The organism is Catenovulum adriaticum (assembly GCF_026725475.1).
Classification (GTDB): Bacteria; Pseudomonadota; Gammaproteobacteria; order Enterobacterales; family Alteromonadaceae; genus Catenovulum; species Catenovulum adriaticum.
Genome location: NZ_CP109965.1, coordinates 2,882,748 through 3,113,433, shown reverse-complemented (window position 1 = coordinate 3,113,433; position 230,686 = coordinate 2,882,748). Strand labels below are relative to the sequence as shown.

The window sequence follows — 230,686 nt, the reverse complement described above, 5'->3', positions numbered from 1 at the left end:
TTGCTGTGATTTATACGTGCTGAGCATTTTATCCATGGTTAACGCTTCACTCATGTCATTGGTGGCAATGATAAACAACCCCAATTGTTCCAGTGCCGCTTGGCGTCGAGCCAGCGGGGTAAATAAACGCCCTGTAATTTGGTAATCAATCCGTATCGGGTTTTCATTTTTTTTAGGTCGCCCTTTTCCGGCAAATGCGGGGACTTGCTCAACTTGCCCTTCAACATCACAGAGTATTTGTTTCTTTTTCCATTCCTCCAATGACTTTTGTGCATCACCTTCGCAAGCAAATATTTTTTGACTGAGTTGTTTAAAGCTTTTACGTGCTTGCTCTGCTTGTTTGTGCATGCGCTTACTTAACGTATGTGTTTCGCGTTTAGCAGCTTGCTCACTGCGTACTAGCAACCACTTTTGCTTTACGCCACCATATTCACATTCATGAAACACGCCTTCGTAGCCTGAAGATAAAGGCGTAAAACTTAAAGTCGGAGCTAATTTGATGAGCGTTTTAGCTTCTTTGAGTGTTTGAGGGACACGCGTGATAAATAGTTGATTGATTTGCTGTAAATGAGAAAGGGATTCTTGAACATATAAAGCAGCATCCCCCACCAAGTAGCGACAGCGTTGTGCTGCCTTTAAGCTATTCACATGGGCTTTAACTATCTTTTTAAACCCATCCATATCATTGCAGTTGCCACTGGCGGGTTTCATATAAACCGGAATGCCGGATTGATTTTCACAGATGAGGTTTAAAACCACTTGGTTTAAGTCGGGGCGGTGGTCGCGAGAATACCCTTTGGCAATGTGGATAGTATTAACATCATCATCCACATCGTTTGATTGACCATCATAATGGAAGCTAGTGGAGTCTAAATGTAGTGATTCTCCGCCCAGACCAAGGTGACTAACAACCGTTTCGCCGAGATCTTGGTATAAACTGGATACACCAAATTCATACAGCTTGTCTAAACATCGACCTAACGCATCATCATTGATTTGCTCAGCCTTGACGCCTTCACCAATTAAGCGCTCAAGTGGCTTATCTTTAAAGTACTCACTGTACATGTGTAGCGTTCGGCCAGTAAACCCCAAGCCATTTATCACCATAGCCAAAACCAGTTGGCCAAAGCTTAAAGTACGATCGTTTGATTGACCGAGTTTACGGTCAATTAAGTCGACCAATTGGATTTCATGACAAAAACCAGCCACCAAGCCGTGATGTTCAAGTGTTTTAGTAAAAGGGTTAGGCATTGTGATCACCACTCTCAAAAGAGAGTAATAGATCAAGATCTGGGATCTAGGTCAAGTCTTTTTTTAAATAATACGATCAACTGAATAAAAAAACACCAAGATTAATTAAAAACTAGGTGCGGAATGACGGTTATAACAAATTGGGTAAGTTGGTGCTGGTTTGAAGGTGACTAAATACAAAAAAGCCGGTTAATGCTAACCGGCGAATAAGTAAAATATGAGTTTAAAATTAACTTAAACTTTTGTTTTGTTTGCTTTGCGAGCAAGTGTTAAGCCTGCTATTGCAACTAACAACCACGAAAAGGCACCGCCGCCGCCACTGCTTTCTTTTTCAGCCGCTGCTTCAGCCGATTTTACCGATTGATAGGCTGCATCTAATTCATCATATGCGGTATAATAAGCTTCTGCCGCCATATCACGAATTTCAACAATTTTTAGTACAGATTCATTGTTGGTTTCAGCTGTTTGAACATCTACAACATATTGTTCGGCAAGATCTAATTGATTGTCCAGTTCAAGTAAGTTTTTTTCAATTTTCAATACCGCTGCAGACGCAATATCTGCTTTCTCTTGAGATATTTCAGCTGCTTTTGTATATGCCTCTTCGGCTCGTGTTAAATAGCCTTCAGCTGATTCAACAAGCTCATCTATATTTGTTTTGATTTCACTTACTAAATCAATATTATCTTGATAGATTAGGGTATTAGGCGTTGGGTTTATTTCTTGATCTGAATCAGCTGTTACTGTTACTTGGCTAATATAAACTAAGTTATCTTGGTCAACATCTGTTTCAGTATCATAATCACTCAGCGGTAAATTAGTTAAAGCGCCGCCAAAATTGTAGATACTTAGGTCATTGATATCTTCTACAATGTCTATCCCTTCAATCACTTCACCAAATACAGTAAAACCATTAGATTGCAGGTCGAGATTTTCAGAGTTATCCGCTACATTAATAAACCAGCTCGATGTTGCACTGTGCTCTTGGCTGGTTTTAGCCATTGCAATAGTGCCTTTAACGTTTGACCATAAAGGTTCATTTTCAACAACAAAAATATCGGTTTCATCTTCATCGTTTTCATCAATTTGGCGAGCTTCAATTGAATTGACATATTCTTCTTCTTGTTCACCCTGAATGCTCCAAGTGTAAGAGCCAGCTTGAACAATAAAATCTTCAACTGAACGGTGTACGAAAGAGCTATTGTATTTGCCTTCATTAACATAATGCAAAAAATTTTCGACTGTTTTAGGGGTGGTTTCATCATACAAGTTAATGACAATATCGCCCTTGTTAGTTTCTATTTTTACTGTGGTTGCATAACTAGCGCTGCTGGCTGTTGCGATTAATACAGCCAATGCTGGTAGTGTTTTTTTAATATTTAAAATTTTCAATTTATACCTCAATAAAATAAATTTTAAGAACTTTATAACATATTCGAATAAATTCATATATTAGGGTAACAATTAACAACATTTTAGTCAGCTAATGTAATGGCGTTGTCTATGGCTTCTAATTTATCCCTAACGGGAATGGTTAAGTGTGATCTTGCCATATCAATTATGGGTAATGGTTGGTATTCATCTTGTAAAGCCCACTTTGCGTATCGTGTATTGAGCTTTCGGTACTGGACTTTGGCTGAAACATACAGCGGAGATTTTATCCAATAGGGCAGATTGAACTGATATTCAATTACGTCTGATTGCCCTGCTTTAATAACATTAACGGATGCTTTGCCAACCATATTAAATAGATCATGTTTCCAGACAATATCGCCATTTCTGTCAACCGGTAGCGAGCGGTATTGGTAAGCTTTTTTATCTAGGTAGCCTTCATTGTCTAAATAACCGCTTTGGTAAACTAATTCGCCTTGCGCATCTGTTACTTCAAAATTAACCCAAACTTGATTTATGTCGATAGAACCACCTGGAAAATTATGCCCGACACCTGTATTGGCAACAATTATATTAATTTTGGCTTTTTCGCCTTTATAAAAATAATAAGGTTGAATGGCACTGGCTCTTACTGTTTCGTCTAATGGCATTAAATTGCTGGTGGCTGATTTTCGGTGTGGAGGTTCTATGCTAATACGCACTTTATCTTTGCGTAAAAAGTCGATGGTAGCGTTTAAAAAATCTTCATCTTTTGCGAGGAGAGGTAGCATGGTGTTGGCGGCTAAAAACCGATGATCTCTGACCTGACCATTATGATCAGCAGACGGATCATTGGCTGCAACTAAGGGCATATGACAATCCTGACAGCGTTGTTGTTTTTTATGAGCAAATTGAGAGTCATGATTACCTGAAAAAGGGCTTTCAAGCCAAGCACTGTATTCATCTTGCATTTTAACCCAGCCCCAGTCATTTAAATCTTTGTCTATAAATTGTGCGTGACAGCTTGCGCAATATTCAGCGGTAGCCAAAACTGGAGCTGCCATATCTTGTTTGTGTTGTGTTGGATTTTGTTTAATGAGCAGTTTATTTATATTTTGTAACCAAGGATTTGTAGCTGTTTCAAATAAATAAGCCTGATTAATTTCAAACTGGTAACTGGCAACCCCTTTAGTATGCACTAACTGAGTAATGCCATGACAAGACTGACAATTAACGCCCTCTATATTAGCGGGTGAATCATCAATTCCACCGTGGATACCACCTTGAGTTAATTGCCCAGTTAATAAAGCGACTGGCGCGTGGCAACCTTCGCAATAGCGCGTCGCTTCAATCCCTTTATTGCTAGCCAGCAGTTTTACGTTGGTTTCGTAGGTTTTATCTGAAGCCGCTTGTCGATGTGCAGAGGCATACCATTGTTGAGCAATGTCTGCATGGCAAGTCGCGCATTTATCTGTGGTGAGTAAAGCTTTTTCATCAATGAACATTTGTTGGGGTGTTTCTGTTTGGCTGGGCCTGAAAGGATGATCGCCATAATTATATTGGTAATTATCAACGATAGGTTGAGTGCTATAGGCTTGCTCTGTACTGGTTGCTAATAAACCAATTAACAAACAAAAAATAGCGACCGCACAAGTTTGGTAAAAAAGCTGAACGCGTAAACCTGAAATTGTTTTAAAAACTCCAGCGTGTCTTGAGGCTACAAAGCTAAAATAATGACAAATTAAATGTAATACCAGCAAACTAATTGCGGTTAAGCTTAAAATAATATGCCAGTTTAATACCGTTTGATTTTGCTCTGTTACGCCTTGATAAGCCAAGATCAGTCCGGTATAAATCACCGAAAAAATGAGCAGCAGGCTAACCAGCCCAGAGCTAAATACCGCAAATCGCCTAACCCCAATAATACGTTTAATATGGTAATAGCAATAAGGCAGCATAATGACACTTAATAAAATGCTGCTGGTTAAATGTACTAAATTAGCGATTTGAATAAAGCTAAATGCGTCAAATGAAAGCACTTGTGCCAAATAACTATAAATAGCGGATAAACTACTTATCATTAATAAACCAAAACAAATAGCTAAAAATTTTGACTCTTTGAGCAAGTTGGCGGCTTTCATTGAATCGCCTCCTGGTAAGGATTTAATTTGTAGCCGGCTTGAATATAAAAGCCAGCCAACCTTTGCTGTGTAGGTTTAGACCACTCGCCTATTGTATTTAATTTATTTAACTCTAACGCTTGTTCCAGTTGGGTGAATTGAGCTTGGGTTAGAAGCTGATTTAATAAAGCTTCATCTGTTGTTTTAAGTGCTTGTTTTAGCCAGTTTAAGCTGGCTTTGTCTTGAGTAAAATGGGCACTGGCCCAACGATTTTTAAATTCAGCTGGTAAGCGTGTATGCGTGAAAAACGCTGCAGATAATCTGGCCGTAAATAATTTAGCCGCTGTTGTAGGCAGTTTAGCCATATTTTTATATTTTAATAAATAAGCTAATACATGTTGTTGAGCGACTGAATTGGTTTTAGCTATTTGGGTGACTTGCTGTTTAAGCTGAGCTAAATCGGCTTGCTGGCTTAAAAAAATTAACCGACAACTGCTTACAAACGCATTTAAGCTAGCTTCGGCTGTTAACGTATGTGAAATATCAAACTGTTCGCATAAAGGTAATCCTAAATTCAAGATCGAACTTGGGTAATAGCTTAAAATTTGACTGAGTTGTTTTTGTGCATTTGGGCTGAGTTTGGCAAAAACAGCCAAGCTATTTTGATTTTGAGTTTGAGACAAATTCGTCGGGGTCAGTTGATTTAAATAAGCTTGGCTTATTTGTGTTGATAGTTTAATTAATGTATCCGGATTAAGTGGTAAATTTAAAATTTTATTCCATAGTTGATAGGCGTCTGGTTTGGCATTTATTTGATTATGTTTAATTAACAGACGCGCAGCGCTTAAAGCAACTTCAGTATTTTTATTATCAAGTAATACAGGTAATTTTATAGGGGGCAGATAACCTAAATCAGCAGCAATTAAATAAGCTTGCTTAGCTTGACTGCTTTGCAGCTGGTTAAATTTAATATGTGGACTTAACTGGGCTAACCAAGCCTGAGTAACTTTTGGCATTATTACAATATGATCGCTGGCTTGAGTAAAGTTAATCAAGGCGATAAATAAAGCTTGTTGCTTTGATGGTTCACTGATTTGCGAAATAAATGTCGTTAAATTGGCTTGTTTTAAGCGAGTTAATGCAATTAAAGCTTGTTGTATTACTGCTGGCGATTCTGTTGTTAATAACAGGTCTAAAATAGGTTTATTTGCTTCTGTTTGCCTTGTTTTCCCCAAGGCATTGATAAGCCTAGCTTGAACAGGCGCTGATTTTTTCAGTAAGACAGTTAATATAGCGCTGCTCGCATTTTTATGTTCAGCGTGGCCTAAAGCATCGGCAGCACAAATCACAACTTTGTCTTCTGTCCGGTTTAATGCTTTAAACAAGTAAGGAATCGCTTTGTATTTAAATTGGGTGACAGCTTCTTCTTGTTCAAACCAAGTGGCAAAAACTTCGCTGGCTTTACAAAATTGCACAGGTGTTGCCTTTGCTGAAAGGTAGTTTAATAAAGTTGATACGCTTTGTTCAGGTTCTAATTGCTTAATCGCATTAAAACTGGCTTGGTTTAAAATATCAGATTGCACATTTAACCAATTGTGGTAAAGCGCTAAATGTTTAATTTGAGGTTGAGTTGCTATTAAGTTTGCTACTTCAAAAACTTGTGCTGAACTAGCGGTAGATAACAACTGGTTTAGCGCAATTAATTGATTTTGACTAAGTTGAGTTGACTGCAGTGTTCGAATAGCAGTGGCTAAATCTGGCACGTTAAAGGGCAATTGCTTAGGTGTTGGAGTAAACAATACGGGCTGCCATTGGGTATTTTTCCATTGATAAAATTGGTTGGCGGCTAGTTGTTGAGAAAATGCTAATTGGCCATCCGCAGTGAATAATTTTACCTGTACCTGCTGGTAATCGCCCAGTCCAAAATGTAATCTAGGATCGTGGTTGCCAAATAACGTATCTTGTAAATTTATCCCTGTGTTTATTTGTTTGCCATTAGTTTCTAGCTGTAGTTTTGCGGAGTGCCACTTGGCTAAATCTGGTATTTGCAAATTAATCCAATTTAGTGAGTTTGCAGTCGTATTTTGTAGGAGTTGGACAAAATCATTGTTATTGGCAAACAACAAATCTTGCTGACCATCGTTATTAAAATCCAGCCGAATGGCCGTGCGGCTAGACTGAATTAAGTTATCTGAACAGGCACTTAGTTTAAACTGAGGGTATTTTAACTGAGTTTGAATTTTGCGTGCGCACAAATTGTGACTGGCAAGACTAGACTGAGGACTAAATGGGTTAGGTTGATAACTGCCGGTGGCAATCGCAAAATCTGTTAACCCATTATTGTTAAAATCGGCCAGTGCAATGCCCCAGCGGTTAAGGTGTAAATATGAATTGCTATTTAATCCGAGTTGCCAGCCTATATCCTTTGCCTTTTTTTCATTAATATCGATTGCTAAGCTGGCTAAACCTTGGGCACGGCTCATTAATAGTAAGTTTTTTGAATCGTTAATATTTTGCATCGCACTAGCAAAATGGCTATGACTAATATATAGCGGCCATTGATTTTGTGAGACTTGCTTCAATTGACCTTTAGGTATTTGCAAATAAGTTCGGGTAGGTTGTTTAGCAAGATTAAATTCAATTAAATCTAATAAGCCATCCTGATTTAAGTCTAGCCAATTCGCCGCGAGTGTTCGTTCAGCGTATTGATGATTAAAATACTTTCGGGTTTGGTCACTAAACTGAAAATCGCCTTGGTTAATTAGCAATTGGTTTTGAATACCGTCATAAGCCGAGGGATCAAGCTGCCTTAAATGTTGCTCACTAAATCCGGTGGCGTCCTCTAAATTTTTTTGATTTTTTTGATATCGGATTAAATGTGAAAGGTGCAAATCAAACAGCCCATCGTGGTTAATATCAATAATGCTGATATGACTGGTCCATGCGTTTAGCGCAATTTTGCTAAAAGTTGGAATTTGTTCAAATTTAAAGTCACCTATATTTTTAAAAATATAATCTTGATGGGTGCTGGCAATAACCAGATCGGTCAAACCATCGTTGTTTAAATCAAGTGTGCGGCACGCAGTGGTAGATGCAACTAATTCAATGTTTGAGTGTGGCGTTTTATTGACAAAAAAACCATTTTGATTTTTATAAATTTCGATTGCACTGTGTTTGTCCCACCATGATTGACCGCCGTAAAAGCGAGTTTGCCCCCCACCGGTGGTAAAAATTACGTCCATCCAGCCGTCGTTATCAAAATCGGCGACACACGCACCAGCTGATAAACCATCAATTAAATCAGTAATTTTACCTGTATGTTGTTTATGCTGATGCGTTAAGCCTGAAGCTATTGTGGTATCTACAAATTTAAATTCTGGGCTTGTAACATTAATCGGTTTAAGGTTTTCTGAGGCTTTAATTATTTTTTTGTTTGGTATAAAAATGAGTAAAAACAAAAGCAAAATTGTAAAGACTAACACCCAAGCAAACGTATTAAGCACGCTGCGCCTAGGCTTAAATAAAGCATAAAAATAATTTAATGGGCGTTTTTGTTTACACATCTTGACATTTTCCAAGAATGTTTAATAAAAGTTAATTAAGTTAAATAAAAGTTTAATTGATAATCTGGAAATTGTCGTCTAAACCTTATAAATCTTCACTCGCAAATATTCAATTACGCTAGCTTAAGTTCCCGTAAATGAAGCTTTGCAATTTAGTTTAGTCGTGTGTCAGTTTTGATTGTCTTTATGAGTCAAGCAAAACTCTCCGATATTTACTGGATTGTTTAACCTAGTATAGGTACAGATGTGTCATGTAGTTTGCCGTTTAAACTATATCTCGTTACCCAGCTTAACTGTAATCAAAATATAGCCTTGTAGGCTCATAATTTGATTCAGAGCAGACCATTTTGTTGTTATCGGATCTCTTTCAAATAACTAACCTAAAAGGTTTTTGAAAACGGTTGGGAGAGCAAAATGTGGTGCAAAAAACAAATATCTAAGTGCTTGGTAGCAAGTTCGTTAATATTGCCACTGCTTTTTTTATCTGCGTGTAGCAAAAATGATGATTCAAAACCCAAGCCACCAGACAATCGTCCACCCATAGTTAACATTCAGGGCAATGCCAGTTATTTTGAATTTGAGCAAATTGCTTTAACGGCTGTCGCAACGGATCCTGACGGTGATAGTATTACAAAATATCAGTGGTCAGTGGTAAAAGGCGATGACATTACATTGTCAAACACAACGACCAATGCTGTTTCCTTTACCGCGCCAGATGTAATGGCTGAATTGGATGTGACTATTAAAGTGATGGTTACTGACTTTGCGGGCTTATCTGCGAGCAATCAATTTAACTTTGTGATTAAACCTCAGCCCATTAATTTAACCTTAACTGGCGTGGTGACAGATGAACCCATAGCAAATGCCAGTGTAACGGCAATGATTGGTGAACAAAGCTTTAATGCGACGACAGATAATAATGGGGTTTATTCATTAGCCTTATCTGTGGCTCAGCAATTTACTGATCAGCTTGTTAAGTTAATTGCAACTGGCCACCCTGACACCCATCCTAATGTTAAGTTTGTTTCTCAGCTACCTTCATTTGCCACGTTAAAAGCACAAGCTGGTGACAATGAGATGTTATCTGCCGAAGATAATTTTTCTTTAAATGTAACTAATGTCACTACCGCAGAAGCGGCTTTGCTCGAAATAGTCAAAGCCGGAGAGCCGATTTCTGATGAAGCTGAGCTTAATCAATTATTAACTAATTTAAATGTGCAAACCAAACTCAGATTAGCCACTTTGGTGAAAATAGTGGTGGATAATCAAGATTATAATTTGCCTGATGGGGTGAGCGATACTTTAGCTTTATTAACCGATAGCGCTGCAAGTCAGGCCTTTGACGATTTTATTGTGAGTCAAAATGCGGATTTAATTGAACAAACCTTAAATAGCATTTTAGAGGATGAAAATTTAATAAAAATTGGCGGTGAAAACCAAGATTTTGACAAAGACGGGGTATTAGATACGCTAGATGCATTTCCGTTTGATCCAACAGAAAGTGTTGATACCGACATGGATGGCATTGGTAATAATGCCGATACTGACGATGATGGCGATACTGTAGCCGATGCAGATGATGCATTTCCGTTAGATAAAGATGAATCGCTTGATACAGATATGGACGGTGTGGGTAATAACGCAGATACCGATGATGACGGCGATACTGTAGCCGATGCCGATGATGCATTTCCGTTAGATAAAGATGAATCGCTTGATACAGATATGGACGGCGTGGGTAATAACGCAGATACCGATGATGACGGCGATACTGTAGCCGATGCCGATGATGCATTTCCGTTAGATAAAGATGAATCGCTTGATACTGATATGGATGGCGTTGGCAATAATGCTGATACTGATGATGATGGCGATTCAATTTTAGATGATGAGGATGGTTTTCCACTTATCTCAATTGGCGATTTAATTGATACCGACATGGATGGTATTCCGGACGACTGTAACCAAGCTTGCCTAGATTTAGGGTTGCAGGCTGATGATGATGACAATGGAAATGGTATTCCTGATGATGAAGAGCTTGAAGTTGAGGTCGCGGTTAATATCACTTCGCCCGAGTCATTATTAACTGTCGGTACATCACCCATCACAGTTACCGGTACAGTGGCACCTGCAAACGCTATTATAAAATTAAACGGTGTTGAGGTGAGTAATACCGCTGGCAGTTTTAGTGCTCAAGTAAGTTTAGACGAAGGGCTTAATACCATAGAAGCCAGAGCCAATGTAGGTGACTTTATACAAAGTGATACCATTTCAGTTTCTTTAGATAAAACACCCCCTTATTTAACTATTGATTCTCATAAAGACGGCGCAACCGTTTATACCGATACTATAACGGTGACTGGCTTAGTTAATGATATTGTTCGCGGCACTATTGAACAAAACCAAGCCAATGTGAGTGTTAATGGGAATACTGCCAACATTCAAAATCGAAGTTATGCAGCAACCGAAATTAGCCTTGATGAAGGTGAAAATACCATCACAGTGTCAGGGGCGGATCAGGTGGGCAATACTGCTAACCTGAGCATTAAACTGATATACGAAAAACTACTTGGTAAACGAGTTGAATTAAGTGCAGGCCAAAATCAAAGCGCGATTATTAATGAAGAGCTGGATGCGCCATTACAAGTTGTAGTATTGGATGATAATGATGCTCCGGTTGAAGATGCAACCGTTGTATTTAGGGTAAACCAAGGCTCAGGTGTAGTTGGTTCAGGTACAGATACTCAAGGCCGCGCTGTAGCTATCAACAGTGACGAAAATGGGCTGGCCAGCACTCGTTTTAAACTGGGTGCCAGAACCGGTGTTAATAACCATAAAGTAACGGCTGCCGTTGTTGGGTATGTCAGTCAGGTTCAATTCAGTGCCTCAGCCAATGGTCAAATTGGCAATAAATTAAGTGTTAATTCTGGCAACAATCAAAGAGGTGGGGTAGGTCAAGTTTTGCCTGAAACGTTTGTCGTTGTGGTAACCGATGCTGGCGCAAATGTTGTGCCTAACGCCCGAGTCAAATTTGAAGTTAAAGTTGGTGATGGCAGCTTTAGCAATGATGAAACCATCATTGCTAAAACAACAGACTCAGATGGCAGAGCATCCGCTTCATTTAAATTAGGAAAATTAACAGGCATAGATGCACAGCGTGTATTAGCGACTTTGATTGATGCACCTACCGGCCAAACTATTACCGCGGGTTTTAGTGCCACTGCTTTTGTACCTGCAGATCCTGGGTCGACAACTATTAGTGGTGTGGTGCTGGATAATCAAGAAAAACCGATTCCGGGAGTCACTGTTAGAGTAGAAGGTAGCACTCGGGAAGCCAAAGCCGATGAATCTGGGCAATTTAAAATTACCGAAGCTCCAGTGGGCCCAGTTCATTTAATTGCAGATGGCTCAACCGCTGAGGTTGAAGGCGAGTTTCCTTCGCTGAGCTATAACTTAGTAACAGTATCAGGTGTCGATAACCCGCTATCTGCTCCTATCTACATGGTTAAACTCAATACTGACAATGCAGTATACGCTGGGCCAGAAGATGCAGTGCTTGAGTTAGATGCATATCCGGGCTTTAAATTGGAAATTGCAAAAGATTCAGTCACCTTTCCGGATGGAGCAAGAGAAGGCTTTATTTCAGTCACGCCGGTTAATTCAGGCACTGTGCCTATGGCACCGCCTAATGGTATGCAACCTCAATTTATTGTCACCATTCAACCTACGGGGACTAAATTTGACCCTCCAGCGCGTTTAACCTTGCCTAATGTTGATGCGCATGAACCCGGTGCGCAAGTTGAAATGTATTCATTTGATCATGATTTGGAAGAATTTGTTGCCATAGGGTTAGGCTCGGTTAGCGAAGATGGCACTTTGGTTGTCTCTAATCCGGGGGTTGGGGTAATTAAAGCAGGTTGGCATTGTGGCTCACAACCGGGCGGTCAAAGCTGTGCGCATAATTGCCCTATTTGTCAGGACTGTGATGGAGACTGTAATTGTGTGCCAGCCGGTGGCGATCCCAGATTAGCCAGCATGAATGAAACAGGTGATTGTAAAAAGCCAGAGTGTCAGGATGGCAGCGCTGTACAAGTAAACGATGATTCAGATGCACCAGCAGATGAAGAAAAAGGCGATTGTAAATCAATTCAATGTGTTGATGGTACGCCAACCGAAATGGCAGATGAAGGCGACGAAACTAAATGTACTACCTGTGGCCCAGATGGCCCAGAGCCTAAACCAGATGGTCATGTGCCAGATGATGATAAATGCATTATTTGTAAAGACGGTAAAGAAACTAAAAAACCTGACAATGAATTAGGCGGCACCACAGTTGCTTTTAACGGCGTTAAAAACTTTATCTCAGACGTTAACCTAGTTTTAGATTTCTTAGGTGCAGATAAAAAAATACCTGAAGTATCACTTGAGTTAAGTAACAGCAAAAAAGAAGTTTGCTGCACTCAGAAAAATGGCGCGATGACGCTGGAAGAAAAAGATGCAGGTTCGGTTGTGTTCCCAAGCTGGGATTATGCATGGACGCCTACTATTCCGCCGTGGTCGGGTGATTACACCTTTAAGGTTTTTGGTAAAAAAATAGGAGTGACTTATGGCATTCGATTTACCGTGAGTTTTGGCGGTAAATTTACTATTAGCCGAACAAAACGAGAGTGTCAGGAAGATAATTGTTGGGGTGGTGACGTAACAGGTGAAATGGGCGTTGGTGGTGGTCCGTTTGGTAGTGTGCCAAACCCTGCGTCTTACGGTACTGAGTGTGGCCCAGATAACGACCCCAGACCTTGTGATTTAATTAGAATACAAGGCACTTTAAAAACTGGCATTAATATTCAAGCGGGTGTCGATTGCGAAAAAGTATCCGGCAAAATTGGCCACAATGGGGTCACGCTTAATGCTGAAGTTATTGTTGCAGAAGGCTCTTGGGTTGAAATTGGGGCGTCAGAGTCTTGGGTATTAGTGAATTCGGCTGACATTACGTTAATTAATATTCCGTTGCCAAATTAAGGAGAAAGTTGTGGGTAAAATATTGAGTGTGATTTTAATATGGAGCTTTTTTGTAAACCAAGGGCTTGCTCAGCAAGCTCTGTGGGCAAGCCCGACTTATCCAGCAAGCGAGCCTAAACCGTTTGAAGTCACTATACAAACTCAATACGAGTATCAACTATGGGTGCCTAAAAGAACACCACAAAAACTGCGCTTATTGCAGAAAAAATATGCGTCGTTAACGACACCTGAAGAAGCGCTTGTATCTCGCTTTTCGGCCATTAGTTCGCTTAATTACCCTTGGTGGTTAAGTACCTGGCAAGATAGCTCAAAACAATTGGCTCTGAATTTTTATCAAAAAAAAGGGCTGGATCAAAATTACTGGTTAGACACTTGGAAAAAGCAGTTTGTCGGCAGAAGCATTAAATTGAAATATAAAGTGAAATATCAAAATTACATTATTTTTACTTATAACGTCTCAGCACCCAGTGGTAAAGAGAGCTTTTTAGACGTGCCTATTGTATTTAATCAGCAGCAACAACAATGGTTAGTGAGTTTAGACTTACGCAAAAGCCCGTTATTACGTTTGAGTCCATGGGTGTCGGGTTTAGATACGGAGACAGTGAGATATGAATAGTTTAAGAAAGCAATGGTTAATAGCTATGCTCTTGTTTGCTACTGGCATCTCGTCTTTAGCGGAAGCGAAAACGCATATTGCTTATCAAGACCAAGGTGAACAAGCATTTACTTTGGTACAAAAATATAAATTGCATCAGCAAAAATATCAGGATGTAGTGATTGAAAACTTTGTTCCGGCAGCAAGAGATGTCAATAATGGTGCAGACCAGCAAGTAGTGCGGTTTTTATCGGCCATTGTAAAAGATGACTTTGCTTGGTGGAAGAGCACTTGGACACAAGAGACGCTAAATGACTGGGATCAAAAGCTGGTTTTAAATAAAGATAAACGTTTATTTAATTACTGGAAAGCCAGAGTTAATCACCAAACCAAAGTTCAATTGGTTGATTTTATTGTATTTAAACAAACCGTGTTGGTTGGATTTAATTTGCTTAACCAGCAAAGGGAATATCACTTATTAGCTTTAGTATTAGAAGACAGCCGCTGGCGTTTAGATCAAAATTTTATGCAGTCAGATTTGTATCGTCAGATTAAACAGAGCGTTTATTGATTATGGCAAAGGTAGTTAAAAAAGATGATCAACAGCTTATTTTAACCTCTTATCCCAAGTGTATTGTGGGGGTGGTTTTTATATTTTTAGCCATTTTTTGGGGCGCTGCGTTAACCAGTGAACAAGCCATAGCCATCGATTTTTATTTGATTTTTAATGGGGTTGCTTTGGTGGTTTTAGCTGTGCAAAAACATAAGTTAAGTCGGTTTGATAAAAAAAGCAAAATGGTTTGTTTGATTAGTAAAAGCATACTCGGGAAAAAAGAGCAGTGGTATCCGTTAGTGGATATTGATGCGGTTGATATGAATTATGGCCGAGGGCAATTTGCCAAAGGCGGTAGCGTAAATTTAGTTATCAATAGTAAGTTAATTAACATTATTGATTCAGATATATGTGTAGGAAATCGTGAGCGTAATATCAGATTAAAAGACGAAGTAGCGAATTGGTTGTGAGGTTAGCTGTCTGAAATTTGGCATACGCTTTAATACAGTTAAAACACGGTATAGAGCGATGAAAAATTTTATCAAAGTCAGAATTTATTCATTAGCAATGTATGCTTTTTTTGTTGCTACTTTTAATATTTCAGCGGCTGGGCTGGATGAAAACTGTGTTGTTAATATTTTAAACCGCACGATCCAAGTTGCGCCTAATGGGGGCTGGTCGCTGCCGAATGTGCCATCTAATCAAGGCGCGGTTAGAGCAAGGGCAACCTGTATTGATGAAAACGGTGCAACGGTTTCTGGCCAGTCAGGATATTTTAACTTAATTACCAACGGTATTACGCCGGTGGGCGATATATTTTTCGCAGAGCAAGAGCCTGTTCCGAGTGCTATTCAATTTACCGCAACCAGCCAAATTAGTTTAACAACGCTAAATCAAAATTATCAATTAAATGTTACAGCGGTTTATCCTGATGGCTTAATGGATGATGTTACAACGGCCTTGTCTGGCACCAATTATACCAGTTCAAATCCAGCTAAAGTGAGTGTCAGCGCTAATGGTTTATTAACCGCATTAGGCAGCGGAAACTCATTAATTACCGCTAATAAAGATGGGGTTGTTGCCACCCGGTTGATTAAAGTGAGCTTTACCGGTGATCAAGACGGCGATGGTTTACCAGATGATTATGAAACCGATAATGGACTAGATCCAACTGATCCGGCAGATGCATTTGAAGATAAAGATAATGATGGATTAAGTGCGCTAGATGAATATTTAGCGGGCACAGATTTAAATAACTCAGATACAGATGATGACGGCATTGATGACTTTGAAGAATTAAATGAAGGTGAAGATGGTTTTATTACCAACCCGCTGTTAAGTGATTCTGATGCTGATGGGTTACCTGATTTGTTAGAACTAACCGTAGGTTCATCGCCAATTGATGGGTCGGATGCAAATTATGAAGATGCAATCACTTCGATTACTGTGCAGCCGAGCAATGTATTAATGACATTTAATGGGATTGATAGTGAGGTAAGCACTCAACTCACAGTGACTGCTAATTTACTAGGCGGCGAACAGCTAAACGTAACTGCAAAATCTAACGGCACCAGTTATTCATCAAGTGATTTAACAGTGGTGAGCTTTGGTTTAAACGACGGTGAAATTTTTGGTGGTGAAGAAGGCCAAAGTACAGTAACCGTTTCTTTATTCGATTTATCAGTTGAAGTGCCGGTGGTAGTTGAGAGTTTTCAACCAGAAGGGATATCGTCACTTCAATTTACCGGCATAGGGAAAGATACCGATGTGCAAGGCGATTATGTTTATATTGCCGCGACAACAGGCGGATTGCATATTGTTGATGCGAGCACTAAAGCTTCTCCAGAAATTATTTCAACACTGGCTACCTCTGGTGCTGCAAATGATGTAAAAGTGGTTGGCACAATTGCTTATGTTGCGGTTGGTAATGCTGGGCTGGATATTGTGGATGTGAGTAACCCTGCAGAGCCTCAGTTATTATCTAATATGCAAACATCCGGCACTGCGGTTGATTTAGCTGTACAAAACGACACTGTATTTGTCGCGGCTAGTTCAGGCGGCCTTGATATTATTAGTGTGCAAAATAGTGCCGAGCCAGTTTTGTTATCTAAATTAGACACGCTGGGTACTATTATTGGTGTGGATGTACAAAATGATAAAGCGGTGGTGGCGACCTCTTCATCGGTCATTGTGATTGACACTTCCGATATTTTATCTCCGATGCGCTTAGGCAGTATTAATATTGGGAATATTCGAGCTGTGGTAATGGATGGTGATTATGCTTATGTTGCCTGTTATACCTGCGGTTATAAAATTTTAAATATCTCGAACCCACAACAGCCAATGATTATTGGCGGTGATACTCGCTTTTATCCATCAGATGTTGAGCTGACCAATGGCTTTGCTTTTTTTAGTGACATTTTATTTGTAAATGCCGTACCTTTTGTCAATATAGCTAATCCAGAAGACTCTATTTTTCAAGGTGTTATAGATATTCGCCAGTTTGGTGACAGAGATGCAGTTGGGCTGTCACTAGATGCTGGGTTTGTTTATTCGACAGGCTCAAACCGCTTGTATATTTCTCAGTACCGGATTTTAAACGATACTCAGGGTTTAGCACCAAGCGTAAATATTATTGATCCTTTAGATGGCGATGTTGTGGTTGAATCAAGCCGAGTTATTGTTAGAGCTGAAGCCACAGATGATATAGCCGTTGCCGCGGTTAATTTTTCTGTTAACGGGGAGCTGATTTTTACCGATACAACCCGCCCTTATGAAGTGCCTATTATTGTACCTAATGATAGTGACGAGCTAAATATTTTGGTGACTGCAATCGACTTTGGTAATAACCAAGGCGATAACCTCGCTTTATTAATGATAGAGCCAGACGAAGATAACGATGGTTTAGGCGATAACGAAGAAGTTTTTACTTGGAATACCGACCCAGAAGATGCTGACTCAGACGATGATCAGGTACTAGATGGTGAAGAAATCGAGCTAGGGACTAATCCGCTCGATAACGACTCTGATGACGACGGAATTTCTGACGGAGATGAAATTGCAGCAGGCACAGATCCTTTAAATCCGGATACTACTGCCCCTATGGTGAGTTCAATTGAACCGGCAGCAGATGCAACCGAAGTTTGCGAAAACCAATCTGTTATTGTGACATTTAACGAAGCGTTATTGCGCAGTTCACTTAATTTAGCCGATATCACATTGAGCAGTGATAGTGAAGCTAGTGTTAATGGAGCAGCTAGTTTGGCTGCAGCCAATACTCAGCTTATTTTTAATCCATCTAGCTTATTAAAAGATAACAGCGACTATCAATTTAGTATCGAGAATGTAAGAGATGAAGCCGGAAACTTATTGGCAGAAGCTTTTAATTCGACATTTACTACGGGCAATTGTGTTGATTTAGACCGCCCAACTGTGATTGATATTAGCCCTATCAATGGCGCTGTTAATATTCCGGTTAATGCTCGCATTAGTGTGACTTTGAGTGAGCCTATTGACCCTTTAACCGTGACTGAAGAAAGCTTTTATGTGATAGACCAGTCAAGTAATTTACGGGTAAATGGGGTGATTGAGTTAGTGGATGACAATAGCGCTATTCAATTTACACCTAATGTACCTTTATTAGTGGGTCGTCGTCATTATGTGTATATCACAAGTGCCATTTTAGATTTATTTGAAAACCCATTGGTAGGAACCAATAGACGGTTTGATACAGCCTTTGATTTAGATGGCGATGGACCACAAATTCAATACACAGGTATTCAGGATGGCGATGACATGGTGCCTGTTAATGCCAAAATATCTGTATTATTTAATGAAGCAATAAATGCACTGTTTTTATCTGAAATTAAGATTTTAGATCAGCAAGGTGCGGAAGTTGCTGTAACGCGAGCACAAAGTGCAGACAAAAGACGCATTATTTTATCTCCACTGCAAAATTTAAATCCAGATGCCAGCTATCAGTTTATCATTGATGGGGTACAAGATTTAAGTGCAAACTTATTAGCTAACCCAGTCACCATTAACTTTTCAACTTCTGATGTATCAGATACAGAGGTTGGTAGTGTGGCCGCTTGGAGTATTCCCAGAAATAACACCTTAAATGTGGCGCTAAATCCACAGCTAACGGTCGATTTATCAGAAAAAATTGATCCAACTACAGTCAATTTTAGCAGTTTTTATTTGTACGATACTCAAACTCGATTGCGAGTAGCGGGTCAAATTCAAGTATCTGATGATGCAATGCGTCTTGAATATGTGCCAGATGACCCACTCAAAACGAATCGTCGTTATTATTTATATGTCGGCTACTCACCTTATTTAACAGACTTAGCTGGCAATTTTGTTGCGCAAAATCAATTCAGATATTTTTCAACCGGCATTCAGGCGATGGTTGATGATAGCGCGCAGGCTGTCAGCGCGACTAATATTAATAATGGCAATACCGATGTGCCTATTAACGGCCAAATAGAGCTGGTTTTTGCTCAAGAGTTAGGCGGGCAATGTGATACTGGCTCAGCGGTTAGTTTAACTGCAGGTGAAACTCAAATAGAGCTGACTACAAGTTTAGATAATAGCCGTACTGTTTTAACTATCAATACGGTTGAGAGCCTTGAAGCGGCGACTGAATATCAATTACAAGTGAATGGTTTATGTGATTTTTCGGGAAATGAGTTAACTGATTATTCACTGAGTTTTACCACAACTTCAGATGAAGAAGCGGATACCACAGCACCTACTTTGCAAAGTATTACACCTGAACATACCGCTAATGATATTTCGGTTAGCACTCAAGTTGTAATGACATTTGATGAAGCCATTGATAAACGAGCGAAACCGCTTGTTAAAGGTGGTGGCATAACCGTACCTGGCACTTATGTTGTTGATGGTAGCAGTATTACTTTTACCCCAGATATTGAGCTGCTTGGCAATACCCGATATACAGTTGAGCTACATTATAATGCGGCTGATTTAGCAGGTAATACTCGTTGGTTAAGCACCCGATATTTTGAAACTCAGTCAACCGAAGATACCCAGCAACCGAATATTTTAGCCATTTCGCCAGCGGCTGATTCTACCGATGTGAGTCCGGTGCAAACTATAGTGGTTAGTTTTGATGAACCGATGAATTTAAGTACATTGGTTGCCAGCAATATCGCTTTATACAGCAATGGCAATGTAATTAACCCAACCATTAGCCGCTCTGCTGATGGTCGGGAAATATCTTTATCTACTACTATGCCAAATGCTTCTATTATTAGCTTAGTCATGACAGATGCTGTTACTGACTTATCGGGGAATAGCATGACACCATTTGTAGTTTCGTTTACTACAGGTGTGCTGGATACAGATGACACTCGACCACAAATAGTGGGACAAATTCCTGCTAACGGTTCATCTAATTGGTCAGCATTAAATGAAGTTTATTTTTACACCAATGAAGCGGTAGATGAAGCCAGCTTAGCGCAAGCTTTCCATTTGGCTGAAAATGGTATTTTAGCTGATGTAGAGATTGAAGTTTTAGGCGACGGCAGAATCATTAAAGTTAGTAAAGACGATGATTTTATCGCAGGTGGATTGATTCAGGTTTATTGGGATAATAACGCACTTGATTTAGCCGGTAATCAACTGCATGCTTACAATGGTTACTTTAATATGGCAGATCCTAATGATGGCATAGGCTCTAGAGCCAGAATTAATGCTTATTTCCCTAATTCAGGCACTCAAGGTGTGCCGCTTAATCCGCTATTGATGGCGCAATTTAATGAACCTTTAGATGCTGCATCTCTAACAGATGAAAGAATTACTTTAACTGATACCACCACCAATACTTCTATTGGGGTTAGTTATGAGTTAGATGAATCAGGACAAATTATTTTAGTCACTCCAAATGTGAATTTAGAAGCCGACCATCAATATTACTTATGGTTCTCAGTTAGTATTTTAGATGATGACGGAGATAATTTAGCGGGTAATTATGCAACTTATTTTTATACCAGAGAAGCCTCTGTTGTGGATGATCGCCAGCCTGGCGTGCTTAGCTTTACCCCTCCTCTAGATCAAACCCAAGTAGGCGTTAATACTTTGTTTGCTCTCAGTTTAGATGAGCAAATTAACCCTCTTTCATTTAAACAAGAAGGTGCTATAAATGTTCAATTTGAAACAGGCAATACTCGGGTTAAATATAATAAATTAGCCCCGTTAGCAGCATTGAGTGAAGTAGTTGAAAATGCGCCTGAGATGAAAGATTTAGCAGGCCTGTCAATTGTTGAAACCAGCACCACATTTACTACTGGCGCAGGCCCAGATTTAACTCGACCAACCGTGATTGACACTGCTATTAGTAATAATCAGCAAAATATTGCGTTGAATCCTACCCTTGAATGGATCTTTAGCGAAGCGATTGATCCTGTTAGTTTAAACAGCGCAGGGGTTTACCTGTACGATAACTTTGATCGCAAAACCATTGGCAGTTCATTTGAGTTATCAAGTGATGGTAAAAAACTTACCTTAATGTCCGATCAAGCCTTATTGATTGGTCGTCAATATTACCAGTATGTATATGGGCTTAGAGACTTAAGTGGGAATTTGCTTGGCAATCACTCCCGTTATTTCAGTACAGGTTTTGCTGAAGATTCAACCCCACCACAAGTGACAGATTCAACCGTATATACAGGCTTAACCGGAGTGCCTATTAATCCTAAACTCAATTTACGGTTTGATGAGCAAGTCAATCCGTTTGACCCTGAGAATGTCAGTTTAACGGATGCATCTGGTGATTCAGTTGAAGTGAATATCAGCTTAAGTCGAAACCGCACTTTATTAACCATAGTGCCAAAACAATTATTACTGGCTGAAACTAACTATAGATTAGAAGTGAGCGGTATAACTGATATTAGCGGCAACGAGCAAGCCAGTCAGTTTGTTGCTGAATTTAGCACAGGTTTAACCGCAGATTTAATTAGTACAGGGGTTGATGCTTGGAGCCTTGCTAATAACAATACCAGCAATGTGCCCACTAACGCTTGGCTACAAGTTAATTTTGTAGAGCCGGTAGACCCAAGTACCATTGATAGCAGCACTTTTTATGTGCAAGATAATACAGCAAATGCCAGAGTGGCTGGCAGCTGGATTGTAGCTGACGATCGCATGAGTTTACGTTTTATACCTGACGATAACTTGTTGGAAAACCACGTGCATTATATTTATTTAGGTTATTCACCTTATTTAACCGACTGGGCGGGCAATCGTTTAGCGGCCAATCAATTCCGTTACTTTACAACGGGTAGTGAGCAAGATACTAGTGCACCAACTATCACTCAAACCAGTTTAGCAACAGATGATCAGGACGTGCCTGTGAATCCACAAATTGTGATTATGTTAGACGAACCGATTAACAATACCTGCAACTTAAATGCAGCGGTTAGTTTATCTTCGGCAAGTGCAGAGGTACCTATTTCGGTTAGTTTATCGGATGCAAACAATACCCGCAGAAACTTGGTGGTAACGACGCAACAAAATCTGGCAATAGATACAGAATACACCTTAGCATTTACCGGGCTGTGTGATTATGCAGGTAATATGTTAAGCCAAGATGTGGTGAGTTTTACAACCTCAAGTTCAGATACAGAAGATACTCAAGCGCCAAGCCTAGTTAGTATTTCACCTGCGCATAGGGCAACTGAAGTTGCAGTCGATTTAAATGAAATTATCATTACGTACAGTGAAACAGTTAATGAACTCGCAGCGCCACCTATTGTTGGAGCCGGAATTACCGTACCGGGTGAATATAGTGTAAATGGAAACTTGGTCACTTTTACGCCAAGCATTCAATTGCAAGGAAACACTCGGTATACAGTTCAACTTCATTATAATGCAACTGACTTAGCCGGTAATGTTAATTGGCTGGGTACTCGTTATTTTGATACCCAAGATGCAACGGATATTGATCCACCCAGTGTATTAGCGGTTTCTCCTGCCGCAGACTCAACCGATGTGAGTCCAAACTCAACCATAGTGGTGAGCTTTGATGAAGCAATGAACCCAAGCTCATTAACAAGCAGTAATGTAGCCCTATTTCATAATGGAGCTGTCATTAATCCCAATATTTTCAAATCGGCCGATGGCCAACAAATGACCTTATCCGCTGCTTTACCAGCTAATGCGTTAATTAGTTTAGTATTAACGGATGGCGTAACTGATTTGTCCAGTAACTCAATTACACCGTTTGTGAGTTCATTTACTACAGGTGCAAGCAATAATGATGTTGCCCGCCCTAGGATAAATGCACAAGTGCCAGTTAATGGTTCTCGTGACTGGATAGGCTTAAATGAAATTACTTTTTATGCGTCTGAACCCATTGCCGAATCTAGCTTAGAAAATGGATTAATAGTGGCCGAAAATGGGGTAGCAGTTGAAGTTGATTTAAGCTTAAAAGGCGATGGCCGTACTTTAATAGTCAGCAAAGCGGATGGTTTTGCTGAAGCCGCTCGAGTCGATTTTTATTTTAATAGCTCAGTTACAGATACGGCTGGTAATGCCCTGCATGCGTATAACGGCTACTTGTTAACCGCACAAAGTAGCGATGGCGATGGTGTTCGCCCCCGAATTACCGCTTATTACCCTAACAGCGGTACCAGAGGACTACCTTTAAAACCTATTTTAACAGCATCGGTTAACGAACCTATTGATGAAAGCTCATTAACGTCTGAAACTGTGATTTTATATGACACCACCAATGCTAGTGCGGTATTGGATACCACCATTAGCTTAGATAGCACAGGTACGATTATACAAGTTGTGCCAACTGAAAATTTAGTGACAGATAATCAATACTATTTATGGTTCTCAGCCAGTATTTTAGACACCGATGGTGATCAATTAGCAAGCAATTATGCTACGTATTTTTATACTGATGAAAATTCAGCTGCTGATGACAGATCGCCTGAAATCATCGCCATGAGCCCTCCAAGTGGAGAGGTTGATGTGGGTATAAATGCGCTATTTTCAGCTCGGTTTGATGAAGCAATCAATCCATTATTATTCGACATTGCGACCAATCAAAAAGTGGGAGTGCAATTTAGCGAGAATAACCAAGTGATTAAATATAATCATTTATTAAGCTTGCCGGCTTCAAGCGAAATAACAGAAACTTTGACTGGGCTCACTGATTTAGCGGGTAACCTAGTGGCAGATAGTTCATCCACCTTTACAACTTTGGATGGTCCTGATTTTGTTCGTCCAACGCTAGTTGATGTTGCTTATGCAAATAATCAACAAAATGTGCCACTTTCTCCTGTGATTGAGTGGGTATTTAGTGAACCCATTGATCCAGTTAGTGTGACAGATTCAGGCGTTTATTTTTATAACAGTATCACTGCTGAAACGATAGCCTCAAGCTGGACCTTGTCTGATGATGGAAAACGCTTAACACTGATAGCAGATGAGCTGCTTGAAGAATCAACCCAGTATTATGTTTATGCTTATTATATGCGTGATTTAAGTGGTAATTTATTAGGTAATCACTTCCGCTATTTCACCACGGGTTTTGCAGATGATGAAACTGGCCCAGTGATTGAGCACACCAGTGTATTTGATGGCCAAACAGCGATTCCAACAAATGCTAAGTTAAATGTTAGATTTAATGAAATGCTAAGCCCAACAGCCACCGCAGACATTCGTTTAATGCGGGCAGGGGAAGTTATCAATAGCCATATTTCATTATCGCGAGCACGCACCTTGTTAACTTTAGTGCCTAAATCTTTATTAGTAGCAAATACTGAATACAGCTTAAATGTGAGTGGGGTAAAAGATATGAGTGGTAATAGCCAAGTAAATGACTTGTCTATTAGCTTTACTACAGGTGATATGCCAGATTTAGTTCAAGGTAGTGATGTTAACTGGAGTATTCCAAATGCTGCCCAAAATGTGCCATTAAACCCATTATTGGAAGTGAGTTTGAGTGAGCGGGTAGATAGCGCAACAGTGGATGCTTCCACTTTCTATTTGCAAAATACCACAACCAATACACGAGTGAGCGGTAGTTGGAGCATTTCAGCAGATGGCTTGCGCTTAACCTTTACCCCTGATGAAGCTTTAGCCGCTGAAAACAGACATTATTTATATGTAGGATACTCGCCTTATTTAACTGACTTGGCTGGCAATAGAGTGGCGCAAAACCGATTCCACTATTTTGATACTGGCACAGCGCAAGATGCAGATTCACCAGCAGTCGCAATATCGAGTATTGCCGATAATGAGACGGATATTCCGGTTAATGCGCGTGTTGTGATTAAAATGGATGAACGTTTAAGTGATGCTTGTTTGCCTAGCCAAAACCTAGTGTTATCCAACGGTGGCAACCAAGTGAGTGCAAGCGTTGCATTGGCAAACGACAGACAAACCGTGATTTTAACGCCACAAGCTACTTTAGCGACAGATACAAGTTATGATTTAAGTATTTTAACTTTATGCGATTATGCTGGAAATGAAATCACTGCGGATGTTTTAAGCTTTACTACGTCAGTTTCGGCAGATTCAGACACAATTGCGCCTAGCTTAAGTGCTATTACACCAGAGCATAATGCGACAGATGTTGCGTTAGACTCTAATATTATAATTGAATTGGATGAAGCGATTGATTTACGTAGTATGCCGCCAATTAAAGCCGGTGGTGAGCAAGTAGCCGGCAGTTACACTCAGGCTGGCAATACAATCACTTTCACACCGGATGAAAACCTGAGTGCTGAAACTCAATACTCAATTGAGCTTTACCATAATATTCCTGATTTTGTTGGTAACACCCGTAACTTAAGTATTCGCCGTTTTACGACTGCATCGGAGTAAATGATTATGAGCATGTTAAAAAGAAGCTTATTTGTGCTGTTAACACTCGCTAGTTTTAGTTTGTTGTTTTGGTTGTATTGGCAATATCAAAACCAGCAAGATACCCAAAGGGTTAATCAAAAAATGGATATGTTAGCAGGTAAAGTTGAATTAACGCCCAAAAGCATGCCCAGCCAAGGCTCAGCTAAAAAAATAACGGCTGCACCAGAGCAAAATAATCAAAACGTAACTCAAGTTCCAGTCACTGAAACGGCCATGTTTAAACGCTTAGCACCTAAACAGGCATCCAAAATAGAGTTGACCGAATCAGAGAAAAGCGCACTGGAAGAGCAGGCTAGCGCTAAGCAACAGCAAATAAACCAGCTGATTGTTGAACTGGATAAAAGTTTAAATAATCCGTCTCAAAAGGCTGAAATTCAGCAAAAAATAAATAGCCTATTAAAAGAGTATAACCAGTTGATTTTACCGGTAGCTTTAACCGCAATGGCTGAAAATAATGCACTTAAAACGCCAAAAAGCTAATTGCTTTATTATGGCTGGGCTACTCATATTCGCTCAGTTTTTTTATGTAAGCTATAGCGCTGCCAGTGAAGCCAAACTCATTCCAAATGAAGCCGAATACTCAGCTTTTTTATTAAATGGTTGGCGAGCTGAGCGGCCAAATGTATTGGTTTTTAAAGACCCATTTTGTCCATACTGTATAAAAGCAATTCCTAAACTCAAGCAATTAACCGGTTATAATGTGTACGTTTTTTGGGCGCCTATTTTAGGTAACAGCAGCCAAAATCGAGTGGACGAAATATTTAATTGTGAAAGGTTTGCCAGCCAAATCGTTTTATCGGCAGTGCAGCAACGTCAGTCACCTGAATGCATAAAGCCTCAGCCAGCATTAAAGCAGTTTCAGCGCCAGCTCAATGATAAAATAGTTAGTAACTATAAAATTAATGCTGTACCTGGGTTTTATATCCAAGGGAAAAATGTATCTTTAAATACCTTGCTCAGCATGCAAAATAAACGGCCTATGATTAACGGCGTTAATATTCGCTGGGAAAAATTTAAGTTAATGAAACATGCTAATTTTTACGATGCTAAAAATTTAGTTATGTTTATTCCAAGTGCAAAAGCGCAAGCTATTTCGCAGCTCATAAATCAATACCAACCTGAATATTTATTTTTAGACAATCAACTCATTGAGCAAAATGAAGACTTATTACCTTGCTCAGCTGAAGATGTGGATTGCTTAGCCGTTAAAAAAGCGGAATATAAAAACAAGTCAGCCGAATTTAAATTATTAATGGGCCGTTCTATATTAAGTGATCAAGCTGCCATCTTTAATATGTCAGGCAAGCAAATACAGTGAAAATATTCACTAGCCAACAAAACTAGATTCAAAATTACCTCGTAAATCAGTTACACTAAAGGCAATTTGCAATTAGAGCGAACTGGACATGTCGGATAATTCAGAAAACACAACTCATTTTGGTTACCAAACCGTAGATAAAGCAGAAAAAGTTGGTAAAGTAGCCGAAGTTTTTCATTCTGTCGCAGCTAAATATGATCTCATGAACGACTTAATGTCGATGGGGATTCATCGTGTTTGGAAGCGTCATACAATCGCTTGTGCAGGTGCACGTCCTGGCAATCAAATTTTAGATTTAGCGGGTGGCACAGGGGATTTAACTGCTAAATTTTCACGTATCGTCGGCGAGCAAGGCAAAGTTGTTTTGGCCGATATTAACGATTCAATGCTTAAAGTAGGTCGTGATAAATTGCGCGACTTGGGCATAGTCGGTAATGTTGAATATGTACAGGCCAATGCCGAAGCGCTACCGTTTGCTGACAACAGTTTTGATGTGGTCACCATTGCATTTGGTTTGCGTAATGTCACAGATAAAGACAAGGCATTGGCGTCGATTTATCGAGTGTTAAAGCCGGGTGGGCGCTTATTAGTATTAGAGTTTTCAAAGCCTACGACAGAAGGCTTAAGTAAGTTATACGACTGGTACTCATTTAATTTATTACCCACCATGGGCAAAATTATTACTAATGATGCTGACAGCTACCAATACTTGGCTGAATCTATCCGTATGCATCCAGACCAAGATACCCTGCAAAGCATGATGGAAGGGGTTGGTTTTGAAGAAGTCAGCTATCAAAACTTAACGGGCGGCATTGTCGCGTTGCACAAAGGATATAAGTTTTAATGCCAACAGCCAGTTTAATCAGTGGATTTATTGAGCACAGCGCTAATTATTGGCTTAAAACCAGTGGTCATTATAAAAGCGCACCTAAAAAGTTAATTGGCAAAATAGTGGTTGTTGAGTTAACTGATTTATCGCTTGTATTGGTAATGCAAATTAATCAGCAAGGTTTACTCAATGTGTATTCGCCTCTAGAAGGCAATGCTGATTGTGCGATTAAAACCACGTTAATCGGTTTGCAAAAGTTGCAACAGCCGGCGCAAATTACCGCTCTGATTAAAGCTGGTGAAGTTGATATAGACGGTGATGTGCAGCTCGCTCAGCAATTTTCTGATTGGCTTAAAGCCAGCCTAGTTTACTGGCAAGATATTTTAGCCAGTGTAACTGGTGATATTGGCGCGCATCAAATAACGGATATCGCTCAGCAAGCACAAAGCTTAGCTTTACAAAAAACGGATGATGCTAAAAGAGCATTCAGCCATATTGTTTGGGATGAAAAGCGCCTTGCGCCTCATCCAATAGAGTTTGCGGATTTTTCCAAACAAGTATTAACGGTCAGGCAGCAAACTGATAGGTTAGCCGCTAGAATTCAACAACTTTCCCAACAAATAGAAGCAGAATCGTGAGCATTTGGCGTTTTTATATCATTTTACGAACTTTATTAACTTACGGTTTAGATGAATTAATACCTGAGCGTTTTCAAAAATGGCATTTTAAACTGGCCCGACGTTTAATTTTTTGGTTACGCAATCGTTATCCTAATGATCCGGTTGAAGTGAGACTGCGCTTAGCTTTGCAATCATTAGGTCCGGTTTTTGTTAAATTTGGCCAAATGTTATCGACACGCCGCGATTTATTGCCATTAGAAATATCTCAAGAACTCAGATTATTGCAGGATAAAGTTAATCCTTTTGATGGTGAGCAAGCCAGACAACTGATTGAAAAAGCGTGGAAAGTTGATTCGTTAGATGAATACTTAAGTTATTTTGAAGTTGAACCACTCGCCTCGGCATCTATTGCACAAGTACACGCCGCGCAGCTTAAAGATGATTCAGGCTTTAGCCATAAAGACATTGTTATTAAAGTGATTCGCCCCGGCATTACCGAAACCATGCGCGCCGACGTTGAATTAATGAAAACCATGGCTCGCGTTTTGGCTAAATTATTACCTGACGGCAAACGTTTACGCCCTATTGAAGTGGTAAAAGAGTATCAAAAAACTTTATTTGATGAACTTGATTTGATGCGCGAAGCAGCCAATACCATCCAATTAAAACGCAATTTCTCAGACTCAAAATCTTTATATGTACCCGCCGTTCATTCAGACTTATGCCGCAATAATGTGATGGTGATGGAGCGCATTTATGGTATTCCAGTTGGTGATATTGAAGCTTTAGAAGCTCAAAATACCAATATGAAACTGCTGGCAGAGCGGGGCGTTGAAATATTTTTTACCCAAGTATTTAGAGACAGCTTTTTTCATGCCGACATGCACCCAGGGAACATTTTTGTTTCAACAGAAAACCCAGATGATCCTATGTATATAGGTATAGATTGCGGTATTGTTGGCACGCTCAATAAAAATGATAAACGCTACTTAGCTGATAATTTTATTGCTTTTTTTAATCGTGATTATCGCAAAGTCGCAGAGCTACATGTTGATTCCGGCTGGGTGCCAAGAGACACCAATGTGGAAGATTTTGAATTTGCGATTAGAACCGTTTGCGAGCCTATATTTGAAAAACCATTAGCTGAAATATCATTTGGCCATGTACTGTTAAATTTATTTAATACTGCGCGTCGTTTTCAAATGGAAGTTCAGCCACAGTTGGTACTGCTGCAAAAAACTTTACTTTATATTGAAGGCTTAGGCCGACAATTGTACCCACAATTAGATTTATGGAAAACCGCTAAACCTTTTTTAGAAAACTGGGTAAAACAGCAAGTGGGTTTACCAGCTATTTTTAATGCGGTTAAAGAAAACGCGCCTTTTTGGGGTGAAAAATTACCTGAAATTCCAGATCTAGTTTACGATGCATTAAAAAATCAAAAAGCTCAACAAGCGCAGCAACAAGCGTTACTTAAGCTACTCGAACAAAGACAAAAGCAGCAAAACAAACTATTGCCACAAATCGGCCACATTGCCGCGATTTCAGCCGTGCTTATTTATTGTCTTAAAGATAATTGGCATTTAAGTTTAGCGTTATTAGCAGCCGCAGTTATTTGTTGGGCAATGAGTAAACGAAAATAATGAGCTAGAGTTTGTCACTAAGAAAACCCTAAATGGGCATGACAAATAATCAAATAAATTTTAAGAGACTAACATGACAATTCATAGCATGACGGCATTTGCACGCCGTGAAAAAAAATCAGAATGGGGTACATTCACTTGGGAAATTCGCTCAGTTAATCAAAGATACCTTGAAACTTATTTCCGTTTACCAGAGCAATTTAGAGCACTTGAACCCGTGCTTAGAGAAAAAGCTCGTAAATCAATGCAGCGCGGTAAGTTAGAAATTAATTTGCGGATAACAGATACAGATAAAGCCGTTGGTAGCTTATCATTAAATCAAAATTTGGTTGAGCAGCTATGCCAACATGCGCAGCAAATACAAAAACAATTGCCAGACTCACAAATTAATCCAGTTGATATCATGCGCTGGCCGGGTGTAATGCAGGCTCAAGAGCAAGATATGGATGCCCAACATGCAGAGTTATTAGCTGAGTTTGATCTAACCATTGTCGACTTTTTAGCAGCAAGAGCCAGCGAAGGCGAAAACTTAAAAGCGATGATAGAGCAAAGACTAAGCGCGATTTCAGCACAAGTTGATATAGTACGCAGTGAAATGCCAGAAGTTTTAAAATGGCAGCGCGAGCGCATTGAAACTAAACTAGCAGATTTCAAAGAGCAAGTAGACGAAGCCCGAATTGAGCAAGAGCTTATTATGCTAGCACAACGTGTTGATGTAGCCGAGGAGCTAGACAGGTTAGAGTCGCACATTAAAGAAACCGGCCAAAAAATTCTTAAAAAAGGTGGCGCCTGCGGCCGACGCTTAGATTTTATGATGCAAGAATTCAACCGCGAAGCCAACACTCTAGCCTCTAAATCAATCAATACCACAGTCACCAATGCAGCGGTAGATGTAAAAGTATTAATTGAGCAGATGAGAGAGCAGATCCAGAATATAGAATAGTGTTTCCGGGTAGAAAGTTACCCATCCAAGAATGTCTTAAAAGCTCGGTATTACCTTGTGGAGAGCATTGTAAATACAGGGCTTTTTTATTTTTCCGTCCAAATCGGTTTGCAGGTGTCCGTTACCAACTACCTGTTTAGTGGTGAGTAGAATGGTGGGCAGACTCCTCATTTTGGCTCAATAAGCATTTTGCGTCCGTAAACAGGACTCACCTTATTGGATGATCCGCTACACTACAGCCAAAGGAAGACTGGAAGCAACGTAAGCGTCCGGTGAAACCCATCTAAATGCCGATTAACCAATTGCATGACTCACTTCTTTTCTATAACAGGAGTGAGTCATGCAAGCTAACTGAACACAACAATGGCAAGGATCGTTTCGACCGAGCTTTATTATTAACCCTTATTATTGTTGTAGAAAAAGCGCGGCATTTTCTTTTTTACGCTGATCCAGTGTTTTAGTAATCGCAGCTACTGTTGTTTTACTGATCCCTTGCTGCTGTGCAAAATAAGTAAATTGACAGATTGCTTCTGTCACTTCATCAATGACTAGTCTTGCATCATGCCAACTCCCATAGCCAGCACTTGCTGCCAGCTTTTGCATTACTTTGAGTGGCGGCGCTTTTCCATACCCTGCATATGCTGTTGCATGCTCATTAAAGGGATGGGGGCTAAATGTGACATCGTAAAAGGGCGCGGGCTGCCACTGGCCATCGTCCGCTTGCAAAAACGCCCAGTTTTTACTGTGATCATCTTGGTTAGCTGCAAATAAATTAAAAATAGCACGGCGAAACTGAAGTTGCCCTGCCGCAGGAGACTTACACAACTGACGACTGGCTTTAATAAGGTCACTATAGTCTAAACTAGGAGTACGAAAGTCGGCATCTAATAAGCCACAGGCACTATGCATATGTAAACGCCCTGTATGATGTTCGCTATCGGCTTTATCTGCCCGTAATCCTTGTTCTTTGGGTAAATAATCAAATCGTTTGAGCGCTAACCAGGCAGGCGCACCACTCCTTGGTGGTGCTTCAATGAGCTGCCAAATTGGCGGTTGGCATTTTGCTTGCTCAGCCATTTGTAGATACACGGCTTCACATAAACCTTCTTCATGACCTAGTGCCAAGTTCTTCGACGTAAACTTAACTAACCATGCTTCATCCCCTGGCTGAGCAAAGATTCGACAATGCTGAGTTTCCCCAGCAGGCATATAAATCTGCGCCTTTGGTCTTGCTCCACCCGAACTACCACCGGCGACTAATGCGGCCAACACCTGTTGAGTATGCCCATCTAACTCATCGTGATTATCACCCATATAATCTGACATTGAAGCATCGAACAGCGTTTGCGCTTCTAAGCCTAAAGTTGCTAAATCAATGTCAGCGCTTGTTGTGGCAGAATATTTTCCGTTTAGGACGATAACAATCCCCATGCACAGTAAGTGCACAACCTGTACTCTAGCGGTATTGTCCACTTTAGACTTTGAACCTCGCCAAATACTTATGTTGACTGGCAGTTCACCGCAAAACATCCAGTTGCTAAAAAATAAGTGCGTCACATTCGTATAGCAGTAGGCCATATCAAATTAGCAAAGCGTACCCAACAAACTGGTAGGGCAAAGAAGAAAGAGAGCCATTGAGGGAGCTGCTTTATACTCAATCAGAACTAAGTTTCACTTTTATGCGCGTAAAAATGTAAAATAACACACTTTTATGCGCATAAAAGTGTAGGCTGAGTTATAATATAGGCTGTTAACAATCTAAATGGCGGGAAATAATAATGCAGCGTAACTTACTCAACGCCTTAATAGCATGGAAAAACCATCCTGTGCGAAAGCCATTATTGATTGATGGCGCAAGACAAACAGGTAAAACCTATCTGCTGCAAGAGTTGTTTGGGAGCACCTTTGCCAACATCCTTCGTATCGACTTCCTTGAAAATCCTGCCTACAAAGAGGCGTTCGATGGTTCACTGTCACCTGACGAGCTAATAATGAACATTGAGTTGTTAACCAATCAGGCGTTCAACCCAGAAACCGACCTGCTGATACTAGATGAAATTGGCGAATGTGAACGTGCCGTTACTTCACTTAAGTATTTTTCCGAAAAAGCACCGTCCTATTTTGTCGCTGCTAGCGGCTCGAACATTGGCTTGCTCAACACCTTCCCTGTAGGCAAGGTAGAACAATACAATTTACGACCACTGACCTTCCAAGAATTTATTTACGCATCCAACGAGCAAGCACTGATCAAAGCATTTGATAGTCAAGCAAGCACACTGGCGGTGCACACTAAATTGATGGATAAACTAACAGACTACTTTTTTACCGGTGGTATGCCGGAAGCCGTTTCTGCTTGGTATCAGTTTAAAGATTCAAGCATTTTAGATCGGGTGGAAAAAGTCACAAAAATTCATGCCGATTTAGTTGACGGTTACCGCCGCGATTTTGGCAAGTACGCGGGCAAGGTCGATGCCACACTGATTGAATCGGTATTTAATAGCATTCCAGCGCAGCTATCACTTGTGAGCGATGAGTCCGTTAAACGCTTTAAATTTAAGCACGTGTATGGGCGTAAATCTCGCTATGGCGATTTTGAAACCGCGATCCATTGGCTCAACTGCTGCCGCTTAGCTTTGCCAAACTACCCTGTTGAAGGGTTGCCGAAATCTCCGCTGGCGGCCTATAAAAAAGAAAATATGGTTAAACTGTTTCTGTTTGATGTGGGCCTGCTCAATCATATGCTGGGCAGTAGTTATAAAGAGATTAAGCAACAAAACTATGAGTACAAAGGCTATGTGGCTGAAAACTTTGTACAACAAGAGCTCACTGCTATTGGCGTTGACCCAAGTTATTCATGGAATGACGCCCGCGCCGAAATCGAATTTATTTTGGCAACCGATGAAGGCGATATCGTCCCTGTTGAAGTCAAAAGTGGTAAACGTACAAGAGCTAAATCATTGGCATCCTACGTTGAAAAATGTGCACCCAGTAAAACCTTTAAGCTAACTGGCACACAAGGCTCATCAGCGTTAGAACAAACCAATATCGTGATGCCCTTGTATTTCACCCAGTATTTACCTCAGAGATGGTAAGAACTCGTTGCCTAGAAGCAAGAGATCTACAAAGTTACTTCAAAGGTAACAATCTGAGGCCTTGATACTTGCTATTCGACACTCAGTCTTATCATGCAGTAACCCTCCCATTTTTAATGAAGGCTAGCTGTAGAATTTAGCGCGCGAGCAAGCTTCGCGCCTACACAAAGGTCAATGTAAGCACCAAGCTTGCTTCAATTTGATCATCAAAATCCAATCAAAGGGCTTGAGTTGTGTTTTAACTATTTTGTGCCTGAATAGCGGTTAGGGCGATGGTATATACAATATCTTCTACCAATGCGCCTCGGCTTAAATCATTAACTGGTTTGCGCAAGCCTTGTAGCATAGGGCCTATGCTAACTACATTTGCCGATCTCTGAACGGCTTTATAGGTGGTGTTGCCGGTATTTAAATCTGGAAATACAAATACGGTTGCTTGTCCGGCTACTGGGCTGTCAGGTGCTTTTTTAGCGGCAACGCTGGCAACAGAGGCTGCATCGTATTGCAATGGGCCGTCAATTAATAAATCCGGACGTTTTTGTTGTGCAATTTTGGTGGCTTCTCTCACTTTATCCACATCACTGCCAATACCACTTTCACCCGTGCTATAACTAATCATCGCAATTTTGGGGGTGATCCCAAAAGCTTTAGCTGAATCGCCTGATTGAATCGCTATATCTGCTAACGCCTCGGCACTAGGATCAGGGTTAACGGCACAGTCACCGTATACTAAAACTTGTTCAGGTAAACACATAAAAAACACAGATGAAACCAGTTTGCTTTCGGGTGCTGTTTTTATTAACTGGAGGGCGGGTCTAATCGTATTCGCTGTGGTATTGACCGCGCCAGATACCAAGCCATCTACTTTGTTTAATGCCAGCATCATGGTGCCTAATACCACTGTGTCTTCTAATAATTCACGTGCGGTATCTTCGGTTATGCCTTTATGCTTTCGCATTTCCATTATTGGCTCAACATAGTCATTTAAAATAGATTGGGGTGAAACTATTTTAACCCTATCTGGCAGCTCAATTGATAGGCTTTCAGCGCTGCGTTTAATGACTTCTGGATCGCCTAATAAAATACAGTTGGCAATTTGCTTTTGTGCACAAATTACGGCGGCATGAATCGTTCTGGGTTCTTCACCTTCCGGTAAAACAATGGTTTTAGGTTGTGAGCGAGCAGACTGCACTAAATGATGGCGAAAAGCGGCGGGTGATAGTCTTGGCGTTCGTTTTACTTTAATGTGCTCGGCAAACCAATTAACGTCTAATGATTCTGCGACCGCATTCATCACTTGCTCCATGCGAATATTATCATCGGCAGGTACGTCACTGTTTAGCTCATCTAAATATTGTGCGGTGCGATAAGTATTACTGTTAACCAGCATAATAGCCACGCCGGTATCAAATGCTGCTTGGCATAAATTCATTAACGCTTTGTCTGGCATATAACCGCCGGTTAATAAAATACCTGCTAACGGCACACCATTTAATACGGCCATACAAGCAGTTAATAAAATGTCGTCTCTATCGCCAGGGGTCACAACCAAAGTGCCGGCTTTTAAGGTGTGCAACATATTTGTTAATTTACGTGCGCAAATGCTTACCCCTAACACTCGGCGGTTTAAATCTGCATTTGGGTTTAATATTTGGCAATCTAAATGTTGATGAATATCAATCGTTCTGGGGGCCAGTAACTGAGGATTGTATCTAACTTGGCCCAAACACCTAAATTCTTTAGGTTTAAATACCGCTAATTGTGATAGATCTTTAACGGGCTCAATCGGTGAAACTTCGCCATCGTCTAAGGCCATTAATGCCTGAATTCGTCCTGCTGGCGCGCCGACTTTATTTAAAATACAGCCTAATACTTTTTTGCTGCGAGTACCGCCATAAAAATTAGACGATAAACTAATTTGTTGGTTAAGTTCTAATTCTGAAAGCTCGTTTTTAGCAGCGACTAAAATCACATCACTGTCGAGGGTATTAGCGATTTGGGTATTAATGCGCACAATAAAAGGCAAGTTTTTTTGCGGTACTAAGCCTTCAATAATTAATAAATCAGCATCTTTGGCGCTTTCTTCACAAATAGTGACGACTTCTTCCATTAGCTGTTCTATATCGCCATTCGCTAACATGCGCTGGGCTTTTTCAAGTGGAATCGGGTCGGGTGGTGTTAAGCCTTGCATCGCATTTACAAACAATAACGAAGGGTCAATTTGCTGAGCTAAACCACCATGCTGAGCAATAGGTTTACAAAAAGCAACACGAACCCCTAATTGATCAAGTGAGCGAACTAAACCTAAACAAACCGAGGTTAAACCTGCACCATAGCCAGTTGGGGTTAAAAATAAACTGTGATTCAAAATAGATTCCTCTTAAGCTTCGGTTTGAGTTAAACGAATGGTATCTTGCGCAATGACCCATTCTTCTTGAGTATGGATAATGGTGGCTCGACGAGAATTTGCTTTAGTAATTAAACCAAGGTTGTCGCCTCCTTGGTTGTTTAATTCTGGATCTAATTCAAACCCTAGCACGGTTAAATGAGATAATACTTTAGCGCGTACTAAAAAAGAGTTTTCGCCAATGCCGCCTGTGAAAACTAATGCATCGAGGCGAGACAGCCCGGCAACCATACCAGCAATACTTTTTGCTAAACGATAAGCAAATACCTCAATCGCTAAGGCGGCTTGTTTATCACCTTCATTCGCTTTTGCCGATAAAGTTCGCATATCGTTACTTGAGCCGGATAACCCTAATAAACCACTGCGTTTATTTAGTATGTTTGTTATTTCTGCTAAAGGCAGGTTTAGTTTATTAGCTAAAAATTGATGTATGCTGGGATCAATATCACCACTACGAGTACCCATCATCACACCTTCTAGTGGTGTAAAGCCCATGCTGGTATCAATCGATGCTCCATTTTGAACAGCGCAAATACTACAACCGTTACCTAAATGGGCAGTGATTAAACCACTGTTGTTTTTATCTAAGCCTAATTTAGTGATTGCTTGATTTGCCACGTATTGGTGGCTGGTACCATGAAATCCATATTTTCGAATACCTTGAGATTCATATAATTCATAAGGTAAACCATATAAAAAAGCATGCTCAGGCATGGTTTGATGAAAAGCCGTATCAAAAACGGCGACTTGAGGGATATCGGGTAATTGCTCTAAAACAGCTTGAATACCTGTTACTGCTGCAGGGTTATGCAAAGGCGCTAAAGCGCTGCAAGCTTCAATTTTAGTTAATACATTTGGGGTAATAAGCGCAGAAGATTTAAAGTATTCACCGCCATGAACTATTCTGTGACCGATTGCTGTAAGGGATTTAAACAAATTAAGTTTAGATAAAATGTTGAATAAATTGTGTAGTACTTCGCGATGATCGGCGCCAGCTAATTCGAGTTCACGTTTGTTATTTTCAAACGTCCAACTCATTTTTGTTTGTTCGGTTGATAATCGCTCAGCGATACCTGTTAAGGTTGCTTCAACGTGATCTGCAACATATAAAGAAAATTTAACTGACGAACTACCCGAATTGATGATGAGATAATTGTTATTGTTCAACCTGAACTCCTGAGCCACTAAAATTGATCCTAAAAACAAGGTTAGTATAGGTCAATTTGGCTTGCGAATATTTAATTCACATCAAGAAATAAGTTGAAAGCTTTTATATTAACAATAAAGGTAAATTATATAATTTAAAAACTTTATATTGTACGGTTAATTTGAAGTAATTAACCGTAACAAAATTTAAACATAAAACACAAACGCCATTATTTTTATGCATATGGCGGTAAGTTAATATAATGACGCTAATGGATATGTTCAACCGTTTTTAATTCAGATTCTAAAGCTTGTTGCTCGTGTCCTCTGGGTTTATGGAACTTTGCAGTTGCTAAATAAACTATTGGCGTTAAATATAGCGTAAATAAAGCCGCTAAACCTAAACCACCAAACATAACCCAACCAATAGCACTGCGCGCTTCTGCCCCCGCACCTGAACTTAAAATAAGCGGTAAGCCACCTAAAATAGTTGATACCATGGTAAGCGCGATAGGGCGTAAACGCACGTTCGCAGCTTGCTCAATCGCTTCTCGAATACCGAGTCCTTTGTCACGCAATTGATCGGCAAATTCAACCATTAAAATACCATTTTTAGCCATTAAACCAATTAGCATGACTAAGCCAATTTGAGAATAAATATTAACACTGGTATCGGTTAACCAAAGCGCATACACGGCAGCGGCTAAGCCAAATGGCACCACAGTCATTACATTTATTGCACTGGCAACCCCTTCAAATTGCGCGCATAAAACTAAAAATACGACTAACAATGCAATTGCATAAGTAAAGATTACTTCGTTTGAAGTTTCGTCTAGCGTTTGTGCTTCACCTAAAAAGATCATCTGCACATCGTCAGGCAATACTTGATTCGCCATCGCTTGCATGTCAGCCATTGCATCTGCTAGTGGGTAGCCTTCGGTTATATCTGCACTAATTTCAATTGCGCGTCTTTGTGCATGTCTATCTAGTTCAGCCGCGACACTGTTTTCTTTCATTGTTACTACGCTTGAAAGCGGCAATTGTTGGCCTGAAGCACTTGAAATATATAAATTTGCTAAATCTTGCGGTGATGAAACCCGAGTGGATGATGATTCTAACATGATAGGAATTGACTCATCCGCGATGCTTAAATCTACTAAGTCCCATCCATCAACCACAGCTCTTAAAGTATTAGCAATTTCGTTAAGTGAAATACCTAAATCAGCAGCGCGGCGCCTGTCAATTTCGAGTGATAATTGGGGTTGAGTCGGCCGATATGAAATATCAGGTGCGGTGATATTTGTGCTTTGTTCGTTAATTGCATCCGTCATGGCAAGCGCAGCCGAATAAATATGCTGGTAATCATTACCTAATAAAGCAACTTCAATTCCGCCTACGTTACCACGAATATTTAAACTATTAGGGCTCCCAACTCGGATACGGGCGCCGGGGATTTCTCTTACTTTTTGACTAATTTCAGCCATGACCTCTTGCTGAGTAATACTTCTTTGGTTCCAAGGAACAAAGGGCAACATTATTTGGGCGCGGTTTGGATCATAACGACCAACCGTAGTCATTATATCGGTAATAATGCCTTGCTCTAAATACGGTTCGGCAATTGCCTCTATTTGCTCTGCTTGGCGGCTAATATAGTTTAAGCCTACGCCGTCTGGCCCTGTTGCATCTATATATAAAACCCCTCTATCTTCGCTGGGTAATAGTTCATTAGCTAGTTTAGGGTAAACCCAGCCTGCCGTCAGCGCTAAACCTAAAGCTAATACAAAAAACCATTTTGCTTTATTTAATACAAAGTGAATTGAGTTAGCGTAAACACCGGCTAACTTTAACCCCACTCTGGTTAATAAGCCTGGTTTGGCATTTTTTTGTGGTTTAGCGAGCGGAAAGCGAGCGGCCATTGCGGGGACAATAGATAAAGCTACAAATGAAGAGATAATAACAGCGCACGCTAAAACAAAACCAAATTCGCGAAACATTTGGCCAGCTGAACCCGGAATTAATGCAATAGGAACAAACACACTCACTAGCACAGCTGTAGTTGCGATTACTGCAAATATTACCTGACGAGTCCCTAAAACAGCTGCGGCTCGGGGTTTTAACCCTTTTACACTTAATCGCTGAATATTTTCAAGTACCACTATGGCGTCATCAACCACTAAACCGGTCGCCAATACAATAGCGAGTAATGTGGTTATATTGATTGAAAAGCCCATTAGCCAAATGCCAGCTAATGTGCCAATTAAAGCTAGCGGAATTGCCGCGCTTGGAATTAAGGTAGCGCGTAAACTACCTAAAAATAGCCATAAAGCACCAACCACAATAACAATGGTCATCGCTAAGCTGGATAAAACTTCGGCCACTGAGCTTTCAATAAAAATAGCGCTATCGTCGGTAATCGTAAGCTGAATATTTTTATATTTTTTATTGAGTCGCTCAACAATTTTTTTTACTCGTTGTGATATTTCAATGGTATTTGAATGAGCTTGCCTGATAACCCCTAAACCGATAACTGGATTTTTATTTAAATAGACTAAAGATTCTACATCTTCTGGGCCAAAGTAAACTTGTGCAACATCTCCAATGCGGGTATTGCCTTTAATAATAATATCTTTAACTTGCTCTTCAGTGACTGTAGTGGCATTAGCGCGTACTAAAAGTTCTTGATCTTCAGCTCTAAAGCTTCCGGTAGGGACATCAAGCGGGGCATCATATAAAACATTAGCTAAATCGTTCACGGTTAAACTAAAGCTGGCGAGCCTGAGTGGATCAATCACCACATGCAAAACACGCATTCGGTCACCAAATAAAGGCACATCGGCAACCCCGTTAATACCAATAATTTCTGGCACTATGTCTTTTTCAATAATGCGAGTTAGCTCTTCTTGTTTTAAATTTTGGCTAGTGATGGCAATGTTAATAATGGGCTTTGCATCTTCTTGAGCTTTAACAACACTGATTTGCTCAACATTATCAGGCAAGTCTCGCTGAATTTGATTAATAGCTTCACGAACATCTGATGCGGCTGTCATTAAATCGGTATCAGCGGTAAATTCGGCATGAATTCTAAAATTATTTTCTTCACTGGAAGAGCGAATATTTTTAATACCAGACACTCTAGCCACAGCGCCTTCAACAATGCCTGTTACTTCCGCATCCATGGTTTCTGGGGTGGCACCAGGCAGTACGCCTCGCACAGAAACTATAGGTCGGTCTACATCGGGTAGCTCTCTGATTTCAACGTGATTTAAAGCTGCTATACCAGCTAAAGCAATTAATAAATTAATCACTAAAATTAAAAAAGGACGCCTTACGCTAAGCGATGCTAAATCATCTTTAATATGTTCACTCATGGCCTAGCAACCTTTGTTGAACTTGCGCTGATACGTCTTGTACTTTCATGCCTTCACGCATCCGTTGAATACCTTCTTTAACAACTAAGCTGCCTGGTGGTAAATCAGCTTCTACTAAAATTTCTCCTTTCAAGCGTTGCACTACTACAACCGGAACGCGTTTAGCGTGCTCTTTATCAATTTGCCAGATATAAGCGCCATCGCCTCCCCATTGTAGTGCTGTTTCTGGTACTAAAGGATATTCTCCAGACGATAAATCTAAGATGACTTTAAAGCTCATACCTGGTCTGAATTGATCGTCTTGGTTATCTAATTTTGCTTGCACGGTAAAAGTTCGGCTTTGAGGTGAAACTCGGCTATCAATATCAACTACTTCGGCTTGCTCTATTTTTGCCGCATTTTGCCAAGGCGCAACTTTTATCGATTGTCCCATTTTTAGTTGTCCATAATAAGACTCTGACACCTCAAACATAATCAGTAAGCCACTTCTGTCATCTATACTAACCAGTGGTGTTTGGGTATCAATGTAAGCACCTGGATCAAGTTGAGTTAACCCCAAATGACCGGTAAATGGTGCTTTAATTTGATGGTAATCAAGTAACACTTTTGCTCGATTGTAAGTCACTTGGGCACCAGCTAGTGAGGTATTGGCTTCATCCAACATAGATTGAGTTACCCCGCCGCTGGTTACTGCTGATTGATATCTTTTATAAGTTCGCTGGGCATCGGCAAGGGTGATTTCAGCCTGTTTAACCAGTAGAGCTTGCTCACTCGCATCTAATTGAATTAAGGTTTTTCCGGCGTTTACAAGGTTACCTGATTGAATATTTATAGATTCTATAATGCCGCTGATTCTAGGATATAAAACCACTGATTTTAACGCTCTAGAGGTGCCTACCGCTTCAATTTTATTGGCTTGCTGATGCATTGTTACTTTTTGGGTTAAAACGGGTTCAGCTTTTAATTTATTCGTGGCAGGAGGGGTAGCTTTTTCTGATGAACAGGCACCCAGCAATACAATAATAGTGGAAACCATACAAAGCTTGTTAAATAGGGTTGGCATGACAGGTTCCTAAGCAATTGGATTAAAAATATTTTTAATGTGACTTTATACGCAAACTATAAAATATTTAACACTAAAGTGTAACGGATTAGAGTGTAAAATTACTGTAAATGTACTTGATTATATTTGATTTTTTGGCAAGGCGGTGCTTATGTTTCGTCTCTAAAAAATAATATTTAATTCAGTCTTAAAATATTATTTTCTAATGATGCGCTAAAGTAAACGAGTTAAAATTAAGCAGGCTTTAATAAGGCGGTTGATTATCGCTTTAATTACGCTAGCATAGCCGACTATTTCAAATAACTTCGGTTACCATCGGCTTTAGAGCACATTAAACATGCAACTTAATCAAACCACCTCGTTTGGCGATTCTGTCATTCATTGGTATCACCAACATGGTAGAAAAACCCTACCTTGGCAACAAAACAAAACCTTATACACAACTTGGTTAAGTGAAGTGATGCTCCAGCAAACCCAAGTCACGACAGTGATCCCTTATTTTAACAGGTTTGTTGATAAATTCCCGACGTTGGCTGACTTAGCAAACGCTCAAGAAGATGAAGTTTTGCAATTATGGACAGGGTTAGGTTATTACGCCAGAGCTCGCAATTTATTAAAAGCCGCTAAAATTATGCAGGCTGAATATGGCGAATTTCCGCAAGATTTTGATCAAGTATTAGCACTTCCCGGAATAGGTCGTTCAACGGCTGGCGCTATATTATCGCTCACACTTGCCAAGCCATTTCCAATTTTAGATGGGAATGTAAAACGCGTATTATGTCGATATTTCGAAATTCAAACTTGGTCAGGCGAAAAGAAAACTCAAGATCTATTATGGCAGCATGCTGAGAAAATTAGTCCAGCGCAGGGAATTGAGTATTTTAATCAAGCGATGATGGATATCGGCTCTGCCGTGTGTACACGCGGCAAGCCCAAGTGTGACACTTGCCCACTTGAACAAAATTGTCAGGCAAATTTGAAAGGCTTAACTAGTCAATTGCCCGTTTCTAAACCCAAAAAAGAAAAACCAGTAAAATCAACAATCATGCTGGCATTAAAACACAATAACTCGGTTTTGTTAGCTAAACGCCCCTCTACCGGAATTTGGGGCGGATTATTTACATTGCCAGAATCAGAACGTTTATTAACAGAACCCGAAATTGAACAACTTTTTTCTGTTCAAGTTAAAACACTTAAAAAATTAGCCCCATTCAGGCATACTTTTACGCATTATCATCTAGATATTACGCCTGTGGTTGCTGAGCTTAGCCAGATTCAAAGTTCAATCCGAGATACCTCTGAACGCTGGTTTGAGTTACAATCAGAAGCAGAATTTGGTATGTCTGTACCAACCCAAAAAATATTAACCGAATTAACGAGCTAAATTGCTTAAAAAGAGGTCACTATGTCACGTACAGTTTATTGTCAGCATTTAAAGAAAGAAGCCGACGGCTTAGATTTTCAACTTTATCCGGGTGAAATTGGTAAGCGTATTTTTGATAATATTTCAAAAGAAGCTTTTGGCTTATGGCAAAAAAAACAAACCATGTTAATTAATGAAAAAAAAATGAGCATGATGAACCCTGACGACAGAAAATTTTTAGAACAAGCAATGGTCGATTTTTTGTTTGAAGGTAAAGACGTTGAAATTGAAGGTTATACTCCGCCAGAAAAATAATGAATCATTAGATTAGTTTTATCTACCCATCTTTTATGCAAACTGGAGAAATGAGTTAAAATAAGCTAAATTAACTGTTTATTTATCCAGTTTGTTTTCTATGAAGTTATATATAGCTGAAAAACCCAGCTTAGCTCGCGCAATAGCCGCTGTGTTACCAAAACCCCAACAAAATCAAGATGGCTATATTCAATTAGCTAACGGGGATTGTGTATCTTGGTGTATCGGCCATTTATTAGAAAACGCTGAACCACAAGATTACCAAGCCCAATTTAAGCAATGGCGGGCAAGCGACTTACCTATAGTACCTGAGAGTTGGCAACTTAAAGCGAAGAGTAACACTAAAAAGCAGCTTGGTATTTTGTCTAAACTGATCAAAAAAGCTGACACCTTGGTTCATGCTGGTGATCCTGACCGTGAAGGCCAATTATTAGTTGATGAGGTAATTGCACATTGCAAAACGGCTCAAGCTAAACGTAAAGCAACCCAACGTTTATTGATTAGCGATTTAAACCCAAGTGCAGTTAAAAAAGCCTTGAGTAAATTAGAGTCTAATCAAAATTATGTTGCGTTATCTACCTCCGCTTTGGCGCGTAGCCGAGCTGATTGGTTATACGGACTTAATTTAACCCGAGCCTACACATTGCAAGCTCAGCAAGTAGGCTACCAAGGTGTATTATCGGTTGGACGGGTGCAAACGCCGGTATTAGGTTTAGTGGTTCGCCGAGATAAAGCCATAGATGAATTTGTTAGTAAACCTTATTACCAAGTATTGGCGCATGTTAAAATAGATGAAAATACCGGTTTTACCGCACAATGGCAGCCAAGTGAAGCTTGTGCGCCACATCAAGATGAAGAAGGCAGAATATTAAATAAAGCACTTGCAGAACATGTGGTTAAACAAATACATCAGCAAGATGCGGTGATTGAAAAAGCAGAACAAAAAAACAAACAGCAAGCTGCCCCTTTGCCTTATAATTTGTCCGCTTTGCAAATAGATGCTGCAAAAATATTTGGACTAAGTGCGCAAGATACTTTGTCAGTTTGCCAAGCTTTGTACGAAAAACATAAACTCATTACCTATCCAAGATCTGATTGTCGTTATTTACCAAACGAGCATTTTTCGCAAGCTCAAACTGTTACATCGGCCATTGCCAATAATGTAAGTGAACTCTCACAAGCTTGCCAACAAGCTAATTTACAGCAGCGCAGTAAGGCTTGGAACGATAAAAAAGTAGATGCGCATCATGCAATTATTCCCACCAGCAAAAAAACATCAGCGCAATTATCAGCAAGCGAACTTAAAATTTATCAGCTGATCGCTAAACAGTATTTAATTCAATTTTATCCAGCTTGGCAGTATCAAGACAGCCAAATAGAATGTGTTATTAAAAACGGACATTTTCTTGCCAAACATAGGCAAACACTGGATTTAGGTTGGAAGGCTTTAATTGGCGTTAGTAAAAAATCACCAGAGTTAAATAAACCTGCTCTACCTAAAGTTAAAAAAGGTGATATTTATTTGTGCACGCATGGGGAGTTGCTTGAAAAAATGACTCAGCCACCTGAAGCTTTTACCGATGCAAGTTTACTGGCGGCGATGACAGGTATATCCAGACATGTCAGCGACCCTAACATCCGAAAAATATTAAAAGAGACAGATGGTTTAGGAACAGAAGCCACCCGAGCCAGCATTATTGAGTTGCTATTTAAACGCCAATTTTTACAACGCAATGGTAAAAAAATTAAAGCAACCCAAACAGGCAAAGCGCTTATTGAAACTTTGCCAGAAGCGCTAACCCTACCTGATATGACAGCTCAATGGGAAGTTTCGCTTGAGGCTATTTGCCAAAAACAGTTAAATTATCAAAGGTTTATAACGCCTTTGTTAGATAACTTAAATCAACTTGTCAAACTTTCGCAGCAAGCAGCGCCAGATGCTTTAAAAAAAGCAGCTGAAAATCAGCCTAAAACTAAATCTCGATTTACCAAAAGCCGCTCTCAATACTCGAAAGCAAAAAGCTCGAAAGCAAAAAGCTCGAAAGCAAAAAGCTCGAAAGCAAAAAGCTCGAAAGCCAAAAGTGCTAAAGCCACATCTTCTAAAACCAAAAGTTCAGGCACTAAACGCAGCTTGTACGCAAAAAAAGGGAAATAACTTTAAAAACTTGAACTTGCTCACAGGGTGTAAAGTTAAACTTGTGTTAAATCTACTTGATCGATTAACGTTAGCTTAATCGCAAAGCGCAATGACATAGGTTTAATTGGGTTTAGCTGAATTTTGGAGGCAATATGAAATACCTAAGTACAACTTTTACAACTCTTTCTAGTTTAGCCCTTGCAGCAGGTATAACTGCGTGTGACATCAGCTCAAATGATGACTCAGACTCATCCGATAACAATCAACAAGCTGCAATGTTTTCATTAGGTGTATCTGACGCGGCAGTGGAAGGCGCATCAGAAGTTAATATTTTTATCAGCAAAATCACACTAAGAAATAATAATGGTGAAGATACCGTTATTGAGACGCTAAATGAGAATGATGAAGCCGTCAAAATTAATTTATTAGATTTTCAGGGCAGTGACGCTTACGAATTAATTGATGATTTGGAGCTTAACGCTGGTGATTATGAGTGGATTAGAATGGATTTAGTCAATGGTGTTGACGCTAATTTAACTCAAACCAGCCATGTGGTGTTTGATGATGCAAGCATTCGCCCGCTTGTGGTGAAACGCAAGGGTAATGACGGCGTTGGTGAAATTCAGTTAAATGGTTTTGAATTAAATGAAGGTAATAACGAGTTTATTGTTGAATTTGATTTAAAGCGTTCGTTAGTTGACCCTAAAAACGATGCTGAAATAAAACTTAAGCCAACAGGCGTGCGGCTAGAAAATGAAATTGATTCCGGCCATATTGAAGGGACTGTAAAAGCCGATGTGATTGGTGCCTGCGAAGTAGACAATGCATTAGCTGCAGGTCAAGGCGGTATGTTTGGACATGCGGTTTATTTATATTCAAATGAAGCCAGCGCACAAACGGCGATGGACATTAATGAATCTGAATCGCAAACAATGGTATCGCCTGTCGCGACTGCAACTTTAGTGATGGACGATGATACCGGTGATTATGAATTTGAAATGGGCTTTGTTGGTAAAGGTGAATATCAAATCGGCTACACTTGTTTGTCACATTTGGATGACGCTGAAGCAATAGATGAAAACTTCAGTTTATATGCTTATCAAAATGAGGTAGGGGTACAAGCCGAAATGAGCAGCGAAGTTACGGTTTCTTTAGGCGATATTTTTACCCTAGAGTCTGAGACTGAAACTGAAAGTGAAATTCAATAAATATGTACTTCATGTCGTTAAGGCATTTGATTGAGTTTAAAGGTGGCTTTATAGCCACCTTTTTAGTTTATAAACGTTTAACTAAATGGACTATTTTTTGATCCACTGTGTTTTATAAAGGTCATTTCTTTTATCTAAAAAGTTAGTGACAGCCCCTTCAGCGCGCAGTTTTTTGAGTGCGGCTAAATCGACATCGGCAAACATCAGCATTTCGGTATTCGGGGTGCTTTCTGTTAAAACGGCATCATGTGGAAACGCAAAATCAGAAGGGGTAAAAACAGCTGAGCGCGCATATTGCACATCTAAACTATCGACACTAGGTAAATTGCCCACGCTACCAGCTATAGCAACATAACATTCGTTTTCAATTGCTCTGGCTTGAGCGCAATGGCGAACTCTTAAATAAGCATTTTTGGTATCTACCCAAAATGGCACAAATAAAATTTCTAATCCTTGCTCGCCCATTAAACGGCCTAATTCAGGAAACTCGACATCGTAACAAATTAATATACCAATTTTGCCAGCGTCCGTATCAAATACTTGTAATTTGTCACCGCCTTCAATTACCCAAGCCCATTTTTCGTGAGGGGTAATATGCAGTTTTCGTTGCTCTTCTACTGTGCCATCTCTGCGGCATAGATAACTCACATTATATAAATGTTCGTTTTCAACCAAAGGCATAGAGCCTGTAATAATATTTATATTGTAACTGACCGCCATGCGTGACATTTGTGTGCAAAATTCATTGGTAAACCCAGCTAAAAAGCGAATTGCTTCGGTGCGATTTTTATCTGGTGATAGCCCCATTAGTGGCGCGTTAAAAAACTCTGGAAACAGGGCAAAATCACTTTGATATTCAGATAAAGCATCAACAAAATATTCAACTTGTTGAATGAGATCTTCAAAGCTGCTGACTTCCCGCATTTGCCACTGAACAACACCTAACCTTGCTTGAGTGGCACGCGTATCGACCACCGAAGCTTCTGGTTCGTACATGATGTTATTCCACTCAAGTAAGGTAGCATAGCCTTCTGATTTTTCGTCTTCGGGTAAATATTTGCGCAGTAATCTTTTAACCTGAAAATCATTTGATAATTGAAAGGTTAAAATTGGGTCATACACTTCTTTACGGCTAACTGCATTGATGTATTCAGATGGTTTTAGCTCGTCACTGTATTTGTGGTAAGCCGTTATGCGACCGCCAGCTAATATCGCTTTTAGATTATACTGGCGGCATAACTCTTTGCGTGCATCGTACAGCCGACGGCCTAAACGAAAACCTCGATAATCTGGATGAATCAGCATATCAAGCCCATAAACCGCATCGCCTTTAGCGTTATTTAATATTTCGCTTTGTGGGCCAATTAAATCATCATAAGTATGCGGGTTACTAAATCGGTCGTAGTCAACTAATACAGATAAGGCAATACCAACGAGTTTATCTTCATCCATTAGGCCAAGTTGACCTTCCGGAAAGTCCTCAATTAATTGAGTGATGGTTTTTTCAGGCCAAGCACCACCAATATCGTTATAAACACGATCCATTAAGGTTTTTACTTGCCCATAATGTTGTGGTTCTAAATTGATTAAACTTAAATGGAGATCTTGAAGGCTCATGTCGCATCCTGTTCGTCGAAATAGCGGGAGAAGTAGAGGCTAAGTTAATTCGCTAATATGCTTTAGTCAATTATTGTTTTCGATCTAAATTGGTAAGAAGAGGGCTAAATTTTTTATTATCGTTTTTGATACTCATTGTAGTCGAAAAATTGGTATGTTAGAGGAGGGGCAGGCCATCGAAATCTTTTGATTTGATGGCCATTACTGACCGCTAATATTTAAGTGCTGCGAGTATTTAAAGTGATATGCAAACTAGCAGCGCAAGTTATTTTTAAATAGGAAACCCTGTTGTTGGTGATGTTGGCGACTTTAAAATTTAAGCCCTAAACAAATGCTTTTGTTGCTAGTGTTAAATTTAAACAGGAGCATTTGCTTAAATAGACAAGCTAAAAATAATAATCAACCGATGCATAAAAAGCGGAAAAGTCACCTTCGCCTACGTCACCATTGGCATCTATATAACCGTTTTGGGTTAAATACTCTAAATAAAACCATCCCGGACCATAATTATAACTTACACCAGGGGCAAATGCGGTTACGCTATCTGCGCTATTGCCATTGGTATTTGTTTTTGCCCAGTTAGCATTAATGTAAGCAAACCAATTGTTGTGTTTGTAGCCTATTTCTATTGCGGCGCGATCATTTTCAATGTCAGTTGCTAAATTATTTACTAAACGGTAATTGTCGGGTAGCTCTCGGTTTACTTTTATCCACTGCGTTTTTACATATAGTGGATTAAAGGTAGCAATGTAATAAAGTGCTAGTGCATTGTGTTTGCCATCAACTGGAGCTGGGTTTTGGTCACTGGCTAAATTAGGTTCGCTTAAATCTTGTAACTTACCGGTTTGGAAAGACGCACCTAACTTATGATTTGAATTTAATTGATAACTGGCATCGGCAACCAAAGTTTGGATTTTTCGGTAGCCCGATGCGCTGCCCCAATGCCCATTGTCATCGAGCGAGTCTGTGCTGGATTCGCCCCAATCGTCGGCATGATAATAAGCTAAATTGTAAGTTAGGTTTTGGCGGCTTGCTTTATATTTTATCCCAACATCCATTTGGTCGCCATAGCCACCTTGGAGCATGTCACCTGGCCAGAAATTTACTGTTTTCCAGCCAAATGGTACTTGACTTTTACCTAAATAGAGCTGATTTTGCTCATCAATTTTGTAATTAATCCAAGCCTTGTGTAAGGCCACGTTATCTCCACTTGAGTTACTGCTCGGATCGGTAAATGAGCCAGGGCCTACCCGTAATTCAGCCGACAATGACCAAGGGCGGTTTTCTGCCACATCGTCAACATAAAAAATAAGTGCTTCATCAGCAATATCACCCATAGTGTCTTGGTCGCGTTCAACACTGGCATCGCCACCATCATTTACATATCGGTAATTAAACCAAAGCCCACCTGATAAACTGGGTGAGGCCATTAGTTGGTTTGACGTCATTAATAACAGTGCGCCCGAACATGCAGATAGTTTGAGCAAACGACCACACGAAATGCCTGTGTATCCTTGAGTATTTTTCATTCTATCTCTCACTGGTTAGTTTTCGTTTTGTAAGTATAGACACTTTGGCTATTTTTGTACCTCTGGCATTAATACATTCAGTGAATTAGGATTTATTTTTACACTAAGCGCTTCAGTTTCACGCTCTTCACCATCAATAACATATTTAATATTTTCGTCAGCGGTTAGTTCCACGCTTTTAGCGTGCGCATGCTGAATATTATCGTTAAAGCTGGTATCTGTTAAACCCGAGAGCGCAAGCTCAAACAAATTAAAAATTGGTTCACTTGATGATGCTGTATGCGGTATCCAAGTAATGTCTAATTTACCATCTCGGATATTTGGAATACCTCTGCCTTGCGCTAACACTGTGGTAATAGGTGCTGCGTTGGCAATTGTTATACTATTAATATTAATTTCTTGTGGTTCATTATCATCAAGCTTTAGTTTTAATTTAAAAGCTTGATTTTGCCCAATTGCACGCCATAAGCCTTGTAAATAAGCAAACTGACCGTGCGCATTTTTTTCTTCTCGGCTCGCTTGTTCTACCATTTTTTGTTCAAATCCAACACCGGCAAGCAATAGCATTAATTCGCCATTACATTGAGCGGTATCTATTTTTTCACTAAAACCTTCAATAATGTTTAAACAGGCAGACTCAATTGGAATAATTTTTGAACTTATTCCCCAAAGTACGTGGCTCATCGCATTCGTTGTGCCTAAGGGAATAATGCCTAAAATGGCATCTGTATCAATTAGCGCTGTAGCAACTTGAGTGACAGTGCCATCTCCACCACAGGCGATAATAGTTTGCACGCCCTCGTCAATCGCTTGCTGGGCGAGTTCGGTTCCACTAACCGTTTCTGACGTGGTTTTTATCGTCAATTTAAAATAATGAGATAATTGTTTAATAATATAATCTTCGTTTTTTTCCCACTTTCTGCCACCAGCAACTGGGTTGGCGATGAGCCAAGCTGCGTTTTTAATAATAAGTTGTTTGCTTTTGTGATAGCGAGTTAGGCGCGTAAATTGTCTTTTATTTAGGCGGGCGGTTTGTCTAATCTTTTGTATTTTCTCAAGCGCCTGAGTCACCGTCATTTGAGGGTTCTGGCTTAATATATAAGCAGCCATCATAAATACTGATCGGCCTCTGCCTAAAGCGCAATGAATAACCACTGCGTTGTCAGCTTTTTGGTGCGTCTGCAGCCAATGTAATGCTCGGGTTACTTGCGCTAAACTGGGGGTTGAGTGATCCAATATTGGTAGGTTTAAATAATCGATATTTTCACCTAGCAAGCTAATGTCTAATGCATTAAATTCCGCAGTCACATCTAATACTGCAGTGATTTTATGCTCATTTAAATCTTCGACATCTGAAGGAAATAAACGGCGAGCTAAAAATAAATTGTCATCTATTTTTTGTAGCGCAGGCACAGGATCGTTTTTTCGAGCAAACGCATTATAAAGCTGAGTCGCCAATAAAAACGGTATAAATAGCCAGCGGATATAAAAAGGAATTGAGCCCGATTGACGTTTTCGAAAAATATTAGGGTTATTAAGTAAGTAGGCAATGCTCACGGCTAAAAAAGAAGCTGCGCACCAAATAAAAAATAATTGAAAATAAATATTTTGGCTTAAAATCGTTAAAAATAGAAAAATACCTGTTACAACCAAATAAAACTGAGGATGAAACATAACAATTAACTCCTGTCATTTGTTGTTTTGCGTTTTAATAAGGGTGTTAAATTTATAGGCTGTTGAACTAAAGACGTTAACAGCCCCTAGTAAGCTAAAGGAAAAAGAGAGAATGCGCAAATTAAGCGTTTAATTAGATGAGTTTATGTTTACTGTATCTCAATTTGAAATACAGTAATAAATGGGATATCGCGATAAAAGATAATTGCGCGCTCTAAGCTGATTAGTTCGCTTTGTATGCTTGTGTTTTCCACAATGGCACAGTCGACAAGCTGTGTTTAAAGCTGCCGGATGTTTCTTTAGTTGAATACGACACATACATTAATGTTTGATTTTTTGGGTCAAATATTCTGCGTATTTTCATTGATTTAAAAAAAATACTTTTTGATTTTTTAAATACAATTTCGCCTGATTTTCCTTTATCTATTTGCTCAAGCATAGCTGAGGTAATAGGGCCTGTCTGGCGACACGAAATAGAGCTATCACTAGGATCCGCTAAACTTAAATTAGCTTCAATTGAGGCGATATGACAAGTTACGCCGGTGACAATAGGATCGGTTAAAGTATCAATTTTAATGTCTTTAGTGGTAAATAAACCAAGTGATACATCGCCCACTTCATTGTCACTACAGGCGGTTAACGCGGTGATCAAACAAGCTGAACAAAGTATTTTCCAACGTACTGTCATGTTAATGTCCTTAATTAGAAATTTAATCAATATTATCATGCTATATCAGTTAAAATATCAGAGATTAGACAAAATTGAAGTTGATTTATGTTAGAGCATTTAAATTTACCCGATTCAAATCAGGCTAAGCGATTATTTCATGGCCGAGGTCATGCCTATCCCGGATTTGAACACATATGTATTGATTGGTTTTCGCCAGTTATTTTAATCACTGCTTATAAACCAATAGATGAACAATTACTTGCGCAAGTGGTTAAATATTTTAGTCGCGCTGATAGCTTGGTTAAATCAATACAATTGCAACAAAGGTATTTGCCACAAGCTCCTGTTTCTGTGTTACACGGCGATTTAGTTGAAGATTTAACCCTTGAAGAAAATGGACTGCAATTTAATGCAACGCTTGGGCGCTCACAAAATCATGGCTTATTTTTAGATATGGCGTTGGGCCGAGATTGGGTTCGAGCGCGGAGTCAAAATAAAAGTGTGCTTAATTTATTTGCTTACACTTGTGCTTTTTCGGTAGCGGCTCATGCGGGTGGTGCTCGTAAAATTTTAAACTTGGATATGAGCAAAGCAGCGCTAAGGCGTGGCCGAGAAAATCATTTATTAAATGGTCAAGACCCTAGCATAGTGCAATTTGAGTCAGTCGATTTATTTAAATCATTTGGTCGAGTTAAAAAGCATGGCCCATATGATTTAATTATTTGTGATCCGCCTGCATTCCAAAAAGGGAGTGTTAATATTGAACGTGATTATAAAAAAATTATTCGGCGTTTACCTGAATACGCGGCTGATCAAGCAGAGGTAGTTTTGTGTTTAAATTCACCGGATTTAGACGATAGATTTTTGGCTGAAACAGTTGCAGAGCATTGTCCACAATGTGAATTTATCCAAACAATTAACGCGCCAGAGGTATTTAGAGACGCTATCCCTGGCAAAGGTTTAAAAATACAGGTTTATCGATTTAATGCAAAGCCTTAAAGGTTTTGCATTAAATCTTAAGGTTAGCTTTTTAATCTTAATCTTTAACGTCTGCAACAAATTGCTGAATGCTCATATCGTCTGGTAAATTTTGGTGAAATTCATCTAAAGCGGCTTCAACGTGAGTTAACAGTGCCATTTCTTCATCAGTCGCAACTTGAGTTGCAAGATAAAAATGCTTAATCATTAAATCACTTTGATTTAATTTTTGAAAACAAAAGCCTAAATTGTAATGGGACAAGGCATATTCAGGTTCAATCGTAATTGATTGCTCAAAATACTGTTTCGCTTTTTCATGGTCGCCCATAAAAGCGGCAATGAGTCCTAGTCCGTACAAGCTTAAATAATGCTCAGGGTGAGCTTCTGCTATTTGCTGAATTAGCTTGTCACCTTCAGTTTGATGCCCAGATTCGATTAACTGAAAGGCTTTTTCTAATTCTTCTTCTAATTTGATGTTTATCGATTCAGACATATCTCTACACTTAAATTAATTGGTAAATTGCTATTTTAATCTTTTTTTCAGCCAGAGTCAGTTAAAGCTAAATTTTTAATGTATTTACTTGAATTTGTAAACGCGCTACTCACTCTGATCGGTAATACTAAAATAAATTTGTTTGTTTACTGTGTTGTTTGGCTAATTCAATTGGCCAATCTTGATTACGGTAAGGCGTATAGCCAAGTTGCTCTGTGAGGAGTTTTAACCAAAGTCGACTCAACTCATGAACTTGAGCGTTATCAGCTGTATGTATAAACAAATAAGGCCTTTTTCCTTGGTTTAGCCAGCTTTCAAAATGTTTTAACCAAGGTTGAATAAAAGGCTGATTGGCCATTAAATTAGTTTGCCCAACGTATCTCACTATAGGTTGTTCGCCAGTTGATAATAAATGTACAGGGACTTTAGGTTTTTTGTTTTGTGCATCAATAATGGCTTTGCTGTGCGGTAATTCACTGTGAACGGGTCGAGTATCCATCATTACACGATCGACATTATATTGAATGAGCAATTGGTTGAGTGCTTTTTCTGAATCACCTTTATTAAAAAAGTCAGGGTGTCTCACTTCAACTGCTAGTGGTACTTTATGACTATATTGGCTTAAAAAATCGGCTAGCTCAGCTAATCGGTTAGCAGAAAAATATGGTGGTAGTTGTACTTGAAAAGCCGCTATTTGTTGTTTATCCAGCATGGGAGAAAATAATGCAAAAAAGTCTTCTATTTGCGTTTGGCTGGCTGCTAAACCTTGCTTGTGGGTGATCAGTTGAGGTAATTTAAAACAGAACTTAAAATGTTGATTAACTTGCGCTGACCATTGAGAGACGGTTTGAACCGACGGCAACGCATAAAACGTGGTATTGCCCTCAACGCTGGTATAGTACTGGGCGTATTCAGCTAAATGCTGCTTGGCGGCGCGTTTGTCGCTAAAAAAGTTGTGCTGCCAATCAGGGTGACTCCACTGTGGACACCCTAATTGGATTTGTGCTTTGTGTGCAGACATTTATTGATCTTTATAAACACCCGTGTCAAGTAGCGCTTTTGCTAAATCAATCATTTTGATTTCAGTGTTTTCTTGCTCATCTTGCCAGTTAAGGCCCAATAATACACCTTCAGCTCCAAGTTCTTCTACCCAAAAATCTAGGTATTCTTGTACCGGAATGGCGCTTGGAGTATAAATATCCCATTCATCGGTACAAGCCGCTTGGGCTGCTTCTTGGCTGCTCCAAACTAAAAAAACTTCATCTTCTGGATTAAATTGTGAGTCTACAACAACCCAATCTTCGTCGTTGCCCGCGGTCAGTGCCCACATTTGTTGATTGTCGCGAATCGATTCGGCAAATTCCGTTGATGCTTGCTGGTTATCTTTCATTATAATCCTATTTAATCAAGTAATTTGAACGGTCTCTATTGTAGTCATATTTTGTGCTTATGTGTAGTTTAGTTGGTCTCGATTAAACGACTTATCACGCCATTTATGAATCAACAACAGAGAAACAGGTTTTGCTATTTCGTATTTTGCTCAATTTTAGTTAAAATAGCTTAATTAATTATTTTCTAATTTAAAAATTGCGAGTTTATATGTCAGCCAGCGGTACTTTATATGTGATTTCGGCACCTAGTGGTGCAGGTAAATCCAGTTTAATTAAAGCTTATTTAAAACAAGCGGTGGCTAAAGCTGCAGTTTCAGTTTCGCATACTACACGTTCGCCGCGCCCTGGTGAAATAGACGGTGAGCATTATCATTTTGTCGATCATGCTAAATTTGAAGATATGATTGAGCAAGATGATTTTTTTGAATGGGCAAAAGTATTCGATAATTATTATGGCACTTCAAAAGCTGCAATAGAGCAAACGCTTGAGCAAGGTTATGATGTATTTTTAGATATTGATTGGCAAGGCGCTCGCCAAGTTAAACAATTAAAGCCAGATGCAAAAAGTATTTTTATTGCGCCACCGTCACAAGCGGCATTGTTAACGCGTTTATTAAACCGTCGTCAAGACAGTGAAGAGGTCATTAATAAGCGGATGGCTGAAGCTCACAGTGAAATTTCGCATTACACTGAGTTTGATTATATTATTGTCAATGATGAATTTGAACTGGCATTGAGTGAATTAACCGCTATTTTAATCGCTAATCGGTGTTCTCAAGCTAAACAAGCAAAAAAATATCAAGCATTGTTTGATGATCTCTTGGCGAAAGGCTGATCATAAAGTAAACTGTCAGGCCTAATTTTAAATAACAGAACATTTAGCGGAGTAAATATGGCTCGCGTAACCGTAGAAGATGCAGTAGACAAAGTTGGTAACCGCTTTGATTTAATTTTGGTTGCATCACGTCGTGCTCGTCAAATTGCCTCAGAAGGTAAAGAACCTTTAGTTGAAGTTGATAACGACAAACCAACCGTTATCGCATTACGTGAAATTGAAGCTGATTTAATCAGTGCAGAAATTATGGATGCGCAGGAACGTCGCGAAACTCAAGAGCAAGAAGCCGCTGAAATTGCTGCTGTTGCTGCGTTTTCGCAAAATCACGACGAGTAATCTACAGCTCCTAATTGCTTAATAAAACCGCACTTAAGTTATCTTTTGTGCGGTTTTATTGTTTTTGCAATTCATGCATTTATTCCTAACTTGTTAAAATGCCTTGTTTGCGCTAAGGCTAGAACATGTGGTTTTATCATTTTTTAAAGGATTATTTGTTAATTGATTTGTACTACGCAATTATATTAGGATGATCTTTCTCAAATTATCTGAAAATAGATAACTTTATTGTGTTTTAAATCAAGCGGAATCATGTTTAGTGGAACTTTTTCGAGATCTAGGTGAGTTAGCAAAATCTTATTTATCGCCCGAGCAGTGCGCACAAATTGAGCATGCTTACACAGTCGCGCATGATGCTCATGAAGGCCAATTTAGAAGTAGCGGTGAACCTTACATTACTCATCCGGTTGCTGTTGCTAAAATTTTAGCGCACATGCATTTGGATCATGAAACCTTATGCGCTGCACTGTTGCATGATGTTATAGAAGATACCTCAACTACTAAAGATGATTTAGCCGAAGTATTTGGTTCTGTTATTGCCGATTTAGTCGAAGGCGTGAGCAAGCTAGACAAAATGAATTTTGATAGCAAAAAAGAAGCTCAAGCTGAAAACTTTCGTAAAATGGTTATGGCCATGGTTCAGGATATTCGAGTTATCCTGATAAAGTTAGCCGATCGCACTCATAATATGCGAACACTTGATTCGTTAAGACCAGATAAACGACGCCGCATAGCCACTGAAACCCTTGAAATTTATGCTCCAATTGCACACCGGCTTGGTATTCATGATATTAAAAACGAGCTTGAAAATTTAGGCTTTAAAGCCATGTATCCCATGCGTTATCGTGCGTTGGGCGCGGCGGTTAAACAAGCGCGTGGTCACCGAAAAGACATTATTGAAAAAATTGGTAACGAGATCCGCCAGCGCATTTTAGAAACCAATATTGATTGCATTGTAAAAGGTCGCGAAAAACATTTGTATAGCATCTACAAAAAGATGAAAAACAAAGAGCTAATGTTTAACGATGTAATGGATATTTATGCATTTAGAATTGTGGTTGATAACACAGATACCTGCTACCGAACGCTAGGGGTGATGCATAACTTGTACAAACCAATCGATCACAGGTTTAAAGATTACATTGCTATTCCCAGAATGAACGGCTATCAATCATTGCATTCATCTTTGATTGGCCCGCATGGTATTCCGCTGGAAATTCAAATTAGAACCAATGATATGGAATTAACAGCTGACCGTGGGGTTGCAGCTCATTGGTTATATAAGGGCGGTTCAGATGCAGGCGGCACGACCGCTCAAGTTCGAGCGCAGCGCTGGATGAATAGTTTGCTTGATCTTCAGCAAAGTGCTGGAAACTCGTTTGAATTTATCGAAAATGTTAAGTCAGATTTATTCCCTGACGAAATTTATGTATTTACGCCAAAAGGTAAAATTATAGAGCTACCTAAAGGTGCAACGCCTGTTGATTTTGCATTTGCGCTTCATACAGATGTTGGTTTTAGATGTGTTGGTGCAACAGTGGACAAAAAGCCACTGCCATTAAATCAACCATTAGTGAACGGGCAAACTGTTCATATAGTGACTTCAAAACGAGCACGACCAAATGTCACTTGGCTCAACTTTGTGATTACGCCAAGAGCTCGGCTAAGTATTCGTAATTACCTTAAAAAACTAAAAGGTGAAGAGTCGGTTGATTTAGGTCGTCGGTTATTAAAGGTCGCACTAGGCGGACTTGATATTAATGAAATATCAGACGACAAAATTGCAGAAGTGTTGAGTGAGACTAAGCTTCAAACCGTACACCAGTTGTTAGCTGAAATTGGTTTAGGCAATTTAATGAGCATTGTGATTGCCCGTAAATTGCTACAGCAAGAAAACGAAGACACAGCATTAGATCACTATTCAGAAAAAACAGTCTCAATAAAAGGGGCTGAAGGTATGTTGGTTTCTTTTGGTAAGTGCTGCCGACCTATTCCGGGCGATGACATTATTGCGCATGTGAGCCCGGGTAAAGGCATAGTGGTACATATTGAAAATTGCCACAATGTTAGAGATCACCACGTGGAGCCTTCAAAATATTTTTCTGTCAGTTGGGATAACTCGCCAGAAGAAGAGTTTTCATGTGCGCTTAGAATTGAGCTGCACAACGTCCACGGGGCTCTGGCACGAGTAACCGGCGCTATTTCACAGCTAGGCTCTAATATTCAAAGTTTATACTCAGAAGAAAAAGACAGTTATTTATACACGGTAGATTTAATCTTAACCGTACATGACCGAGTACATTTAGCTCAAATAATGAAGAAAGTTCGCCATATTGACGAAGTTCAGCGAATTATTCGATACAGAAGCTAATCTTAAAAAATTAAGGATTCAAAATGTCTAAACAAGTAATTTCAACTAAAAAAGCACCCGCTGCGATTGGTACATACAGCCAAGCCGTAAAAGTGGGTGGAACCGTTTATTTATCAGGCCAAATTCCGTTAATTCCTGAAAGTATGGAAATGATCACTAGTGGTTTTGTAGATGAAGCTCATCAAGTATTTAAAAACTTACAAGCAGTTTGTGAAGCAGCAGGCGGCACTTTAAATGACTTAGCAAAAGTGAACATTTATTTAACTGATTTAGATAACTTTGCCCAGGTAAATGAAGTGATGGCGCAATACTTTACTCAGCCTTATCCAGCTCGTGCTGCGATTGGGATTAGCCAATTACCCAAAGGCGCACAAATTGAAATTGACGGCATATTAGATATTCCGGGTATTAATTAACCTAAAATCGGTTTAATAGATATGTTTCAAACGGTTTTAAAATATTAACTAAAGAGCAGCTTAGGCTGCTCTTTTTGTGCTAAATAAAAAAATTAACCACAATGACTCCAGATAGATTAAAACGCATTCAGGATATGCTGAAAAACAGACAACCCGATTTAACTGTTTGTTTAGAAGAGGTACATAAAACCCATAATTTATCTGCCATAGTCCGAACTGCAGACTCAATTGGTATTCATGAAGTGCATGCCATTTTAGCTGGAAAAGATTCACGGGTGCGTTCAGGCACAGCCCGAGGTAGTCAAAATTGGGTAAAAATGAATGTTCACGACAATATTGAAACCGCCGTTAGTCAATTTAAGCAACAAGGCATGCAAGTTTTAGCCACTAGTTTATCTGAGCGCTCAGTTGATTATCGAAAAATTGATTATACTCGGCCAACCGCGATCATTTATGGGCAAGAAAAATACGGTATTTCAGATGCGGCACTAGAGCTTGCCGACCAGCATATTATTATTCCTATGCTTGGCATGGCTGAATCGCTTAATGTGTCGGTTGCCAACGGATTAATTCTATACGAAGCCATGCAGCAACGAGAAGCGGCAAATATGTATGGCCAATCGCGCTTGCCTAAATCAGAAGAGCAGCGTATTTTATTTGAGCGAGGGCATCCAGTTTTTGCTGAGATATGTCGTCAAAAACAACTATCTTACCCATTTATAAATGAGCAAGGTGAAATTGAAGCCAGCGATGATTGGTGGCAAAAATTACAAACCCATAAATCAAGTTGGTAGTTTGATTAATGGGTTCTGACTATAGTAAAAGCAGCACTACAGAGGAAAAAATGAAATTAGAATCTTTAGCACTACACCACGGTTATGAATCTGAAGCGACAACCAAAGCAGCAGCTGTTCCGATTTATCAAACCACCTCGTACACTTTTGATAATACTCAGCATGGTGCTGATCTGTTCGATTTAAAAGTACCGGGCAATATTTATACTCGCATTATGAATCCAACTACAGATGTGCTTGAACAAAGAGTTACAGCAATGGAAGGTGGGATTGCAGGTTTGGCGCTGGCATCTGGGATGGCTGCTATTACCTACGCCATTCAATGTATTACTGAAGTGGGCACTAATATTGTTAGTACTTCTCAATTGTATGGCGGCACTTACAATTTATTTGCGCATACTTTACCACGCCAAGGCGTTGATGTTCGTATGGTTTCGGCAGATGATATCGATGCTTTTGATGCCGCAATAGATGAAAATACCAGAGCGGTATTTTGTGAATCTATCGGTAACCCCGCTGGTAATGTGGTTGATATTAAAAAACTGGCTGAAATAGCGCATAAACATGGCGTACCACTGATTGTTGATAATACAGTTGCAACTCCGTTTTTATGTCGACCAATTGAATTAGGTGCAGATATTGTGGTGCATTCTTTGACTAAATATATTGGCGGTCATGGCACTTCTGTCGGCGGTATTATTATAGATTCAGGCAAGTTCGATTGGGTTGCAAATAAAGAAAGGTTTAAAGTATTAAACGAACCTGATCCTTCATATCACGGTGTAGTATATACCGAAGCTTTAGGCGCGGCTGCGTATATCGGCCGGTGTCGGGTTGTACCTCTTAGAAATACAGGTGCTGCAATTTCGCCAATGAATGCTTTTCAAATTTTACAAGGCTTAGAAACACTTGGTTTGCGCATGGAGCGTCACTGTGAAAATGCAGAAAAATTAGCGCAGTATTTATCTAACCACGATAAAGTAAACTGGGTTAATTATGCAGCGCTTGCTGACAGTCCATATCATGCTGCTTGCCAAAAAATATCAGGCGGAAAAGCTTCTGGTATTTTAAGTTTTGGTATTAAAGGCGGCGCTGAAGCGGGCACTCAATTTATTGATGCGTTGCAAATGATTTTACGTTTGGTCAATATTGGTGATGCTAAATCGTTGGCTTGCCATCCAGCATCCACTACCCATAGACAACTTAATGAAGATGAATTAAAAAGTGCTGGCGTTAGCACTGAATTGGTTCGTATTTCAGTCGGTATTGAAAATATCGATGACATTATTGCCGATGTAAGCCAAGCGCTAGATGCTGTGACTGTTAGTTAATAAGAGTAATTAATGAAGTTAGAATCGATCGCTTTGCATCACGGATACGAAGCCGAAGCGACAACTAAGGCTGCTGCTGTGCCTATTTATCAAACCACATCTTACACGTTTGATAATACACAGCACGGAGCCGACTTAAATAACATGAAAGTTAAGGGTAATATTTATACCCGAATTATGAACCCAACCGCTGACGTGCTGGAAAAGCGTGTTGCTGAAATGGAAGGCGGAATCGCCGGCCTGGCTTTGGCATCTGGAATGACAGCCATCACTTATGCTATTCAATCGTTAACTGAATCTGGTGATAACATTGTGAGTACTAGCCAGTTATATGGCGGTAGTTACACTTTATTTTCACACGTATTACCTCGAATGGGGGTTAATGTGAAAATGGTGAGCGCTGACGATTTTGCAGGGTTTGATGCTGCAATTAACGACAGAACGAAAGCGATTTTTTGTGAATCGATAGGAAACCCAGCAGGTAATGTGGTTGATGTTGCTAAATTGGCGGACATTGCGCATCACCATGGCATACCGCTGATTGTTGATAACACGGTGGCAACCCCTTATTTATGTAAACCAATTGAGTTGGGTGCTGATATTGTGGTGCACTCTTTAACTAAATATATTGGCGGGCATGGCACCTCTGTTGGTGGGGTTATTGTCGATTCTGGTAAATTTGATTGGGCGGCAGATAAAAAGCGTTTCAGAGTGCTTAATGAGCCCGAACCTGCGTATCATAATTTAAATTTTGCCCAAGCCTTAGGCGAGCTGGCTTATATTACTCGTTGTCGGGTTGTTTCGCTTAGAATTACTGGCGCTGCAATTGCGCCTATGAATGCGTTTCAAATCTTACAAGGGTTAGAAACTTTAGGGCTTAGAGTTGAGCGCCACTGTCAAAATGCCCAAAAGCTGGCCGCATTTTTATTAAAACATAATAAAGTAAATTGGGTTAATTATGCAGCCTTGCCGGATAGCCCTTATTATCAAAATTGTCAGAAAATATCAGGTGGAAAAGCATCTGGTATTTTAAGTTTTGGTATTAAAGGCGGAGCCCCCGCCGGTGCGCAATTTATTGATGCGCTGCAAATGATATTAAGATTAGTGAACATTGGCGACGCTAAATCGTTAGCTTGCCATCCGGCGTCGACTACGCATCGCCAACTAACACCTGAGCAGTTAAAAAGTGCGGGTGTGAGCCAAGAACTCGTCAGGATTTCTGTTGGTATTGAACATATTGACGATATTATTGCCGATGTAAGCCAAGCATTAGATAGCGTGATTGTATAACCCTTTACCTGATCGTAAAAGAGATGAAGTGAGAGCTGAATTAAAAGCAAAAATCATCCAAGTTTGTGATAAAAAAATAGCAGCAAAAGGAGACTCTGTGGGTGTCTCCTTTTATGCTTTTTTCGCCAATAAAAACGATGATCCAGAATTATTAATGGAAGCTGCCACGTGGTGGATTCAAACACATCAACTCGACCATTTTGAAAAAGCGGCCAAAATTAAAGCTATGGTTATTGAGGGAGAGTGAGTTCTGCTTAAATTATAAAATGTCTTCAAATGGATCTAGCTTGCCTACCTTAACCGCTAATAGTAGAATGAATATTCATTGAACAGGAGAAATGACATGGCTCAACCAATAAAAAGAGTAACTATTACCAAGCGTAAAGAGCCTCTAACTGATTTTGCTACATTAGCTATTGTTGGTCGTCATGCTGCTCGCTCTGCCAGAGCTAAAGCAATTGAAAATGGCGTGGGTTATACATTCGCCAAAGAGGGTCGAATAATGAAAAAAAATGCTGATGGTTCGACCCAAGTTGTTAAAATTATGGACGATTTTGACGATTTTCCCTCTTTAGAAGATGAATTGTGCCAAGGTTAAGGTTAATTGCTGGTCCAAATGGTTCAGGTAAAACGACCTTAACGAATGAACTGAGGAATCGATACGATGTTCCTCTAGGCTATTATGTTAATCCTGACGAAATTGAAATAAACTTGCATGATATTGAGTCCGATCCAATTAAGCGTTCTTTACTTGCCCAAAAATTAGCAACCCGATATCGGCAGTCTTGGTTAGATAAAAAAGAATCTCATAGTTATGAATCTGTTATGAGTCACGTTAGCCATTTAGATTATATTAAACAAGCTAACCTTTTGGGCTTTAAAACGTATCTTTATTATGTATGTATTGCAGATCCAGAAATCAATATTGATCGAGTAGATGAAAGAGTTAAACTAGGCGGCCATCCAGTTCCAATTGACAAAATCAAAAGCCGTTACAAGCGTAGCTTAGCCCAACTCTACGATATGGCAAAGCATTGCCATAGAGCCTATTTTTTTGATAATACAGATTTATTAGTCCCCATAGCAGAAATAACACCTAAAGGCATGCTAGACGTTAAAGAAAAAGAATATAACGAAGTTAAACCTGTTTGGTTTCGTGATAATTTACTCATTAAATGGGATAAAAATAAAAGGCGAATATTACGTTAATCGCTTTATTTTCAACCTAACTTTTCTAAATACTCTTTTAAGACATGAGCGTGCGTATGTTGTTTATCTTTTGCACCGTAAAGCAAAATTAAATTTTTGGTATTAACAGCATCAAGGCATTCTTTGGCTACTGGCTTACATTCACTTAATTCAGATAAGTATTTTTTTCTAAAATCGCTCCATTTATCGGGATCGTGATCAAACCATTTTCTCAGTTCATTACTCGGGGCTAACGCTTTCCAGTGTGCGTTGAGTTGAGCTTCTTCTTTAGATATACCGCGAGGCCATATTCGGTCAATTAAAGCATGATAGCCTTGCGGCATGTTTTCATCATAAATACGGTGAATTTTAATTTGCATTTTTCCTCCTAATTTTATGATATTTAACTAAAACGCTGGGTAAGAAGTTAACATATTGAATTTTTTATCCAGAGTTTAAGTTGTTTAGGGCGACACCTAAAATTATAAAGCTAGTGCAACTGATCGATTATGGAAAGTCGGTTTTCCTTTTTTGTGAGCTAGATCGCGTGTTAGTTAAGTCTTCGACGATTGCTTTGTTTGCACTTGGTACAAGCTAAACCAAAGTAAAAACAGCACCACAGAATTAAATAAATGCCAGCCAAAGTGCGTGCCTAATGGAAATTGCTCGCAAATATTTTGGTCTATGGTGCGCATTGTTAGCGATATGCAAAAACATAAGCTGGCGAGTAATAGTGCCAAGTCTAATTTAGCGTTTCGGACTTTAGCCAAAATACTAAAGACAATTAAAATAATAATGCTGGGCAGATACATTTCAGAGCCGTTTATATCAAATGGGATCACTTTGGTTGCAACTACAGATACAATAAAAATCACAAAGCCAATGACAGTTTGAAGCGGCGTAAATTTAAGCGCATACCTTAGATAAGACCATAAAAAGATAACCTGAAAAATATAAATAGGAATAATATCTGCCATCATCGACCAATAATTAGCCAAGGTGTGAAATAAAAAGCTTCCTACACCAATGATGACCATAAAACTGGCAAGCAATTTTAAATGCACAGGGGCGGGTGTTTTATTTGATGATTGAGACATTAAATAAAATGCCAAAAGGCCAGCTAAAATAAAGCCTAAATTCGTTAAAGCATTAACGGGTTCTGACCAAAAGCTTAAATCAATTCGTTCGCAGTAATAATCCATTTATATCTCGTGTTGTTATAGGCTGATTAGCCCTTCTTTAAAGTAAAAATTAAAATTAAAAGTTAAGAACTAAAAACATATTTTAGTATAATTTTATTTATTATTTTTCATATAACACATGTGTGCATATGCTGGTTTGGGTAAAAACTCATCTAGCAATCATGCTTAAAATTCCAGTCGACTCACGCCTAAACCGTTACCTTTTATGACTTTTATCTGTACAGGAATACGCTCTTTTAATGCGTCTATGTGGCTGATCACCCCAATCATTTTGCCGCTAGCGTTTAACATATCGAGTGCATTTAAAGCTGTGTCTAGGGTATCGGCATCAAGCGTGCCAAAGCCTTCATCTAAAAAGAGTGAGTCTATACTGGTTTTATGGCTGACTAAATCAGATAAACCGAGCGCAAGCGCTAAGCTTACTAAAAAGCTCTCACCACCCGATAAGGTTTTTGTGTCACGAATGGTATCGGCTTGCCAAGTATCTATTACTTCTAGCTCTAAATTTTCATTGGTTTTTCGTTGTAACTGGTAGCGGCTATGCAAGCGGTTAAGTTGATTATTAGCCAAATAAACGAGCTGCTCTAATGTTAAACCTTGAGCGTATTTTCTAAATTTATCGCCCTCCGCAGAACCAATTAAATCATTGAGCTGTGCCCAATCTTGATGCTGTTTTTGGTAGTTTGTCAGCATTTTGATTAAGTCTTGCTGTTTGTTTTGGCGAGCTTGGTCACTGCTTAACTTTTGTTGAATTTCGCCTAAATTTAATTGAGTCTGGTTAAGTTGATCATCTAGCTCTGCCACTTTTTGGGTTAGTTGTTCAACACTTTGTGCTGAAGCCGTATCTAGCTGAGTTAGTTTGCTAGTAAGTTGTTCAAACTGAACTTGATGGTTATTTAGTTGGCTTTTGGCTGCTAGTTGGTTTTGTTTAAGCCGCTCAAATTCAGCCTGTAATTGGCTAATTTCATCGTCGGTTAAACAGGCATTTTGCCACTGCTCAATGCTCGTAAATTGGCTTTGGGCTAATGCATTTTGCCAATCCAATTTTGCTTGAGTTAACTCGCTTTGCAAATGGTGATTTTGCTCGGTTAATAAATTGAGTTGGCTTGAAATGCTTTGTTTGTCAGATTCTGTTTGTTGTGTATTTTTTTCAGCCTGACGATAGCTTTGCTCTAACTGCTCAACTTGCTGCTGCATTTGTGCTTTAGCTGACTTAATGGATTGCTCCCCAAATAACTCAACTCTCTGTTTTGATAGGTTTTTTAGTTGTTGCTTTAATTCATCGATTTGCTGTTTTATTTGCTCAATTTGTTGAGTTAGCTTAGTTTGTGTTTGTTGTAGGTAAGTTAGCGCTTGGGTTTGTTTTTCTTGTTGGTGATTAATGTCTGATAGCTTCGTTTGGTTTTGTTCGAAGCGAGTCATAATTTGATTTAGCTCGGTTAAATAATCCGATAAATTGTGCTCATGAGCAGATGAGTTTAATTGTGTGCTATCTAATTGATATTGTGAAAATTCATCGGTAAGTGAAAGCTTTATTTGTTGCTTTTGCTCTGCTAACTCTAACGTTTGATGATTTAACTCAGTTTGTTGTTGCGTTTGAGACTGTTTATTCTCTTGATGATGTTGCTCATTAAGTTGGCACTGAGCTAATTTATTTTGTAAATCCGTGAGTTGGTTTTGCTGCTGAGTTAAATTTTGTTCATCTAATTCTGCTTGTTTTAGTATTTTTGCAAGCTCGGCTTGCTGTTGGTCGTCGTCGCTGAGTTGAGTCATTAACGGTTGGATATTGTCTGTATTAAAGCCATTGGTGAAATGATCCAGTTTTAAGCAAGTAGATAATTCCATGCAAAGCAGCTCAATTTGTTTAAGCTGCTGATTAAGCTCTGCTTGCTGCTCTTGATTAAATTTTAGTTGTTGTTCAAAGGTTGTGAGTTGTTGTGAACCACTTTGGCCTTGTTGTTCAACTCGCTCAAGGTCTTGTTTTAATTGGTCTAACCTGTGTTGTGTCTCGTTTTCATTAATTGACTGATATTCCTCAACGAAGGGATGCTCAGTTGAACCACACAAAGGGCAGGCTTGTTTTGCTTGTAATGCGTTTCTGTGCTCAGCTAAAGAAGCAATAACTGCTTGCTGTTTAAGGAGTTGGGTCAAATCACTAACTTGCTGTTTAATTGATTTATATTGCGATCTCAGTGATTTAACGATTGGAGTTTGCTGATCAACTTGTTGCTGCCAATGTGTAATGCTTTGTTTAGTTTTAAGCTGTTTATCCGTTAAGATTTGCCATTGATTAAGTTGATATAACAGGGTTTGCCTGCTGGTTTGTGTTTGACTTAACGCGTCTAATTTTTGTTTAAATTCGTTCAGGGTTTGACCTGACAAGGTTTCGGAAAGCTGTTGCTGTACATTGGCGATTTGTCTGTTTTTATCGTCTATTTGCTGATTAATTTGACGAATTTGGTTTTCAAGCTGAATTAAAGTTTTATCTGTATCTGTTTTATGGTGGTGAAGCTGGTTTAGCTTTTCAGCTAGCACTTGTTCATTGTCAGTTAACTGCTTGATTTGCGTATTTTGCGTTTGCCAATATTCTAGCTTATCTAGGCTTAACCCCGCTAAATTCGAATGTTTATTAAGCCAAACCTGCAATTCTTTTTGCTGTTGTTGATTATGATTTAATGCGTTTTGTAATTGCGTTTTTTCGGTTTGATGACGAGCTAACTCTGGTGAAAGTTGAATTAACTGCTGATTAAGCGGCTCAAGTTGAGTATTGATACGGTTAATTTGATTATCCAGCGGTTCTATTTTTTCGTCAATTAATTGATTTTGCTCAGCTTGTTGTGTTTTTCGTGTGGTTAACTCTGTTTGTTTAGTGGTTAGCTGAGCGATTTGGCTTTGTTGTCGCGTCTCAAGCTGGGATAACTGCTTGTTCAGTTCGGTTTGCTGATTTTTATTTTGCTGGGCTTGCTGCTCTAACTTTTGTTGAGCCTGATAAATTGGCTTAAGCTTGTTGGCGGGCATCGCCTGTTCTAATGTTGTTTGCTTAGGCTTAAAGTTTTGCAAGCTTTGTTGTGTGTGGGCAAGCTCAGTATTTGCTAAGTTAAGGTTTTTTTCAGCGGTTTCAAGCTGTTCAATGAGCTGCTTTAATTGAATGTGCTTATCTAAATTTTGTTTTAGGCTAAGCTTGCTTTGTGCCAGTTCAGTTTGTTCACTTTGCAGTTGAGCTTTTTCGGTTTCGCTAAGTAGCTCGACACTTTGAGCTTGTAGCTCTAATTTTTCTAGATGCGTTTTACTGTCTTTGTAATTGAGATAAACTTGGCGGGATATTTGGCTGTAAATTTCTGTGCCCGTTAGCTCTTCTAGCAATTCAGCCCTGTCTTTACCACTGGCATTTAAAAATTCAGCAAATTTACCCTGAGATAGCAACATAGATTTTGTAAATCGAGCAAAATCTAAACCTGAAATTTGCTCAATTTTTTGTCTGACCTCACTGAGTTTATCGGCAATAATTTTACCATCGCTGATTAATGCTAAAGTTGCTTTGGCAGGTTGTAAATTTCCCTCGGCTGAATTTCTGGCCCGTCTTTGCTGCCAAGTCGCGCGATAGCCGACACCTTTAACTGAAAACTCAACCTCGGCCATACACTCGGGCGTATGGCGGGTCATAATTTCGTTATTGCTGGCCGATACTTGAAGCCGCGGTGTTTGATGATACAAAGCTAAACAAATGGCATCTAACAATGTGCTTTTACCTGCACCTGTCGCCCCGGTAATAACAAATAAGCCATTGCTGGCAAAAGGCTCTTGTTGAAAATCCACATGCCAATGGCCTTTAAGTGAATTGAGGTTTTTAAGGGTTAAACTGAGGATTTTCATAAAGCCTTGATTCGTAATTAGTATGGTGGGCCAATAACTTTATATCATACTAAAATCATTCAAGGATGCGAACCGACAACCGGTTTTATTAATTGGGTTTATTAATTGAGCTTATTGGTGCAAACTTATTGCTCACATTGATTAAGCTCATTGACCCAAATGACTTTGTTGGTATTAAAATCAGCTTGCTTAGCTTTTTTTATAAACGCCTGTTTGGTTTGAGCTGAAACATCTTTGGTTCGAGACAGTAACCATAAATAGTCTGTATTAGGGCCAGAGACAAAAGAATATTGGTATTGACCATTAAGTTTAGGGCCTAACTCAAATACCACGTAAGAGCCATAAAATGGTCCAAAAAAAGAAACTTTAAGATAACCTTTAGATTTTTCATCCACAAAATTTGCGTTGCCTTCTGCTTTGTCCCATTTTTGTTCGCATAAGTTAAAGCCGCGGTTTATTACTTTTACACTGCCATCCTGATTTAGTTGATACTCTGCGGTGACTTGATTCATATCTTCCTCAAAACTGTGAGGCAGTCTGGCAACTTCATGCCATTTACCCAGATACGCATCAAGTTCAAAAGAATCAACGGGTTTAATTTTATCCGGCAGACCTGTGCAGCTAAGTAACCCTAAACTTAAAATTAGCAATATAAAGGGACGAAACAATTTAATGAGCATATTTAGTTTCCTTTTATTAAATAGTTAAAGTGTATACCCAAATCGCACCAGAATGGATTAATGCTAACTGAATTTGTATGTTAATTAAGGTGATGTTTAAGATTATTCTTTTGCCACTTTAACGGGGGTTGTCCAAATTGTTTTTTAAAGCAACGGGTAAAATATTGGCTGTTGGTAAAGCCTAGATCAAAAGCTAAATCAGTTATAGATAATTTAGGTCTTTTTAAAAGTAAATCACAAGCGTGCTGCAACCGACATCTATTTAGGTAATTTAGGGGGCTTGTATTGGTTAATTGCTGGCAATAGTTACTAAAAGCTGAGCGTTTCATATCGCAATGTTTTGCCATGCGCTCTAATGTCCAATCAAATGCTGCAAGCTCTGTATTTTGTTGTAGTTCATTTAGGAATATTTCAACGGTTCTGGCGCGTGTAGTTAAGCGTGATTCAGTGACTATGTTTTGAGTGCGTAGGAGTTCTAGTAAGGTCAGTAATAGCTGGTTTAAATTGATTTGTATATGCGATAAATAATGCTCAATTGGCTCAGCTACAACATAGGTTTGCAGTCGTTTAAAAATGTGTAATATTTCGTTATTAGCTTGCCATGCTGGGTGTTCATTGCCACGTAATAGGCGCTCTAATTCTTGTTTATCAGAATTGGTTAAAATGCACCACTCTGGCCATCGCCAGCTTTGGTTTGGTTGTCTAACGCCTACGTCTAAAATAATCCAATGCAGGCGTCCGGGGTGTAAATTAGGAGAGCCGACCTGGTGTAACTGCCAAGGCCGAGTAATGGTTAGTGTTTTTGATGGGGTTAAGTAATTATTACCATCTACGATAAGTGTATTTGTGCCGTTTTCTTGAAAACATATTTCGATGCCTTCATTTCTATGAGGCTCAATTCCCCAATCTTGCTCCTCTACAACATGCATAAAACCCATGCTGCCTATACCCAATAACTCTCCTTTTGGAATTACTTTTCCCGGATAATTGCCATTTGTTAGTGCATTTAGCGTTATTTTTTGATCTTTTACTGCAGACAATTGTGGTAAACAATTATCTATTTCAAAGCGTAATTTATCCAATGTGTAAGTGGGTTTAGACATAGTTGGCTCAGTAAATTCGAATCTGGAAATTTTATAATATTTACCATTTAGGTAATTGTGCAAGTTTTTTCTATCTTTATTGCTAGTATAGGTTGTTAATGGCTTTGTTCAATCTTAAGAAGAATGTAAATAATGAAAAGTTTAAGCTTAATTAAACCAGGTAAGTTTGGCTTTATAGAAACGCCAACACCCCAGCTGCAGCAAGGTCAAACTTTAGTCAAAGTTTTATCTTGTGGGGTTTGTGGTTCTGATATTCATGCGATGAGCGGCAAGCAACCTTTTTTTAATTATCCACGCATACTTGGTCACGAGTTATGTGTTGAGGTTATTGAAGCCCATGCACAAGATCATATAAAAGTGGGTGACCGTTGTGTTATCGAGCCATATTACTTTTGTGGTGAATGTGTTGCCTGTCGCAAGGGCAAAACCAATTGCTGTAATAAGCTTAGTGTACTGGGGGTTCATTTTGATGGTGGTCACACGTCAGTTATTTCTGTACCAACAGAGTATTTGCATAAAGCCAATGCACTCACTATAGAACAAGCTGCTTTAGTTGAGCCATTAGCGATTGGTTGCCATGCAGTTAATCGAGCCAATGTGCAACCGGGTGAACCAGTCGTTATTTTGGGCATGGGCACAATTGGCCTGGCGGCAGCGTTTTTTGTAAAAGCGCAAGGCGCGACGCCTGTTATTGTTGATATTGACGAAGGCCGTTTAAATTTTGCTGAAAAAACACTTAACTTAGGTACGGCGCTTAAAGCGCAAGACAATATAGAAAAAGCGTTAATTGAACATTTTGGTGAATTACCTGCATGTGTGATTGATGCAACAGGCAATCAATTTTCAATGAACAACTGCTTCAACATAGTCGAATATGGTGGACGCATTGTTTATATTGGTTTGTTCCCCGGAGATACTACTTTTGATGCGGAGCGCTTTCATCAACGTGAAATCACTTTGCTGGCCAGTCGAGCAGCTCTCTCTTGCGATTTTAAAACAGTCATAGACGCTATAGCCAACAAAGTGTTTGACCCAACCCCCATGATCAGTGAGCGATTAAGTTTTGCAGAGTTAGACCAACAATTACCTAAGTTAGTTGGTAAAGCAGGCTTGATAAAAGCCATTATTGATTATTAAACCAGATTGCGAATTTAAACATATGAAAATTACTAAATTAGAACCCATTATTTTACATGCACCTGTTACAAAAGGTGGTATTAAAGACAGCACGCACTCGATTACTCATTGGGGCGCACCTGGTGTCGCTATTCATACCGACACGGGCCATGTCGGTTATGGTTTTTCGGGTACTCATGCACATTTACCGACTGATAAATTAATCGTTGATTGTATTGTTAATAGTTTTGGCCCGTTATTAATTGGCGAAGATATCATGGCTACCCGTGCGCTTTGGCAAAAATTATATAAATCTAGCGAAATATACTGGGTTGGCCGTTCGGGTATTACTCATTTAGCTTTAGGTGCCATTGATATCGCTTTGTGGGATTTAAAATGTAAGGCGTTCGATGTGCCATTATGGAGCTTAAAGGGGGCGTCAGGCAATGAGAAGTTAGAAGCTTACAACACAGATGGCGGCTGGCTAAATTGGAGTAAAGAGCAGCTGGTATCTGATTGTAAACGTATGGTTGAAGAGCAAGGCTATCGTGCAGTTAAAATTAAAGTAGGTGGAGATTCTGGCACTGAAGATTTGCGCCGAATAGAAGCTGTGCGCAAGGCTCTTGGTGATGATATTCGTATTATGACTGATGCTAATGGTCGCTGGTCATTACCAGAAGCTATTCGCTTGGGGCAGCGCTTAGCTGACTTTGATATTACTTGGATTGAAGAGCCAATGGGGTTTGATGATGTAAAAGGGCATCAACGTCTTGCCAATACGATTACAACGCCAATTGCTTTAGGTGAGCAGTTATATTTAACTCAACAGTTTAGAGATTTTATTCAAGCTGGAGCGGTCGACTTTGTTCAGCCTGACATAGTACGTTTAGCGGGTATTACTGAGTGGTGGACAGTTGCTGAACTTGCCCATGCAAATAATTTACCTGTGGTGCCGCATGTTGGTGATATGGGGCAAGTTCATCAGCATTTGTGTTTGGCTCATCCTGCTTGTCATTTGTTGGAATACATACCATGGCTGAAAGATTGGATGAAGCATCCAGCGCAAGTGAAAGATGGTTATTACCTTGCCCCTCAAGCTGCGGGAGCAGGCATGGAGCCAACTGAGCATGCGTTAGCTACCATAAATAAAATTTAGTGGGAGCTTGCTATGAAAAAATTTAAATTGTTTTTGGTGTTGCTGAGTTTGTTCTGCGTGCAAGCATCGGCGCTGTCGCCTTACGAAAATAAACTGCAATCGGATGATAAGCAACGCCTTGGGTTAATTGCGTTTGCCAAGCTTGAGCAATTAACTGAATTAAAAAATTTAGCTAAGTCTATCGAGCAACAAACAATGGATAATACGCATAAGGACATAGACAAACTAAGTATTTATTTTAAACCTTTAAAGCAAAAGGTCATGGTATTTGCCTATTTTGAAAGTGACGATAAAAGCATTCTGGGTTGGGAGCATCGTTTAACTAATAGCTCACCACAACTAAAGCAATTTTCCGAGCGGTTAACCCCGCATTCACGGGCTAATAAACACAATGTGTGGTTGCGTATGGAATGGATGAATTTAGTGGCCAGCGATAAAACTTTTCCGCACAACAAAGTTGCGCAACGTATGGGGTTTATGAGTCGTTTAAAGCCCGAGTTTGAATTGCAGTATCGGCAGTTGCATCAGCTCAACTGGCCAGGGGTAGTTGATGGCATGGTGAAGTCGAATTATCGCAATTGGACCAGCTTTTTAATTGAAGACGGTGACGCATTGCTGCTGTTCACTTTTGCTGAATACATAGGATCAGATATTAAAGCTGATAACCAAAAAATGGCGGCAGATCCCACGACTCAAAGATGGTGGACGCATACTGAAGAATGTTTAATTAATTTGCACGGCGAAGGCAACTGGTCGTCGATGACACCATTATTAGAGGTTTCAAAATGAGGTTAAAAAACAAAGTCGTATTTTTAACAGGCGGCTCTGACGGTATTGGTTGGGCGTGTGCTAAAGCATATGCAAGTGAGGGAGCGACTGTCATTCTGTGCGGGATAGAGGATGATATGGCCAAAGAACGGGCCAATAAATTGCCGGGCAAACATTTAGGTATAAAATGCGATGTTTCTAATGAAAATGATGTGGCTAACACCATTGCGATGATCATTGAAAAATATGGTCGCTTAGATGTTATACACAATAATGCTGGGGTTGGAGCGCCCACAAAACCAATTCACACAACTACAATGGATGAATGGAATTGCGTATTTAACGTGAATATAAAAAGCGTTTATTTAACGACTAAATATGGTTTTGACGCTTTAAAGGCCTCTAAAGGCTGCATTTTAAATACCTCAAGTATGGCAGGCATTTTGGGTCAAGAAAACCACGCAGCTTATACCGCGACTAAAGGCGCTATGAATTCTTTAACTAAATCTATGGCGCTTGATTATGCAACGTATGGCATTCGAGTTAATGCGGTTTGTCCTGCGGGAACTTGGACGCCCATGTTACGCGAATGGGTAAGTGAACAAGCAGATCCAAACCAAATGGAAGCCTATTTAGATGGCATTCATGCATTGGGTTATTGCCCAGAAGGGGATGTTATTGCCTCTGCTTCGGTCTATTTAATTTCAGATGATGCGCGCTTTGTGACTGGCACCATTCACCATGTATCAGGTGGCGCTGAATTAGGCTATCGCCGCATTTAACTATTAAGAAGTAAAAATATGAATTATCAAGTTGAACAAAATAGTTTGCATCAGCAAGTTGCGCTGGTAACAGGTGGCGGCACAGGCATTGGTTTTGCCATTGCTCAAGCTTTGGTTAAAGCTGGCGCTCAAGTGTGCATTACTGGACGCCGACAAAATATGTTGGAAGAGGCAGTTGCTAAGCTGGGTAATACTGCCACTTTTTACGCTGGTGACATTACTAACGCAACTGACAGAAATAAAATGGTAGCGCATACCCGCACAACGTTTGATGCAGATATTACCCTATTAGTGAATAACGCAGGACAAAATATTAAAGCCCCTGCGTTAGATGTCACTCAAGACTCATTTGACGATGTACTCAATACTCACGTTAAAGCAGGGTTTGCTTTGTCGCAATTGGTTGCCCCAAACATGATAGCGAATGGACAAGGCTGTATTTTATTTATGGCTTCTATGGCTTCTTTTATGGGAGTGCCCAATATCATCGCTTACACCACAGCCAAAACCGCAGTGTTAGGATTAACCCGTGGTTTGGCTGCTGAATGGTCGTCACTTGGAATTAGGGTAAACGCAATTGCTCCCGGTTGGATTCACACCCCAATGACAGATCAAGCATTTGCCAATGATACTCAACGCAAAGACAAAGTGTTGTCGCGTACCCCAATGAACAAAATGGGCGAACCAACAGATATCGCTAATATGGCCGTGTTTTTAGCATCAAGTAACGCAAAATTTATCACTGGCCAATGTTTTACCGTAGATGGCGGTGCGGCCATCGGTTTTTAATTGGGGAAGTACATCAATGCATATTCATTGGATAGATCTAACGATAATAATATCTTATTTATTAGGTATTACTGCGTTTGGTGTCTATGTTGGTCGTAACTCGGCTAGCTCATCGTCAAACTACTTTTTGGCAAGTCGCTCATTACGCTGGCCAACTATTGGTTTAGCCTTATTCGCAACCAACATTTCAACCGTACATTTAATTGGTTTAGCCGCATCTGGTTATGACCAAGGTATGGTTGTTGGTAACTTTGAATGGTTAGCGCCGTTTTTACTTATACTGTTGGGTTTAGTATTTGCACCGTTTTATTTCCGTTCAAAAATTTCAACTTTACCTGAATATATCGAAGGTCGGTACGGCCCAACATCACGTACAGTGCTAGCCGTCATGGCGGTTATCGGCGCACTATTTATTCATATCGGTGTAACGCTTTATGCCGGTGCGGTTGTTTTTCAAAGTTTTGTTGATTTAGATATTATTTATTCAATTCTGGTCATCTCAGCATTAACATTAATTTATACCGCCCTAGGTGGCTTACGAGCGGTTGTTGTAACAGAAGCTATTCAAACCGTTATCTTATTAATAGGCGCAATTGCTGTTACTTACTTTGCATTGGTTGCGCTAAGCGATATGGGAATCACTTCATTAGACCAATTAAAAGCATCAGCAAAACCAGATCAACTAAGTATGATCAGGACTGAGGGTGATTACAGCTGGTACGCAATGTTATTAGGTTACCCAATTTTAGGTATTTGGTACTGGTGTAGTGATCAAACTATTGTACAACGTGTATTAGGTGCTAAAACTGAGCGTGATGCACAATTAGGTCCTATCTTTGCAGGTTTCTTAAAAATTATGCCAGTGCTATTTATGGTATTACCTGGCGTTATTGCTTACGTTTTATTCCAAGAGCAAATTGCAGATAACAAAGACGCTACGTTAATCGTAATGATCAAAGAATTATTGCCTGTTGGTTTACAAGGTGTTGTGATCGCGGGCCTATTAGCAGCATTGATGAGTACAGTTGCTGGGGCTTTAAACTCAACGGCGACATTAGTAAGTATTGATATTGTTAAACGTGTTAAACCAGATGTTGAAGATCACAAGCTTGTTTACTACGGCCGCGTAACAGTTGCTGTTGTACTTTTATTAGCAATTGCTTGGTCTACTCAAGGTGAAAAGTTTGGTGGTATTTTTGAGGGTATTAACCAAATGATCGCTGTGCTTGCACCACCTATTAGTGCGGTATTTATTTGGGGTATCTTCTGGCCTCGAGGTACAGAAAAGGCCGCCCTTTATACCCTAATCGGTGGCTTTTTATGTGGCGCAATTGTTTTCTGCTTAGACTTTCCGGCCGTATCTGGCTTGTTTTTAGGTAACGATGAGGCTGGCAATCCAGTTCGTTTCTTTACTGATCAACTCGGCATTCCATTTATGTTGCAGGCTTGGTGGTTGTTTGTCATTAGTAGCATTATTTTGATTGTTGTTAGTTATTTGACACCTAAACCAGAGCAAGCGGTTGTTGAAAAATTTTGCTGGAAGAGCCCGCTGTTGGTATTAACTGAAAAACCAATTTCAGGTATTACAGATGCGCGTATTATGAGTTTGTTACTTATCGCGGTTATGGCATTGTGCTACGCATTGTTTATCTAATAAGGTATAAAAATATGAATAACAAAATTTTTAAACATAAAGTTAAATATTTAGCTGCTGTTATATTTGCAGCGAGCGCTATGGGGTGTAATGCGACAGAAACACCGCAAAGCACTAGCAAAAGTAGTAAAAAAACCACAGAGCTTTATGATGAAAGCTGGGAATCTTTATCCAAAGTAAACCATAAACCGGATTGGTTTCAAGATGCTAAACTTGGTATTTATACACACTGGGGACCAACTTCTACTGCTAATATCGGCATGAAACAAGCTGCGGGCTGGTATGGTTTAGATATGTATATGGACAAAGTATACGATTGGAAAACGGGTGAGGTTAGGTTATTTGGTGAAAGCAAAGAATCGCGCCCATCATACGCCTACCAACACCATGTGAAAACGCACGGTCATCCATCAGAGTTCGGTTTTAAAGATATTATTAAAAGCTTCAATCCTGATAAGTTTGATGCAAAGGAATGGGCAGATTTATTCAAGAAATCGGGTGCTAAATTTGCTGGTCCAGTCGCCATTCATCACGATAACTACGCAATGTGGGATAGTGAAGTAACGCGTTGGAACTCAAAAGCGACAACAGGTAAAGATATTGTGGGCGAGCTAAGCAAAGCGCTTAGAGAGCGTGATTTAAAAGTGATCACCTCATTTCATCATGCCTTTACTTGGGTTTATTTCGCTAACGCATACAACTTTGACGCAACTGCAGAAACGGCTGATTTATATACTGACCAGCACGATTTAACAGATTTTAAACCTAATAAAAAATTCCATGACCGTTGGTTTGCTAAGTTAAAAGAAGTGATAGACAACTATCAGCCAGATGTTATCTGGTTTGATTGGTGGGTTGAATTTTTGGATGAAGAGTACCGCAAAAAATTTGTAGCTTATTACTACAACAAAGCTAAAGAGTGGGATAAAGAAGTCGTCATTAACTACAAAAATACTTCATTCCCCAGTTCTACTGGTATTTTAGATTACGAGCGTGGTCGTCCTAATAAGCAAAAAGATGAATTTTGGATGACAGATACGTCACCCGGCGCATGGTTTTATTATGAAAACGCCAAATTTGTCGAGCCAAACGAAATTGTCGATATCTTAATTGATATTGTCTCAAAAAACGGTTTGATGTTGTTAAACGTGCCGCCTAATCCTGATGGGTCTATTCCACAAGAAATGCACGACATGTTAGGCAAGCTAGGTGATTGGTTAAACATTAATGGTGAAGGCATTTATGGTACACGCCCATGGACAACATTTGGTGAAGGTCCAACGCGTATTCGCCATGGGGGACATAAAATAGAAAAACAAAAAATTGAATACAATGACAAAGATATTCGATTTACTAAAAAAGGGGACGATACAGTTTATGCATTTGTGATGGATAAACCACAAGGCGATATTGTGATTCAGTCGCTGAGTAGTAATTTGACAGTATTACCTGGCAAAATTAAAAAAATTGAAATGCTTGGTAGCAATCAAACAGTAAAGTGGCAGCGTAATGAACAAGGCCTAGTTATTGACCAGCCAAGCTCAATACCAAGCGACTTTGCGGTTGGCTATAAAATTACGCTACTTCATGAAGAGGAAGTTGGCATCGGCGGCGAAGACCCTGGCACTAATGGTAATGGTGATTAATTTAACCATTGTTTAAAACACGGTATGCGGCTTAAAACATTTGTTTGGCGCATATCGTACTTCTTTATCGCTAAGCCATTTGGAATATAATTTTTAACAGATGAGTTTGTCTGTCGGGTGATAATTTGCTACTTTGCATCACTGTTTTTTTCCAGCCAATGTAAAGCCTTTATGCAAATTTCACCTCAAACCCCTGCACAATCAAAGCGCTTGTATCAGGTTTATTTACAGTGTGAGCCGGCTAAAAAAAATTTACTTAAGGTTTTGGCTTTAGTATATAACCCGATCAGCCAGCCTAAACTGGTTTATTTACTTGGATTAATTGACGCTAATGGCCTAGCTGACTTTGCTGATGTAGAAAACTTTTTATCTGCGGCGACTATTAAACAACTTACTCAAGCAGACTTAATCAGCCAAAATACGGATGGCATTAAAATTAACCGGCTAGTCGCTAACCAAATCAGTCAAGACTGTGCTGATAACGGTGAGTTTGATAAATTGATTCGGTTAGCTGAGCAGGTGATGCCCGTTACCTCTTCATATCATTGGCAAGGCAACTCTAAAAATGAGCAAAGGTTATTAAGAGATTTTTATTTCTTAAAAAAATGGGATCAATTTGAACACTTACTCGCCTTTAATAAAAATCCACAAATTATTGATATTCATAAAAATCAGATTTTAATTGAGCTGTTTTTTTCGCCATTTAAACTTGAAACATTTTTAGCTTTGCCAAACAGTATTCAATATCAAAGTTTTGCCACTTGGTTTAGAGTACGGCAAATGAAAGGCGGCAATATCCAGTATCCACTTGAATTGCTAGCGCAAGTTTATCAAGTTAACTCATCCAACGTATTATTAAAATATTTATTGGCCGAACAGTATTTATTGAGCGCTCGTTTTGCTGATTTTCAAGCTTTGATCCCGCATCAAGATACCAGCTGTTATGGTTTACAGCTAATTGCCAGCTTTTTGTTTTTAACCGGACATTTTGAGCAAGCAACCGGCTACTTTAATGATGCAATTAAAGCCAAAAACAAATTTGTTCGCCGAAAAAAGCAATATTTAAATGGTGTAAACGGTATTTTTTATAAACTCTGTTTATTAATGCAAGCCAATCAAACAGACAATGCTTATTATGAGGTTGCGCTCGAACAAATTAATTTTGAGCGTACCGATAAAAATTCAGATCCAGAATATTTAAGTATCAGCGAAGCTTTAACCTGGACCATAAAATGTTTAGCATCAGGCACAGAATATTTATTTTCGCCCGACCGGTTTTCGCATTTAAATCACTATGATTTATTCTCGTATCATTTAATTCAATTAAACTTTGGTTTAAGTAAAATTTGGTGCCAAGGCCGATTAGATGCTGAAGACACGGCAAAATTAGAGCAGAGCAAAACGGGCTTTAATTTAATGGGCTTGACGTTATTTGTGACGCTAAGCGAGCAGGTATTAAATTGGCCTCAAATAAAAAAATTAGACAGATTAAGCAAGCTAATCAACTTTCCTGAGCAGATTAATCAAAAAGCAGATTGGGAACTGGCGCTAGATAAGCTGATCGCATTAAAACAGCCAACAGAAGCCGAGTCTGAACAGACACCCAGCTCAGAATCCAGATTAGTTTGGGAGTTAGAGTTTGACCGTTATCACGCCAAACTAAGCGCAAAAGAGCAAAAAAAATCGGCCACTGGCTGGACAAAAGGCCGCGTTATTTCCCTTAAACGTTTGTACCATGAAGTCAGTACTTTTCATTTTTTAACCGAGCAAGATCTGCAAATTTGTCAGGCGATTAGCTTGCAGCAGAGCTGGGGATACCAAAATACGGCTCATTATGTGTTGGAAGGCGCCAGTGCTTTGCTGGCGGCAGCGAATGCGGCTAATTTATTTGTGGGTGACGATCCAGACAATCCAATTGAACTGACCCAAAAAGAGCCTGAATTATTAATTAATCAGCAAGGTGAGCAGCTTTGTTTAAGCATTGCAGATTTACCTGAACGCACGCACGGGCAAGAAAGCCCTTATTCAATTTTTGAGCTGAGTCCAGGTCATTATGCATTTACTTTGTTTAACCCATCACACTTAAAAGTAGTGGATATTATTGGCGAAACAGGTTTGTTAATTCCAATTCATGCCAAAGAGAAAGCACTTAAAAGTATTTCTGCCATTGCGCCTTTATTAAATATCCAGTCTGATTTAAACGAACTTGATACTGGGCTGGCAAAAGTGGCCTGCGATCCTCATTTGGTGATCGACATTCAACCTTTTATGGATGGGTTAACTTTTACTTGTGTGGTGATGCCATTTGGTGAAAAAGGGCCGGTTTTTAAACCCGCCATAGGCAATGTTAATTTAACCACTGAAATTGATGGCAAACGCATTGCGACTCAAAGAGATTTAATTAAAGAGCAAAAATTATTAGATCAACTGGATCAAGTTTGCCCTGAGTTTTTAGCGATGCCGGGCAATATCTTAAACGTGGAAGATAGCTTAACGGCGTTAGATACACTACAACAGCTCGAGCAAGTCGTTAAACAAAATGCAGCGTCACAGGATAATGAAAATGCTACCCGCTTACTGCCGTTAACATTACGCTGGCCTAAAGGTAAAAAATTAAAGCTCTCTAATACACTGACCAGTGAACAATTACAGTTAGCGGTGAATAAAAAAAATGAATGGTTTGATATTTCAGGTGAATTAAAAGTAGATGAGCAACAAGTAATTGATTTAAAAAAGCTGCTTGAATTAATTGGCCAAAGCAATGGTAAATATATTCGTTTAGATAGTGAACAAATTTTAACCTTATCGCAAGAGCTACAAGCCAAACTGACTTACTTTAATCAAATCACAGACGAAGGAAAATTTCATCCGCTGGCCAGCTTTCAAATAGCAGACGCAACCCAAGGCATGCGTTTAAAAACCATTCATGCCTGGGATGAACAAACTAAAAAAATGCATGAATCTAACCAGATCATGCCTTTAGTACCCGCTACATTAAAAGCCGAATTAAGAGCATATCAACGTGAAGGTTTTGAATGGATGTCAAGGCTGGCACATTGGGGCGCGGGTGCCTGTTTGGCCGATGACATGGGGTTAGGCAAAACATTGCAGGCCTTAGCTATGTTATTAAGGCGTGCTAACAACGGACCCAGTTTAGTGATTGCACCTACCTCGGTTTGTTTTAACTGGCAACAGGAAGCCGCCAAATTTGCCCCTAGCCTGAAGATTAAATTGTTTGCTGATGCCAGTAATACAAAGCAAAGACAAGCACTGCTTAGCGATTTAAAGCCATTAGATTGTGTGATTATGAGTTATGGGTTGTTACAACGAGAAATTGACTTATTAAAACATGTTCGCTGGCATACCATTGTGGCCGATGAGGCGCAGGCGCTTAAAAACCCACTGAGTAAAAGAACCAAAGCGGCTTACAATTTAAAAGCTGATTTTAAGCTGATTACCACAGGTACGCCGATTGAAAATGATTTAACTGAATTATGGAGTTTGTTCCGGTTTGTTAATCCGGGTTTATTGGGCAATTTAAAAACCTTTGGTCGTCGTTTTGCACTGCCCATCGCCAATGTTAAAGAAGATAAATTAGCGGCACATAAAGCCAGTAAAGCGCTTAAACATTTGATCCAACCTTTTATTTTAAGACGGATGAAAAACCAAGTGTTGACCGAATTGCCTCCACGGACTGAAATTAATATTCAAGTAGAGCTGAGCGATAAAGAACAAGCTTTTTACGAGGCGCTTAGACAAACGGCGATAGATAATATTAGCAATGATAACAATGCCAGCAATACAGGTGAGCAAAGAATTAAAATGCTGGCAGAGCTGGTTAAATTGCGTCAGGCCTGTTGCCATCCTGCGCTCATTTTTGCAGAGACAGATTTACCCAGTGCCAAATTAAACGCCTTGGATGAATTATTAACCGAGCTTCAAAAAAATAAGCATAAAGCACTTATTTTTAGCCAGTTTGTGGGGCACTTAAAGCTGATTCAAAAACACTTAGAATATAAGGGTATTCAATATCAATATTTAGACGGAAGCACCCCTCAAAAAGAGCGCCAAAAGCGAGTCAATGCCTTTCAGTTAGGAGAAGGTGAGGTATTTTTAATTAGCTTAAAAGCAGGTGGATTTGGCTTAAATTTAACGGCCGCTGATTATGTGATTCATATGGATCCTTGGTGGAACCCAGCAGTGGAAGAGCAAGCGTCAGACAGAGCACATCGTATGGGGCAAGATAAACCCGTGACTATTTATCGACTGATTGCCAAAAATACGATTGAAGAAAAAATAGTCGATCTGCATAAACATAAAAGAGATTTAGCTGAAAAGCTGTTATCTGGTAATGAACAAGCCAGCAAATTATCAGTTGATGAAATGCTAAGCCTATTAAAAGATACGTTTTAAGTGCAGCAAGACACCAGAGAAGCTAAGCGGTTAACTGAGCGACCTTGGTTTTAACTTGCGCATAGCTAAGTTTCTCACATATACCAAAGCCATCTACATTCGCTTTGACTCTATTTTTAGCAAATAAAGGCGTGCTAATACCGGTTAAAAATCGGCACTGGCTTTCTGGCGAGAGCGGCACATTTTTATTGGTTAAATAGGCTGACAGCTCAGTTAATATTTGTTGTAAAACTTGATCGCTTGGCCAGTTTGGCGTTGCTGAATAATCTAATTTGGCTACCTGGCCTTGGCAGACAGAGCAGTGCCCGCAATTTTCTGGCGCGCTGCGATCTCCAAAATAAGCCGCTAAGTTATAGCTTAAGCATTTATCTAATTCAAAAAAGCGAATTAGAGTGGCGATACGGGCTATTTCTTTATCTTGCTTTTCGGTGAAATATAAATGTAACTGCTCAGCTAAATTGGCTTGTTTAATCGCATCTAAATTAACTTGATAAACTTCGGTCATTAAGCGGCTTTGCAATTCAATTAAACCTTGCTGCATTAAATACTCCAGTGCGGCAATGGCTCTGGCTCTTTGATTAGGCAGGGCATTTTGCAAAGACTCAAAATTGACTACGCCCCATACTTTTTTAAACTCAGTATGGTCAAATACCTGTTGCAAAAAAGCTTGGCGCTGCGGGTTAAATTGTGCCAATAACTCTGCTTTATCGACTAAAAATTTAAGTTTAAATTCAGCAAAGTAACTATATAAAGGTTTGATTAAACCTTGAATTTCAAGCTGTACTAATATAGTTTTTAATGGCAATTGACGAATATTGGTTTGATTGGATAAATCGAGCAGTTGCATTTCCCAGCGGTAATCACCTGAATAAGATGGCTCACTTTGTTCACTTATTTGCTTAAGCAAGATTTCAAGCCCAGCTAGCTCAGGCGTATCACCATACACAAAGTTTTCAAGCGTGGTTAAACTATCTAAATTAGCTAGGGTGATACAATCAGCACTTTGTCCATCACGTCCGGCGCGGCCAATTTCTTGACTGTAGTTTTCAATAGATTTAGGTAAATCGTAATGAATAACAAAACGAATATCTGATTTATCGACCCCCATGCCAAATGCAATAGTGGCGACAATCACATCAACTTTATTAGCCATAAAATCAAGCTGAATTTGCTGGCGCTTGTCGTTTTCCATGCCAGCATGATAAGCCTGAGCGTTTATTTGTTGGCTTTGTAAAAATGCAGCTACTTGCTCAGCACTGTGCTGCAAGGTGACATAAACAATACCGGTTTGGTTTTGACTGACTTTAGATTTGATGTGATTTAGCAGCGCTTGGTTTTTATTATCTTGGCTGACAGATTCAATTTGTAGGTTTAAATTTTGACGATAAAAACCCGTTTGCACAATATGTGTTGGATCTATCTCAAATTTATTAGCCATATCCAGTTTTACTTTGTTGGTAGCGGTAGCCGTTAATAAAAGCACTAACGGAATATTTAAATCTTGTCGATAACGGGGCAGTTTTAAATAATCGGGTCTAAAATTATGACCCCACTCTGAAATACAATGAGCTTCATCAACCACCAACATTGAAATATCAACTGATTCAATAAATTGTCGAAAACGTTCATTTTTAAATCGCTCAACAGAAACCATTAATATTTTGGTTTTTTGCAATTTTACATCAGCTATAACTTGCTGGTATTCATCCGGTTTTAAGCTTGAATCCAAACTGGCGGCATTAATACCTTTTGCATTTAAAAAATCGAGTTGATCTTTCATTAAGGCTAATAATGGTGAAACCACTAAAGTTAAATTAGGTAAATGTAATGCGGTAAGCTGATAACACAAAGATTTACCTGAACCGGTTGGAAAAATAGCGAGAGAAGAAAAGCCAGATAAGAGCTGTGAGATGGTTTGATTTTGCCCAGGACGCAGCTCTGAAAAACCAAATACTTGTTGTAAGCTATTTTGAACGTCCGTAGAGATAGACATATATTTCCTTAAATTTCGATTTTAATTTGTATCTGCATGCATTGGTAAGTTAGGGCGAGGCTCTAATGCTTGATATTGGTTGTTAGACACTTTTGCAATAGTTGTTTGATTACGGCCTGACGCTTTGCTTTGGTAAAGTGCATTATCTGCTAATTTGAGTGTGCTTTCTAAACCTAATTCACAATCATATTCAACCAAGCCAAAGCTCATTGAAACAGACGCTTTGTTTGTTGTTTGATTTACCAAAATCGTTTGATTAATTTGCTTTCTAACTTTTTCAATTTTCTCGAAGGCAGAGTCTATTTGAGTTGATGGCATGACAATTAAAAACTCTTCGCCTCCCCATCGGCATACAATATCAGAGCTGCGCATACTTCCTTTCAGTAATTTAGCTACCCCAATTAATACCAAATCACCTTGATCGTGTCCTAATTGATCATTCACTTTTTTAAAAAAGTCTATATCACCTAGCGCTATGGATAAAGGAGAATGTTCGCGGTTAGCTAATGCGGTTTGTTGTTTCAACGCATTTTGCGTATACCTACGGTTGTATAGGTTAGTTAGGCTGTCGTTATTAGCGAGTTTACGTAACTTCAGCTCCTGTTTAACGGTAAGTTGCAAGGTCATGCTTAAACCTGCTGCGAGTGGGAGGTTAGCAATGGTTATATTTAAAAAATGAATCAAAGGTAACAAATTAGGGTAAGCGTAAGTGTATTCAATCTGCCCAAACCAGACATATAAACTGGCAAATAAAAACGTAATAATGCAGCTGTAAATAAAAGATGAGAAGGGCTTTAGTTTTGTATGAAGAATTATTAACGCGGAAATTGACCAAAGATAAAACTGAAAGCCTGAGTCTAAGCCTAAAGTTGCGGCCGAAAACACTGAATGACAAATAACTTCAAAAGTAAATAAATATACCGCTAAGGTGTGTTTACCCCTGCGGTTAAGCAATAAACCAATAAGCCAAATAGGCACACTAATTAGGTTTATTATCGCCATGTGTGTTGCACCAATGACAAGGAATCCTGGTATCAGCAATATATGGACTATTAACCCAAACACCCCAACCAGCGAGAGAACATAAAAACGTTTAAAATTGCTTTCATCCACGCAATCTGGGCGAGTATGAAATTTAAGTTGTTGTAAAAAACCTGCAGGCATATTGTTTGGCATCCTAAAGCCGTGTGAGCCGCTGAAAACTACAGCTATGGTGTTAGATAAAATTATAGTTACACTTTAGGCCTTTAGCAGATTATTTTTGGTGAGTTGATTTTATTAATATATCTCTACATACCGCCTTAATTTATTCAGGCTCATCTAGTGGGATATGTTTGTTGTTGTACCTGTGGGTGCCATCTTTTTTCCAAAAATTAACAGCGGGTACTTGAACTTCCCATAGTTCACTGGCATTCCATACAAAGCCATTTTTATAACGATTTAAATAGTACTCTTCATCGTAATGTGAATTTGCTCGGCTGGTTTTAAAAAATAAATTACTACTTCTGCTAACCGTCACTTCCATTTGACTTAAAAATTGTAATTGTCGTCTGGTAATTTGTTTGCATACAGGTTCATCTGGATTGTCAGGGTATAACGAGGATACGATGGCCCTTTCTATTTCGCCGCTGTCTTGCTGAATAAAGTAAACTCCAGAGCCAACTGGAAATCGGCCAACCATTTTATTAAATAAGTAGGTATATTCAGGATGATACTGTTGGTCTTGGGCACCTTGCGTGAGTGTATCGAACGCATTATAAATTTGCTGGTAATCAAATTCTGGTTTAGTCGATAAAATCATCGAAGTATAAACCATAGGAATTCGCAACAAATCACCCAATGAATCTTGTGTTTGGTTGAGCCTTTTTTGCACATCTAAAATAAACTGAATTTGTTCTGCTTCAGCATGAATAAATTCAGTTCTTTCTTGCTTGGTATCAAACCGAGTTGCAGGAATGCCTATGCCTAACTTGATATAATCTATGGTTTTTTCTAGGGTGATCTTTAATAATTGCGCTCTGTCATCTGGCGATAGCATTCTATATTTATCTTCGCCTAATAGCTCATCAACTTCAGGGCAATGGTTACCAATTGATTGTAGTAACGTTGCTTTAGCTAATGGCTTTAAAACATATTCACGATAGGCAATTTTAATTTCAGTGGGCATGAGTTGTTTGCTATCGGCCTCATCGGACTTATCTATCATTAAATTATAAGCCGATTTTTCAGGAAAAATTTCAGCTAACTTTTTGGCTAAATAAGGATGAATTTGGGTAGCGTCAAGCCGAGTTCTAACTTCTTCAAATAAGGCAATGCTAAGCGCGGTAATATAAATTGGTTTATTTTTTTGGTTACGTACATGGCGCACTTTTTCATCTGGGGAGGGAACCGACAAGGCAATCGTACCTAAAAATTGGCTAAAAATGCGTTTGCCATCCAATAAATCTAACATTTGGTCAACCAAGTGATCTAAATTTTGATAGCGCTCAGCCTGTTGTGACGAAATGGTTTTCTCAAGTGCTTTTTTATCATTGATGGCTTTATCTTGCAGTCGATATAAACGATTTAAGTATTTAGCTGTTGATGGCTGATCTTTTATTTTGGGCAGTTTGCCTTTTTCTTTTTGGTAGTTTTCAATTACGTCAATTTGAGCTTGATAAGCATCAATGGCTTTTTTAAATTTAGCTTTGTTTTCAAGTTGTGTTTGGTAGTAGGTAAAAAAGCTTTTTGCGTCTTCAACTTGTTTTACATAATCTTGACGAAATTTAGAGATTCGCTTTGAAATAGCACTCGCCATTGGAGGAATTGTCGATAAACTTTTACCGGCTAATAATTGTGGTTTTTTATAGTGCGTTGAATTGCTTTTAAGCAACATTAATCATATCTCATGCTTAGTTAATTATTATTATTGAGTATTGTCATTCAGCCAGAACCGCTAATGAACATGCTTGAATGATAGTCAGTCTGTGTCTGAAACTCAAATAATACTGCAATTGGCAAAAATAAAAATTACCAAATTAGCGTGGTTTTAAGTGATATTTGATTAATATTACCGTCAAATTGATAAAAAGATGAGCTGCTTGATGTTGCTTTGGTGGTTTTTAAGTTTTGATTTTGATATTCGGCTAACAAGGTGAAATTTCGGCTAAACCTATAATTTAGCGCTATTGTTGCTCTGGTCGATTTTTGCTCGCCCGTTAATTTAGTATCACCTTTTATGTGGGCTACCCAATCTCGACTTAGCGGGATATCGAGTCTAAGGCCAACCAATGTGTTAGTCGTCGAATCTGAATGTTTATTTTGACCTGTATTATTGGGGTAAGAAAACTTTTGCTTGTGATAATTAAGGCCAGCCATTGCATAAACTCGAGTATTGGCGTGTAATTCAAGCACCTTGTAGCCAGCAAGCCACTGCGCATTTATGCCTTTTAAGGTGTAACGTTCGTCTTGAGCTAGCTTATCTTCAAGTGAATACTGATTAATTTTATAATCGATGAGCCAAGTATGATTGGTTGAGTAACCACTTAAATTAAGTTGATTGTCGAGAATTTGGCTGGTGGAGTCTGCTTTAAAGTTAGCCGAAATCGATTCAACTTGTTGGGTTTGTTTGTTGTAAAACGCTATCTGGGCATCGCTGTTATAATGATTGATGCCCAAGCTGATCCCATGATGCCACCCCAGTGCATGCGAGCTTGCAATGAAGGTAAAGTTTAATCCAACTAACAAGCTTGTGAAAAGTATTGGGTTTGAACGCATTATGATTGGATTTCCTGCTTATTTTTAAGTTTTTACAACAATGTATCGGTCAATAAAATTATACAGGTTTTTATTGCATTCTGAATTAAACAATTTATTAAATTTTTAAATTTTGTTTGAATTTAAGCTTAAATCAATATAGTTTTATTGCTAATAATTTATCTTAAGGTTCTGTTTTATGGCGAAATTTCAGCGAGGCGTGATAGCCGAGGATAATCTGCATAGCTTATATCTTATATTTAAGATTCATGCAGGATATGAACCTCGTATTCGCCAGTTGTTAGCTGAATTTAATGACTTAATTGACGCATTTTCAGATTCGTATTCAGAGGCTGAATTAACAGGTTTTGCTGCAATAGGGACAAAGCGTTGGTCGTCTGTATATCCCAATGATAAACCAAAGCATTTAACTGATTTTCCAAATTTAAGTACCGAATATCATAATGCGCCAGCAACACCTTATGATCTGTTTATTCAAATTCGGTCTGACAGAGCCGATGTTAATCATTTAACTGGGATTCGCATCTGCCAACACTTCAGTGATGCTGTTTTTTTATTGGCTCAAGTGAAAGGGTTTAGGTACTTAGATGGCCGAGATTTAACGGGTTTTATTGTGGCAAGCGATAACCCGCATGGCGTAAAACGCAAAAAAGTTGCGCTAGTTGATGAGTTACAAGACCCTGTTTTTTCAGGCGGAAGCTATATTCATATTCAAAGATATCGGCATTTAATGGTGAGTTGGAATGAGTTGAGTGAGGCAGAACAAGAAACCATTATTGGCAGAGAGAAAAGCGCTAATCATAGGTTGGCTCAACCCAAAATAAACTCTCATCTAAATAAAACCCAGTTAATTGGAGAAGGCGCACAACCTATTGAGTTATTAAATCAAAGCATGCCTTATGGAACTATGTTAATGCAGGGGCTGTTTTATATTGCGTGTTGTCGTTCGCCTGAACCTTTTACTCAAATTTTAGCGAGTCGCATGGGATTAAATGATAATAGCTACGATCGTTTACTGGATTATTCACGAGCAGAAACAGGCGCTGCCTTTTTTGCGCCGTCGGTCGATTTTTTAAAGCAAAATGGTTAATTATAAAACTTATTTTATTAACTGAATATCCCAGGTTTGCATAACCCCGTAGCTGGTTTCAGCGGTTAAGTAAGAATCATCTTCACTAAAGGCAAAGTCGAGCACTGTCGCAGCAAAGTTGTCAGAGACAAAAGGCCAGCTGGCAATTAACTCACCACTATTTACTGTCCATAATTTTACTTTATGGTTCGGCGCACCAGTCGCCAAAAGATGACCATTATGTGAAAATTTAACTGCCGTAAAAATTTGCTGTCTAGCTGTATATTGCAGCTTGCTTATTTTGGTTCCAGTCGATAAATCCCAAATCCAAGATTGATTAGTACTGTTGGCGGTGAATGCAAAACGAGCTTTTTGATCTAACCCTAATTGGCTTACACGGCCTTGATGATTAATTTGGCTAACGACTTGAGCGGTTCGACTATCCCAAAATAAGGCTTTTCCGGCGTAATCGCCGCTCAATACATATTGACCATTAGCCGACATAGCAAGCGCGCTAATACGCTCTTTATGTGCTAAAAATTCGATACGCCGTCCGGTTAATAAATTAATATGGATAATTTTACCGTTGAGTAGCCCTAACACCACGTATTCGCCTTTATTGCTGATTTGAGCTGCGGCGATATTAGCATCATCAATTTTGTAATACCCTTTATTGGCGCCGGTTTGCATATTCCAAACAGCAAAGCTTTGTTTATCTGCGGTGAGGGCAACTTGATTATCTTGGCTTATTTTAACAATATGAACTTGGTTTGTTTGGCTGGGCCGTTGTTGCCATAAATATTTAGGTAAGCGCGCTTGGGTATCCCACAACCTTATACCTTGCGGGGTGCTAACGGCAGCCCATAAGCCATTTTGAGATAAATCCGCGGCGTAAGCCCCTTTGTCGGTATGAATTTGGCGATTGACTTCTTTTGGTGGCTCACTTGTGCAAGCCCCCAAAAGCAAAGATAAACCAATTACATAAATGAGTTTATCGATTATTGAAATATTGCAAGTTGAAATATTTGCCATTGTTTTGCCAAATGGGTTGAGGGTAAATGCTTAAAGTCAGAGCGGACAAATTGTCTGATCTGGCCTTCAAGCCAACTAGTTATCTGGTTTGCGATAATTATTTCAGCAAAAGGTAAATCTTTACCTTCTCGCATCGGCCGTTCTCGCAGTACCTGTTTTAATTGAGTTTCAATACGCTCAAATAAAGTATTAACTCGAGTTCTTAATCTAAGTTGTTCGCCCATTAAAGCATCGCCACTTAAAATACGCGAAATTCCCGGGTTTTTTTCAGCAAACAATAACACCAACTGTGAAATTTTTAGGCAACGACTGGCTGATTGTTTGTCATCTTCCAAAATTTTATTAATACGTGTAAATAAAGTATCTTCAACAAAATCCAACAAGCCTTCAAACATTCTCGCTTTGCTTGGAAAGTGACGATACAAAGCGGCTTCTGTTACGCCTACTGCTTTTGCTAGTCGGGCTGTCGTGATGCGCTCACCCGGATTTGTCTCTAACATATTAGCTAGTGCTTGAAGGATCTCTTGTTTACGATTACTGCTTTTTGTTTTATTCATACTTGTCTACTTAATTATAGTTATTTTTTAGGATTAATTTGTTTGCGCATGCCGCTTAGCAATAAGTTGAAGCAATTCAATGGCTAAACTTTGTTTATCTGTTATTGGGAAATTTTGTTGACCGTTTTGCCAGTAAACCGCAACCGCATTTTGATCGCTATTAAACCCAATTGCTTGATTAGACACATCGTTAGCCACAATCATATCTAAATTTTTGCGTTGCATTTTGTCTTTGGCATAATGTTCAACGTCTTGCGTTTCTGCGGCAAAACCAACGCAAAAGGGTTTGTTAATTTGCTGGGCAATGGTTGCCAATATATCTGGATTTTTAGTGAGCTGTAAACTGAGCTGATGCTGTGTTTTTTTGATTTTTTGTTCAGCCACCTCGGTTAATTTATAGTCGGCAACAGCAGCACAAGCAATAAATATATCAATCTGCTGAGCATGTTGCTGACAAGCATCTAGCATTTGCTCTGCACTTTTAACCGCAATGTGTTCACAATTTATCGGTTTTTCGAGCTGTGTAGGGCCGCTCACTAAAGTTACCTTCGCACCTAACTGCTGAGCTGCGCTGGCAAGAGCGTACCCCATTTTTCCTGAACTATGGTTTGAGATATATCTAACCGGATCTATAGGTTCTTGAGTTGGGCCTGCGGTAATTAGTAATTTTTTACCTTGCAAAACTTGCGGTAAAAAAAAGGCGGGAAGTGACTCTATGATTTGTGCAGGCTCTAACATTCTCCCTGCTCCTACATCCCCACAAGCTTGCTGACCAACTCCCGGCCCTACAATAAAACGACCATCTTTTTTGAGCTGGGTGATATTTCGTTGAGTGGCTGGCGCAGCCCACATTTGCTGATTCATTGCCGGCACTACGACAGTAGGTGCATTGCTGGCTAAACATAAAGTACTTAATAAATCATTTGCCATGCCTTGACTTAGTCTTGCAATTATATCGGCAGTGGCGGGGGCGATTAAAATTAAGTCTGCCCATTTAGCCAATTCAATGTGTCCCATGGCGGCTTCCGCCGCTGGGTCAAGTAAATCATCTGCTACAGGGTTGCCTGACACTGCTTGCATTGTGAGTGGTGTGATAAAGGATTGAGCTGCTTTGGTCATGACAACTCTTACTTGAGCTCCTTGCTCAGTTAATCTGCGCGTTAGTTCGGCGCATTTGTAAGCCGCTATACCACCCGATAGGCCTAATAATATTTTTTTATTTTTCAGTAAGCTCATTATGTTAGGTTTATTAAAGTTGGTTGCGATTAACTCACAGTTTACTATACTTTTTTTCAAACTGCAGATTCTATCTGGATTAAATTTCTTTAACCAAAAGAGATACATAGAAAGTAAGTGCAAACTTCAAGGATGAAATATGAGTATTAAAGACTGGCCAGCGTCGGATCGCCCACGCGAAAAGTTACTACAAAAAGGCGCAACCGCTTTAACCGACGCTGAATTATTAGCTATATTTTTGCGCACAGGTGTAACAGGCTGTAGTGCAGTTGAGTTAGCACGACAATTATTAGCTGAATTTGGTAGCTTACGTGCATTGTTTGGTGCTGATATTCAGCGATTTTGTTTAGCGAAAGGGTTAGGAGAGGCTAAATATACCCAGCTACAAGCTTGTCTTGAAATGAGTAAACGTTATTTAGCCGAAGTATTATTGAAAGGCGATGCGTTAACATCAGTTGATGCTTGCCGACAGTTTTTAACAGCTCAATTACGAGATGAACCCCATGAAGTATTTGCGTGTTTATTTTTAGATAATCAGCACAGGGTTATCGAGTTTGCACCGCTGTTTTATGGCACTATTGATGGCGCCTCTGTTTACCCTAGAGTTGTTGTTGAAAAATCGCTCGCCAAACAAGCCGCAGCGGTGATTTTTGCGCACAATCATCCCTCAGGAATAGCAGAACCCAGCCAAGCTGATAAAATGATTACAGAGCGCTTAAAGCAGGCGCTCGCTTTAGTTGATATTCGGGTTTTAGATCATTTTATTGTCGGTGATGGCGAAGTGCTTTCGTTTGCGGAACATGGATTGTTGTAAAAAACACCGTTTTATTGGCTCTGGTGAATAAAAAGATTGACTAATTTTTCACTCTACTGTATAAATTGCGCCCTCTTGAATCAGGGTACGCAAACAATTTTTTCTTGAGTCAGCAAGCTCGAGATTAAGTATTTGGAGACACAGCAATGTCTAAAGTATGCCAAGTAACTGGTAAAAAGCCTGTAGTGGGTAACAACCGCTCACACGCTAAAAATGCGACTAAGCGTCGTTTTTTACCAAACTTACAATCGCACCGTTTTTGGGTAGCGAGTGAGAACCGTTTTGTTAAACTGCGTGTATCCACTAAAGGTATGCGTATCGTTGACAAAAATGGTATTGATGCAGTATTAGCAGATATCCGTGCAAACGGTATTAAAATATAAGGAAGCCTGAATATGCGCGATAAAATCCGATTGGTTTCTAGTGCCGGTACTGGTTTTTTCTACACTACCGACAAAAACAAAAAGAACATGCCTGGCAAGTTTGAAATTAAAAAATTTGATCCAGTTGTTCGTAAACACGTGATGTTCAAAGAAGCTAAAATTAAGTAAGCTTTTTTAAATTATGTGTATTAAAAAACCCAGCAATGCTGGGTTTTTTTATGTCTGAAATTTGGTACATTAACCAATTATTACTTAATTAAGAGCTAAAGGGATGCTTCGTTTAAGCCGCAAGGGTTGGAATAATGTACTGATTTTTTCAACACTCTTCATGATATTTTTATTTAATGGCATGCATCATAAATTGTTTACCTCTTCCGAGAGTCAATCGTCGCATCAAGCCATTATTCCACAAACTGAGCTTATTTTAACATTAGATATGCCTAACCTTTCGATTGAACGTATTGGTCGAGGCTGGCGAATTGTACCCGAGCCTAAAACAAACATTAGTGAACAAAGGTTACACAGCTTATTACAAAATTGGAAAAACTTAACAGGCGAGCGACTAGCCAGTGACGACATTGCCAAATGGCAAAGTGAAACGCCAAATAAAGTGGCTGTATTTTGGTTTGCAGGGGCAACCCAGGGTTATGTCATTAAATGGTTTAATAATGGCTCTGAGGCTGTTTTAAATAGCCCGGCAGGCTGGTTTTCAGTTAGCCAAAACCAGCCGCTAAATGAACTGTGGCTCACCCAGTAAATTAAAGCTTAAACCGTGCGGGTTATTTTTTGTAAGCCGGGCGGATTATTTATATCAATGCCTCTTGCTAAAGCGATTGGCGCTAAATCTAAATAAAATCGTTGTAAAAAAGTTAAAGGCTGTAACCTTGGCGGAATGTTTTTGAGCGATTGCTGAACATGAGAGATAGGGATGTGATTTTGTTCAAATTGCTTAATTTGTGCCATGTGCGACTGATAAGACTCGTCTTTAATTAAGGTATTAAAAATTTTTAACTTATGTTCAGCTAAACCCACCCCCCCATGTAAAAATTCAGCCGTACTAAATGATTCTGCATGAATACCACATAAGCCGGTTAGTTTCATTGCCGTTTCTCGGGCAACTGAATAACCAAAGCCTCTACCAAGAATGGCGCAATTTTTAGTATTGGCAAAATCTTCAGGGGTTAACAATGCGGGGCTATTAATGGCTTGAGTAAGAAACTCTGGTAACTGATGAATGGATTTTTTGAGCGCTTTATTTTGTGACCAAGTTGCAGCCAGTTGCAATAAGGCTGACAGGGTTGTTAAAAAAGTTTTGGTTGCGCCAATTGCTTTTTGCTCTCCCGCTTTTAGCGGTAAAATAACATCAATGATATCGGCCAGTGGAGAATTTTCGTCATTCACAATCGCTACTACAAAAGCGCCAGCTTCGCGAGCCATTTTGGCTTGCTGAATAATGTCAGGGCTTCGGCCTGATTGCGAAACGACTAATACAAGAGATTTTTCAAGCCGCATGTTTTTTTGGTAAATACTCGTTACCGAAGGTGCTGCCCCAACAACAGGTACGCCTGTTTCGGTTTCAAATAAATACTTGGCAAATCCACTGGCATGGTCAGATGAACCTCTACCAACCATATAAATAAATCTGGGCTGCATTATTTTTAAATGAGAGCCTAATTTTGCAATTGTATGTTCGTTTTCTTCAATTTGCTCGGCAACTCGGGCAGGTGTTTCTTTAGCTTCTAGCGATAATAAAGATTCAGTCATGTTTATCTGATGATATATTTGGCTTGCGGTCAGTTTAAATTTACTCTAACAGGTTATCACAATCATAAAACTGATTTTATAGAACGATTCGGTTCAACCTTATAAGCGAAAAGTATTTAAATTTAATTTAAGCACAAAGCTGGGTTTTGGTATAGCGTTAGCGCGCCATATACAGGCTCTGTTTGTGCTTCGCTAAGTTGCGTTTTTACACTTTGGCTTAACCAAGGCGTTATTCGTTTACTGATACCACCTACAATGCAAGTTGGACCCGCTTGTGTTTTTAATAGTTGATTAAATAACTGTTCAATATAGCGCGCAGCTTGATTAATAATTAAAATGGCTTGTTCGTCTTGCTGTTGAGCACACGAAAAAACAATATCAGCAAGTTCAGAAAATTGAGCTGGGTTAGCCGTATGCCAATACTGGCTTAATTCAGCAGGACTATTTATTTGACTAACGTTGCAAATAGCTTGGGTTAGCACATTGGGTTTTAGTAAACCATCTAACGTTAATAGACTAACCTGAACAGCTTGTTGACCTATCCAGGCGCCAGATGCCTGATCGCCTAATTTATGGCCATAACCCCCCAGCACAACCGATTTTGTTTTGCTTATCGCAATGCCGCAACTGCCGGTGCCAACAATAATCACATTGCCTTGGCTATTTTGATGTGCGCCATAGCAAGCTAAATGTAGGTCTGTGGTGAAACCAAATGATTTAAAAGGATGTTGCCATTGCGAGAGCTTTTTGGCAATTTGTGGAAAATTGACACCTGCTAAGCCTGCATAAACAGCTAGCTTAGCCAAGTTTGAATCTGTTAAACCAACTTGTTTTAATACATCCGTGCAAGCTTGCTGAATATTGCTTAACGCTGATGAATAATTTGATGCTAAATTAGCTGAGCCGGTTTTTACTTGCGCTAGTGTTTTTTGTTGCGCTGTATCATACAAAATAGCATGGCATTTAGTACCGCCTGCATCTATTGCAATTAATAAATTACTGAGCGTCATTATTTGTTTTCGTGTAGGGTTCAAAAATCTCAATCACTCTATTTACGCCATCCATATTGCGGGCGATGGTAATCGCGATTTTTTTCTCATACGCTGTGAGCATGCCCATTAAAAACACTTCACCATTTTCGGTCATAATTTTAACTTGTTGGCCATCTAATTCTTTATCTGCCAACATTCTGGTTTTGATTTTTGTGGTGAGCCAAGAGTCTTTGGTGCGTTGCGCAGGTGTGGTTGTTTTGCTAATCCTGATTTCATTATATAAATCATGGAGATCGCCATGTGTACTGGCTAAATTTGCAACTTTGTCTCTGAGCATACCAGAAGGGGCTTGCCCAATTAATAATACGTTTTTATTATGACTGACCACTTTAATATTAGTTTGTTTAGCAAGGCTAGGTGACTCTTCAATCCATTTATTGATCTCACGCTCAATGGATAAATCAGTCAGCTGCGTATCAACATCGCGTCTATCACTGGCGACAACTGCGGTCGTGCTAGCTGCACCAGCAAATAGTGCGACTGCACAGCCTGATAATTGCTGAATGATAATGCAGGCAAAAATTAACTTTAAGTATTTCATTTTACATTCCAGGAAAGAGAGTTTGCTCAATTGCATCACAAATACTATGAGCGACTAATTGGTGCACTTCGTTAATGCGGATCGCTTTATCGGAAGGTATTCTTATCTCCACGTCGTTAGGGCCTAGCAAACCAGAAATTTCGCCACCATCACTGCCCGTTAAGGCAACTACTAACATATCTTTTGATAACGCAGCTTCTATTGTTCTGAGTGAAGTTGGTGAGTTTGGATAAGCACTGGCAATCACTAATACATCGCCGGCTTGTGCGATAGCTCTAAGCTGAGTTGAAAATTGCTGAGTGGCTTTGTCTTCATCGCTCAACATTGACATTAATACAGGATCTGCTGACAGCGCCATCGCCGGTAAGCTTGGGCGTTCATGCTCTAATCTGTAATTTAAGGCATTAGCGAGCGTGCTAGCCACTGAATGGGAAAATCTATCACCACAGCAGAGTATCTTTTTTTCAGCCAATAACGCGTTAAGCATTATTTGCGCTGCGTTTTCAATAATGGGCGCTAGTACATCAAGCGCGGCTATTTTGGTATGAATACTTTCAGTAAAGCTTTGTTTAATTAATTCTTGCATGTTTGGCTAATACTTAATTGAAATGAAGTGGTTACGAACGCATTGCTGCATCATTTTTATTCTAAAACGCGTTTTTTATCCAGTTTAAGTTGGTAATTTCACCGTCTATTGTAACGACATCAAAGCGAATGGCACAATGGTTTACGTTAATATTCTGCTGTTGCAGGTAAAATAATGCCGCTTTTTTTACTTTACGCTGTTTAGCTGGACTGATACTGCTCGCTGCACCACCATGGCTTTTGTTGTTTCGGTAGCGCACCTCTACAAATACCAATGTTTCACCAGCCTGACAAATTAAGTCGATTTCGCCCAATTTACAGTTAAAATTTCGCTCAATAGTGGTTACCCCTTTTTTAGCTAAAAAGGTTTCGGCGGCTTTTTCGTAGCCTTGGCCAATAATGCGTTTATTGAGCAGGTTTTTTAAGTGCAAGGTTGATAACTCGGCCGTGATCAAATTTTGCCCATTTCAGGGTCCGCTCAATTTGTTGACTTGAACTAAGGCTTAATTCACCACTCATCCCCGCTAAATGATAATTTGGAAAAACCGTCATTTGCGCTAAATGAGGAATAAGCTGATAGGCATCAAAGCCAAATGCAAATAATCTGGATAGTTGATCATTGGTATTACGCCAAGCCAACTGCATTTGGTGGGCCAGCTTATTTCGGTTAGCACGGCCCGGTAAAATCCATGGCATATCGCTGAAAATAATTTGGTTTAAGTCGCGTAAATCAGCATTGTTGAGTTTACTGCTATAACTAAGCGAGCTGGCATAAATAGGTATAATAGGCGCAAAAGGTGAGGTATTTACATCGATATAAGGCTTTAGAATTCGAGTTTGAGTTGGATCGCCAATAATATAAATTGCATCAATATCACGTCGGTTTCTGGCATCAGACTCAAATTTTACCCCGCGGCCCAATAAAGTGCGCATCGTTTTTATGCGATCTTTGCTCTGTTGGGTTTCCATTAACTGGGTAACACTTGATTCCATTTCTTGGGTATTACTAAAAAACGATAACTCAATGTCGCTATCGTTTAATTCGCGATAAGTTTGGATAAAAGCGTCGCTCATGCGTTTTCCGTAACTATTGTTTGCAGCAAAAACAATCGGTTTTTGATAACCAAGCTCAAACATTTTATGCGCGGCTTGTTTAGCTTCCATTTCAGGGCTGAGCGTAAAACTAAAACTTTTAACCTGAGCGCTAGCCGTATTTTCGTCAGTGATTTGTTTCACTAAACTGTTATCTATATCAGGCTTAGCTTTGCTATTTAATGAATTTTCACTTGAATTTTGGCTTGAATCCGTTGTTGAATTAGCACTTGAATTTGATGCCAACGCTTGCTTTGTTGATAATGGCTGGTTGACGTCAATTTTATTTACGGTTGGCTGGGCAATTTCAATCTCGGTTAGCTCATTTAAATATAAAACGGGTGTTGTTAATTTAGCCTGCTGGAATTTTTTTATATTGTCTTTTAATAATGGGCCAATAATAAAATCAGTTTCTAAGGTTGTTAAACTGCTCCAGTCGAGCTTGTGGCTGTCTAAATAAGTAATGGTTGGTGAACGAGAAAGCTTTTGCTCAAAATAAGATGCACTAATGCCTTGCTGAATGGCTTGCCCTTGTTTTAAAAAAGGACCGCTGAGTGGCAAAATAACCGTAATGTGCTCTGGGGCGTAGGGTTTTTGCAATAAAGCTAATTGTAAACCTTTAGGTAGCTGCTGTGCAGCTGGATGCGATGGATATTGCGATTGCCACTGTTTAACTTTTAGCAACATATTGGCTGGCGAATCGGCATTTTGTTCGGTGATTTTCAGCAATTCAAGCCAGCCTGAAAACTCAGCTTGGTCTGGCTCTTGAAAAAAGTTAAAGGCTGCGGTTTCTAGATGAACTAAATCTTGCCAAATAAGATCGTTTTGCTGTTGAACTTGTTCGTCATCCGTTAACCATTTTTTTAATTCAATACGGCTTTTTGCACCCGCTAAATAATGCTGAGTGTTTGTTGCTGCACTGGCTTTGGCTTTTAATAGCCTTGCTTCAAATCCTTGAAATGTATTTAATGATTTTATTAAAGGATAAGCTTGGGTGTATTGCTCAAATTCAATATAAGCTTCGGCTTTAAATAGCAAATATTGCTGCTGAATAAACTCACTCATTAAGTTGGTATTTAATTCAGATAAAATACCTAGTGCTTTTGTTGGTGCTTGTTCATATAGATAAGCATCTGCGGCTCGTACATACCAAACAACGGTTTGTTCAATTGACTCAGCATTATTCGCCCGTTTGATATATTCATTGGCCGAGATTGTTTTAACCTGCTCAGCCGAAGGTTTAGTAATAGGCGTTTGCTTGCTGATTTTAGTTGGCGCAGTACCGCAACTTGCAAGTAATGCAAAGCAGCTTATTAAAACGCTTACGTGGTAAAATTTTGTATGTTTAATCATTCTTTCCCGAATAATAGTATTATCTGTATGCTAAGCCTAAGTTTTATTTAGCTTTGATCATACTTCTTGTTGAAAGATAACCAGACCCTAGTATATTACGCCCTGAAATCAAAATCAGTGAAATTATTATTTAAGCTGATCTCTTGAAAGCAATATTATTCTCCCGAGCTCAGATTATTTATCAAACTTAAGGGTATCTGTTATGACACCACCAGGCAAACTCTATGTGGTCGCCACGCCTATTGGTAATTTAGAAGACATTACGCAACGTGCTTTATCTACTTTACAACAAGTAGACTTTATTGCAGCAGAGGATACCCGAAATGCTTCACGATTATTGAACCACTTCTCAATAAAAAAGAAGTGCATTGCTTATCACGATCATAATGAAAACAGTCAAAGCGGCAAATTAATAGAGCAGCTGATAGCGGGGCAAAATATTGCACTGATTTCAGATGCGGGCACGCCCTTAATTAACGATCCCGGTTACCATTTGGTTAAACAATGCCGCGAACAAGGCATTAATGTTGTACCTATTCCTGGCGCTTGTGCCATTATAGCGGCATTATCAGCCGCGGGCGTGGCAACGGATCAGTTTTATTTTGGCGGCTTTGTACCAGCAAAGCAACAAGCTAGGTTAGCGGTTTTTAAAAAATTGACTGAGCAAACTTTTACCTCTGTTTATTATGAATCCACCCACCGAATTATCGCCAGTTTAACCGACTTGCAAACCAGCATGGGCGAACAACAGCAAATTGTTATTGGCCGAGAGCTCACCAAAACCTTTGAAACCTTTTTTGCTGGCACGGTTGCAAAAACGCTTGATTGGATTCAAGCGGACCGTAATCAGCAAAAAGGCGAATTTGTATTGATTATTGCAGGCGTTGAACAAAACAGCGAGATAGACCAAAAAAGCATGGCGTTATTAGCCAAACTAAAAGCTTACATGCCATTAAAAGCAGCGGCAGGTATTGTGTCAGAAACTTACGGCGTTAATAAAAAAGCACTATATCAGGCAGGAATTGAGCTGGATTAAATTAAATTGTTATTAAGTTAGTTCGATGGGCTTTACTTAGGCCAATTAAACATGCTTATAATTGTCTCGAGTTCGAACTCAAATTTTAAATAAGGAATAAAAATATGAAAAAATTAGTATTATCAGCTGTTTTAGCAACTGCTTCGTTTTCAGCTTTGGCGAATGGACCAGCAGGTTGTGGTTTAGGTACTCACGTAATTTTTAAAGATGCGAATGAATTTCATGAGCATGTTTTAGCAGCAACAACGAATGGTACTTCAGGTAACCAAACTTTTGGTATGACATCTGGTACTTTGGGTTGTGAAGCTGCAGATGGACCTTTGACTGAAGGTTTAGCTATGTTTTTAAATCAAAACCTTGAAACTTTAGCAGTAGACGTTGCTAAAGGTGAAGGCGAAACACTTGCTGCTTTATCTGACTTAATGGGTATTCAAGCTCAAGACAAAGCGACTTTCAACACAGCACTTAAAGCAAACTTCGATTCAGTATTTGCGAGTGAAGAAGTTACATCAACAACTGCTTATAACGGTATTGTTGGCGTAATGAGCAAACAAGCTAACTTAGTAAAATATTTAGGCTAATAAAAATTTAATGCGTTAGCGCTAAATTTAAAGCGAATACAAGGCGGATATTTCATCCGCCTTTTTTGTGTGGATGGATTTCTATTTATATGTTTAAGCTGTTTGTTTTTATTCTTCTTATTCAACCTTGTCTCTTAGTTGCAGCAGCCCAGCCTTTTGAACAATCAGCTGAAAAACTGACACAACTTTCAAAAACACTTTACTGGCGCCATTTACTGCATTATCACAAAGCCGGTTTAATTGCCGATTCAGGGAGTCAAATTGACGATAAACACTTTTTTATTGCAAAAAACGGTCAGCAAAATGCGCATGCTGAATTAGTGGCAACACTTAGTTTATTTTTATCTGACTCTCCCCAAGATCTTGAAAAGCAATGCCAATATCCAGCTCGTTTACATTGGCTTAAGCAGCAATTACCTGAATTAAATTTTAACACACCCAGCTGTCCAGAATACGAAAAATGGGTTTCAACATTAAACGCTGAGCAAGTTGTATTAGTATTTCCTGCCGCCTATTTAAATAGCCCATCATCCATGTATGGCCATACTTTATTTCGACTAAAAAAGAAAAATAACAATAATGCATTATTAGATTTTGCCGTAAATTATGCCGCAAATGCTGATCCGGATGATGATCAACTCACTTTTAGTTATAAAGGATTAACTGGCGGTTATCCGGGTGTGGTTTCTGTAATGCCGTATTATCAAAAAGTACAGGAATACAACTTTTTAGAAAGCAGAGATATATGGGAATACGAGCTAAATCTTAAGCAAGACGAAGTAAATCAATTTGTGCGCCATGTATGGGAAATGAAATCAACCTATATGGATTATTATTTTTTTACAGAAAATTGCTCTTATCAATTATTGAGTTTATTAGATGCGAGCTCTGAAGCATTAAATTTAACCAAAGATTTTAGATTTAGAGCGATTCCATCGGATACGGTTCGGGCTTTAGCTGAAGAAGGCTTAATTGAGCACGCTAAATTTAGAGAAAGCACATTAACGCAACTAGACAATATGCTAAAACAAATGGGTGATTCAGAAATTAATTTTGCTAAAAGTTTAGTTGACGAAGTAACCCCTAATTTTGAAAAGCTCAAAAACTATAATGAAACAGAGCAAGCTAAAATTTTAGACATCGCTTACCAATATAGTCGCTATTTATCGGCCAGAAAAAAATCAACACTCGCGCATTTAGGGGCAAGGTCAATTAAGTTATTGTCTTTGCGAAGTAAAAATAGTAATGCCTCGGTATTTAAGCCCGTTGAGCAACCAAAAGTACGAGATGATCAGGGCCATGCAACCCAAAGAGCCATGTTTGGCGTTGGAGTTGAAGAGCACAACCATTACTTAACATTAGGGTATCGAGCGGCCTATCATGAATTTTTAGATAAACCCCAAGGCTACCTGGCGGGCGCTCAACTTGAAATGTTTGATGCTGAACTAAGATGGTATCAATCACAGTCATTGCGGTTACAAAAAATTGATTTGTTGAACATTCGGTCATGGTCAGCGAGAAATGCGTTATTTACTCCCAAGTCATGGCAAATAAAGTTAGGTGTAGAGCGTATAGCTGGCTTTAATGATGAATTACTAGCTAAACTTCAAGGCGGAGCTGGCATTACTCAAGCAGTGGGCAATCACCGCTTCTCACTCTTTGCCAATGGTGAATTTTATTTAGGTTTAAATTCAGATCAGAAACTGGAAAATAGCCATTATTTAGCGGGTGGTCCACAGCTAAATTGGTTATGGCAAACTCAACGATTTACCTTGCTAACCAGCTATGAATATTTAATTGATGTGAGTGGTGAATCGTTACAACAGCAGCGCGCAGATGTCAGTTTGGCTTACCATTTATCTGAAAACTGGCAGGCGAGGTTTGCTACTAACTATTATTCGAGTAAACAACACTCGCAATTATCAGCATCGTTGAGTTTAATTCACTATTTTTAAATTAAGTTAAATTGACTAATTTTTGAATCCGTTTACAATCACTGCCGAAAAGATGGCTGGGCAATCGCTGCTTCATTTATGAAGGGGAGGAAAGTCCGGGCTCCATAGGGCAGAGTGCCAGATAACGTCTGGGCGGCGAAAGCCGACGACCAGTGCAGCAGAGAGTATACCGCCGATGGCTTTTAGCACAGGTAAGGGTGAAAGGGTGCGGTAAGAGCGCACCGCGCAGCTGGCAACAGTTTGTGGCATGGTAAACTCCACTCGGAGCAAGATCAAATAGGGTTCCTTTGGCGCGGCCCGCGTTGGAACCGGGTAGATTGCTTGAGCCTTGGTGCGAACCAAGGCCTAGACGAATGATTGCCGCTTAGTATTTAGCAATAAATGCCAAGTAACAGAACCCGGCTTACCGGCCGTCTTTTCACCTTTCCCAGCTCCAAATATATAAACGGCAAATTTAGCTTTATTGGAAAATATTAATTATTAATAAATGATAACGGACTAACAAGTATGAATTTTAAGCTACTGCCTTTGATTGGATTTATAGGTGGGTTTATTCAACCAGCTTTCGCAGCTGAAAATACAACCGACACACTTCATACAACCACACAAACAACCCCCATTTTATTTGCTGGCCTGACATATGGCGGCGACGATTTATATCAAGTGGAATATGTTGATGGCTCTGATACCGAGCTAAAAGCTGGTGGCATGCTTTCCCTTGGTGGCGGTATGTCATTTAATTTAAACAGCTACACTTTGCAAACCACTGCTGCTTATCATTTTGATAGTGCAACCGCTAAAAATGGTGATGTTAGTTTTTCACGTTGGGTATTTGAAGTATTGCCTTTTTACAACATTGATGAACACCATAGAGTGGGCTTAGGCTTAGGGTATCATACAGGCATTGAATTAGAATCAGATTTTGACATAGACAAAACACAAGTTGAATTTGATGCTACCACTGGAATCATTGCTGAATATGGTTATAGCTGGGCACGCAATACGTTAGCATTAAGGTATGTGTCGGTTAAGTATGATATTTCTGAATTAGATGGTATGAATGTGAGCTCTGCTAACGAGTCTGTATCAGGAAGTCATTTAGGCGCTTATTATTACTTTCATTTTTAAGCTTCCATACTTACGATTAAAAGCTATATAAAGATAAAAATCAGGCCAGCTTTAAAACAGGCCTGATAAAACTCGGGTTAGCTTTTTCGCAATTTCTGTTTCAGCATTAACGACATCCATATTGGCTTGGTTAGCTGTGATTAATACTTTGGTTTGATATTTTTGTCTATCTGATGTGGTTTGGCTGCTTTGAATAGCTTGTCCGCTTTCACCTTGATTTAATCTATGTTCTTCATCGGTAATGACCTGACCTGCATCTACTTTTTTGGCAATTTGTACATCGGTAATCGCGGTATAATAATCATCACTAATAGCTGCATCTGCTATGTATCCAACTAAAGCACCAATTGCTGCCGCTTTTACGTTGTCTCGCCCAGAGCCGCCACTGATATCCGAAATGGCAATGGCCGCACCAGCCGTTTCAATTGCACCTTTGTAATTACCTATGGCATCTTCAAATTCGTTTCCTTCTGGGCGGCCTACATACCTAACATTGGCTTGCAGCCAATAAGTTGCTTTGGTTGGGTCGTTTATAATTTGATAGCCGTTGTTGATGAGTCTATCTTTGATACCTTGCGTTAGATAAAAATTTTCGCTGTCTGAATTATTACGAACTTGCAGATAAATGGTCATTAAATCGGGTGCAACTGGGTCTAAAAAAATGGTTTGAGTCAGTCGGCTATTAATATCTAAATCTTGTTTTTTTGCAGCTGTAGTTAATGAGGTGCAGCCAGATGCTAAACTTAGGCAAATGGTGATGGTGAATAATTGCAAAATTCGAGCTGTCATTTTTTATTCCGTTTTAAATTGAAACCAGATTAAGCTTAGTATAACCAGATTTTCTGAATAGAAAATGAATGAAAAAGCGAATATTAACTTAATATTCGCTTTTGTACTTTCTGGTTGCTTAAGTAAGTGGCAGCTTAAGTAAATTGTTGCTTAGTTAAACCAATGTCGTGTTTTATTAGCAAAATAAACTAAAGATAACATCACGGGCACTTCAACGAGTACACCTACCACTGTGGCGAGCGCTGCGCCAGAGTGTAAACCAAATAATGAAATGGCTACCGCAACGGCTAATTCAAAAAAGTTAGATGTACCTATCATACAGGCTGGCGCTGCTATGTTATGCGGTAGCTTTAATTTTTTAGCGATTAAATAAGCAATTGCAAAAATGCCATAGGTTTGAATTAACAGTGGGATAGCAATTAATACAATCGCTTGAGGTTTAGCTAAAATAGTTTCTGCCTGAAAGCCAAACAACAAGGTAACGGTTGCGAGTAAACCTACAATAGACCAAGGTTTTAATCGGTTTATAAACTGATTTAATTGGGTGTGATCGTTCTTTTTGTCGAGCGTTTTACGAGTGATTGCACCGGCTATTAGCGGTAATAACACATATAAAACAACCGATAATAACAAGGTTTCCCAAGGCACTTGAATATCGCTTACCCCTAATAAGAAAGCGGTGATAGGCGCAAATGCAAAAATCATAATGACATCGTTAACCGATACTTGAACTAAGGTATAGTTAGCATCGCCTTTGGTTAGCTGGCTCCAAATAAACACCATCGCAGTACAAGGAGCAACCCCGAGTAAAATCATGCCTGCGATATATTCATTGGCGGTTTGCGGATCGACAAAATCGGCAAATACAAACTTAAAAAATAACCAGCCTAAAATAGCCATCGAGAAAGGTTTAATTAACCAGTTAATAATCAACGTTAAAAATAAACCTTTGGGCTTTTTGCCAACATCTTTTATTGCACCAAAATCGACTTGAATCATCATAGGGTAAATCATCAGCCAGATTAAAACAGCGATAATTAAATTAACGTGTGCGTATTCGTAACTGGCAATAACGGCAAAAAATTGCGGCACGGCAATGCCTAAGGCCACACCGGCAGCAATACATAAGCCAACCCAAACCGATAAATAACGTTCAAAAAATCCCATTGTATTATCCTTTAACCTTTAAATTGATCTTTGATTAACACGTTGACTGACTTGTTCAGCGGTTTCTACTCGTTCTGAGTAGCGATCCACTAAATAGTCCGCATTGTCACGGGTTAATAACGTAAAACGCATTAGTTCTTCCATTACATCTACAATGCGGTTGTAATAAGGCGAAGGCTTCATACGATCGTTATCGTCAAATTCAGCAAATGCTTTGGCGACAGATGATTGGTTTGGAATGGTGATCATACGCATCCAACGGCCTAACACGCGCATTTGATTAACCGCATTAAATGATTGAGAACCACCACACACTTGCATTACAGCAAGGGTTTTACCTTGGGTTGGGCGTACGCCACCTAAGTTTAACGGTACCCAATCTAACTGGCTTTTAAAAATACCAGTCATAGCGCCATGACGCTCAGGCGAACACCAAACCTGGCCTTCAGACCACATCATTAATTCACGTAGCTCTGCTACTTTTGGATGTGTAGGGTCAGTGGCATCCGGTAAAGGTAAATCTTGAGGATTAAATATTTTTGTTTCAGCGCCCATTCTTGTAAGTATTCGGGCTGCTTCTTCAACCGCTAAGCGTGAAAATGAACGTGGTCTGAGTGAGCCATATAACAATAAAATGCGAGGTTTATGGGTGCAAACTGACGGTTTAAATTGATCCGCTGTTGGAACTTTAAATTCTTGTTCTTGAATATTCGGTAAACTTAAATCATCTAAGGACATAATGTTTGCTCCTATTTACTACCTGTATGAATCGCACCCAGTTCAGTTAATTCAGCAATTAATGCTGGCTTATCATTTATATCAGCTTTAATGGCTGCCAGTTGTTCTACTCTTTGAGTGATTTGTTTAATCGTTTGTCGGAATGCATCTGCGATCTCTTCATCTGAACCCTCTAATTTAGAGGGATCAGCTAATCCCCAATGAATTTTTACGCTGTTACCAAACCATACGGGACAAGATTCACCGGCGGCTGAATCACACACTGTAACAACTATATCAGCATTAAAATCTTCAAATTCATCCCACGATTGGCTGGTTAAGCCAGCCGTGCTCATGCCTGCTTCTTGCAAATATTTAATTGAAAGCGGGTGAACTTCGCCAACGGGCTGGCTACCTGCGCTTTTTGCGGTTATTTTATCGCCGGCAACGTGATTGGTGATGGCCTCAGATAAAATACTGCGACAACGATTATGGGTGCATATATATAAAATTTTCATCATAGCTCACTTTTTATTAAGGTTGGCAGCTGTCTTGGCTGCGATTTAACGGTTGAATATGTGGATTGATATAGTCAGTACATTGCTCTGCAGTTTGTTTGATGATTTGCTTAGCCCAACTGGGTAGGGCTGGATTTATCTGGTAATAAACCCATTTGCCTCGGCGTTCATCAATTAAGATCTCGCATTTTCTTAGCTCTGCTAAATGGCGAGATATTTTAGGTTGGCTTAAATCTAATGCGGTTATTAAATCGCATACGCACAGTTCGTGGTTTAGCGATATTAATAGCAAAGATTTTAGCCGCGTATCTTCAGCTAAGCATTTATAAAAAGAAACAGGGTTTAATTGCATATTCATATATGTTTTTCCGTATGTGTTGGTTATTATATATATGAAATTCCATATGTAAAGTGTCGTGAGCGAGAAAGTACCGTTTTTTGAATTGGTCAGGGTAAAATTATACCTGCATCATTTTTGTTCAAAGCTTAAACGTAGCGCTTTAATTTTCGCAAAACGCTGCAAGCCCCCTTGTGAGCTTGGATTTTTCCTCCTGAAAAAACATTTAGCGCTTAATTACGGCGCTATTGACTTAGATGGCTGCTAATTGTTGAACTTTAAAAAGAATGATTTTGTTCTGCGAATAGGTACGGGAAGACATTTATGCTGGATAGCAGATACAAAAAAGCCTTCAAAATGAAGGCTTTTAAATATTTTAAACTTAGCCGTGTGGCTTAGTTAAATGGACGACGCTCGCGACGTGCATTTGAACCACGATCACCTCTTGGGGTTCTGCGGTCTGAACTAGCTGCCAATGATACTTCTTTTGAAGACGCAATTGATGGTGATGTTTTACGACCACGGATTGCAACTTGTTGAAGTTTTTGGAACAACGGCTTTGGCATACCTTTAGGTAAATCAACGTAAGCGTGTTGGTCAAATAATTTAATATGGCCAATATTGCTGCTGTCGATGTTAATTTCGTTTGCAACTGCGCCAACGATATCACCTGGGCCTACACCATGCTCACGTCCAACTTCAAAACGGAAAGTATCAAAATCACCTTCGTTTCTGCGTGGGGCTCGATCACCTCGAGCGCCTCGTTCTGCACGCTCACCACCACGACGACCGCCTCTGTCGTTTACTCTGTCATCACGACGACCACGGGTATTTTGACGGTCTCGGCCATTATTTCGGTCGCGACCATTATCTACAGGGTCATTTTTAGGGAATAATGGTTGTTTTAATTGTTGTTGGAACAATAAAGCAACTGCTAAATCTTCAGCAGACCATTCGTTACCTTGCATAAACTGAGCAACAACTTCACGGTAGTTGTCGAGTTCTTGGCTATCTAATGTTGCTTTCAATTGAGCTTGCATACGTTCCATGCGAACTTGGCCCAATTGTTTTGCATCTGGCATGTTGAACGTTTCAATTTTGCCATCTGTTGCACGTTCTAAACGGAACAAACTGCGCATTTCACGGCCATTAGCAAAAAGAATCGCTTCACCACTACGACCGGCACGGCCTGTACGACCAATTCTATGCACATAAGATTCAGCATCAGTTGGTAAATCGTAGTTTATAACATGGCTGATTCTTGGAACATCAAGACCACGTGCTACAACGTCTGTTGCAATTAAAATAGACACTTTACCATTTTTAAGTTGGTCAACAATACGCTCACGATCGCCTTGGTTCATATCACCATTTAGCGCAGCTGCGGGATGGCCTTTACTTAATAAATGTTCAGCTAAAATTAGGGTATCGTTACGAGTACGCACAAAAACAATCATTGCATCGTAATCTAAGGTTTCAGCTAAACGCTCTAAACCTGTGGTTTTACCAATACGGTTTACACGCCAAGCTCTTTGGCTAATGTTAGCGTTATTGGCTTTAACCGATGCAATTTTTACATGCACTGGCGATTTTAAAAATTGTTGGGTTACTTTGCGAATTGCCGGTGGCATAGTCGCAGAGAAAAACGCCATTTGGGTTTCGCTAGGTACGTGTTTTAGAATCCACTCAATGTCTTCTAAAAAGCCCATGTTTAACATTTCATCGGCTTCATCTAGTACACAAGCTTTTAAGTTAGAAAGCTTTAAACGACCTTTATCAATATGATCCATTAAACGACCCGGCGTACCAACAACAACTTGTGGACCAGCGCGTAAATCGCGGATTTGAGGTGTATAAGATTGGCCACCATAAACAGTCGCTACTTTCATACCTTTAATTTGTTTTGCAAAGTCAGCTAAAGCATCTGCAACCTGAATGGCTAATTCACGAGTAGGACAAACTACTAACATTTGTGTTTCGCGCACGTTAGCGTCTAGCTTGGCTAATAAAGGTAAACCAAAAGCCGCAGTTTTACCTGTACCTGTTTGAGCTTCACCTAAAATATCATTACCTTCCAATAATGCAGGAATAGATTGGGCTTGAATTGGAGTAGGTTGAGTGAAGCCCATATTTTCGATGGCTTGTAAAATTGGTGCAGGTAAACCCAGTTCATTAAAAAGAACTGTAGACTCATTATTTTGCATATATATTCTCTATCAGTAGGTGCTTATAACACCAAATTATGATTGAGGTAAACGCGTAAGAAGACATCCCTTGAAAGATCTCAATATAGAGAATCGACTCTTAGTCTTCACATGTGGTTGTATGTTTGAGTTCGCACTGCGAACATTTTTAATAATCAAACTACTGTGGAAATTCAGGTTTTGTTTAGACGCAGAATAACCAGTTACACGGGCAGCGTTACTACCTCGACGAACCAGCGCGACTTTTACTTTGCTCATGTGCAGGCAGCTACTTGCTGTGCTTCATGGATGGGCAGGTATATCTGCCGTATGGAAAAGCCATTGGCTGGGAGTGCGCACTATACAGAATTAATATTGCTTTGCAAGTTTAGTTGGTGAAAAAGTGAACTAATCAGTATTTTAAATAAAAGCGGGTAAAATTGCTTCAAGTTAAATTTAATTTTTGTTGATATGTAATCTAAAACGTTAAAACGATGTTGAAATTTTTAGCTAGGGCATTATCACAGCAATACTATCTCCTTCTAACGACATCCTTAATGAAAGTGAGACTCGTAAGGAGGCTTATGTTTACGGCGTTATTCATGATTTGAGTATCCTGAATTGATTAATGTCTGCTTGGTAGTAAAACCCAGCAGATTCGAGTTTATTTAACAATAACTGTTGATTAATTTCATAATGGTTGCAAAGACTAGCTAAGCCGATATTTTCATTTCTGAGCTTCATATTGACGATTGACAACAATAAATGCGGATCCATTTTTGCGAAATTTGTTAAATACATGCACTGATCTCCTGTGATTTATGAGTTGACTTTCCCGACTTTATTTTTGACCAAATTTTCTCATGAAAATAAAAAGCGACTGTATTTATTGCTGGTTCAACCATAGCGACAGCGCCACCAACAATAATATCGCCAGTTAAAAACCAAGCGACAGCAAAAGCAACGGTAAAATGCATAATGGCAAAAGTAATTGTTTTAATCATAACAACCTCCGAATAGACAATATGGTAATGATAGTCATTATCATTAAAATTGAAAGCCATTGTTTTCGATAGAGGTTATCGGCAAAGTCGTTTAATAGATGGCGGGCTTGATATGTTTAACTTGTCTCTAGGGGTAAAGGATGGCTTACGTTGACAAATTGAGCCATTGTTTCTGCTAGCGCTTTGAACTCAATAGGTTTGGTTAAAAACGCATTCATGCCCGCATCAAAGCAAGCTTTTTTATCGTTTTCCATTACATTGGCAGTTAACGCAATAATTGGCGTATTGGTATAATTGTCTAAACGCTTAATTTGTGTTGTTGCTTCTATTCCCCCCATCACAGGCATTTGCATATCCATAAATATAAGGTCATATTGATTTTCCCGACATTTCTCGACTCCCACTTTCCCGTTGAGGGCCAAATCAATATCAACAATATTCATCTCATTTAACAAGGCTGCTAAAATGGTCTGGTTTATCTCGTTATCTTCAATAATGATGACTTTTAGAGTTGGATTGAAACTAAGTTTTGTTGGCTTATTTAAGTTGGTAGCAACTTTAGTTGGGGTATTTGAGGTAGGCAGCACTAGACTAAAATAAAAGCAAGTGCCTTTGTTTACTTCACTTTTTACTTTTAGCGAGGAGCCCATCGCATCAAGTAACCTCGAAGAAATGGTTAAACCTAATCCGGTTCCGCCAAAACGCCTAGTAATAGATGAATCAGCTTGAGAAAAGGCTTCAAACAGGCTTGTTATATTTTCCGGTGCTATACCCATACCTGTGTCTATAACCGAAAATTCGATTTTTACTGCGTTATCATAATTTTCTACTATCTTGATATTTAGCTCAACATAGCCTTCGATAGTGAATTTAACCGCATTGCTTAGCAAGTTTAATAATACTTGTTTTAAACGGGTTTCATCACCCTCTATTTGAGTTAAAGGTGAGGGCAGTTTATCGGGTATGATGAGCTGAATGTTTGCACTGTGAGCTTGGGTGATAAACATTTGTTCAAGTTCAAAACAAAGTTGTTCTAAATTAAATTCGATAGATTCTAATTCAATTTTGCCTGATTCAATTTTACTTAAATCTAAGATATCGTTAAGGATAACCAGCAAGCTTTTTCCTGATGAATTCACGACTTCCAGCATTTTCTTTTGTTTTGTATTTAGCTCTGTTGCACTGAGCAAACGTACCATTCCTAGTATGCCGTTCATGGGCGTTCTGATCTCATGACTCATATTGGCTAAAAAATCAGATTTTATTTTAGTGGTTTGTTCGGCTTCTTTTTTGGCTTCTAACAGGTTTTCACTAAGGGTTCTAAATTGGTTGGCTGCGCCAGCTAAAATGCCAATTTCATCGCTGCGGTGAATGTCTGATATTTTTGCCGATAAATCGCCGCGTAAGAATGCTTCAAAAGAATTTGTTAAGCGCTTGATAGCTTGAATAATATGCATATGGAAAAACATCGCAAAAATAATGAAGAGCACCAACGCGATCACGATCGATATTTTAATAATTTGCTTGGCTGATTCAACATTGCTACTACCTTGAACTTTGATCTGTTGCAATAGATCAAGTGAGGCTTGTCTTAGTTGGTTTGCTAATGTCGTAAACTCTACCGCATCCCCTGCCATTACAACATTAACTAATGTTAAGTAGTTTCGATTAGCTTGAACACTTTTTGAAAATGTTGAATTATGCTCAGATGTTAAATTTACCAATTGCTCTAACGATATTTGGTGTTTTTGTGTAAATGATAATGGAATGGTGTTTATTTGAGCTTTTATTTTTGCGTGAGTTTCCGCTACTTTTCGCCGCTGTGCATATTCTTTTTTAGTTAGAAAAAGTCTAGCACTGCGATTCATCTGGTACCAATTGGTCATTAAATTAGACAAAACCAGTTTGGTATCGTTTGAATCAGTTTGCGTATATAAGGTTTGTATCAGCGCTTCAGCACTCTCAAACAACTTAGGCAAATCAATATCTATTAATGTCGTTTTAATTTCATAACGCTGCGTCAGCACTTGCAAATTTTCACCATATCGAGCGACTAAAATTTGCATCGAGTTAATTAAACGCAGTAACTCACTATGTTTTGTTTGCTGTTTAACTTGAACCAGACGTTGTTTAATGCTTTGGTAATTGTTTTCTATTTTACTGAATATATTTGAGTTGCCGGACTGGCCATAAACAGAAATGTCTCGTTGTAACTCGACAATATCTTTGTTTATTTCTAGGATAGAGACAGAGCTGCTGGATATGTTTAAGATATTATGGACTGAATTATCGATTTCATTAATTCGATAATTTAAAATTGAATACACAACCAGAAGCGCAACAATAAAAAGCGATAAAACAGAAAGTACCTTTAGCGCAATTGAGTGGGCCATCTAAGCAAGTATCCTCTACTTGGTGGTTAAGATATTTATGCGTTTAGCAGTTCAAACCAGCGATCTAAGCTGTAGTCGTAGTTGTCCATCACTGTGTTCCATACTGCAATATTTGAGAAGCGTTTTGTATAACTGCCACCATCTCTGATTTGTCCGGGGATAACCGAAATTTTTCCGTCTGTGCCTTTTAATTCAGATGATGCGGCTTTGCCTTCATACCAATAATCCCATTCAGCCTTACTCATTAAAGGTCTGCTTCGCTGTGGATTGGAAATATAATAACCTTGGCGAGCTATAAATGCGCCTGGATATCCTGAAAGCCACCAGTTCATATATTCATAGGCAGCGTCTTTGGCCAGACCTTGTGCTTTTGAAGACAAGCACATGACGCCATGCCATGCGCGGTAACCTTCTTTGGGCGCTGCGTAAACGATAGGTAAACCTTTGCCTCGACACGCACTCACCCCAGGCGAAAACATACTTTGAATATGCACCCGGTTGCTCGTCATAAAGTCAACAGATTGAGGTACTGATGTCCAAAAGCCAGCAAAATGACCAGCTTGTTTTTTCTGCAGTAAGATGTCAAATAACTGGTCAATCTCAGCAATTGACATATTGCCAATATCTTTGAATTTCATCAAGCCTTGAGCTTGCGCAGCTAAAGCTGCATCAAATATCCCAATAGTTGGTGCATTAATTAACGCAACACGGCCTTTGTTTGCATCATCTAATAACCAACCCCAAGATTCAGTTTTGTAGGCTTCGCCTTGAGCTATATAGTTGGTATTGTAGCCAAATGAATCGACATTATGTACATAGGGCATGAAACTGATTTTGTTAGTAGGTTTGGAGCCTAGTGAACCATCACTCTGAGCGTACAAAATCTTGTTTGGTGAATCACCAGCTCCAATTTTAGCTTCGGGTGTTAGTTTGCCTGTTTTAGTCAGCGAGTTAATTTCATCCCAGTATGTTAATCGTTCAATTTCAATTGGCTGAATTGCGCCCGCTTGCCATAAAACATTGATTGAATCAGACCACTGCTCGTACAAATCAAAAGATTCAGGATCGGAAGCGGCTTTTTGCAAAACAGCTGCACTGCCCATTGGTCTAAAAACCAAATTAATGCCTAGTTCCTGCATTGCTTTTTGTTTGAGCTCCTCTTGCAAGGTGACATGAGTGCCTAGTACTCTGAGCGTGATGCGTTTTTTTGCAAATACATAAGGCGCTTTCACGGCAAGAGCTGTTGTGGCAGCGCCGACCGTTAGGGAATTTAGAAACTGGCGTCTGTTTTGTTTAAAAGTCATATAGGGTATCGATGATTTAGCGCTATTATTTGTTAAAAGTATAGTTAAGCTCAAAGTATAGGCAATTTATATATCAATTATTTTCACTCACCAAAACTTAAATAATGATTATTTTAAAGCTGTTAGCAAAGTGCGATACTTTATACAGTAAGCTGATTACAACAATTTAATATTTTATTTGAAAGGGATAATATGAATTCAGACGCCTTAATTTCTGAGTGGACACTTTTACAAAACCAATTCGATAGTTACGAAAAATACTCATTGGTTATAAAATTAACCAGCCTGATTATTTTTAGTGGTGCCTATATGGTGAATCAAATAGGCTGGGTATTATTGGTTTTGTTGGCGGCTATTTGGTTGCAAGATGCGATTTGGAAAACTTTTCAGTCTCGCATAGACATTAGATTGTTATTGGTTGAAACGTGGATAACGGAAAACGATTATAGCCAAGCTTGCCAATTTAATCGTCAATTTGCACAAGCTAGGCTATCGGGTTTTGCATTAATAAAAGAATATATAAAACAGGCGATTCGACCAACTACCGCATTTTTGCATGCGATATTGTGTAGTTTAACGCTCGTTTTAAGTTTGTTTTAATAAGCCAATTTTCTTTTTAAGTGGCACGGGTACAGTTATTTACTGGCTGGGTGAACTGATCATAACCGATTTAATATTAACAAACTCGGTAATACCAAACCCACCATGTTCTCGACCGTAGCCACTTGATTTTACCCCGCCAAATGGCAAGCTAGGTTGTGCTAGGCCATATCCATTAATATTGACCATACCCGTATCAAATTCTTCGATTGCCATTTGCACTGCTTTGTCTTCGTCTTTTGAAAATATGCCTCCGCCTAGGCCGTATCTTGAATCATTGGCAACTTTTATCGCTTCTTCGTTATCTTTAACTTTAATAAAGGCTGCGACAGGTCCAAACAATTCATCATCGTATGCGGGCATCCCAGGTTTTACATTTTCAAGTATTGATGGGGTATAATAAAATCCTTTCATATCAGGTACTTCACAACCTAGCAGCGCGGTGGCACCTTTATCAATTGATTCTTTAACTTGTTCGTGCAATTTATCACGTAAGTCTTCTCTGGCCATTGGCCCTAAGTCTGTTTCATCTTCATTAGGGTTGCCCATTTTGGTTTCTTTAAGCTGTTTTACAAACGCTTCTTTAAACTCATCGTATTTTGCTTCAGTTATGACAAATCTTTTTGCTGATACACAAGTTTCGCCATTGTTGATCATTCTGGCTGTTACACAGGCTTTTACCGTGGTTTCAATATCTGCATCATCCAGCACAATAAATGCATCGTTACTGCCTAGCTCTAATACCGTTTTCTTTGCGTAACTGCCTGCTATCTCGGCAATTTTTTTACCAACGCTCTCACTGCCAGTGAAAGTAACGCCTCTAATTTTTTCATGAGCGATTAGTTTGCTGGCGATAGTGGCCTCGGTTAATAATGATTGATACACATATTTTGGAAACCCTGCTTCTTCATACATATTTTGTATTTTAACAGCCATCCCAAATACGTTAGGAGCATGTTTAAGAACGGTTGTATTACCAGCCATAATATTGCTAATACTGTATCTAATAACCTGATATAACGGAAAATTCCAAGGTTGAATACCTAAAATAACCCCAATAGGTTGATAAGAAATAATGGCTTTTCCACCGTCTACTTCTCTTACTTCGCTTTCGAGTGCTTTAATGGCTTCGGTGGCCGTGTATTCACAAATTGCAGCACACATTTCAACTTCTTGCTCACCCTGATTTTTTGGTTTACCCATTTCTTTGGTCATTAGCGCGGCAAGTTCTTGCTTATTTTCACGTATTAATTTAGCTAAATTTAATACAAGCTCAGCGCGTTTTTCTGTCGAAGCTTTTTTCCACGATAAAAACGCTTCGTGTGCTTTATCGACCGCTTGATTAGCCTCATCAAGGCTTAATAATTGAAATTCTTCGAGTACTTGCTCAGTACTTGGATTGATTGTTTTGGTTGTCTTAGTCATTGTTTTTCCTTCCTTATTAGCATTGGGACAATGTTATTTGTATAAGGTGCAAAAGTCTTACCAATGTGTAAGAAAGTTCAATAATTGAAATTTTTATAGAAATAAACTACAGAAGCCATTTTTTATGCGGTTTCAGTAGGGGTTTTAGTGGGCAAGATACTGATTTTAAAGTGCATAACATAAACAAGCGTTACTATTGTTGATGTTAATGTTTTTGAGAGAAAATAATGAGTGATAAAAGTATGGCCGTAAGTAAGGAATATTTTCATTCGGCTTTGCATATTTTTCACTCACTTTTAATTTTTAAATTAAATTTAAGGTTAAACAATCTTATTCATTTTGATTAGAATAAGTAATACGGTTTATATACCAGCATTTTTTACCTTCAGGTGTGTGGACTATGGCTTCATCATCAACCTGTTTTCCAAGTAACGCGCGTGACATTGGAGAATCAATAGAGCTATAGTCTTTACGGCCATATATTTCATCCGGGCCAACTATTCTAAATTTGAGAATCTCTCCCGTTTCATTTTCTAGTTCGACCCAAGCACCAAAATACACTTTGCCAGATTGTTGGGGGTTAAAATCTACAATTTTTAACACTTCCAGTCGCTTTCTTAGGTATCTGACTCGCCTGTCTATTTCTCTTAATTTAGCCTTATTATATTTATAGTCAGCATTTTCTGAGCGGTCTCCTAAACTGGCAGCCCAAGCTACTTTTTGAGTGATTTCTGGGCGTTCTTTACGCCATAAATGATCTAGCTCTTGCTGTAGTTGTTCAAAGCCCTCACGGGTAATTAAATTGGTTTTCATTTCATCTCTAATTGTTGTTAATCGAAAGCCAAGACAATGGTTTTAGTTAGTAGCTTTGATAATCTTCCATTGCTAAAAACTGATTAATACCTTGTATTTTATCTTGTGCATGATGATTTACATAAATCACAGTGGTGGTGCCACTGGTACAAATTTTTTCAATCAGCGCCAAAACCCGTTGGCGGTTAATTTCGTCTAAACCAATACAAGGCTCATCTAAAATAAGCAGTGGAGGGTGCTTTACCATAGAGCGAGCAATTAATAAAAGTCGCTGATCGCCAAAAGATAACTGATTAAATGGCGTATCTTGCTTGTCGGATAAAGCTAACAATTCAAGCCAGAGTTTAGCAATTTTTTGTTGGTTGCGGGTTGGTTGATTATATAAGCCGATGCTGTCATAAAAACCAGATATAATGGTATTTAACGCACTAATACTCACTCGATAATTTAAATGAAATTGATTAGATATAAAGCCAATATGCTGTTTAATTTGCCAAATACTTTCACCGCTACCTCGCTGAAAACCAAATAGCCAAATATCGTTTTGATAACATTGTGGGTTATCTCCGGTGATTAAATTAAGCAAGCAGGTTTTACCTGAGCCATTTTTACCCGTGAGTTGCCAATGTTGATTAGGCATAATTTGCCAGTTTAGCTTATCAAAAATAACTTTTTCGTCGTAAACCACTTTTGCTTGGGTTAATTTAACTAACGCTTGTTTGGGGTTAATACTGTATGAAACAGGCGCATCAGCCGGTGGAATGGTTAATGTTGCAGTTTGTAAATGCAATAATTGCATCAATTGCTCGTAAGCTGCTTGGTTTGATTTGGCAAAGCTAAACTCTATTTGCCCTGCTTTTAAATAAGCATAATGAGTTATAAAGTCGGGTATTTCATCCACTCGGTTTAAAATAAAAACCATGCTTATTTTGCCGCTCAACTCTGTTAACGTTTGTTGTAATTGCTGAGCTGATTTGGCGTCTAGGCCGTCAAAAGGTTCATCTAATACCATTAAATCTGGACAATTAATAAAAGCTTTAATTAATAGAAGTTTGCGAGTTTCACCTGTTGAGAGATCTCTAAATTTGCGTTTTAGCAGAGGCGAAAACTCAAAATCTTGAGTCAGTTTATCGGCTAAGTCCAAATCTAACGGCTGATTTGCATTTGGCTCAAATAAGATTGTTTCAACTTGGGTGCCCTCTGCAATGACATCTAAAATATCAGCATCGTCTTTTTTAAGCTCCGCTTCAATTAAAGCCTGTTGCTGCTCAAAAGAAATACAAGCTAATTGTTTAGTATGCCTGGTTAGCTCCCCAGAAATAATCTCAGCTTGACCTAAAATAATCTGGCTGAGGGCTGATTTGCCAGAGCTATTGCCGCCTAACAAAACCCAGTGTTGATTTTGCTCAATTTGCCAATTTAGATCAGACATCAAATAATCTTGATAAACTTGCGCACAAACTTGGTTTAGTGAAATCAAATGGTTAGACATAAATACAGATAGCTTAAAAATAAATAAAGTTTACCTGATGCAAGTTGTAAGCGCTATAATTGTTATAAAGCAAAGCCATTTGAACGTGTATCATAAAAACAAAATCCGCTCCCTGTTTAAAATCAATAGAACAATATTCTTCTGCCTGAACGTGACTTATATAAAAGAACACCTATCTTAAAAAATATTTTGGTTGTGAAAGGTATTGTAGTGGCTAAGTTATTCTGCGACTACAGCTGTTATGTTGTTCAACAATGGCGTGTTCAGCAGCTTGAGTATTGTTATCTGGTTGGGGTTTGATAAACTTGTGGTTCGCGCTATTTAGGACTCATTTTTTTGAACGCAATAATAATAAAAATATTACTCACAACTAGTCGATACTTGAATTATTTTTGTTCAGGTGTAAACCGTAAAATTGTCATTTTGCTTAGCTTAATGTTGAGCTTTGCAAGTTATGCGAATATTGCGATTATTATTGATGACGTAGGTTATAGAGCTAGCGATGCGAAGTTATTAAATTTACCTGCCGAAATCACGCTTTCTGTATTGCCGCATACGCCACATGGCAAAAAAATAGCTGAACGCGCTTTTGCGCGAGGTCAGGAGGTTATGCTGCACTTGCCAATGGAGTCTATTGCTGGGCAAGTGCTTGAGCCTGGAACTATCAACGCTACAATGAACAAATCTCAAATTTTACAAGCGCTTGATTTGGCATTAAGTGAGTTGCCTCAGGCTACCGGCGTAAACAACCATATGGGCAGTAAGCTCACACAAATGCAAAAGCCAATGCAAGTTATAATGCAAGCCTTAAAGCAGCGTAAACTTTTTTTTGTTGATAGCCGAACGAGCGGGCAGTCAGTAGCCTTTTCGGTGGCTAAAGAGTATGGTGTAACTGCGTATCGGCGACATGTTTTTTTGGATAACCAAGCAAATAAAGGCGATATTTTGAAGCAGTTAAATAAAATGCTTAAATTGGCTGAAAAAAAGCAGACCGTTATCGCGATTGGTCATCCGCACCCTGAAACCATTGCGGCACTGGATGAATTTTTTAAGCAACATTCTGCGCAATCAATCACATTAACTAAAGTTTCATCACTGATGGCGATTGATAACCGACTTGCCGCATTGAACTCTAACGTGCATCGGGCAGACTAAAATGAACGATTTAAACTATCCCCTGCTAAATTTGGCGCAAGCCTTCAATCCGTTTTATAGGAGTAAACTGTGTTGTTTAAGACCTTTCGTTTATTTATTACAATTAGTGCGGTATTAATGATGGGCAGCTGCGCAACTAATTCCTCGCCAAAAAGCCAAATGGCGACGACAGATGAGCAAGATGTTGAGATTAGAAGTAATGAAATCGATAACCGTGCATATCAATACTTAACGTTAGGTAATGGTATGAAAGTGGTGCTGATCTCCGATCCAGACAGTGAACAAACCGTTGCCTCATTGGCGGTAGGTGTCGGTAGTAATCAAAATCCTGAATCTTTGCCCGGCTTGGCTCATTTTTTAGAGCATATGTTATTTTTAGGCACCGAAAAATACCCAGAACCTTCAGGCTTTTTTAAGTTTGTAGAGTCTCGCGGCGGTTTTACGAATGCTTATACCAGTGGCGATCATACTAATTATTATTTTAGCGTAAATCAGGAATATTTTGATTCAGCGTTGGATAGATTCAGCGATTATTTTAAAAACCCAACTTTTGATCCTAATTATGTCGATAAAGAAAGAACCGCGGTTGATAATGAGTGGACAAAAGGACGTGGTGAAGATGGTTGGATTTTACGACGAGTAAGAGGTGAAACAGGCAACCCGCAACACCCTTTAAGTCAAATGAGTGTCGGTAATTTAGAGACGTTAACCGATACGCCTAAAGCCACTTTATTAGATGAAATGAAAGCTTTTTATCAGCGCTATTATTCAGCTAATATTATGAATTTAGTTATTGCAGGTAAGCCAAGCTTAGCAGAACTAGAAGCCTTAGCTAAAAAGCACTTCAGTTCAATTGAGAATAAAAAAATTAAACGCCCGCAAGTTGAAGTATCAGGGTTGTTAAGCAAACAAATTAATCAGCATATTTATTATCAACCACAAAAAGAACAAAAGCTGTTATTAATTGAGTTTCCAGTCACAGATAATAGCCAGCAATGGCGTAAAAAAGCGAATGAATACTTAAGTTACTTATTGAGCTCGGAAGAACCCAATACCTTAGGTGAGTATTTACGCAAGCAAGGTTTGGCAGTGTCTAGTTCAGTTAATTTAGATGAAGACTTTTATGGCTCAGATGGTTTTGTTCAATTTAGAGTGCAATTAACAGATAAAGGTATTGAGCAGCAAAATCACATTATCGCGGCTACTATTTCATACCTTAAATTATTGCGTGAGCAAGGCGTACAAGCAAAATATTACGAAGAGTTAAAAGCGTTATCCGTGGATGCTTTTAATACTCGTAGTAAAAGTCAGTTAGTGCATACCGCAAGCTACTTTACCCGAATGCTATTTGACATTCCGCCCGCTCATTTATTAGATGCCAGTGCCACTTTTGCCGATTTTGATGCACAAGCCATTGGTGAATTAATGGATCAACTAACGGTTGAAAATATGCGTTTGTGGCATATTTATCCATCAGTTAAAGTTGATACCGATATTCCTTATTATTTAGGACAATATGCGCAAAAACCAATTGCTGAATCTGAGCAACAATTGTGGAAAAAGCTAGCGGCTGATATTCCACTAAATTTGCCCGAGATTAACGACTTATTTAATCCCGAATTAGATGTCAATGTGCCTGTTGTCTTAACTGAGCCGACAGCTATCGTAAAAGAAAATGGCATAGAGGCTTATTTAACTCACAGCCCAGATTACCAAACTAACAAAGGCTGGTTAGAGCTGATTATTAATACCGATATTGGTGATAGAGATGGTCAATACAAAGTTGCCGCCAGCGTGTTTAAAAACATGTTTGAACAGCATGTTATCGCGTTAATTGATAAAGCAGGACGAGCAGGTACTTATGTTGACGTGTTACCATATTCAGGCGGGAGTTTACGGATACGGATGCGAGGTAAAAGCGGTAACCAAAGCCTATTAGCCCAGCGCATGATGCAGCAATTAGCTGAGTTTGAGCCAAGCCAAGCTTTATTTAAGCAAACACTTTTACAATATCAAGAAAGCTTACGTAATAAGGCTAAGCAAACACCAGCTCAGCAAGCGAATCGTTTATTAATTCAGCTTATGTATCAAACCTTGACAGACGAACAATTATTACAAGCCAGTCGTTACGTTTCGCTTGATATGATTAAGCAGTATCAACAAGATTTATTAAAACGAAATCATATTTTGGTTTTTGCTTATGGTGCTTATACTCAGCAAACAGTTAAGCAGGTGGTCACCAATATTCAAACTCATTTAGCGGCTGAGCGGCAAGTAATACCGCGGTATCGTCGAGCCCTGATTGATGTAGTAGCAGGTGAAAAATTAGCGTATCAGCAAAAAGTGGAACATAGCGATCAAGCGGTGATGAATGCGTACATTTATCCTGAAAAATCAGTTAAAGTGAATCAAATTTTAAAATTGATTAACGCACAATTTCGCAGTGAATTTTTTAGGCAGTTACGCACTGAAGAGCAACTAGGCTACCAAGTTTCTAGTATGAGTTTTTCGCTTACGGATCAGCCCACCTTTTTAATGTTAGTGCAAAGCAACAATGCGAGTGCGGATGAACTTAAAATACGCTTTGATCAATTTAGAGAAGATTACAAAGCGATTTTAGCTAAATTAAGCGTTGAAGAATTTGAACAAATAAAACAAAGTTTATTGGCCGAATACAAACAAAAACCGAATAATTTAGTGGAAGAGGCAACGCCATATTTTAATGATTTTGTAGATGACAAAATGGACTTTAACAGCAAACAAAAAGCCATAGCTGCACTTGAATCAGTTCAACTTGAAGACTTAATGCCTGTTTATAACAAAATGTTATTGGGTCAACAACAAATGGAATTATTGATTCAACTAAGAGGAAAAGGGTTAAAATAAATATAATTGGGTCTAAGTTAAATCCAGCTTAGGCCCAATAAATAGATCGATTGAGATCATTCTTTACCGCTTTAATCTCGTTTAAAATCCAAATATAAATTATCATTTTTCTGCAAAGCCTTCATTATAAACTATGGTTTGAAGCCATTTTTTAATCTGCCATTTATATTAAGCTAACTTTAATTCTGAATAACAAGTTAGCGATTTTTTGCATTTACACTCTTATTTGGTTCAGACACGCTATCTAGTCTTGTATGGTAAACTGGCATTAAGCTTTAAAAGGAGTATCCTCGTTTTGCGTTGCTTCATATTCGAACCCGAAAAAATATGATTTTAATTTAATCTCAACTCGGTTTAATGAATATGTTTCAAACTATCATCACCGGTGTAAAAATGACCCACTAACCGTCGCTTTAAAATTATCCTCCCTGAAGCACAATTACCGCTAACTAAATTAGAAAGTGGCGGTGAAAATGCAAGGTTAAACCATTCAATTAGTGAGAGTACACCTTAACCCGAGATGGGGTTAATTTAGGCATCCGGTTATGATTATTGCTACTATTAATTGTTATTGAGAATTCTTATCATTTGTATTGCGTTTGTGGTTATCATGACTGTATAATGTTGGCATTAAATAGATACCTATTAGGGTCTGTTGGCGTTTGGAGCACAAATTTTGTTCTAACTAGACGTTTTTTGATCGCGACGCGAGATTGATAGCATAGTTGTTCTCGGCAATATCAAGCACAGCTACTGCATTCGACTCACGCTAAGTACCAGCACCCAAAAGATCAACAAACCCTAATATCTAATAAAAATTATTGTTATAACTTTTTGAGGGCGAGATGAACGCTACACTTAAACTTTCTGCACTTGTTGTTGCTATGCAAGGTGTTATGTTAAATGCGGCTTATGCTGCAGATGAAGCTAAAACTGATGATAAAAAAATGGAAACCATTGTAGTTACAGCTACAGGGTTCGAACAAAAATTAACTCAGGCACCTGCGAGTATCTCTATTATTACAAGCGAAGATATTAAACTAGGCTCTTTTACTAATTTATTAGATGCGGTTAAACATCAAGAAGGTATCGATATTGGTTCTACACGCGATAAAACCGGACAAGGTAGTGTTAGCATGCGTGGTTTGACCGGCGAGTACACTTTATTATTGATTGATGGCAAACGACAAAATAACCATGGTGATATTTACCCAAATAACTTTGGTGGCAACACATTTAATCATCTACCGCCAGTTGATACTATTGAGCGTGTTGAAGTGATTCGTGGCCCTGCTTCTACTTTATATGGTGCCGATGCTTTAGGTGGTGTTATTAATGTTATTACTAAAAAGCACACTGATGATTGGAGTGGCTCTATGACTTTTGGTCGTAGTTTTCAGCAAAATGATGATTTTGGTGACGATGTAACGACTGATTTTTCGGTACAAGGGCCACTTATAAAAAACGTTTTAAGTTTAGGCGTACGCGGCAGTATTTATGAGCAACAAGCTTCTTCTCCTCAATTTTCACCAGCGGTTGATCCAAATGGTGAAGTGCATGTTCGTTCGCTTGGTTTTGGTAGCGGTGGCCGTACAGTCGACAGTACCAGTGAGCATTACGGTTTTAGTTTAAATTATACTTTAGCGAAAGGTCAGGAGTTGATGTTCGACTACGACAATTCGCATCAAGAGTATGATAATACGCCGCAATTTAACGTAGACACAGGCGAAATTATTTATCCGTTAGGCACAAAAGATAGTATTGAAAGCTTATGGCAAGAGAGCAAAGGTCAAGTAAATCCTCGTGCGGGTTATGCTGCAGATCAGGAATTTGACCGTGAATGGTGGTCATTAGCGTACGACGGCGAATTTGATTTTGGCGCAATATCAGCATCTGTTGCGTATGTAGACACGCAGAATAATGGGCGTACCTTACCATTAAGTGTGGCTGAACGTTTACAACTGCAAGCAATGTATGACGGGACTGGCGAATATGTAGATATGGATGAACAAACGCGTAAAGATTTAGCTGAAGCGACATTTTTACCTCGTCCGGCTCGTCCGCTGGATAGCAGTCAATACACTTATGACCTTAGATTTGATATTCCAGTTAATAACTTTGCTGGCGATCACGCTTTTGTGTTGGGTGGTCAGTTAATTGATGGTGAATTGCAAGATGGCGTATTTGGTTTAGAAAGCGGCAAACCAGGCGCAGTTCAAGAGCAAAAAATGTATTCAGTTTTTGCTGAAGATAACTGGATGATGACCAATAAATTCACTTTAACAGCCGGTATTCGTTACGATAACCACGATGTATTTGGTAGCCAAACTTCACCTCGCCTTTATGGTGTTTATGAGCTAGCCAATGAATGGACATTAAAAGGTGGGGTAAGTACAGGTTATAAAACGCCTAAAACCACAGATTTATATGATGGTGTGACCGGGTTTCGTGGTCAAGGTACTAGCCCATTTGCCGGTAACCCTGAGTTACAGCCTGAAACCAGTGTTAATTCAGAAATCGCACTTTATTGGAACCGTAACGATAACAACTTCAATATCACTTACTTTAATACCAAGTTTGAAGATAAAATTGCCAGCGGCGATACCATTAAAAGTTGTGAACAAACTAATGGTGAACGACCTTGTGTTAATTTAGGTGAGTATGATCAGCTTGGTTACGAAAGCTATAGCCAAAAAATTAATATTGATGAAGTCGCACTACAAGGGGTTGAGTTAGCAGGTCGTTATCAATTTTTACCAGGTTGGTCTGTTTATGCCAATTATACTTGGACCGATAGTGAGCAAAAAAGCGGCAGTGAAGAAGGTTTACCTTTAACGAATACCGCAGAGCATATGTCTAACGTGAACTTAAATTGGTCTGCCACTGATAACTTGTATATTTATTTGCAAGGTGAGTTTAGATCGGATCGATATCGTAGTTATGATACCCATAGTAAGCGAGAGCTCTTCTACAAAAGTTACTCTTTATTTAATTTAGGTGCACGTTGGACATTAAATGACAATGTGATGGTAAGCTTACGTGTTAACAACTTGTTGGATAGAGACTTCACCTCTTACACAACCACTTATGATGATTCAAATAATGACGGTACCTATGAGTACCTGACAGGACGAGGCGTTGTAAGTGAAGTTACCTTTTATGATGATTATAATGTAAAAGATAAATCACGTAACTTTTGGGCTAGTGTATCAGTTAGTTTCTAAGTTAAGCTACCGCTTATAAATATAGGTGAAAAAATGCAGTTTAGTTTAGGTTCGGTTAGACAATGGCATTGGGTTAGTGCAGCTTTTGCGTTGGTTGGCATGTTGTTGTTTTCGGTTACAGGGATCACGCTTAATCACGCTGCAGATATTAAAATTACACCGGATGTAAAAGTAATAGAAGTTGAGTTACCTTCAACTTTGGTTACGTCTTTAAAAAAGCGTGCAGAAAAAGCAATTGATGAAGAAGATAGCTCAGTACCCAAAGCTTTAACATTATGGTTAGCCCAAGTACATAGTGTGCAATTATCGGCTCATGCACAGGCGCAATGGAGCCAAGATGAATTATATATTGTGCATGCAGGGCCAGGCTCCGACACTTGGCTGGCTGTAGACTTTTATTCTAGTTTACTAACCTATGAAAGCACTGATCGTGGCTGGATTGCTTATTTTAATGATTTACACAAAGGCCGAGACACAGGCATAGCTTGGGGCTGGTTTATTGACTTTTTTGCCATTGTTTGTGTGATCTTTTGTGTCACTGGACTGCTGTTGTTATGTCGCCAAGCAGGACAAAGATGGATGACTTGGCCGATTACTTTATTAGGCGTAATCGCTCCGGCCATACTTTTATTGTTGTTTGTACACTGATATTGGAGTTTTAAATCTGAATGAATAAATTAATAAAATTTTTAAGTGCGGTGTTGTGTGTTATCGCGACAAGCACGGCTAATGCACAACCTAACCTTAAATTAGAAGTCGCTCTTCCGAGTTTGCAGGTTGCAGAATACCACAAACCTTATGTTGCGATATGGCTGGAAGATAGCAAACGGCAAGTGACACAAATCGCAGTTTGGTATGACGTTGAAATGAAAAATGCCAAAGGTGAAGAATGGCTAGCCGATTTACGCCAGTGGTGGCGTCGTGCTGGTCGTAATTTATCGTTACCCATTGATGGTGTTACGGGTGCAAGCAAAGGCCCTGGCATGCATACAGTGTCGACTGATTTAACGGATCTTTTAGCTAAAATGCCGGCTGGTAAATACAAAATTCGGATTGAAGCTGTACGTGAAGTTGGCGGAAGAGAATTGGTGAATATTCCGCTTACTTTGCCTTTGGATACAACAAAATTACCTTTGTCTGTGGAAGGTCGCTCTGAGTTAGGTTTGATTCGTTTAAGTGCAAAGCAATAAACGCAGCTTCTTTATAGGCTGAGCAGATTAAAAAGCATTATTCAATCACATTAAGGAATTAATATTATATGTTACCGATTAAATTGATAAAAACGGCAGTATTGCCTTTAGCATTAATACTCGTTACTTCGCAAGCAAACGCGCACAGAGCTTGGATTAAACCAAGTGAAAGCGTGTTATCAGGTGAAGAGAATTACGTCACCTTTGATGCGGCAGTTTCAAATACGTTATTTTTACCTGAGCATGTTGCTTATCCTACTAAGAGCATTGAAGCGACAGGGCCAGATGGCAAAAAACTAGAGCTGGAAAACGCCGCGACAGGTAAATACCGTTCAACTTTTGACCTTAAATTAACCCAAAGTGGTACTTATCGTATTTCGTCGGCGTCAGCTGGTATTCGAGCAATGTGGCGCGACGATGAGGGTAATCGTAAAATGTGGCCACCAAGAAGGGGCGGAACTAAAGGTGAAACTTTTGAAACTGCGGTACCTAAAAATGCAAAAGATCTTAATGTCTCTTTTAGCTCTCGTCGGGTTGAAACTTTTGTTACTTTAGGTGAGCTAAGCAAAGAAACATTAAAGCCAACTAATCAAGGTTTAGAACTAGTACCTGTAACTCATCCTAACGATTTATATGCAACCGAAACTGCGGAATTTATTATGTTAATTGATGGCAGCCCGGCAGTAGATGCTGAAGTTGAGGTGAATCGCGGCGCTATGCGTTACAGAAATGATCCCGAAACCATTAACGTGAAAACGGATGAAAAAGGTAAATTTACTGTCACTTGGCCAAAAGCAGGTATGTACTTTATTGAAGTATCTTATCAAGATGACAAAGCCAAAGCGCCAGCGACAAGTCGTCGTGGTGGTTACTCAGGCGTATTTGAAGTTTTACCGTTGTAAATATGTCTGAAAATATGCGCTTGGTTTTAGCTATATTGTTAGGGGTTGGCTGGTGCACTTGGGTTGCCATTATTTGGTGGCTTAAACGACTTAAGCAAAGTAAGCAAGATGCTAATGCAACCCATATAGTGGCTTATGCTAGTCAAACTGGCCAAGCGCGCTTAAAAGCGCAAGCTTTTTTTGAATCTTTAACTGATGCAGCTTTAGTTCCGCTGAATCATTTAACGCTAGATAAGCTGCAAAGCGCTTCTCAGGTTGATTTCTTTGTTAGCACGTACGGTGATGGTGAGCCACCTGATAATGGTCGCTCTTTTTTACGTTTATTTTCTAAGATATCAGGCAATTCCTTACAGTCTTTAAAATATAGCGTAACGGCATTTGGCGACAGTCATTATCCTGAGTTTTGTGCTTTTGGAAAACAAGTTTTTACCGAGCTCAATAAATGTGGAGCAAATGCGCTGCAGCCATTAATTTGCATTGATGCCAGCCAAGTGCAAACCCAAGATAAAAACTTTATTGCTGATTTTATTGATGTTGAGTTGCTGGAATCAACACAACTTAACCCGGGCAGCCCATTTTCAGGTTTATATTTGTTGCGTTTATCAGCAGCAAATTTAGTTTGGCAAGCCGGTGATATATTAGAAGTTATTCCCTCACACCCTGTAGCAGATAATGAGCTGCCTTCACCTCGCAGCTATTCAATTGCCAGCGCGGATAGTCGCTTTGTTGAAAATAATGAAATTAAGCTCATTGTTCGTTTGTTAACTAAAGACGACGGCCAGTTTGGTTTGGCTTCAGGATTTTTAACGCAAAGCTGCCAAATAGGCGATCAAATAAAAGTTAAAGTGCGGGCAAATCCTGCTTGTCAGTTAAAGTCTGAACAGGCACCTTTGTTATTAATTGGTGCTGGCAGTGGTTTAGCTGGGTTAATTGGGCATATTGAACAGCGTTATTATTTTGATGACGCAGGACCCGTATGGTTAATTTATGGCGACCGTGATCCAGAATTTGATTGCACTATGCAAGCTGAATTAGAGTGGTGGCAGCAACAAGGTGTATTAACTCGGGTTGATCGTGTGTTTTCTCGCGCTAAATTACCTTGTTCGAAAGCAACGCCAATTTATGTGCATGATGTGCTGATTAAGCATGCTGACGAGGTTTGCCAATTTATTGATAAAGGTGCCGATGTTTATGTGTGCGGTAGTCTTGAAGGTATGGGCAAATCTGTTGATCAGGCCCTAGCTAAAATTTTAGGTGAAGATGGCAAGAACGACTTGCTCGTTTCTGAGCGTTACCATAGAGATTTATATTAAACTGGGTTGAAGTTGTTTAATTTTAGGAGCTGTTTGATTATAGTTATCTAACTGAATCCTAAGGGAACACATTTTAAGAGAGCACGTTTTGCAAAAATTAATTTTGATTCGTGGTTTACCCGGTTCCGGAAAATCGACCTTAGCTCAAACATTGGATGCAATTCACCTTGAAGCTGACCAGTATTTTATTAATAGGCAAGGCGAATATCATTATGATCCCCAGCTATTAAAGAAAGCTCACCTTTGGTGCCGGCAACAAACTGAGTTTTATTTATCACAAGGTGAAGATGTCGTGGTCGCTAATACATTTGTACGCCATTGGGAAATGGCTGATTATAAAAAATTAGCCCAAAAATATCAGGCTGAATTACAAATTTTAGTATGTGAAGGTCAGTGGCCTAATATTCATGGTGTGTCAGCTGAAACGATTAAAACAATGAAGAAACGCTGGCAAGATTAGCCGCTCAAAGCGGATTAATTAAAGTTTTCCCGCCAAAATATCACCTTGTCGCTGCCACGGTACAATCCCCAAATTAACTCTGAACTAATTTGAGTATCTAAATTGTTATCGCCATTCCAATCGTATTGTAGATAGGGTAATGAGGTTAAATCAATTTGGCTTGATAGGCTCCCTGAATTATTAGCGCCGGGTGCAGCAAAATTAAAATAAAACTGACCGCTTGTGCTGGATACCTGATTTGAGGATGTATCCGGTGATAATAAGTTAACGGTTTTATTTGTATTTAAGCTGTAACTGTTTTGCCAGTTATCACCCAGATTATGGCCGCTGCCACCAAAGGTAAAAACACTGGAATCCATTTGTGTTTGGTTGTCATTATTTGCAACCATCCAGCCAGCAGCAGTGTAATACTCAATATAAACAGGCAAGTTAAGTGTATCTGTTTCCGGGCCAAAATTATTGCTTGTAGTTAAACGGCCCGCATAAATTGTTGCAGCCACGGGCTGTATGTCTTTGGCTTGTGAGTTGCTTATTTGGTTATAGTCCTGATCAACAAAAAAGTCACTGTTAAATCTTAAGCTAATATCACTTTCAAACGGGACTTGCTCGGCATTAGCAGCAGTTTTGGTGTAACTAAAACTGTCATCGGATGAAAATTGATAGCTGTAACTACCATCGTTATTATCGCTTAGCAAACCATTGTTAAAGCTTGCTGTTAAGAGTTTGCCACTGGCGCTGGTTGCTGACATATTTGCAGGGGCAAAGGCCAGGTTAGCGCTATTAAGGGCAGGCGAATAATTATATAAAGTTTCACCTTTAGCGTTTTCTGCCAGCACCATTACAGTGGGCGTCTGGTTTAAAGCGTAACCAAAGTTTTGTCCTAAATAACTAAATGTGCCTATGGTTTCGTTAAATGCCCCCTGAACTCGGGTATCGGTAAATCCGTTTGGCAGAACATCTGAGGCTTGATAAATGCTTAATTTGGCTGGGATAAATAACCCTAATTCAATAGGGTTAGATGAAATTGTGATCCCTGAGTTAAGGTAATTTGTATCCTGAAATGCCAGTTGATATTGTCCGGCTTCATTGATTTGAGCCTGATTAAAGACAAACTCGCCATTATTAAAGATAAGATTATTGGCTGTAGAAAATACCGCAGCAGATGTTTGCGCCGACGAGGTTTGAGCATTATTTGCGTAGTTTAAATTGGCTTCAACGCCTTGGTAAGTCGCGCCATTTGGTACATTTCTGCTAAATTTTAGCTGTAAGTTATCAGGCTGATAATTAGGTGTAATTTGACCATCGCTACATTGAGCAGACAATTTATAGCTAAAGTCAGTTGCAGCTTGTTGTGCATTGGTATTACTGCCGGATAATACCAATTTCGTGGGCACTAAGGTTAATTGGCCACTGCTAGTTTGTAATATGTTATCTGGATCCGATGCGGTTATGCTGATTTGTCCGGCATCTGCATAATCAATACTCAATTTGGCGGTGGATGTACTATCAAAGGTCAGAATTTTAGTTTTTTCAATACCCGCACTTAATACTAAATTATTAATGCTGACTTGCGTATTATGAGGGTTTGAAGCTGGGTTAGCATAGTTAAAGCTCAGGTTGACGTTTTTTCTACCTCGCCATGCGGGAGCGCAGTTTAAACTTTGATCTGATTTTAGTGCCTGCACAGTTAACCTGGCTGAGCTGCAGCTGGTGGCACTAGCACTGCTTACAAATAAAGCGGAATCACTAAAATTAATTTGGCAATTGCTTAAACTTCCGGATGCTAGTTTGCATTGAACTGGTGCGCTGGGAGATAACGCCGATAAACTTAAACTGGCGGTTAACTCGCCTGCTTGGGTAAAGTTAATGGCTTTACTGCCCGTAAACGCATTGGCATCAATTGCAGTTAAATTATTAGAGATAGACTTATTTAAAGTGGCACTGCTCGGCTCTGTTGCGAGCTGACTGCAGGCCGAATCAAGGCAGGCTTTTACCGTTACATCAGCCCCTTTACAAGACAGCGCTGTAGCTGGGTGAATAATTTCATAATGGTCGATTGTTTCGCCAGAGTTACTTTGACCCGGTGTGCTTTCACAGTCTGAATTCCATTCACTGGCATCTGCTGAACCATCTTCAATAGCGCAGGCCGTGGCTTTATTGCCGGGGGGCTCTATTTGGGTGGAGGCGTTGGGCGCATCTGTTAAGCAATCTTCCCATTCGTTTTCATTGCCGTTGCCTTGTTGATATTTTAAATAATGAACCAGTTGACCTTGAGCATCTAGCAGCAATATTTCTTGAAAGTTGTTGTGCCAATCAATTTCGTTTTTATCAAATAAAAAAGTGGATGCCACTTCGTCAAAATCAGAATTATTAGTATTTTCAGCAAAAATTAAAAAGTCACCCTGATTGAAATATTTATTGCTGGTAAATAATGTAAACTCAAATTGGCTACCTTTTTTTGCGCCATGGGCTTTTATTTTCCAGTTTTTTAAGTTGATACTGGTAGGCGTATCTTTAATATAAAGCTCAATCCAGCTGTTTTTATTTTCAATGTGAAACTCATTTATACTTGCTTTCATTGTATTTGAACCTATAGCCGGACAAGTGGAAACTGGAGGAGGACTACTTTCACAGGCATCACCAAAATCAACTTGGTTAGGGTTACCTGCATATTCGACAGTGGCATCTATTATTTCCAAGTTACGAACAGCCATTCTACCTGTAAATTTTGAAATACTATTTTCTATTTTTACATTTCCATTAGAGTTATTTCCAACATAAAGAAAAGCGGATACTTGAGCGCCAGCGAGAAGTTTAACCCCATAACTTTCACTGTTTTTTTTGGCATGAACATAGATAACAACATTGTTCGGTGAGCCGTTTATGTTTATACCTGAGTTGGAGTTTCGGACAAGGATATAGTTTTTCACGTGCAATCGTACGTTCCCTTCTCCTCTACTGCTGTCAAATTCAATAGCCCCTCCATCTAAAGTAAGGGTTTCAATATAGTAATCTCCCGCTGGCAGTTTCAATTTACTATTACTGTTTCTTACCACAAGAGATTTCATTTTATATATACTATTAGCTGATTGAACGGTGGCAGCAGTTCCATCTATGGTAACTTCTTTATAATTTTGATTTGAAAGGATTTTAGAACTGCTATTGTTGTTTATGGTTACATTGCCTCCGCGAGATTGAGATTGAAAAGTTGGCAGCTCGATTGTAGGGTTTGAATTGCCACTAATTCCACATACTTGATTTGCACCGCACGTATTTTTATATTCGCTTTCGTTATTGGGTAACGTAATTGAATTAAAAGGGAGTTGGTCATAATTCGGGTCGTTAAGAATGCGTGATATTGAATTAGTCATAGTTAAATGACCAGTTTCATCATGACTGGCTACAGCTCCACTAAACACTTGGCTGCAAAAAGGGGCTGCAACAGATATAAATGAAACTAAACCAAGCGATATAATGCCAGTTAAAAACGAGAGTAATTTAAGGAGGTTCATAGCTCAATGGCCTCAATTTCGAGTTTTCGGGATGTGCTTAACTCTGAATGATTGCATTTGCTTTTTGCAGTAATGACAAATAAATCTTTATTATTGTTTACGTCAACCCTGGTTTCACAATTTAACGTAACTGAACAGCTTTTAAATGCATTTATATTAGGTAAAGATATTGGGTTTGGGCTGGCTTTAACAGCGGTACAAGTCGCTGAATTTTGTGAATTGAGTGGGTATAGGCGGCTTAGTCCAACTTCTAATCCAGTTTGCGCTGCTAATAATGCACGTGTACCTACCACTTCGTAGGCTGTATTTATACCGCCTACATTAATAGTCCGTAAAATCCCAGCCAGTAGCACCGCCATAAATACAATAATAAATAGCCCGGTGACCAGCATGCTACCGGATTGCTTTGATTTAAATGATAAAATAGCGGGTTTATGGCGCATTGGGCACCTGCACGAGATGATAAAAAAACATATCTTCAGTATTGTCTGTAAAGCGCGAAAATTTCAAATAAAGTGCAACTTGGGCGTGTCGAATTAAACCGCTAGAATCCAGCCTGAACGGTGGCTCTGTAGTTAATTGATTACTGACGTCTTGAGCCATTAAATGATAACTCACTCCAGATAAGGCTTTTAATTGTGTAGGATTGTACTGATTAACCCCTGCTGAATAACCTTGATAGCGATATATTTTATTATTTTCTAAGCAATAGCTAACTGGAGTTTGCCAAATATAATAGCGCTTAGCTGGCGAACCCGAAGCAAAATTAATATTGTTAGCAAAATTAATTTGCTGACTATCATCATCGGTTTCAACGGCTTCCACTGAATTGATACGATAAGTTTGCTGATTTAAAACGTTATAAACCTTATCTGGGTTGGTAGGGTAAATACTAATATTTTGGCCACTGGCTAAGGTATTACCCGTTGAAGGGCTGATGAGGCTGAGTTTATTATCACTGCTGTTAACCGGAATGGTTAAATAATGACCACTGGTAATAATAGGGACATATTCAAGGCAAGCGTAATTCGCAGACGCATCGGTTTTAACTCTTAAACTGTAAGGCAAGGCGTTTCTTAATTCACGGGTTAAACGCTCTACAATAAACCGGCTATCATCCAGCACGCGCTGGCGCTCGGTAACGTCAACATAATACTGAGCGCCCCAACCTAAAAAACGGGCGCTAAATGTACCCACAATAGCCAAAATTACAATCACTAAGATGAGTTCTATCAAGGTAAAACCGCTGGATTTTGGTCGGGTGGGTAAATACATTAATAGTTACCCTTATAACTGGCGAACTGAGTTTGATTACCAAGCGGATCCGTTATGTTGATTTGAATGAGCTTGAATTGACTTATGTTTGAATCGGCAATGCCATCAAAATTAGCATCGTAAAATACCACTACCTTAACTCTAAATTTTTGATAGGCTTGGCTTAACTCAGCATTCTTGGCAATATTCAAATTAACGATATTATCGCCACTTGCATCTAAGCCGTTGTAATCATCTATATCATCAAATTCACTGCGGTTATTTTCAGCAGCATCTGCTTTTAGTGTATTTGGCAATGAGCAATCAGGGGCCGCAGTATCATTGCTGCTACAGCGAATATAACCGCCAGAACGGTTTGAATTCTCATCAAAAGATTTTGCTAAAATTTCATTCATTAAAGCAGATCCTAACTCACTAGCTCTAACTTGATGCCAAGGGTCGGCCGCAAAGCGGCTGCTATTTTGTAAAACACCGGTGAAAAGTAACATCGCAGTCGCTATCAGCATAATGCCAATAATTAATTCAATTAATGTAAAGCCAGTTGGTTGCTTAGCTGTGTTTAACTTCATAGGTGGATATAACCCTGAGGCTCTATATAAATTGTTTGGGATTGACTGTTGAGCGTCAGCGTAATTGAGCAACCTGATAGGCAGTTGCTTTCAGGCACACCTAATGAATTAAACGTAATTTGAAAATACTGGTTGATTGGCGCGCCGTTGGCTTTAAATTTCAGTTTAGCTTGTGTGGCTTCAGCCTGGCTTAGGCCTAAATAATCCGGTGTAAAAGTGTTTGGTAAAATTTGTGAGTCACAATTTTGAGTTTGCTGACCAAAGCGGGTGGCGTTTATCAGAATTTTATAACAGCCATCGGTCTGGGAATTTTGCATTGATTGCAATTGATTATGACGCAATACCGATAATAACCTGTCTCTGGCTTCGGTTAAATTTGAGCTGCGATCAATCAAAGAGAGTTTAGGTAAGGCAATGGCAGATAATATGCCAATTAAAACAATGACAACAACAAGTTCTATTAAGGTGAAGCCGCAGCGATCTAGTCTCATATTTTCGCTTATATAGTGGCTAAGCTTTGTTGGATATCTAAAATGGTATATTAAGTTAAAGAGGGAAATATCCCTCTTTAACTATTGGTTTTATTTATGAGCAAACTTTTGCAACAGTTGCAGTGCTGCTTGCATCAGCTGCTTCAGTGTAGGTGATAGTGCAATCATCTTTTTTTAGCGTATATGTGCTTGTAGCTGCGCTAGCATTGCCAGGTGTCCATCCTTGAGGAAGGTCTATTATTTTGCCTATGCCCAAGCTGCTTGCTTCAGGATAGCCAAACACCATTTCAATAGTGCCTAAATTTGAATCACTCACATCATCGTCTGCTGCAGTGCTGCTTGAAACAAGCGCTTTACCATGGGTCATTGACATTGCACTCGTAATTGAGCCAACAATCCCATCAGCAACTGCTCCATTTGCTTCATCCTGAACCCCTATAAATTTAGGTGCAGCAGTCACTGCTAAGATGCCTAAAACGACAATAACGACAATTAGTTCGATTAAGGTAAAACCTTTATTACTTCTCATATAACACCTCATGTAATTTGTTAAGTTGAATTTAGTTTATTTGGTATTTAATTGCTATCAAAGTTTTTCTTTAATTTTGCTAGCAATCGCAAATTATTTTGTTTAATGTTACAAATTAAGTTAATTATTACTAAATACGCTGACTTGTCCGGTTTGTGGTAAATATTCAAAGCCATTGCCAATATTTGTACCGCTAGGTGCCGCGCTATTACTTTTTACGGTTTGCACTAAATAATACAGGCAAGTGCTTTGTCCGCCGCTGGTACCCGTTGTTGTGTAATAGTCGTTTTCAGCAAAACTGGCTGAATTGTTGCCACTAAAGCCGGTGGTTATTTTAGGCGAGCTTTGCAAAATACTGATAAAAATCGCTTGGCAATCAGTGGCGGTTAACGCATTGGCGCTTGAATTTGAATCATTTTCACCACCTGTTGGGTAACCTCTGCTTGGATCTACTGCAACCACTACACCATCTAAATTAACGGTCGCAGCGCTGTCGCCACCAGATGAACCCGGTCTGCCTTCTAATTCCCATTGTGAACGCACTAAACCTACCGCAGTGGCAAAACCACCTGCTACGCCTTCAACGGTGGCATCTTCAGCGTCATCTGTCACACTTAATAATCTAGGCAAAGCGGTCGCAGCCAATAAACCTAATATAATGATCACTATGACTAATTCAACCAGTGAAAAACCCGTTTGTTTAGTGTTTATTGCTTTCATATGTCACTCCTTGGTTGTGGTAGGTTACCTGACCCTGTTTCATTTGGTAGGTTAATACCTGTGACTGATTCAATTGATAAATGCAGGTATGGTTATTGTACCGGACCGTAATGTTTTGATGAATAATTTCTAATGGTTGTTTTAGTAAGTTTTGCCATAGTTTGGCGCAGCCTGCGCTATTATTTGGTGATATATCAGGCCAGCCCCGATTGTTCATTTTTATTTTAGTAAAATCGGCTAAATTTTCTAAATCGGCATATATTTTTATACTGGTTGGCCGAGCCATTCTTAACCATTCTACGTGTGCTAAGTTGACGGCGTTATTAAAATCTTTGCTGATTAATTTAAAGCTAGCATAGGTCACATTATTTTCTGTTTCGTTAAACTCAATTAGCCATACCATTGATAAACCTAAGCTAATACTAATAGCGAGTATCAATTTAAATACAAAATAGCTATTTTGTTTAACGGGCGGTACGCGCGGCCTTAGTTTCATTAGCGACCCTTAATTGCGCCCATCATATTCCACATTGGCATAAATATGCCAAGCGCTAAAATTAAAACCATGCCCGCTACAATAGTAATGAGTATAGGTTCAATTTTTGCGGTTAGGCTTTTTAAATCAAAATCGACCTCTCTGTCATAAAAATCAGCTACTTCAGTTAACATAGTATCAACTTGTCCGGTTTCTTCACCTACTGCGATCATTTGCATTACTAGCGGGGTAAATAGGTTGCTAGCATTAGCGGTTCGTAGCAGGCTTTCACCGCGCTCAATGCCTTTTCTCATACTGAGTATTTTGTCGGCCATATAAGCATTGTCGACAGATTCGGCCACTAAATTCAGCGCTTGGGTTAGCGGCACGCCAGATTGCAGCATCATCGCGAAAGAGCGAGCAAAACGAGATAAGGTTGAGCGTTCAATAATGGAACCTACAATTGGGATTTTAAGCTTTATTTTATCCCATTTGTAACGCCCGCTGCGGCTATTTACGTATCGTTTTATGGTAAAGATGCAGGCAGAGATCGCTACAATTAATAAAGGCCAGTGATGTACAAAAAAATTAGAGCTGCCTACCAAAAATTGAGTTGTCCATGGCAGTTCAGAATTAAATTTTGCAAACATAGCTGCAAATGTGGGGATGACAAATAAATTCATTAAAAAGATGGCGATCACAATCGCCAATAGTACAAACATTGGGTAGCGCATTGCCGATTTGATTTGTTTGCGGGTTGACTGCTCTTTTTCAAAGTACTCGGACAACAGCAAAAATGCTTCGTCTAATTTACCGGTATTTTCCCCGACATTGATCATACTGATAAATAAGCGAGAGAATATTTTTGGATGGGCGGCGAGCGCAGCTGAAAGCGCACGGCCTTTTTCAAGCTCTGTATTTACTTTTTGCAAAGCTTGTTTGAGCCTGACTGAATTGGTGGTATCCGCTAATCCATTCATGGCTCTTACAATCGGAATGCCTGCTTTAACCAACGAATACATTTGGCGCGAAAACATGCCTAGATCTTCCAAGCTGACATTTGGAATAAACCACTGTGAAACATCAAAGTTTTGATTTGTCTTTGCTTTGTTTGTTTTGCTGAGCTCAATATGAAGCGGGGTAATATTACGCTTTATTAAATTGTCAGCTGCTGCCGCTTCATTAATGGCGTCAACCGTGCCACTGACTTCTCTGCCTGCTAATTTGCCTGTATACGAAAAATTAGCCATTATTTAATCCGCTTGAATTTGAGGTTCGGCTGATTGCTGAGCGTATTTATCCAGCTCGGCAATGTTTTCAACTAGCTTTAACACCTCAGCGACAGAGGTAACCCCAGTTGTGGCATAATCTAATGCTGCGGCAGCTAAGCTTTTATAGTGAGGGCTGAGTTTAGCAAAATGAGAAAATGCTTCAGTATCGTCTCGTTTTAGTGCATTCATCATGTCTTCATCAAGCTCTAACAATTCAAACACCCCAATTCGTCCGCGGTAACCAACATAGTTACAGGCTTGGCAGCCTGTTCCTTCGACAAAGGTTTGCTGGCTGATGTCGTTACGAGCAATCCCGGTTAACCATACTTTTTCATGAGGTTCTGGCTGATATTCAGTTTTACAGTCTTCGCATACTTTTCTAATTAATCGCTGGGCGACTATGGCTCTGAGCGAGCTGGCGACTAAATAGCCGGGTGCGCCCATATCAATTAATCTAATTGCGCTGCTGACAGCATCATTAGTATGTAGCGTTGATAAAACTAAATGGCCGGTCAGTGCACCACGTAAACCAATTTCAACTGTTTCGGTATCCCGCATTTCGCCAACCATAATAATATCAGGATCCTGACGCAATGCGGTTCTTAATACGCTCGCAAAAGAAAGGTTAATTTTGCTGTTAACTTGTACTTGATTGATTCTGGGCAGGCGGTACTCAACCGGATCTTCAACCGTAATTATTTTATGGCTGGATTGATTCAGTTCGCTTAAAGCGCCATAAAGCGAGGTAGTTTTACCTGAACCGGTTGGGCCTGTGACTAAAATCATACCGTGTGGACGTTGTAGTACATTTCTAATTCGCAGTAAAATGTCATCAGGCATACCGGTTTGTTCAAGTGATAATATGCCGCCAGATTGGTCAAGCAAACGCATTACAACAGATTCACCATGCTGAATTGGCATGGTCGACATCCTAATATCTATGCTTTTTCCACGAATCCGAATATTAAAGCGACCATCTTGAGGCAATCGTTTTTCTGAAATATCTAAACCCGCCATAAGCTTTAATCGCAACACTAATGCTTGAGCGATGCTGGCTTCATTTAAAATCGATTCTTGTAAAACCCCATCAACACGTTGCCGAATTCTTACGGCTCGTTCGTCTGGCTCAATGTGAATATCTGAGGCCTTTACCTGAACGGCATCTTCAAATATGGTGTTAAGAAGCTTAGCAACAGTAGCTTCTTCTTCATCACCTGCCTGAGCAAAGCCGCCTAAATCAAAATCTTCAGTTTCGCTATATTCGTTTTCAAGTTGAGATGCGAACGATTGAATATCGGCCGTTCGTCGATATAGACTATCAAAAGCTTCTAAAATTTGGCTTTCACGCACAGCTACAATTTGAATATCTTTATCCACTAAAATGCCAGAGATAGCATCAATTGCATTAATGTCTGCCGGGTCGCTCATGCCAATGGTGTAGTGTTTATCGTCTTCTTCTATTAATAAAGTACGATTGCGTCTGGCTTGTACCTCTGGGACTTTTCGCACCAGTTCAGGCTTAATTCGCTTTTGTGAAATATCCCAATAAGGCACATTAAGCTGCTGCGCTAAAAAAGTTAATAATTGACGCTCAGATATTGCGCCTGATTCAGTTAATGTAGACCCCAGCTTTCGGCCTGATGTTTTTTGTTGCTCCAATGCTGTCGTTAATTGGCCTTCGGTAATAATACCTTCATCAACTAATAAATCACCGAGCCGCTTTTTGAGTTTAGGTTTCATCATGGCTGTAAACTCGCTAATTTTTGCTGAATAAACTGACGAGAGGCTTTGCTCAAACCTCCTAAATTAAAGGCTTTTTGGTAATGGATAATGGCTTGCGCGGGCAGTTCTGCTTGTTCTGCCGCAATAGCTGCGCCTAATTGCCAGTTGGCTTGCATAGAGTTAATACTTAGTAATGCTTGCCAGTTTTTTAAGGCTTGTTTAGCTAAGTTAAGCTGCTGCGCTAATGACGCTTTTAATTGGTAAAAACCTGTGTTGCTGCTAATGGGTGGATGTTGGTTTTCAATGAGTGTCCATGCTAGATCGGGTTTGTCCATTTCTAATAAAATGCGAGCAGCTAATAAATGATAAGCCAAATGGTCAGGGTAACTTTTTATGCCTTGCTGAAGTACTGCAAGAGCTGCTGGTAAATTTTGCTCTCCGTAACGAATGCTCATCCATGTGATTCTGGCTTTGTGTAAGTCTGGCTGCAAAGTTAAAGCGGATTGTAATAATTGTTCGGCTTTTACAAATTGTCCTTTGTCTAATAAGGCTTTTGCTTGTTCTAATTTATTGTGGGCAATTTTAGTATTAGATTGTTGAGTTGGATTTATGCTCATAAAACGATCGTCTTGCTGGTTTGACGCTTTATTTATATTGTCAGTCGCAGCCTGGGTTGAAGTTTTTAGCTGATTATTTATGTTAACGAAGGCGTCGTCAGTTGCTGGTGGTGTGGTATTTTTAGCTGTGTTTTTAACCGTCTCAGTATTATTAGCTGAGATATCATTTTGCTGAACTGGGTTATTTTCAGAAGCGTTTGAACTTGTATTTACAATCGGATCTGTTTTCAAACTGGCCTGCGAGTTTGAATTTTGGTCAGGGTTTTGAATAGAGCTTGGGGGCTCTTGTTTGCTTGTCTGGGCTGCTTGATACATAACAGCAGGCACCAAGGCTTTTTTTGCCGCCTTCGCTAAATTTTGTTGGGTGTTTTCATCTTTAATGGTCAGCGGTTTAAGCGAGGTTTTTTCGGGTGCCTGTGAGGTTATATCCCGATTATTCATTTCAGCAAGTGGGTGGCTTGGTTGCGTCGACTCAGGCTGTTTTAGCCAGTTGGCAATACCTAGTCCGGTTATAACTATAACCAAAGATATAATGGCAAATAGCCAATAGCGATTTTTAGAAGCGGCGGTTTGCTCTGGCTGCACCGGAATTTTTGGATAATCTACGCCCGGATCAGCTTGGTTCGATTGACGTTTGTCCAAATCTTTCAGCATTTGGTTGATTACACTCATCAAAATGCTCCAGCTGATAATTTAAGACTTAGTAATACAAGCACAATAACAGCAAGGCTAGCAGCTGTTAATAAGCCCATTTTTTTTAAAGCTAAGGTGTTTATATGAGTTTTGTTGGTGCTGATGCCTGTGTCTGAACTGGCCGCTTTAACATGTTTAAGTTCTACATTTTGCTTGCCTTCACCATAAGCTAACATTAAGCATTTATGTGCAATAATATTAACAATTCTAGGGGTGCCTTGAGTGAGCTGATAAATACTTTTGCATACAGGCTCTGAAAAAACAGGTAAGCCTTTAAAGCCTGCCACAGTCATCCTGTGATGTAAGTAAGGCTGAATTTGAGTTTCTGACAACGCACTTAATTTAAATGAAAAAGTAATACGTTGTTTTACTTGCCGCAAGCTATGTTTGTTGAGCTTTTCGTCAAGCTCAGGTTGGGCAAATAAAACCAGCTGAATTAATTTTCGGCTTTCGGTTTCTAAATTGGTAAATAAACGTAAAACTTCAAGGCTCTCTTCTGGCAGTACTTGGGCTTCATCTAATATTAAAACTAGAGTTTTGTTTTGTTTTGATATATCTAATAGTGCTTGCTGAATTAATTGAGTTAATTGTGCAGAGTTTATTTGATCGCAATGAATTCCAAGCTCTTGTGCTAACGCCAATCTAAGTTCATCAGGTTGCAAATAAGGGTTGGGAATATAAGCGGTCACAAACTCAGCCGGAATATCATTCATTAACTTGCGGCATAACAAAGTTTTACCCGTACCAACTTCACCTGTCACTTTAATAAAACCTTCACCCATTTTTAGGGCGGTTAATAAAGTTTGTAGTGCTTCATGGTGGCTGGGTAGGCCCAAAAAAAACTGAGTATTTGGCGTTAAGGTAAACGGCAGCTCTCGCAAACCAAAATGGTATAAGTACATTAATATTCCTCTATTGATACCATTTATCTAATAATTCAGATGAACGCTGTAATTGTTCTTGCCAGCTACCTTGTCCCACGACCGTAGGTTTGATCATAATGATCAATTCTTTCTTTTGGGTTTCTTGAGAAATAGAACTAAATAAGTTACCTAATCCCGGAATATCACCTAATAAAGGCACACTCGAGCTTTTATCTGAGGTTATCGTTTGCATTAAGCCCCCAATAATGACAATTTCACCAGACTTAGCTTTAATTATGGTGTCCGATTCTCTGACATTACTTTGCGCGAGTGGTAGGGTGAAATTTTGCTCATTTAACGTCACCACTTTTACTTGCTCACTGGTATCAATCACAGATGGGTGAACATGTAAAATGACGCTGCCGGCGCTATCAATTTGCGGCGTGACATCTAAGGCGATACCACTAAAAAAAGGTTCTAGTTCAATATTGGGTGAGGAGGTTGTCGCTGTGCCAGTTACTGTGGTTGTTGATACATTGGTAACAAAATATTCATCTGTGCCAACTTTTATCACTGCTTTTTGGTTGTTGGCGGCTGTGAGTCTTGGGCTAGATAATACCTGAACATTACCTTGAGTTTTTAATAGTTTTAATAAGCCGGAAAAATCACCATTATTAAATGAGATACTCGTTACGCCAGCTAGCGCATTGCTAATGTTATTGCCTAACGCTGTACCGGTCCGGGTAGACCCAACCTCGGTTGAATCAACTGAGCCTAAAATGGTTTCCCATTGAATACCTTGTTGGTAAGCATCGCTTAAGCTGACTTCAATTACTTTTGCCTCTAAAATAACTTGCCGCTGCATTTGCTCTTCAGTGGCTTGTAAAAATGAGCGAATACTTCGTAATGCTTCTGGCTGTGCACGAACTGTAATCAAACCTGCTTGCGGATTAACAATAATATTCGCTTTTTCATCTTCGCCGACTAAGCCTTTTAAAGCATTGGTTAAATCTTTCCAAAAATGATTTTGGTTAGACGAAACAATTCGAGTGCCATTATTTAATAAACTACTGGACTCGACGCTATTGTTGTTTTCAAATTGTTGGCCAGCTAAACCTAAGCCTGAATTTGAGTTGGCATATGAATTAGAGCTTAAATTGTTTCCACTCTGGTTATTGGTTGGGTTGCTAACACCACCAGATTGAATGGATGTATAAGACACACCATTGCGTTGCATGGCTAAGTAATTAACAGAGAAAGTTTCTGTGCGAACGCCAGCTGGATAAACTTTTAATAACCGGCCTTTTAATTGGATGTCGTAACCATAAATATCTCCAATGACTTCAATAACTTCAGGTAAGCTAACGCCTTTTAATGTCAGGCTAATGTCGCCGGTTACTTTTGGGTGAACCACAATATTAAGCGGGGTGTCTGAAACTAAACTTTGAAAAAAAGCACCAACTGGTACTTGGCTCGCATCAATATCATAGCGTTTTTCTTGTAACTGGGGTTGATTAGACAAGTTATTAATTTGTGGAATAAGGTCGGCTAATACTTCTTTTGGGATTTCAGTTTTGGCTTGAGACTGAGTTGGTTCATTTAAACTTTTTTCAATTTCAGGGTCGAGTTTTGTAGATGAGCAAGCGAGTAAGCTACTTATTAGTGAAAATACCAGCAAGCTGTTTAATAATGTTTTTTTATTATATTGAACGGAATTTTGACTCTGCATTTAGTTAAATGCTCCATTAACTTCAGTTTTAATTTTGTTGGCTCTTAAGGTCAAAGTTTGTGCTTTATTATTAACTAGAATAACAACAGCGTCTGGCAAAATTTGCCTTAATTTAACTTGTTTCGTTAGCCACTGGCCTGCTAGATAGCTTTTACCATTAATAATAGCGGTTTGTTTATTACTGCTATATGTTACGGCTTGTAGCTGCCAGTTTTGTTTTTTTTGAACACTTTGACTAGCGGGTGAGGTTGCTGCACTGAATGCAGGCTGAGTCGGATCTTTACCGAGCTTTTGCTCCGCATGAACCAAATTAAAGGTTGAGCAAAGTAAATAACAGCCCATTAGTGCGAGTGAAAAGCGGGTGCTGATGTTCATAAGCTTACAAAACCCTCAGATAAACTTAAGGTAATCAATTTTAACTCAAGTTGAGCGGTTGGATATTGGCCAACTTGGTAATTAAATTGTTGCCAATAAAAGCGCCAAGGTAGCTGTTCGGCTTGTTGTAAAAATTGATGGATATCATGATAATTTCCTTCAATAGTGAGCAAAATACCTTGTTGGTATAAACCAATTGAGCTTTTACTTACGGCTAATTCAGTTTTTGGTAATTGATTATTAGGCTCTATAAAGTCATTTTTATTTGGTTTTGCTAGCAAATTAACGGCAGGCAAAGATTGTAATTTAAGGAGCTTTAGTGAGTGAGTTTGGCTAAGCATAGCCTCTAACATTTGACTCATTTGTTGCGCTTGAACTAACTGGTCGCTAATTTGGTTGATTTCTTGCTCGGCGAAACTTAGTTTTTTTTCTAATCCTGAAATTTGTTGTTTTAGTGGTAGGTTGATATCCACTTGCAGTGCCTTTTTATATTCACGGGCGCTGCTTTCTAGTTGGCTTAGCTCTGTATTTAGTTGTGTTAATTCAAGCTTACTTTGCGATAAATCAGTTAAATGCGGTTCAATAAAAAAAGTAAAGCCAATATAACCTATCCCAACAATGGTAGATAATAAAATTAAAACTTTTTCTCGAGTACTGAGTTCTGAAAATTGTTTTTCGTATGCGCTAAATTGAGTTTTCCATGCAGTAAAGCTCATTTAGTTTACCTCTGGCTCAATTAAGCTAATCACATTAAAGGTGGTTAGGTTTTTGTTTTCTATATTACTTAATTGCAAATTATTAAACGCTCGGTCATTAAAATAGGTTGATTGCTCGAGTTTTTGCAACCACTTGGGTAGTAACTGAGCCTGTTGGGTTGCGCCTGCTAGTTCGATTTGATCATCGCTAAAGCTGATTTTGTTAAGCCAGATTCCCGTGGGCATGGTTTGTGATAAATCGGCCATGAGTTGTGAGTATCCGTTTATTTGGTTTTGACTTCTGTCTTGAATTTGCTGAGTTATTTGTTGTTTAATTTCAATTTTCTTTTGTAGCTGGACAATAAGTTCAGTTAATTTCGGATCCAATTTTCGGCTTTTTAGCGCGTTCTCAAATTCACTAACCAGCGCTCGTTTCTCAGCTACCAATATGCGCATTTTCGTAAGTGACTGTTGTTTTTGTTGAGCTTTTTGCGCACTGGTAAAAGCAAAAAATATAACTAATAACGTGATGATGACAGTAAGCATTAACGCTTTTTTTAGCGATATAATTTGTTTTTTTTGTTTGAATTCATCAAAATAAAAATTCACGTTATGTTTCATTAATACGTTCCCCGTATTAATTCTTGGGCTGCGCCCACCGCAGGATAAAAGCCATGTTGGTTTTCAGTTGTTTCAGGTAGTTCATCGACAACTCTGTTTTTGAGTGGGAGCACTGGCATGGTAAAATTTTCGCCAATTTTATCAATTAATAGTGGTTCAAACATAGAGCTGACTGAAATATAAATTCGTTTTACGGGGGCTTGTCTTAATTGGCTCTCAAAATAATCAAGTGAACGTTGAATTTCAATACTCAGGCTATCAATTGCGCCTTGGTTTATTTCAAACTCTGTATATTGATTGAGTTTGCTAAAGCCTCTAATTCGTCTAAAAAAGTAAAGCTGTCCATCTTTTACGATTTGCATCAGCAGCTCTTCGTTAGGCTGATGAATCACTAGCATGGATGCTTCTTGCACATCGATAAATAAGTCTTGATAAGCAAGTTCGTCAATAGTTATTCGCTGGATTTGATGGCAATAGCGTAAACAAATATCGATAACCGGTTTTATAAAACTGAGCTTAGCGGCCACTAAATTCACTTTGTTTTGGCCAAACATTTGAATTGGCATATCAAAATAATCTATCGCTACATCTTCTAAATTAGTTGATAAATAATCTTTTGCTGAATATCGTATCGCGTTGGGTAGCTCGCTTTCATTTACATCTGGTTTATCAACAATCAGCATTTGATATTGATCGCTTGGCAACACAATACTTACCACTGACTGTTTTAATAATGGGTGTTGTAAAAAATGGCTTAATGTATCTTGCCATGACTCACCTTCGACATGGTGTTGCTGCTGAGAATGAATAGGTTGCTTGCTGCCTTTTGCATAAATTAATAAATAAAATCCAATGCCGTTCATCATAATCACGCCAGCATATTTACTCGTGGATTTTGAACTGAATTTGGCGGTTAGTTTTTTTATAATAGCAGCCATAGTGTCTAATTTATTATTGTTTGAAAGTGGTAATACTTATCTTAAAGAAGCGTATAAGTTGTTACTTTTTTGCCTTTGGCTAACATTCTATTGGCTTTTACTCATTATAGCTATATTGATTAACAACTTACCTTTAATATAGTGGATATTTTCGATTTTTTATTAAACGGGAGTTTTACTTTTCGTGTTTATTTTGCCTAGCCCCTTACAGCCACTATCAATAAAACACCTGACAGACCAAAATATTCAACTATCTATTAAAAGAGATGATTTAATTCATCCTAATTTATCAGGCAATAAATGGCGTAAACTAAAAGATTACTTTAAATCAGATTCAGATCAACCTATTGTTTCTTTTGGGGGGGCTTATAGTAACCATTTGCATGCGCTGGCTTACGCCTGTCATTACTTTAAACGACCCGCCCATGCGATAGTGAGAGCTGATGGGATAGATCCTAACAATGAAACGCTTAAAGATTGCCAAGCGCTAGGGATGACAATTGAATGCGTAGATAGACAAACTTACCGGCAAAAAAACAATCCTACGTACTTAAATGAGCTACAAGCAAAACACCCCAATGCTTGCATAATTGCTGAAGGGGGTTTTGGCGCGAGTGGGATGAAAGGGGTTGCAGAGTTGATTGGTGAATTAAATTGTGACTTTTCCCATATTATTTGTCCTGTTGGTAGTGCGACGAGTTTTACTGGAATTATTAGTCAACTTAAGTCTAGGCAACAAGCAATTGGGGTTGCAGCATTGGCTAACGCTGAATATTTAGCCGCAGATATCCAGTTAGGATTAGCACAATTAAACAGCTCGCATGATAATTGGAGGTTATGCTGTGACCAGCACTTAGGTGGTTTTGGCAAAATAACACAAAGCTTACTCGATTTTATTGAAGATTTTTACCAAGGTTATCAAATTTTATTAGACCCTATTTACACTGGTAAAATGATGCTAGCACTCTTTAATGCAATTCGAGCTGGGCAATTTAAAGACGGCGATCATATCATAGCGGTGCATACCGGTGGGTTACAAGGTTGGCGAGGTTTTGCTCAGCGAGGTTTGGTTAGGCAAGATTATTTAGCAAAGCTTGGCGTAAATTAATTAAATCAAGGATTGGTTTTTAGGGTGGTATAACTGCCTTGGGCACCGGCTAATCCTAGGTTTTTAATTTCTTGCCAATCTTCTAGATTTTCTATGCCATAAGCGAATATTTTTATTTTTGTCCCCGCACAAGTGCCCTGTAGGCTACGAATAAATAGTTGATTTTCGCTGCGCTGATGAATATTGCGAACAATACTTGGATGAAGCTTTAAATACCGAATCGGAAGTTGTTTTATGTAATTAGAGCTGGTGACGTACTGGCCTACCTGATCGATTAAAATTTGTACCGATAAATTGTCTAGCTGCTGCACAAAGTAGCTTAGCTCTTCAATATAATTAACAATGGCATGTTCGCTGATTTCAATAATGACTTGTTCTGCAAATTGAGTATTTTCAGCTAACAAATTCGTTAACCAGTTTCTAAACGATTTATCTAGTAGCGAGTCTGGGCTTAGATGAATGCTAGTTAAAACCGAGTTTTGACTGGCCGTTAATTGCTGCGCCAATAACCCCATTATTTGTTTATCTATTTGTGTCGCTAACCCACATTTATGTGCCATAGGCATAAATAAATTACTGGGTAGCATTTGGCCTTGGCGGTCTTGTACTTGAACTATGACTTCTTGGTGGTGTACTTGGTAAGGCTGTGTTTTCATTACAGCCTGAAAACAAATTAAAAAACCATTGTTTGCAAGTTTGTTTTCTAATAGCGTTCGCCATTGCAGAGAACCCATTGTCATGGTTTTAACGCTGTCTTCTTCTTCAAACATAAACCAGCTAGACGGACCTTGCAATTCAGCTGAGCGAATTGCCATATCTGCTTCGCGCAACACCTGTGGTAACAAATCACCTGATTTAAAAGTGGCAACGCCAATATGAAAAAGGTTATCAATGTCGGTTTTTTTGGGCACTCGAACATGAGCAAGTGAACGCATTAAATGATTACACAGTAGCTCGATTTCTTTGACAGATATATTGGCAATGATAATGCCCAGATCGTATTGAGAATGACGGGCAAAAATAGCCTGCTTATACCTTTGCAAGGCTTGCTCAATAATATTGGTAAATTGCACCAGCACTTCAAGTGCGGTGTCATCTCCATGTCGTTCTTCTATTTCTGCTAGTCCATTTAATCTAAGTCCGATTACTGCACCCTGGGCTATTTTTTCTTCAATATTTAATAATGCTTCTAATCGGTTATTAAAATAAACTTGGTTACCAATACCAGTTTGAGGATCTAAAAAGGTTTGAATTCGAATAAATTTATCAACGCGACTTTGCTCTTGGCGAGCAAAGTTGAGCTCATCGAGCAAACTATCTAATAAATTAAAGAGGTTTGGACGTTTGCCCATTTCATGACGGCTGGCAATTTGCATTCGGCGTGCTTTGCGTTCAATCATAAAAACTTTACGTTCGCTGATCCTGCTGATTGACCATAAAACAAATAAAGCAATTAGCCAAAAAAAGCCAGTTACAGTGGCAATAAATAACACGTAATGATCAGCTAGTACTATGTATTCTATTTGAATATTTTGTTTGCTATTCACACCTTCAGTTGTAATTGCAATAGGTGAACTTTTGGTTGTCCAATCAAAAAAAGAGGTCGGGTTAAGCTTTTCTAGGCGCTGGCTAGCTGGATAGTAAATGGCGCTTACATCAAACTGTTTGGCCAACAACGGACTCAGTTGGTTTAGTTTAATATCGGGTTGCATGGTTAAGATGAGTTGAAGCTTTTGTTTAAAGTGGTGCTTTGCATTATCGGCTACTGAAAAGCACCAAATACTAATACAACATAGCGTGAAAAGGCTAATTAATAAGGCAAACCTTTGTTGCCAAGCAAATAAGCTTCTTGCTGTTGTTTTGAGTGGGAGAGTGGTCATCCATAAACCTGTTTTTATAATTAAGCGTTTAATGTTTAATTTATAACAAAGATAGAAATAATGATAGAAAATATCAATGTTAGGCGTCTTTTATCTTAAAAATCATGAAGTAGTATTTTTGTTTCTACAAGTTATTTTTATGTATCTTTTTTATTTTTTTTATGATTAAATTTGCGGTTTTGTATATACACTCTATTTGATTGGTTAGGATTTTCTATGCTTTTATGTAAAAGGATATTGCTTTTATTGGTTTGCCTTACATCTATTTTGCCGCTGCACGCCAAAAAAATAGCTTTGGAAGTTTATGCAGCGTTACCCTCGGCTAGTATGGTCAGAGTCTCGCCGGATGGAACTCATTTTGCTTATCGTCATCATGACGGAAAACAAGATTTATTACTGGTAAGAGAAGTTGCGAGTAATAAAGTTTTAGGTGCAATAGATGTCTCTGAAATTGATCCTAAGAATATTTATTTTTTAGATAATAATCGATTGATTCTAAAAACATCAAAATATATGGGGCTCTATGGGTATTCGGGCCGCCATAATGTTAAAGCTGCTTATGTATACAATGTAAATGATAAAAGTATACGCCAATTACTCATACCTGGCTACGGCATTTACCGAGGTCAAACTCAAGTGAGCGATGTAGTGGGGGTTAAGTTAGGCGAAGATAAAGTGATGATGCCAGCTTATTATGGGCAAGATGGTACCCGCTTTGAATCTCCTGTTTATACTTTAATGTCCGTCAGGTTAGATAAAAAACGTGAGCCAAGGCGCTTAACTAACGGCACGCATGATGCTATTGATTTTTTTGTGGATGGCGACGGCGAGTTACTTGTTCAAGAGAGATACAATAACGAAAAAAACTTACATAGAGTGCAAGTGAGAGATGGACGTTCATGGCGTGATATTTATACAGAAACGACGCCAATCAGAACAAAAAGCTTTGTGGGCTTAACACCGCAAAGAGACAAACTCGTTATGCTAATGTATGACAACTCTGGGCGTAATAATTACTACACTATGGCGTTGGCGGATGGCAAAATTGAAGGCCCTATCTTTGTTAATCCGGATGCTGATATTGAGTTTGTTTTAACTGACATCCATAGAGTCGTTTATGGTGTTAAATACGCAGGCTTTTACCCGGACTATAAGTTTTTTGATGCTAATTTAGATAAAACTTATCAGGGAATTAAAAGTGAAATAGCGGATCATAGTATTCAAATCGCTGATTACTCCCCAGACTGGAAAAATATTGTATTTCATATTCAAGGCCCAGAGATTTTAGGTGGTTATTTTTTATATAATAAAGACGGGTTTACCAATCTGGCAAATCAAAGAGAGAATATAGACGTATCCGATTTTAACCCAGTGGCTATTCGCGAGTTTAAAGCTAACGACGGTTTAACTATCCCCACCTTATTAACCTACCCAGCAGCGAGTGGCAGACCTGCAAAAAAATTACCCGCTATTCTGCTTCCGCATGGTGGGCCTGAAGCTTATGATCATTATAGTTTTGACTGGTTAGCTCAATTTTTTGCAAATCGAGGCTATTTAGTGATTCAACCACAATTTAGGGGCTCTAAAGGCTTTGGTGCTGATCACATCTTGGCGGGTCGTGGTGAATGGGGCGCAAAAATGCAAAGTGATTTAAATGATACGCTAGATAGTTTAGTGGTATCTGGGGAGGTTGATCCTGAACGAGTTTGTATTTTTGGTATTAGTTATGGCGGTTACGCAGCCTTGGCGGGCGCTACTTTTACACCCGATAAATATCGCTGCGCAGTATCTGTAAATGGTGTTAGTGATTTAACAGAAATGTTAGATAAAGAAAAATACGATCATGGCAGTGATCACTGGGTGGTTTCGTATTGGGAAGACTCAATGGCTAATAAAAAAGTAACGGATGATTTTTTAGAATCTATTTCACCGATTAACTTTGCAAAGCAGGTGAAAACGCCTGTTTTATTAATTCATGGTGAGATTGATAAAGTTGTGGATATTGAACAGTCAGAAGATATGTTTGATGAGTTAGAAGATGAAGATAAGCTCGTTAAATTTGTTGAGCTAGAAGACGAAGGGCATCATTTAATTTACCCTCAATCTCGACTTAAATTATTGCAAGAAGTTGAAGCATTTTTAAATAAATACAATAGCGTGTCTACCGTTAATTAATTTTCGTTTGGAGTCAAATCAGTTAGAGTATTTACTGATAGCGCGCATTGAAAAAATTAAAGCGAGTTAGCCCGGCTAACTCGCTTTTCTTTCTTGAATTTAAGTAATAATTGGCAATAGTCTAGCTTTTTAAAAAGAAGTGATAAGCCGGATTAGCGGTTTCTTCTTTGTATTGGTAGCCGATTTCATCTAAATGCTGATGTAATTCATCCAGCTCGTTTTCAGGTACATCAAAACCAGCCAATACCATGCCACTTGCCGCACTGTGATTGCGGTAATGGAAAAGGGTTATATTCCATTGAGTGCCCAAGGTATTTAAAAAGCTCATTAATGCACCCGGATACTCAGGGAACACAAAACTAAATAAACGCTCGTTTGTTAGGTTTTGTACGCGGCCACCTACCATATGACGAACATGCATTTTAGCGGCTTCGTTATCTGATAAATCAAAGCCTTCAATGTTGCGTTTTTTCAGTTCAGCAAGTACGGCTGGTAATTCGGTATCACTTTGACGTAATTTCAAACCCACATACACATGTGCATTTTCAGTTGGCGCATAACGATAGTTAAACTCTGAGATGGTTCGGCCTGCTAACGTTTCGCAAAAGTGACGAAATGCGCCTTTTTGCTCCGGAATGGTGGCTGCGATAATCGCTTCTTTTTTCTCTCCCAGCTCGGCTCGCTCAGACACATATCTAAGGGTATGAAAATTAATATTGGCACCACATAAAATCCCGCCAATTTGCAGTTTTTTATCTGGTTTATTTTGGCTTAACCATTTTTTTATTCCGGCTACAGACAAAGCGCCAGCCGGCTCAGCAATGGCTCTGGTATCATCAAAGGTATCTTTGATTGCAGCACAGATTTCATCACTGTTAACGGTTATAACTTCGTCAACGTATTGTTGGCATAATCTGAAGGTTTCTTCACCTATAATTTTTACCGCAACACCGTCAGCAAATATACCCACTTGATCCAAGGTTTCTCTTTGCCCGCTTTCCAATGCTTTTTTAAGACAAGCAGATTCGTCTGATTCAACTGCAATAATTTTAATGTTGGGTTTTAGCTGCTTTAAATAAACGGCTATGCCAGCAGCTAAACCACCACCGCCCACGGCCACAAACACCATGTCTAAGTCACGCTTACTGTCAAAAAGCTCTTTAGCGATAGTACCTTGCCCTGCAATGACATCTTCGTCATCAAATGGCGGCACATAAGTGTAACCATGCTCTTTTGCCAAAGCTTGAGCATGTTTGCTGGCCACATCAAAACTGCGACCAATTAAAATAATATCAACCCAGTCACCACCAAAACTTCGTACTGCATCTACTTTGATATCAGGTGTGGTTTCTGGCATGACTATTGTGGCTTTTACTCGCATTTTATTGGCCGATAATGCAACGCCTTGAGCGTGATTTCCGGCAGACGCCGTGATAACCCCTCTGTCTTTAGCATCGTCTGACAAATTAGCTATTTTGTTATAAGCGCCACGCAATTTAAATGATTTAACTGGTTGTTGGTCTTCACGTTTTAACCAAATATCGTGCTGTAAACGTTGTGATAATGAGCTCAAATGGTTGAGATCAGTATTTTTGGCGACATCGTAAACAGGGGCGACTAAAATTTTACGTAAATAATCTTGTGCGCTTAAATGCTGCTGTGTCTCTGTCATTGTTTTAACCTAGCGGGTTGATAGATATGAGCTGGTGGATAAAGCGAATATTTTGTTAAAAATATTCGCTTTATTAGTGAACTGAAGTGGTCAGCGACTCAATTATTTAGTCTTCTAATTTGCTGCGATCACGAACGGCACCTTTATCGGCACTGGTTGCGAACATCGCAAATGTTTTTAAAGCAAAGGACACTTCACGCTCACGGCTTTCAGGTTTCCAGCCTTTTGAATCGCGAACTAAACGGCGTTCAGCTAGGACATCTTCCGCAACTTCTAATTCAATGGTACGGTTTGGAATATCAATCGCAATCATGTCGCCACTTTCAACTAAACCAATCGTACCGCCACTGGCAGCTTCTGGCGAAACGTGGCCAATAGATAAACCTGAAGTACCACCAGAGAAGCGACCATCAGTGATCAGCGCACAATCTTTACCTAAGCCTTTTGATTTTAAGAAGGTAGTTGGGTAAAGCATTTCTTGCATGCCTGGTCCACCTTTAGGGCCTTCGTAGCGAATAACAACAACATCTCCAGCTTTTACTTTATCACCTAAAATGCCTTCGACCGCATCTTCTTGGCTTTCAAATACGACAGCTGGACCAGTAAATTTTAAGATGCTTTCGTCTACACCTGCGGTTTTAACAATACAGCCATCAACGGCAATATTACCGCTAAGCACTGCTAAACCACCATCTTGGCTGTACGCGTTTTCGATACGGCGAATACAGCCGTTTTCACGATCGTCATCTAAGGTTGGCCAGCGGCAATCTTGAGAGAATGCTTTGGTTGTACGAATCCCAGCCGGACCAGCACTGTAAAATGTTTTTACGGCTTCGTCTTGAGTGACCATAATGTCCCATTTGTCGAGCACATCAGTCATTTTGCCGCCCAAAATATGATTTACATTTTGGTTTAATAAACCTGCTCGATTTAATTCGCCTAATAAACCAACAACCCCACCAGCGCGGTGAACATCTTCCATATGATATTTTTGAGTGGCTGGAGCGACCTTACTTAAATTAGGAATTCGACGTGACATTTGATCAATAGCTTCCATGTCAAATTCAACGCCACCTTCTTGCGCAGCAGCTAATAAATGTAAAACCGTATTGGTTGAACCACCCATTGCAATATCTAACGCCATTGCGTTTTCAAACGCTTCGCGGGTAGCAATATTGCGGGGCAATACTGAGTCGTCGTCATTGGTATAATATTGAGTGCATAACTCAACAATTTGACTGCCCGCTTTTTTAAATAAGTTTTCTCGGTCAGCATGAGTTGCTAATAGAGAGCCGTTACCCGGCAGTGATAAACCTAAAGCTTCGGTTAAGCAGTTCATTGAGTTAGCAGTAAACATACCAGAACATGAACCACAAGTAGGACAAGCTGAACGCTCAACCGCTTCACTTTGTTCATCTGATACTTTGGGATCTGCGCCTTGGATCATGGCATCAACTAAGTCAAGTTTAATGATTTGATCTGACAGTTTAGTTTTACCTGCTTCCATCGGGCCGCCCGATACAAATACTACAGGTACATTCAAACGCATTGCCGCCATTAACATCCCAGGTGTGATTTTGTCGCAGTTTGAAATACAAACGAGTGCGTCGGCACAATGAGCGTTGACCATGTATTCAACTGAATCGGCAATTAGGTCACGAGATGGCAAGCTGTAAAGCATACCACCATGACCCATAGCAATCCCGTCATCTACGGCGATAGTATTAAATTCTTTTGCTACGCCACCCGCTTCTTCAATTGAACGAGCAACGAGTTGACCCATGTCTTTTAAATGAACATGGCCAGGAACAAACTGGGTAAATGAATTGGCGACGGCAATAATTGGTTTACTGAAATCTTCATCTTTCATACCGGTTGCACGCCATAATGCACGAGCACCTGCCATGTTGCGGCCTTGAGTCGTGGTTGCGGATCTAAGTTTTGGCATAATATTCTCCAATTCAATGTTTGCATTTATAGTTAAATGCAAAAGCAGGCGATTGCCTGCTTTAATTAATTTTTTAAAATGCTAAGTTCAACATTTGCTGTTTTAAATTGTACTCGGTTATTTTAACCGAGTTTTGCTGTCGCTTTTAAAGTCGCTGCATTTAGCGTTGCAGCTTTATTTTTATTAAAACTAAATGTGATTCCGAGCAAATAGTCAGTATAAGTTAATCGTTAATATAACTTAACCAGCCCCATTTATCTTCGGTTGTGCCGTTAAAGATACCAAAATAATCTTTTTGAAGCATCTCTGTAATTGGACCTCGTTTACCATTACCCACTTGTATTTGGTCAACGCTTCGAACCGGTACAACTTCGGCAGCGGTACCGCACATAAATACTTCGTCGGCTAAATATAAAGCTTCGCGCGGAATGGCTTGTTCACGCACAGTGTAGCCACGTTCTTGCGCTAATGTCATTAATGTATTACGGGTGATGCCTGGTAAGATACCACTTGTTGCCGGTGGTGTGCTAATAACGCCATCACGGACAATAAAAATATTTTCGCCAGCGCCTTCTGAAATACAGCCATTTTGGTCAAGTCCTATGCCTTCAACATAACCATGACGTTTTGCTTCTGTGGTAATTAAAATAGATGATAAATAGTTACCACCTGCTTTTGCGCCCGTTGGCATAGTATTAGGTGCTAAACGATTCCAAGATGTAATAGCAGCATCTACGCCTTGTTCTAAGCTTTCTTCACCTAAATACGAACCCCAATCTAATGCGATGATTGATGTTTCTAATGGTACTTTGGGTGGATTTAAACCTAAGTTGTGAGCCCCCATGAACGCAAATGGTCTTAAATACGCGCTTTTTAAACCATTTTGTTTGATGATGTCTTTACAACCTTGGTTGATTTCATCCGCCGTAAAAGGTATTTCAAAGCGATAAATTTTAGCTGAATCAAATAAACGACGTGTGTGTTCGTTTAACCGAAAAATGGCTGGCCCTTTAGGGGTATCGTAACAGCGAACCCCTTCAAACACAGATGAACCATAATGGATTGCATGACAAACAATGTGCACAGTCGCTTCTTGCCAAGGAATGACTTTGCCGTTGTGCCAAATGAGTTCTGGGTAATTGTTATTGCTCATGATTTTTTATCCTGAATTATGCGTTCATTGCAACTGCTGATGCGCCGGTTTGCGCTCGTTCAAGTTGGGCAACGTCGTATAGTTTATTTAACTGGTTTTCTAAATTGCTAATTGGGCGCTCGCCTGACACTGTTAGTGTAATTTGGGTGCTGTTAGTGGTATGGCACTGCTTCATTAGCACTTCTTCCAAGCTAAAACCGCGATGACGAACGACTCTTAAAATTCGTTCCATTACTTCTGGTCTGTTGCTTGCCTCAAGTTTAATGGTATGTGTCATAGTTCACCCTCCAACATGTCATTGTTTGCTTTACCCGGTGGCACAAGTGGCCAAACATTTTCTTTTTCGTCAATTTGAACGTGTAATAAAAATGGTCCTTTGCTATTAATTAGCTGGTCGATACCATCTTCAATTTGATCTGCCTGATTAATGCTTAACGCTGGAATATCAAATGCTTTAGCCAGTGTAACAAAATCTGGGTTATCACTTAAGTTTGTTTCTGAATATCGCTCTTCAAAAAATAGCTCTTGCCATTGTTTAACCATACCTAAACGTTGGTTATCTAACAAAACAATTTTAACTGGTAATTTAAAGCGCTTAATTGTCCCTAACTCTTGAACATTCATCATAAATGAACCATCGCCAGATACAACCACTGAAGTGCAATCTGGGCGAGCAACCTGAACGCCAATAGCTGCTGGTAAACCAAACCCCATAGTGCCAGCACCGCCGCTGGATAAGTGATTTCGAGGCGAACTAAATAGCATATGCTGAGCAACCCACATTTGGTGTTGGCCTACATCGCAACTCACAGCATGGTCAAAAGGTAACCTTTGGCTTAATAAATTTAATAATTTAGGCGCGTATATGGTTTCGCCCGGAAAATCATAGCGCCACGCATATTGTGTTTTTAAATCGGCTGCGTGTTGTTGCCACGTACTTATGCTCGGGGTTACTGCAAGCTCAGGCAGTAGTTGCTTAAAATCGGCTAAAATAGAAACATCAGCTTGGCGGAGTTTATGAATTTCAGCCGGATCTATATCTAAATGAATAATTTTGGCATTAGGCGCAAAACTATCTAACTTGCCCGTTACCCTGTCATCAAAACGAGCGCCAGTGCAAATTAATAAGTCACATTCTTGAACCGCATGATTAGCCGCTTGATTACCATGCATGCCAACTAAACCTAAGTTATAAGGGTAATCAGCAGGCACTGTACCCAAAGCTTTTAAGGTTGAAATAGCCGGAATTTGGGTCGCATTAAGTAAATCTTGCATCTCTTCGATAGCGTCAGCCATGCCTACGCCACCGCCAATATAAAACAGAGGTTTTTGTGCCGAGCCGATTAAATCTCGGGCTTTGGCTATCGCATTTGTTTCTAGTAAAGGATACTGTTTTTGTGCAATAGGGTAAGGTTCAAAATCAACCGCACCAATTTGAATATCTTTAGGGATATCAACCAATACCGGACCTGGCCGGCCAGATTGAGCTACTTCAAAGGCTTGGTGTAAAATATCGGCCAATTCATCTAAGCTTTGAACCAAAAAGCTTTGTTTGGTAATGGATAGCGACATGCCTAACACGTCCATTTCTTGAAATGCATCAGTGCCGATCAATCCGCTGAATACTTGGCCTGTAATAGCAACAACCGGAATTGAATCCATCATGGCATCTGCCAAACCTGTTACTAAGTTAGTTGCACCCGGACCAGAAGTGGCCATACAAACGCCCACTTTTCCGGTTGAACGTGCGTAACCAATTGCCGAAAATGCCGCACCTTGCTCATGACGACATAAAAAATGTTCAACGTCAGAATCATAAAGTGCATCGTAAATTGGCATAATGGCTCCGCCCGGGTAACCAAAAATGTGTTGTATGCCGTGTTGTTGTAATACTTTTAAAACCAGTTCAGCGCCGGTCATAATCTACCCTTTATCTATCGTTTGTGACTTACTATACCCGTGCTACTTCAAGATGCATGTTTCAGAGCTATCACAGCGCTTTCAATACAAGGCATATTGGTAAAGGAATGTAGGCACCTTTCAAACCAATATAACGCAGTAGTGTAAGCGCTGTGAAGCTCCCAAAGGGCCGGGCTAAAAATGCCTGATACGGCGTTAAATTGCTTTGATGTAGAATGACTATACCTTCAGCAATTTGCCTTGTCTCATGCATTTTTTTCTCCGGCTGAAATCAAGCATGTTGAGGTAGCACGGGTATATACTCGTTTGCTTAGCTATAAAACAAAAAACCCCCGAATCTTGCGATGCGGGGGCTTGTTAAGTCAGTTTGATTATGATTAAACCAAATTATCCCCCCGCAGTGAAGTGAGTAGCACCACCACGCTGACGACAATTAAATTAATCATAATACGGAAAATCATCTTAAATTAGAGCCTTGCAAAAATGAAAGTTTGCTTTAGAGGGCGTATAAATAGCATACAAATGAGTTTTTAACAAGAATTAGTTGATTTTTGCTTTGCGATGCACGGCAAGATCATTATAAATTGAACTTATTGAACAAGTAGCGATCAGATCAAGGCATAATAACAACCTTGGATCCAAAAATGAGCGCAACTTTTCTGACACACTTTGATTCAATCACAGCTCCACGCATCGACCGCTGTAAAAACATAACCTACTCGATATTCTTTTAGTATCAATTAGCGCAGTCCTTTCAGGCGCTGAGGGTTGGGAAGATATTGAAGACTTTGGTCACTTAAAACTTGAATGGCTTAAAAAGTATGGCTCCTTCAAAGCAGGTATACCCAAACATGACACTATTGCACGTGTCATTTGCCGATTAAAAGCCAGTGAAATAGAAAACGCATTCCAATCGTGGATATCATCCCTCATTAAAGTGACAGGTGCCGATATCATTGCAGTTGATGGAAAAACGGCACGACGCTCATTTACCACAAATGACCGAAAAACCGCACTCCATACGGTTAGCGCTTGGAGTTGCCAACATCAGTTAGTATTAGGTCAAACAGCAGTTGATACAAAAACGAATGAAATCACCGCCATTCCAGATTTATTAACGATGTTAGATATTGAAAATAGTATTGTCACGCTTGATGCAATGGGATGCCAACCAGAGATAGCCCAGCAAATTATCTATCAAAAAGCGGACTATATTTTAGCTTTAAAGGGGAACCATTCGGGTATGCAGCGCGAGCTAGAGGCCTGGTGGCATAAAAGCGTTCGTGAAGGGTGAGTGAAGAAAAATATAGTATATACACAGAAGTTGACACTGGACATGGACGCATTGAAACCAGAGTATGCCAACAGCTACTCCTCAATGCCGTTCGAAGTCACTGGCAAGTTGAAAGTATGCACTGGATGTTGGATATGACGTTTAGGGAAGATGAATCAAGAATACGAAAAAAGCGAGGCCCACTGGTAATCAATGTAATCCGAAAAATAGCGATGGCTTTATTCAAGCAAGACACAACGAAGTCAGCGAGTATGGCGAGAAAAAAGAAAATGGCTGGGCTAGACGATAATTATCGCTCAACCCTGTTAGAGTCTGGGATTAAAATGCGCTAGCCGTGGGCTTTATGCTCTAAAGATGGATAAATCTATAAAGTTATGTCTAAGCCTTGCTTCTGGGGAGGATTCTTGACTACATCATCGATAAAACTTCTATATGTATCTTCTTGTTTATATAGCATTTCGAAAGGTTGTGTATATCTACACTCAATGGTAATCGAGTTGGTGGTATTTTGCTCGCTGAATCCAAACTTTTTAGGTGGTGTTTTATACAATCTACATAAAAGAGCGTCAGAGATGTAATAATTGTATTTGTCGAATTCAAAAAAGTACTTTGTTTGCCATTTTTGAGCTAGCATCTCAGCAACTTTTGGCAGATCCCGTTCAATAATATTCACATTTTGCTCAGATCTCAGGTACAAAATGCGTCCTGTCAAGGCGTCATATCGAATACTGGAGCGCTCTAAATCTTTACTGAACCGTTGGAATAATGCTTCGCTTACAGATGAAGTAAAACGATGATTTTTCCTTTTACGCTCGGCATAGATGTTTACATCTTCGAAAATTGTCTGTCCGATTGGCGCTGCCAATTTTACTTTATCTTTATAATATTTGATCAGATTTTTACGGAGGGTACCATCTGAATAGGCTTCAGGATGATGTTCTTTCACAATACGCTCAGCGAGAAAAGTTCTAAATAGCGAGGTATCAGACAAATTTCCATCTGTGGAGGCGTTGAGCTCCGATTTGACAGTCCCTGATAATGACATGTCCATGAACTTTATTTGTTTATGCTCTTCTGGCTCAGAATCATTAAAAGCTTGCTTTCTTTGAGAAGAACTAATTTTCGCAGCTCCTTTGCAGATAGCATAATATGGTGCAGCATTCGTTGCATATGTAAAATCCTTAACAATTCTCATCCTTCCATTAGAAAACGAGTGGATTTTTCCATCTGCTATATTGATGAGATTTCTTAGTTTTCTCAAATGTGGGTTTTTACGAACGGCTATAAACTCTTTGGCGCTAAGGTTTTCTAGACCCAGAGAACTGCACTGGTTAAGAAGTTGACCACGAGTAGTGATTTGTTCATCAGTAATTAAAAAGTTGCCTTCGATCTGAACGTCAGATAATACCAGAAAGGGGTAAAAAAGAATTGTTGCAGCAAATAAATGGCAAATTTTCAAACGTATAACCCCTTTAATAACGTAGCGTAAGTAAATATGATAATATCAGTCAAGTGAGCCACATTTGTTCCAATTAAAAAAATTTTTAATAAGATGTGACGAGCCCTCCTATTTTACACATTTTGAATCTGCCGTAAATAACCACTTTTCGGAAAAAGGGCATAAAAGCAGTTAGTTAGTGACTTTTTGTCTTTGGGTTCGTTGGTTTTTATTGATGAAATTTTGTAACTTGGCAGTCATTTAGCTGATGCATCTAGTATCTTGTATCAGGTAGTTGCTTACCGGTGACATTCTGCAGCATTTGTACAGATTTTAATATTTTTTGTAAATTTCAGAGACAAGCATGTCGGCAATTAAATTGCGCGTTAAAATAAAGGCTTTGGGTTTTATTTGAATTTAGGTTTGCAGCCGCTGCTTTGTTTTAGGAATGCCTTTGACGCGTTTGAGTTGATGGGCTTTAGCATAGTGCTGTAATTGAACCGCCTTGAGTCGTATATGACAGGCGTTGTTAAAAAATATAAATTACAATCGCTTAGCAACCTTTTTTGGTGTCTGTCTTATTTTCTCCCAATATATTCCTGAAACAACGTATGGGTTTTTAGATGTCTGTCTTATGGGGGATTCAGAAAACAAGCAGGCATCTTAACAGCATAAAAAATACAAATATGCCGTTATGATAAAACGTTAACCGTTGAATAAACAGGGCTTATTTACGGCGGTTTGTTAGTTTGAGCCAGGATTAAAACAAGCGCAGTTGACGACTGTTAATATGCTCAAAATTGAGTCCAACAAAAGGTAAAATGCCTTCTGCAATGGGTTTGATTTGTTTATCAATATAGTGCTGGTAATCTATTTGACTGGTTTGGTATTCAACAGGCTCTGGGCCATTTAAGGTGATTAAATATTGGATCCAGCCTTTATTTTGGTATTTTAGCGGCTTGCCGAGCTGTTTATTTTTTTCATCTGCTAATCTAGCGGCGCGAACTTGCGGTGGAATGTTTTTAACATAAGCATCTAATTTACGGCGCAGTCGTTTTTTATAAATAAGTTGTTTATCCCGTTTACCGGCTTGAACTTCTGCGATAATTTTTTGAATATAAATGCAAGGGTCTTGCTCGGCAAAAACCTGTCGATAAACTTCAGTTTGAAATTCACGAGCCAATTCAGTCCAATCGCTCCTAACCGTTTCTAGCCCTTTAAAAATGAGCTTTTCTTCGCCTGAAGCTGGTTTGATTAAACCAGCATAACGTTTTTTACTACCAGCTTCAGAGCCTCTAATAGTAGGCATTAAAAATGTGGAGTAGAGGGTTTCAAACTCTATTTCTAGGTCGCATTCTAGTTGGAAATCTTGTTGTAATTTATTTTGCCAATATAGATTTATACCTGTGGCTAATTCAGCCCCTATTTGTCTAGCTTGGTTTCCATCTTCGATATGTTCAAGCCAGACGAAAGTGGAGTCGGTATCACCATAAATAACTGAGTAGCCTTGTGCTTCAATCCATTTGGCGGTTTGTTGCATGATTTGGTGTCCACGCATGGTAATTGAGCTGGCTAAGCGGGTATCGTAAAACCGGCAACCTCCAGAGCCTAAAACACCATAAAATGAATTCATGATAATTTTAATTGCCTGTGAACGGGCGGCATCTTTTTCTTTTTTAGCTTGATCTCTTTGTTGCCATAAATTGGTGATTATGTCAGGTAGAAAGTGTTTTTTGCGAGAAAATAGCGCGCCTTTAAAACCCTCAATTGCGTTTTCAGGGTTGGCTAATCCTTCAATTAACCCCATTGGATCAATTTTAAAGGTGCGGATAATGGACGGGTACAGGCTTTTAAAATCGAGCACGAGCACGTTTTTGTATAGCCCAGGTTTGGAGTCCATTACATAACCGCCGGGGCTGGCAAGTCCGCCATCTTGCGGTAAATTAGGTGCTACATAACCAGCGCGGTGTAATTTGGGTAAATATAAGTTAGTAAAAGCGGCTACTGAACCACCTACTCTGTCTAGCTCTAATCCGGTTAGTTGAGTGCGCAGCCGTAAAAAATCAATGAGTCTCGTTTTATCAAATATTTGCGAGACTAAACGGCAATCTTCTAAATTGTATTTAGCGAGCTTGATTTTGTTATGCTTAAAATCTTCGGTGATTTGCTGGCCGCGGTTGTCAACATCTTCGATTAGTTTGGTTTTGCCTAATAAAACCTGTGAGACATTTTGTAAACTGAAGCTACTAAATTGATAAGTTGCCATTTTTAGTGCGTCTATGCCGTCAATTACAACACGGCCTGCCATGCTGACATAACCTATATTGTTATCGGTTTTATTATCGCGCCAACTAATCGGATAATTATCGCGACCAAGTGTGAGCGCAAGCTGATATTTTTCTGCCCGTTTTATGAGTAATTTGAAATCAAAGTTAATGACATTCCAGCCTATGATTAAATCAGGGTCGAGCTGTTTAATTTGTTTTATTAACTCAACAAGTAGCGCTTTTTCGTTATCAACCCAAACAATATCTAAATTTGATGGTTCAAAAGAGCCAATCATAATTACTCGTTCGAGCTGATTGTTTTGTAAGCCAATCGAGTAAAGCTGTCCTTGCATTGAGCATTCAATATCTAATGAAATAAAGCTTAAGCTGGGCTGATAATCACAAGGTTTAATTTTTGGATTAAGAACCGTAGGGTGATTATTTTTTGTGGTTTGACTAGAGTCGAACGCGATTGAGCCATAAATAAAGCGCTCAGTTAAAATTCGGTCAGCTAATCTCAAATCGTACTCAAAGCATTCAATGGCGTGTCTTTTTAGTTTATTAACCGCTAAGTTTTGAGCTTTTAGATTATTAAAATAAAGTGCCGCCACTGATTTATGCTGGAATGTTTGATGGGAGAGGGAGCGCCATTCAAATTGAATATTTAACGGATTCAGTCGCGCAGAAATGGCATCCTTATCTTCAGATTTTACAACAAATATAGGCTTTTGTTGGGGTAGTATAAGCTGGTATGGCCCTGAATCTGTGGTAATCCAGTAGCAAATTTCGCATCCTTTGGCTGTATCTCGGGCATGACGAGTTAAGATAAAACCTTGCGATTGCATTGAGATAGATTAGTCGTCGTTGTCTAAAATATCGTCTTCGCTAAACTCAATCCCCATATCATGCATTATTTGGCGTGCTTCAGCAGGTATCCGATGCTGGCTGTCTTTCGCTAAATCTTGATCAGTTGGCAAAGGTTGACCCGTAAAAGCATGCAAAAAGGCTTCGCATAGCAATTCGCTATTGGTGGCGTGTTTAAGGTTATTTACCTGACGGCGAGTGCGCTCATCGGTTAATACTTGTAATACATTTGTCGGAATTGAAACCGTTATTTTTTTCACCATTTCACTTTTTTTGCCGTGCTCAGCGTAAGGGTGAATATACTGGCCATTCCATTTAGTGCTATTTGTCGTTTTCATTTTATTAGGGTTAATGCCTGAATTTGTCGCTGATTGTATAGGTTGGGCGCTTATATTTATAGCTTTAATATAAATTATGCCATTAAACTGCTTGACCCAAGAGTCGCTAGTCGATACATTTTAGACGTATAGACGTCTATTCTCAAGTGGCAAGCAAAAACCTAAGCTACTTGAGCGTAACTTACATCCAGTTAGGGATCATTAATGAGTAAAAAGAATTTAGCAACTATCGCGGTGCGCGGTGGCATTGAAAATGATGGGCAATATAACGCTGTTGTTCCGCCTATTTATTTATCTAGCACGTATGCATTTGATGGATTTGATCAAAAGGGGCCTTACGACTATAGCCGTTGCGGTAATCCGTCTCGTGATATTTTAGCAAATACTTTAGCTGAATTAGAGCAAGGTCAGCACGGCATAGTAACTGCAACCGGTACAGCTGCCATTAACTTAATTTGCCAATTGTTAAAACCTGAAGACTTATTAGTGGTGCCGCACGACTGTTATGGCGGTAGCTATCGTTTATTTGTTAACTTAGCTGCACGTGGCGCTTTTAAATTAAAAGTAATAGACCAAACTAACCAAGCAGAGCTAGATGCAGCTTTTGCAGCACAGCCAAAAATTATTTGGGTTGAATCACCCAGCAATCCATTGTTACGCATTACCGATATTGGCGATATTTGTGCACGTGCAAAACAATGCGATGCTTTAGTGGCAGTAGATAACACCTTTTTATCGCCAGTTTTACAGCAGCCACTTACCTTGGGTGCAGATATTGTTGTGCATTCTACTACTAAATATATTAACGGCCACAGCGATGTGGTTGGTGGTGTAGTGGTTACCAAAACTAAAGAATTAGGCGAAGAGCTTGCTTGGTGGGCAAATTGCATTGGTATTACCGGATCAGCATTTGATAGCTATTTAACTTTGCGTGGCGTTCGAACTTTAGTGCCAAGAATGAAGCAGCACCAAAAAAATTCACTCGCTTTAGTTAAAGTGCTAGACGCTCACCCTGCGGTAAAACAAGTTAATCACCCCAGTTTAGCCTCTCACCCAGGTCATGAATTAGCTAAAAAGCAGCAACTTGGATTCGGCGCTATGTTGAGTTTTGAGTTAAAAGGCGGAGTTGAGCAAGTGACTCAATTTATTAAAGCACTTGAGCATTTTTCATTGGCAGAATCTTTAGGTGGCGTTGAAAGTTTAGTTTGCCATCCAGCAACTATGACGCATGCTGCAATGGATGAAGCAGCACAATTAAAAGCGGGCATTACTCAAACTTTAATTCGTTTTTCAGTTGGGATTGAAGATGCAGAAGAATTAGCTGAAGATGTTAAACAAGCTTTAGATAGTATTTAGGTTTACTTATTGTAAGCCATGCGTCTCATTTTTTATTTCAACTTGCCTCAAATTAAAAAAGCCTCAAATTAACTTGAGGCTTTTTTAATAACAACTGCTAGCAGAGTTGCTCAAAATTTAATTTTTTTGTTGGTTTGATATGCTGTATCAATTTATCGACTCTAATATGTATAGATGTAAGGAAATTTCAATACTTATCCATTTAAAGTGAATATATATTCACTTTAAACTTGAGAGTCGTTTTTATATTGTTTAATATATACACATATTTTGGGGCGATAAACCCAAAGGTTACGGTTTTTTAGTGAATAAATCGAGATTTGCGCATAGCTTAGGCAGGTTTTTTAACTTTGTCTGTGCTGTGCGCTTTATTTTTTGGTGTCGAGGTTGCTACAATACACGTTTGGTTTTGCGCATAATACTGGGGATTAATTATGGTTAGAGTATCAATTGTTGGTGCAAGTGGTTATACAGGGGCTGAGTTAGCAGGTTTAATACATAAACACCCTGAATTTGAAATTGCAGGTTTGTATGTTTCAGAAAATAGTAATGATGCTTATAAAGCGTTTTCTGCCATTCATGGACAATTTGCTTATCAAATCGATCGGACCTTAATTCCTATTAGTGAAAAGCAAATCACTAAATTAGTTGCAGAATGTGATGCGATATTTTTATGTACACCGCATGAAGCCAGTGTTGAAATGGTACGTCGCATTATCGAAGCTGGCGGTGTGGTATTTGATTTGTCTGGTGCTTATCGTCTATCTGATCTATCTGTTATTAACGAATATTATGGTTTCTCACATAAATACCCTGATTTATTAAACCAAGCGGTTTATGGGTTGGCTGAGTGGAATCATGCAGATATCCGCAAATCTAATTTAATTTCAGTGCCGGGTTGTTATCCAACTGCTTGTTTATCTGCGCTAAAACCATTACAAGAAGCTAAGTTAATAGATAGCAATGTGTTGCCCATTATAAATGCAACCAGTGGGGTAACAGGTGCAGGCCGAAAAGCGGCTATTAGCAACAGTTTTTGTGAAGTGAGTTTACATCCTTACGGTGTCTTGTCTCATAGACATCAGCCAGAGATTAATGAACATTTAGGTACGCCTGTTATTTTTACCCCGCATTTAGGTAATTTTAAGCGTGGTATTTTAGCGACAACAACATTAAAACTAGCTGATGGCGCGAATGCCAAGCAAGTGAATCAGGTTTATAAAGAAGCCTACGAAGGCCACCCATTAGTGCGTTTACGTCAAGCATGGCCATCAATCCAAGCGGTTGAACGTACTCCTTTTGTTGACATTCACTGGCAGTTTGATGAAAAAACGGGTTATTTAATTGTAATTAGTGCAATAGATAATTTATTAAAAGGGGCTGCAGGCCAAGCAATGCAGTGTGCTAATTTGAGATTTGGTTTTGCCGCTGACCGAGGTTTAGTGAATTAATGGCAAACTCAAATAAAACGTTAGTCATTAAAGTGGGCGGCGCTTTGTTAGAAAGCGCTGACAGTTTAATTGCATTTTTTAGCGAATTAAAAAAAATCCGTGAGCATCAAAAAGTGGTCGTTGTTCACGGTGGTGGTGCCTTAGTCCAAAAGCTGTTGACTGATTTAGGCTTAACCAGCGAAAAGAAAGACGGTTTGCGTATCACCCCAACAGAACATATGCCTTATGTGGTAGGTGGTTTGGCTGGAACGGCCAATAAACAAATGTTATCCAGTGTATTAGCTGTGGGTGATAAAGCCGTTGGTATTAGTTTAGCCGATGGTGCTGATTTGCAGTGTGGTGTAAGTGATCCCGATTTAGGCCGCGTTGGGCAAGTTGAATCAGGTAGTGCAGGGCTAATTAAAACTTTGCTCGACTCGGGCTACTTGCCTTTAGTGAGTTCAATTGGTGCAGATTCACAAGGCAATTTATTGAATGTAAATGCCGATCAGGCAGCTGAAGCCATTGCTAAAATTTTACAAGGTCAGTTAATTTTATTATCAGATGTTGATGGTATTTTGGATGGGGACAAAAAAGTTATTCCAAGCATGACCAAAAACCTTGCTGAAAAATTAATAGCTGACAAAATTATAACCGACGGGATGATTGTTAAAGTTTATACTGCTTTAGATACGGCAACAGCATTAAATGCCCCAATTGGCATTTTAAACTGGCGAAATCCAAATTTAATTTCTCAATGGTTAGATAGCCAGTCGTGTGGCACGACGGTTCAACCAAGTGAATAAACGGAGTTGAAGTTTTGCAAAACTTTTTAAGTGTAAAAGACTGCTCGAAAGAAGAATTGATGGACATCATCAAGCTAGCCGTCGATTTTAAAGCTAATCCTAAAAAATATAGCCAGGCTTTAGCGGGCAAGAGCGTAGCGACAATTTATGAAAAACCATCTTTAAGAACGCGTGTTAGCTTTGACGTTGGTATCGCTAAATTGGGCGGCCATGCGGTTTATTTAGATCAGCAAAATGGTGCTTTAGGTAAACGTGAATCGGTTAAAGATTTTGCCTTAAACTTATCTTGCTGGGTTGATGCCATTGTTGCACGTGTATTTGATCACCAAACACTTGAAGAGTTAGTTGAGTTTGGCTCTGTACCTGTGGTTAATTCATTGTGTGATTTATATCACCCTTGCCAGGCAATGGCAGATTACCAAACATTGTATGAAGTAAGAGGCAACTCTTTAGAAGGGGCTTCTATCGCTTACATTGGTGACGGTAACAATGTAACCCATTCACTTATGTTAGCCGGCGCCATTCTGGGGATTGATGTTAGAGTGATAACACCCGTTGGTTATTCGCCTGACGCGCAAATTTATGAGCAAGCTAAAAAATTAGCAGCAGACAATGGTGGTTCAATTACATTAAGTAATGATGTAAAAGACGCAAAAGGAGTCGACGCCATTTATAATGATACTTGGGTGTCAATGGGCGATACTAAGTCACTTGAAGATATTCAAAAAATATTTAACCCATACCAGACTAATGCAGCTTTAATGGCCAGCACAGGCGCTAAATATTTTATGCATTGTCAGCCAGTTTACCGTGGTATTGAAGCGACGGATGATGTAGTTGATGGTGAATGTTCAGTATTAATGCAGCAAGCAGAAAACCGTATGCACGCTCAAAATGCGGTTTTGATGACTTTGCTTGGCAAATAAATAATATAGAGAGTAGATAAAATGTCAGATATTAAAAAAGTAGTTTTAGCATATAGCGGTGGTTTAGATACGTCAGCGATTATTCCATGGTTAAAAGAAACCTATAATAATTGTGAAGTTGTTGCATTTTGTGCCGATGTTGGGCAAGGCGATGAAGAACTTGAAGGTATAAAAGAAAAAGCCGTTGCCTCTGGTGCATCTGAATGTCATGTTGTTGACTTAAAAGAAGAATTTGTTAAAAACTATATTTATCCAATTGTTAAAACTGGCTCTGTTTACGAAGGCGAATACTTGTTAGGTACTTCAATGGCACGCCCAGTAATTGCTAAAGCGCATGTTGAAGTGGCATTAAAAGTAGGTGCAGACGCCGTTTGTCATGGTTGTACTGGTAAAGGTAATGACCAAATTCGTTTTGAATCTTGTTTTGCTGCATTAGCACCACAATTGAAAGTGATTGCACCTTGGCGCGAATGGGAAATGCGCTCACGTGAAGATTTATTAGATTATTTAGCAGAGCGTAATATCCCTTGTTCTGCGTCATTAACTAAAATTTATAGCCGTGATGCAAACGCTTGGCATATTTCACACGAAGGTGGTGAAATTGAAGATCCTTGGTGTGAGCCATCAAAAGGTATTTGGACGATGACGGTTGATCCTATGGATGCACCAGATGAGTCTGAAACACTTGAACTAAGCTTTGAAAAAGGCGAGTTAGTCTCTGTTGACGGCAAAGCATTGTCTCCATACGAATCTATTGTTTATTTAAACGAGAAAGCTGCAGCTCATGGTGTAGGCCGAATTGATATCGTTGAAAACCGTTTAGTTGGTATGAAATCTCGTGGTTGTTATGAAACGCCGGGCGGTACTGTATTGATGAAAGCTTATAAAGCGCTAGAAACTATGATCTTAGATAAAAGCGCACTTAAATTCCGTGAGCAAGTGGGCTTAGAATTTTCTCATGTAATTTATGATGGCCGTTGGTTTACTCAATTGTCTAAATCATTGCTAGCCGCCGCCGCGGCTTTCGCTGAAGAAATTACAGGTGACATTGTGGTACGTTTATACAAAGGTAACTGTACTGTAACTCAGCGTCGTTCACCAAACAGCTTATACAATGAAGAGTTTTCAACTTTTGGTGAAGACGAAGTTTATAACCAAAAAGATGCTGAAGGTTTTATTCGCTTATTTAGTTTATCAAGCCGAATTTCTGCAATGAACAAAGCGGAACAAGCTGCAACGGAGAAAAAATAATGGCACTTTGGGGCGGTCGTTTTACTGGCCAAACAAGTGATTTATTTAAACAGTTTAATGATTCTCTGCCTGTGGATTACCGCATGGCAGAGCAAGACATTGTTGGTTCTATCTCTTGGTCACGTGCGTTATTAAGCGTTAATGTATTAAGTAAGCAAGAACAGCAAGATCTTGAAAAAGCATTAACTGATTTATTAGCGCAAGTGCAGGCCGAGCCTGCTATGGTGTTGTTGGATGACGCTGAAGATATTCACAGTTGGGTTGAGATTAAACTGATTGAAGCTGTGGGTGATTTAGGCAAAAAATTACACACAGGCCGAAGCCGAAACGACCAAGTAGCAACTGATTTAAAACTATGGTGTCGTCAACAAGGTGAAGACCTTAAATCGTTGTTAGCTAATTTAATTGAAGAATTAGTGAAACTCGCTGAGCGCGAACAAGATACAGTTCTACCGGGTTATACTCACTTGCAGCGGGCTCAGCCAGTCACTTTTGCACATTGGTGTTTAGCTTATGTGGAAATGTTTGAACGGGATGTTCAGCGTTTAAATAATGCTTTAGCGCTAATGAATACATCACCTTTAGGATGCGGTGCATTAGCTGGTACGGCCTATGCAATTGATCGTGAAGCCTTGGCTCAAGATTTAGGTTTTGATCGTGCAACACGTAACAGTTTAGATTCGGTTTCTGACCGAGATCACGTGTTAGAGTTATTATCAGTTGCTTCAATTTCATCTGTGCATTTATCACGTATGGCTGAAGATATCATTTTTTATAATTCTGGCGAAGCTGGGTTTTTAGAAATGAGTGACGATGTAACCTCTGGTTCATCGTTAATGCCTCAAAAGAAAAACCCTGATGCGATGGAGTTAATCCGTGGTAAATGTGGCCGTGTTGTTGGCTCATTAACCGGTATGATGGTTACTATGAAAGCTTTACCGCTTGCCTATAACAAAGATATGCAAGAAGACAAAGAAGGCTTATTTGATACCGTTGATACTTGGACTATTTGTTTGCAAATGGCAGTGTTATGTATTCAGGGCATTAAAGTAAACAAAGAGCGTACTTATCAAGCCGCTCAACAAGGTTACTCAAATGCAACTGAATTAGCTGACTACTTAGTTGCGAAAGGCATCCCTTTCCGTGAAGCGCATCATATTGTTGGTGTGGCTGTAGTAGCTGCAATTGCTGAAGGCAAGCCATTAGAAGATTTACCTATTGCTAAACTAAAAGAATTTAGCGAGCAAATTGATGACGATGTATATCAACACCTAACTATTGAAGCTTGCTTAGAAAAACGAGTTGCTTTAGGTGGTACTTCAAAAGACAGAGTTAAAGAAGCAATCGCATCTAAACAAAAATAATGCTTAATTGCGTCACTTGTCTCTTTGCAAAAGCTAGTCAATCGACTAGCTTTTTTGTATATTTTATAAGTAACTGATTTTAATAGCTGAGAAAACGATGGAAAGAAATGTGCGCACCACCGAACTAGTAGATGGCTTTCGCCAATCTGCTCCTTATGTTAACGCCCACCGAGGGAAAACTTTTGTGGTGATGTTAGGCGGTGAAGCAATTTCTCAACCTGGTTTTCACGATATTATTAATGATATTGCCTTGCTTAATAGTTTGGGCATTAAAATTGTTTTGGTTTATGGCGCTCGCCCACAAATTAACAGCTCAATCGACAATGCGGGTTTGAGTAGTGAATATCACAAACGAATTCGAGTAACTGACGATTCTTTGCTGTCATTAATTAAGCAAGTCGCCGGCGGCTTGATGTTAGACATTACCGCCCGTTTATCAATGAGTTTAAGCAATACCCCAATGCAAGGCGCACAAATTAATGTCATTAGCGGTAATTTTGTTATCGCTCAACCTTTAGGGATTGATGAAGGTGTTGATTACCATCATACAGGTAAAGTGAGACGAATTGATGTATCAGGCATTAGCCGTCAACTCGATTCTCACGGTATTGTCTTGTTAGGCCCTATTGCAGCATCGATTACAGGGGAGAGCTTTAATTTAACCGCGGAAGAAATTGCGACTCAAGTTGCGATAAAACTTAAAGCCGACAAAATGATAGGCTTTAGCGACAGTAATGGTATTGCGGATGAAGCTGGCAATATTATTGCTGAGTTAATGCCTAACGATGCGCAAGCAATTTATGAGCAAATGGATCAAGATGATGACGCTTGCTCTGCTACATTAGCATTTTTAAATGCTGCTATCACTGCCGCACGAGCCGGAGTGCCTCGTTCTCACTTAGTGAGTTATCAAATTAACGGCTCATTGCTACAAGAACTATTTTCACGAGACGGCATAGGGACTCAAATTGTAACAGAGCCCGCTGAAAAACTGCGTAGCGCAACTATAGGTGATATTGGCGGGATTTTAGATACTATTCGCCCTCTAGAAGAGCAAGGGCTCTTAGTTCGTCGCTCACGAGAGCAATTAGAAATGGAAATTGATCATTTCATTATTATTGAACGTGATGGGTTGGTTATAGGCTGCGCTGCCTTATATCCGTTTACCGAAGATCAAGTTGGTGAGTTTGCGTGTTTAGCTGTCCACCCTCAATATAGAGATGCGGATCGCGGCGCTATGCTGCTTAAACACATATTATTAAAAGCACGCAAACAAAATTATAAGCGCGTGTTTGCGTTAACGACACGTAGCATTCATTGGTTTATGGAGCAGGGCTTTCAATTAGGGACGGTAGAAGATTTACCTAGCCAAAAACAAGCTTTATATAATTATCAGCGAAAATCTAAAATTTTAGTTTTCAGTTTATAAATAAACAGCGGATCAAAAATAAAACGCTAGTTAAGCTGGTAATTGGCCAAGGTTCATTTAAAATTAGATTGAATTATGAATTTAGTTTAAAAAAGTAGACTTGATTCACGTTTTTATACTTACATAACGCTCAAAAGTAATGTTAATATGTAAAAATTAATTAACATATTAATGTTAATACTGATGTTTTTAGATAAAAAGTCAGATTAAATTGACCGGTCACTGAATCTTTAAATGAAAAGCGATTTTCATTTAGCAGTTCAGTTTATACACGTTCAGTATGGAAACTAGCAGTTATTGTTATAAAGGAGTCGACTCAGAAGATTAATTTTGTTTGTAGTATTAATTTTTAATAAATGAGCCAATTTAATTTTAGGTTGATTGCTTCATCTAATCATCAGGTCTAATTCAAATAGAATAGTTAACGAAGAGGACTTGCTTGATGCTACACGCACAGCGCATCCCAAACCAAAATTTTACTGATTCACCTAGTGACATATTTTTTAATCTTTTTGATATTAAAATTCCAAGCCCGATAGAGTTAAAGCAGGCTTTTAAATTAAGGCATAAAGTTTTTTGTCAGCAGTTAGGCTATTTTTCAAAACGATCAACTCAACTCGATAGTGGACTTGAAAGCGATGAGTTTGATCACGATGCGATTCATTGCATTGTAACTTATAAAGCCACAGGTGAAGTGGTCGGTTGTGTTCGTTTAGTTTCTCCTAACTTGCAGCATAAATTGCCTTTTTCAAGTTATATACCAGATTATCCTGTTCAAGCTAAAAGCCACGAAATATCTCGCTTAGTCGTTTGCCCTGATTTTAGGCATCGCTTGCAAGGACTAAACATTAATGCACTCATTTTTAGAGCTTTATTTTTGTCAATCAATGTTATTTGTGAGCATATAGGGGTAAATTCAGCTTATATTTTTATTGAACGGAAAATGGCAAGAGCATTAAAATTATTTGGTTTTCAAATGGTTGAAACAACAGAAAAAGTGACTATTGAGCTGGATAATCAAACAGTTTCACAGCGATGTTTGTACCGCGCAGGGTTATTTAGCGCAGAACAAAGTACCAAGTTGTCGACTAAAATATTTATGGAAAAGGTGCAAAGTGCGATTTATCCTGCTTTTCATAACTTTTTTCATCCACATCTTATGCAAACGCAATCAGCACCTAAGTTCGCGCTAGCCTAATTTTTAGATTAAATATATGCCCTTATTAACTGAATTTAATTTTAAGGGCTTGTTCAATTTTTGGTGCCACAAAATCAGCAACTTTGCCCCCATGTTTAGCGACTTCTTTCACTATAGTGGAGGAGATATAAGAATTTTTCTCAAGCGGAGTTAAAAAAATAGTTTCTAACGCAGGGTGTAAATTACGGTTGACATTAGTTAGCTGAAACTCATACTCAAAGTCGGCCACGGCTCTAACACCACGTACCAAAACATCAGCTTTATGTTCTTTTGCTAAATCAACCAATAAACCACTAAAACCAATTACTTTGACATTATGAAGTGGTTTGATGACTTGTTCCACCAATTCGACTCTTTCAGTTAAGTCGAATAATGGCTGTTTACTAGAATTATTGGCAACTGCAACTATCACTTGGTTAAATAACTTGCTGGTGCGCTCTATTAAATCTAAATGTCCATTGGTGATAGGATCAAAGGTGCCCGGGTAAATTGCGATATGTGCCATAAAATATCTGATTTGAGAGAAACAAATGGCAATAATGAAAGATAGCTTACAAAAAGTCCAGTTGTGTTACTGTTTTTCAAAGAAAATCGTCAATTGAGCGACTTCTACACCCAGCTTAGAAAGTGTCGACTTATTAAATACCCGCTTATCGTCAATTTGGTACATCCAATCATCAATGGTAAATATATAGCTGTCTCCGTCAACAGGAACGCTTAATTGATACTGCAAATTAACCGCCATACCGACTTGTTTAATTTGCGCGGTGCCAATTACATCATTTGCCTGCCCTTCGTATACGCCATTTGCAATTTTTGTGAGTGTCCAAATTCTGGTTTGTTTTTCACCATCATCAAATTCGAAATACTCTTTTAATTCACCTTGATTACCGTCCCATTTCGCTTTGATATCAACGGTAAATCGTCGGCTAACTTTACCACTATAATTTTGCAATATGCCCCAAGCTTTTATATTGCCGTTAAAGTAGTGTTCTAATTTAAAATCTGGCGAACTGTTTGTGTAATCACTTACGTGAGTCGAGCAGGCGTTCAGCCAAAAGCAATTTAAGCATAAAATGAAAATTTTAAAGTAATGCATATTAGAAGTTCCTTAGTTACAAGCGGTGGTTGATGGTTGGTGTTTTAACCACAGCGATAACCCCAACATGATAACGCCCCAAATCGACGCTAAAATCAAACTGATAACCCAATTAGGCAAGCCAAACTCGATTGCCCCAAGGGCTTTACCACCGTTGTAAGCAACAGGCCCAAAAATAGCGCCAGCCACAAAGGCGAGTTTTGTATTGCCGATAATATAGCTTAATGAATGCCTGAGTGTTAAAGCAAACGCGAGCCAAATAAGCCACAACCATAATGGCAGCCAAGAAGATGTTGAAGGTAAAATAAATAAGCCAGATTGGATTAAGCTACCGTCGATAATAAGACCTAAAACTGCACAAATTGATAAAAGCTTAAGATCTGTCACGCCGATTTTAATATTTAAACATAGTGCTATCAGACAGGGCAGTGTTATCCAAAGTGAGCTATTGGCCCAAAGTGCACCAGCAAACCAAATAGTTTGAAATAAAGCAAAGTTGATGATGTACTGATACGGAATTCTGGCTAGCATACTTTAGGTTATATCGGATGTTTGATATAACCTATACGAATGACACAGGCTAAATGATCACTCTTGTTTAAATTTTTCGAGTTCTGTTCTTAGCTGCTTTAGCTCTGCTTGCATTTCGTGTTTGAGCTGGCGGTTTTCTATTAATAATTGTTTTAAAATAGCGCGATCTGTTTCTTCTTCTTGCTCTTCTGCTGCTGATGGTCGCGAAAAGCTAGAAGCGATATAACCAGAGATAACACCAAATAAACTCACTCCGCTAATAATTAAAATGCTGCTGATTAACCTGCCTGCTGAGGTTACGGGATAATAATCGCCATAACCCACAGTCGAGATGGTAACTAACCCCCACCATAGCGCATCTTCAGCCGTTTTTATATTACTGTCAGGGTTATCACTTTCGATGATAAAAATGGCGACTGCGCTGCTTGCCACAATAGTGATCATAAATACCAATAAGCCAGCCATTGTAGTTTGAATGCGTTTAGCTAGCATTGGAATAAATACATCTTTGGCTAAGGTTAGCATTTTTATTACACGAAAAATTTGCAGTAATCTTAATAACCTAAGTTGTTCAATTAAAGGAACACTCGCCAATAGCTCTAGCCAGTGACGTTTAAAATAAGTCACTTTGCTGTCAGCTTTAATTGTGCTGATAATAAAATGGATAATAAATACAAAACAAATGAAAGTATCAATTGAAAGCAGTAACCGCCGTGTTTCAGCATCAATTGGTGCAACAAATATGCAAATAACAATAATCATCGCAAATGCGGATAACAGCATCATTGCAATATCAAAAGGGCCGGGCACGTGTTGGTGATTAAGCTGATGTTTATCTTGTTTTTGCATTGTATTTAATTGATCCAATTAAATTTGTTGACTACTGAAATTGCTCAAAAGCGGCTGAAATTTTATCAAGGTAAGGCGTTATTTTTTCGCGATCATTTTGGTTTTTAGGCGAACCTTGCATTTTCATTACTTGCCCCATCATTTGAGTCATTTGTTTTTTCATTTGAGCTTTTTGCTCAGCCGTTAATCCTTCCGCTTTTTCAAGATCAGCTAAAGCATTTAAGAGCTCTTGGTTCATTGATGACGGAATATTAGCTTGTTCAACTGATACTGCCATATAAGCTTGAACAATTTGTGTTTGCACTTCAAAAAAACGATCTAAGTTACTAAAACCATATTGGTTTAAATTAGCTTTTAAAGGTGCATATAAATCATGTTTTTTTAAAACTCTATTCGCGTAATCAGAAACTTGCTTTGGACTAGACTCTAAAAAATTTATTTTCTCTTCGCTATTTAAAATAGCTTTGTGTTTATTTAGCCAAGTTGAAATTTCAGGGCTGGCACTTAACCAATTTTCAATTTCTTGATTTGTTAAATCTTTGGCTTGTAAAACAAAGCTAAACGTTAAACTGATAATAATTGTGCTCAAAAAATGTTTTAACATGGCAGTCTTCCTTATCGAGATTTTGTAGATAAATCATAAGTTATTTTGAGTTTGTTTACGACATATGAAATGATTTACTTTAAATGTCTGTCTATTAAAAATGTGTGTATTAATAAAGGTTAGCGTATGAAATCTATTTTGAGTATTTTTGTTCTTTTAGTTGGGTTGATAACTCCAGCGGTGGCAGAGCCTGCACCGGATTTTAAAATAAATGATAAAACGAGTTTAAGTGATTTAAAGGGAAAAGTGGTCTATGTCGACTTTTGGGCGTCTTGGTGCGCACCTTGTCGTAAATCTTTCCCTTGGTTAAATGAACTACAAACGCAATATAAAGAAAAAGGCTTTACGGTAATTGCGGTTAATGTTGACGTTGAGAAATCAATGGCAGATGAGTTTCTTGAACAAGTACCCGCAAATTTTCCAATTGTGTACGACCCTAATAGTAAAATTGCAAAAGCTTATCAGCTAGTGGGCATGCCAAGCAGTTATATTATTGGTCGAGATGGCGAAGTTAAGCATATGCATGCTGGCTTTAGCAGCAAAAAAACAGCTCAGTATCAGCAAGAAATTATTGAGCTCATAAAACAGTAAAAGATCGCCAAAATTAAATATTGATGATAGCAAAAACAGGGGTGAGCTGAATTGAACCGCAGCGCAACCTCTGATGACAAATTCAGATTAAAATTGAATAGGGCGGCGCTTAGCCTTTTTAATTGTACTTGAGGCGCTTGGTTTAGATTCAACTTTTCGAAGTTGTTTTATGCGCTCAGCTTCAATTTTATCTAGCTGGGTAAGCTCAATACCTGGTGCAAGTTCTATTAAAAAAGATTCACCATCAAATTCAATTACATCGTTAGCCAAAATCTTTTTACGCTTTTGGGTTTCAGTTTTTCCGTTGAGCTTAACCAGACCATCTGCAATCACCATTTTTGCTTCTCCTCCTCCGTAAACTAAAGCTTCAAGTTTTAATAGCTTATACAATTCGATCGGTTGTTGGTTAATTAAAATAGTTTTCATATTGTGCTCAATAAAAATAATTAAAAATATTTTAAATTGCTTTGAACTAAATGCAATGGGCTGAGTCTATTTAATTGTAAGTGTGTTAAATGTTATTCCTTGTTGTATCTCCCTTGTGTGCCGCTGTTTGAATTATTCATTCAGCGGTTTTTTTTTGTATTTTTTATATTTAATTAGACTTATCTGCCCCCTTGCTAAAAACTTCTGGTCAAACCTCAAAAATTATCGTTAAAATACAGCTCAAGCAAAACAATAAACAAGGACTCTTTTATGGCTTACGATTTTGGTGCTAATACGCTCGGTATTAAAAATCCTTTTAAAACCGAAGGTTTGGTTAAATCGATAGCAGGTGTCGCAATCTGTTTAATGGGGATTTTTCCGCTGCTAGATGTAGCAGAATCTCTTCAAACTGACATGGTTTTGGCATGGACAAATGCCGCGTTAGGGTTAATTTTATTAACCTGGGGTTTTAAACATTTAGGTACAGGGCTATTTCAACTGTTTAAATATTTTGTTGGTCGTTCAGTACCGACTTCTTTAGCCTTTAATTTTAATCCTAGTGAGCAAGAAAATGCTCAGGCCGAAAAGCGAACAACGGCATACAACAATCAAGAATTAGAGTCGATGTTAATGGGTCGAAAAAACACGACCTTTGTTGAACCTATTGGCTGGGTCTCGAGATTCATTCACTCGGTGTTACCCAAGCTCGTATTTTTACCTTACCCGATCCGTAACTTTGTTCAGGAGTTAGGCGGTTTAGTTTTATCATCATTTACTGCGTTGTTGGCGTTTGCGATCGCTTATTTTATTTCGCAATCCGGATTGGCTGGTGAAAGTGGTCGTTATATTGTGCCTATTTTGTCTTTATTGTTACTGATTTATTTAACGTTTTTATGGCGCAGTACCGCAAACTCTCTCAATAATGTTAAAAATAGAGCTCTACATAAAAAAGGAGCTGCAAGCTTAGCTAAGTTGGTAACTATTGCTATTATTGTGCCTATTGCAATTGGTTATATATTTACTCAACTAGATTCAGGTACGTTAAAAGATCTTGAAGCTTTATTTGATAGCACTGCAGCGTTCAGCGCTTGGTTTAATTTAATTTTATTTTTATTACTTAGCCTAGCGGTAATTATTGTTTCAGTTATTTTATTAAAAGAAAGGTTTAAACTTGCAACACCTATTACGGAAGTCTCTGAATATCGGGATAATTTACAAGAATCTGTCCACCCAAACGAAATTTTCATTAATATAGAAAATATTGTTTTAGCTAATCGTCGTTATAAAGAAGTTCCTAATCGGGTATATCAAGATTTTGACCCTCAACTAGTTGAGCAAAGCCAAGGTAAAGGTAGCTTTAAAGGGAAGTTATTAATAGAAACGCAGCCCGAATTGGCTGATATTAAGTATTCTGCTAGCTTTAAAACCACACGTTTAATTGCCACTATTGCAGCTCAGGTTTTGGCTGTTATCTCAGCGTTTTTAGTGATGCAGCTATTTTCAACGGGCTATGAACTATATGCATCCGGTAAAGCTTTATTGCCTGAGTTGGAATATGCTAATGCGGAAACCGCTAGCAGCTTGCTTTATCAATTAAGCGACTTATTCGCCGCCTTTTTAATTATTTTCTTTAGTTGGCAAGCAGTGGCTTCTGGTAGCAAAATTTTAGCCAGTGGTAGTCGATTATTTTGGGCTGAAATGCATTTTAGTAGTTTGTTGATGTGGATGAAAACCGAAGGCACTTACACCGAAAGCAAAGTTTCAACCGGGATGTCGATTCATGATTCAACTCGCTCTGAAAACGTGGTGGTACGAAGTTCTATCACTCCTTGGGTATTGAGTAGCCGAATTAAAACCAGCACTTTTGCGACTACGGGTTCGCAAAACCTTGAAATGCCCCGTTATATTTTAGAGTTAAATAAAAATGGTGGAGAGTTAAATACCATCATCGATGAGATTAAAGGGTTTTTGAAAAATAGAGAAGCCATCGCTTCAATTAAAAATGAGGGAGATTTGAAAAATGCTGAAACTATTTATCAAGTTAACCAACAATCACGAGTGCAATTTAATGACTCTGACCCGGCTCAAAAAGAAAAATTAACTGAAGAAGCGGCTGGTTATATTCGCCACGAGGAAAGCCGTGAAGATGAAAATCAAAGTCATACTGATTCTTTTGAAAATAAATAAAATTATTTTTGAACTAACCTCAAATAGCTGAGTCTATTTAAAGGTGTGTTAAGTATGACCTTTGTTGTATCTCCCTTGTAGCCGCTCTTTTGAGCGGCTTTTTTTTGCTTGTCATATTTATTTTAACCAATGTGCCGCGAATACTAAGATAGAAATCGTTGTGCATTGGTTGAGACTATCCGAATTCGTAAAATTAACTTATAGCTTTTTAAACTGGGCTGATAGCGCCTGTCTTCTTGCTATAATTGAACGGATGTCTTGGCTAAAATCTTCTTTTTTAGTTGGATCAAACGGCGGAAACACACCATAGCCTGCCAGTAAAGCAAGCCACGAGGCCGACGGGTAATATTGGTCGATTTGTTGGGCTTTAAGTTCGTCACTTAAGCTGCCCCCACTGAACCAAACACCTAATAATTTGTGCAATGATGGCGAGATAGGGATTTGCTTACAATCCTGCCAATATTGAGAGTCATTACGAGAATTACTCCAGTAATGCAAAACAATATAATCTCGGATCCGCTCAAACGCATAATTCATTTTATCGTTAAAAGCTTGTTTATTTTTTTCACCTTCTTCATAAGCTTGGATAAAACTATTAATGGTATCCTGAACAAAGTTAAGCGCAGTTGCTTCTAGCGGTTCAATAAAACCTTGAGATAAGCCTACCGCGAGACAATTTTTATTCCAGTGCTTTTCGACTCTTCCTACACGCATTTTTATATGTTTTGCTGGCTGCTCTTGTTCAGTTACACCAATTAATTTACGCAACTCAGCTTCAGCACTCTCTGCTGTTTGATATTTTGAACTATACACATAACCATTTCCAACTCGGTTTGTTAAAGGGATTTGCCAAGCCCATCCACAGCTCAGTGCAGTTGATTTTGTTTCAGGTTTGTAGTTTTCGACTTTTGCTGAAGGTATCGCAATCGCAGAGTCATTAAATAAATTTTCATCAAATTTAACAAAAGGCGTCTTTAAGGTTTTATCAATCAACAAAGCATTAAAGCCAGAGCAGTCGACAAATAAATCGCCTGTCAATATTTCACCACTGTTTGTTGTTAACTGGGCAATATCACCATTATTTTTTTGCTGAATGGATTTTATGGTGCCGTAGCTATGTTTAACCCCTAATTCAATCGATTTATTTTTTAAAAACATGCCCAATTTAGCAGCATCAAAATGATATGCATATAAAGTAACAACTGAGTTATTGCCATCAATTGGTAATGCTTTTTTAAACTCATCAGTTAGTTGTTTAGTTAAAAAGTAATGATCGGGATGAGCTTGCACAGGGTACCCATGGCACCTAAGTCGGGCATGGTGTTCAAATACAGGTATAATATCGGCATCATATTGACTTAAAAAAGGGTGAAAATAGCTTTCACATCCAGGTTGAGTCGACCAATTTTTAAAGGTTATACCATTTTTGTAGGTGGCATTACATTGTGGCATCCATTCATCTTCTGAAATGTTTAACTGATCAAACAAATTTTTTAGGTAGGGGGTCGAACCTTCACCTACACCAACAGTGGGTATATCAGACGATTCGATTAAATGTATATCGGCAGATGGCCAACGGTGCGCAAATAAAATAGCTGTCATCCAGCCCGCTGTGCCGCCGCCCAAAATCACAATAGATTGATTCAAATTTATCGCTCCCATAATGATTGCTTGGCCTGAACTTAATTAAAGCATCAAACACAAATAAAAACAGCCGGCAAGCCGGCTGTTTTTTGTTTTAAATAGCACCCAAGTTTTAATATCCTTTTGGTACTGGATACATTTTTATATCGTCGACCCAATAAACTGCATTGGCAGGGATATTGAAGTTTAGACTGTAATTTGCATTACCCCAGTCAAAATCAACATCTGAGGTGACAGACTTAACAACGGTGTTATCTGAAAATACACTATCAGACGTGGTATCTAAGTGCACTTTATAGGTTTCGTAAGCAGTGTCAGATCCTTTGCTGAATTTACGATTTCTCACAAAGTTGGTACCACCATCTTCCAGAACGCTCCAATCAAGTGGTTCAGCCGTCGTCGTTTCTGGCGATTTGAATTTAAACTCAACAATGTATCGCATACCTTGTTTAACGCCTTGTTTAAGCACACTTGAATCAAATACTAAGTTGCCGCCACTCGCTCCGCCTTCAACAAGTAACCCATAAGTATCGTCTACGCCAGGTTGAGAGGTTGCATCTTCTGACAATGAAACCGTTGCGCTACCTGTTGTTGTCCATCCTGCGACACCTAATGAATCCTCGTTAAAGTTACCATTTGGCACAAGGTTTCGCTGTCCTGTTAATTTGTACTTTACAATTGCAAAGTCATCAAAACGGTCATCTTTATTGGCTAAGATAGTAACGCTGATATCGTTTGTACCTTTGAAATAGGCTTCCGTATCTTCGGTTTCAGCGGCATCAAAGTCTATATAACGATCTACCCAAGTATTAGCGACGCCTAATGAACTTGTATCATCAGAGTTAAATACCGGATCATTAATATCATAGGTATCACCTTTGTTGACGACAATTCTTGGTCTACCCCAAGGAGCGGCAGTTTTACCAGAAAAGCTAATATAAAAATTATCATCTTCTCGTATCGTATTTTGAATGATCCCAGTGTTTCTTAAGCGAATAAACATGCTAGATTCAAGCACACTTAAACCATAAGTGCCAGAGTGAGCTGCATCTTGATTAACAACTAAATTATCACTACCACCTGGGCTCCATTGCCATACCCAGCCGTTATCTAAAACACCATTTTCAAAATCACCTTTTTTCACTAAATTGTTAGTTCCACCGGTAATTTCAATATTGAGTGTTCTTTCTTCCGACTCGTACTGACCATCAGTTACCTTATAGGTAAAAACTAAAGTTTCAGTTTCGCCTGGTTCAAGGTATAGGTATTGGTAGGTATCTAACCGTAACTTGCTGTCAGTTCGATTAATACCGACCCCTTCCGGTCCTGAAAATTCAATAACCGTCAGTGCATCACCATCAGAATCTTTGATTTTTTCGAGCAAATCAATTTCCTGAATTTCACTTTCGTTAGATGCTAAAGTTTTAGTGATAACCTCTTCACTTAGTTCAGGAGGGTTTGTTAAGTTAGCCCCTTCTATAGGCACAACAATGGTCCGAGTTGTTAAATTATCATCACTATCTTTAATGACTATTTCATAGGTCAAATTTGCAAACTCACCCTTCTCTAAAAGGTCTGCTAACAGCCGTGGATCAATCGTAATATTGGCTTCTTCAAGTTGACCCGTAAATGGGTTTCTAACTTGATTGATTTGACCAAACAGACCTGTATTTTTAATTTGGTCTGGTAGGTCAGCCATTGTGATTGAGCTACCTGCACCCATCGTTAGTTCATAACTATCAATGCTCAATACTTCTTCTGCATAAGCATTTCTAACCTGATAGAAATCTGACAGGTCTCCTACTTCTTGGCTGAACTGATAGTTGTCCATGATATCCTTGTCATAGATACCTTCAATCAGATTAATGGTAACAGGTAAGTCTTTTTCTGATGGTTCTGGTATATCTAACTGTTTATCTTCAGTGTTACCAGTCTCATCTACGACAGGGGTGCCGTCTTCGTTCAATTCAAGAAACTGAGGTGCATTGTTTAAGCCCATTACAGTGGCTTTTACGTAACGAGTCACTGCATGTTCTCCGTCACTGACTTTAAATCTCAGATCCAATTCAGCTCTTTCGTCTTGCCCTAATATAGGTGCAAAGTTTCTTGGCGTAACGCGCAAAACATTATCTCTGAATTCAAAGCCATTATATAAAGGCTCCCATACAGTCGCTAAATTTTGAATGGCCTGGACTTCTTGTTTTTCTGTCCACTCTAGGTTGTCTCCAACACTAAAACCAGCTTCTTCCAAGAAAGGTGTACAATAATCTTCATAGTTGACCGCGGTAACCAAAGCGTCACTACAGTCTGGGCCGCGCCACAAAATTTCCATCTCAGTGACATCTAAATATTGAATTGCATCTGCATCAGTCACCCCAGCCAATAAGTCGATATCATAATAGTCAACTTTTTCAAAGTCGCCATCAGGGTCATCAAACATATCATCTTCGTTAAATGTAAAATGCCACTGAAGTCTAGGGTCAGCTACAGCGCCCGCTAAATAAGTATCAGGCGTTTCCACTTGAAATGTACTGTATTCGTTTGCAATATCAGCTGTTTCTAACAGTTGTGGTGCGTTTTCATTTGTTAAATCTGCAGAATTATCGCTACTGCACCCAGATAAAGCTGCCGCAACTAATACGGCAGTAACTTTTCTATTATATAATTTCATAATTTTGACTCCTGCCATTAAAATTTCACATTAAGTGTCAAACGGTAAGTTCTGCCAGTTTTTTGAAGTGACTGCGTTCTTGACGTGGGAGCATTACTATTTTCAAGCGCATTTCCTTCATTAAAGAACACTTGTTCAACTTCACCATTCTCACCAATTTGAGTATCACCAAAGTCATGGAGGAAACTTGTATAGTATCGTCTAACCGGTTCATCAGTAACATTGAGTGCATTAAAGCCAATGGTGAACATTTCATTAACTTTGTAGTTTGCAGAAAAATCAACTGTCCCCCGACCTTCTTGCCATAAGTTACCGTTGTTCCAATTTCGATTCACCAATTCGTCTGATTTACCACGATAGGCTAAGCGAATTTGATGACCAAATTTTTCCCAGAATACGGTTGCGTTATAACTGTGCTTTGGTGTCCAAGCAAATGGCATGGTCGGCAATTTCAACCCTTCTAATAAACTTGAATCTTCAACATCAGTTTCAGACTCTTGATAAGTGTAGTTAACTTGAGAACCTAACCCTGACCAAATACCCGGTAAAAAGTCATAGGTTTGGCTGTAATTAAATTCAACACCTTTGATATTACCGCCTTTACCATTTCGTTTTGCTGTGGCATTAAATAATGCGCAGTAGTTTAACCAGTCTTCTGCTTGAGCTGTTAGCGGATCATTTACTGAATACCACCAGTCTTTACCAAAATCATTAATATTGCCACGAGATGGCATACAGGCTTGAGAACCAACACCATCACGTAAGTCAGGGTCTTCTAAATCAGCCAAAATTGCAGCTTCAGATTTAATTAAGTTTTGGGCATCATATCCACCTTCAAGGTCAACATGGCGTAAATCATCTAAATATACAACGGCATTTTCTTCTTCCACAAAGTTAGTCATATCCTTATGGAATAAACCAACAGATAATAAGCCAGTATCACTAAAATACCATTCAAATGATAAATCTAAATTTATAGATTCAAGTGGACTTAACTCTGGGTTAGATAACCTTAACCAGTTGCCTTTGGTTGTGCCTGGGTTACCCCAATAACCTTCGTTACCGATAAACCCAGGTTTCAAATCATCTATTGTTGGATAAGAAATGGTTTTCGAAGTTGCAAAACGAGTGATGAAATTATCAGTTACCGCCCAGTTTAAATTTAAGCTAGGCAAATACATATCGTATTCATTTTTACCTGTTGTTGGGAATTCTCTGCTGCTTCTATCTTCAGTCGCTTCAGGATCATCACCCCAGCGATAAAACTGAGCTGTTGAGGAATCAACATGGCGCCACATGCGCCAGTGTTCAGCTTCGCTTTTAAGAGTCCAGCTGTCAAAACATGGGTATACAGCGTTGCTTTGGTCTGGTGCATTTGGATCTACACCGTTGACTGGAATCCTTACATCATCAGTATAATCATCTGGTGTACCATTTCGATCCCAACCAAGACCATCTAAACGACTATCTAAAGCCGCCTGACCTAGGCCATTTGGCGTGTTAAAGTCATAAGCACAAGTTGGTAGAGTTGCGTCTCTCAAATGTGCAAATAAAAATGGGTCATAAACACGATCAAGTCCGTCGTTGGTAAAGTTCATTCCCGAATAGCCAGAAGTGTCTACTTTTGCTTTAATATACCGAACACCTATGTCACCCGTAAGCCCTTCTACTGGTTCAAAGTTAAGTTTTAAATAGGCCGCCGAGTTTTCTAATTCGGCTGAACGAGTATTAAGGTTTCGGATATCTTGTTGGACATTTTCATCGCCAATAGATGAGGCCAATAATTTAGCTTCATCAACCAAAGGCCACCCATCCGTTGCTGCGCTCATCGGCACACCCAAATCTTCCATAAAGTTGTCGTACGGGAATGATTCGTCTGAAGCAAAATTGGTTGCTGGTACATCCCCAATCGAACTACCTTCCCTAAGGGTTCTTTCGCCTGTTACGTTGCCAAATGAATCATATAACTGAACAACAACAGGAAGTGATGTTTGTTCAAATGTGGTTCTTTGATCGTCAACAAATTTGCTTCTTTCAGTTCTTTTAATACCAGCTTCAATTTTAGTGATAACGCCTAAAAGATCAACATCCCAATCTAAGTCTATATAGGCTGATTTGATTTCATCTTTAACGGTGCGATCGGTAATTGCAAATGCAGGACCATTGACAGATTGAGCGTTAATATCATCAGGGTTGAACGCTGTGTACGCTAAGGAATCAAATTTGTTGATTGGATCTTGATGCGAAACAATACCGTCGCCAAATACCATTTCACAGGTGCCGGTTGTACAATCTATCCCCGCAGGCTGGATGCCATTCACCGGGTCGCCATAAGGGCCAGCCTGTCCTAAATTGGCTAAACTGACAAAACCATTTAGCATACCCATATTTTTTTGGTGTAAAACTAACTCTGTACTTGAATAGTTGGCACCAAAATCAAGCATGATATTGTCAGTTAAGTAATGCTTTATTTCTAGGTTGGCTACTTTATTTTCAGATTCATCACCACCGTTTCTACGGCCATAACCACCATCTGCAAAACGTTTAACCGTTTTCACTAGGGTTCTTGTATCTCGGTCAACAACCATCCACTCAGCTGGATCTGAAAACTCAGGGACAAGGTTATCGCTTGTTCCGGTCACTTTTAATTGATCATATTCAACACCTGCCACAAAGTTAGCATAGTCAGGGCGAGTGCGAACCGTCATATTATGGAAAGTCTCTACCTTATCTGCTTTACCATAGGTCAAATCAAGTGCAATGGTTGTATCGTCTGTTGGTGCCAGCTCAAATGTAACTGTGCCACCATGTCTGTTTCTTTCGTTTTGGAATAACGAGTATTGTAATTGTTCAGGCATAAAGGCTTTAAAGTCAGTTACTAGTTGACCGTCTGTATCTACACCTCTAGCCACATTAACGACTTCCCAATCGCTAATGGTCATTTGATCACGGCGAATAGAATTCGTCTCTTTATAAGCGGTAACTAATACCCCAAATCTGTCATCAAAGAATTTGTCTGAAAAACTACCAGAAATTTTGTAATCGTTATTTTCAGAAAAGTCATTATAGCGACCTTGAATTTGCATTCGACGTGCTTTGTAATTCATTGATAGAGGTCGTGCGGTATGTAAATTAACAGTAGCACCTAATGAACCTTCATCATGATCTGCACTGGGAGTTTTAACAACATCAATATGAGATAATATATCGGATGAGAAAGCACTTAAATCGACTGACTGATTTTCACCCGGGCTAGTTAATTGAACACCATTTAAAGAAATGACGTTCATATTTGGATTTGCACCCCTAACGGAAATAAGCGTGCCCTCACCATCCTGAGATTGAACAGAAACACCCGTTACACGAGATAATGCATCTGCGATATTTTGGTCTGTAGATTTACCAATATCTTCAGCAAAAATTGAGTCGGTTACATTTCCTGAATTGCGCTTTTGCAGCATAGATTTTAAAACACTGCCTCGGAAGCCTGTTACTTCTATGATCTCGGTTGCATCTTTATCAGCTTCTTTCTTGCTATCATCTTCTTCTTCAGCAGCATACGCTAAACTGCTGGCAAGTAGCACAGATGACATCGCAAATGCGAGTGGTTTCAATTTAAATTGATTAACCATTGTTACTATCTCCAATTGTTAAAATTAACTTAGAAATTTTGGCAATCAAAATACGGCTTATAATTTTTGAATACCTTGTATTTCTTTTATTTAAACCTGCAATTAAAGTACATTTGTTTCACAAGTTTTAAACACAAGTTAAATATACACCACTTTACATGTAAAGTTAATATTTTATTGTATTTTGTAGACAATTTAATTCAATTTAATTTTTACTTAATATTCATCCCACACATGCAAAATAGTAACCAATTGTTTTTTAAATGGTTATTTTTAATTTTTTCTATTTTTATATAAGATTTATATTTTTATCGTATTTTTTAATGATATTTATTTTTTGTTTTATAGCTTTTTATTATGTGTTTTTTATTATGTGTTTTTTAAAATTTGAATTGGGTAATTCATATAGTGGGCTGTTTTTGTTGTGAAAAGAAAGTTGATTAACAAAAAATGAGGATGAAATGTTAACATTTAAGACGAGAGTATAAATGATAAGTATTTAACGTTAGGAGCTCATATCGATGACACAAAAAGCTTATGGTTAATGGTTTTTTATCGCTCAACACGCCCTAAGTTTATCATGTGGGCAAAATTGAGCGATAAAACGATTGAGTATACTTTACCGAGCTTTAAAATGGAGCTGGAAAGTCTTTAAGTACATCTGCTACTTGTTTGAGTGCATCAGCATATAATTGAATATCAAAGGCGGCAATATCTTCTTTTAACTGCGCCATAGACGTTGCGCCAATAATAGTTGAGGTAACCCCATCAACTTGTTTACACCAAGCTAAAGCAAGTTGAGCTGGCGTTATATTATGCTGTTCAGCAATCTGCATATAGCGGCTAACGGCTTGATGTGTGTTTTGTGTATCTCTAAATAATCCATTGCGCTGGGCATGGCACCAACGACTGCCTTCAGGTCGGGCACCATTTAAATATTTGCCTGATAAAACGCCACCTGCTAATGGAGACCAAGGTAAATAAGCGACTTCCTGATGGACGCAGTTTTCAATTAAATAAGGCCAATCTTTAGTGTGGAGCAGGCTAAATTCATTTTGAATAGCGGTGACTCGGGTTAAATTGTGCGCTTCACTCAACTTGATATATTGATTAATGCCCCATGGAGTATCATCAGATAACCCAAAATGCCGGATTTTACCTTGTTTCACCGCTTTATCTAACGCTTGTAAAATATCAAGCATACCTTGGGTTTCTTGCTCTGCATTAACGTTGGTAAAAGAGATATGATTTGGGTGGTGTTTGCCAAAATGAGGTGAGGTTCGGTTAGGCCAATGTAGTTGGTATAAGTCGATATAATCAGTTTGTAATCGCTTAAGTGAGTTATCAATCGCTTGAGTGACCGTTTCGCCACTAATATCACTGCCGCCTCTAATGTAAGCCAAGCCATTACCCGCGATTTTACTGGCGAGAATAAAATTTTCACGTTGATTTTGGTTAGTAGCTATCCAGTTACCAATAATAGTTTCAGTGGTGCCATAAGTTTTTTCTGTCGGCGGTACCGCATACATTTCGGCGGTATCGATAAAATTAATACCTTGTGCTAACGCATAATCAATTTGTTGGTTGGCATCGTGTTGAGTGTTTTGGTTGCCCCAAGTCATAGAGCCTAAACAAACCTCGGATACAGATAACTGACTGCTTCCTAATTTATTGTATTTCATTGCTTTTCCTTTTAAATATTAACAAAAAAGTGCTATGTGAGCTTACATAATTTGCTTTTTAATAACGATACCTAAACGCTTGGCTAACCTTACTAGGTTTGCTCTGTCGGTTGATAATTGTTTTGCGGTAGCGCTCCAGTTCATGTCGTTTTGGGCTAGGGTTTTGGTTATTAAATCCAGTTGAAATTGCTCGGTTGCCTGGCGTAAATTTATCAGGTTTTGATTAGCTGAACTTGGTAATGGCTCACGTGTTTCATCTATCTGTGTCTTGGAATTTGAAGTCGTATCAATTGTATTAACGGTTTCGTCGCTTTCAGGTTTTACTGAAGACTGAGTTAATAAATGAATATCGCTTATTTCAATGGTGACCACACCTTGTCGGCTGTTACTGCGTGCATTTAACGCAGAGCGACTAATAGTATGCTCTAATTCACGTACATTACCTGGCCATGAGTAAGCTTTAAATACAGGCATTATATTAGCCGACAGGACTAATTGAGCAATCCCTAATTTTCGCCTGACTTGTTCAATAAAATAACCTGTTAACAATGGAATATCACTAATGCGGTTGCGCAGGGCAGGTACTGTAATTGGAAAAACTGAAAGCCGGTGGTATAAATCAGCTCTGAATCTGCCTGCTTCAACCTCTTGCTTAAGTTGTCGGTTGGTGGCGGCGATCACTCTTACATTTAACTGCTCGGTTTTGTCTAAACCGACAGGCTGAATTTCTTGATTTTGCAGGGCTCTTAATAGCTTGCTTTGCAAGCCTAGCGGTAATTCGCCTATTTCATCTAAAAATATGGTTCCGTGATTAGCTAAACTAAATTTGCCGGTTCGGTTTTTGTCGGCACCAGTAAATGCGCCTTTTACATGGCCAAATAATTCACTTTCGATTAAATTTTCAGGTAAAGCTGCACAGTTAACATACACTAAAGGGCCGTTTTTTCGAGTGGAGTGCATGTGCAGCGTACGGGCTACCAGCTCTTTACCTGTGCCGGTTTCTCCTTCAATTAAAATAGTAAAATCAGAGGGGGCAGATAAGCTAATTTCATGTTTAAGTTTGTCCATTGCTGGGCTATCGCCAATCAGCTCGCCGCCATCTTTGGTTAAAGCATCTCGGGTTAATTCGGCAACTACTTGCTGATTATGGTTAGATAAGTGCTCTAATTGCTGAATTCGCATTGCGGTTTTTAATGTTGCAGCCGACATAGCACTGATTAAATATAAAGTATGTTGGGCGATTTCATCAAACGCATGGGGCGTCATACTGTCGAGCGTTAAAACCCCAAGTAATTGATCATCCGCTTTTAATGGTAATCCCATGCAGGCATGAACCGGTAAATTTCCGCCTTGAGCGAGTAACATGCCATCGTAAGGATCGGGTAAGTCACACTGACTAGTGAAGCGTACAGGTTCATCAGATTGGCAAATTTGAGCAAGTCTTGGATGCTCGCTGATTAAAAAGCGGCGGCCCAACACTTCACGGGTTAGCCCTTGCTGTGCTAAAGGAACAAGCTGATCTCCTTGGTATTTTAATAACACCACTGCTTCATTATTAATTGTTTGACAGATAATGCTGAGCAATCGCTGATACCTATCGGCACTGGTTAGGCTATTGCTTAAATCGAGTGCCAGTTTGATTAAATTGGCAGCGGGGATATCCGGCATAACTGATTCAACATTTTAAAATTAAAAATTGAGACTATCAAAAAATAACAATTGAGTCTATATGACACATGCTGAGCTAGGTCAATTTGACTTTTTGTATGCTTTCTTTCGCTCATTTTTTTATTTTTATTTATATATCAGACGTTTATGAAGTTGGTCTTGTTTTTGCTCTATTCAAGTTAATTCAAACCATCTAATAGAAAAATAGCCGAGCAAAAAACGAATATGCCACCAACTAAAATACGGTTTTTATTGGTAACTGCATTTTTGGGCATGAAACTTAAGCGCTGGTTTGTGGGTGATTAGTTTTAGTTTTTTTGTGGTGATTTATTGGCCGGTGTTAAGCCGCGCTTGAATTTTATCTTAATTTTATATTTTTTTATTCTTTTCTTTACTGTAGGAGTTGTTATGTTAACCCAGTCAGAAATTGATTTAGTAAAAGGGACCATTCCGGTGTTAGAGTCTGCTAATACGGCGATTACTGAACATTTTTATCAACGTATGTTTGAGCATAATCCCGAGCTTAAACATATTTTTAATTTGCAAAATCAAACCTCGGGCGCACAGCAGTCAGCTTTATTTAATGCGGTGCTTGCTTATGCAAAAAATATAGATAATTTAGAAGTTTTACAGCAAGCCGTGGGGAGAATAGCGAACAAACATACCAGTTTGAATATTCAGCCAGAACATTATCCTATTGTTGGTCATCATTTAATTGAAACTTTTAGAGAGTTAACGGGTGACTTATTTACGCCTGAGTTAGAAGCCGCGTGGGGTAAAGCCTACCAGCAATTGGCTGATGTTTTTATTGGCGTAGAGGGTGACTTGTATCAACAATCAGCAACCAAACAAGGTGGTTGGAAAGGGGCACGAAAATTCATTTTAGTTGAAAAACGGATTGAATCAGAGTTGGTTAAAAGTTTGGTTTTTGAACCCGCCGATGCTGGTTTAGTGGCTGAATTTCAGCCGGGTCAATATATTGGAATTCAGCTTAGCATTGGTAATCAAACTTATCGTCAAATCAGGCAATATTCATTGTCAGGTGTTGCAAATACCCATAGTTATCAAATCTCAGTTAAGCGTGAAATTATTGAGCAACCCGGTATTGTTTCGAACTTTTTGCATGATGGCTTGCGCTTAGGCGATCAAGTTGAGTTATTTGCGCCGGCGGGTGATTTTTATTTTGAAGACAAACAAGCACCTGTGGTATTAGTGTCTGCGGGCGTTGGTTTAACCCCAATGCAAGCTATGCTAGAAACCTTTGCCGGTAAAGGGTATTCGCAACCTATATTTAACTTACATGCTTGTCAAAATCGCTATCAGCATAGTTTTATCAGGCGAAACCAAGTGTTAACTCAGCAGCTTAACTTAAGTAATCATGTTTGGTATCAAGATATTCAAAATTCTAGTGGTACTGCGCCTTTAACTAACTTTGAACAGCACCATGGTTATATGGAGATTGCCGCTATTGCTGATACTTTACCTATGCAAAGTGCGGATTTTTATATTTGTGGGCCAGTTGGATTTATGCGTTTTGCTAAACAGCAATTAGAGACTTTAGGTGTAGATGGATCGCGTATTCATTACGAAGTATTTGGACCTCATGCCGAATTGTAAAAATGCAAAATAACCTGAATTCAGGTCAATAAAATATTAAAAAAAAAGCAATCACATAACGTGATTGCTTTTACTGTAAGTTTGCTTGATTTTGTAATTATTTATTAAAACTTAAACTCAAAACCTATGTTAATACCTTTATCTAATGTGAAGTTAGGGCCATTTTCAGTATTTGCTTTTAAATGTCGGTAACCGACATAAACGCTACCATTTGGTAATAATTGATAATTAGCACGCAGCGATAAGTCTGTTTGATAATCAAAATCATCACTCATTAATATATCAGGGGTATAAAAGAATTGGCCTTGAAATGAAACGGCTGGGTTTTGTGGTAAACGATAAATTGCTTGTCCACCTAGTGCAAAACCTTGCACATTTTCATCATAAATATCAGATAGATATAAGCGGCCACCTAATCCGGCTGTTAAATTTGGTTGACCTTGAATAGGGCCCGCCATCATGCCTGTAAATGAAAATACACTCACATCATCATCGGTTCCGGTGGCGGCTGCTGAAAGCTGAACATCTTGCACTAATCTATCTGAGCCAATTTCAATTTTAAAGGCATCATTGCTTAAGTCCGCAGTTAAAAAGTTAGCTGACGCCGGTAAAGCTAATGCAGTTAAGGCTGCGGTTAATGATTTTTTTAAGTGTTTCATAAAATATTCCTTAGCAGGCAAAATGAAAAAATGCGTATTTGAGAAAACGTGAAAAAATAAAATTTAATACGCTAAAATTAGCTGGCATGTTAACGCCTTATAAATGTAAGTAAAGTGGTTAATACTGAAAAGACCTAAGGATGTGAACATTTTTGCACTTTATTTACTTCAACAAGCTAAATACCCGTTTTTAGACGACTTTGCGATACGGATAGCAGATCGAGCTTATCGTCACTTTAAGTTATTAAATGTCCCGTTTTAACCCAAATGATTGTATCTTGCTCAACGAATGGGCGATGGCTTGATAAATGAGGGCTTCGAATCCAACTACCGGCAGGGTAGTGGGCATATTCATCACAAAACGTACCGCTTAGTACTAAAATTTCTTCACCACCAAAATGTGTGTGTGGTTTAAATTTTTCACCCGCTGGCCATTTAACCAAAGCCGTGTGTTCGGTTGCATAGCTGTGTAAAGGCATAACTTGTAGCTGACCTTGGCCTGGCTGCCAGTTTTGCAAGCTGGTATTAATGACTACCTGCTGTTTATCTTCTGGATGAAACTGGCATAATTTAACAAAAATGATGCAGCCTTCTTTACTAAATGGCGCATGGCTGGAACCTTGAGGGTTGCGTAAATAAGTGCCAGCAGGGTAATTGCCATTTTCATCACTAAAAACGCCTTCAAGTACAAAAATTTCTTCGCCTTTAGGGTGCTTATGTGGTTTAAAGCTGGTGCCTGCTTCATATTTTACTATGCTGGTGGCATGACCTTGCTCTGCTTGTTCACGAGCGAGTGGTTTACGCCAAACCCCGTTGGCAGGGCTAGGTTGCCAGTGCTGCTCGGCCGTATTTATGACACAGCGTTTACTGAAATTCATATTAAACATATTTCTACCTATTTATTAAACCGAGTTGAGGTTAACTTATCGCTTTGCAGTATACTTAGATATTAAGACCCATAACACAATGAATAGATTTCAATTATCATGATTAAAGTTCAAACCCAAGATTTTAATATTGCCGAAGAATATGCTTTGCTGAGCGATAATAATCAAACAGACGGTGCCGTGGTGTTTTTTGTTGGTTTGGTGAGAGATTTTAACCAAAACAGTCAAATAAAAAGCTTAACTCTTGAACACTACCCGGCAATGACAGACAAAGTGCTAACGCGCTTAGAGCAACAAGCTAAAACTCGATGGCCAGTTAACCGAGTTGCTATTGTGCACCGAGTTGGCGAACTTAACCTATCAGAGCAAATTGTTTTTGTTGGGGTGACGAGCCCCCATAGAGATGCTGCGTTTGAAGCCGCTCAATTTATTATGGATCAACTTAAAACACGCGCGCCTTTTTGGAAAAAAGAGCAAACAATGCAGGGAGAACATTGGGTCGATGCAAAAGATTCAGACGAACAGGCAGCTAAAGCCTGGAACAATTCATAACTTGGATTTAAATACACCGCAAGACTTTTGATTCTGGCAAGAGATATAGCTTGTAGCTCGCATATTAAAGCGACTTGGGTATAATACCCAGATAAAATGCTAACAGGAGAATTTCATGCGTCCAAGTGGTCGAACAGCTAGTCAAATCCGTCCTATTTCAATTACTCGTAACTTTACAGCTCATGCAGAAGGTTCAGTATTAGTTGAATTTGGTGAAACCAAAGTAATTTGTACCGCTAGCGCCAGCGATGGTGTGCCTCGTTTTATGAAAGGCAAAGGAGAGGGGTGGATCACGGCTGAATATGGTATGTTACCTCGTTCAACTCACACGCGTTGTGATCGTGAAGCCGCACGTGGCAAACAAGGTGGCAGAACATTAGAAATTCAGCGCTTAATTGGCCGAGCACTTAGAGCCGCGGTTGACTTAAAAGCGCTAGGTGAACATACCATTACAATTGACTGTGATGTTATTCAAGCTGATGGGGGTACTCGTACAGCTTCTATTACAGGTGCTTGTGTGGCATTAGTTGATGCATTAACCTTTTTACGTAAAAAAGGCTCATTAAAAACAAATCCACTTAAACATATGATTGCCGCTATCTCTGTGGGCGTTTATAAAGGTGAAGTGATTGCTGACTTAGAGTATTTAGAAGACTCAGACGCAGAAACCGATATGAACGTAGTGATGACAGAAACCGGCAAATTAATCGAAGTTCAAGGTACAGCTGAAGGTGAACCTTTTAGCTTTGAAGAAATGAACGAAATGCTTGAGTATGCTCGTCATGCGGTGCGTGAGATTACTGATATTCAAAAAGCAGCTTTAGCTTAAGTTGGTAAGGATAATTTAATGCAAAAATATCAACGAGAATTTATTGAATTTGCGTTATCTCGCGGTGTATTAAAGTTTGGCGAATTCACACTAAAATCGGGCCGAATCAGCCCTTATTTTTTTAATGCCGGTTTATTTAAAACCGGTGGTGATTTAGCCAAATTAGGCCAATTTTACGCTGCTGCACTGCAAGATGCTGCGGTTAAATATGATTTGCTATTTGGCCCTGCCTATAAAGGGATTCCAATTGCGACCGCTACAGCTGTTGCTTTAGCCGATAAATATGATCAAGATGTACCTTACTGCTTTAATCGTAAGGAGAAAAAAGATCATGGTGAAGGCGGTCAATTGGTTGGCTCGGAATTAACCGGTGACGTAATGTTGGTTGACGATGTGATTACCGCTGGTACAGCAATTCGCGAATCGATGGAAATTATTCAAGCTCAAGGTGCTAACTTATCAGGTGTTTTAATTGCGCTTGATCGACAAGAAAAAGGCAAAGCTGAGCTATCTGCCATTCAAGAAGTTGAACGTGATTTTCAAACCCAAGTTATTTCAATTATTAGTTTAACTGACTTAATTGAATATTTACAACAAGCTGGTGATAAAACACAAGAGCTCGAAAAAGTAGAAGCTTACCGCCAAGCTTATGGCATAGCTTAACGCTGATGGTTTATTTCGCCTAAGCAAATTAAATGAGTGGTTTAGTTTGTTTAGGTAGTAAACGCTGTATTTAAAAAAGTGCGGTTCCGCACTTTTTTTCCAACCTGTCAATAAACTCCTAAGCGGGCTCAATAAAGCAAAGGCACAAGTTTATTACCACATAAACCTTGTATTAAATTATAGCTCCGGGTACCAGCAATATTTATAATGATATAATGGGTAGTATCTCGCCTTTATTTTAAGCGTATCGGGTAAAACTAAGCTCACTTGGGGCACTGCTTTGTTGATAAAAACGCTCAATTTTTAAGGCTCTGGCATTTATATTTTGATCTCTTTGTTCAATGTTAAGCGAAGCTTGATCTGAGTTTTGGGCTAAGGTTTGTTTAGGTTCGAACTTGGGGATGGACGCTTGCTCGGTTTGAGTATTTTGAAATACATCAGCAACCGACGGGGTTGTTTGAGTTTGAATATCAGGCTCAGCAAAAGGAACTGTGTTTACAGTGCTTGGCGCAGCATTTATATTTTGTTCAGGGTCAACAGTTTCATTATTGGATTGAGCCTGAATGAGTTCAGCTCTAGCTTCTTGCGCGGTTTGAGCGGCTTCGTTTGCTACTTTTCGATCTGCGCTAGAAGGTTCAGCAGGCGCTAATGCTGCCCGTTTAACCTGATCCATTTTTTCAATTGTTGCTTGTGGATCACCACTAACGGGTGATACATCAATCTTTACTTCGCCTTCTACTGCATAATTTTTCCCATCCGGGCCACGCTCAAATTCATATTGTGGGCTACCGGCATACTGTCCGCCAGTATTGGCATGTGCTTGTTCATGAATTCTAACTTCTTGATCTCTTTGCTTAAGATCGTCAAGTTCTTGATCTTCTTGTTGCTGTTCAGGCGTGATTTTATCGCTCGGTTCAGCATTTTGTTGGGTAAAAGATTGACCTCTGTTTTCCTGATCTTGAGTGGCATCTTGCTGCGCTGAAGCATCGTTTAACTCAGAATTTGGATTGGTGACATCATAATTAGCTGCAGCTTGTTTATTTAACTCCTGACGGGAAAAATCATACGTTAAACTTTGTTGTAAACCACGTTTTAGGTTTTTTTCTTGGTCAGCTCCAGTACCCGACTGGGACGGAGATTGCTCATTTTCAGCCGCTTCGCTAATAGCTTGGCGTGACAAAGCCTCTTTGCGTGCCTCTTCAGTGTGAGGGTTTGCTAAGTTCAGATTCAAATTAACAGGAAACTGAGTGACTATGTTCATTACCGTAAATAAGCCTTAATTTGCTATTGTAGTGTTGGGTTAAACTTTAATATCAATGATGCTGCCAATCACTTCGTTGGCTGTTTGCAAGGTTTTTATATTCGCATCTGCCTGTAATTGGTTTACGTTTAAATCAACCAAATTGTCAGTTAACTCGGTTTGGCTTTGCTGTGACTGATGATTCAATTCTGTTTGTGCTTGCTCTGCATTGGCTGCATTTTGTTCTGCATTATTAGCTTGGGCATTCAATTCTTCATTGTTGGATTGGCGCAAAGAATTATTGGCAATATCTTGGGCATTTTTATTTATGCCTTGTTCAGCTTGTGCTAAGCCGTACAAACCGGAATTGTATGCAGACTGAATATCCAAAATAAATCTCCTGTTAACCTCTTTACCGCTGAATCTTTTCTGGATTCTAAGCGAATATAACAAGGCTAATTATTAACCAAAAAAGCGAAAAATGAAAGTCTCTGTGTTTGTTGCTGGTTTTTTTACTTCGCTTTTAATTTAAATTTTGTGCAATAGTGACAAGATAACTTGACTAAACTCATCAGGATGCGAAATAAAAGGAGCATGAGACGCTTTTTCGAATACGTAATATTGGCTTTGTGGATGTAGCTGTTGAATAGGCGCTATCGCTTTGGCTGGTACTAAGCTGTCTAATTTTCCGTATAGTCTGGTACAGGGTGTTTTTATGTCAGCTATATTTAAACGTAAATCAGCTTGTTCTAAAATACTTAACCCGGCTGTCAACACATTTTTACAGGGGCTGGTATGCTGCATTAATAGCTGCTTTATTAATTTTATATCTTGTTTAGCTGTGGTGCTGCCCATGGCTTGAATAGCCAAAAATCGTTCTATTGTTTTTTGATAATCATTGGCTAATTGTTGCTGAAAGGTTTGTAGTATCTCAGGTCGAATACCTGGCCACTTAGTGTGAGCTTGAAAACAAGGGGTTGAAGCTAGACTGATTAAGTAGGTGAGTTTTTCAGGATTGCTGATGGCAATTTGCTGAGCGACTAAGCCACCCAATGACCAGCCTAAGATGAGGCCGGGCACCTCAATTTGTTCCGCAAGCTGTTGGCTAATGTTGGTTAAACTATAATTTGCTGGGTAGCTTGCATGGGCATCGCCATAGCCGGGTAAATCTAATAAATGAATTTCAAAATATTCAGTAAGCGAATAAGTAATAGGTTGCCAGATCGCTTTATTCATGCCCCAACCATGAATTAGATATAAGTGTGGTTTTGTCATATTTTGGTAGTCTATATAAATTCAAGGATGAAAAATGAAGATATTATCACATAAGCCTTCACTTGCGTTTATCCGCTGTTATTTATGCGATAGCTTAATTGATAGAGCAGATACAATTTGTGAACATTGTTTAAGCCAAGTATTAAGCTCGCCTACCCATTTAGCTTGGGAGGATATATTATTTAGGCCGGATGCTCAGCGTATGTTAAAACTCTCTAATATAAATCAATTGTATTGTTTTGATGAATACCAAGCACCATTTGATTTTTTAATCCCGCAAGTTAAATATCAAGCAAACCCGGTGGCTAAAGCGTGTTTGAAAAAGCTTATTTTAAGCCAAAATGTTGATTTTTCTGCTTATGATTATTTAGCACCAGTGCCTTTGCATTGGTGGCGGTATTATATGCGAGGCTTTAATCAGGCTCATTGGCTGGCTAATCTATTGCAGCGATTAACTCAGTTGCCTGTCTTAAATTCAACCAAGCGAGTTCGCTATACACGTCAACAAGCTAAATTAAATGCCAAACAAAGAGCTTATAATTTAAGTCAGGCCTTTGTCGTAAAAAATGTTTCAACTATAACAGGACGACGTATTTTGATTGTCGATGATGTAGTTACAACGGGGGCCACGCTGCAAGCTTTTTCGCAAATTTTATTAAATGCAGGGGCTGCACAAGTGTCAGCAGCCTGTGTTTGCTGGGCTCGCTTAGATTAGTGGGTGAAATTAATTAAATGCGAAAAATAAATGCTGTTGTTAAATAAAGGGGCGCTAGCGAACCAATAACCTCGGTAAAGTGGATCATCGGCAAATGCAATGATCTGGCCTTTACCTAACTTATAAGCAGTTAATGCGACAGTATTAGCCAATGATTTTTGATTAGCTTTACTGGCATAACCAGCAACGAGCGGATCATTGACATAGCGAGCAACATCATGAAAAGGCGAGCCAGATTGCAAGAGCATAACTCTATCATTTTTAAAAATAGATAAGTCTTTTTGCTCATAGCCCAAAGCTAATGGGTGGCTGGTATCTAGGTTTAATTTAAATACACTACCGGTTAGCATGCGTTCTGCTAAATAAGCTTCTTGATCTTGGTAATCATAATGAGATTCTTTGAAGGCTAATTCTAGATCTCGCTGTGTTAAAAACTCATTGCTAATGAACCCTTTTTGGCTTGCCCATAAACTGGCTCGTTTTAACGTGATTAAGGTTCCGCCCTGTTTTATCCAATTGGTGAGCTTATTCACCCAACTCTTGGGCAAAGTTTGATAATCACCGCTAGGCATTATTAAGTGGCTATATTTTTCTAAATTGATTTGCTTTAAACGAGCGATGCTCAATTGGTTAAGTGGTAAATTTAACTGTGTATCAAAATGATGCCAAATTTGCCCCACTTCAAAAGCCGACACTTGGTCACCAATTAAAATGGCGGCATTGGGCAAACTTAATTTTACTTGAAACGCACTCCCTAAATCGGGGCCGTTAGGGGTATGAGTGGTTAATAAATTATCGTAACTGACTAAATATTGGTTGGCTAGTTGTGCCAGCTGTTCTAAATCGGTTTGCTTATTTTCACTACGGATGACTAATAAACTACCAGCCGAAAAAGTTTTATTACCCGTTTGGGTTACTGCTGTTATTGGTTTTTCTGCTACTCTAACAATCACTTTTTTTGCTAACAAGGCTGTTAATAAAGCCGGTGCATTTGGTGCTTGCCAATTAAATATCCAAGCAGTTGCAGCTGGATTTAATGCATTTTTTTCAGCGATGGTGTGCGTATTTTTTTGCCAAGGCTTTGAATCTGCTTTAATTCCAAATAAACGCTTTTCTATTGGTTGATATTGAATGCCTTGAGCCAAAGCCAAGTTCCAATTAGTGACATCATAAAATACATGGTCTTCAAATTGTGTTTGTTCACTAAATAAACTTTTTATTAATCGGTATTGCGCTTGTGCCAGTGGAATCCAATAACTGGTTTCTTTACTGTAAGTAACTTTGTTTAGGCTTAAATCATCTGTGAGTTTAAATGCGTTTATTTTGTGTTGTTGCAACAAATTTAAAAAGCGATACAGTTTTTGTTGTTCATCGCCAGCGGGCGCTGTCACTATAAAACCAGATAAATCATCTTGTTTTGCTAGTTCAATGGATTGTTTAAAAAAGTTTTGTTGATAGTTTAATAGCTCAACCCGTTTAGCGTTAGCCGCTCTGAGCATTGAAATGGCGCCAGTAAACTGATTGTCTATTGTTTTGGCAAAGGTAAGTTGGCCAAATTGGGTTTCTATTACTTGGCCTAAACTCCCTGCTTGTTCTAATAAAATGCCTAGCCCACCTTGAATGTCCGGGTAGGTAGAGCCTTTTCCAATATAAAAATCATCAAATCTTTCTTCGCTAAAATAGAGTTTACCCTGCTTATCAAAACTGCTCGCCGTGTAGTCGGTTAATGCTTTAGTTAGCTGAATGTTTTCTTTAGGCGTTAGCGGGTTAACTCGGCTGGGCACACCGGGCTGAAAAAAATAACTGTGATCAGATTGCATTTCATGAAAATCAGCCAGTAAATTAGGTTTCCATTTATGATACTGCTCAATTCTGGCTTGTGACTCTATTTGGGTTAATGGTAGCCAATCACGGTTTAGGTCAAAATGATAATGATTGCCTCGGGCGCTTGGCCAAGGCTCTAAATTGGCCTGATTTTGCCGATCATCACTTGGGTATTGACTGTAGTTTTTGTTGGCCCAATGTGCAAAGTTGTCAAATCCATCCGGATTGGCAATGGTATCTAATAAAATGATACTGTGTTTTAGCCACTGTTGTACTTGCGGGCTTTGGTCAGTTAATAATTTATGAATGAGTTTTATTGCAGCGTGACTGCCACTGGGTTCATTACCATGTGACGAAAAGCTTAGCCAAATAAATACGGGCATGTTTTCAGTATCTAACTTGCTCGCGTAGGGATTATTTAGCTGTTCATGGCGGATTCTTAACTTATCTAAATTAGCTAAGTTTTCTGCAGACGAAATAATACTAAGCTTTAGGGCTCTACCTTGATGAGACTGGCCATATTTCGCTCGAGTAAGGTTATTACTTTGTTGAGCTAGGTAGGTTAAATAATTTTCAATTTGTCCGTAGCGCAAATGCTTTTCGCCCAAAGCTGTCCCAAAATATGATTCAGGTGAGATTATAGGCTCTGCCGATGCGGCAGAATTAAAGCTTGAAATAAACAGAATAAAAAATAAAACAAAGCAGCGCATTAAACAGACAACTCCACAAGTACAAGCGACTATCAGATTATATCATAGGCTTGATCTTCTAGAAGTGCTTTATCTATTATTAAAATTAAGCAGATTTTAAATGTTTAAGACAACAACCGGATGGCAGTTTAAATAAGTGATTACAGCAACACATTGAGCAATATGAGCGAGTAAATTTTTAATACCACCTTTTTTGTTGAGTCAGATCGGAGTATCATATCGTAATTCCGAGTAATTTAGTCAGGTACTTTATATGAGCGAAACTCAAAACCTAGTTGCGATTTCTGAAACAGCACAATTGCACTTTGCCAACTTGTTAGAAAAACAAGATGATGGCACTCAAATTCGTATCTTTGTGGTTAATCCAGGTACGCCCAACGCTGAATGTGGCGTGTCATATTGTCCTGCTGATGCGATTGAAGAAAGTGACATTGTGATGAAATTTGAAGATTTTAATGCCGTTGTCGATCGTGATAGCGAGCCTTATTTAGAAGATGCTTCAATTGATTTTGTCACAGATCAAATGGGATCGCAGTTAACGTTAAAAGCGCCTAATGCAAAAATGCGTAAGGTGTCTGAAGATGCCTCGTTACGCGAGCGTATTGAATATGTATTAGTGAGCACAATTAACCCGCAGCTTGCCAACCACGGCGGTAAAGTAAGCTTAATTGAATTAACTGATGACGGTGTTGCTATATTAGAATTTGGTGGCGGCTGTAATGGTTGTTCAATGGTTGATGTCACATTAAAAGAAGGCATTGAAAAACAGCTTATTGAGCAATTTGAAGGTGAGCTAACCGGCGTTAAAGATGTAACAGAACATCAGGCTGGCTCTCACTCTTATTACTAATGATAAGCGACTAATAATAAATTATTAATGATGAGTGAACCCATTTCGTTATTAGAACGATTAGGCAATGCGCCAGCTAAAAGCTGGCGCATTTTTACTATTGGGGTACTGGCTTTTTGGATTAGTTCGGGCGGTGTTTGGCTAAGCTTGTACTTTGCACCTTTTTGGTTTTATCTTGCGTTAGTGTTTGTTTTACTGAGTTTTTCCTACGCTGTATTTGGTTATATTGGCATTTTTGCTAATCGCTGGTTACGTTTGAGGATTCAGCGCGAGCAATATAAGCAGGTATTTTCCGATAAAGAGTGATGCCTCGTGCGATCATCATCGTGTTTAATGCAATCCATAATGCATGATTCGCCCACTGAGCTTGTATGCCACTTAAAACCATATCGCAAATAAACCAAACTGGAAAAAACACCGCACAAACAGACACCAGCATGCTGTTTCGCATCGTCTTACTGGCCGCCAAACCAATAAACACTCCGTCGAGTAAAAAACATGCAGCTGCAGTAACCGGCAGCACCATTATATATATTAAATAGTCGCTTGCGATTTCTCGAATTGGCGTTATGTCTGTCATTAAGTTTATTATTTTTTGACCAAAAATAATAAATAATAAACTGTAAAAAATAGCAAAAACAGCTGTAAAAAAAGCACAGGCGTTTAGTGTTTGTTTTAATAATTTGGCTTTTTTTGCACCATAATGTTTACCAACTAAAACTTCGGCTGCATAAGCAATACCATCTAACCCCAATGAAATCAGCATCATAAAATTCATTAAAACTGCGTTGCTGGCAACAATATTCACGCCCAATCTAGCACCTTGAAAAGTGATAAACAGCAGTGCAGATTGCAATATCAGCGTGCGTAATAAAATATCTCGATTAACCAGCATAAAAGGTTTTAATTGCTGCCAGCTAAAACTCTGTTGCCACTGGATTAAGCGATTAGGCAAGATGAGTGGGCGCGCAATTAATAACAAACAAATAAAGCCTAGATACTCTGCAATAAAACTTGCCCAAGCGACACCTTTTACCCCCAAGTTAAACTGGTAAACTAAAATTAAATCTAATACCAAATTGGTGAGATTAATTAAAATTTGCACCCACATAATTTGCTTAGCTTTATGCTGAGCAAGTAACCAGCCAATCAGCACTAAGTTGGCTAAACTGGCTGGAATAGCCCAAATTCGAATCTCAAAATAATCGCGGGCACTCAGTTGAGTAAGTGATTCAGTGTTGGCGTACCACAACCCCAATTGTAAATACGGGCTTTGCAGTAGTAAGATTAAAATGGCGGCTAAGCCAGCAATAGTTAATGTTTGTTTTAGAATGATATTGGTTTGTATGCCACCATCTGATTTAACACTTGCCTGAGCGGTTAAGCCAGTCACTGACATTCGTAAAAAGCCAAAAATCCATACGGCGGCAGTAATCAACATGCTTGAAATTGTGACGCCTGCCAATAAATGGGGCTGAGGCAAGTGCCCAAGTACTGCAGTATCCACCAGTCCTAATAAAGGTGTGGTAACATTCGATACTATCATTGGAATGGCAATCGCCAAAATGGCACGGAGTTGAATAGATGAAAAATTTAAAACGTTTAAAAACATTAATCAGTTACAGCGCATTGGCATTATTTGGATTGGTTAATTTTAACAGAATAGCGCTCGCAGAGGAAAAAACCGAGCTAAATTCTAATTTGGTGGTATTACAGTATCATCATGTGGCAGATGATACCCCAGCAGTAACAAGCATAAAACCTGACGAATTTATTGAGCACTTAAATTATTTAGCGGATAACCAATTTAACATAGTAGATTTACCTAGTGCGTTGCAAAAAATAAAAGCAGGCGAAACGTTAGCCGATAAATCTGTGGCTATTACATTTGATGATGGTTATTTAAACTTATTGGATGTTGCCCTGCCAGAACTTGAAAAAAGAGGTTGGCCAGCCACTATTTTTGTTAATCCTGGGCTCTTAAAAAAACATAGGTCGCATTATTTATCATGGCAGCAGCTAAAAACCTGGCAGAATAAAAAAATGACTATAGCAAACCATGGTTGGCAGCACGATTATTGGGTCAGACAGCCTGATGATATGACGGCGAATCAATGGCAAGAGCAAATTAAATCATCCATTTTGTCGACTGAAAAAGCGATCACTAAACAGCTTGGTAGCTCACCTAAATTGGTCGCCTTTCCGTATGGTGAGTATGATACTTGGCTAACAGATTGGTTAAGTGATAATAATTTAATTGGTTTTGGACAGCAAAGCGGGGTGATCGCGTCTTATTCAGATTTTACCGCACTGCCTCGTTTTCCGGCATCAGGCAATTATACCAATTTAAAAACGCTGGCCGTTAAACTTAACAGTAAAGCTTTGCCTATTGATTATAAAAAATTACCAAGTCCGTTGTTGGCTAGCCAGTCTAATCCGCCAAGTGTTGATTTACATTGGCTGACAAAAATTAATAACCGTAATCAATTAGCTTGTTATGTTAGCTCTCAGCCAAACGCTGATATATTGCATAAAGATCAAGTCAGTAAAATAACGGCGCAGCAAAGTTTAAATAAAGGCCGAACGAGATATAATTGCACCTTGCCAATTGCAGATGGCAGTGGCCGTTTTTATTGGTTTTCGCAACCTTGGCTGGTTAAATAACCGGACTTGAGCTTTAAAATAAATGCATGTTAGTTAATCGGCATCGTTTCTACAGTAAACCTATTTGCTTGAATATGTCGCTTTGAACTATCTGAAATTTGGCCTAATTTCATTAAAGCCGGGCCGGTCGGTTCGGCTAATACATAATTAATCCCATCAATATTAATAAACTCATCTTTTGCTTGATAAGGCATTTTTAGGCCTACTAATGCATGGTTAGGTAAATAAACCATAACCATTTCGAGCCGGGCAAAAAAATTGCGCATCAAACTAATAAATAACGTTGATTTACTATCGCAATCGCCTTGATTTTCAAGCAATAAACGATTGGGGGGATTGAATCCGGCCCCTTGCGATGTGACTCTGTCTTCTAACGTGGAATACGGAATGCTTTGCAACCAACCTAAATAAAAATTAATGAACTGTTTTATATTCATTTTTTTTAGCTGAACTTCGGCTTTCTTGTTTAATTCAGTAAATAAAGGCTGAGCGGTTTGGGCAATGCGAATGTGATCCGGTTTTATCATAGTGGTCGCAGAGCTGTTAGTGAACTCCATGTAATAATGTTTTTGTAAATACGCCTTTAACAAGCTCGCCTTTAATTGATTGAGGTTTTCCATTATTTGAGCTTGGTGAGCGGGGCTTGTACTTTTTATTTTTATCGCGACATCTTTGCCCTGACGATATAAACGCAACTGAGCATGGCGTGAGTTTAAATCCGGCAGCTGTCGTTGTAGTTGAATGAATAAATACTGCTGAGCTAATGCGGGACGATATGCTTTAAAGTTGCCTAATAAATTAAATAATGCTGGCTTTTTAACGCTAAAGCTGAGCGATTGTTGCGTTTTATTATGATCCAGCCATTGGTAGTTAAATTGGTTTTGCTGTCTAGAAAATTGAATTTGTTTAGCGCTAACTAATTGGCTGGTGATGCTTATTAAAATAGCGAAAATGATTAATTTTATTTTATTCACTGCTTTCCTGTTAGGCTGACCAGACTGATTTATAGAGTATGGAATATATTCATTAAAATGTCTGTTTTATCGGTCAGATTGCCGATAAAATAGCAGCCATAATGTCCAAATGATTTGGATATGTAACCTTATATTGAGTGAGTCACTCAGTTTATCAGGACAGTTTATGATTGGATTTCTTAAGCCCCGGCTGATTTCAGCCTCTTTTTTATGTGTGGGGATAGCAGCTGTACCAGTTTCATCGTATGCACAGGACGACCGTCAGCGTTTAATTGAACTGGTTGACCAACAAAATTATCAAGCTGCGTATCGTTTGGCGGATAGCTTATTCGACTTGTTGGCAGGTGAACCTGACTTTGACTATTTGTATGGTTTATCGGCTTATCATGCAGGTTTTTATCAAGAAGCGATTTTCGCATTTGAACGAACGTTATTGGTTCGTCCACAAGATGCGCCTGCTCGTTATGCGCTTGCATTAGTTTATTACAAAGTGAATAACTTAGTTGCAGCTGAACAAGAATTTACGATACTTAAAAAGCAATCGGATAATGCGCTAATTAAACAAAACAGTCAGAATTATTTAGCCCAAATTAAACACAGCCAATCAAAAAATAAATCGAGCACTCTTGCGAAAGTGAGTGTGGGCGTGGGTTATGACTCCAATGTTGGTGCAGGGTTAAGTGAAATTATTTTTCCATTACCGCTTCAAAAATTAGGTCTAGTGGATTTTACGTTACCTAAACAATCAGCTTACCAACAATTATTAGCAGCTAAAATTTTATATCGTAAACCCGTTATTAAGTCAGGTGCTGTATTGGCTAGCGGGTCTGTGAATAAGACTTTGTATTCAGGCTTAGACCATTTAGAAACGACACAATTAGATTTATCGGTGGGCTATGCTCATTCTTGGCAAACTTTAAGCGCTCGGGCTAATTTATTTTATCAGAAATTTTGGTTAGGCGGCTCAGGTTATCAAGACTTAACAGCATTACTTGCTAAGTTAAGTTGGCAACTTGATAGTAAGCAAAAGTTAGCATTGTCGACTAATTTTTCAGCAACGAGTAACGACGATAATTCTGATTTAAATTTAAACACTCGTAGCTTAAAACTGAGTTATAGTTATCGTTTTGACGAACATAATTTGACCGCTTATGCCGCACATGCTATTGAAGAGGTGGATAATTTTAATTCAGCATCTAAGCAATTTGAGCGAGACTTAAATACCTTTGGATTAACATTAACCAGTATGATTGAAAATTGGGGTCAATTACGAGTGCAGGTTCAACATCAAGCTGCCGATCACCCTTATTTAAATGAGACACTATTAGGACAAATTCCTGTATTGTCGCGTTACCCAAATAAACGAAGCGATCATCTTAATTCAATTAAATTTGAATTGGATTATCCGCTTGCTGATAAATGGCTATGGCAAAATAGTATTAAAATAATGAATAGAAGCAGTAATCATGCAATTTATGATTTTGACCGAAATTTGATCACTAGTTTAATCAGCTATCAATTTTAATGAGCAGGTATATGAAAAAAATTAATTATAGTAACTTAAACCCGTATTTAAAATGCTGTTTGCTCACATTAAGTTTGGTTGTTTCAAGTCACAGTGTTGCTGAAGTTTTAGCGGGCAAAACGATTATTGCAAGTGGTGAAGTCAAAGCGAGCGACCAAAAAAATGTTCGTCAATTGTCTCGTCGTTCACCGGTTTATAAAGTGGATAGAGTCACGACAGCACCCAACAGCCAAGCGCAATTTAAAATGATTGATGGCGGGATTTTAGCACTTCAAGAGAACACACAACTAGAAATTTCTAGTTACCAATATGATGAAAAAAGCAAGACAGGTTCAGCGGTAATGAACTTGTTATCAGGTGGTTTGAGAACCATTAGCGGTAAAATCAAAAGTTATAATGGAAATTATCAACTCAACACTCCCGTAGGCAGTATTGGGGTAAGAGGCACACACTACGAAGTGGAAATGGTCGGCAGCGAGTTATTTTTAGCAGTGTGGGACGGCGCTATTGATTTCACCTCTAGTAAAACGCAGCAAGTTTCCTCATTTGGTGAAGGTGAGCATTTTAATTTTGCAAAAATTGAACAGAGCAGCGGTAAAGTAACAGGTTTGTTAGAAGCTCCGGCTGTTTTTAAAAATGGTCATTCTATTGCAAATAACCAAACACCAGCCGTTAAACTGGACACGGTAACGCGCTCTAAAAACCTAGTCAGCATCAAAACTATCGATCCAGCTAAACCCAAATTAATGACTAACCAAAATGAGCTTGGCGCAGACCAAAACTCGCAACCAGCTAACCAAGATAAGCTTACAATTAATCTTGACCAATATGTTGTGGATGGTTTTTTATCGTTTAAAGACGAAGCTGGCCAGTGGCATAACAAATTCGGGCAAGCTATTAATCGTGCCGAATTAGATTTAGCGGCGAATTTAAATCAAAAAAATCATCAAAATGATGACTATCAACACCAATTTGATTTGTATGGCCGAGCGTTTCCTAGTGTTGCGGCAGGTGGCGCATTTGAATTTACACCTTAATAGTTTGTCGCTGTGCTTTTAAAGTGTGAACGAATTTTAGTGGCTCATATTCATTTATCAAACAAAACAGTCTTTTGTGAAAATGTTGGCAACTATAAGGGGCTAAACTGAATTTTTATCAATCTCTGGTTAAAATAATAATAACGATAACAAGTTACGTAGGTTAAACAATGCAGATTACATTTTATGGGGTTAGAGGTTCTTTACCCGCTGTTGGCGCAGAGTTTATTAAATATGGGGGAAATACGGCTTGTGTTCATGTCGCGTTATCTGATGGAACCGACTTAATTTTAGATGCGGGCACTGGTATTGTTAAATTGGGTGAGCAATTACTCCACAAAGATACGCCAATTCATTTGTTATTAACACATAACCACTGGGATCATATTCAAGGCTTTCCATTTTTCCCGCCAGCTTACCAAGCTCAGAGAACGCTTTATATTACCGCAGGGTTAACAGAACCGCAGCAAGACATAGCGATTCTTGAACAAATGTCTGAAACTTGGTTTCCGATTGGTTACCAGCAACTCAAAGCAGATATCCAATTTACCCAATTAAATAAAAAGCGACAGTGGCAAATCGGCAGTGCCCTGATAAAGCGAATTCAAATTAATCACCCTGGCGGGGGCAGTGCTTACTTAATTGAAGACAATGGTAAAAGACTTGCTTATATTACAGATAACGAACTTGAGCCGCCTTATCCGGCAGCAACTAGCTATCAGCAATGGTTTGAGTTTTTAGATTCAGTTGATTTATTAATTCATGACGCTCAATACCAAACGAGTGATATGCCACATAAGCATGGTTGGGGACATAGCGTTATTGAACAAACGGTTCGGCTAGCCTGTCAGGCTAGCGTGAAAAAATGCGCTTTGTTTAGCCATGATTTTAGCCGTACTGATCAACAAATAGATCGCCAAATCATTGAAATTGAGCAATACTTGTCAGCCAATGATTTAGATATTGATATTTTTGCTGCAGCCGAAGGGATGAGTATAGAGTTATAAAATGAGGTTTACACGTCTAACTGTTTTTTTTGGATTAATAATCACTTTTCTGACAGTGGCGTGGCAGTTATCTCCTAATCATTCAACATCTCGGGTGGCTCTGAATAAAGTTGAGGGCATTTTATACGATGTGCGCTTTAATTTAGTGCAAAAAATTGTTAAACCTCAATTAAATCAAACCTCAAACAGTTCAGAATTACCATCTCAAAATACCTCCTCATCCGAATTATCACAAGATAAAATTATTATTATTGATATTGATGAAAAATCGATTGCGGAGCAGGGAAGGTTTCCTTGGAGCCGCAATAAAATGGCGACTTTATTAGAAAACTTATTTGAATCTCAGGTCGCGGTGGTAGCTTTTGATATTATGTTTAGCGAGCCAGAAAATAACCCAGTTCAGCAAATTTTATCCCAATACCCAAGTGATGCTGAGTTACAAAAGCAGCTTAAACCACTGATTAACCCTTTTGACGCAGATGCTAATTTTGCCAAGGCGTTAACTAAAGGTGATACGGTTTTAGCTATGTTGCTAGACGATTCCACAGGCTCTAAATCTGAAACTGTGGTGAGTGCGGTCACGTTAACAAGCGACATGAACGCAAATCAAACCACTGTCATGAATAAAGCTTATATACGCTCCACTTTTAGTTCGTTAACTCAACATTCAAAAAACACACCGTTTTATCAAGGGTTTATTAACTCAACTCCTGACGATGATGGTTCGATCCGTCGTGCCGCTTTATTACTAAGACACCAACAAACGCTTTATCCCTCGCTTGCCTTGGAGGCGGTGCGCGCATATTCTTTTGAACCTGAAATTAAAGTACGCACTGAATTTTCTGAAAAGCGTTCTCATATTACAGGGATTGAGCTTAACCAGCAGTCTATAGCTACTGATTTATATGGGCGAATTTGGGTGCCTTATCAAGCAGGACAAGGCTATTTTAAGTATATATCGGCAACGGATATTATTGAAAAAAGAGTCATGAAAAGTGAGCTGGCAGGCGCAATTGCATTTGTTGGTACCTCAGCAGTTGGGTTAGCTGATTTAAAAGAAACCCCTGTTGGTATGAATTATCCAGGCGTTGAAATTCATGCAAGTGTTGCTTATGGATTACTTAATCCTGAAATTTTACTAACTGAGCTTGATACCAGTGATGCCATTATGGCGTTGTTTTTACTGTTTTTAGGGCTGATGTTGAGCTTTTTGTTGCATAAATTAGGGCCAGTAATGATGTCCTTGGTTGGTGTATTTTGCTTACTGGGTTGTGTCATTATCAATTTGTATTTTTGGATCATTTGGCAATTGGTATTTCCGCTAACTTCGAGCTTATTAATTGTTTTATCTATTACTATTTTAAATGTTATTGCAGGTTATATTGCTGAAAGCCGACAAAAAAATAGAATTAAAAATTATTTTCAGCAGTATGTTCCGGCCGCTCATATAAATAAAATATTGGAAAACCCAAATGCAGTAAATTTTGATGGCGAGCGAAAAAATATGACAGTCTTATTTGCAGACATTAGAGGTTTTACCCAAATTTCAGAGCAACTCACTGCGAATCAAGTTAAACAGTTACTAAATGATTATTTATCACCCATTACTAAAATCATTCTCGACAATCAAGGCACCATTGATAAATATGTAGGCGATATGGTGATGGCATTTTGGGGCGCACCGGTTGACGATGAAAAACATGCAGAGCACGCTGTAGCCGCAGCCTTACAAATGCTGGAAAAGTGTCAGCAGCTAAATAAAAATTTCGCTAAAAAAGGCTGGCCACAAATAGAAATTGGTATTGGGATTAATTCTGGCGAAATGAATGTGGGTGATATGGGATCAGAATTCAGGCGTGCCTATACCGTCATTGGGGATGCTGTTAATTTAGCCAGCCGCTTAGAAAGCATTACTAAATTTTATGGTGTTAATATGCTTGTGAGTGAAAATACCTACCGATTAAATAAAGGTTATTTATTTCAATTGGTTGATAAGGTAAAAGTTAAAGGCAAACAGCAAGCGATTAATATATATCAACCTCAGCCTAATCAAATTGATGTTCAATTGCACGAGCAAGCGTTTAGTGCATATTTTTTGCAAGATTGGCCAAAAGCTAAAATGCTGTTTAGTAAACTGGCGAAATTACACCCAGATAAAAAATTATACCCACTTTATGTTGAACGTATTCAAGCGCTTACTGGTAATACGCAAGCCGATTGGGATGGGTGTTTTACTCATCAACAAAAATAACGAAGCGTTTTATGTTTAGTTATTTTTTATTTCATGCATAAGTTATCTGGTAAATTATTCGGTAGAATAGGGCAACTAGATAACTGGGATGCAAACAATGATTGAAAGAGTTGAAACGGGGGCTCGCATGAGCCGAATTGTAAAACATCAAGGTACAATTTATTTATGTGGGCAAGTTTGCAATGATGCAACAGCCGGAATTAAAGAGCAAACTCAAACGATGTTAGATAAGGTTGAAGCTCTACTTGAGCGGGCAGGCAGTGATAAATCGCACATTTTATCAGCCACTATTTATTTAAAAGATATGAATGATTTTGCACAAATGAATCAAGTTTGGGATGCTTGGGTTCCACAAGGCGACGCACCAGCCAGAGCCTGTGTTCAGGCCGCTATGGCACGTGACGCTTTGCTGGTTGAAATTTCTGTTATTGCGGCAGAAAAAGCATAGCAACCAGTGTGATTTTTAATTTAAGATAGTTTGTTTTATCAATACGACTTCAAATAATCGTAAGCGTTTTGTATAGAGCAATAAGTTGCCAATAAAATAATAAAGTGGCTAATTTTTCTATGCCGATATTTTTACTTTAGCCACATTTTATTTTAGCCACAATTATAGGGCTTGTTGTTCAAAACCGCGGTTAGATTTTATTTAGTCGCGAATCATAAAACATTGTTTTTGTATGCTTGACGCCTGCGATTTTAATTTTAGGTCGGTGTGAGCGTCAGCTTCTGTCTCTGATAACACCTTCTTGCGTACAAGATGCTACTAAGTGGCCCTGCTGATTAAAAAATTGTCCTCTAACAAAGCCACGTGCCCCCGATGCAGATGGACTATCTATTACAAATAACAACCAGTCATTTAAGTTAAACTCTCGGTGAAACCACATAGAGTGATCGAGCGTTGCAACTTGCATATTAGGGTCGATAAATGAGCGTCCATGAGGCTGAAGAGAGGTAACTAAAAAATTAAAATCGGATGCGTAAGCTAATAGGTACTGATGTGCTTTTGAATGCAAAGGAATTTGACCATTGGCTTTAAGCCAAATATGACGATGAGCTTCACCTTTTTCAGGTTTAAGTGGGTTTATCAGTTCAACTGGTCTAAATTCGAGTGGTTTGTCACTAATAAATTTATCGCGGATAGGCGCGGGAATGTTTTCCTGATATTGACGTGCTAATTCAAGCTCTGATATTAACCCATCAGGACCTTTCACATTAGGCATACTTGCTTGGTGTTCAAAGCCTTGCTCTGCTTTTTGAAACGAAGCCGTTAAATAAAAAATGGTTTGACCATGCTGAATAGCTTCTACTCGACGTGTACAAAAACTTTTGCCATCACGAATAACATCTACTTTATAAACGATAGGATGCTTAACATCACCTGAGCGTAAAAAATAGGAATGAAATGAATGCAACCCTCTTTCTGGAGGGGCACTTTGTTGCGCGGCTGATAATGCTTGCCCCAATACTTGACCACCAAAAACAGCACCAAAACCTAAATCTTGAGATTGACCTCGATAAATACCTTGTTCAATTTTTTCAAGCGTTAATAAATCTATTAATTCAGCTAATACTTTGCTCATTGGTTGTTCCACGCATTTCAATTTATAAGTTAATACTATGAAGTTTGGCACAATACAATTCAAGTATTTATGATAGTCTGGTTTTAATTTTACATATCATACTTTGAAGGTGCACAATTGAGAGCGGATGAAAGTCGCACTTTTAAACCGCTCAAATATAATAATCATTAGCTTGATGGAGGCAATATGCAAGATAAAGGTAACCCATGGCAAGTTAAACACAGTGAACAAGTTTACCAAAGTCCCTGGATTAAAGTTCGTGAAGATAAAGTGATAACCCCTGCTGGCACAGATGGAATTTATAGTGTGGTAGAGTTTCAAAACTCAGCGGTTGGTATTGTACCTATTGATGAAGATGGCAACACTTGGTTAGTGGGGCAGTGGCGTTATCCGTTAAATGCTTATAGCTGGGAAATTATTGAAGGTGGCTGTCCTATTGGCGAAAAAGCCGAAGATTGTGCCCTACGAGAGCTTAAAGAAGAATCCGGCTTAACTGCAAAAACTTTGATCCCCTTTTTAGAAATGTCACTTTCTAATTCGTCAACCGATGATCAAGCGATCGTATATGTCGCAAAAGATTTGCAAATGGGTGAAGCGCAGCCCGAAGAAACGGAAGATTTACAATTGGTAAAAATACCGCTTTCACAAGCGTATGAATACGTAATGCAAGGTCGTATTCATGATGCTATTAGTGTCGCGGCATTATTAAAATTAAAGCAATTAGCTTACTTTTAAGTTTAATGGCGGTTTATTTTATCTAGGTAACCCATAATAAAAGCTGAAACAACGAAGGTTAGGTGAGTAATGACATACCACATCATTTTTTCACCATCGAGTTGCTCGGAATTCATAAAAACTTTTAATAAGTGAATGGATGAAATAGCAACGATAGAGGCCGCCACTTTTGTTTTAAGTGTGCCCGAGTCTACCTTACCTAACCAACCCAGCTTTTCTTTACCTGCTTCTAGGTTTATTTGGCTGACAAAGTTTTCATAGCCAGATAGCATGACCATGATCAACAAGCCCCCCACTAGAGATAAATCAATCAAGGACAAAATAGTTAAGACTAAGTCTGTTTCTTTGGTTGAAAATATGACAGGGAAAATATGAATAATTTCTTGAAAAAATTTAAGCGTTAGTGCAATCAAAGCCAAGCTTAAACCTAAATAGAGCGGCGCTAATAACCAACGGGCAGAATAGAGTATATTTTCAAAAATTTTTTCCAACGGAAACTCCTAAGAGACAATATTAAGTGCAACTTGTAAACGAGTTTAAATGAAAAATGACGACTTGTATGCTGTTGAGAATAGATTAAAGAGAAAAATTAGATAAGAGATAAAAGTCGGCATTCGTTTAAGCTAATAATGAATCTGTTAGAACATTATTATAAACCTAACCGACTGTATTTTATTTCTGGATTAATTAACCAGGGGTGACACTGTCTGCTTGCGGGCCTTTTTGGCCTTGTGAAACAGTCATAGTAACTTGTTGACCGTCTTGCAAGGTTTTACGTCCGTTTGCTTGTATTGCACTAAAATGTACAAATACATCTTTACCGCCTTCTTGTTCAATAAATCCAAAACCTTTTTCATCATTGAACCACTTCACTGTTCCTGTAACTTGATTTGACATTGTTTTCTCTTTCTTTATTTAAAAACTAAACCACCAAATGAGCTGGTGATTTTTCTCTTGCAAATTTATTCTAGCAGTAAAATTAACCAGTTGCTGCGCAAAAATTGCTTAATTTTATAAAAAGTTAACTGAATTTTGGCCAGTTATTTTGCATTTGAGTTTAAGTGTCATTTTATAGTTACAATGATTAGTGTTTTATTACCACGGTTAATTCTATGGTAACCGCCTGATTTAACTTTTGTTCAAGCTGCTGTTTGATGAGCGCAATTTTTGTTTCATCAGGATATTGTGAAACAATTAAGTCAAACCGAATTAACAGCGGGGTTTGATGAATAATTTCAATATTACCCAATTTTGCGTCATCAAACTGAATAGATTGAAGCTGACTGTTCCAGCTATTGCTATTTACCATATTCGCAAAGCTAAACGCGAGTGGAATAGAAATTAAAGTGGTAATAATGACGGAAATTAATAACCCTTTTTGCGCTCGCCTAAAGGGTGAAAACCCAAGCCAAGAAAACGTAATGGCAGCGGCTAATACAATGCCAGACAGGTTAGTTAAAAATAGTAAAAACGACCCCCAGATCATGTTTAAATCCATCCACGCCACTGCGATCCCTGTAGTGGCCAATGGTGGAACTAGTGCAACCGCAATAGCAACACCAGCTAGACTTTTAGCAACCTCAGAGCGGCTATTGGCGTAAGCCGCTGCAACGCCTGAAATAATCGCCACGCCTAAATCTAATAAATTAGGCGAAATACGAGCAGACATTTCAGCTGTCGGGGTATCGAGTGGAATCATTAACGAAAGCAATGAACCACAGCCTAATGAAAGCAATAAGCCATTTATTAAGGTTTTGCCGGATTGAGTCATTAAACTTTGATCTTGGCGTACAGTACTCATCGCTAACGAAACAATAGGGGCCATTAATGGGGCTAAGATCATAGCGCCAATAATCACAGGTGCCGAATTGGCAAATAACCCAAGGGTTGCCAGCATAGTCGAGAGTGCCATTAAGGTTAAAAATGCGCTTGAGGTAATCGCATTTTCACGTAGAGATTGATATAGCTCTTTAAACTCTTCTGTGCCAGCATGAATATTCCAAGGCAATGTTTTGCTAATTAACTCAGGGACCGCATCGGCCGTTGGTAAATGTTGTGTTCTGAAGACTTCTTTACCATGAGCGGCAGCTCTGTCGATAGTTAAGTAGCGTCCTGGCACCAGTTGTAATGATTTTTCTTGTGTTTCAAAGTGCAGTTTATCACCCGTTAATTCTCGACCATCAATACTATAAACGATGGCTTTATGGGTTGTTAAATCCATGCCGCCAGTTCTGACATGGCCAATAAAGTCAGGTAAACGCGTGGGCGTTGTGATGGTATTTTTTATTAAACCTAAAAAAAGCTGACGTATGCTTCTGGGGGCTAAAAAAACAGCATGAAACATACCGTCATTGATATTTGATTCACCTATTAAATGTTGGACAAATCGAGTATTGCTTGAATGTGCAACGACCGAAACCGCAGTGGCTGCGGTGGTGATGGTTTTGCCTTTTTGGGTAGTTAGAGTGAGCTTAAAAGGAATTTGGTGACGAACTTCACGCCAGCGGCGACCAAAACTTTTTATACTTGCAAGCAAGCTTGGCGTTTTTATTCTAACTGGTTTTAAACCAACAAAATCACCTAACTCAACTGAGTTTAATACCAATTCGTTATTGCATCGGAGCATATCAACTGTGTATTGTTCTTGATTAAAGCAATCTTCAATTGCGTCAGCCATGTCAGATGCAATCCCAAAACCAATTGCACTTTGTGGCGCATTTGGGTGAGGTAATAAAGCAATAATACAGCCGGCTTTTGCTAATTGAGGAATGACCTGAAAGTTGAAAGAATCAGGCAGGTATAAGATGCAATAATCTTGAGTTGAGAGCTGAATGCTGCCAGACAAAATATCTTGTACTGATATATCAAATAAGCTGCAGTTAGCCGTTGCTTGAGTGACTTGCTCAAGTATTTCGGCCGGCGCGGATTGCTCAGATACAAAAAATACCTTTTCTACATCCATTAATATTGAGCTATTTGGCATGCGGACCTGTTATTTATTTTTGGTTATATGAAACTAAACTGAGTTTATGCTTTGTATAAGATAAGCTATCTTGGATAAAACAATAAATTATTTTTGATATTGAAAAAGCCGATAACATACCTGACCTGCAGTTTTTTCTTTTAACAACTGCCAGTTATCTGGGTAACCGCTTGTTTTTAATTCGCTTTCAGTTTCAACATAAATGTAAGCATCATCGGTTAATAAATCTGATTGAGCTAATAAATTGCAGGCTTGTTCGGCTAACCCTAAACGAAATGGCGGATCGACAAACACTAAATCAAATTCGCTTTGGGTTTGCGTTAAATAGTGTAGACAGTCTTGCTCGATAACTTGAGCATTAAGATGTACATCATTTTTACTCAGCAGGTTTAAATTTTGTTTTAATTGTTGGGCAACTGTTGGATCTTTTTCAATCATAACTAAGTATTCGGCCTCTCGTGATAAGGCTTCAAAACCAAGAGAACCTGAGCCTGAAAAACAATCTAACACTCGGCTACCATGCACTTTAAACATTAACCAATTAAATAGAGTTTCTTTTACTCGGTCAGTTGTGGGGCGTAACCCTTGGCTGTCTCTTACAGGCAGTTTTTTACCTTTAAACTTACCACTAATAATTCTGACAAAGCCATTAGATTTTTTTGTCTTTGTTTGATTGGCTTTATTTTGTCTAACGGGTCTGCGTGATACCATAAATGTAAATGCTGTTAGCTACTTTTGAGTTATTGTAAGCTAATTATACTCAATCCATTAATTAACAGCCATCACAGATTGAAGGTTGAAGCAAGACAGCACTTGGGTGAAAGTCGGTTTAGGGGTAAAATACGCTTAAATATAGGCCGAGCCTAGTTAAGCTGATATCAATACAGCCTGATAAGCATAATTAATAGAGATATAAAATCGAATGAACAAAAAGAAAGGTTTATTTGGCTGGTTTGGTCAAAAGAACAAAACTAAAGATGAACAAAAAACAGTAGAAGAGGCTCAACAGGTTAATAAGCAGACAGAGCAAGCTGAAGCCGTTGAAGCACCTCAGAAAAAAGAAGAGGCGAAGTCATCTACACCCGTTAATTCACCTGAAATTGAGCAAATTCAGCCAGCAGATTCTTCGCCGCAAGCAGCTCTATCTGAAAGTGAAGAAAATAATGATATACCTACGCAAGTTGAAGAGCCAGCTCAGCGCCCTCAAAAAATAGGATTTTTTAGCCGTCTTAAGCAAAGTTTAACTCGTACTAAAGCTTCAATTGGCAGCGGTTTATTTGGCTTATTTAAAGGTAAAAAAATTGATGATGATTTACTCGAAGAGCTAGAAACTCAGCTTTTAATGGCTGACTTAGGTATAGAAACCACTACCCGAGTAATTGATTCCGTTACGCAGACAGCGAAAAAGCAAGGTTTAACCGATGCAGAAGCTTTATATTCGTTGCTAAAAGAAAAAATGCGCGAAATATTGGGCGAAGTAAATCAGCCACTTGAATTAAGTGTGCCTAATTCAGATGGCCCATTTGTAATGTTAATGGTCGGGGTTAATGGGGTCGGTAAAACGACAACCATAGGTAAATTAGCCAAACAGTATCAACAGCAAGGTAAATCAGTGATGTTGGCTGCGGGCGATACTTTCCGTGCAGCAGCTGTTGAGCAATTACAAGTTTGGGGGCAACGCAATAATATTAATGTGGTTGCTCAGCATACAGGTGCAGATAGTGCTTCTGTTGTTTATGATGCTTTTGCTTCTGCTAAAGCAAAAAACATAGATGTGCTCATTGCAGATACGGCAGGGCGTTTACAAAACAAAGCGCATTTAATGGAAGAACTTAAAAAAATTGTTCGAGTAATGAAAAAAATTGATCCTAAGGCACCGCACGAAGTGATGTTAGTGATTGACTCTACCACAGGACAAAATGCGATTAGCCAAACTAAATTATTTGATGAAGCGGTTGGCTTAACGGGTATTTCATTAACTAAACTAGATGGTACTGCTAAAGGCGGTGTTATATTTTCAGTTGCGGATCAATTCAAAGTACCCATTCGTTATATTGGGGTGGGGGAAGGAATTGACGATTTACGCCCATTCGATGCCGACGAATTTATTGAAGCTTTATTTAGCACTGAAGATAAAAATGAGCAAGATACAAGCCAGCACGAAAAAGCAGATTCGGCAAGTTAACGAGCACAACTATATAAGCCATACCAAAGCAAGGTTTACGGATGATTCAGTTTGAGCAAGTGTCAAAAACATACCGCGGAGGCCACCAAGCATTACAAAAGGTGAGCTTTGAACTTAAAGCTGGCGAACTGGCTTTTTTAACCGGCCATTCAGGTGCAGGGAAAAGCACTTTGCTTAAACTGATTTCTATTATGGAGCGTCCGTCTGCGGGCAAAGTATTAATTAACGGTCACGACTTAAGTAAAGTATCTAAAAAGCAAGTGCCATATGTTCGCCGTGATATTGGCATGATATTTCAAAACCATCATTTGTTAAAAGAGCAAACTGTATTTGATAATGTCGCACTACCGTTAATTATTGAAGGTTATAGTTTAAAAGAAACCCGTAAGCGTGTGCATGCAGCGCTTGATAAAGTTAGTTTATTAGAAAAACAGCGATATTACCCAGTTATGTTATCGGGTGGTGAGCAGCAAAGAGTTGGTATTGCGCGCGCTGTGGTCAACACCCCACCTTTATTATTAGCTGACGAACCAACAGGTAACTTAGATCCTAAATTATCGTTAGATATTATGCGTATTTTTGAAGAGTTTAACCAAGTTGGCACCAGTGTTTTAATTGCAACACATGATTTGGGCTTAATTGCCAGAATGAAATATCGAACTTTTACGTTAAAGCAAGGCAGAATGTTAAATACCAATTTAACTGATTCACAAGATACACCAGAAGGGGACCTTGAGTGAGTTTATTATTTGGTCATCGCACTCGCTCTGGCGGCGCTCATCAGCGAAAATTAGGCTTTATACAAAAGATAATCAGTTTTTTTGTAAGCCATGTCCGCCAATGGTTAATGGCGTTAGGGAGTATATGGCGCGATACCTTACCTTCTATATTAACTATCGCTGTTTTAGGTTTAAGTTTAACTTTACCTGCCACTTTGTTTGTTGTGGTAAAAAATGCCGAGCTGGTTGAACAAAATTGGCAAAACGCCGCCGAAATATCTGTTTTTTTGCAAGATGATTTAACCGACCAACAATTAAATACCTTTGTTACCCAAATTGAATTAAATCATAAAGTTGAAAAAGTACAGTTGGTTAGCAAACAACAAGCACTTGATGAATTTGAGCAATTATCTGGTTTTGGAAGCGCACTTGATTTGCTTGAAACTAACCCTTTGCCTAATGTTTTGGTGGTAACGCCACTTAGTGATTTTTCATCTGCCAATGCTGCAGCAGATTTATTGATTGAATTAGAACAAATGCGCGAAGTTGATTTTGGTAAGCTAGATATTGAGTGGCTGAAGCGGCTTAATGCGCTGTTAAGCATGGTTAAAGATGCGATGAGCAGTTTAATTGTGATTTTGTGTTTATCGGTTATTTTAATTGTCGGTAATACTATTCGATTATCCATTGTGAATCGTAGAGATGAAATAGAAGTACTCAAACTAGTAGGGGCAACCGATAGGTTTATTCAGAGGCCATTTTTATATACAGGGTTATGGTACGGCTTTTTTGCCGGTATGATAGCTTGGTTTAGTATTGAAATTTTAATTTGGTATTTATCGGCGTCAATTCAGCAAATTACCGAGTTATATCAATCAGAGTTTAGTTTAATTGGACTCAGTGGGAGCGAAATGTTTGGTCTGCTGGGGTTGAGTATGCTGCTGGGCTGGTTTGGCTCTTATATTGTGGTTCGCCAACAAATTAAACAAATAGAACCTGATCTCGGTTAAGATTAATCATTTATTATCGGGCGATAGCTTATTGCTTTCTTGCTTTGTTTAACGACAAGCGTTTAGGGGGGCGGTTTAGCTTTTGATATTGTGCCAGCAGGTCTTGGCGTTGTAATTCAAAAGCTTCATTATCTAGCCCATTAAAACGTTTCGGCAAAGGCACAACATTAGCAGGCATGGCCTCTTTTGAGTCGGGTTTAACTGGTTTAATGTATTGACGGTATTGATAGCGAGATAACTTTTGCTGAGTTTGATTAAGCACAATACCTAGGACATTTGCCTGAACTTGATTTAATAAACCAAGGCCATGACTAATAAATCCTCTGGGCGTTTTTTCAGCCTTGGCAACAAATAAAATCCCATCTGCAGCTTTACTAATAGCTTGAGCATCGGCAACCAGATTTACTGGCGCGGTTTCTATAATTACTTTGTCATAATATTTGGCTAACCCTTTTAGCAAACGAGGAAAATCTTTTGATAATAAAAGCTTGCTAGGGTTATCACAATTGGCACCCGAAGTTAATACATCAAAACCAAGCGAATCTTGTCGGTATAAACAACTTGATACTTTATATTGGCCTGACATTAATTCAACTAGGCCTTGTCTGTTGGCAGGTAATCCTAATTTTTGAGCCATTGAAGGTTTGCGTAAGTCTGCATCTATTACTAATACTTTTTCTACCTCTGAAAAAGCTTTAGCTAAATTTAATGCTAAGGTGGATTTACCCTCATTAGGCATAGCTGAAGTGATGGCAATAATATTAACTTGCTCATAATTCATTTTTAATCTTGTACGCAGAGTTCGAATACTTTCAAGGTAGTACTCGTTTGCAAACAACTCGGTTGGTAGCATGGGGTTACCATTTTGGTTGCGCCGTTTAATTTTTGGTATTTCAGATAAAACAGGTAGCGCACTAATTTGTGATACTTCATCTTTATCTCGAACGCCTGTTCTTGAAAACTCAATAACAAAAACAAGCAAAGTGCCTAGCATGCCACCTAATAGCAAAGCCAATACTAAAATCAGTGGCTTTTTGGGGCTGATAGGAACTGGGTTTATTTGTGCATAGTCAACGATATTAGCGAAAGCTTTTTCCATACTTTTGGTCGCTTTGGTTTCTTGCAACCGTTTTAAAAAGGTATCGTATAGTTCTTGGTTGGCCGTGACTTCCCTTTGTAATTGGCGAAATTTATTCTGCTGTTTAGTTAACTGTTGGTATTCCTGTTTAGCTTGCTTGAAGCTTTTTTCAACTTGTTCATGCTGTTTTATCGCCGTTTTATAATTATATTCGACACCTTGAATTAGCGTTGCAATCTGTTGATTTAAAGTCGCCTGAGTGGCTTTTATTTCTTCAGATAATGCGATATGTTTTGGGTGCTTGGGGCCAAATACTAAAGCTAATTCAGCGAGTTTAAGTTTTAGCTGCGATAAGGTACTGTGAGTTGATTCGACCAATGCATTGGTGGGAATGGCATTTGATAGTAAAAGTAAAATGGGATCTTGCGTTTGCTGAATGATTTTATATTTGACTTTTAGTGCTTTAACTTCTCTTTCTGCAATCAGTAGCTGTTTGGCTAGTGTTTCTATGTCTTTGCTTTTTAAGCTTAATATACCCGCTAAATCAACTAAATCTTCTTGTTTTATATATGCTTGAAGGTTTTCTTCAGCGGCATCAAGTTTAGATTTTAGTTGCTCAAGTTCAGTGATAAGCCACTTTGTTGCATTATCATTAAGTTTATTTCTAGAATCTTGATGGTACTGCATGTAAACATCCGCAAGGGTATTAGCAATACTTTGTGCTAGTTTAGGATTGGGCGCGGTTACGGTTATATTGATGAGTTGACTGCCCGTTATTTGGCTGATTTTTACCATTTTTTGTAGTTTTTTTGCTAAATCTGTATTGCTAGGCGTGGCCTGCGGCTTTGTTTTTTTTGGTTTAAGAGAGGGCAAGTACTGATAAATAGGCCGCTCCATAATAGGAGACAGGTCGTTTTGTGTTAAACCCAGTTGAGTGACGACTCGACTTAACATACTGCGTGATTTTAGCAGCTCAATTTGAGTGCTGTAATACTCTTTGCTTCTTGCTTCTAAAACATAAAGATCATCAATAGAAACCACATTACCTTGATCAATACCAATTTGAATCGTGGTAGTAGCGGCATATTTTTTATCTATGTTTTGTACATAAACCCATGCTATCAATACAAAGCAAATGCAGAAAAAAATGGGTAACCATTTTTGTCGCCATAAAAGCGAAAATAGCTGGCCTAAATCAATTTCATCTTGTGGAATATGTTCAGCCATTAAAAAAAGCTCTTTTCTATCGTTAACATATCACCAGGGTAAATTAAATCTTCATCATTAGCCGCAATTTGCGTTGATTGCTGGCTCCGTTTAATAAACCAGTTACTTGAAGCTCGTTCAGTTAAGCCACCTGCTAATGCAATTGCCATTACCACGGTTAAACCAGGTTGATAGGCAAAACTGCCGGGTTTATTGACTTGACCATAAATATAAAAAGGACGGTATTGCGAAACCGAAACATGCACTTGCGGCGCAACTAAATAGCCTTGTTTGAGCTTTTCTGTAATTTCTTGTCTGATTTGGCGAGTGGTTTTATTTTTGATGATGATATCACCAATAAAAGGGTAACTAATTTTCCCACTGTCATCTAATTTGGCCGTTAAAGTTAAATCATTGTGACCGTAAACATAAATCGAAATAGTATCACCTGAGCCTAATTTATATTCACTTAGCTCGTTTGCCGATACAGTCACCCAGCAGGAAAAAAACAGACAAATTAGGCTAATAAATCTCGTGTTGATTAATTGCATTTTATGTCTGCCAAGCTAAATTAAACGTTAAAAAAATTTGTTGCTGGCGGAAACTATATTGCCTCAAGTTGTCTTGATTATTTTGTAGTTGCCAACTTAACTTAGTTTTTATCCGGTTATTCAAAGTGTAAGCAACCGACATATTAAACGACTTTAATTTTTCTATGCGATTATCTTGTGAATCCTGATCGTACTTTTGATAGCTCATTCCAACTTGGCTATCTAACCTATTGTTCCAACTGTGCCGCCAATCTAAACTGAGTGTTTGGTTTTGCTGTGTATTTGAGTCTGTTAATACACTGCTTTGGTAATAACTACGACTATTTAACGTGAATACTGAATAGGTTTTAGGGGCCCAGGTTGCACTGATTGACCAATACTCACTCTTATTCGAGGCATTCTTATTTAAGTGGTCATCATTTACTTTATTTTGCTGACCTAGCTCCGCCTTAAATCCGGTAATGGCTGTGGCTTGCCAGGCTAACCCTAACGCTAATGTATTTACATTATTGTTGCGATGCTCGGCTTCGTTAAAACGGCTATTTGAAATGCCATAGTGAGTAAACCAATAGGTATTTTTACGTGATTGGTAACCGACTATTAAATCTAGTTTATTTTGCTGACGGTTGTTTTGTAAAGCTAGGCTTCGGGCGGATTGGTAGTTTTTATCTGTTAATTTTATGCTGCTAGAAAATCGAAAGCCCTGCAGTGGGCTGGTTTGATACAGGTAAGTTAGGTTTAAGTTTTGATTGGTATATTGATCTGGTTGATCAATATTATTAGGGGCATTTTTGCTAATTCCTGAACCTCGGGTTTCATCTGCATTATTATACCCTGCGTTTAGGCTCATGGTATGTTGGCTGCTTGGTTGGTAACTTAAAACACAATGAAAGTGATTATTGGCAATATTATCATTTTGAGATGCTTGATAACGTGTCCCCGAAACGGATAAGCCGCAATTAGAATTAAGTTGCCTCCACTGATGAACCATATTCAATTGAGCCTGTAAGCTTTGTTGCATTGTTGAAATTTTGTCTGATGTTTTTAATAAATTATCGGTATAGCCTAGTTGGCTAGCGAAAGATGCACTTACCTTCGCATGAGCGTGAGTCATACTGAATAGATAAACTAATAGTATTAGGAAGCGTAACTTAGCGACAGATTGCATTTTTTAATTATTATATTTAATCTTTTGTATTTAATAACGCATTAATGAGCACATGTCTGGTTATTAAACAGCTTTATTATGGAGCTGAGTATAAAATGAACACTGCTCACAATGCAAAGATTTTTTTACATTTTTGTTAAAATTTAAAGGTAAGGTTAGGGGAGGAAGTTCAAAGAGGAAGGAAAAACCAAGCTTGTTTAGCTTGGTTTTTAGGTTTAGATATTATTTAGAATAAATAAACTAACGTGATACTCGTAGTTGTATCTGTGTTTTCATTATCAGCAGGAACTTCACTATTATGGACAATCGTATAAGCGGCTTTCATGCTTAAGTTGCCCATTAAGTTTGCTGAAACCGCCGATTCAGAGCGAGTTCGTGTATTATTATCACTGTCGAACGCTGCTTCTGTACTTAATAATTGTGTGAATTTAGCATTTTCACTAAGTTCATATTGGTACTCTGCCGCTAAACGTACCACAGCAGCTTCATTTTTTTCACCATCATCCGTTTCGTTAAAAGTATAACCAGGACCAATGTTGTAATTTAAAAACGAATTGTCGGTACTAAATAATTGATCAGAATAACCAACAGCCACGGTGCTTTGATATTCAAAACCACTAAATCTATCGTCTGTATATGAACCATAAACAAATAGCGCTGAATGCTCTTGGTTTAATTTATAGTCACCTTGGGCTGAAACAAAAAGCTTTTGTGCTGTCGTTTGCTCTTCGTCTACACCATCAACTTCTACTTCGTCTTTTTTGTACAAGGCATCTAACTGGTAATTATTTTTCCAGTTTTCTAGCTCCTGATTAATAGTAACTTTACCTTTTAGTGAAGTACTATCGGTATTACCTGACGTTGCAATAACACCTAACTCAACTTCTGCCGTTGATGGCTCTGCTGCTTGTGCGCTAAATGCAGCACAAACCATGCAACTTAAGCTGGCCAATTTAAATAATTTCATGCGCTAATTTTCCTTCTACTACTTAACTATTCAGATTCGGTTTTTTCTTCTTTATGTACATGAATATCCATTTGTGGAAATGGAATGCCGATATTTGCTTTATCTAATTCTTGTTTAATGGTTTTGGTTAGCTCGAATTTAGTTGGCCAATAGTTAGCCGTGTTAACCCAAGGACGAACTACGAAGTTAACTGACGAGTCGGCAAGTTCAGAAACGGCTACAGTAGGCTCTGGCGTTTCTAGTACATTTGGATGCGATTTTACTATGCGATTAAGTAAATCTTCAGTTTGTTGTAAATCAGCAGAGTAAGATACACCAATAACCATATCTAAACGGCGAGTATCATGGCGAGAGTAGTTAGTGATTGGACTACCCGTTACCTGAGCATTTGGTACTACTACAAATTTATTATCTGGCGTTGTCATTATAGTTGAGAAAATTTGGATTTCTTTTACGACACCTGCAACACCGCCAGCTTCGATAAAATCGCCTGCTTTAAATGGTCTAAATACGGTAATTAAAATACCTGATGCAAAATTGGCGAGTGACCCTTGTAAAGATAAACCAATCGCTAAACCGGCCGCACCTAAAATAGCGACAAAAGTGGCCGTTTGTACGCCGACATGGCCTAATGCAACAATAATAATCGCTGCCGCAATGATGGCATGAGATAAGCTTGCAACGAAAGAGGCAACCGCAGGGTCGATTGATTTTTTGACCATGGCATTGTTGATCATAGTGGAGATTTTTCGTGCTATTTTAAAGCCAATCCACAAAATTAAAATTGCCGTGATTAAGCTAACTGCATAGCTAATTAATAAGCCTTGGTTGTTTTCAAACCATTCAGTTACTGTTTCCATAAGAACTCCTAAGTGTTATATCGCTCTATATTTTTAATTGGCTTAAATACACAATAAAAATTTAACTACCATGAGCTGATTTGAATGTTTTTTGATTAGATATTGCTAGCCGGGGTTGTTGATGCCGACAAAATAATTATACCGACTTAACTCAATTATTCCCTAGAAAAACTTTAATATAAATTTAATTTAGCGTCAGTAAAATAACATATTACCACCCCCAAGTTGCAAATTTATGATGTCTTTAGCTTGATTTTGTGATTTAAACTCTCAATATACGATAAAGTTCTGGCTTTTATTATTTTTGATCGGGTACATTGTTCACCAAGCGCAACTTGTATCCATGTTTGCAATAATTGTTAATTCGAAGATAGGCTGATCTTAAATTAATTTAGTCGTTAAATAACTCTAACAAAAGAGAAATTATTATGAGTATACCTTTTCACGTCGCCAATGATGACGAGCTTCAAGCATTTATTAAACAGTGTAATCGACAACGTTATCCCGCCAAAAGTACCATTATTAATGCCGGAGATGAGCCTAAATCACTTTATTTATTATTAGAAGGTTCGGTTTCCGTCACAATGGAAGGTGAAGAAGGGCGCGAACTTGTTTTGGCGTATTTGAATCCTGGTGAATTTTACGGTGAGATGGGCTTATTTGATAACGAAGCACGAAGTGCTTCAGTTAAAGCGCGTACAGAATGCGAAGTAGCAGAAATTAGCTACGATAAATTTAAGCGCTTATACAAAGATAACCCAGAAATTTTGTTCAGAGTATCTAGCCAATTAGCATTGCGTTTAAGAGATACCTCGCAAAAAGTTGTTGATTTAGCCTTTTTAGATGTAACTGGTCGAGTAGCCGCTACTTTATTAGACTTATGCAAACAACCAGATGCGATGACTCATCCTGATGGTATGCAAATTAAAATTACTCGTCAGGAATTAGGCCGTATTGTTGGATGTTCTCGTGAAATGGTGGGTCGAGTATTAAAAAATCTTGAAGAGCAAGGCCTGATTGAAGCGCACGGTAAAACTATGGTTATTTACGGCACGCGTTAAGTGCTTACCGAAAGCCAATTTGGTTGAATGATTAAAAAACAAGCCAGTTTAATTTTTTGGTGAGCTGGCTGGTTTTTATTTT

General features: G+C 39.0%; 184 protein-coding genes, 1 other RNA gene and 2 pseudogenes (1 of these 187 running past the window's edge). 85 read left to right on the top strand and 102 right to left on the bottom strand.

The features are described 5' to 3' along the window. From OLW01_RS13630 to OLW01_RS13615, 4 genes are all read right to left on the bottom strand, one after another. Positions 1-1,257 carry the 5' portion of an IS1634 family transposase gene (locus OLW01_RS13630; protein WP_428980190.1) on the bottom strand. 354 nt of this gene lie to the left of the window's left edge, so 1,257 of the gene's 1,611 nt are visible here — the first part of the coding sequence; it begins with the start codon at positions 1,255-1,257; the stop codon falls past the left edge of the window. Positions 1,258-1,485: 228 nt separating this feature from the next. Next, positions 1,486-2,643 carry a peptidylprolyl isomerase gene (locus OLW01_RS13625; protein WP_268074467.1) on the bottom strand — a complete coding sequence of 386 codons (1,158 nt, stop codon included), beginning with the start codon at positions 2,641-2,643 and terminating at the stop codon, positions 1,486-1,488. An 83-nt stretch (positions 2,644-2,726) separates the two neighbouring features. Next, complete coding sequence (locus OLW01_RS13620) at positions 2,727-4,763, bottom strand: multiheme c-type cytochrome (RefSeq protein ID WP_268074466.1); 2,037 nt, start codon at positions 4,761-4,763, stop codon at positions 2,727-2,729. Then, on the bottom strand, positions 4,760-8,305 hold the full coding sequence (locus OLW01_RS13615) for an FG-GAP-like repeat-containing protein (RefSeq protein ID WP_268074465.1): 3,546 nt from the start codon (positions 8,303-8,305) through the stop codon (positions 4,760-4,762). The genes OLW01_RS13620 and OLW01_RS13615 overlap by 4 nt, the downstream gene beginning before the upstream one ends. A gap of 414 nt (positions 8,306-8,719) precedes the next feature. Between OLW01_RS13615 and OLW01_RS13610 the strand changes: the two genes are divergently transcribed. The 11 genes from OLW01_RS13610 (at position 8,720) to OLW01_RS13560 (ending at position 30,730) form a co-directional block, all read left to right on the top strand. Further along, complete coding sequence (locus tag OLW01_RS13610; protein WP_268074464.1) at positions 8,720-13,324, top strand: carboxypeptidase-like regulatory domain-containing protein; 4,605 nt, start codon at positions 8,720-8,722, stop codon at positions 13,322-13,324. 10 nt (positions 13,325-13,334) lie between these two features. Further along, positions 13,335-13,940 carry a hypothetical protein gene (locus tag OLW01_RS13605; RefSeq protein WP_268074463.1) on the top strand — a complete coding sequence of 202 codons (606 nt, stop codon included), beginning with the start codon at positions 13,335-13,337 and terminating at the stop codon, positions 13,938-13,940. Then, positions 13,933-14,490, top strand: coding sequence for a hypothetical protein (locus OLW01_RS13600; RefSeq protein ID WP_268074462.1), 558 nt, complete (start codon positions 13,933-13,935; stop codon positions 14,488-14,490). Before OLW01_RS13605 ends, OLW01_RS13600 begins: the two co-directional genes overlap by 8 nt. A gap of 2 nt (positions 14,491-14,492) precedes the next feature. Next, on the top strand, positions 14,493-14,942 hold the full coding sequence (locus OLW01_RS13595) for a hypothetical protein (RefSeq protein ID WP_268074461.1): 450 nt from the start codon (positions 14,493-14,495) through the stop codon (positions 14,940-14,942). Positions 14,943-15,000: 58 nt separating this feature from the next. Next, positions 15,001-25,335: an Ig-like domain-containing protein gene (locus OLW01_RS13590; protein ID WP_268074460.1), complete on the top strand. Its 10,335-nt coding sequence runs from the start codon at positions 15,001-15,003 to the stop codon at positions 25,333-25,335. Between the two features lie 6 nt (positions 25,336-25,341). After that, positions 25,342-25,857, top strand: coding sequence for a hypothetical protein (locus OLW01_RS13585; protein WP_268074459.1), 516 nt, complete (start codon positions 25,342-25,344; stop codon positions 25,855-25,857). After that, the gene (locus OLW01_RS13580) at positions 25,832-26,695 is read left to right on the top strand and encodes a thioredoxin fold domain-containing protein (RefSeq protein ID WP_268074458.1); all 864 of its coding nucleotides are present in this window, start codon (positions 25,832-25,834) and stop codon (positions 26,693-26,695) included. The genes OLW01_RS13585 and OLW01_RS13580 overlap by 26 nt, the downstream gene beginning before the upstream one ends. A gap of 88 nt (positions 26,696-26,783) precedes the next feature. After that, complete coding sequence (gene ubiE, locus OLW01_RS13575; protein ID WP_268074457.1) at positions 26,784-27,539, top strand: bifunctional demethylmenaquinone methyltransferase/2-methoxy-6-polyprenyl-1,4-benzoquinol methylase UbiE; 756 nt, start codon at positions 26,784-26,786, stop codon at positions 27,537-27,539. Further along, positions 27,539-28,162, top strand: coding sequence for a ubiquinone biosynthesis accessory factor UbiJ (locus tag OLW01_RS13570; protein ID WP_268074456.1), 624 nt, complete (start codon positions 27,539-27,541; stop codon positions 28,160-28,162). The genes ubiE and OLW01_RS13570 overlap by 1 nt, the downstream gene beginning before the upstream one ends. After that, a complete protein-coding gene (gene ubiB / locus OLW01_RS13565; RefSeq protein WP_268074455.1) occupies positions 28,159-29,787 on the top strand; it encodes a ubiquinone biosynthesis regulatory protein kinase UbiB in 1,629 nt (542 codons plus the stop codon). Before OLW01_RS13570 ends, ubiB begins: the two co-directional genes overlap by 4 nt. Positions 29,788-29,860: 73 nt before the next feature. Continuing rightward, positions 29,861-30,730, top strand: a complete 870-nt coding sequence (locus OLW01_RS13560; protein WP_268074454.1) for a YicC/YloC family endoribonuclease — start codon at positions 29,861-29,863, stop codon at positions 30,728-30,730. A 405-nt stretch (positions 30,731-31,135) separates the two neighbouring features. On the opposite strand, the pseudogene OLW01_RS13555 reads toward OLW01_RS13560, so the two are convergent. Further along, a pseudogene (locus OLW01_RS13555) lies at positions 31,136-32,134 on the bottom strand (type II toxin-antitoxin system HipA family toxin); the annotation flags it as partial. Between the two features lie 374 nt (positions 32,135-32,508). Between OLW01_RS13555 and OLW01_RS13550 the strand changes: the two are divergent. Then, positions 32,509-33,822, top strand: coding sequence for an ATP-binding protein (locus OLW01_RS13550; protein ID WP_268074452.1), 1,314 nt, complete (start codon positions 32,509-32,511; stop codon positions 33,820-33,822). A 238-nt stretch (positions 33,823-34,060) separates the two neighbouring features. Here the strand turns inward: OLW01_RS13550 and pta are convergent, their stop codons facing one another. The 4 genes from pta to OLW01_RS13530 form a co-directional block, all read right to left on the bottom strand. After that, on the bottom strand, positions 34,061-36,190 hold the full coding sequence (gene pta / locus OLW01_RS13545) for a phosphate acetyltransferase (protein ID WP_268074451.1): 2,130 nt from the start codon (positions 36,188-36,190) through the stop codon (positions 34,061-34,063). 12 nt (positions 36,191-36,202) lie between these two features. Beyond that, complete coding sequence (locus OLW01_RS13540; RefSeq protein ID WP_268074450.1) at positions 36,203-37,396, bottom strand: acetate kinase; 1,194 nt, start codon at positions 37,394-37,396, stop codon at positions 36,203-36,205. A 248-nt stretch (positions 37,397-37,644) separates the two neighbouring features. Beyond that, positions 37,645-40,743 carry an efflux RND transporter permease subunit gene (locus tag OLW01_RS13535; RefSeq protein ID WP_268074449.1) on the bottom strand — a complete coding sequence of 1,033 codons (3,099 nt, stop codon included), beginning with the start codon at positions 40,741-40,743 and terminating at the stop codon, positions 37,645-37,647. After that, on the bottom strand, positions 40,736-41,806 hold the full coding sequence (locus OLW01_RS13530) for an efflux RND transporter periplasmic adaptor subunit (protein WP_268074448.1): 1,071 nt from the start codon (positions 41,804-41,806) through the stop codon (positions 40,736-40,738). Before OLW01_RS13530 ends, OLW01_RS13535 begins: the two co-directional genes overlap by 8 nt. A gap of 337 nt (positions 41,807-42,143) precedes the next feature. On the opposite strand from OLW01_RS13530, the gene mutY reads away from it, so the two are divergent. The 4 genes from mutY (at position 42,144) to OLW01_RS13510 (ending at position 46,829) form a co-directional block, all read left to right on the top strand. Continuing rightward, positions 42,144-43,190: an A/G-specific adenine glycosylase gene (gene mutY / locus OLW01_RS13525; RefSeq protein ID WP_268074447.1), complete on the top strand. Its 1,047-nt coding sequence runs from the start codon at positions 42,144-42,146 to the stop codon at positions 43,188-43,190. Between the two features lie 21 nt (positions 43,191-43,211). Next, positions 43,212-43,484 (top strand): oxidative damage protection protein, encoded by a 273-nt coding sequence (locus tag OLW01_RS13520; protein ID WP_268074446.1) that lies wholly within the window; start codon positions 43,212-43,214, stop codon positions 43,482-43,484. A gap of 100 nt (positions 43,485-43,584) precedes the next feature. Beyond that, positions 43,585-45,639, top strand: coding sequence for a DNA topoisomerase III (locus OLW01_RS13515; RefSeq protein ID WP_268074445.1), 2,055 nt, complete (start codon positions 43,585-43,587; stop codon positions 45,637-45,639). A 134-nt stretch (positions 45,640-45,773) separates the two neighbouring features. Next, complete coding sequence (locus tag OLW01_RS13510) at positions 45,774-46,829, top strand: DUF4382 domain-containing protein (protein ID WP_268074444.1); 1,056 nt, start codon at positions 45,774-45,776, stop codon at positions 46,827-46,829. 90 nt (positions 46,830-46,919) lie between these two features. On the opposite strand, the gene OLW01_RS13505 is transcribed toward OLW01_RS13510, so the two are convergent. From OLW01_RS13505 to OLW01_RS13490, 4 genes are all read right to left on the bottom strand, one after another. Beyond that, positions 46,920-48,446 carry a carbon-nitrogen hydrolase family protein gene (locus tag OLW01_RS13505; RefSeq protein WP_268074443.1) on the bottom strand — a complete coding sequence of 509 codons (1,527 nt, stop codon included), beginning with the start codon at positions 48,444-48,446 and terminating at the stop codon, positions 46,920-46,922. Between the two features lie 386 nt (positions 48,447-48,832). After that, on the bottom strand, positions 48,833-49,975 hold the full coding sequence (locus OLW01_RS13500) for a porin (protein ID WP_268074442.1): 1,143 nt from the start codon (positions 49,973-49,975) through the stop codon (positions 48,833-48,835). Positions 49,976-50,023: 48 nt separating this feature from the next. After that, positions 50,024-51,649: a YegS/Rv2252/BmrU family lipid kinase gene (locus OLW01_RS13495; RefSeq protein WP_268074441.1), complete on the bottom strand. Its 1,626-nt coding sequence runs from the start codon at positions 51,647-51,649 to the stop codon at positions 50,024-50,026. A 223-nt stretch (positions 51,650-51,872) separates the two neighbouring features. Then, complete coding sequence (locus tag OLW01_RS13490) at positions 51,873-52,337, bottom strand: CreA family protein (protein ID WP_268074440.1); 465 nt, start codon at positions 52,335-52,337, stop codon at positions 51,873-51,875. A gap of 87 nt (positions 52,338-52,424) precedes the next feature. On the opposite strand from OLW01_RS13490, the gene OLW01_RS13485 reads away from it, so the two are divergent. Then, a complete protein-coding gene (locus tag OLW01_RS13485) occupies positions 52,425-53,318 on the top strand; it encodes a class I SAM-dependent methyltransferase (protein WP_268074439.1) in 894 nt (297 codons plus the stop codon). Between the two features lie 37 nt (positions 53,319-53,355). On the opposite strand, the gene OLW01_RS13480 is transcribed toward OLW01_RS13485, so the two are convergent. The 3 genes from OLW01_RS13480 to OLW01_RS13470 form a co-directional block, all read right to left on the bottom strand. Then, on the bottom strand, positions 53,356-53,790 hold the full coding sequence (locus OLW01_RS13480) for a tetratricopeptide repeat protein (protein ID WP_268074438.1): 435 nt from the start codon (positions 53,788-53,790) through the stop codon (positions 53,356-53,358). Positions 53,791-53,917: 127 nt separating this feature from the next. Next, positions 53,918-54,811, bottom strand: a complete 894-nt coding sequence (locus OLW01_RS13475) for a DUF72 domain-containing protein (RefSeq protein ID WP_268074437.1) — start codon at positions 54,809-54,811, stop codon at positions 53,918-53,920. After that, positions 54,812-55,180: a DUF2750 domain-containing protein gene (locus OLW01_RS13470; RefSeq protein WP_268074436.1), complete on the bottom strand. Its 369-nt coding sequence runs from the start codon at positions 55,178-55,180 to the stop codon at positions 54,812-54,814. It lies immediately after the preceding gene. Positions 55,181-55,389: 209 nt separating this feature from the next. Between OLW01_RS13470 and gmk the strand changes: the two genes are divergently transcribed. The 10 genes from gmk (at position 55,390) to OLW01_RS13420 (ending at position 63,763) form a co-directional block, all read left to right on the top strand. Next, positions 55,390-56,016 (top strand): guanylate kinase, encoded by a 627-nt coding sequence (gmk, locus tag OLW01_RS13465; RefSeq protein WP_268074435.1) that lies wholly within the window; start codon positions 55,390-55,392, stop codon positions 56,014-56,016. 57 nt (positions 56,017-56,073) lie between these two features. Next, entirely contained in the window at positions 56,074-56,352 is a 279-nt protein-coding gene (gene rpoZ, locus OLW01_RS13460; protein WP_268074434.1) for a DNA-directed RNA polymerase subunit omega, read from the top strand. 259 nt (positions 56,353-56,611) lie between these two features. Continuing rightward, positions 56,612-58,723 carry a bifunctional GTP diphosphokinase/guanosine-3',5'-bis pyrophosphate 3'-pyrophosphohydrolase gene (spoT, locus tag OLW01_RS13455; protein WP_268074433.1) on the top strand — a complete coding sequence of 704 codons (2,112 nt, stop codon included), beginning with the start codon at positions 56,612-56,614 and terminating at the stop codon, positions 58,721-58,723. Between the two features lie 23 nt (positions 58,724-58,746). After that, on the top strand, positions 58,747-59,139 hold the full coding sequence (locus tag OLW01_RS13450; protein WP_268074432.1) for a RidA family protein: 393 nt from the start codon (positions 58,747-58,749) through the stop codon (positions 59,137-59,139). Positions 59,140-59,240: 101 nt separating this feature from the next. Beyond that, positions 59,241-59,933: a tRNA (guanosine(18)-2'-O)-methyltransferase TrmH gene (trmH, locus tag OLW01_RS13445; RefSeq protein WP_268074431.1), complete on the top strand. Its 693-nt coding sequence runs from the start codon at positions 59,241-59,243 to the stop codon at positions 59,931-59,933. 50 nt (positions 59,934-59,983) lie between these two features. Further along, the gene (locus tag OLW01_RS13440; RefSeq protein WP_268074430.1) at positions 59,984-61,264 is read left to right on the top strand and encodes an O-acetylhomoserine aminocarboxypropyltransferase/cysteine synthase family protein; all 1,281 of its coding nucleotides are present in this window, start codon (positions 59,984-59,986) and stop codon (positions 61,262-61,264) included. Between the two features lie 12 nt (positions 61,265-61,276). Further along, entirely contained in the window at positions 61,277-62,554 is a 1,278-nt protein-coding gene (locus OLW01_RS13435) for an O-acetylhomoserine aminocarboxypropyltransferase/cysteine synthase family protein (protein ID WP_268074429.1), read from the top strand. Positions 62,555-62,582: 28 nt separating this feature from the next. Next, on the top strand, positions 62,583-62,801 hold the full coding sequence (locus OLW01_RS13430) for a DUF6500 family protein (protein ID WP_268074428.1): 219 nt from the start codon (positions 62,583-62,585) through the stop codon (positions 62,799-62,801). A gap of 96 nt (positions 62,802-62,897) precedes the next feature. Beyond that, positions 62,898-63,152 (top strand): hypothetical protein, encoded by a 255-nt coding sequence (locus tag OLW01_RS13425; RefSeq protein WP_268074427.1) that lies wholly within the window; start codon positions 62,898-62,900, stop codon positions 63,150-63,152. Beyond that, positions 63,140-63,763, top strand: coding sequence for an ATPase (locus OLW01_RS13420; protein ID WP_268074425.1), 624 nt, complete (start codon positions 63,140-63,142; stop codon positions 63,761-63,763). Before OLW01_RS13425 ends, OLW01_RS13420 begins: the two co-directional genes overlap by 13 nt. Before the next feature lie 11 nt (positions 63,764-63,774). Here the strand turns inward: OLW01_RS13420 and OLW01_RS13415 are convergent, their stop codons facing one another. From OLW01_RS13415 to OLW01_RS13395, 5 genes are all read right to left on the bottom strand, one after another. After that, on the bottom strand, positions 63,775-64,122 hold the full coding sequence (locus OLW01_RS13415) for a DUF488 domain-containing protein (RefSeq protein ID WP_268074424.1): 348 nt from the start codon (positions 64,120-64,122) through the stop codon (positions 63,775-63,777). A gap of 174 nt (positions 64,123-64,296) precedes the next feature. Then, on the bottom strand, positions 64,297-64,944 hold the full coding sequence (locus OLW01_RS13410) for a ceramidase domain-containing protein (protein ID WP_268074423.1): 648 nt from the start codon (positions 64,942-64,944) through the stop codon (positions 64,297-64,299). A gap of 165 nt (positions 64,945-65,109) precedes the next feature. Then, positions 65,110-68,817, bottom strand: a complete 3,708-nt coding sequence (locus OLW01_RS13405; RefSeq protein ID WP_268074422.1) for an SbcC/MukB-like Walker B domain-containing protein — start codon at positions 68,815-68,817, stop codon at positions 65,110-65,112. Between the two features lie 125 nt (positions 68,818-68,942). Continuing rightward, positions 68,943-69,497, bottom strand: a complete 555-nt coding sequence (locus tag OLW01_RS13400; protein ID WP_268074420.1) for a lipocalin family protein — start codon at positions 69,495-69,497, stop codon at positions 68,943-68,945. An 80-nt stretch (positions 69,498-69,577) separates the two neighbouring features. Next, positions 69,578-70,600 (bottom strand): helix-turn-helix domain-containing protein, encoded by a 1,023-nt coding sequence (locus OLW01_RS13395; protein ID WP_268074419.1) that lies wholly within the window; start codon positions 70,598-70,600, stop codon positions 69,578-69,580. A 132-nt stretch (positions 70,601-70,732) separates the two neighbouring features. Between OLW01_RS13395 and OLW01_RS13390 the strand changes: the two genes are divergently transcribed. The 8 genes from OLW01_RS13390 (at position 70,733) to OLW01_RS13355 (ending at position 82,924) form a co-directional block, all read left to right on the top strand. Continuing rightward, entirely contained in the window at positions 70,733-71,737 is a 1,005-nt protein-coding gene (locus tag OLW01_RS13390; RefSeq protein WP_268074417.1) for a zinc-binding alcohol dehydrogenase family protein, read from the top strand. 22 nt (positions 71,738-71,759) lie between these two features. Beyond that, positions 71,760-72,872: a mandelate racemase/muconate lactonizing enzyme family protein gene (locus OLW01_RS13385; RefSeq protein WP_268074416.1), complete on the top strand. Its 1,113-nt coding sequence runs from the start codon at positions 71,760-71,762 to the stop codon at positions 72,870-72,872. 12 nt (positions 72,873-72,884) lie between these two features. Next, on the top strand, positions 72,885-73,661 hold the full coding sequence (locus OLW01_RS13380; protein WP_268074415.1) for an L-rhamnose mutarotase: 777 nt from the start codon (positions 72,885-72,887) through the stop codon (positions 73,659-73,661). Beyond that, the gene (locus tag OLW01_RS13375) at positions 73,658-74,422 is read left to right on the top strand and encodes an SDR family NAD(P)-dependent oxidoreductase (protein ID WP_268074414.1); all 765 of its coding nucleotides are present in this window, start codon (positions 73,658-73,660) and stop codon (positions 74,420-74,422) included. The genes OLW01_RS13380 and OLW01_RS13375 overlap by 4 nt, the downstream gene beginning before the upstream one ends. A gap of 18 nt (positions 74,423-74,440) precedes the next feature. Beyond that, positions 74,441-75,211: an SDR family NAD(P)-dependent oxidoreductase gene (locus OLW01_RS13370; protein WP_268074413.1), complete on the top strand. Its 771-nt coding sequence runs from the start codon at positions 74,441-74,443 to the stop codon at positions 75,209-75,211. Positions 75,212-75,227: 16 nt separating this feature from the next. Beyond that, positions 75,228-76,865, top strand: coding sequence for a sodium:solute symporter (locus OLW01_RS13365; protein WP_268074412.1), 1,638 nt, complete (start codon positions 75,228-75,230; stop codon positions 76,863-76,865). A gap of 14 nt (positions 76,866-76,879) precedes the next feature. Further along, a complete protein-coding gene (locus OLW01_RS13360; protein WP_268074411.1) occupies positions 76,880-78,511 on the top strand; it encodes an alpha-L-fucosidase in 1,632 nt (543 codons plus the stop codon). A 171-nt stretch (positions 78,512-78,682) separates the two neighbouring features. Continuing rightward, complete coding sequence (locus OLW01_RS13355) at positions 78,683-82,924, top strand: DEAD/DEAH box helicase (RefSeq protein WP_268074410.1); 4,242 nt, start codon at positions 78,683-78,685, stop codon at positions 82,922-82,924. A 22-nt stretch (positions 82,925-82,946) separates the two neighbouring features. On the opposite strand, the gene OLW01_RS13350 is transcribed toward OLW01_RS13355, so the two are convergent. The 4 genes from OLW01_RS13350 to OLW01_RS13335 all read right to left on the bottom strand — a co-directional run bounded on the left by OLW01_RS13350 (position 82,947) and on the right by OLW01_RS13335 (position 88,673). Continuing rightward, entirely contained in the window at positions 82,947-84,911 is a 1,965-nt protein-coding gene (locus tag OLW01_RS13350; RefSeq protein ID WP_268076239.1) for a RecQ family ATP-dependent DNA helicase, read from the bottom strand. A 27-nt stretch (positions 84,912-84,938) separates the two neighbouring features. After that, a complete protein-coding gene (locus tag OLW01_RS13345) occupies positions 84,939-86,081 on the bottom strand; it encodes a GGDEF domain-containing protein (RefSeq protein ID WP_268074409.1) in 1,143 nt (380 codons plus the stop codon). Positions 86,082-86,223: 142 nt separating this feature from the next. Beyond that, the gene (locus OLW01_RS13340) at positions 86,224-87,792 is read right to left on the bottom strand and encodes a hypothetical protein (protein WP_268074408.1); all 1,569 of its coding nucleotides are present in this window, start codon (positions 87,790-87,792) and stop codon (positions 86,224-86,226) included. A gap of 134 nt (positions 87,793-87,926) precedes the next feature. Next, positions 87,927-88,673 (bottom strand): hypothetical protein, encoded by a 747-nt coding sequence (locus tag OLW01_RS13335; protein ID WP_268074407.1) that lies wholly within the window; start codon positions 88,671-88,673, stop codon positions 87,927-87,929. 178 nt (positions 88,674-88,851) lie between these two features. On the opposite strand from OLW01_RS13335, the gene OLW01_RS13330 reads away from it, so the two are divergent. Beyond that, the gene (locus tag OLW01_RS13330) at positions 88,852-89,763 is read left to right on the top strand and encodes a Dyp-type peroxidase (protein ID WP_268074406.1); all 912 of its coding nucleotides are present in this window, start codon (positions 88,852-88,854) and stop codon (positions 89,761-89,763) included. 9 nt (positions 89,764-89,772) lie between these two features. Here the strand turns inward: OLW01_RS13330 and OLW01_RS13325 are convergent, their stop codons facing one another. From OLW01_RS13325 to coaBC, 3 genes are read right to left on the bottom strand one after another with little or no spacing between them, the layout of a single operon-like run. Continuing rightward, positions 89,773-90,774 (bottom strand): WD40 repeat domain-containing protein, encoded by a 1,002-nt coding sequence (locus OLW01_RS13325; RefSeq protein WP_268074405.1) that lies wholly within the window; start codon positions 90,772-90,774, stop codon positions 89,773-89,775. Beyond that, entirely contained in the window at positions 90,741-91,331 is a 591-nt protein-coding gene (gene slmA, locus OLW01_RS13320; RefSeq protein ID WP_268074404.1) for a nucleoid occlusion factor SlmA, read from the bottom strand. Before slmA ends, OLW01_RS13325 begins: the two co-directional genes overlap by 34 nt. A 33-nt stretch (positions 91,332-91,364) precedes the next feature. After that, entirely contained in the window at positions 91,365-92,567 is a 1,203-nt protein-coding gene (coaBC, locus tag OLW01_RS13315; protein WP_268076238.1) for a bifunctional phosphopantothenoylcysteine decarboxylase/phosphopantothenate--cysteine ligase CoaBC, read from the bottom strand. A gap of 139 nt (positions 92,568-92,706) precedes the next feature. Here coaBC and radC point away from each other — a divergent pair, with 139 nt between their 5' ends. The 4 genes from radC (at position 92,707) to OLW01_RS13295 (ending at position 94,521) form a co-directional block, all read left to right on the top strand. Further along, positions 92,707-93,381 (top strand): RadC family protein, encoded by a 675-nt coding sequence (radC, locus tag OLW01_RS13310; protein ID WP_268074403.1) that lies wholly within the window; start codon positions 92,707-92,709, stop codon positions 93,379-93,381. 146 nt (positions 93,382-93,527) lie between these two features. Next, positions 93,528-93,764: a 50S ribosomal protein L28 gene (rpmB, locus tag OLW01_RS13305; RefSeq protein ID WP_268074402.1), complete on the top strand. Its 237-nt coding sequence runs from the start codon at positions 93,528-93,530 to the stop codon at positions 93,762-93,764. A gap of 12 nt (positions 93,765-93,776) precedes the next feature. Continuing rightward, positions 93,777-93,932, top strand: coding sequence for a 50S ribosomal protein L33 (gene rpmG, locus OLW01_RS13300; protein WP_268074401.1), 156 nt, complete (start codon positions 93,777-93,779; stop codon positions 93,930-93,932). Between the two features lie 103 nt (positions 93,933-94,035). Then, complete coding sequence (locus tag OLW01_RS13295) at positions 94,036-94,521, top strand: hypothetical protein (protein WP_268074400.1); 486 nt, start codon at positions 94,036-94,038, stop codon at positions 94,519-94,521. 8 nt (positions 94,522-94,529) lie between these two features. Here the strand turns inward: OLW01_RS13295 and nagB-II are convergent, their stop codons facing one another. The 6 genes from nagB-II to OLW01_RS13265 all read right to left on the bottom strand — a co-directional run bounded on the left by nagB-II (position 94,530) and on the right by OLW01_RS13265 (position 100,151). After that, a complete protein-coding gene (nagB-II, locus tag OLW01_RS13290) occupies positions 94,530-95,528 on the bottom strand; it encodes a glucosamine-6-phosphate deaminase NagB-II (protein ID WP_268074399.1) in 999 nt (332 codons plus the stop codon). A gap of 122 nt (positions 95,529-95,650) precedes the next feature. Next, on the bottom strand, positions 95,651-96,538 hold the full coding sequence (locus OLW01_RS13285) for a glucosamine kinase nucleotide-binding domain-containing protein (RefSeq protein WP_268074398.1): 888 nt from the start codon (positions 96,536-96,538) through the stop codon (positions 95,651-95,653). After that, positions 96,525-97,121 carry a BON domain-containing protein gene (locus OLW01_RS13280; protein ID WP_268074397.1) on the bottom strand — a complete coding sequence of 199 codons (597 nt, stop codon included), beginning with the start codon at positions 97,119-97,121 and terminating at the stop codon, positions 96,525-96,527. Before OLW01_RS13280 ends, OLW01_RS13285 begins: the two co-directional genes overlap by 14 nt. Position 97,122: 1 nt before the next feature. After that, positions 97,123-97,707: a D-sedoheptulose-7-phosphate isomerase gene (locus OLW01_RS13275; RefSeq protein WP_268074396.1), complete on the bottom strand. Its 585-nt coding sequence runs from the start codon at positions 97,705-97,707 to the stop codon at positions 97,123-97,125. 61 nt (positions 97,708-97,768) lie between these two features. Beyond that, positions 97,769-98,137 carry a YraN family protein gene (locus OLW01_RS13270; protein ID WP_268074395.1) on the bottom strand — a complete coding sequence of 123 codons (369 nt, stop codon included), beginning with the start codon at positions 98,135-98,137 and terminating at the stop codon, positions 97,769-97,771. Further along, complete coding sequence (locus OLW01_RS13265) at positions 98,112-100,151, bottom strand: penicillin-binding protein activator (protein ID WP_268074394.1); 2,040 nt, start codon at positions 100,149-100,151, stop codon at positions 98,112-98,114. The genes OLW01_RS13270 and OLW01_RS13265 overlap by 26 nt, the downstream gene beginning before the upstream one ends. Positions 100,152-100,353: 202 nt before the next feature. Between OLW01_RS13265 and rsmI the strand changes: the two genes are divergently transcribed. From rsmI to OLW01_RS13240, 5 genes are all read left to right on the top strand, one after another. Beyond that, entirely contained in the window at positions 100,354-101,187 is an 834-nt protein-coding gene (gene rsmI / locus OLW01_RS13260; protein ID WP_268074393.1) for a 16S rRNA (cytidine(1402)-2'-O)-methyltransferase, read from the top strand. A 104-nt stretch (positions 101,188-101,291) separates the two neighbouring features. Then, positions 101,292-101,768, top strand: coding sequence for a DUF3015 family protein (locus OLW01_RS13255; RefSeq protein WP_268074392.1), 477 nt, complete (start codon positions 101,292-101,294; stop codon positions 101,766-101,768). Positions 101,769-101,857: 89 nt separating this feature from the next. Then, on the top strand, positions 101,858-103,723 hold the full coding sequence (locus OLW01_RS13250) for an Lnb N-terminal periplasmic domain-containing protein (RefSeq protein WP_268074391.1): 1,866 nt from the start codon (positions 101,858-101,860) through the stop codon (positions 103,721-103,723). Positions 103,724-103,771: 48 nt separating this feature from the next. Next, an RNA gene (gene rnpB / locus OLW01_RS13245) (RNase P RNA component class A) lies at positions 103,772-104,145 on the top strand. Between the two features lie 85 nt (positions 104,146-104,230). Then, entirely contained in the window at positions 104,231-104,851 is a 621-nt protein-coding gene (locus tag OLW01_RS13240; RefSeq protein ID WP_268074390.1) for a hypothetical protein, read from the top strand. 51 nt (positions 104,852-104,902) lie between these two features. Here the strand turns inward: OLW01_RS13240 and OLW01_RS13235 are convergent, their stop codons facing one another. The 10 genes from OLW01_RS13235 to OLW01_RS13190 all read right to left on the bottom strand — a co-directional run bounded on the left by OLW01_RS13235 (position 104,903) and on the right by OLW01_RS13190 (position 115,263). Continuing rightward, complete coding sequence (locus OLW01_RS13235; protein WP_268074389.1) at positions 104,903-105,640, bottom strand: complement resistance protein TraT; 738 nt, start codon at positions 105,638-105,640, stop codon at positions 104,903-104,905. 150 nt (positions 105,641-105,790) lie between these two features. Further along, on the bottom strand, positions 105,791-106,807 hold the full coding sequence (gene arsB, locus OLW01_RS13230) for an ACR3 family arsenite efflux transporter (protein ID WP_268074388.1): 1,017 nt from the start codon (positions 106,805-106,807) through the stop codon (positions 105,791-105,793). 18 nt (positions 106,808-106,825) lie between these two features. Next, positions 106,826-107,545 carry an arsenical resistance protein ArsH gene (gene arsH, locus OLW01_RS13225; RefSeq protein ID WP_268074387.1) on the bottom strand — a complete coding sequence of 240 codons (720 nt, stop codon included), beginning with the start codon at positions 107,543-107,545 and terminating at the stop codon, positions 106,826-106,828. An 11-nt stretch (positions 107,546-107,556) separates the two neighbouring features. Beyond that, positions 107,557-108,042: an arsenate reductase ArsC gene (locus OLW01_RS13220; RefSeq protein ID WP_268076237.1), complete on the bottom strand. Its 486-nt coding sequence runs from the start codon at positions 108,040-108,042 to the stop codon at positions 107,557-107,559. Between the two features lie 16 nt (positions 108,043-108,058). After that, positions 108,059-108,400, bottom strand: coding sequence for a metalloregulator ArsR/SmtB family transcription factor (locus OLW01_RS13215; protein ID WP_268074386.1), 342 nt, complete (start codon positions 108,398-108,400; stop codon positions 108,059-108,061). Between the two features lie 374 nt (positions 108,401-108,774). Next, a complete protein-coding gene (locus OLW01_RS13210) occupies positions 108,775-110,583 on the bottom strand; it encodes a DEAD/DEAH box helicase (RefSeq protein WP_268074385.1) in 1,809 nt (602 codons plus the stop codon). Positions 110,584-111,162: 579 nt separating this feature from the next. Further along, positions 111,163-111,363, bottom strand: coding sequence for a DUF4250 domain-containing protein (locus OLW01_RS13205; protein ID WP_268074384.1), 201 nt, complete (start codon positions 111,361-111,363; stop codon positions 111,163-111,165). Next, a complete protein-coding gene (locus OLW01_RS13200; protein ID WP_268074383.1) occupies positions 111,354-111,566 on the bottom strand; it encodes a DUF2061 domain-containing protein in 213 nt (70 codons plus the stop codon). Before OLW01_RS13200 ends, OLW01_RS13205 begins: the two co-directional genes overlap by 10 nt. A gap of 116 nt (positions 111,567-111,682) precedes the next feature. Further along, positions 111,683-113,959 (bottom strand): response regulator, encoded by a 2,277-nt coding sequence (locus tag OLW01_RS13195; protein ID WP_268074382.1) that lies wholly within the window; start codon positions 113,957-113,959, stop codon positions 111,683-111,685. Positions 113,960-113,994: 35 nt separating this feature from the next. Continuing rightward, a complete protein-coding gene (locus OLW01_RS13190; RefSeq protein ID WP_268074381.1) occupies positions 113,995-115,263 on the bottom strand; it encodes an ABC transporter substrate-binding protein in 1,269 nt (422 codons plus the stop codon). A 192-nt stretch (positions 115,264-115,455) separates the two neighbouring features. Between OLW01_RS13190 and OLW01_RS13185 the strand changes: the two genes are divergently transcribed. Next, positions 115,456-115,863 carry a hypothetical protein gene (locus OLW01_RS13185; RefSeq protein ID WP_268074380.1) on the top strand — a complete coding sequence of 136 codons (408 nt, stop codon included), beginning with the start codon at positions 115,456-115,458 and terminating at the stop codon, positions 115,861-115,863. 39 nt (positions 115,864-115,902) lie between these two features. Here OLW01_RS13185 and OLW01_RS13180 read toward each other — a convergent pair whose 3' ends face one another. From OLW01_RS13180 to modF, 3 genes are all read right to left on the bottom strand, one after another. Next, positions 115,903-117,288, bottom strand: a complete 1,386-nt coding sequence (locus tag OLW01_RS13180; protein WP_268074379.1) for an NAD-dependent succinate-semialdehyde dehydrogenase — start codon at positions 117,286-117,288, stop codon at positions 115,903-115,905. Positions 117,289-117,618: 330 nt separating this feature from the next. Beyond that, entirely contained in the window at positions 117,619-118,101 is a 483-nt protein-coding gene (greB, locus tag OLW01_RS13175) for a transcription elongation factor GreB (RefSeq protein WP_268074378.1), read from the bottom strand. 46 nt (positions 118,102-118,147) lie between these two features. Then, positions 118,148-119,593, bottom strand: a complete 1,446-nt coding sequence (gene modF, locus OLW01_RS13170; RefSeq protein WP_268074377.1) for a molybdate ABC transporter ATP-binding protein ModF — start codon at positions 119,591-119,593, stop codon at positions 118,148-118,150. 336 nt (positions 119,594-119,929) lie between these two features. Between modF and OLW01_RS13165 the strand changes: the two genes are divergently transcribed. The 8 genes from OLW01_RS13165 (at position 119,930) to OLW01_RS13130 (ending at position 130,723) form a co-directional block, all read left to right on the top strand. Further along, on the top strand, positions 119,930-120,748 hold the full coding sequence (locus OLW01_RS13165) for a divergent polysaccharide deacetylase family protein (RefSeq protein WP_268074376.1): 819 nt from the start codon (positions 119,930-119,932) through the stop codon (positions 120,746-120,748). A gap of 69 nt (positions 120,749-120,817) precedes the next feature. Beyond that, a complete protein-coding gene (locus OLW01_RS13160) occupies positions 120,818-123,634 on the top strand; it encodes an insulinase family protein (RefSeq protein ID WP_268074375.1) in 2,817 nt (938 codons plus the stop codon). Positions 123,635-124,479: 845 nt separating this feature from the next. Next, the gene (locus OLW01_RS13155) at positions 124,480-126,858 is read left to right on the top strand and encodes a TonB-dependent receptor domain-containing protein (protein ID WP_268074374.1); all 2,379 of its coding nucleotides are present in this window, start codon (positions 124,480-124,482) and stop codon (positions 126,856-126,858) included. A 33-nt stretch (positions 126,859-126,891) separates the two neighbouring features. Then, entirely contained in the window at positions 126,892-127,506 is a 615-nt protein-coding gene (locus tag OLW01_RS13150; protein ID WP_268074373.1) for a PepSY-associated TM helix domain-containing protein, read from the top strand. 20 nt (positions 127,507-127,526) lie between these two features. After that, positions 127,527-128,048, top strand: coding sequence for a DUF2271 domain-containing protein (locus tag OLW01_RS13145; RefSeq protein WP_268074372.1), 522 nt, complete (start codon positions 127,527-127,529; stop codon positions 128,046-128,048). Between the two features lie 68 nt (positions 128,049-128,116). Continuing rightward, complete coding sequence (locus tag OLW01_RS13140; RefSeq protein ID WP_268074371.1) at positions 128,117-128,950, top strand: DUF4198 domain-containing protein; 834 nt, start codon at positions 128,117-128,119, stop codon at positions 128,948-128,950. 2 nt (positions 128,951-128,952) lie between these two features. Further along, a complete protein-coding gene (locus tag OLW01_RS13135) occupies positions 128,953-130,263 on the top strand; it encodes an NADPH cytochrome P450 oxidoreductase family protein (protein ID WP_268074370.1) in 1,311 nt (436 codons plus the stop codon). An 88-nt stretch (positions 130,264-130,351) separates the two neighbouring features. Further along, the gene (locus OLW01_RS13130) at positions 130,352-130,723 is read left to right on the top strand and encodes an ATP-binding protein (protein ID WP_268074369.1); all 372 of its coding nucleotides are present in this window, start codon (positions 130,352-130,354) and stop codon (positions 130,721-130,723) included. 14 nt (positions 130,724-130,737) lie between these two features. On the opposite strand, the gene OLW01_RS13125 is transcribed toward OLW01_RS13130, so the two are convergent. The 17 genes from OLW01_RS13125 to OLW01_RS13045 all read right to left on the bottom strand — a co-directional run bounded on the left by OLW01_RS13125 (position 130,738) and on the right by OLW01_RS13045 (position 147,746). Beyond that, the gene (locus tag OLW01_RS13125) at positions 130,738-134,235 is read right to left on the bottom strand and encodes a DUF6701 domain-containing protein (RefSeq protein ID WP_268074367.1); all 3,498 of its coding nucleotides are present in this window, start codon (positions 134,233-134,235) and stop codon (positions 130,738-130,740) included. After that, positions 134,232-134,678 carry a hypothetical protein gene (locus OLW01_RS13120; protein WP_268074366.1) on the bottom strand — a complete coding sequence of 149 codons (447 nt, stop codon included), beginning with the start codon at positions 134,676-134,678 and terminating at the stop codon, positions 134,232-134,234. The genes OLW01_RS13125 and OLW01_RS13120 overlap by 4 nt, the downstream gene beginning before the upstream one ends. Further along, complete coding sequence (locus tag OLW01_RS13115; protein ID WP_268074365.1) at positions 134,668-135,510, bottom strand: PulJ/GspJ family protein; 843 nt, start codon at positions 135,508-135,510, stop codon at positions 134,668-134,670. The genes OLW01_RS13120 and OLW01_RS13115 overlap by 11 nt, the downstream gene beginning before the upstream one ends. Next, on the bottom strand, positions 135,510-136,079 hold the full coding sequence (locus OLW01_RS13110; RefSeq protein ID WP_268074364.1) for a type IV pilus modification PilV family protein: 570 nt from the start codon (positions 136,077-136,079) through the stop codon (positions 135,510-135,512). Before OLW01_RS13110 ends, OLW01_RS13115 begins: the two co-directional genes overlap by 1 nt. Continuing rightward, positions 136,076-136,570, bottom strand: a complete 495-nt coding sequence (locus tag OLW01_RS13105) for a pilus assembly FimT family protein (RefSeq protein ID WP_268074363.1) — start codon at positions 136,568-136,570, stop codon at positions 136,076-136,078. The genes OLW01_RS13110 and OLW01_RS13105 overlap by 4 nt, the downstream gene beginning before the upstream one ends. A 94-nt stretch (positions 136,571-136,664) precedes the next feature. Further along, on the bottom strand, positions 136,665-137,099 hold the full coding sequence (locus OLW01_RS13100) for a type II secretion system protein (protein WP_268074362.1): 435 nt from the start codon (positions 137,097-137,099) through the stop codon (positions 136,665-136,667). Between the two features lie 120 nt (positions 137,100-137,219). Further along, positions 137,220-137,819, bottom strand: coding sequence for a pilus assembly FimT family protein (locus OLW01_RS13095; protein ID WP_268074361.1), 600 nt, complete (start codon positions 137,817-137,819; stop codon positions 137,220-137,222). Beyond that, a complete protein-coding gene (locus OLW01_RS13090; protein WP_268074360.1) occupies positions 137,800-138,315 on the bottom strand; it encodes a hypothetical protein in 516 nt (171 codons plus the stop codon). Before OLW01_RS13090 ends, OLW01_RS13095 begins: the two co-directional genes overlap by 20 nt. Continuing rightward, on the bottom strand, positions 138,315-139,544 hold the full coding sequence (locus OLW01_RS13085) for a type II secretion system F family protein (RefSeq protein WP_268074359.1): 1,230 nt from the start codon (positions 139,542-139,544) through the stop codon (positions 138,315-138,317). The genes OLW01_RS13090 and OLW01_RS13085 overlap by 1 nt, the downstream gene beginning before the upstream one ends. A gap of 3 nt (positions 139,545-139,547) precedes the next feature. Next, complete coding sequence (locus tag OLW01_RS13080; RefSeq protein WP_268074358.1) at positions 139,548-141,308, bottom strand: GspE/PulE family protein; 1,761 nt, start codon at positions 141,306-141,308, stop codon at positions 139,548-139,550. Then, the gene (locus tag OLW01_RS13075; protein WP_268074357.1) at positions 141,305-142,576 is read right to left on the bottom strand and encodes a tetratricopeptide repeat protein; all 1,272 of its coding nucleotides are present in this window, start codon (positions 142,574-142,576) and stop codon (positions 141,305-141,307) included. The genes OLW01_RS13080 and OLW01_RS13075 overlap by 4 nt, the downstream gene beginning before the upstream one ends. Next, positions 142,576-143,499: an ExeA family protein gene (locus OLW01_RS13070; protein ID WP_268074356.1), complete on the bottom strand. Its 924-nt coding sequence runs from the start codon at positions 143,497-143,499 to the stop codon at positions 142,576-142,578. Before OLW01_RS13070 ends, OLW01_RS13075 begins: the two co-directional genes overlap by 1 nt. Before the next feature lie 10 nt (positions 143,500-143,509). Then, positions 143,510-145,189, bottom strand: coding sequence for a pilus (MSHA type) biogenesis protein MshL (gene mshL / locus OLW01_RS13065; RefSeq protein ID WP_268074355.1), 1,680 nt, complete (start codon positions 145,187-145,189; stop codon positions 143,510-143,512). Continuing rightward, complete coding sequence (locus OLW01_RS13060; protein ID WP_268074354.1) at positions 145,190-145,564, bottom strand: general secretion pathway protein GspB; 375 nt, start codon at positions 145,562-145,564, stop codon at positions 145,190-145,192. Beyond that, complete coding sequence (locus OLW01_RS13055; protein ID WP_268074353.1) at positions 145,561-146,280, bottom strand: hypothetical protein; 720 nt, start codon at positions 146,278-146,280, stop codon at positions 145,561-145,563. Before OLW01_RS13055 ends, OLW01_RS13060 begins: the two co-directional genes overlap by 4 nt. Beyond that, positions 146,281-146,880 carry a PilN domain-containing protein gene (locus tag OLW01_RS13050; RefSeq protein ID WP_268074352.1) on the bottom strand — a complete coding sequence of 200 codons (600 nt, stop codon included), beginning with the start codon at positions 146,878-146,880 and terminating at the stop codon, positions 146,281-146,283. Beyond that, positions 146,880-147,746 (bottom strand): hypothetical protein, encoded by an 867-nt coding sequence (locus OLW01_RS13045; RefSeq protein WP_268074351.1) that lies wholly within the window; start codon positions 147,744-147,746, stop codon positions 146,880-146,882. Before OLW01_RS13045 ends, OLW01_RS13050 begins: the two co-directional genes overlap by 1 nt. Before the next feature lie 265 nt (positions 147,747-148,011). Here OLW01_RS13045 and OLW01_RS13040 point away from each other — a divergent pair, with 265 nt between their 5' ends. After that, positions 148,012-148,926, top strand: coding sequence for a 1-aminocyclopropane-1-carboxylate deaminase/D-cysteine desulfhydrase (locus OLW01_RS13040; protein ID WP_268074350.1), 915 nt, complete (start codon positions 148,012-148,014; stop codon positions 148,924-148,926). Positions 148,927-148,931: 5 nt separating this feature from the next. Here OLW01_RS13040 and OLW01_RS13035 read toward each other — a convergent pair whose 3' ends face one another. Then, positions 148,932-150,806 (bottom strand): EAL domain-containing protein, encoded by a 1,875-nt coding sequence (locus OLW01_RS13035; protein WP_268074349.1) that lies wholly within the window; start codon positions 150,804-150,806, stop codon positions 148,932-148,934. A 216-nt stretch (positions 150,807-151,022) separates the two neighbouring features. Here OLW01_RS13035 and OLW01_RS13030 point away from each other — a divergent pair, with 216 nt between their 5' ends. After that, entirely contained in the window at positions 151,023-152,981 is a 1,959-nt protein-coding gene (locus OLW01_RS13030) for an alpha/beta hydrolase family protein (protein WP_268074348.1), read from the top strand. A 121-nt stretch (positions 152,982-153,102) separates the two neighbouring features. On the opposite strand, the gene ilvA is transcribed toward OLW01_RS13030, so the two are convergent. From ilvA to ilvG, 5 genes are all read right to left on the bottom strand, one after another. Beyond that, positions 153,103-154,653: a threonine ammonia-lyase, biosynthetic gene (ilvA, locus tag OLW01_RS13025; RefSeq protein ID WP_268074347.1), complete on the bottom strand. Its 1,551-nt coding sequence runs from the start codon at positions 154,651-154,653 to the stop codon at positions 153,103-153,105. A 106-nt stretch (positions 154,654-154,759) separates the two neighbouring features. Continuing rightward, a complete protein-coding gene (ilvD, locus tag OLW01_RS13020) occupies positions 154,760-156,601 on the bottom strand; it encodes a dihydroxy-acid dehydratase (RefSeq protein WP_268074346.1) in 1,842 nt (613 codons plus the stop codon). Positions 156,602-156,824: 223 nt separating this feature from the next. Continuing rightward, positions 156,825-157,754, bottom strand: a complete 930-nt coding sequence (locus OLW01_RS13015; RefSeq protein ID WP_268074345.1) for a branched-chain amino acid transaminase — start codon at positions 157,752-157,754, stop codon at positions 156,825-156,827. A gap of 16 nt (positions 157,755-157,770) precedes the next feature. Further along, positions 157,771-158,031, bottom strand: a complete 261-nt coding sequence (ilvM, locus tag OLW01_RS13010; protein ID WP_268074344.1) for an acetolactate synthase 2 small subunit — start codon at positions 158,029-158,031, stop codon at positions 157,771-157,773. Next, entirely contained in the window at positions 158,028-159,674 is a 1,647-nt protein-coding gene (gene ilvG / locus OLW01_RS13005) for an acetolactate synthase 2 catalytic subunit (RefSeq protein ID WP_268074343.1), read from the bottom strand. The genes ilvM and ilvG overlap by 4 nt, the downstream gene beginning before the upstream one ends. 644 nt (positions 159,675-160,318) lie before the next feature. On the opposite strand from ilvG, the pseudogene OLW01_RS13000 reads away from it, so the two are divergent. Then, positions 160,319-161,300: pseudogene (locus OLW01_RS13000) on the top strand (ISAs1 family transposase). A gap of 32 nt (positions 161,301-161,332) precedes the next feature. Here the strand turns inward: OLW01_RS13000 and OLW01_RS12995 are convergent. The 3 genes from OLW01_RS12995 to metJ form a co-directional block, all read right to left on the bottom strand. Next, positions 161,333-162,427 (bottom strand): hypothetical protein, encoded by a 1,095-nt coding sequence (locus OLW01_RS12995; RefSeq protein WP_268074342.1) that lies wholly within the window; start codon positions 162,425-162,427, stop codon positions 161,333-161,335. A gap of 739 nt (positions 162,428-163,166) precedes the next feature. Continuing rightward, a complete protein-coding gene (locus OLW01_RS12990) occupies positions 163,167-165,518 on the bottom strand; it encodes a DNA polymerase II (protein WP_268074341.1) in 2,352 nt (783 codons plus the stop codon). 9 nt (positions 165,519-165,527) lie between these two features. Beyond that, positions 165,528-165,875, bottom strand: a complete 348-nt coding sequence (gene metJ, locus OLW01_RS12985; protein ID WP_268074340.1) for a met regulon transcriptional regulator MetJ — start codon at positions 165,873-165,875, stop codon at positions 165,528-165,530. A gap of 204 nt (positions 165,876-166,079) precedes the next feature. On the opposite strand from metJ, the gene metB reads away from it, so the two are divergent. From metB to OLW01_RS12945, 8 genes are all read left to right on the top strand, one after another. Continuing rightward, the gene (gene metB / locus OLW01_RS12980) at positions 166,080-167,231 is read left to right on the top strand and encodes a cystathionine gamma-synthase (RefSeq protein WP_268074339.1); all 1,152 of its coding nucleotides are present in this window, start codon (positions 166,080-166,082) and stop codon (positions 167,229-167,231) included. Positions 167,232-167,665: 434 nt separating this feature from the next. Further along, positions 167,666-168,682, top strand: a complete 1,017-nt coding sequence (gene argC, locus OLW01_RS12975) for an N-acetyl-gamma-glutamyl-phosphate reductase (protein ID WP_268074338.1) — start codon at positions 167,666-167,668, stop codon at positions 168,680-168,682. After that, the gene (argB, locus tag OLW01_RS12970) at positions 168,682-169,467 is read left to right on the top strand and encodes an acetylglutamate kinase (protein WP_268074337.1); all 786 of its coding nucleotides are present in this window, start codon (positions 168,682-168,684) and stop codon (positions 169,465-169,467) included. The genes argC and argB overlap by 1 nt, the downstream gene beginning before the upstream one ends. A gap of 14 nt (positions 169,468-169,481) precedes the next feature. Further along, complete coding sequence (locus OLW01_RS12965) at positions 169,482-170,393, top strand: ornithine carbamoyltransferase (RefSeq protein WP_268074336.1); 912 nt, start codon at positions 169,482-169,484, stop codon at positions 170,391-170,393. Between the two features lie 21 nt (positions 170,394-170,414). Further along, positions 170,415-171,644 (top strand): argininosuccinate synthase, encoded by a 1,230-nt coding sequence (locus tag OLW01_RS12960; protein WP_268074335.1) that lies wholly within the window; start codon positions 170,415-170,417, stop codon positions 171,642-171,644. Further along, on the top strand, positions 171,644-173,008 hold the full coding sequence (gene argH, locus OLW01_RS12955; protein WP_268074334.1) for an argininosuccinate lyase: 1,365 nt from the start codon (positions 171,644-171,646) through the stop codon (positions 173,006-173,008). Before OLW01_RS12960 ends, argH begins: the two co-directional genes overlap by 1 nt. A gap of 109 nt (positions 173,009-173,117) precedes the next feature. Continuing rightward, entirely contained in the window at positions 173,118-174,437 is a 1,320-nt protein-coding gene (gene argA, locus OLW01_RS12950) for an amino-acid N-acetyltransferase (RefSeq protein WP_268076236.1), read from the top strand. 442 nt (positions 174,438-174,879) lie between these two features. Further along, positions 174,880-175,635: an acyl-homoserine-lactone synthase gene (locus OLW01_RS12945; protein ID WP_268076235.1), complete on the top strand. Its 756-nt coding sequence runs from the start codon at positions 174,880-174,882 to the stop codon at positions 175,633-175,635. 25 nt (positions 175,636-175,660) lie between these two features. On the opposite strand, the gene coaD is transcribed toward OLW01_RS12945, so the two are convergent. The 5 genes from coaD to OLW01_RS12920 all read right to left on the bottom strand — a co-directional run bounded on the left by coaD (position 175,661) and on the right by OLW01_RS12920 (position 178,718). Continuing rightward, positions 175,661-176,140 carry a pantetheine-phosphate adenylyltransferase gene (coaD, locus tag OLW01_RS12940; protein WP_268074333.1) on the bottom strand — a complete coding sequence of 160 codons (480 nt, stop codon included), beginning with the start codon at positions 176,138-176,140 and terminating at the stop codon, positions 175,661-175,663. A 66-nt stretch (positions 176,141-176,206) separates the two neighbouring features. Continuing rightward, positions 176,207-176,734, bottom strand: coding sequence for a DUF3833 domain-containing protein (locus tag OLW01_RS12935; RefSeq protein WP_268074332.1), 528 nt, complete (start codon positions 176,732-176,734; stop codon positions 176,207-176,209). A gap of 12 nt (positions 176,735-176,746) precedes the next feature. Further along, entirely contained in the window at positions 176,747-177,265 is a 519-nt protein-coding gene (locus OLW01_RS12930; protein WP_268074331.1) for a DUF2878 domain-containing protein, read from the bottom strand. A gap of 57 nt (positions 177,266-177,322) precedes the next feature. Next, complete coding sequence (locus OLW01_RS12925) at positions 177,323-178,114, bottom strand: potassium channel family protein (RefSeq protein WP_326498586.1); 792 nt, start codon at positions 178,112-178,114, stop codon at positions 177,323-177,325. 31 nt (positions 178,115-178,145) lie between these two features. Beyond that, positions 178,146-178,718, bottom strand: a complete 573-nt coding sequence (locus OLW01_RS12920; protein WP_268074330.1) for a hypothetical protein — start codon at positions 178,716-178,718, stop codon at positions 178,146-178,148. A 126-nt stretch (positions 178,719-178,844) separates the two neighbouring features. Between OLW01_RS12920 and OLW01_RS12915 the strand changes: the two genes are divergently transcribed. Further along, on the top strand, positions 178,845-179,309 hold the full coding sequence (locus tag OLW01_RS12915) for a TlpA disulfide reductase family protein (protein ID WP_268074329.1): 465 nt from the start codon (positions 178,845-178,847) through the stop codon (positions 179,307-179,309). An 87-nt stretch (positions 179,310-179,396) separates the two neighbouring features. On the opposite strand, the gene OLW01_RS12910 is transcribed toward OLW01_RS12915, so the two are convergent. Next, entirely contained in the window at positions 179,397-179,735 is a 339-nt protein-coding gene (locus OLW01_RS12910; protein ID WP_268074328.1) for an RNA-binding S4 domain-containing protein, read from the bottom strand. A gap of 270 nt (positions 179,736-180,005) precedes the next feature. Here OLW01_RS12910 and OLW01_RS12905 point away from each other — a divergent pair, with 270 nt between their 5' ends. After that, on the top strand, positions 180,006-181,922 hold the full coding sequence (locus OLW01_RS12905) for a hypothetical protein (protein WP_268074327.1): 1,917 nt from the start codon (positions 180,006-180,008) through the stop codon (positions 181,920-181,922). Positions 181,923-182,120: 198 nt separating this feature from the next. Here the strand turns inward: OLW01_RS12905 and OLW01_RS12900 are convergent, their stop codons facing one another. The 5 genes from OLW01_RS12900 to norR form a co-directional block, all read right to left on the bottom strand. Then, positions 182,121-183,569: a tryptophan halogenase family protein gene (locus OLW01_RS12900; RefSeq protein WP_268074326.1), complete on the bottom strand. Its 1,449-nt coding sequence runs from the start codon at positions 183,567-183,569 to the stop codon at positions 182,121-182,123. Positions 183,570-183,678: 109 nt separating this feature from the next. Then, positions 183,679-186,237, bottom strand: a complete 2,559-nt coding sequence (locus OLW01_RS12895) for a carbohydrate binding domain-containing protein (RefSeq protein WP_268074325.1) — start codon at positions 186,235-186,237, stop codon at positions 183,679-183,681. A gap of 17 nt (positions 186,238-186,254) precedes the next feature. Beyond that, entirely contained in the window at positions 186,255-189,869 is a 3,615-nt protein-coding gene (locus tag OLW01_RS12890; RefSeq protein WP_268074324.1) for a TonB-dependent receptor, read from the bottom strand. A 629-nt stretch (positions 189,870-190,498) separates the two neighbouring features. Further along, positions 190,499-191,551: an aldo/keto reductase gene (locus OLW01_RS12885; protein WP_268074323.1), complete on the bottom strand. Its 1,053-nt coding sequence runs from the start codon at positions 191,549-191,551 to the stop codon at positions 190,499-190,501. A gap of 42 nt (positions 191,552-191,593) precedes the next feature. Beyond that, entirely contained in the window at positions 191,594-193,219 is a 1,626-nt protein-coding gene (gene norR, locus OLW01_RS12880; protein WP_268074322.1) for a nitric oxide reductase transcriptional regulator NorR, read from the bottom strand. A 408-nt stretch (positions 193,220-193,627) separates the two neighbouring features. Between norR and hmpA the strand changes: the two genes are divergently transcribed. After that, the gene (gene hmpA / locus OLW01_RS12875) at positions 193,628-194,836 is read left to right on the top strand and encodes an NO-inducible flavohemoprotein (RefSeq protein ID WP_268074321.1); all 1,209 of its coding nucleotides are present in this window, start codon (positions 193,628-193,630) and stop codon (positions 194,834-194,836) included. A gap of 104 nt (positions 194,837-194,940) precedes the next feature. Here hmpA and OLW01_RS12870 read toward each other — a convergent pair whose 3' ends face one another. Together OLW01_RS12870 and OLW01_RS12865 are read right to left on the bottom strand one after the other, a co-directional pair. Next, a complete protein-coding gene (locus OLW01_RS12870; RefSeq protein WP_268074320.1) occupies positions 194,941-195,495 on the bottom strand; it encodes a YfaZ family outer membrane protein in 555 nt (184 codons plus the stop codon). 236 nt (positions 195,496-195,731) lie between these two features. Further along, a complete protein-coding gene (locus tag OLW01_RS12865) occupies positions 195,732-196,382 on the bottom strand; it encodes a cupin domain-containing protein (RefSeq protein ID WP_268074319.1) in 651 nt (216 codons plus the stop codon). Between the two features lie 99 nt (positions 196,383-196,481). On the opposite strand from OLW01_RS12865, the gene moaE reads away from it, so the two are divergent. From moaE to pyrE, 3 genes are all read left to right on the top strand, one after another. Then, positions 196,482-196,934, top strand: coding sequence for a molybdopterin synthase catalytic subunit MoaE (moaE, locus tag OLW01_RS12860; RefSeq protein WP_268074318.1), 453 nt, complete (start codon positions 196,482-196,484; stop codon positions 196,932-196,934). 115 nt (positions 196,935-197,049) lie between these two features. Beyond that, positions 197,050-197,763, top strand: coding sequence for a ribonuclease PH (gene rph / locus OLW01_RS12855; protein ID WP_268074317.1), 714 nt, complete (start codon positions 197,050-197,052; stop codon positions 197,761-197,763). An 18-nt stretch (positions 197,764-197,781) separates the two neighbouring features. After that, positions 197,782-198,426, top strand: a complete 645-nt coding sequence (pyrE, locus tag OLW01_RS12850) for an orotate phosphoribosyltransferase (protein WP_268074316.1) — start codon at positions 197,782-197,784, stop codon at positions 198,424-198,426. Between the two features lie 238 nt (positions 198,427-198,664). On the opposite strand, the gene OLW01_RS12845 is transcribed toward pyrE, so the two are convergent. The 3 genes from OLW01_RS12845 to bioH all read right to left on the bottom strand — a co-directional run bounded on the left by OLW01_RS12845 (position 198,665) and on the right by bioH (position 200,941). Continuing rightward, positions 198,665-199,687 carry a putative metalloprotease CJM1_0395 family protein gene (locus OLW01_RS12845; protein WP_268074315.1) on the bottom strand — a complete coding sequence of 341 codons (1,023 nt, stop codon included), beginning with the start codon at positions 199,685-199,687 and terminating at the stop codon, positions 198,665-198,667. Between the two features lie 39 nt (positions 199,688-199,726). Further along, a complete protein-coding gene (locus OLW01_RS12840) occupies positions 199,727-200,056 on the bottom strand; it encodes a hypothetical protein (protein WP_268074314.1) in 330 nt (109 codons plus the stop codon). A gap of 138 nt (positions 200,057-200,194) precedes the next feature. Next, positions 200,195-200,941: a pimeloyl-ACP methyl ester esterase BioH gene (bioH, locus tag OLW01_RS12835; protein ID WP_268074313.1), complete on the bottom strand. Its 747-nt coding sequence runs from the start codon at positions 200,939-200,941 to the stop codon at positions 200,195-200,197. Positions 200,942-200,975: 34 nt separating this feature from the next. Between bioH and OLW01_RS12830 the strand changes: the two genes are divergently transcribed. Next, positions 200,976-201,656, top strand: coding sequence for a ComF family protein (locus OLW01_RS12830; protein WP_268074312.1), 681 nt, complete (start codon positions 200,976-200,978; stop codon positions 201,654-201,656). On the opposite strand, the gene OLW01_RS12825 is transcribed toward OLW01_RS12830, so the two are convergent. Beyond that, positions 201,653-204,190, bottom strand: a complete 2,538-nt coding sequence (locus OLW01_RS12825) for a M14 family zinc carboxypeptidase (RefSeq protein WP_268074311.1) — start codon at positions 204,188-204,190, stop codon at positions 201,653-201,655. The two genes, OLW01_RS12830 and OLW01_RS12825, sit on opposite strands and share 4 nt — an antisense overlap. 253 nt (positions 204,191-204,443) lie before the next feature. Here OLW01_RS12825 and nfuA point away from each other — a divergent pair, with 253 nt between their 5' ends. Next, positions 204,444-205,040, top strand: a complete 597-nt coding sequence (gene nfuA / locus OLW01_RS12820) for a Fe-S biogenesis protein NfuA (protein WP_268074310.1) — start codon at positions 204,444-204,446, stop codon at positions 205,038-205,040. A 27-nt stretch (positions 205,041-205,067) separates the two neighbouring features. After that, entirely contained in the window at positions 205,068-205,346 is a 279-nt protein-coding gene (locus OLW01_RS12815; protein ID WP_268074309.1) for a hypothetical protein, read from the top strand. On the opposite strand, the gene OLW01_RS12810 is transcribed toward OLW01_RS12815, so the two are convergent. Further along, on the bottom strand, positions 205,279-206,652 hold the full coding sequence (locus OLW01_RS12810) for an MATE family efflux transporter (protein ID WP_268074308.1): 1,374 nt from the start codon (positions 206,650-206,652) through the stop codon (positions 205,279-205,281). The genes OLW01_RS12815 and OLW01_RS12810 overlap by 68 nt on opposite strands. Here OLW01_RS12810 and OLW01_RS12805 point away from each other — a divergent pair. Then, a complete protein-coding gene (locus OLW01_RS12805) occupies positions 206,625-207,704 on the top strand; it encodes a polysaccharide deacetylase family protein (RefSeq protein ID WP_268074307.1) in 1,080 nt (359 codons plus the stop codon). The genes OLW01_RS12810 and OLW01_RS12805 overlap by 28 nt on opposite strands. Positions 207,705-207,733: 29 nt before the next feature. On the opposite strand, the gene OLW01_RS12800 is transcribed toward OLW01_RS12805, so the two are convergent. After that, positions 207,734-208,678: a hypothetical protein gene (locus OLW01_RS12800; protein ID WP_268074306.1), complete on the bottom strand. Its 945-nt coding sequence runs from the start codon at positions 208,676-208,678 to the stop codon at positions 207,734-207,736. Between the two features lie 166 nt (positions 208,679-208,844). On the opposite strand from OLW01_RS12800, the gene OLW01_RS12795 reads away from it, so the two are divergent. The 5 genes from OLW01_RS12795 (at position 208,845) to OLW01_RS12775 (ending at position 214,946) form a co-directional block, all read left to right on the top strand. After that, the gene (locus tag OLW01_RS12795; protein WP_268074305.1) at positions 208,845-210,203 is read left to right on the top strand and encodes a hypothetical protein; all 1,359 of its coding nucleotides are present in this window, start codon (positions 208,845-208,847) and stop codon (positions 210,201-210,203) included. 11 nt (positions 210,204-210,214) lie between these two features. Then, positions 210,215-211,240: a FecR family protein gene (locus OLW01_RS12790; protein ID WP_268074304.1), complete on the top strand. Its 1,026-nt coding sequence runs from the start codon at positions 210,215-210,217 to the stop codon at positions 211,238-211,240. A 170-nt stretch (positions 211,241-211,410) separates the two neighbouring features. Beyond that, positions 211,411-212,247 carry an MBL fold metallo-hydrolase gene (locus OLW01_RS12785; protein ID WP_268074303.1) on the top strand — a complete coding sequence of 279 codons (837 nt, stop codon included), beginning with the start codon at positions 211,411-211,413 and terminating at the stop codon, positions 212,245-212,247. 1 nt (position 212,248) lies between these two features. Beyond that, positions 212,249-214,498: an adenylate/guanylate cyclase domain-containing protein gene (locus tag OLW01_RS12780; RefSeq protein ID WP_268074302.1), complete on the top strand. Its 2,250-nt coding sequence runs from the start codon at positions 212,249-212,251 to the stop codon at positions 214,496-214,498. Between the two features lie 97 nt (positions 214,499-214,595). Next, positions 214,596-214,946, top strand: a complete 351-nt coding sequence (locus OLW01_RS12775) for a RidA family protein (RefSeq protein ID WP_268076233.1) — start codon at positions 214,596-214,598, stop codon at positions 214,944-214,946. Between the two features lie 274 nt (positions 214,947-215,220). On the opposite strand, the gene tesB is transcribed toward OLW01_RS12775, so the two are convergent. Next, positions 215,221-216,081 (bottom strand): acyl-CoA thioesterase II, encoded by an 861-nt coding sequence (tesB, locus tag OLW01_RS12770; protein ID WP_268074301.1) that lies wholly within the window; start codon positions 216,079-216,081, stop codon positions 215,221-215,223. A gap of 186 nt (positions 216,082-216,267) precedes the next feature. Between tesB and OLW01_RS12765 the strand changes: the two genes are divergently transcribed. After that, a complete protein-coding gene (locus OLW01_RS12765; RefSeq protein ID WP_268074300.1) occupies positions 216,268-216,816 on the top strand; it encodes an NUDIX domain-containing protein in 549 nt (182 codons plus the stop codon). A gap of 2 nt (positions 216,817-216,818) precedes the next feature. Here OLW01_RS12765 and OLW01_RS12760 read toward each other — a convergent pair whose 3' ends face one another. The 4 genes from OLW01_RS12760 to rsmD form a co-directional block, all read right to left on the bottom strand. Next, positions 216,819-217,307, bottom strand: a complete 489-nt coding sequence (locus OLW01_RS12760) for a TIGR00645 family protein (protein ID WP_268074299.1) — start codon at positions 217,305-217,307, stop codon at positions 216,819-216,821. 196 nt (positions 217,308-217,503) lie between these two features. Then, complete coding sequence (locus OLW01_RS12755) at positions 217,504-217,713, bottom strand: cold-shock protein (protein WP_268074298.1); 210 nt, start codon at positions 217,711-217,713, stop codon at positions 217,504-217,506. A 187-nt stretch (positions 217,714-217,900) separates the two neighbouring features. Next, positions 217,901-219,799 carry a TIGR00341 family protein gene (locus tag OLW01_RS12750; RefSeq protein WP_268074297.1) on the bottom strand — a complete coding sequence of 633 codons (1,899 nt, stop codon included), beginning with the start codon at positions 219,797-219,799 and terminating at the stop codon, positions 217,901-217,903. Positions 219,800-219,886: 87 nt separating this feature from the next. Beyond that, the gene (gene rsmD / locus OLW01_RS12745; protein ID WP_268074296.1) at positions 219,887-220,510 is read right to left on the bottom strand and encodes a 16S rRNA (guanine(966)-N(2))-methyltransferase RsmD; all 624 of its coding nucleotides are present in this window, start codon (positions 220,508-220,510) and stop codon (positions 219,887-219,889) included. Between the two features lie 211 nt (positions 220,511-220,721). Here rsmD and ftsY point away from each other — a divergent pair, with 211 nt between their 5' ends. From ftsY to ftsX, 3 genes are read left to right on the top strand one after another with little or no spacing between them, the layout of a single operon-like run. Continuing rightward, positions 220,722-221,984, top strand: coding sequence for a signal recognition particle-docking protein FtsY (ftsY, locus tag OLW01_RS12740; RefSeq protein ID WP_268074295.1), 1,263 nt, complete (start codon positions 220,722-220,724; stop codon positions 221,982-221,984). Between the two features lie 41 nt (positions 221,985-222,025). Beyond that, entirely contained in the window at positions 222,026-222,724 is a 699-nt protein-coding gene (ftsE, locus tag OLW01_RS12735; protein WP_268074294.1) for a cell division ATP-binding protein FtsE, read from the top strand. Further along, on the top strand, positions 222,721-223,713 hold the full coding sequence (gene ftsX, locus OLW01_RS12730; protein WP_268074293.1) for a permease-like cell division protein FtsX: 993 nt from the start codon (positions 222,721-222,723) through the stop codon (positions 223,711-223,713). Before ftsE ends, ftsX begins: the two co-directional genes overlap by 4 nt. Before the next feature lie 28 nt (positions 223,714-223,741). On the opposite strand, the gene OLW01_RS12725 is transcribed toward ftsX, so the two are convergent. From OLW01_RS12725 to OLW01_RS12705, 5 genes are all read right to left on the bottom strand, one after another. Then, on the bottom strand, positions 223,742-226,018 hold the full coding sequence (locus OLW01_RS12725; RefSeq protein ID WP_268074292.1) for a GumC family protein: 2,277 nt from the start codon (positions 226,016-226,018) through the stop codon (positions 223,742-223,744). Continuing rightward, positions 226,018-226,548, bottom strand: a complete 531-nt coding sequence (locus OLW01_RS12720) for a polysaccharide biosynthesis/export family protein (protein ID WP_268074291.1) — start codon at positions 226,546-226,548, stop codon at positions 226,018-226,020. Before OLW01_RS12720 ends, OLW01_RS12725 begins: the two co-directional genes overlap by 1 nt. Position 226,549: 1 nt before the next feature. Continuing rightward, positions 226,550-227,662: an outer membrane beta-barrel protein gene (locus tag OLW01_RS12715; protein ID WP_268074290.1), complete on the bottom strand. Its 1,113-nt coding sequence runs from the start codon at positions 227,660-227,662 to the stop codon at positions 226,550-226,552. Positions 227,663-227,942: 280 nt separating this feature from the next. Further along, on the bottom strand, positions 227,943-228,683 hold the full coding sequence (locus tag OLW01_RS12710) for a DUF481 domain-containing protein (protein WP_268074289.1): 741 nt from the start codon (positions 228,681-228,683) through the stop codon (positions 227,943-227,945). Between the two features lie 26 nt (positions 228,684-228,709). Continuing rightward, complete coding sequence (locus tag OLW01_RS12705; RefSeq protein WP_268074288.1) at positions 228,710-229,543, bottom strand: mechanosensitive ion channel domain-containing protein; 834 nt, start codon at positions 229,541-229,543, stop codon at positions 228,710-228,712. A 428-nt stretch (positions 229,544-229,971) separates the two neighbouring features. Between OLW01_RS12705 and crp the strand changes: the two genes are divergently transcribed. Continuing rightward, entirely contained in the window at positions 229,972-230,604 is a 633-nt protein-coding gene (gene crp, locus OLW01_RS12700) for a cAMP-activated global transcriptional regulator CRP (RefSeq protein ID WP_268074287.1), read from the top strand. Positions 230,605-230,686: the final 82 nt, after the last annotated feature.

Excerpts from the sequence above, each read along its gene's own strand:
- OLW01_RS13620 (WP_268074466.1), bottom strand. The coding sequence starts at position 4,763 with ATGAAAGCCGCCAACTTGCTCAAAGAGTCAAAATTTTTAGCTATTTGT.
- OLW01_RS13615 (WP_268074465.1), bottom strand. The coding sequence starts at position 8,305 with ATGTGTAAACAAAAACGCCCATTAAATTATTTTTATGCTTTATTTAAG.
- OLW01_RS13610 (WP_268074464.1), top strand. The coding sequence starts at position 8,720 with ATGTGGTGCAAAAAACAAATATCTAAGTGCTTGGTAGCAAGTTCGTTA.
- OLW01_RS13600 (WP_268074462.1), top strand. The coding sequence starts at position 13,933 with ATGAATAGTTTAAGAAAGCAATGGTTAATAGCTATGCTCTTGTTTGCT.
- OLW01_RS13595 (WP_268074461.1), top strand. The coding sequence starts at position 14,493 with ATGGCAAAGGTAGTTAAAAAAGATGATCAACAGCTTATTTTAACCTCT.
- OLW01_RS13590 (WP_268074460.1), top strand. The coding sequence starts at position 15,001 with ATGAAAAATTTTATCAAAGTCAGAATTTATTCATTAGCAATGTATGCT.
- OLW01_RS13585 (WP_268074459.1), top strand. The coding sequence starts at position 25,342 with ATGAGCATGTTAAAAAGAAGCTTATTTGTGCTGTTAACACTCGCTAGT.
- OLW01_RS13580 (WP_268074458.1), top strand. The coding sequence starts at position 25,832 with ATGCACTTAAAACGCCAAAAAGCTAATTGCTTTATTATGGCTGGGCTA.
- ubiE (WP_268074457.1), top strand. The coding sequence starts at position 26,784 with ATGTCGGATAATTCAGAAAACACAACTCATTTTGGTTACCAAACCGTA.
- OLW01_RS13570 (WP_268074456.1), top strand. The coding sequence starts at position 27,539 with ATGCCAACAGCCAGTTTAATCAGTGGATTTATTGAGCACAGCGCTAAT.
- OLW01_RS13560 (WP_268074454.1), top strand. The coding sequence starts at position 29,861 with ATGACAATTCATAGCATGACGGCATTTGCACGCCGTGAAAAAAAATCA.
- OLW01_RS13550 (WP_268074452.1), top strand. The coding sequence starts at position 32,509 with ATGCAGCGTAACTTACTCAACGCCTTAATAGCATGGAAAAACCATCCT.
- OLW01_RS13535 (WP_268074449.1), bottom strand. The coding sequence starts at position 40,743 with ATGAGTGAACATATTAAAGATGATTTAGCATCGCTTAGCGTAAGGCGT.
- OLW01_RS13530 (WP_268074448.1), bottom strand. The coding sequence starts at position 41,806 with ATGCCAACCCTATTTAACAAGCTTTGTATGGTTTCCACTATTATTGTA.
- mutY (WP_268074447.1), top strand. The coding sequence starts at position 42,144 with ATGCAACTTAATCAAACCACCTCGTTTGGCGATTCTGTCATTCATTGG.
- OLW01_RS13520 (WP_268074446.1), top strand. The coding sequence starts at position 43,212 with ATGTCACGTACAGTTTATTGTCAGCATTTAAAGAAAGAAGCCGACGGC.
- OLW01_RS13515 (WP_268074445.1), top strand. The coding sequence starts at position 43,585 with ATGAAGTTATATATAGCTGAAAAACCCAGCTTAGCTCGCGCAATAGCC.
- OLW01_RS13510 (WP_268074444.1), top strand. The coding sequence starts at position 45,774 with ATGAAATACCTAAGTACAACTTTTACAACTCTTTCTAGTTTAGCCCTT.
- OLW01_RS13505 (WP_268074443.1), bottom strand. The coding sequence starts at position 48,446 with ATGAGCCTTCAAGATCTCCATTTAAGTTTAATCAATTTAGAACCACAA.
- OLW01_RS13500 (WP_268074442.1), bottom strand. The coding sequence starts at position 49,975 with ATGAAAAATACTCAAGGATACACAGGCATTTCGTGTGGTCGTTTGCTC.
- OLW01_RS13495 (WP_268074441.1), bottom strand. The coding sequence starts at position 51,649 with ATGTTTCATCCTCAGTTTTATTTGGTTGTAACAGGTATTTTTCTATTT.
- OLW01_RS13490 (WP_268074440.1), bottom strand. The coding sequence starts at position 52,337 with ATGACAGTACGTTGGAAAATACTTTGTTCAGCTTGTTTGATCACCGCG.
- OLW01_RS13485 (WP_268074439.1), top strand. The coding sequence starts at position 52,425 with ATGTTAGAGCATTTAAATTTACCCGATTCAAATCAGGCTAAGCGATTA.
- OLW01_RS13480 (WP_268074438.1), bottom strand. The coding sequence starts at position 53,790 with ATGTCTGAATCGATAAACATCAAATTAGAAGAAGAATTAGAAAAAGCC.
- OLW01_RS13475 (WP_268074437.1), bottom strand. The coding sequence starts at position 54,811 with ATGTCTGCACACAAAGCACAAATCCAATTAGGGTGTCCACAGTGGAGT.
- OLW01_RS13470 (WP_268074436.1), bottom strand. The coding sequence starts at position 55,180 with ATGAAAGATAACCAGCAAGCATCAACGGAATTTGCCGAATCGATTCGC.
- gmk (WP_268074435.1), top strand. The coding sequence starts at position 55,390 with ATGTCAGCCAGCGGTACTTTATATGTGATTTCGGCACCTAGTGGTGCA.
- rpoZ (WP_268074434.1), top strand. The coding sequence starts at position 56,074 with ATGGCTCGCGTAACCGTAGAAGATGCAGTAGACAAAGTTGGTAACCGC.
- OLW01_RS13450 (WP_268074432.1), top strand. The coding sequence starts at position 58,747 with ATGTCTAAACAAGTAATTTCAACTAAAAAAGCACCCGCTGCGATTGGT.
- trmH (WP_268074431.1), top strand. The coding sequence starts at position 59,241 with ATGACTCCAGATAGATTAAAACGCATTCAGGATATGCTGAAAAACAGA.
- OLW01_RS13440 (WP_268074430.1), top strand. The coding sequence starts at position 59,984 with ATGAAATTAGAATCTTTAGCACTACACCACGGTTATGAATCTGAAGCG.
- OLW01_RS13435 (WP_268074429.1), top strand. The coding sequence starts at position 61,277 with ATGAAGTTAGAATCGATCGCTTTGCATCACGGATACGAAGCCGAAGCG.
- OLW01_RS13425 (WP_268074427.1), top strand. The coding sequence starts at position 62,898 with ATGGCTCAACCAATAAAAAGAGTAACTATTACCAAGCGTAAAGAGCCT.
- OLW01_RS13415 (WP_268074424.1), bottom strand. The coding sequence starts at position 64,122 with ATGCAAATTAAAATTCACCGTATTTATGATGAAAACATGCCGCAAGGC.
- OLW01_RS13410 (WP_268074423.1), bottom strand. The coding sequence starts at position 64,944 with ATGGATTATTACTGCGAACGAATTGATTTAAGCTTTTGGTCAGAACCC.
- OLW01_RS13405 (WP_268074422.1), bottom strand. The coding sequence starts at position 68,817 with ATGAAAATCCTCAGTTTAACCCTTAAAAACCTCAATTCACTTAAAGGC.
- OLW01_RS13400 (WP_268074420.1), bottom strand. The coding sequence starts at position 69,497 with ATGCTCATTAAATTGTTTCGTCCCTTTATATTGCTAATTTTAAGTTTA.
- OLW01_RS13395 (WP_268074419.1), bottom strand. The coding sequence starts at position 70,600 with ATGTCTAAACCCACTTACACATTGGATAAATTACGCTTTGAAATAGAT.
- OLW01_RS13390 (WP_268074417.1), top strand. The coding sequence starts at position 70,733 with ATGAAAAGTTTAAGCTTAATTAAACCAGGTAAGTTTGGCTTTATAGAA.
- OLW01_RS13385 (WP_268074416.1), top strand. The coding sequence starts at position 71,760 with ATGAAAATTACTAAATTAGAACCCATTATTTTACATGCACCTGTTACA.
- OLW01_RS13380 (WP_268074415.1), top strand. The coding sequence starts at position 72,885 with ATGAAAAAATTTAAATTGTTTTTGGTGTTGCTGAGTTTGTTCTGCGTG.
- OLW01_RS13375 (WP_268074414.1), top strand. The coding sequence starts at position 73,658 with ATGAGGTTAAAAAACAAAGTCGTATTTTTAACAGGCGGCTCTGACGGT.
- OLW01_RS13370 (WP_268074413.1), top strand. The coding sequence starts at position 74,441 with ATGAATTATCAAGTTGAACAAAATAGTTTGCATCAGCAAGTTGCGCTG.
- OLW01_RS13365 (WP_268074412.1), top strand. The coding sequence starts at position 75,228 with ATGCATATTCATTGGATAGATCTAACGATAATAATATCTTATTTATTA.
- OLW01_RS13360 (WP_268074411.1), top strand. The coding sequence starts at position 76,880 with ATGAATAACAAAATTTTTAAACATAAAGTTAAATATTTAGCTGCTGTT.
- OLW01_RS13355 (WP_268074410.1), top strand. The coding sequence starts at position 78,683 with ATGCAAATTTCACCTCAAACCCCTGCACAATCAAAGCGCTTGTATCAG.
- OLW01_RS13345 (WP_268074409.1), bottom strand. The coding sequence starts at position 86,081 with ATGCCTGCAGGTTTTTTACAACAACTTAAATTTCATACTCGCCCAGAT.
- OLW01_RS13340 (WP_268074408.1), bottom strand. The coding sequence starts at position 87,792 with ATGTTGCTTAAAAGCAATTCAACGCACTATAAAAAACCACAATTATTA.
- OLW01_RS13335 (WP_268074407.1), bottom strand. The coding sequence starts at position 88,673 with ATGCGTTCAAACCCAATACTTTTCACAAGCTTGTTAGTTGGATTAAAC.
- OLW01_RS13330 (WP_268074406.1), top strand. The coding sequence starts at position 88,852 with ATGGCGAAATTTCAGCGAGGCGTGATAGCCGAGGATAATCTGCATAGC.
- OLW01_RS13325 (WP_268074405.1), bottom strand. The coding sequence starts at position 90,774 with ATGGCAAATATTTCAACTTGCAATATTTCAATAATCGATAAACTCATT.
- slmA (WP_268074404.1), bottom strand. The coding sequence starts at position 91,331 with ATGAATAAAACAAAAAGCAGTAATCGTAAACAAGAGATCCTTCAAGCA.
- coaBC (WP_268076238.1), bottom strand. The coding sequence starts at position 92,567 with ATGAGCTTACTGAAAAATAAAAAAATATTATTAGGCCTATCGGGTGGT.
- radC (WP_268074403.1), top strand. The coding sequence starts at position 92,707 with ATGAGTATTAAAGACTGGCCAGCGTCGGATCGCCCACGCGAAAAGTTA.
- rpmB (WP_268074402.1), top strand. The coding sequence starts at position 93,528 with ATGTCTAAAGTATGCCAAGTAACTGGTAAAAAGCCTGTAGTGGGTAAC.
- rpmG (WP_268074401.1), top strand. The coding sequence starts at position 93,777 with ATGCGCGATAAAATCCGATTGGTTTCTAGTGCCGGTACTGGTTTTTTC.
- OLW01_RS13295 (WP_268074400.1), top strand. The coding sequence starts at position 94,036 with ATGCTTCGTTTAAGCCGCAAGGGTTGGAATAATGTACTGATTTTTTCA.
- nagB-II (WP_268074399.1), bottom strand. The coding sequence starts at position 95,528 with ATGACTGAATCTTTATTATCGCTAGAAGCTAAAGAAACACCTGCCCGA.
- OLW01_RS13285 (WP_268074398.1), bottom strand. The coding sequence starts at position 96,538 with ATGACGCTCAGTAATTTATTAATTGCAATAGATGCAGGCGGTACTAAA.
- OLW01_RS13280 (WP_268074397.1), bottom strand. The coding sequence starts at position 97,121 with ATGAAATACTTAAAGTTAATTTTTGCCTGCATTATCATTCAGCAATTA.
- OLW01_RS13275 (WP_268074396.1), bottom strand. The coding sequence starts at position 97,707 with ATGCAAGAATTAATTAAACAAAGCTTTACTGAAAGTATTCATACCAAA.
- OLW01_RS13265 (WP_268074394.1), bottom strand. The coding sequence starts at position 100,151 with ATGATTAAACATACAAAATTTTACCACGTAAGCGTTTTAATAAGCTGC.
- rsmI (WP_268074393.1), top strand. The coding sequence starts at position 100,354 with ATGACACCACCAGGCAAACTCTATGTGGTCGCCACGCCTATTGGTAAT.
- OLW01_RS13255 (WP_268074392.1), top strand. The coding sequence starts at position 101,292 with ATGAAAAAATTAGTATTATCAGCTGTTTTAGCAACTGCTTCGTTTTCA.
- OLW01_RS13250 (WP_268074391.1), top strand. The coding sequence starts at position 101,858 with ATGTTTAAGCTGTTTGTTTTTATTCTTCTTATTCAACCTTGTCTCTTA.
- OLW01_RS13240 (WP_268074390.1), top strand. The coding sequence starts at position 104,231 with ATGAATTTTAAGCTACTGCCTTTGATTGGATTTATAGGTGGGTTTATT.
- OLW01_RS13235 (WP_268074389.1), bottom strand. The coding sequence starts at position 105,640 with ATGACAGCTCGAATTTTGCAATTATTCACCATCACCATTTGCCTAAGT.
- arsB (WP_268074388.1), bottom strand. The coding sequence starts at position 106,807 with ATGGGATTTTTTGAACGTTATTTATCGGTTTGGGTTGGCTTATGTATT.
- arsH (WP_268074387.1), bottom strand. The coding sequence starts at position 107,545 with ATGTCCTTAGATGATTTAAGTTTACCGAATATTCAAGAACAAGAATTT.
- OLW01_RS13220 (WP_268076237.1), bottom strand. The coding sequence starts at position 108,042 with ATGAAAATTTTATATATATGCACCCATAATCGTTGTCGCAGTATTTTA.
- OLW01_RS13215 (WP_268074386.1), bottom strand. The coding sequence starts at position 108,400 with ATGAATATGCAATTAAACCCTGTTTCTTTTTATAAATGCTTAGCTGAA.
- OLW01_RS13210 (WP_268074385.1), bottom strand. The coding sequence starts at position 110,583 with ATGCAAAATAATGAGTCTACAGTTCTTTTTAATGAACTGGGTTTACCT.
- OLW01_RS13205 (WP_268074384.1), bottom strand. The coding sequence starts at position 111,363 with ATGTATTTAACAAATTTCGCAAAAATGGATCCGCATTTATTGTTGTCA.
- OLW01_RS13200 (WP_268074383.1), bottom strand. The coding sequence starts at position 111,566 with ATGATTAAAACAATTACTTTTGCCATTATGCATTTTACCGTTGCTTTT.
- OLW01_RS13195 (WP_268074382.1), bottom strand. The coding sequence starts at position 113,959 with ATGGCCCACTCAATTGCGCTAAAGGTACTTTCTGTTTTATCGCTTTTT.
- OLW01_RS13190 (WP_268074381.1), bottom strand. The coding sequence starts at position 115,263 with ATGACTTTTAAACAAAACAGACGCCAGTTTCTAAATTCCCTAACGGTC.
- OLW01_RS13185 (WP_268074380.1), top strand. The coding sequence starts at position 115,456 with ATGAATTCAGACGCCTTAATTTCTGAGTGGACACTTTTACAAAACCAA.
- OLW01_RS13180 (WP_268074379.1), bottom strand. The coding sequence starts at position 117,288 with ATGACTAAGACAACCAAAACAATCAATCCAAGTACTGAGCAAGTACTC.
- greB (WP_268074378.1), bottom strand. The coding sequence starts at position 118,101 with ATGAAAACCAATTTAATTACCCGTGAGGGCTTTGAACAACTACAGCAA.
- modF (WP_268074377.1), bottom strand. The coding sequence starts at position 119,593 with ATGTCTAACCATTTGATTTCACTAAACCAAGTTTGTGCGCAAGTTTAT.
- OLW01_RS13155 (WP_268074374.1), top strand. The coding sequence starts at position 124,480 with ATGAACGCTACACTTAAACTTTCTGCACTTGTTGTTGCTATGCAAGGT.
- OLW01_RS13150 (WP_268074373.1), top strand. The coding sequence starts at position 126,892 with ATGCAGTTTAGTTTAGGTTCGGTTAGACAATGGCATTGGGTTAGTGCA.
- OLW01_RS13145 (WP_268074372.1), top strand. The coding sequence starts at position 127,527 with ATGAATAAATTAATAAAATTTTTAAGTGCGGTGTTGTGTGTTATCGCG.
- OLW01_RS13140 (WP_268074371.1), top strand. The coding sequence starts at position 128,117 with ATGTTACCGATTAAATTGATAAAAACGGCAGTATTGCCTTTAGCATTA.
- OLW01_RS13135 (WP_268074370.1), top strand. The coding sequence starts at position 128,953 with ATGTCTGAAAATATGCGCTTGGTTTTAGCTATATTGTTAGGGGTTGGC.
- OLW01_RS13125 (WP_268074367.1), bottom strand. The coding sequence starts at position 134,235 with ATGAACCTCCTTAAATTACTCTCGTTTTTAACTGGCATTATATCGCTT.
- OLW01_RS13120 (WP_268074366.1), bottom strand. The coding sequence starts at position 134,678 with ATGCGCCATAAACCCGCTATTTTATCATTTAAATCAAAGCAATCCGGT.
- OLW01_RS13115 (WP_268074365.1), bottom strand. The coding sequence starts at position 135,510 with ATGTATTTACCCACCCGACCAAAATCCAGCGGTTTTACCTTGATAGAA.
- OLW01_RS13110 (WP_268074364.1), bottom strand. The coding sequence starts at position 136,079 with ATGAAGTTAAACACAGCTAAGCAACCAACTGGCTTTACATTAATTGAA.
- OLW01_RS13105 (WP_268074363.1), bottom strand. The coding sequence starts at position 136,570 with ATGAGACTAGATCGCTGCGGCTTCACCTTAATAGAACTTGTTGTTGTC.
- OLW01_RS13100 (WP_268074362.1), bottom strand. The coding sequence starts at position 137,099 with ATGAGAAGTAATAAAGGTTTTACCTTAATCGAACTAATTGTCGTTATT.
- OLW01_RS13095 (WP_268074361.1), bottom strand. The coding sequence starts at position 137,819 with ATGAAAGCAATAAACACTAAACAAACGGGTTTTTCACTGGTTGAATTA.
- OLW01_RS13090 (WP_268074360.1), bottom strand. The coding sequence starts at position 138,315 with ATGAAACTAAGGCCGCGCGTACCGCCCGTTAAACAAAATAGCTATTTT.
- OLW01_RS13085 (WP_268074359.1), bottom strand. The coding sequence starts at position 139,544 with ATGGCTAATTTTTCGTATACAGGCAAATTAGCAGGCAGAGAAGTCAGT.
- OLW01_RS13080 (WP_268074358.1), bottom strand. The coding sequence starts at position 141,308 with ATGATGAAACCTAAACTCAAAAAGCGGCTCGGTGATTTATTAGTTGAT.
- OLW01_RS13075 (WP_268074357.1), bottom strand. The coding sequence starts at position 142,576 with ATGAGTGTAATCAACCAAATGCTGAAAGATTTGGACAAACGTCAATCG.
- OLW01_RS13070 (WP_268074356.1), bottom strand. The coding sequence starts at position 143,499 with ATGTACTTATACCATTTTGGTTTGCGAGAGCTGCCGTTTACCTTAACG.
- mshL (WP_268074355.1), bottom strand. The coding sequence starts at position 145,189 with ATGCAGAGTCAAAATTCCGTTCAATATAATAAAAAAACATTATTAAAC.
- OLW01_RS13060 (WP_268074354.1), bottom strand. The coding sequence starts at position 145,564 with ATGAACATCAGCACCCGCTTTTCACTCGCACTAATGGGCTGTTATTTA.
- OLW01_RS13055 (WP_268074353.1), bottom strand. The coding sequence starts at position 146,280 with ATGAGCTTTACTGCATGGAAAACTCAATTTAGCGCATACGAAAAACAA.
- OLW01_RS13050 (WP_268074352.1), bottom strand. The coding sequence starts at position 146,880 with ATGAAACATAACGTGAATTTTTATTTTGATGAATTCAAACAAAAAAAA.
- OLW01_RS13045 (WP_268074351.1), bottom strand. The coding sequence starts at position 147,746 with ATGATGAACGGCATTGGATTTTATTTATTAATTTATGCAAAAGGCAGC.
- OLW01_RS13035 (WP_268074349.1), bottom strand. The coding sequence starts at position 150,806 with ATGACCACTCTCCCACTCAAAACAACAGCAAGAAGCTTATTTGCTTGG.
- OLW01_RS13030 (WP_268074348.1), top strand. The coding sequence starts at position 151,023 with ATGCTTTTATGTAAAAGGATATTGCTTTTATTGGTTTGCCTTACATCT.
- ilvA (WP_268074347.1), bottom strand. The coding sequence starts at position 154,653 with ATGACAGAGACACAGCAGCATTTAAGCGCACAAGATTATTTACGTAAA.
- ilvD (WP_268074346.1), bottom strand. The coding sequence starts at position 156,601 with ATGCCAAAACTTAGATCCGCAACCACGACTCAAGGCCGCAACATGGCA.
- OLW01_RS13015 (WP_268074345.1), bottom strand. The coding sequence starts at position 157,754 with ATGAGCAATAACAATTACCCAGAACTCATTTGGCACAACGGCAAAGTC.
- ilvM (WP_268074344.1), bottom strand. The coding sequence starts at position 158,031 with ATGACACATACCATTAAACTTGAGGCAAGCAACAGACCAGAAGTAATG.
- ilvG (WP_268074343.1), bottom strand. The coding sequence starts at position 159,674 with ATGACCGGCGCTGAACTGGTTTTAAAAGTATTACAACAACACGGCATA.
- OLW01_RS12990 (WP_268074341.1), bottom strand. The coding sequence starts at position 165,518 with ATGCAATCGCAAGGTTTTATCTTAACTCGTCATGCCCGAGATACAGCC.
- metJ (WP_268074340.1), bottom strand. The coding sequence starts at position 165,875 with ATGAAAACGACAAATAGCACTAAATGGAATGGCCAGTATATTCACCCT.
- metB (WP_268074339.1), top strand. The coding sequence starts at position 166,080 with ATGAGTAAAAAGAATTTAGCAACTATCGCGGTGCGCGGTGGCATTGAA.
- argC (WP_268074338.1), top strand. The coding sequence starts at position 167,666 with ATGGTTAGAGTATCAATTGTTGGTGCAAGTGGTTATACAGGGGCTGAG.
- argB (WP_268074337.1), top strand. The coding sequence starts at position 168,682 with ATGGCAAACTCAAATAAAACGTTAGTCATTAAAGTGGGCGGCGCTTTG.
- OLW01_RS12960 (WP_268074335.1), top strand. The coding sequence starts at position 170,415 with ATGTCAGATATTAAAAAAGTAGTTTTAGCATATAGCGGTGGTTTAGAT.
- argH (WP_268074334.1), top strand. The coding sequence starts at position 171,644 with ATGGCACTTTGGGGCGGTCGTTTTACTGGCCAAACAAGTGATTTATTT.
- OLW01_RS12945 (WP_268076235.1), top strand. The coding sequence starts at position 174,880 with ATGCTACACGCACAGCGCATCCCAAACCAAAATTTTACTGATTCACCT.
- coaD (WP_268074333.1), bottom strand. The coding sequence starts at position 176,140 with ATGGCACATATCGCAATTTACCCGGGCACCTTTGATCCTATCACCAAT.
- OLW01_RS12935 (WP_268074332.1), bottom strand. The coding sequence starts at position 176,734 with ATGCATTACTTTAAAATTTTCATTTTATGCTTAAATTGCTTTTGGCTG.
- OLW01_RS12930 (WP_268074331.1), bottom strand. The coding sequence starts at position 177,265 with ATGCTAGCCAGAATTCCGTATCAGTACATCATCAACTTTGCTTTATTT.
- OLW01_RS12925 (WP_326498586.1), bottom strand. The coding sequence starts at position 178,114 with ATGCAAAAACAAGATAAACATCAGCTTAATCACCAACACGTGCCCGGC.
- OLW01_RS12920 (WP_268074330.1), bottom strand. The coding sequence starts at position 178,718 with ATGTTAAAACATTTTTTGAGCACAATTATTATCAGTTTAACGTTTAGC.
- OLW01_RS12915 (WP_268074329.1), top strand. The coding sequence starts at position 178,845 with ATGAAATCTATTTTGAGTATTTTTGTTCTTTTAGTTGGGTTGATAACT.
- OLW01_RS12910 (WP_268074328.1), bottom strand. The coding sequence starts at position 179,735 with ATGAAAACTATTTTAATTAACCAACAACCGATCGAATTGTATAAGCTA.
- OLW01_RS12905 (WP_268074327.1), top strand. The coding sequence starts at position 180,006 with ATGGCTTACGATTTTGGTGCTAATACGCTCGGTATTAAAAATCCTTTT.
- OLW01_RS12895 (WP_268074325.1), bottom strand. The coding sequence starts at position 186,237 with ATGAAATTATATAATAGAAAAGTTACTGCCGTATTAGTTGCGGCAGCT.
- OLW01_RS12890 (WP_268074324.1), bottom strand. The coding sequence starts at position 189,869 with ATGGTTAATCAATTTAAATTGAAACCACTCGCATTTGCGATGTCATCT.
- OLW01_RS12885 (WP_268074323.1), bottom strand. The coding sequence starts at position 191,551 with ATGAAATACAATAAATTAGGAAGCAGTCAGTTATCTGTATCCGAGGTT.
- norR (WP_268074322.1), bottom strand. The coding sequence starts at position 193,219 with ATGCCGGATATCCCCGCTGCCAATTTAATCAAACTGGCACTCGATTTA.
- hmpA (WP_268074321.1), top strand. The coding sequence starts at position 193,628 with ATGTTAACCCAGTCAGAAATTGATTTAGTAAAAGGGACCATTCCGGTG.
- OLW01_RS12870 (WP_268074320.1), bottom strand. The coding sequence starts at position 195,495 with ATGAAACACTTAAAAAAATCATTAACCGCAGCCTTAACTGCATTAGCT.
- OLW01_RS12865 (WP_268074319.1), bottom strand. The coding sequence starts at position 196,382 with ATGTTTAATATGAATTTCAGTAAACGCTGTGTCATAAATACGGCCGAG.
- moaE (WP_268074318.1), top strand. The coding sequence starts at position 196,482 with ATGATTAAAGTTCAAACCCAAGATTTTAATATTGCCGAAGAATATGCT.
- rph (WP_268074317.1), top strand. The coding sequence starts at position 197,050 with ATGCGTCCAAGTGGTCGAACAGCTAGTCAAATCCGTCCTATTTCAATT.
- pyrE (WP_268074316.1), top strand. The coding sequence starts at position 197,782 with ATGCAAAAATATCAACGAGAATTTATTGAATTTGCGTTATCTCGCGGT.
- OLW01_RS12845 (WP_268074315.1), bottom strand. The coding sequence starts at position 199,687 with ATGAACATAGTCACTCAGTTTCCTGTTAATTTGAATCTGAACTTAGCA.
- bioH (WP_268074313.1), bottom strand. The coding sequence starts at position 200,941 with ATGACAAAACCACACTTATATCTAATTCATGGTTGGGGCATGAATAAA.
- OLW01_RS12830 (WP_268074312.1), top strand. The coding sequence starts at position 200,976 with ATGAAGATATTATCACATAAGCCTTCACTTGCGTTTATCCGCTGTTAT.
- OLW01_RS12825 (WP_268074311.1), bottom strand. The coding sequence starts at position 204,190 with ATGCGCTGCTTTGTTTTATTTTTTATTCTGTTTATTTCAAGCTTTAAT.
- nfuA (WP_268074310.1), top strand. The coding sequence starts at position 204,444 with ATGAGCGAAACTCAAAACCTAGTTGCGATTTCTGAAACAGCACAATTG.
- OLW01_RS12815 (WP_268074309.1), top strand. The coding sequence starts at position 205,068 with ATGATGAGTGAACCCATTTCGTTATTAGAACGATTAGGCAATGCGCCA.
- OLW01_RS12805 (WP_268074307.1), top strand. The coding sequence starts at position 206,625 with ATGAAAAATTTAAAACGTTTAAAAACATTAATCAGTTACAGCGCATTG.
- OLW01_RS12810 (WP_268074308.1), bottom strand. The coding sequence starts at position 206,652 with ATGTTTTTAAACGTTTTAAATTTTTCATCTATTCAACTCCGTGCCATT.
- OLW01_RS12795 (WP_268074305.1), top strand. The coding sequence starts at position 208,845 with ATGATTGGATTTCTTAAGCCCCGGCTGATTTCAGCCTCTTTTTTATGT.
- OLW01_RS12790 (WP_268074304.1), top strand. The coding sequence starts at position 210,215 with ATGAAAAAAATTAATTATAGTAACTTAAACCCGTATTTAAAATGCTGT.
- OLW01_RS12785 (WP_268074303.1), top strand. The coding sequence starts at position 211,411 with ATGCAGATTACATTTTATGGGGTTAGAGGTTCTTTACCCGCTGTTGGC.
- OLW01_RS12780 (WP_268074302.1), top strand. The coding sequence starts at position 212,249 with ATGAGGTTTACACGTCTAACTGTTTTTTTTGGATTAATAATCACTTTT.
- OLW01_RS12775 (WP_268076233.1), top strand. The coding sequence starts at position 214,596 with ATGATTGAAAGAGTTGAAACGGGGGCTCGCATGAGCCGAATTGTAAAA.
- tesB (WP_268074301.1), bottom strand. The coding sequence starts at position 216,081 with ATGAGCAAAGTATTAGCTGAATTAATAGATTTATTAACGCTTGAAAAA.
- OLW01_RS12765 (WP_268074300.1), top strand. The coding sequence starts at position 216,268 with ATGCAAGATAAAGGTAACCCATGGCAAGTTAAACACAGTGAACAAGTT.
- OLW01_RS12755 (WP_268074298.1), bottom strand. The coding sequence starts at position 217,713 with ATGTCAAATCAAGTTACAGGAACAGTGAAGTGGTTCAATGATGAAAAA.
- OLW01_RS12750 (WP_268074297.1), bottom strand. The coding sequence starts at position 219,799 with ATGCCAAATAGCTCAATATTAATGGATGTAGAAAAGGTATTTTTTGTA.
- rsmD (WP_268074296.1), bottom strand. The coding sequence starts at position 220,510 with ATGGTATCACGCAGACCCGTTAGACAAAATAAAGCCAATCAAACAAAG.
- ftsY (WP_268074295.1), top strand. The coding sequence starts at position 220,722 with ATGAACAAAAAGAAAGGTTTATTTGGCTGGTTTGGTCAAAAGAACAAA.
- ftsE (WP_268074294.1), top strand. The coding sequence starts at position 222,026 with ATGATTCAGTTTGAGCAAGTGTCAAAAACATACCGCGGAGGCCACCAA.
- OLW01_RS12725 (WP_268074292.1), bottom strand. The coding sequence starts at position 226,018 with ATGGCTGAACATATTCCACAAGATGAAATTGATTTAGGCCAGCTATTT.
- OLW01_RS12720 (WP_268074291.1), bottom strand. The coding sequence starts at position 226,548 with ATGCAATTAATCAACACGAGATTTATTAGCCTAATTTGTCTGTTTTTT.
- OLW01_RS12715 (WP_268074290.1), bottom strand. The coding sequence starts at position 227,662 with ATGACTCACGCTCATGCGAAGGTAAGTGCATCTTTCGCTAGCCAACTA.
- OLW01_RS12710 (WP_268074289.1), bottom strand. The coding sequence starts at position 228,683 with ATGAAATTATTTAAATTGGCCAGCTTAAGTTGCATGGTTTGTGCTGCA.
- OLW01_RS12705 (WP_268074288.1), bottom strand. The coding sequence starts at position 229,543 with ATGGAAACAGTAACTGAATGGTTTGAAAACAACCAAGGCTTATTAATT.
- crp (WP_268074287.1), top strand. The coding sequence starts at position 229,972 with ATGAGTATACCTTTTCACGTCGCCAATGATGACGAGCTTCAAGCATTT.